This window comes from Enterococcus sp. AZ063, assembly GCF_051715045.1.
Lineage (GTDB): Bacteria > Bacillota > Bacilli > Lactobacillales > Enterococcaceae > Enterococcus_D > Enterococcus_D casseliflavus.
The window spans coordinates 2,105,344-2,336,029 of record NZ_JBIOTA010000001.1; the positions used below are offsets into that span (position 1 = coordinate 2,105,344).

201 protein-coding genes, 1 tRNA gene, 1 pseudogene, 4 riboswitches and 3 other annotated features (1 of these 210 cut by a window edge) are annotated in these 230,686 nt (G+C 42.7%); of the genes and pseudogenes, 51 read left to right on the plus strand and 152 right to left on the minus strand.

Annotation, left to right across the window (positions count from 1 at the left end):
- Window positions 1–303 precede the first annotated feature (303 nt).
- The 5 genes from rlmD to IGK61_RS09765 all read right to left on the minus strand — a co-directional run bounded on the left by rlmD (window position 304) and on the right by IGK61_RS09765 (window position 6,036).
- Complete coding sequence (gene rlmD / locus IGK61_RS09745) at window positions 304–1,671, minus strand: 23S rRNA (uracil(1939)-C(5))-methyltransferase RlmD (protein ID WP_074535237.1); 1,368 nt, start codon at window positions 1,669–1,671, stop codon at window positions 304–306.
- Window positions 1,672–1,915: 244 nt separating this feature from the next.
- On the minus strand, window positions 1,916–3,745 hold the full coding sequence (typA, locus tag IGK61_RS09750; protein ID WP_005236363.1) for a translational GTPase TypA: 1,830 nt from the start codon (window positions 3,743–3,745) through the stop codon (window positions 1,916–1,918).
- A 129-nt stretch (window positions 3,746–3,874) separates the two neighbouring features.
- Window positions 3,875–4,642, minus strand: coding sequence for an inositol monophosphatase family protein (locus tag IGK61_RS09755; RefSeq protein ID WP_074535235.1), 768 nt, complete (start codon window positions 4,640–4,642; stop codon window positions 3,875–3,877).
- 8 nt (window positions 4,643–4,650) lie between these two features.
- Complete coding sequence (locus tag IGK61_RS09760; protein ID WP_008381425.1) at window positions 4,651–4,923, minus strand: UPF0223 family protein; 273 nt, start codon at window positions 4,921–4,923, stop codon at window positions 4,651–4,653.
- A 207-nt stretch (window positions 4,924–5,130) separates the two neighbouring features.
- A complete protein-coding gene (locus IGK61_RS09765; RefSeq protein WP_074535234.1) occupies window positions 5,131–6,036 on the minus strand; it encodes a hypothetical protein in 906 nt (301 codons plus the stop codon).
- Window positions 6,037–6,224: 188 nt separating this feature from the next.
- On the opposite strand from IGK61_RS09765, the gene IGK61_RS09770 reads away from it, so the two are divergent.
- On the plus strand, window positions 6,225–6,749 hold the full coding sequence (locus tag IGK61_RS09770) for a type 1 glutamine amidotransferase domain-containing protein (protein WP_438844818.1): 525 nt from the start codon (window positions 6,225–6,227) through the stop codon (window positions 6,747–6,749).
- Between the two features lie 72 nt (window positions 6,750–6,821).
- Here IGK61_RS09770 and IGK61_RS09775 read toward each other — a convergent pair whose 3' ends face one another.
- The 19 genes from IGK61_RS09775 to purC form a co-directional block, all read right to left on the minus strand.
- Window positions 6,822–8,021, minus strand: a complete 1,200-nt coding sequence (locus IGK61_RS09775) for an MFS transporter (RefSeq protein ID WP_074535233.1) — start codon at window positions 8,019–8,021, stop codon at window positions 6,822–6,824.
- Window positions 8,022–8,183: 162 nt separating this feature from the next.
- On the minus strand, window positions 8,184–9,455 hold the full coding sequence (locus IGK61_RS09780) for an O-acetylhomoserine aminocarboxypropyltransferase/cysteine synthase family protein (RefSeq protein WP_016613342.1): 1,272 nt from the start codon (window positions 9,453–9,455) through the stop codon (window positions 8,184–8,186).
- A 50-nt stretch (window positions 9,456–9,505) separates the two neighbouring features.
- Window positions 9,506–9,759, minus strand: a binding site (T-box leader).
- Window positions 9,760–9,869: 110 nt separating this feature from the next.
- Complete coding sequence (gene lpdA / locus IGK61_RS09785; RefSeq protein ID WP_005230052.1) at window positions 9,870–11,276, minus strand: dihydrolipoyl dehydrogenase; 1,407 nt, start codon at window positions 11,274–11,276, stop codon at window positions 9,870–9,872.
- A gap of 7 nt (window positions 11,277–11,283) precedes the next feature.
- On the minus strand, window positions 11,284–12,930 hold the full coding sequence (locus IGK61_RS09790) for a dihydrolipoyllysine-residue acetyltransferase (protein WP_015509880.1): 1,647 nt from the start codon (window positions 12,928–12,930) through the stop codon (window positions 11,284–11,286).
- A 25-nt stretch (window positions 12,931–12,955) separates the two neighbouring features.
- Window positions 12,956–13,933 (minus strand): alpha-ketoacid dehydrogenase subunit beta, encoded by a 978-nt coding sequence (locus IGK61_RS09795; protein WP_005230047.1) that lies wholly within the window; start codon window positions 13,931–13,933, stop codon window positions 12,956–12,958.
- 2 nt (window positions 13,934–13,935) lie between these two features.
- On the minus strand, window positions 13,936–15,045 hold the full coding sequence (pdhA, locus tag IGK61_RS09800) for a pyruvate dehydrogenase (acetyl-transferring) E1 component subunit alpha (protein WP_005231936.1): 1,110 nt from the start codon (window positions 15,043–15,045) through the stop codon (window positions 13,936–13,938).
- Between the two features lie 434 nt (window positions 15,046–15,479).
- Window positions 15,480–18,071, minus strand: a complete 2,592-nt coding sequence (mgtA, locus tag IGK61_RS09805; protein WP_074535231.1) for a magnesium-translocating P-type ATPase — start codon at window positions 18,069–18,071, stop codon at window positions 15,480–15,482.
- Between the two features lie 187 nt (window positions 18,072–18,258).
- Window positions 18,259–18,430, minus strand: a riboswitch (M-box (ykoK) riboswitch).
- A gap of 422 nt (window positions 18,431–18,852) precedes the next feature.
- Window positions 18,853–19,377 carry an Ltp family lipoprotein gene (locus tag IGK61_RS09810; RefSeq protein ID WP_225582068.1) on the minus strand — a complete coding sequence of 175 codons (525 nt, stop codon included), beginning with the start codon at window positions 19,375–19,377 and terminating at the stop codon, window positions 18,853–18,855.
- A 583-nt stretch (window positions 19,378–19,960) separates the two neighbouring features.
- Complete coding sequence (gene guaC / locus IGK61_RS09815) at window positions 19,961–20,938, minus strand: GMP reductase (RefSeq protein WP_005230038.1); 978 nt, start codon at window positions 20,936–20,938, stop codon at window positions 19,961–19,963.
- A gap of 210 nt (window positions 20,939–21,148) precedes the next feature.
- Window positions 21,149–22,063: an aldo/keto reductase gene (locus IGK61_RS09820; RefSeq protein ID WP_074535230.1), complete on the minus strand. Its 915-nt coding sequence runs from the start codon at window positions 22,061–22,063 to the stop codon at window positions 21,149–21,151.
- A gap of 169 nt (window positions 22,064–22,232) precedes the next feature.
- Window positions 22,233–23,519 carry a phosphoribosylamine--glycine ligase gene (purD, locus tag IGK61_RS09825; RefSeq protein ID WP_438844819.1) on the minus strand — a complete coding sequence of 429 codons (1,287 nt, stop codon included), beginning with the start codon at window positions 23,517–23,519 and terminating at the stop codon, window positions 22,233–22,235.
- A 16-nt stretch (window positions 23,520–23,535) separates the two neighbouring features.
- Window positions 23,536–25,071, minus strand: a complete 1,536-nt coding sequence (gene purH, locus IGK61_RS09830) for a bifunctional phosphoribosylaminoimidazolecarboxamide formyltransferase/IMP cyclohydrolase (protein WP_074535228.1) — start codon at window positions 25,069–25,071, stop codon at window positions 23,536–23,538.
- Window positions 25,064–25,648 (minus strand): phosphoribosylglycinamide formyltransferase, encoded by a 585-nt coding sequence (gene purN / locus IGK61_RS09835; protein WP_074535227.1) that lies wholly within the window; start codon window positions 25,646–25,648, stop codon window positions 25,064–25,066. Before purN ends, purH begins: the two co-directional genes overlap by 8 nt.
- Window positions 25,645–26,691: a phosphoribosylformylglycinamidine cyclo-ligase gene (gene purM, locus IGK61_RS09840; RefSeq protein ID WP_074535226.1), complete on the minus strand. Its 1,047-nt coding sequence runs from the start codon at window positions 26,689–26,691 to the stop codon at window positions 25,645–25,647. Before purM ends, purN begins: the two co-directional genes overlap by 4 nt.
- A gap of 115 nt (window positions 26,692–26,806) precedes the next feature.
- Window positions 26,807–28,231: an amidophosphoribosyltransferase gene (gene purF / locus IGK61_RS09845; protein WP_010749590.1), complete on the minus strand. Its 1,425-nt coding sequence runs from the start codon at window positions 28,229–28,231 to the stop codon at window positions 26,807–26,809.
- The gene (gene purL / locus IGK61_RS09850; protein ID WP_175445274.1) at window positions 28,216–30,444 is read right to left on the minus strand and encodes a phosphoribosylformylglycinamidine synthase subunit PurL; all 2,229 of its coding nucleotides are present in this window, start codon (window positions 30,442–30,444) and stop codon (window positions 28,216–28,218) included. The genes purF and purL overlap by 16 nt, the downstream gene beginning before the upstream one ends.
- Entirely contained in the window at window positions 30,437–31,114 is a 678-nt protein-coding gene (purQ, locus tag IGK61_RS09855; protein WP_010749588.1) for a phosphoribosylformylglycinamidine synthase subunit PurQ, read from the minus strand. The genes purL and purQ overlap by 8 nt, the downstream gene beginning before the upstream one ends.
- Window positions 31,111–31,383 carry a phosphoribosylformylglycinamidine synthase subunit PurS gene (purS, locus tag IGK61_RS09860; protein ID WP_016611024.1) on the minus strand — a complete coding sequence of 91 codons (273 nt, stop codon included), beginning with the start codon at window positions 31,381–31,383 and terminating at the stop codon, window positions 31,111–31,113. Before purS ends, purQ begins: the two co-directional genes overlap by 4 nt.
- On the minus strand, window positions 31,374–32,099 hold the full coding sequence (gene purC / locus IGK61_RS09865) for a phosphoribosylaminoimidazolesuccinocarboxamide synthase (protein WP_074535225.1): 726 nt from the start codon (window positions 32,097–32,099) through the stop codon (window positions 31,374–31,376). Before purC ends, purS begins: the two co-directional genes overlap by 10 nt.
- A 214-nt stretch (window positions 32,100–32,313) precedes the next feature.
- Here purC and IGK61_RS09870 point away from each other — a divergent pair, with 214 nt between their 5' ends.
- The 3 genes from IGK61_RS09870 to pbp4 all read left to right on the plus strand — a co-directional run bounded on the left by IGK61_RS09870 (window position 32,314) and on the right by pbp4 (window position 35,504).
- Window positions 32,314–32,748, plus strand: a complete 435-nt coding sequence (locus tag IGK61_RS09870; protein WP_016611022.1) for a hypothetical protein — start codon at window positions 32,314–32,316, stop codon at window positions 32,746–32,748.
- 100 nt (window positions 32,749–32,848) lie between these two features.
- The gene (locus tag IGK61_RS09875; RefSeq protein WP_016611021.1) at window positions 32,849–33,454 is read left to right on the plus strand and encodes a DUF1054 domain-containing protein; all 606 of its coding nucleotides are present in this window, start codon (window positions 32,849–32,851) and stop codon (window positions 33,452–33,454) included.
- Window position 33,455: 1 nt separating this feature from the next.
- Window positions 33,456–35,504 carry a penicillin-binding protein PBP4(5) gene (pbp4, locus tag IGK61_RS09880; protein ID WP_074535224.1) on the plus strand — a complete coding sequence of 683 codons (2,049 nt, stop codon included), beginning with the start codon at window positions 33,456–33,458 and terminating at the stop codon, window positions 35,502–35,504.
- 48 nt (window positions 35,505–35,552) lie between these two features.
- Here the strand turns inward: pbp4 and purB are convergent, their stop codons facing one another.
- The 9 genes from purB to IGK61_RS09925 all read right to left on the minus strand — a co-directional run bounded on the left by purB (window position 35,553) and on the right by IGK61_RS09925 (window position 43,782).
- Complete coding sequence (gene purB / locus IGK61_RS09885) at window positions 35,553–36,851, minus strand: adenylosuccinate lyase (RefSeq protein WP_005231933.1); 1,299 nt, start codon at window positions 36,849–36,851, stop codon at window positions 35,553–35,555.
- Window positions 36,852–36,864: 13 nt separating this feature from the next.
- The gene (gene purK / locus IGK61_RS09890) at window positions 36,865–37,992 is read right to left on the minus strand and encodes a 5-(carboxyamino)imidazole ribonucleotide synthase (RefSeq protein ID WP_015509893.1); all 1,128 of its coding nucleotides are present in this window, start codon (window positions 37,990–37,992) and stop codon (window positions 36,865–36,867) included.
- Window positions 37,976–38,464, minus strand: a complete 489-nt coding sequence (purE, locus tag IGK61_RS09895) for a 5-(carboxyamino)imidazole ribonucleotide mutase (RefSeq protein WP_010749580.1) — start codon at window positions 38,462–38,464, stop codon at window positions 37,976–37,978. Before purE ends, purK begins: the two co-directional genes overlap by 17 nt.
- Before the next feature lie 329 nt (window positions 38,465–38,793).
- Window positions 38,794–40,098 (minus strand): nucleobase:cation symporter-2 family protein, encoded by a 1,305-nt coding sequence (locus IGK61_RS09900; protein ID WP_005230003.1) that lies wholly within the window; start codon window positions 40,096–40,098, stop codon window positions 38,794–38,796.
- Window positions 40,098–40,679: a xanthine phosphoribosyltransferase gene (locus IGK61_RS09905; protein WP_438844820.1), complete on the minus strand. Its 582-nt coding sequence runs from the start codon at window positions 40,677–40,679 to the stop codon at window positions 40,098–40,100. The genes IGK61_RS09900 and IGK61_RS09905 overlap by 1 nt, the downstream gene beginning before the upstream one ends.
- A 76-nt stretch (window positions 40,680–40,755) precedes the next feature.
- Window positions 40,756–40,853: riboswitch (purine riboswitch) on the minus strand.
- A gap of 82 nt (window positions 40,854–40,935) precedes the next feature.
- Entirely contained in the window at window positions 40,936–41,613 is a 678-nt protein-coding gene (locus IGK61_RS09910) for a hypothetical protein (protein WP_010749577.1), read from the minus strand.
- 20 nt (window positions 41,614–41,633) lie between these two features.
- Complete coding sequence (locus IGK61_RS09915; protein ID WP_005229997.1) at window positions 41,634–42,239, minus strand: glycoside hydrolase family 73 protein; 606 nt, start codon at window positions 42,237–42,239, stop codon at window positions 41,634–41,636.
- Window positions 42,236–43,246, minus strand: a complete 1,011-nt coding sequence (locus tag IGK61_RS09920; protein WP_074535289.1) for a M15 family metallopeptidase — start codon at window positions 43,244–43,246, stop codon at window positions 42,236–42,238. The genes IGK61_RS09915 and IGK61_RS09920 overlap by 4 nt, the downstream gene beginning before the upstream one ends.
- Before the next feature lie 32 nt (window positions 43,247–43,278).
- Complete coding sequence (locus IGK61_RS09925; RefSeq protein WP_074535222.1) at window positions 43,279–43,782, minus strand: hypothetical protein; 504 nt, start codon at window positions 43,780–43,782, stop codon at window positions 43,279–43,281.
- 123 nt (window positions 43,783–43,905) lie between these two features.
- Between IGK61_RS09925 and IGK61_RS09930 the strand changes: the two genes are divergently transcribed.
- Window positions 43,906–44,862 (plus strand): Gfo/Idh/MocA family protein, encoded by a 957-nt coding sequence (locus tag IGK61_RS09930; RefSeq protein WP_081116636.1) that lies wholly within the window; start codon window positions 43,906–43,908, stop codon window positions 44,860–44,862.
- A 31-nt stretch (window positions 44,863–44,893) separates the two neighbouring features.
- On the opposite strand, the gene IGK61_RS09935 is transcribed toward IGK61_RS09930, so the two are convergent.
- Window positions 44,894–45,856: an aromatic acid exporter family protein gene (locus IGK61_RS09935; RefSeq protein WP_074535221.1), complete on the minus strand. Its 963-nt coding sequence runs from the start codon at window positions 45,854–45,856 to the stop codon at window positions 44,894–44,896.
- A 98-nt stretch (window positions 45,857–45,954) separates the two neighbouring features.
- On the opposite strand from IGK61_RS09935, the gene IGK61_RS09940 reads away from it, so the two are divergent.
- A complete protein-coding gene (locus tag IGK61_RS09940) occupies window positions 45,955–46,554 on the plus strand; it encodes an FUSC family protein (protein ID WP_005231932.1) in 600 nt (199 codons plus the stop codon).
- 44 nt (window positions 46,555–46,598) lie between these two features.
- Here the strand turns inward: IGK61_RS09940 and IGK61_RS09945 are convergent, their stop codons facing one another.
- From IGK61_RS09945 to IGK61_RS09965, 5 genes are all read right to left on the minus strand, one after another.
- A complete protein-coding gene (locus tag IGK61_RS09945) occupies window positions 46,599–50,021 on the minus strand; it encodes an FtsX-like permease family protein (protein WP_438844821.1) in 3,423 nt (1,140 codons plus the stop codon).
- Entirely contained in the window at window positions 50,022–50,723 is a 702-nt protein-coding gene (locus IGK61_RS09950; RefSeq protein WP_015509898.1) for an ABC transporter ATP-binding protein, read from the minus strand.
- Window positions 50,724–50,918: 195 nt separating this feature from the next.
- Entirely contained in the window at window positions 50,919–51,758 is an 840-nt protein-coding gene (locus tag IGK61_RS09955) for an SDR family oxidoreductase (RefSeq protein WP_074535219.1), read from the minus strand.
- Between the two features lie 122 nt (window positions 51,759–51,880).
- On the minus strand, window positions 51,881–53,026 hold the full coding sequence (gene nagA / locus IGK61_RS09960) for an N-acetylglucosamine-6-phosphate deacetylase (RefSeq protein WP_074535218.1): 1,146 nt from the start codon (window positions 53,024–53,026) through the stop codon (window positions 51,881–51,883).
- Window positions 53,027–53,094: 68 nt separating this feature from the next.
- Window positions 53,095–53,940, minus strand: a complete 846-nt coding sequence (locus IGK61_RS09965) for a helix-turn-helix domain-containing protein (RefSeq protein WP_015509901.1) — start codon at window positions 53,938–53,940, stop codon at window positions 53,095–53,097.
- A 159-nt stretch (window positions 53,941–54,099) separates the two neighbouring features.
- Between IGK61_RS09965 and IGK61_RS09970 the strand changes: the two genes are divergently transcribed.
- A complete protein-coding gene (locus IGK61_RS09970) occupies window positions 54,100–54,279 on the plus strand; it encodes a hypothetical protein (RefSeq protein WP_005229977.1) in 180 nt (59 codons plus the stop codon).
- A gap of 55 nt (window positions 54,280–54,334) precedes the next feature.
- On the opposite strand, the gene IGK61_RS09975 is transcribed toward IGK61_RS09970, so the two are convergent.
- The 4 genes from IGK61_RS09975 to IGK61_RS09990 all read right to left on the minus strand — a co-directional run bounded on the left by IGK61_RS09975 (window position 54,335) and on the right by IGK61_RS09990 (window position 58,929).
- Entirely contained in the window at window positions 54,335–55,552 is a 1,218-nt protein-coding gene (locus IGK61_RS09975; RefSeq protein ID WP_005229975.1) for a pyridoxal phosphate-dependent aminotransferase, read from the minus strand.
- Window positions 55,553–55,719: 167 nt separating this feature from the next.
- On the minus strand, window positions 55,720–56,595 hold the full coding sequence (locus IGK61_RS09980; RefSeq protein WP_074535217.1) for an ABC transporter ATP-binding protein: 876 nt from the start codon (window positions 56,593–56,595) through the stop codon (window positions 55,720–55,722).
- Window positions 56,596–56,605: 10 nt separating this feature from the next.
- Complete coding sequence (locus IGK61_RS09985; protein WP_074535216.1) at window positions 56,606–57,820, minus strand: ABC transporter permease subunit; 1,215 nt, start codon at window positions 57,818–57,820, stop codon at window positions 56,606–56,608.
- Window positions 57,817–58,929, minus strand: a complete 1,113-nt coding sequence (locus tag IGK61_RS09990; protein WP_074535215.1) for a hypothetical protein — start codon at window positions 58,927–58,929, stop codon at window positions 57,817–57,819. The genes IGK61_RS09985 and IGK61_RS09990 overlap by 4 nt, the downstream gene beginning before the upstream one ends.
- A 196-nt stretch (window positions 58,930–59,125) precedes the next feature.
- Between IGK61_RS09990 and IGK61_RS09995 the strand changes: the two genes are divergently transcribed.
- The 3 genes from IGK61_RS09995 to IGK61_RS10005 all read left to right on the plus strand — a co-directional run bounded on the left by IGK61_RS09995 (window position 59,126) and on the right by IGK61_RS10005 (window position 62,306).
- Window positions 59,126–59,208: transfer RNA gene (locus tag IGK61_RS09995), tRNA-Leu, on the plus strand.
- Between the two features lie 403 nt (window positions 59,209–59,611).
- Entirely contained in the window at window positions 59,612–60,838 is a 1,227-nt protein-coding gene (locus IGK61_RS10000) for an Ltp family lipoprotein (protein WP_074535214.1), read from the plus strand.
- A gap of 196 nt (window positions 60,839–61,034) precedes the next feature.
- Entirely contained in the window at window positions 61,035–62,306 is a 1,272-nt protein-coding gene (locus IGK61_RS10005) for a hypothetical protein (RefSeq protein ID WP_438844822.1), read from the plus strand.
- Window positions 62,307–62,395: 89 nt separating this feature from the next.
- On the opposite strand, the gene IGK61_RS10010 is transcribed toward IGK61_RS10005, so the two are convergent.
- The 12 genes from IGK61_RS10010 to IGK61_RS10065 form a co-directional block, all read right to left on the minus strand.
- Window positions 62,396–62,623 (minus strand): hypothetical protein, encoded by a 228-nt coding sequence (locus IGK61_RS10010; RefSeq protein ID WP_005229963.1) that lies wholly within the window; start codon window positions 62,621–62,623, stop codon window positions 62,396–62,398.
- A 64-nt stretch (window positions 62,624–62,687) separates the two neighbouring features.
- Window positions 62,688–63,560 carry a VOC family protein gene (locus tag IGK61_RS10015; RefSeq protein WP_074535212.1) on the minus strand — a complete coding sequence of 291 codons (873 nt, stop codon included), beginning with the start codon at window positions 63,558–63,560 and terminating at the stop codon, window positions 62,688–62,690.
- 165 nt (window positions 63,561–63,725) lie between these two features.
- The gene (locus IGK61_RS10020) at window positions 63,726–64,559 is read right to left on the minus strand and encodes a sugar phosphate isomerase/epimerase family protein (protein ID WP_074535211.1); all 834 of its coding nucleotides are present in this window, start codon (window positions 64,557–64,559) and stop codon (window positions 63,726–63,728) included.
- Between the two features lie 149 nt (window positions 64,560–64,708).
- On the minus strand, window positions 64,709–66,202 hold the full coding sequence (locus tag IGK61_RS10025; protein WP_074535210.1) for an extracellular solute-binding protein: 1,494 nt from the start codon (window positions 66,200–66,202) through the stop codon (window positions 64,709–64,711).
- A 3-nt stretch (window positions 66,203–66,205) separates the two neighbouring features.
- Window positions 66,206–67,798 carry a glycoside hydrolase family 43 protein gene (locus tag IGK61_RS10030; protein WP_074535209.1) on the minus strand — a complete coding sequence of 531 codons (1,593 nt, stop codon included), beginning with the start codon at window positions 67,796–67,798 and terminating at the stop codon, window positions 66,206–66,208.
- Window positions 67,795–68,241 (minus strand): DUF4064 domain-containing protein, encoded by a 447-nt coding sequence (locus IGK61_RS10035; protein ID WP_074535208.1) that lies wholly within the window; start codon window positions 68,239–68,241, stop codon window positions 67,795–67,797. Before IGK61_RS10035 ends, IGK61_RS10030 begins: the two co-directional genes overlap by 4 nt.
- Window positions 68,238–69,155 carry a pectinesterase family protein gene (locus IGK61_RS10040; RefSeq protein ID WP_074535207.1) on the minus strand — a complete coding sequence of 306 codons (918 nt, stop codon included), beginning with the start codon at window positions 69,153–69,155 and terminating at the stop codon, window positions 68,238–68,240. Before IGK61_RS10040 ends, IGK61_RS10035 begins: the two co-directional genes overlap by 4 nt.
- Window positions 69,116–70,006 carry a dienelactone hydrolase family protein gene (locus IGK61_RS10045; RefSeq protein ID WP_074535206.1) on the minus strand — a complete coding sequence of 297 codons (891 nt, stop codon included), beginning with the start codon at window positions 70,004–70,006 and terminating at the stop codon, window positions 69,116–69,118. Before IGK61_RS10045 ends, IGK61_RS10040 begins: the two co-directional genes overlap by 40 nt.
- Window positions 70,003–71,319 carry a glycoside hydrolase family 28 protein gene (locus IGK61_RS10050; RefSeq protein WP_005229941.1) on the minus strand — a complete coding sequence of 439 codons (1,317 nt, stop codon included), beginning with the start codon at window positions 71,317–71,319 and terminating at the stop codon, window positions 70,003–70,005. The genes IGK61_RS10045 and IGK61_RS10050 overlap by 4 nt, the downstream gene beginning before the upstream one ends.
- The gene (locus IGK61_RS10055; RefSeq protein WP_010749555.1) at window positions 71,316–72,437 is read right to left on the minus strand and encodes a glycoside hydrolase family 88/105 protein; all 1,122 of its coding nucleotides are present in this window, start codon (window positions 72,435–72,437) and stop codon (window positions 71,316–71,318) included. The genes IGK61_RS10050 and IGK61_RS10055 overlap by 4 nt, the downstream gene beginning before the upstream one ends.
- 165 nt (window positions 72,438–72,602) lie before the next feature.
- The gene (locus tag IGK61_RS10060; RefSeq protein WP_074535205.1) at window positions 72,603–73,280 is read right to left on the minus strand and encodes a YesL family protein; all 678 of its coding nucleotides are present in this window, start codon (window positions 73,278–73,280) and stop codon (window positions 72,603–72,605) included.
- 15 nt (window positions 73,281–73,295) lie between these two features.
- The gene (locus IGK61_RS10065; RefSeq protein ID WP_005229934.1) at window positions 73,296–74,264 is read right to left on the minus strand and encodes an ABC transporter permease; all 969 of its coding nucleotides are present in this window, start codon (window positions 74,262–74,264) and stop codon (window positions 73,296–73,298) included.
- Window positions 74,265–74,523: 259 nt separating this feature from the next.
- Here IGK61_RS10065 and IGK61_RS10070 point away from each other — a divergent pair, with 259 nt between their 5' ends.
- Complete coding sequence (locus IGK61_RS10070; RefSeq protein WP_015509917.1) at window positions 74,524–75,411, plus strand: carbohydrate ABC transporter permease; 888 nt, start codon at window positions 74,524–74,526, stop codon at window positions 75,409–75,411.
- A 60-nt stretch (window positions 75,412–75,471) separates the two neighbouring features.
- Here IGK61_RS10070 and IGK61_RS10075 read toward each other — a convergent pair whose 3' ends face one another.
- Entirely contained in the window at window positions 75,472–77,685 is a 2,214-nt protein-coding gene (locus IGK61_RS10075) for an AraC family transcriptional regulator (RefSeq protein ID WP_074535204.1), read from the minus strand.
- A 162-nt stretch (window positions 77,686–77,847) separates the two neighbouring features.
- On the opposite strand from IGK61_RS10075, the gene IGK61_RS10080 reads away from it, so the two are divergent.
- The 5 genes from IGK61_RS10080 (at window position 77,848) to IGK61_RS10100 (ending at window position 83,919) form a co-directional block, all read left to right on the plus strand.
- Complete coding sequence (locus IGK61_RS10080) at window positions 77,848–78,828, plus strand: LacI family DNA-binding transcriptional regulator (RefSeq protein ID WP_074535203.1); 981 nt, start codon at window positions 77,848–77,850, stop codon at window positions 78,826–78,828.
- Between the two features lie 72 nt (window positions 78,829–78,900).
- Window positions 78,901–80,304 (plus strand): tagaturonate reductase, encoded by a 1,404-nt coding sequence (locus tag IGK61_RS10085; protein WP_074535202.1) that lies wholly within the window; start codon window positions 78,901–78,903, stop codon window positions 80,302–80,304.
- A gap of 12 nt (window positions 80,305–80,316) precedes the next feature.
- Window positions 80,317–81,828: a UxaA family hydrolase gene (locus IGK61_RS10090; protein WP_074535201.1), complete on the plus strand. Its 1,512-nt coding sequence runs from the start codon at window positions 80,317–80,319 to the stop codon at window positions 81,826–81,828.
- A 20-nt stretch (window positions 81,829–81,848) separates the two neighbouring features.
- The gene (gene uxaC / locus IGK61_RS10095; RefSeq protein ID WP_074535200.1) at window positions 81,849–83,237 is read left to right on the plus strand and encodes a glucuronate isomerase; all 1,389 of its coding nucleotides are present in this window, start codon (window positions 81,849–81,851) and stop codon (window positions 83,235–83,237) included.
- Between the two features lie 10 nt (window positions 83,238–83,247).
- Window positions 83,248–83,919, plus strand: coding sequence for a rhamnogalacturonan acetylesterase (locus IGK61_RS10100; RefSeq protein WP_074535199.1), 672 nt, complete (start codon window positions 83,248–83,250; stop codon window positions 83,917–83,919).
- Between the two features lie 246 nt (window positions 83,920–84,165).
- Here IGK61_RS10100 and IGK61_RS10105 read toward each other — a convergent pair whose 3' ends face one another.
- The 5 genes from IGK61_RS10105 to IGK61_RS10125 all read right to left on the minus strand — a co-directional run bounded on the left by IGK61_RS10105 (window position 84,166) and on the right by IGK61_RS10125 (window position 88,360).
- A complete protein-coding gene (locus IGK61_RS10105; RefSeq protein ID WP_005229917.1) occupies window positions 84,166–84,972 on the minus strand; it encodes a gluconate 5-dehydrogenase in 807 nt (268 codons plus the stop codon).
- Window positions 84,973–84,994: 22 nt separating this feature from the next.
- Complete coding sequence (kduI, locus tag IGK61_RS10110) at window positions 84,995–85,837, minus strand: 5-dehydro-4-deoxy-D-glucuronate isomerase (protein ID WP_074535198.1); 843 nt, start codon at window positions 85,835–85,837, stop codon at window positions 84,995–84,997.
- A 12-nt stretch (window positions 85,838–85,849) separates the two neighbouring features.
- On the minus strand, window positions 85,850–86,848 hold the full coding sequence (locus IGK61_RS10115; protein WP_074535197.1) for a sugar kinase: 999 nt from the start codon (window positions 86,846–86,848) through the stop codon (window positions 85,850–85,852).
- 1 nt (window position 86,849) lies between these two features.
- The gene (locus IGK61_RS10120; protein WP_005229908.1) at window positions 86,850–87,497 is read right to left on the minus strand and encodes a bifunctional 4-hydroxy-2-oxoglutarate aldolase/2-dehydro-3-deoxy-phosphogluconate aldolase; all 648 of its coding nucleotides are present in this window, start codon (window positions 87,495–87,497) and stop codon (window positions 86,850–86,852) included.
- Window positions 87,498–87,607: 110 nt separating this feature from the next.
- Window positions 87,608–88,360: an IclR family transcriptional regulator gene (locus IGK61_RS10125; protein WP_074535196.1), complete on the minus strand. Its 753-nt coding sequence runs from the start codon at window positions 88,358–88,360 to the stop codon at window positions 87,608–87,610.
- A 151-nt stretch (window positions 88,361–88,511) separates the two neighbouring features.
- On the opposite strand from IGK61_RS10125, the gene IGK61_RS10130 reads away from it, so the two are divergent.
- Window positions 88,512–89,252, plus strand: coding sequence for a MurR/RpiR family transcriptional regulator (locus IGK61_RS10130; protein ID WP_060792114.1), 741 nt, complete (start codon window positions 88,512–88,514; stop codon window positions 89,250–89,252).
- Window positions 89,253–89,270: 18 nt separating this feature from the next.
- Here IGK61_RS10130 and IGK61_RS10135 read toward each other — a convergent pair whose 3' ends face one another.
- The 8 genes from IGK61_RS10135 to recQ form a co-directional block, all read right to left on the minus strand.
- Window positions 89,271–90,644 carry a gluconokinase gene (locus tag IGK61_RS10135; RefSeq protein ID WP_254777433.1) on the minus strand — a complete coding sequence of 458 codons (1,374 nt, stop codon included), beginning with the start codon at window positions 90,642–90,644 and terminating at the stop codon, window positions 89,271–89,273.
- Between the two features lie 220 nt (window positions 90,645–90,864).
- On the minus strand, window positions 90,865–92,196 hold the full coding sequence (locus IGK61_RS10140; protein WP_034858513.1) for a 6-phospho-alpha-glucosidase: 1,332 nt from the start codon (window positions 92,194–92,196) through the stop codon (window positions 90,865–90,867).
- Complete coding sequence (locus IGK61_RS10145) at window positions 92,196–93,824, minus strand: PTS transporter subunit EIIC (RefSeq protein ID WP_074535194.1); 1,629 nt, start codon at window positions 93,822–93,824, stop codon at window positions 92,196–92,198. Before IGK61_RS10145 ends, IGK61_RS10140 begins: the two co-directional genes overlap by 1 nt.
- 325 nt (window positions 93,825–94,149) lie before the next feature.
- Window positions 94,150–96,465 (minus strand): lectin-like domain-containing protein, encoded by a 2,316-nt coding sequence (locus IGK61_RS10150; RefSeq protein ID WP_074535193.1) that lies wholly within the window; start codon window positions 96,463–96,465, stop codon window positions 94,150–94,152.
- Between the two features lie 45 nt (window positions 96,466–96,510).
- Window positions 96,511–96,876, minus strand: a complete 366-nt coding sequence (locus tag IGK61_RS10155) for a hypothetical protein (protein WP_074535192.1) — start codon at window positions 96,874–96,876, stop codon at window positions 96,511–96,513.
- Between the two features lie 424 nt (window positions 96,877–97,300).
- On the minus strand, window positions 97,301–98,041 hold the full coding sequence (locus tag IGK61_RS10160; protein WP_074535191.1) for a MurR/RpiR family transcriptional regulator: 741 nt from the start codon (window positions 98,039–98,041) through the stop codon (window positions 97,301–97,303).
- 57 nt (window positions 98,042–98,098) lie between these two features.
- Window positions 98,099–98,518, minus strand: a complete 420-nt coding sequence (locus tag IGK61_RS10165) for a GNAT family N-acetyltransferase (protein ID WP_074535190.1) — start codon at window positions 98,516–98,518, stop codon at window positions 98,099–98,101.
- 57 nt (window positions 98,519–98,575) lie between these two features.
- On the minus strand, window positions 98,576–100,342 hold the full coding sequence (gene recQ / locus IGK61_RS10170) for a DNA helicase RecQ (protein ID WP_010749536.1): 1,767 nt from the start codon (window positions 100,340–100,342) through the stop codon (window positions 98,576–98,578).
- A gap of 118 nt (window positions 100,343–100,460) precedes the next feature.
- Here recQ and IGK61_RS10175 point away from each other — a divergent pair, with 118 nt between their 5' ends.
- On the plus strand, window positions 100,461–101,576 hold the full coding sequence (locus tag IGK61_RS10175; protein WP_074535189.1) for an NAD(P)/FAD-dependent oxidoreductase: 1,116 nt from the start codon (window positions 100,461–100,463) through the stop codon (window positions 101,574–101,576).
- Between the two features lie 90 nt (window positions 101,577–101,666).
- On the opposite strand, the gene IGK61_RS10180 is transcribed toward IGK61_RS10175, so the two are convergent.
- A complete protein-coding gene (locus IGK61_RS10180) occupies window positions 101,667–102,677 on the minus strand; it encodes a plasmid pRiA4b ORF-3 family protein (RefSeq protein WP_074535188.1) in 1,011 nt (336 codons plus the stop codon).
- A 67-nt stretch (window positions 102,678–102,744) separates the two neighbouring features.
- Entirely contained in the window at window positions 102,745–104,283 is a 1,539-nt protein-coding gene (locus IGK61_RS10185) for a zinc ABC transporter substrate-binding protein AdcA (protein WP_074535187.1), read from the minus strand.
- 322 nt (window positions 104,284–104,605) lie between these two features.
- Window positions 104,606–104,705: riboswitch (TPP riboswitch) on the plus strand.
- 93 nt (window positions 104,706–104,798) lie between these two features.
- Here IGK61_RS10185 and IGK61_RS10190 point away from each other — a divergent pair.
- The 4 genes from IGK61_RS10190 to IGK61_RS10205 are packed head-to-tail and all read left to right on the plus strand — an operon-like array spanning window position 104,799 to window position 108,033.
- A complete protein-coding gene (locus tag IGK61_RS10190; protein ID WP_074535186.1) occupies window positions 104,799–105,422 on the plus strand; it encodes a YkoF family thiamine/hydroxymethylpyrimidine-binding protein in 624 nt (207 codons plus the stop codon).
- Window positions 105,415–106,017 carry an ECF transporter S component gene (locus IGK61_RS10195; RefSeq protein WP_010749530.1) on the plus strand — a complete coding sequence of 201 codons (603 nt, stop codon included), beginning with the start codon at window positions 105,415–105,417 and terminating at the stop codon, window positions 106,015–106,017. Before IGK61_RS10190 ends, IGK61_RS10195 begins: the two co-directional genes overlap by 8 nt.
- Window positions 106,014–107,426 carry an ABC transporter ATP-binding protein gene (locus tag IGK61_RS10200; protein ID WP_005229873.1) on the plus strand — a complete coding sequence of 471 codons (1,413 nt, stop codon included), beginning with the start codon at window positions 106,014–106,016 and terminating at the stop codon, window positions 107,424–107,426. The genes IGK61_RS10195 and IGK61_RS10200 overlap by 4 nt, the downstream gene beginning before the upstream one ends.
- Complete coding sequence (locus IGK61_RS10205) at window positions 107,353–108,033, plus strand: energy-coupling factor transporter transmembrane component T (RefSeq protein WP_074535185.1); 681 nt, start codon at window positions 107,353–107,355, stop codon at window positions 108,031–108,033. The genes IGK61_RS10200 and IGK61_RS10205 overlap by 74 nt, the downstream gene beginning before the upstream one ends.
- A 62-nt stretch (window positions 108,034–108,095) precedes the next feature.
- Here IGK61_RS10205 and IGK61_RS10210 read toward each other — a convergent pair whose 3' ends face one another.
- Complete coding sequence (locus IGK61_RS10210) at window positions 108,096–108,614, minus strand: S24/S26 family peptidase (RefSeq protein ID WP_010749528.1); 519 nt, start codon at window positions 108,612–108,614, stop codon at window positions 108,096–108,098.
- Window positions 108,615–108,792: 178 nt separating this feature from the next.
- On the opposite strand from IGK61_RS10210, the gene IGK61_RS10215 reads away from it, so the two are divergent.
- Window positions 108,793–110,634, plus strand: a complete 1,842-nt coding sequence (locus tag IGK61_RS10215; RefSeq protein ID WP_438844823.1) for a hypothetical protein — start codon at window positions 108,793–108,795, stop codon at window positions 110,632–110,634.
- Between the two features lie 136 nt (window positions 110,635–110,770).
- Here IGK61_RS10215 and IGK61_RS10220 read toward each other — a convergent pair whose 3' ends face one another.
- The gene (locus IGK61_RS10220; protein ID WP_271822259.1) at window positions 110,771–112,066 is read right to left on the minus strand and encodes an ISL3-like element ISEfa11 family transposase; all 1,296 of its coding nucleotides are present in this window, start codon (window positions 112,064–112,066) and stop codon (window positions 110,771–110,773) included.
- A 187-nt stretch (window positions 112,067–112,253) separates the two neighbouring features.
- Window positions 112,254–112,458, plus strand: a binding site (T-box leader).
- 41 nt (window positions 112,459–112,499) lie between these two features.
- Here IGK61_RS10220 and proS point away from each other — a divergent pair.
- Complete coding sequence (gene proS / locus IGK61_RS10225) at window positions 112,500–113,933, plus strand: proline--tRNA ligase (RefSeq protein ID WP_074535183.1); 1,434 nt, start codon at window positions 112,500–112,502, stop codon at window positions 113,931–113,933.
- A 45-nt stretch (window positions 113,934–113,978) separates the two neighbouring features.
- Here the strand turns inward: proS and IGK61_RS10230 are convergent, their stop codons facing one another.
- The 6 genes from IGK61_RS10230 to IGK61_RS10255 form a co-directional block, all read right to left on the minus strand.
- Window positions 113,979–114,983, minus strand: a complete 1,005-nt coding sequence (locus IGK61_RS10230; protein ID WP_015509943.1) for a lipoate--protein ligase — start codon at window positions 114,981–114,983, stop codon at window positions 113,979–113,981.
- Between the two features lie 18 nt (window positions 114,984–115,001).
- Entirely contained in the window at window positions 115,002–115,742 is a 741-nt protein-coding gene (locus tag IGK61_RS10235; protein ID WP_005229857.1) for an MBL fold metallo-hydrolase, read from the minus strand.
- Between the two features lie 207 nt (window positions 115,743–115,949).
- Window positions 115,950–116,735, minus strand: coding sequence for a DUF975 family protein (locus tag IGK61_RS10240; protein WP_254777430.1), 786 nt, complete (start codon window positions 116,733–116,735; stop codon window positions 115,950–115,952).
- Window positions 116,736–116,744: 9 nt separating this feature from the next.
- Window positions 116,745–117,827, minus strand: coding sequence for a M42 family metallopeptidase (locus tag IGK61_RS10245; protein WP_010749523.1), 1,083 nt, complete (start codon window positions 117,825–117,827; stop codon window positions 116,745–116,747).
- A gap of 188 nt (window positions 117,828–118,015) precedes the next feature.
- Window positions 118,016–120,070: an FtsX-like permease family protein gene (locus IGK61_RS10250; RefSeq protein ID WP_074535181.1), complete on the minus strand. Its 2,055-nt coding sequence runs from the start codon at window positions 120,068–120,070 to the stop codon at window positions 118,016–118,018.
- A complete protein-coding gene (locus tag IGK61_RS10255; protein ID WP_074535180.1) occupies window positions 120,060–120,824 on the minus strand; it encodes an ABC transporter ATP-binding protein in 765 nt (254 codons plus the stop codon). Before IGK61_RS10255 ends, IGK61_RS10250 begins: the two co-directional genes overlap by 11 nt.
- Before the next feature lie 287 nt (window positions 120,825–121,111).
- Between IGK61_RS10255 and nrdD the strand changes: the two genes are divergently transcribed.
- A complete protein-coding gene (gene nrdD, locus IGK61_RS10260; RefSeq protein ID WP_074535178.1) occupies window positions 121,112–123,307 on the plus strand; it encodes an anaerobic ribonucleoside-triphosphate reductase in 2,196 nt (731 codons plus the stop codon).
- Between the two features lie 83 nt (window positions 123,308–123,390).
- A complete protein-coding gene (gene nrdG / locus IGK61_RS10265) occupies window positions 123,391–123,987 on the plus strand; it encodes an anaerobic ribonucleoside-triphosphate reductase activating protein (protein ID WP_074535177.1) in 597 nt (198 codons plus the stop codon).
- A gap of 137 nt (window positions 123,988–124,124) precedes the next feature.
- Here nrdG and IGK61_RS10270 read toward each other — a convergent pair whose 3' ends face one another.
- From IGK61_RS10270 to dnaX, 13 genes are all read right to left on the minus strand, one after another.
- Window positions 124,125–124,781: a DNA alkylation repair protein gene (locus tag IGK61_RS10270; RefSeq protein ID WP_438844824.1), complete on the minus strand. Its 657-nt coding sequence runs from the start codon at window positions 124,779–124,781 to the stop codon at window positions 124,125–124,127.
- A 19-nt stretch (window positions 124,782–124,800) separates the two neighbouring features.
- Window positions 124,801–125,925: a DNA polymerase IV gene (dinB, locus tag IGK61_RS10275; RefSeq protein WP_005229832.1), complete on the minus strand. Its 1,125-nt coding sequence runs from the start codon at window positions 125,923–125,925 to the stop codon at window positions 124,801–124,803.
- 150 nt (window positions 125,926–126,075) lie between these two features.
- Window positions 126,076–126,417: a P-II family nitrogen regulator gene (locus IGK61_RS10280; protein ID WP_074535175.1), complete on the minus strand. Its 342-nt coding sequence runs from the start codon at window positions 126,415–126,417 to the stop codon at window positions 126,076–126,078.
- A 16-nt stretch (window positions 126,418–126,433) separates the two neighbouring features.
- Window positions 126,434–127,651, minus strand: a complete 1,218-nt coding sequence (locus IGK61_RS10285) for an ammonium transporter (protein ID WP_074535174.1) — start codon at window positions 127,649–127,651, stop codon at window positions 126,434–126,436.
- A 171-nt stretch (window positions 127,652–127,822) separates the two neighbouring features.
- A complete protein-coding gene (rsmI, locus tag IGK61_RS10290) occupies window positions 127,823–128,683 on the minus strand; it encodes a 16S rRNA (cytidine(1402)-2'-O)-methyltransferase (RefSeq protein WP_005229825.1) in 861 nt (286 codons plus the stop codon).
- A 70-nt stretch (window positions 128,684–128,753) separates the two neighbouring features.
- Window positions 128,754–129,101, minus strand: coding sequence for a DNA replication initiation control protein YabA (locus tag IGK61_RS10295; RefSeq protein ID WP_026008088.1), 348 nt, complete (start codon window positions 129,099–129,101; stop codon window positions 128,754–128,756).
- 19 nt (window positions 129,102–129,120) lie between these two features.
- Window positions 129,121–129,921 (minus strand): PSP1 domain-containing protein, encoded by an 801-nt coding sequence (locus tag IGK61_RS10300; RefSeq protein ID WP_005229821.1) that lies wholly within the window; start codon window positions 129,919–129,921, stop codon window positions 129,121–129,123.
- 29 nt (window positions 129,922–129,950) lie between these two features.
- Window positions 129,951–130,883 (minus strand): DNA polymerase III subunit delta', encoded by a 933-nt coding sequence (holB, locus tag IGK61_RS10305; protein ID WP_005231923.1) that lies wholly within the window; start codon window positions 130,881–130,883, stop codon window positions 129,951–129,953.
- Between the two features lie 14 nt (window positions 130,884–130,897).
- Complete coding sequence (locus tag IGK61_RS10310) at window positions 130,898–131,227, minus strand: cyclic-di-AMP receptor (protein WP_005229817.1); 330 nt, start codon at window positions 131,225–131,227, stop codon at window positions 130,898–130,900.
- A gap of 32 nt (window positions 131,228–131,259) precedes the next feature.
- Window positions 131,260–131,907 (minus strand): dTMP kinase, encoded by a 648-nt coding sequence (tmk, locus tag IGK61_RS10315; protein ID WP_005229815.1) that lies wholly within the window; start codon window positions 131,905–131,907, stop codon window positions 131,260–131,262.
- Between the two features lie 20 nt (window positions 131,908–131,927).
- Window positions 131,928–132,524: a recombination mediator RecR gene (recR, locus tag IGK61_RS10320; protein WP_005229813.1), complete on the minus strand. Its 597-nt coding sequence runs from the start codon at window positions 132,522–132,524 to the stop codon at window positions 131,928–131,930.
- A 14-nt stretch (window positions 132,525–132,538) separates the two neighbouring features.
- Complete coding sequence (locus IGK61_RS10325) at window positions 132,539–132,853, minus strand: YbaB/EbfC family nucleoid-associated protein (RefSeq protein ID WP_005229811.1); 315 nt, start codon at window positions 132,851–132,853, stop codon at window positions 132,539–132,541.
- A gap of 20 nt (window positions 132,854–132,873) precedes the next feature.
- Window positions 132,874–134,595, minus strand: coding sequence for a DNA polymerase III subunit gamma/tau (dnaX, locus tag IGK61_RS10330; RefSeq protein ID WP_074535173.1), 1,722 nt, complete (start codon window positions 134,593–134,595; stop codon window positions 132,874–132,876).
- A gap of 283 nt (window positions 134,596–134,878) precedes the next feature.
- Between dnaX and IGK61_RS10335 the strand changes: the two genes are divergently transcribed.
- From IGK61_RS10335 to IGK61_RS10345, 3 genes are read left to right on the plus strand one after another with little or no spacing between them, the layout of a single operon-like run.
- Entirely contained in the window at window positions 134,879–136,108 is a 1,230-nt protein-coding gene (locus IGK61_RS10335; protein ID WP_074535172.1) for an SPFH domain-containing protein, read from the plus strand.
- A 16-nt stretch (window positions 136,109–136,124) separates the two neighbouring features.
- Window positions 136,125–137,246, plus strand: a complete 1,122-nt coding sequence (locus IGK61_RS10340) for an ATP-binding protein (protein WP_074535171.1) — start codon at window positions 136,125–136,127, stop codon at window positions 137,244–137,246.
- Entirely contained in the window at window positions 137,243–138,067 is an 825-nt protein-coding gene (locus IGK61_RS10345) for a TPM domain-containing protein (protein ID WP_074535170.1), read from the plus strand. The genes IGK61_RS10340 and IGK61_RS10345 overlap by 4 nt, the downstream gene beginning before the upstream one ends.
- Before the next feature lie 200 nt (window positions 138,068–138,267).
- On the opposite strand, the gene IGK61_RS10350 is transcribed toward IGK61_RS10345, so the two are convergent.
- Window positions 138,268–139,236: a pyridoxal-phosphate dependent enzyme gene (locus IGK61_RS10350; protein WP_074535169.1), complete on the minus strand. Its 969-nt coding sequence runs from the start codon at window positions 139,234–139,236 to the stop codon at window positions 138,268–138,270.
- Between the two features lie 210 nt (window positions 139,237–139,446).
- Between IGK61_RS10350 and IGK61_RS10355 the strand changes: the two genes are divergently transcribed.
- Both IGK61_RS10355 and IGK61_RS10360 read left to right on the plus strand, forming a co-directional pair.
- Window positions 139,447–140,466 (plus strand): branched-chain amino acid aminotransferase, encoded by a 1,020-nt coding sequence (locus IGK61_RS10355; protein WP_005229799.1) that lies wholly within the window; start codon window positions 139,447–139,449, stop codon window positions 140,464–140,466.
- 148 nt (window positions 140,467–140,614) lie between these two features.
- Window positions 140,615–140,788 (plus strand): hypothetical protein, encoded by a 174-nt coding sequence (locus IGK61_RS10360; protein WP_005231922.1) that lies wholly within the window; start codon window positions 140,615–140,617, stop codon window positions 140,786–140,788.
- Between the two features lie 118 nt (window positions 140,789–140,906).
- On the opposite strand, the gene rplL is transcribed toward IGK61_RS10360, so the two are convergent.
- The 4 genes from rplL to rplK all read right to left on the minus strand — a co-directional run bounded on the left by rplL (window position 140,907) and on the right by rplK (window position 143,308).
- The gene (rplL, locus tag IGK61_RS10365) at window positions 140,907–141,278 is read right to left on the minus strand and encodes a 50S ribosomal protein L7/L12 (RefSeq protein ID WP_003127081.1); all 372 of its coding nucleotides are present in this window, start codon (window positions 141,276–141,278) and stop codon (window positions 140,907–140,909) included.
- Between the two features lie 61 nt (window positions 141,279–141,339).
- Entirely contained in the window at window positions 141,340–141,840 is a 501-nt protein-coding gene (rplJ, locus tag IGK61_RS10370) for a 50S ribosomal protein L10 (protein WP_016610861.1), read from the minus strand.
- A gap of 65 nt (window positions 141,841–141,905) precedes the next feature.
- Window positions 141,906–142,032 (minus strand) — a sequence feature (ribosomal protein L10 leader region).
- A 63-nt stretch (window positions 142,033–142,095) separates the two neighbouring features.
- Entirely contained in the window at window positions 142,096–142,785 is a 690-nt protein-coding gene (gene rplA, locus IGK61_RS10375) for a 50S ribosomal protein L1 (RefSeq protein ID WP_005229790.1), read from the minus strand.
- Window positions 142,786–142,885: 100 nt separating this feature from the next.
- A complete protein-coding gene (gene rplK / locus IGK61_RS10380) occupies window positions 142,886–143,308 on the minus strand; it encodes a 50S ribosomal protein L11 (RefSeq protein ID WP_005229787.1) in 423 nt (140 codons plus the stop codon).
- A gap of 318 nt (window positions 143,309–143,626) precedes the next feature.
- Between rplK and sdaAB the strand changes: the two genes are divergently transcribed.
- Window positions 143,627–144,292, plus strand: coding sequence for an L-serine ammonia-lyase, iron-sulfur-dependent subunit beta (sdaAB, locus tag IGK61_RS10385; protein WP_005229781.1), 666 nt, complete (start codon window positions 143,627–143,629; stop codon window positions 144,290–144,292).
- 14 nt (window positions 144,293–144,306) lie between these two features.
- Window positions 144,307–145,179 (plus strand): L-serine ammonia-lyase, iron-sulfur-dependent, subunit alpha, encoded by an 873-nt coding sequence (gene sdaAA / locus IGK61_RS10390; RefSeq protein WP_010749448.1) that lies wholly within the window; start codon window positions 144,307–144,309, stop codon window positions 145,177–145,179.
- A gap of 152 nt (window positions 145,180–145,331) precedes the next feature.
- Here sdaAA and IGK61_RS10395 read toward each other — a convergent pair whose 3' ends face one another.
- The 4 genes from IGK61_RS10395 to rpmG form a co-directional block, all read right to left on the minus strand.
- Window positions 145,332–146,822: a DUF1576 domain-containing protein gene (locus tag IGK61_RS10395; protein ID WP_015509956.1), complete on the minus strand. Its 1,491-nt coding sequence runs from the start codon at window positions 146,820–146,822 to the stop codon at window positions 145,332–145,334.
- 128 nt (window positions 146,823–146,950) lie between these two features.
- Window positions 146,951–147,493 carry a transcription termination/antitermination protein NusG gene (gene nusG, locus IGK61_RS10400; RefSeq protein WP_005229769.1) on the minus strand — a complete coding sequence of 181 codons (543 nt, stop codon included), beginning with the start codon at window positions 147,491–147,493 and terminating at the stop codon, window positions 146,951–146,953.
- A gap of 118 nt (window positions 147,494–147,611) precedes the next feature.
- Window positions 147,612–147,782, minus strand: coding sequence for a preprotein translocase subunit SecE (secE, locus tag IGK61_RS10405; RefSeq protein WP_005229766.1), 171 nt, complete (start codon window positions 147,780–147,782; stop codon window positions 147,612–147,614).
- A 12-nt stretch (window positions 147,783–147,794) separates the two neighbouring features.
- Entirely contained in the window at window positions 147,795–147,947 is a 153-nt protein-coding gene (gene rpmG / locus IGK61_RS10410; protein ID WP_005229764.1) for a 50S ribosomal protein L33, read from the minus strand.
- A gap of 155 nt (window positions 147,948–148,102) precedes the next feature.
- Here rpmG and cbpA point away from each other — a divergent pair, with 155 nt between their 5' ends.
- Window positions 148,103–148,741 carry a cyclic di-AMP binding protein CbpA gene (gene cbpA / locus IGK61_RS10415; protein WP_005229762.1) on the plus strand — a complete coding sequence of 213 codons (639 nt, stop codon included), beginning with the start codon at window positions 148,103–148,105 and terminating at the stop codon, window positions 148,739–148,741.
- An 84-nt stretch (window positions 148,742–148,825) separates the two neighbouring features.
- Here cbpA and IGK61_RS10420 read toward each other — a convergent pair whose 3' ends face one another.
- Window positions 148,826–149,335, minus strand: a complete 510-nt coding sequence (locus tag IGK61_RS10420; RefSeq protein WP_074535168.1) for a QueT transporter family protein — start codon at window positions 149,333–149,335, stop codon at window positions 148,826–148,828.
- A gap of 453 nt (window positions 149,336–149,788) precedes the next feature.
- Between IGK61_RS10420 and IGK61_RS10425 the strand changes: the two genes are divergently transcribed.
- The gene (locus IGK61_RS10425; RefSeq protein ID WP_074535167.1) at window positions 149,789–150,292 is read left to right on the plus strand and encodes a hypothetical protein; all 504 of its coding nucleotides are present in this window, start codon (window positions 149,789–149,791) and stop codon (window positions 150,290–150,292) included.
- A 174-nt stretch (window positions 150,293–150,466) separates the two neighbouring features.
- On the opposite strand, the gene IGK61_RS10430 is transcribed toward IGK61_RS10425, so the two are convergent.
- From IGK61_RS10430 to IGK61_RS10440, 3 genes and pseudogenes are all read right to left on the minus strand, one after another.
- The gene (locus IGK61_RS10430; protein WP_081343849.1) at window positions 150,467–150,850 is read right to left on the minus strand and encodes a sunset domain-containing protein; all 384 of its coding nucleotides are present in this window, start codon (window positions 150,848–150,850) and stop codon (window positions 150,467–150,469) included.
- Window positions 150,830–150,886 (minus strand): annotated as a pseudogene (locus IGK61_RS10435) (hypothetical protein); the annotation flags it as partial. The gene IGK61_RS10430 and the pseudogene IGK61_RS10435, both read right to left, overlap by 21 nt.
- Before the next feature lie 21 nt (window positions 150,887–150,907).
- Complete coding sequence (locus IGK61_RS10440) at window positions 150,908–151,165, minus strand: hypothetical protein (protein WP_074535166.1); 258 nt, start codon at window positions 151,163–151,165, stop codon at window positions 150,908–150,910.
- A gap of 390 nt (window positions 151,166–151,555) precedes the next feature.
- Here IGK61_RS10440 and IGK61_RS10445 point away from each other — a divergent pair, with 390 nt between their 5' ends.
- Window positions 151,556–152,083, plus strand: a complete 528-nt coding sequence (locus IGK61_RS10445) for an FUSC family protein (RefSeq protein ID WP_074535165.1) — start codon at window positions 151,556–151,558, stop codon at window positions 152,081–152,083.
- A 60-nt stretch (window positions 152,084–152,143) separates the two neighbouring features.
- Here the strand turns inward: IGK61_RS10445 and bsh are convergent, their stop codons facing one another.
- On the minus strand, window positions 152,144–153,118 hold the full coding sequence (bsh, locus tag IGK61_RS10450; protein WP_060792253.1) for a choloylglycine hydrolase: 975 nt from the start codon (window positions 153,116–153,118) through the stop codon (window positions 152,144–152,146).
- A 527-nt stretch (window positions 153,119–153,645) separates the two neighbouring features.
- Window positions 153,646–154,941, minus strand: a complete 1,296-nt coding sequence (locus IGK61_RS10455; protein WP_271822259.1) for an ISL3-like element ISEfa11 family transposase — start codon at window positions 154,939–154,941, stop codon at window positions 153,646–153,648.
- 345 nt (window positions 154,942–155,286) lie between these two features.
- Here IGK61_RS10455 and IGK61_RS10460 point away from each other — a divergent pair, with 345 nt between their 5' ends.
- Window positions 155,287–156,258, plus strand: coding sequence for a diacylglycerol/lipid kinase family protein (locus IGK61_RS10460; protein WP_060792252.1), 972 nt, complete (start codon window positions 155,287–155,289; stop codon window positions 156,256–156,258).
- Between the two features lie 53 nt (window positions 156,259–156,311).
- Here the strand turns inward: IGK61_RS10460 and IGK61_RS10465 are convergent, their stop codons facing one another.
- Genes IGK61_RS10465 through IGK61_RS10475 form a run of 3 tightly spaced genes read right to left on the minus strand, consistent with a single transcriptional unit; the run spans window position 156,312 to window position 159,563 of the window.
- A complete protein-coding gene (locus IGK61_RS10465; RefSeq protein ID WP_010749441.1) occupies window positions 156,312–157,484 on the minus strand; it encodes an ABC transporter permease in 1,173 nt (390 codons plus the stop codon).
- Window positions 157,471–158,616 carry an ABC transporter permease gene (locus IGK61_RS10470; RefSeq protein ID WP_060792251.1) on the minus strand — a complete coding sequence of 382 codons (1,146 nt, stop codon included), beginning with the start codon at window positions 158,614–158,616 and terminating at the stop codon, window positions 157,471–157,473. The genes IGK61_RS10465 and IGK61_RS10470 overlap by 14 nt, the downstream gene beginning before the upstream one ends.
- 14 nt (window positions 158,617–158,630) lie before the next feature.
- Window positions 158,631–159,563 carry an ABC transporter ATP-binding protein gene (locus IGK61_RS10475; protein ID WP_060792250.1) on the minus strand — a complete coding sequence of 311 codons (933 nt, stop codon included), beginning with the start codon at window positions 159,561–159,563 and terminating at the stop codon, window positions 158,631–158,633.
- An 86-nt stretch (window positions 159,564–159,649) separates the two neighbouring features.
- Between IGK61_RS10475 and IGK61_RS10480 the strand changes: the two genes are divergently transcribed.
- On the plus strand, window positions 159,650–160,759 hold the full coding sequence (locus IGK61_RS10480; RefSeq protein WP_370447897.1) for a sensor histidine kinase: 1,110 nt from the start codon (window positions 159,650–159,652) through the stop codon (window positions 160,757–160,759).
- Window positions 160,756–161,379 (plus strand): response regulator transcription factor, encoded by a 624-nt coding sequence (locus IGK61_RS10485; protein WP_060792249.1) that lies wholly within the window; start codon window positions 160,756–160,758, stop codon window positions 161,377–161,379. Before IGK61_RS10480 ends, IGK61_RS10485 begins: the two co-directional genes overlap by 4 nt.
- Window positions 161,380–161,482: 103 nt before the next feature.
- On the opposite strand, the gene IGK61_RS10490 is transcribed toward IGK61_RS10485, so the two are convergent.
- The 5 genes from IGK61_RS10490 to IGK61_RS10510 all read right to left on the minus strand — a co-directional run bounded on the left by IGK61_RS10490 (window position 161,483) and on the right by IGK61_RS10510 (window position 166,857).
- Window positions 161,483–161,710 (minus strand): hypothetical protein, encoded by a 228-nt coding sequence (locus IGK61_RS10490; RefSeq protein WP_005229738.1) that lies wholly within the window; start codon window positions 161,708–161,710, stop codon window positions 161,483–161,485.
- Between the two features lie 101 nt (window positions 161,711–161,811).
- Window positions 161,812–164,466, minus strand: coding sequence for an SF1B family DNA helicase RecD2 (gene recD2, locus IGK61_RS10495; protein WP_074535164.1), 2,655 nt, complete (start codon window positions 164,464–164,466; stop codon window positions 161,812–161,814).
- Between the two features lie 20 nt (window positions 164,467–164,486).
- Window positions 164,487–165,140 carry a histidine phosphatase family protein gene (locus IGK61_RS10500; RefSeq protein WP_074535163.1) on the minus strand — a complete coding sequence of 218 codons (654 nt, stop codon included), beginning with the start codon at window positions 165,138–165,140 and terminating at the stop codon, window positions 164,487–164,489.
- 17 nt (window positions 165,141–165,157) lie between these two features.
- A complete protein-coding gene (gene trmL / locus IGK61_RS10505; RefSeq protein ID WP_005229727.1) occupies window positions 165,158–165,661 on the minus strand; it encodes a tRNA (uridine(34)/cytosine(34)/5-carboxymethylaminomethyluridine(34)-2'-O)-methyltransferase TrmL in 504 nt (167 codons plus the stop codon).
- 353 nt (window positions 165,662–166,014) lie between these two features.
- On the minus strand, window positions 166,015–166,857 hold the full coding sequence (locus IGK61_RS10510) for a methyltransferase domain-containing protein (protein ID WP_005229724.1): 843 nt from the start codon (window positions 166,855–166,857) through the stop codon (window positions 166,015–166,017).
- Between the two features lie 102 nt (window positions 166,858–166,959).
- On the opposite strand from IGK61_RS10510, the gene IGK61_RS10515 reads away from it, so the two are divergent.
- A complete protein-coding gene (locus tag IGK61_RS10515) occupies window positions 166,960–167,601 on the plus strand; it encodes a copper homeostasis protein CutC (RefSeq protein ID WP_005229722.1) in 642 nt (213 codons plus the stop codon).
- Window positions 167,602–167,662: 61 nt separating this feature from the next.
- Here the strand turns inward: IGK61_RS10515 and IGK61_RS10520 are convergent, their stop codons facing one another.
- Window positions 167,663–169,444 (minus strand): ABC transporter ATP-binding protein, encoded by a 1,782-nt coding sequence (locus tag IGK61_RS10520; protein ID WP_060792246.1) that lies wholly within the window; start codon window positions 169,442–169,444, stop codon window positions 167,663–167,665.
- On the minus strand, window positions 169,431–171,182 hold the full coding sequence (locus IGK61_RS10525) for an ABC transporter ATP-binding protein (protein WP_060792245.1): 1,752 nt from the start codon (window positions 171,180–171,182) through the stop codon (window positions 169,431–169,433). The genes IGK61_RS10520 and IGK61_RS10525 overlap by 14 nt, the downstream gene beginning before the upstream one ends.
- Before the next feature lie 144 nt (window positions 171,183–171,326).
- On the opposite strand from IGK61_RS10525, the gene IGK61_RS10530 reads away from it, so the two are divergent.
- Window positions 171,327–172,163: an AraC family transcriptional regulator gene (locus tag IGK61_RS10530; RefSeq protein WP_010749431.1), complete on the plus strand. Its 837-nt coding sequence runs from the start codon at window positions 171,327–171,329 to the stop codon at window positions 172,161–172,163.
- Window positions 172,164–172,219: 56 nt separating this feature from the next.
- Here the strand turns inward: IGK61_RS10530 and mgtE are convergent, their stop codons facing one another.
- The 4 genes from mgtE to IGK61_RS10550 are packed head-to-tail and all read right to left on the minus strand — an operon-like array spanning window position 172,220 to window position 175,977.
- Window positions 172,220–173,584 (minus strand): magnesium transporter, encoded by a 1,365-nt coding sequence (gene mgtE, locus IGK61_RS10535; RefSeq protein WP_010749430.1) that lies wholly within the window; start codon window positions 173,582–173,584, stop codon window positions 172,220–172,222.
- Window positions 173,585–173,601: 17 nt separating this feature from the next.
- Window positions 173,602–174,501: an RluA family pseudouridine synthase gene (locus IGK61_RS10540; RefSeq protein WP_060792244.1), complete on the minus strand. Its 900-nt coding sequence runs from the start codon at window positions 174,499–174,501 to the stop codon at window positions 173,602–173,604.
- Window positions 174,502–174,505: 4 nt separating this feature from the next.
- Window positions 174,506–175,303 (minus strand): NAD kinase, encoded by a 798-nt coding sequence (locus tag IGK61_RS10545; protein WP_026008090.1) that lies wholly within the window; start codon window positions 175,301–175,303, stop codon window positions 174,506–174,508.
- Between the two features lie 5 nt (window positions 175,304–175,308).
- Window positions 175,309–175,977 carry a GTP pyrophosphokinase gene (locus IGK61_RS10550; RefSeq protein WP_005229708.1) on the minus strand — a complete coding sequence of 223 codons (669 nt, stop codon included), beginning with the start codon at window positions 175,975–175,977 and terminating at the stop codon, window positions 175,309–175,311.
- Between the two features lie 196 nt (window positions 175,978–176,173).
- Between IGK61_RS10550 and IGK61_RS10555 the strand changes: the two genes are divergently transcribed.
- Window positions 176,174–176,749 carry a CYTH domain-containing protein gene (locus tag IGK61_RS10555; protein WP_060792243.1) on the plus strand — a complete coding sequence of 192 codons (576 nt, stop codon included), beginning with the start codon at window positions 176,174–176,176 and terminating at the stop codon, window positions 176,747–176,749.
- A gap of 108 nt (window positions 176,750–176,857) precedes the next feature.
- Entirely contained in the window at window positions 176,858–177,514 is a 657-nt protein-coding gene (locus tag IGK61_RS10560; protein WP_005229705.1) for a ClpXP adapter SpxH family protein, read from the plus strand.
- 130 nt (window positions 177,515–177,644) lie between these two features.
- On the opposite strand, the gene pepF is transcribed toward IGK61_RS10560, so the two are convergent.
- The 5 genes from pepF to IGK61_RS10585 form a co-directional block, all read right to left on the minus strand.
- A complete protein-coding gene (pepF, locus tag IGK61_RS10565) occupies window positions 177,645–179,462 on the minus strand; it encodes an oligoendopeptidase F (protein WP_016610833.1) in 1,818 nt (605 codons plus the stop codon).
- Window positions 179,463–179,530: 68 nt separating this feature from the next.
- Entirely contained in the window at window positions 179,531–180,520 is a 990-nt protein-coding gene (locus tag IGK61_RS10570) for a competence protein CoiA (RefSeq protein ID WP_074535161.1), read from the minus strand.
- A gap of 100 nt (window positions 180,521–180,620) precedes the next feature.
- Window positions 180,621–181,271 carry an adaptor protein MecA gene (locus IGK61_RS10575; RefSeq protein ID WP_005229698.1) on the minus strand — a complete coding sequence of 217 codons (651 nt, stop codon included), beginning with the start codon at window positions 181,269–181,271 and terminating at the stop codon, window positions 180,621–180,623.
- A 152-nt stretch (window positions 181,272–181,423) separates the two neighbouring features.
- Window positions 181,424–181,822 carry a transcriptional regulator SpxA gene (spxA, locus tag IGK61_RS10580; protein ID WP_003127030.1) on the minus strand — a complete coding sequence of 133 codons (399 nt, stop codon included), beginning with the start codon at window positions 181,820–181,822 and terminating at the stop codon, window positions 181,424–181,426.
- A gap of 709 nt (window positions 181,823–182,531) precedes the next feature.
- Window positions 182,532–184,268 (minus strand): ABC transporter ATP-binding protein, encoded by a 1,737-nt coding sequence (locus tag IGK61_RS10585; RefSeq protein WP_074535160.1) that lies wholly within the window; start codon window positions 184,266–184,268, stop codon window positions 182,532–182,534.
- Between the two features lie 244 nt (window positions 184,269–184,512).
- On the opposite strand from IGK61_RS10585, the gene IGK61_RS10590 reads away from it, so the two are divergent.
- Entirely contained in the window at window positions 184,513–185,247 is a 735-nt protein-coding gene (locus IGK61_RS10590; RefSeq protein WP_060792241.1) for an HAD family hydrolase, read from the plus strand.
- A gap of 46 nt (window positions 185,248–185,293) precedes the next feature.
- Here IGK61_RS10590 and IGK61_RS10595 read toward each other — a convergent pair whose 3' ends face one another.
- The 3 genes from IGK61_RS10595 to IGK61_RS10605 are packed head-to-tail and all read right to left on the minus strand — an operon-like array spanning window position 185,294 to window position 192,727.
- Window positions 185,294–188,458, minus strand: a complete 3,165-nt coding sequence (locus IGK61_RS10595) for a DEAD/DEAH box helicase (protein ID WP_438844825.1) — start codon at window positions 188,456–188,458, stop codon at window positions 185,294–185,296.
- A 16-nt stretch (window positions 188,459–188,474) separates the two neighbouring features.
- Window positions 188,475–191,603 carry an AAA family ATPase gene (locus IGK61_RS10600; RefSeq protein WP_060792239.1) on the minus strand — a complete coding sequence of 1,043 codons (3,129 nt, stop codon included), beginning with the start codon at window positions 191,601–191,603 and terminating at the stop codon, window positions 188,475–188,477.
- 2 nt (window positions 191,604–191,605) lie between these two features.
- Complete coding sequence (locus tag IGK61_RS10605) at window positions 191,606–192,727, minus strand: exonuclease SbcCD subunit D (RefSeq protein ID WP_060792238.1); 1,122 nt, start codon at window positions 192,725–192,727, stop codon at window positions 191,606–191,608.
- Window positions 192,728–192,981: 254 nt separating this feature from the next.
- On the opposite strand from IGK61_RS10605, the gene anmK reads away from it, so the two are divergent.
- The 3 genes from anmK to IGK61_RS10620 all read left to right on the plus strand — a co-directional run bounded on the left by anmK (window position 192,982) and on the right by IGK61_RS10620 (window position 196,666).
- The gene (gene anmK / locus IGK61_RS10610) at window positions 192,982–194,142 is read left to right on the plus strand and encodes an anhydro-N-acetylmuramic acid kinase AnmK (protein ID WP_060792237.1); all 1,161 of its coding nucleotides are present in this window, start codon (window positions 192,982–192,984) and stop codon (window positions 194,140–194,142) included.
- Window positions 194,143–194,163: 21 nt separating this feature from the next.
- The gene (locus IGK61_RS10615) at window positions 194,164–195,459 is read left to right on the plus strand and encodes a PTS sugar transporter subunit IIC (RefSeq protein ID WP_005229683.1); all 1,296 of its coding nucleotides are present in this window, start codon (window positions 194,164–194,166) and stop codon (window positions 195,457–195,459) included.
- Between the two features lie 115 nt (window positions 195,460–195,574).
- Window positions 195,575–196,666, plus strand: coding sequence for a DUF871 domain-containing protein (locus IGK61_RS10620; protein ID WP_060792236.1), 1,092 nt, complete (start codon window positions 195,575–195,577; stop codon window positions 196,664–196,666).
- A gap of 53 nt (window positions 196,667–196,719) precedes the next feature.
- Here the strand turns inward: IGK61_RS10620 and IGK61_RS10625 are convergent, their stop codons facing one another.
- Window positions 196,720–197,355 carry a lysophospholipid acyltransferase family protein gene (locus IGK61_RS10625; protein ID WP_005229679.1) on the minus strand — a complete coding sequence of 212 codons (636 nt, stop codon included), beginning with the start codon at window positions 197,353–197,355 and terminating at the stop codon, window positions 196,720–196,722.
- A gap of 137 nt (window positions 197,356–197,492) precedes the next feature.
- On the opposite strand from IGK61_RS10625, the gene IGK61_RS10630 reads away from it, so the two are divergent.
- Complete coding sequence (locus IGK61_RS10630; RefSeq protein WP_060792235.1) at window positions 197,493–198,227, plus strand: tRNA1(Val) (adenine(37)-N6)-methyltransferase; 735 nt, start codon at window positions 197,493–197,495, stop codon at window positions 198,225–198,227.
- Window positions 198,217–198,495, plus strand: coding sequence for a GIY-YIG nuclease family protein (locus tag IGK61_RS10635; RefSeq protein ID WP_060792234.1), 279 nt, complete (start codon window positions 198,217–198,219; stop codon window positions 198,493–198,495). Before IGK61_RS10630 ends, IGK61_RS10635 begins: the two co-directional genes overlap by 11 nt.
- A gap of 86 nt (window positions 198,496–198,581) precedes the next feature.
- Here the strand turns inward: IGK61_RS10635 and IGK61_RS10640 are convergent, their stop codons facing one another.
- Entirely contained in the window at window positions 198,582–199,274 is a 693-nt protein-coding gene (locus tag IGK61_RS10640) for a hypothetical protein (RefSeq protein WP_060792233.1), read from the minus strand.
- Between the two features lie 231 nt (window positions 199,275–199,505).
- A riboswitch (Fluoride riboswitch) is annotated at window positions 199,506–199,578 on the plus strand.
- 90 nt (window positions 199,579–199,668) lie between these two features.
- Here IGK61_RS10640 and IGK61_RS10645 point away from each other — a divergent pair.
- Window positions 199,669–200,880: a chloride channel protein gene (locus IGK61_RS10645; RefSeq protein ID WP_060792232.1), complete on the plus strand. Its 1,212-nt coding sequence runs from the start codon at window positions 199,669–199,671 to the stop codon at window positions 200,878–200,880.
- Between the two features lie 58 nt (window positions 200,881–200,938).
- On the opposite strand, the gene efp is transcribed toward IGK61_RS10645, so the two are convergent.
- From efp to parE, 18 genes are all read right to left on the minus strand, one after another.
- Window positions 200,939–201,499: an elongation factor P gene (efp, locus tag IGK61_RS10650; RefSeq protein ID WP_005229668.1), complete on the minus strand. Its 561-nt coding sequence runs from the start codon at window positions 201,497–201,499 to the stop codon at window positions 200,939–200,941.
- A 74-nt stretch (window positions 201,500–201,573) separates the two neighbouring features.
- The gene (locus IGK61_RS10655; RefSeq protein ID WP_005229666.1) at window positions 201,574–202,512 is read right to left on the minus strand and encodes a cation diffusion facilitator family transporter; all 939 of its coding nucleotides are present in this window, start codon (window positions 202,510–202,512) and stop codon (window positions 201,574–201,576) included.
- 103 nt (window positions 202,513–202,615) lie between these two features.
- Window positions 202,616–203,185 (minus strand): DUF2179 domain-containing protein, encoded by a 570-nt coding sequence (locus IGK61_RS10660; protein WP_005229664.1) that lies wholly within the window; start codon window positions 203,183–203,185, stop codon window positions 202,616–202,618.
- 363 nt (window positions 203,186–203,548) lie between these two features.
- Window positions 203,549–206,539: a WxL domain-containing protein gene (locus IGK61_RS10665; protein WP_074535158.1), complete on the minus strand. Its 2,991-nt coding sequence runs from the start codon at window positions 206,537–206,539 to the stop codon at window positions 203,549–203,551.
- A gap of 424 nt (window positions 206,540–206,963) precedes the next feature.
- Complete coding sequence (locus IGK61_RS10670) at window positions 206,964–207,725, minus strand: hypothetical protein (protein WP_005229660.1); 762 nt, start codon at window positions 207,723–207,725, stop codon at window positions 206,964–206,966.
- An 81-nt stretch (window positions 207,726–207,806) separates the two neighbouring features.
- Complete coding sequence (locus IGK61_RS10675; protein ID WP_074535157.1) at window positions 207,807–210,260, minus strand: glycogen/starch/alpha-glucan phosphorylase; 2,454 nt, start codon at window positions 210,258–210,260, stop codon at window positions 207,807–207,809.
- A gap of 117 nt (window positions 210,261–210,377) precedes the next feature.
- Window positions 210,378–211,811: a glycogen synthase GlgA gene (gene glgA, locus IGK61_RS10680; protein ID WP_060792229.1), complete on the minus strand. Its 1,434-nt coding sequence runs from the start codon at window positions 211,809–211,811 to the stop codon at window positions 210,378–210,380.
- Window positions 211,808–212,959 carry a glucose-1-phosphate adenylyltransferase subunit GlgD gene (gene glgD, locus IGK61_RS10685; protein ID WP_060792228.1) on the minus strand — a complete coding sequence of 384 codons (1,152 nt, stop codon included), beginning with the start codon at window positions 212,957–212,959 and terminating at the stop codon, window positions 211,808–211,810. The genes glgA and glgD overlap by 4 nt, the downstream gene beginning before the upstream one ends.
- A complete protein-coding gene (locus IGK61_RS10690) occupies window positions 212,949–214,091 on the minus strand; it encodes a glucose-1-phosphate adenylyltransferase (RefSeq protein ID WP_016610807.1) in 1,143 nt (380 codons plus the stop codon). Before IGK61_RS10690 ends, glgD begins: the two co-directional genes overlap by 11 nt.
- A gap of 31 nt (window positions 214,092–214,122) precedes the next feature.
- Window positions 214,123–216,069, minus strand: coding sequence for a 1,4-alpha-glucan branching protein GlgB (gene glgB / locus IGK61_RS10695; protein WP_074535284.1), 1,947 nt, complete (start codon window positions 216,067–216,069; stop codon window positions 214,123–214,125).
- A gap of 178 nt (window positions 216,070–216,247) precedes the next feature.
- The gene (locus tag IGK61_RS10700) at window positions 216,248–216,655 is read right to left on the minus strand and encodes a hypothetical protein (RefSeq protein WP_005229650.1); all 408 of its coding nucleotides are present in this window, start codon (window positions 216,653–216,655) and stop codon (window positions 216,248–216,250) included.
- Between the two features lie 98 nt (window positions 216,656–216,753).
- Window positions 216,754–217,200: a hypothetical protein gene (locus tag IGK61_RS10705; RefSeq protein WP_005229648.1), complete on the minus strand. Its 447-nt coding sequence runs from the start codon at window positions 217,198–217,200 to the stop codon at window positions 216,754–216,756.
- A gap of 197 nt (window positions 217,201–217,397) precedes the next feature.
- Window positions 217,398–218,207 (minus strand): DUF1803 domain-containing protein, encoded by an 810-nt coding sequence (locus tag IGK61_RS10710; RefSeq protein ID WP_074535156.1) that lies wholly within the window; start codon window positions 218,205–218,207, stop codon window positions 217,398–217,400.
- An 88-nt stretch (window positions 218,208–218,295) separates the two neighbouring features.
- The gene (locus tag IGK61_RS10715) at window positions 218,296–219,225 is read right to left on the minus strand and encodes a manganese-dependent inorganic pyrophosphatase (protein ID WP_074535155.1); all 930 of its coding nucleotides are present in this window, start codon (window positions 219,223–219,225) and stop codon (window positions 218,296–218,298) included.
- Window positions 219,226–219,319: 94 nt separating this feature from the next.
- Window positions 219,320–220,075, minus strand: a complete 756-nt coding sequence (gene pflA / locus IGK61_RS10720; RefSeq protein WP_010749400.1) for a pyruvate formate-lyase-activating protein — start codon at window positions 220,073–220,075, stop codon at window positions 219,320–219,322.
- A 104-nt stretch (window positions 220,076–220,179) separates the two neighbouring features.
- Window positions 220,180–222,408: a formate C-acetyltransferase gene (pflB, locus tag IGK61_RS10725; protein WP_074535154.1), complete on the minus strand. Its 2,229-nt coding sequence runs from the start codon at window positions 222,406–222,408 to the stop codon at window positions 220,180–220,182.
- A 269-nt stretch (window positions 222,409–222,677) separates the two neighbouring features.
- The gene (parC, locus tag IGK61_RS10730) at window positions 222,678–225,140 is read right to left on the minus strand and encodes a DNA topoisomerase IV subunit A (RefSeq protein WP_016610800.1); all 2,463 of its coding nucleotides are present in this window, start codon (window positions 225,138–225,140) and stop codon (window positions 222,678–222,680) included.
- 11 nt (window positions 225,141–225,151) lie between these two features.
- Window positions 225,152–227,179, minus strand: a complete 2,028-nt coding sequence (parE, locus tag IGK61_RS10735) for a DNA topoisomerase IV subunit B (RefSeq protein ID WP_074535153.1) — start codon at window positions 227,177–227,179, stop codon at window positions 225,152–225,154.
- A gap of 284 nt (window positions 227,180–227,463) precedes the next feature.
- On the opposite strand from parE, the gene plsY reads away from it, so the two are divergent.
- Window positions 227,464–228,102 carry a glycerol-3-phosphate 1-O-acyltransferase PlsY gene (plsY, locus tag IGK61_RS10740; RefSeq protein WP_074535152.1) on the plus strand — a complete coding sequence of 213 codons (639 nt, stop codon included), beginning with the start codon at window positions 227,464–227,466 and terminating at the stop codon, window positions 228,100–228,102.
- A gap of 52 nt (window positions 228,103–228,154) precedes the next feature.
- On the opposite strand, the gene IGK61_RS10745 is transcribed toward plsY, so the two are convergent.
- The 3 genes in view from IGK61_RS10745 to hslU are tightly spaced (at most 13 nt apart) and all read right to left on the minus strand, a layout consistent with a single transcriptional unit that may run on beyond the window.
- A complete protein-coding gene (locus IGK61_RS10745; protein WP_074535151.1) occupies window positions 228,155–229,030 on the minus strand; it encodes an aldose 1-epimerase family protein in 876 nt (291 codons plus the stop codon).
- Window positions 229,031–229,041: 11 nt separating this feature from the next.
- Window positions 229,042–229,833, minus strand: coding sequence for a GTP-sensing pleiotropic transcriptional regulator CodY (codY, locus tag IGK61_RS10750; RefSeq protein ID WP_005229632.1), 792 nt, complete (start codon window positions 229,831–229,833; stop codon window positions 229,042–229,044).
- A gap of 13 nt (window positions 229,834–229,846) precedes the next feature.
- On the minus strand, window positions 229,847–230,686 hold the 3' portion of the coding sequence (hslU, locus tag IGK61_RS10755; RefSeq protein ID WP_010749393.1) for an ATP-dependent protease ATPase subunit HslU. 558 nt of this gene lie beyond the right edge of the window; only the last 840 of its 1,398 coding nucleotides appear in the window; the start codon falls outside the window, past its right edge — the gene reads right to left on this strand; its stop codon occupies window positions 229,847–229,849.

Consider the following 230,686-nt stretch of genomic DNA (forward strand, 5'->3'; position numbering starts at 1 on the left):
TTTGGCTGTCTGCATATTTGTAGCTTCACTGCTTTTTGCATTGATTTTGTCCCCGCTCATCAATAGTGAGAAAGAACAAAAAAAACTGGAACAAAAAAGAGTGTCTTTCTGTTCCAGTTTCTGGTTTTATATTTCATCCATTCCAAACGTCACAATCGACGTAATTAGATAAACAGATGGGTTATAGTTGCTTATTTATCAATTGACTCGCTTTCTCTAGCAACTTTGGTATCGTAAGATTTTATGACAATTACCATAATAAGAATTCACGGTCAAAATTGCTGAAAAGAAGCTCGTTTTTTCTTAACGACGTTCTAACAACACGACACACTCCACATGGGTCGTTTGTGGGAACAAATCAACAGGTTGGACTTCTTTTGTCACATACCCTTCTTCCGCAAATAACGCGAGGTCACGAGCCAAGGTTGCTGGATTGCAGGAAATGTAGACGATGCGCTCTGGTTTAACCGCAGCAGTCGTTTCGATAAAGCTAGCATCTAAACCTTTGCGAGGTGGATCAACGAAGACGACTGTCGGTTGAATGCCTTCGCGTAGCCATTGCGGCATGATTTTTTCGGCTTTACCGATAAAGTAATGCACGTTTTCGACACCATTTCTTTTGGCATTGGCTTTGGCATCGTTCACTGCTTCAGGAATGACTTCCATCCCTAACACTTCTTTCACGCGATCAGCCAAACTAATCCCGATCGTTCCGATTCCTGCATAAGCATCCACAACGACATCATTTTCAGACAGTTGTGCCATCTCGAAGGCGGTTTGGTACAAGACTTCTGTTTGCGCTGTGTTGACTTGGTAGAAAGATTTCGCTGAGATTTGGAAGGTTTTGCCTAATAATTGATCATCGATCGATGACTTGCCATACAAAACACGCTCGAACTCGCCCATGATCACATTGGTTTTTTCTTCATTGATGTTTTGAATGACAGAAACAACTTCTGGAATCTCTTCGTGGATCACTTCCGCGATCTCTTCTCCCTTGAAGAATTTCGGTTTACGTGTCACTAATACGACCATCATTTCACCTGAGTGATGCCCACGACGAACGACAATGTGGCGTAAGAACCCTTCATGGGCTTCTTCATTGTAGGCTTTGACATTGAAGCGCTGCAAGATATCTCTGACTTTGATGATTGCTTGATCGATGTTTGGATCTTGAATATAAAAGTCTTCGATCGGTACCAGAGTATGACTGTTTTTGCGGTAAAATCCAGTCGTTAATTTCCCATGAATCTTTTGCACAGGGATTTGCGCTTTGTTGCGGTAACCAAATGGTTTTTCCATTCCGATTGGTGCATTGACCTTGATTTCAGGCAGTTTGGCGATTTTAGCCAAAACATTCTCTACTTGCTGCTGTTTGAAGGCTAATTGTTTGTCATAGCTCAAATGACTCAATGGAGCGATACCGGTGCGCAGCAATGCTTCATTCGGCAATTCTTGCCGATCAGGACTTGCTTGCAACAATTTCATCACTTTGGCAAAACCAAATTTGTTTCCGACTTTCAACACTTTGACTAAGGCACGTTCATTTGGCAGGGTGTTTTCAATAAATAATAAGTACCCATCGACTTTGGCGATCCCATTTCCTTCATGGGAAAGATCCAAAATATCAACTTCAAGTTCCTGATTCTTTTTAACAGGATAATTTTTCATAGATTTCTCCTTTGTGCTTGCTTTCTTCATTTTAAAAAGGAATGGCCGAAATTGCAAGCGGTGCTTATTCTAACGGTTCAATTTGACTTCGAGCAAAAAAGAACCGAAGGAGGGAAATCGGCTGATTGCTTTTTCTGGGTCCTGCGGCGAAGAGCCGCTGCAACACAGGAGCAATCCCTTTTCCATCCTTCGGAAAATCGAACAGATCAGAAGTGTTTAAAACTTTTGATCACTGTTTTAGTTATCAGTTATTTTTCTTTTTCTGTGATTTTTCCCGTTCGCTCTTGTTCAAGATTTGTTTTCTTAAACGAATGCTTTCTGGTGTTACTTCACAGTATTCATCATCATTCAAGAATTCCAGTGATTCTTCCAAAGAAAGAATACGAGGTTTCTTGATAACTGAGGTTTGGTCTTTGTTTGCTGAACGGACGTTGGTCATTTGTTTTGCTTTCGTGATATTGACCGTTAAGTCTTTGTCACGAGAGTTTTCACCAATGATCATTCCTTCGTACACTTCGGTACCTGGTTCAACGAAGACCGTTCCACGTTCTTCAATACTCATGATCGAGTATGTTGTTGCTTTTCCTGTATCGATCGATACAAGTGCACCTTGATGACGGCCACCAATTTGTCCTTGGATCATTGGCAAATATTGATCGAAAGTGTGGTGCATGATGCCGTAGCCGCGAGTCATTGATAGGAATTCTGTCGTGTAACCGATCAAGCCACGAGCTGGTGCCAAGAAAATGATCCGTACTTGTCCATTCCCTGTATTGATCATATCTTGCATTTCTGCTTTACGCATTCCCAATGATTCGATTACTGATCCCATGTATTCTTCTGGGGTATCGATTTGCACTCGTTCAAATGGTTCACATTTCACGCCATCGATTTCGCGTTCGATAACTTCTGGACGAGAAACTTGCAATTCAAAGCCTTCACGACGCATATTTTCGATCAAAATTGACAAATGAAGTTCGCCACGTCCAGAAACGATCCATGAATCAGGTCCGATTGGATCCACACGCAATGAAACGTCTGTTTGCAATTGCGCCATTAAGCGTTCTTCAATTTTACGAGCGGTTACGAATTTTCCTTCGCGACCCGCAAATGGTGAATTGTTCACGATAAAGGTCATTTGCAAAGTTGGTTCATCAATGTGTAAAACAGGTAATGAATCTTGATGATCGATTGGTGTAACAGTTTCACCAACGAAGATATCTTCCATCCCAGAAACGGCAATCAAATCACCGGCTTTGGCTTCTTGGATTTCTAAACGTTTCAAACCGAAGAAACCGAAAAGTTTCGTCACACGGAACTTTTTAACTTCTCCGTTTAATTTCATCAATGCAACTTGGTCGCCGACTTTGATTGATCCGCGGAAGACACGGCCAATACCGATACGTCCAACGTAGTCATTGTAATCAAGCAATGATACTTGGAATTGCAATGGTTCATCGCTGTTGTCGATTGGCGCTGGAATATGTTCGATGATCGTATCAAACAATGGTGCCATCGTTTTTTGTTGATCAGCAGGATCATCTGATTCACTTGAAGTTCCGTTGATCGCAGAAGCGTAGATCACTGGAAAGTCCAATTGGTCATCGTCGGCACCTAATTCGATAAATAGTTCTAAGACTTCATCGACGACATGCTCAGGACGAGCAGATGGTTTGTCGATTTTGTTGACAACTACGATTGGCACTAAGTGTTGTTCCAACGCTTTTTTCAATACGAAACGTGTTTGAGGCATCGTTCCTTCATAAGCATCAACAACCAAAACAACACCATCGACCATTTTCATGATCCGCTCTACTTCACCACCGAAGTCCGCGTGTCCTGGGGTATCCATGATATTGATTTTTGTACCGTTGTATTCAACCGCTGTATTTTTCGCTAAGATCGTGATGCCACGTTCTTTTTCGATCGCATTTGAATCCATCGCCCGTTCTTGTAATTGGGTATGGCTATCTAACGTTTGGGATTGTTTCAATAATTCATCAACTAATGTAGTTTTTCCGTGGTCAACGTGGGCAATAATAGCGACGTTGCGGATATCATTTCTAATATTCAATTTATAAACTCCTTTTTTGGTGACATTGCACTCGACAAGCCATTATACCAGAATTTCTTTCTGAAATATAGTGCAAAGTTTTCATTTTTGCAGAAAAAACCAGATATTAATAAAATATCTGGTTTTTTCTTATTGATTAACGATCGCCAATAATTCTTCAAAAGCTTTCGGTGTACCGCCTACGAACAATTCCCGTCCATTCAAGGATAGCGGCTCTCCTTTGATGTTTGCCATCTTTAATCCAAGGGTTTCTAACAAAACGCCCCCTGGCGCATAATCCCATGGCGCAAGATGAGAAAGATAGCCTGCTCTTTGTCCTTTAGCGAGGGCGATCAGCTCTACCCCAGCACAGCCAGTCATACGAATGCCTAATGCTTTGTCACTGACCTCGGTTTCGTGGTGGCGGTTATGGATCAACATGGGCGAATTCAAGCCAACGAGACCTTCGGATAAGGCAATATCTTTCGGCGGTTCGATCTTCTCGCCATTGTTATAGACACCAATCTCTGGACCACCCCATAAGAATTCATCTTTCATAACATTATAGACAAAGCCAAAGCGCCCTTTGCTCTCTTCGTAAATCGCGATCATGATACAAAAGTTTTCTTTTTCTAACACGAAATTCATCGTTCCATCGATCGGATCAATGATGAAGACCCGCCCACTCATGTCGGCAAGTGTGTCCAGTCCGTTTTCTTCACCTAAAATTTTGGCATCCGGATCATAGGATTGGATCTTACCAATCAGAAAATCTTGCGTGGCTTTATCCAATTCTGTCACTAAGTCTTTCCGTCCTGATTTTGTCTCGACCACTAAGTCTTCTTTATTTAAATTGTCTTTGATCGTTTCACCTGCAGCGATCATCCACTGGCGAACTTCATTAACGATTTCATGCATTCGTTGATCTACCCTTTCATTTTTAGTTTTCCCTCAGTCTTTTTCGCTGCCTGCACAGCATGGTACAGCGAATAGCCTGATAGTTCTTCAAATTCTCTGCCTAAACGGCGTTCCTCGCCAATGCTAGGAACGACTTTCTTAAAGGCTTGATACGCCTCAAGAAACGTACTACTAGGAAGGCCTTTTTCATAGGCTTGTTCTAATCGTTCCCACATCTTCATGACGACGACCATTTCATCTGTCGACCAATCTAAGTCAAGAGGATATTGATAATCCCGCATATTACCACTCCTATTCATCTTATTCAGTGTACCACAAAATTGAAAATAGGTCAGAGCCTCCGCTGCAAAAAAGGTACATCCTAGCAATGAATGTACCTCTTGTATACAAACTATTGAGATTTTTAAAAGCTGAAATCCGTGAATCTCAAATAAGAAGGAAATTCCTTTTTTCTTCCAACGAGATTGCTTAGTAAAAGATGACCGATTTCAAAAAGGTTCGTCTAGAAAAGCCCGCAAAAACAAAAAATTTTTAATGATAGTAATTGATTTCCACCACTGTTTACTTATGAAAAACTCTGGATAATCCGTTCCCCATTGCCATGGAATGACAAATGATCCATCTTCTTGTTGGTATTTTAAAATTTCTTGGGCTTCTTTTTTACATAATTCTTCACTAAAGATCCCAAGCAGCTGCTCTCTTGTAAAGAAAAAATTTGAAGGTTTACTGACATAAGACGTGAACCACTCTTCTGGCTCGTTTGAGACAGTATGGCGAATTTGCTGGAATAAGATCTCGCGAAAGCGGTCATTTGCTAAAACAGGCTGATACTGGATTTCTTCACAGTCTTGTAATAATTCTAGATAGACGACTAATGTGTGCATTTCACTGGTTGGTTCCTTAAGGAAACTTGCAACTGCTGTTTCGACAATTTCTTGTGCTTTTTGATAGAGGGTAGTTTCCCCTCTTTTTAAGATCATACCAGCTAGACTTACTGTTGGGTTGTCTGCTGGCACGCCTACAGGACTCTCCCACCAAATCGCATGCGGATAGGATACCGTTGACGGCACTTGGTTGAACCATTTCCCTTCAGAAAACTCTTTTCCACTAGCTAAATACCTTAAAATCCCTTGGACTTGTGGATTTGTCGAATGAAGGCATTCAAGCTCTCTTAAAATTCGACATGCCTCCCACACTGCAATCGGTGTACTGTTGGGATTCCAATGATCAGGTTCCAAACCATGCCCATACCCACCATCTTCATTTTGGTAGAATTGTAACGCCTGTAATACAGCCTCGCGAGATCCATTTTCAAAATGATACTGCCAACGAGCAAGGTCTAAAGGGCGCGCGTTTTTGTAAATAAATTTTCGAGCATTTTCGAATGCTTCCACATCTTCGCCTCCTTTGGCTTTCTTTCATTATCTCTTACTTTCCTAATGATTACAACGCTTACATCACTACCATTTCTCTGAATGACCATTCTCAAAATAGCTTCTTGGCATTTTTTAAGAAGCATACTTTTGGTGTTTCTCTTTGCATGATGTTACAGTAAGAATAACAAGAAAAAGGAGGAATTCTCTTGCGTTTAGAAAACAAAAAAATCATTGCCTTAGTCGACAATGATTTCGAAGATTTAGAATTGTGGTACCCGGTCCATCGGTTACGGGAAGAAGGCGCGCAAGTCGATTTAGTCGGTGAAGAAGCGCATAAAACGTATATTGGCAAATACGGTGTACCCGCAGAATCAGCCTATGCTTTTTCTGATATTCATGCCGATGACTACGATGCCATCTTAGTTCCAGGTGGTTGGGCGCCTGATAAATTACGACGTTTCCCAGAGGTCATCTCTTTCGTGCAAACGATGGACAAAGACGAAAAAGTCATTGGTCAAATCTGTCATGCAGGCTGGGTCTTGATTTCTGCGAATATCCTGCAAGGCAAGACGATCACCAGTACACCAGGCATCAAAGATGATATGACAAATGCTGGAGCCACATGGGTGGATACACCTGTGGTTACGGATGGACATATCGTTTCCAGCCGCCGTCCCCCAGATCTACCAGACTATATGCGGGAATTTATCGCTGTATTAGAAAAGAAATAGTACCCGTTGATCAGATTCAAAAGAGTTGCGACCGAAGCAAATACGGCCGCAACTCTTTTTTCTACTTAGCGGTCATTCGCTTACGATCGCTAATATCTTGTTACTTTTAGGGATTTTTTTCACACCGATAAAGGTCAATGCAGCACCTAGAACGGCAAACCCAGTCCCAATCAAAAGCATTTCCCAGACACCGAAGCTTTGGATCAGCATCCCGCCCAAAAGATTGCCGATCACGCCACCGATCGTGGTAGCAATGATAATAATCGTTTGTCCAAAAACCCGATCTTCATCTGCCAAACTATGGTTGAACAAATAAGCCGAAGCTGGAATAAACAAGGCAAAACTAACCCCTTGCATCAAATGGCTCATTTCCATCAGGATGATGGAGCTGATCAACAGCATCAGCACCCCACGAATGGCAAAGGCAACACTGGACAGCAACAGCCAAAAACGGCTAGACCGTATCCTCACTAACTGTTCAAAGAAAATCATGCCTGGCAATTCGCATAACGCCGCAATCATCAGGGCGATGCCAACTTCCTTACTGCCACCGCCAATATCGGCAAAAATTTGTGCCAAAAAGCTGTTGATCATCGTATGGAAGCTGAAGAGAAAGCTAAACCCGACAAAGAGAAAGAGTAAAAAAGGATATTTTTTCAAAAAGGCCCCTGAATGACTTTGTTCTGTAAGCATCACGGGCATTTCTGGCTTCTTGATCGCTGGCAGCAAAAGCAAAATAATGAGAAACAAAACGGCCTGCCCGATAGCGATCATAGGCAAAAGGGCTGCCGAAAACTCCTCCAAGAGCTGCCCCAGTAAAAAGGAGGTCCCCGCAAATCCTAGTGACCCACCCGCACGCGAAAAGCCAAAATTGATTTTGTTGCCGCTATTCGTGTATTCAAACGCCAAGGCGTTGAGAAAGGACTGCATGGAAACGAGCAAAATCCCTCCTAAAACATAGGTCAGTATTGATAATGCAGGGAAAATCACACCTGCTAAGAGCACCGCGACCACGCCGCTTGTCATCGTTTTCAAGACAACGATCAGCGGTACTTTACTTTTTTTGATAATGATTTGACTGATGAAGGGCTGCAAAATCGTAGACGCAATATTGACTAAGGCTAAAATACCGCCAATTTTTGCTGGATCGACCTTGAAATAAATCAAAAAAAGGGTCGCAAAGCCATAGATTGAGCAAAACATCATCCAATAAAGAAATTGCAAACTTGTGTAGTAAAACCGAATCCTCTTGTCACTTGCATGATTACGCATACATCCCCCACCTTATCCATATTCCTTAGCAACTAAATATAGCATAGAACCGATGGATTTACTATCCTTCTACCAACAGAAACCGCAGTTTTATTTGAAACACTAACCGACAACAAAAAAGCGCAGCATAGTATCCTGCGCTTTTCCTACTGCTTCAACTATTTAGAGCTGTTGGAAGGCTTGCGTGAGATCTTCCAAGAGATCGTTGATGTTTTCCAATCCAATGGATAGGCGAATCGTCTCTGGACGAATTTTGGCTGCTGCAAGTTCTTCTACGCTAAGCTGGGAATGGGTCGTCGAAGCTGGATGGATGATCAAGGACTTTGCATCCCCGACATTTGCCAGCAAAGAGAAGAGCTTGGTTGCGCCACAAAAGGTTTTGCTTGCTTCTGCTCCACCCTTTAATCCAAAGGAAAAGACGGAACTGGTCCCTTTGGGGAAATACTCCTGCGCCCGTTCAAAATAGGGGCTGTCCGGCAGTGTTGGGAAGTGAACCCAAGAGACTTCCGAGTGCTTGGCTAAAAATTCAGCAACTTGTTGCGCATTTTCTACATGACGTTCCATCCGCAACGAAAGCGTCTCGATGCCTAACAGCAACACCCATGAATTGAAGGGAGAAATCGCAGCGCCTGTATCCCGTAAAAGAATCGTTCGTGCCCGAGTGATATAGGCAGCGTTACCAGCGGCTTCTACCCATGAGATTCCATGGTAGCTATGATCGGGATCGACCAGCTTGGGAAATTTGCCATTTGTCCAATCAAAGTTGCCGCTGTCGATAATGGCCCCTCCCAAAGCAGCGCCGTGACCACCGAGGTATTTTGTCGTGGAATAAACGACGATGTCCGCCCCATGCTCAAATCCTCGAAACAGATAGGGAGTCGCAAAGGTATTGTCAATGATGAGGGGAATCCCTGCTTCATGAGCGATCGCTGCAATTTTTTTAAAGTCGGCAATATCAATATCTGGATTGCCTAAAGACTCTAGAAAAACTGCTTTAGTATTTTCTTGGATGGCTGCTTTTAGTGCTGCCAGATCTTCACTATCAACAAAGCTTGTAGTGATGCCAAAATCTGGCAACGTATGAGCGAATAAATTATAGGTACCCCCATAAATTGAAGCAGCAGAAACGATATGATCTCCTGCTTGTGCAAGATTTAAAATCGCATAGGTGATCGCTGCTGAGCCAGAAGCCGTTGCTAACGCACCGACACCGCCTTCTAAGAGGGCTAATCGTTCTTCTAGAACAGCCGTTGTCGGATTGGTAATACGGGTATAGATATTGCCATTCTCACTAAGACTAAATCTCGCTGCCGCTTGATCTGCGTCCTCAAACACATACGATGTGGTTTGATAAATGGGTACGGCGCGACTCCCTGTAGTTGGATCTGGTGTTTGTCCTCCGTGTAATTGAATCGTCTCAAATCTTTCTGTCATACTATTCCTCCTTAATAATACAAATAAAAAAGCCCTCTGATATCGAGATATCAAAGGACGTGTTTACGTGTTACCACCTTTATTCAAGCAGACTTTCCAGCATGCTTCTCAGCAAGTACGCGACAAATTAACGTCGTTATACTCTGACGCGATAGCGGGCGCACCCGGATCTTCTTATCTTTCGTACAAGTTCAGAAGATCACCTCTGAGGCCATTTTCGATTGATTCTACAAGTTCTTCTTGCACCCTACGAAGACTCTCTAGGCTTGCCAAATCAATGTACTTTCCTCATCAACGGTTGAAATATTAAGAGCATCGTATCATTTACAGAAGATTCTGTCAATAGCTTAGGATCGCTTTATTTTTGGTGATAAAAAAACTCGTTCACCAAATGATGAACGAGTTTCAAAAAGCTTAAATGTGGATTGGTAAACCTAGAGCTAACTCAGCAGCATCCATTGTGATCTCACCTAGAGATGGATGTGGATGGATGGTTAACGCGATATCTTCTGCGTTCATGCCAGATTCAATAGCAAGAGCAAGTTCTGAAACCATATCGCTTGCTCCTAAACCAGCAATTTGCGCACCGATGATCACATTGTCTTCAACCGTTGTTACTAAGCGAATGAATCCTTCGGTTTTTCCTAGAGATAACGCACGACCGTTACCTGAGAATGGGAATTTGAATGCTTTTGCTTCAATTCCAGCATCCTTGGCATCTTTGATGGTCATACCGACAGAAGCCAATTCTGGGTCAGTAAAGGCCACTGCAGGCATCGCTTTGTAATCAACAGCAACTTTTTTGCCAGAGATTGCTTCAGCAGCGATTTTTGCTTCGTAGCTGGCTTTATGTGCTAATGCAGCACCAGGAACGATATCACCAATTGCGTAGATGTTTGATACGTTGGTACGGCCTTGTTTGTCAACCGTGATCAATCCGCGTTCGCCTACTTCAACACCTGCTTGTTCCAAGCCCATGTCATCAGTATTTGGACGACGGCCAACAGTAACCATCACGTAATCAGCAGTAACTGATTCTTCTTTACCATCTACGGCATATTTCACAGTTACGCTATCGCCATTGTCAATTGCTTCTTTCGCCATTGCGTTGGTAACGACTGTTACACCTTTTTTCGCAAAGTCTTCTTCAACCAATTTGACCATGTCTTTTTCATAGGTTGGCAAGATTTGAGGAGAACCTTCAAGGATCGTTACTTCTGCACCTAGGTTTGCATACGCTGCACCTAGTTCAGAACCGATGACACCGCCACCGATAACAACGAATTTTTTAGGAACTTCTTTTAATGCCAATCCGCCAGTTGAATCAAGGACACGTCCGCCGAATTTGAAACCAGGGATTTCAATTGGACGAGAACCTGTTGCGATGATTGCATTGTTGAAAGAGTAAGTTTGTGCTGAATCTGGGTGGATGACACGCAATGTGTGATCATCAACGAAGAAAGCTTCTCCTTCAATTGTTTCAACTTTATGTTTTTTCAATAGGAAACCAACACCAGAAGTTAACGTTTTAACGACTTTGTTGTCTTTCCATTCTTGTGTTTTGGTAAAATCAAGGGAAACATTTTCACTTGTTACACCAAACATTGTTGAATCCAAAGATTCTTGGTAATGATGACCTGCAGCGATCAAAGCTTTTGAAGGGATACAACCAACGTTTAAACAAACGCCGCCGATGTATTCTCTTTCAATGATTGCTACTTTTTGTCCCATTTCAGCAGCGCGGATTGCAGCTACATAGCCGCCAGGTCCCGCACCGATTACAACTGTATCTAATTCAACAGCAAAATCTCCAACTACCATTTGTTAATCATCCTTCCATCATTAATAGCTCTGGATCAGCTAATAGACGTTTGATATTATTCATTGCTTGTTGCGCTGTTGCGCCATCAACGATACGGTGGTCGAAGCTTAATGAAAGTTTCATCACACGTCCGACAACGATTTCGCCTTCAGCGTTTACGATTGGTTGTTGCGCGATCGTACCTACACCCAAAATAGCTACTTCAGGGTAGTTGATTACTGGTGTGAACCAGCCGCCACCAACTGAACCAATGTTACTGATCGTGATGGTACCGTTACGCATATCATCTGCAGCTAATTTGCCGTCATGAGCAAGTTTTGCTTTTTCGTTGATTTCATCGGCGATAGCAAACATGCCTTTACGATCTGCATCTTTTACGTTTGGTACATACAAACCATGGTCAGTATCTGTTGCGATACCGATGTTGTAATAGTTTTTGTATACGATCTCTTGTTTTGCATCATCGATCGACGCATTCAAGATAGGGAATTTTTTCACTGTTGCAGTCAATGCTTTCACAACATATGGTAAGAAAGTAAGTTTTGTGCCGTTTGCAGCAGCAACTTCTTTGAATTTCTTACGGTTATCCCATAGGTTTGTTACTTCAACTTCATCATGCAAGGTTACATGAGGTGCTGTTTGTTTGCTGTTTACCATCGCTTTAGCGATTGCTTTACGTGTAGGTGTTAAGGCCACACGTTCTTCTAAATCACCTAAGTTTGATTTGAAGGCTTTTGCTGGAGCTGCTGGTTTGCTTTCAGTTGCTGCAGCTTTTGTTTCTTCTTTCGCAGGAGCTTGAGTTTCAGCTTTTGCAGCTTGTCCGCCACCTGATAGGAAGTTTTCGATGTCTTCTTTTGTTACACGGCCGCCTTTACCTGTTGCTGATACTTGAGAAATATCAACATCTTTTTCACGAGCAAATTGACGGACAGAAGGCATAGCCAAGACGCGTTTGTTAGGATCTGCTGCTTCAACAACACTTGCTGAACCAGAAGTTTCCACTTTTTCTTTTGGTGCTTCTGCAGATGTGCTTGATGAAGCAGGCGCACTGTTGTGACCAGGTGCGTCGATTTCAACTAAAACATCCCCAACATTTGCGACTGTTCCTTCAGCAACAACGATGTTTTTCACTGTTCCTGTTACTGGAGATGGAATTTCTTCCACTGATTTGTCGTTTTGAACTTCAAGCAACGTATCATCTTCATTGATGGTATCTCCTGCTTTAACGAACCATTTTACGATTTCGCCTTCTGCAATTCCTTCACCGATATCTGGTAATTTGAATTGGAAAACGCCTGAACCTTCAGAAGAACCAGCTGATGCTTCAGCCGTTTCCGTTGTAGGTTCTGCCGCTGGTTTTGCTGGTGTTTGAGACTCTGCTGCTACACCTTCATCGCCTTCGTTGTCTTCATGTCCTGGTGCATCAATCTCAACAAGGACATCCCCAACGTTTGCGACTGTACCTTCAGGGACAACGATGTTTTTCACTGTTCCTGTTACTGGAGATGGAATTTCTTCCACTGATTTATCATTTTGAACTTCTAGTAAGGTATCATCTTCATTGATGGTATCCCCTGCTTTGACGAACCATTTTACGATTTCGCCTTCTGCAATTCCTTCACCGATATCCGGTAATTTAAATTGAAATGCCATTTTCTATTCTTCCCTTCTTCAACTATTAAAAGTTCACGATTTCTTTCACTTTGTCTTCGATGTCTTTTGCATTTGGCAACCAAATGTTTTCAGCTTGACCGAATGGGAAGATCGTATCTGGTGCAGACACGCGTCCGATTGGAGCTTCTAGTGATAGAACCGCACGTTCAGAAATTTCAGAAACGACTTGAGCACCAACACCTGCTTGTTTTTGTGCTTCTTGAACGACAACCACACGACCAGTTTTTTCAACTGATTTGATGATCGTTTCAACATCAAGAGGAGCAACTGTACGCAAGTCGATGATTTCAGCGTTGATGTTTTCTTTCGCTAAGTTGTCAGCAGCTTTGATTGCTTCACGAACCATCGCACCATAAGTGATGATGGAAACATCAGAACCTTCACGAGTTACTGCTGCTTTGTCTAAAGGAACTTCGTATGCTTCTTCTGGCACTTCTTCACGGAATGAACGGTAAAGTTTCATGTGCTCTAAGAAAACAACTGGGTCATTGCTGCGGATAGAAGCAATCAATAATCCTTTTGCATCATATGGGTTTGATGGAATAACGACACGGATACCAGGTGATTGAGCGATCAATCCTTCCAAGTTATCTGAGTGCAATTCTGGTGTGTGCACACCGCCACCAAATGGTGAACGAATAGTGATTGGTAAATTACGTGTACCACCCATACGGTAACGAGTACGCGCCATTTGACCAACGATTTCGTCAAAGGTTTCAAATACGAAACCAAAGAATTGGATTTCTGGAACTGGACGGAAACCTTCTAATGCTAAACCGAAAGCCAAGCCGCCGATACCAGATTCAGCAAGAGGGGTATCGAAGACACGATCTTCGCCGAATTTTTCTTGTAAACCTTCTGTTGCACGGAAAACCCCGCCGTTTTTACCGACATCTTCACCAAAGACTAAAATCTCTTTGTCATTTTCCATTTCAACAGCTAAGGCATCTGTAATTGCTTGAATCATTGTTTTTTGTGCCATGACTATTTCGACTCCTTCGCTTCGTAAGTTGCAATTTGTTCTTTAATGTTTTGTGGTTGAACTTCAAACATGTTTTTCAAGAAATCTGAAACTTTTTGTTTTGGCACGCGGTCAGCTTCAGCGATCGCTGCTTTGATTTCTTCTTTTGTTTGTTCAATGACTTGTTCTTCTTTTTCTTCAGACCAAAGTCCTTTTTCAGTTAGGTAAGTACGGAAACGTACCAATGGATCTTTTTGTTGCCATTCGCTGTCCATGTCTTTTGAACGGTAACGGGTTGGATCATCACCAGACAATGTATGTGGACCGTAACGGTAAGTCAAGGTTTCGATCAATACAGGACCGTTGCCGTTTGCTGCCCATTCACGAGCTGCTTTAGAAACATAGTACACTGCCAATGGATCCATACCGTCAACTTGGATACCAGGGATCCCAGCTGCTGCTGCTTTTTGTGCCAATGTTGGTGCCGCACTTTGTACTTCACGAGGTGTAGAGATCGCAAAACCATTGTTTTGGATGTAGAATACAGCGTTTGCATGGTATGCCCCTGCAAAGTTGATTGCTTCATAGAAGTCCCCTTGTGAAGAACCGCCATCACCTGTATAAGTGAATACAACATTTTTCTTATTGCGTTTTTTCAATCCTAAAGCAACGCCGGCTGCTTGGACGTATTGTGCACCGATGATGATTTGTGGTGGCAATGCTTTTAAATCTTCTGGGTAAAGGTTCCCAGCAACGTGACCACGTGACCATAAGAACGCTTCTTTCAATGGCAGACCGTGTTGGATCAATTGTGGTACATCACGGTAACCAGGTAATAGAACGTCTTCTTTTTCAAAAGCAAATTGACTTGCTAATTGGCTTGCTTCTTGTCCAGCAGTTGGCGCGAAGAAACCTAGACGACCTTGACGGTTTAACGCAGTTGAGCGTTGGTCTAATACACGAGACCATACCATACGAGTCATCAATTCAACTAATTCGTCGTCACTTAAATCTGGTACTAACTCTTGATTTACAATTTTCCCGTCTTTGTCCAAAGCTTGGTAAGTTGGAAAATCCGCATTGACTTGCTCCAAAATCGCTTGGAAATCAAGTGCTTTTTGTTTTTTTGCCATCTTGACACACTTTCCTCTCTGATATAAAAATTCACTTTCGTATGTAACAGGGTTTAAATCTGTACTATCGAAATTTCATTTACTCTTATAAATTATCATTTAACTTCGAAAATGACAAGTGAAAAGGGTATTTTTTTTAATAAAACAATTCCCACTGTAGCAACTCTTAAGAAAACATTAGTGAAATTAATCACATTAAAGCAATCGCTTTCTTCAGTTTTTTCTTTTCAGATTCTTTTTTTTATTTAAGAATAGTACAGCAATCATCATTTTGCTAAACAGATTTACCATTAACCTCCTTTTATTACTTGTGAAGGATTCGACTTGAATCAAAAAGAATTTTCTTAAGATGAGAAAAAAATAATACAGAGATCGGATAAAAAGAAACAGATCGGCAATTCTCCCCTCCATAGGAAGAACGCCGACCTGTTTTTTTAAATCCATTCTTTCGTTACATGAATGTAAATGCGTTTGGCAAATTCAACTGTTACTAAATAAGCGAAATTGATACCAATAAACCATGGCCAGTAGCTTGATGGCAGCGCCGCAAAATCGAAGACGGTGTGCAATGGCGTCAAGATAACTAAGAAGCCAACTGCAATTGCTAAGACGCTGGAGATCAGGACTGCCGGTGAAGCAATACTATTGATAAATGGTAATTTTCTTGTTCGGATCATGTGAACAACTAAGGTTTGTGTCGTTAAGCCGATCATAAACCATCCTGCTTGGAACAAGGCTTGCTCTTGGATCGTATTTGCACTAAAGACATGCCACATCACAAAGAAGGTCAAAATATCAAAGATGCTGCTGACCGGTCCAATGCCGACGGTAAACTTCAATAGTCCGCCCACTTGCCATTTGACTGGTTTTTCTAACTCTGCTTTGTCTACGTTATCCCATGGAATCGTCAATTGTGCCATATCGTACACCAAGTTTTGAACCAACAATTGAATGGACAACATTGGTAAGAAAGGTAAAAAGGCACTAGCAACTAAAATCGAGAAAACATTCCCGAAGTTCGAACTCAACGTCATTTTGATGTACTTCATCATATTGGTAAATACTTTGCGCCCTTCGATGACCCCTTTATCAAGGACATTCAAACTTTTTTCTAATAAAATGATCGAGCTGGCATCTTTGGTGATATCCGCTGCTGTATCAACCGAGATGCCAACATCTGCCGTGCGTAAAGCAGGCGCATCGTTGATGCCATCTCCCATAAAGCCGACCGTATGGCCTGCTGCTTGAATGGTTTCAATGATTCGTGATTTTTGCATTGGGTTTAATTTTGCAAACAGATTGGTTTTTGCAGCTTTCGCTGCTAACTCTTCATCTGATAGATGATCAATATCGGTTCCCAATAAGTATTTATCTGCATCGATACCAACATCTCGGCAAACTTTTTGCGCAACGATCGCATTATCTCCAGTCAACACTTTGACATTGATGCCATGACCGTGTAAAGAAGCAATCGCTGTTTTGGCTGTTTCTTTTGCTGGATCTAAGAAGCCCATAAAGCCAATCATGATCATGTCTTGTTCGTCTGCTACAGAATAAACGGCATCTGCGTGGGCATCGCGTTTTACGGCAACCGTTAACACACGCATCCCTTGTTTATTCAAGCGCAGGTTCACTTGACGTAATTGCTCTCTCAATTGAGGAGTCAGTTCCATCACTTTGCCATCAACTTCTACGTACTTGCAGACTTGCTCCATTTCTTCAGCTGCACCTTTTGTGACCATTAGTTGATGACCATCCGCATTGACAACAACCGTCAAGCGGCGACGTGAAAAGTCAAAAGGAATCTCATCGATTTTTGTCACATCGTTAAATGGCGCTGCCAAACCTTCTTCTTCATAGTAGTTTAGGACTGCGATATCCATCAGGTTTTTCCACCCTGTTTGATAGTAAGAATTTAAATAGGTCATATCAAGAACCTGTTTATCTTCTACGCCAAACGGGTTTAAATGTTGTACCAGCACGACACGATCTTCGGTGATCGTACCCGTTTTATCGGTACATAGCACATCCATTGCACCTAAGTTTTGAATTGAAGGCAATTCTTTGACGATCACTTTTTCTTTTGATAAAGAGATCGCCCCTTTGGCTAAGTTACTGGTAACGATCATTGGTAGCATTTCTGGCGTCAAACCAACTGCTACTGCAATCGCGAAGAACAACGCTTCGCCCCAATCACCCTTGGTTAATCCATTGATCAGTAAAACGATTGGGAAAAGAACCATGACCATTCGCAACAATAGCTTGCTGACTTTTGTTAAGCCATCTTCAAAGGTTGTTTTGCCCCGTTTCGTGGTCGCATTTTTAGCAATATCGCCAAAGAATGTACTTTGACCGGTTTTCAATATAATGGCTTTTCCTTGACCACTTAAGACATCGGTACCCATGAAAACAAGATCTTGCATATCTAGTGCAGAAATTTGTTCATCGCTTTCTTTGATCCCAGCATCGACAAATTTTTCAACGGGCATTGATTCGCCTGTTAATGAAGATTGATTGATAAATAAATCTTTGGTCCAAATCAAGATCGCATCCGCAGGGATCATGTCGCCGGTTGCTAAGGTGACGATGTCTCCTGGAACGACCTCATCCATTGGAATTTCTCTCGTGATTCCATCTCTGGTTACGGAACAAGTATTTTCAATAAGTTCTTTTAACGCTAAGCTTGCTTTTTGGGAACGGTATTCTTGGACGAAAGTAATCATGACACTGGCTAAAATCATGATTCCCATCACAATCACTGCTTCAATATCGCCTGTTACAAAAGAAATAATCATTAATAGGGCTAAAACTAACACAAAGGGATCTTTAAAAGCGCCTAAGATCATCAACCAAGCGGGTGTTGGTTTTTGTGCGTCGACTTTGTTTGGACCATACTCTGCTAAACGTTCTGCAGCATCTTCTTCCGATAACCCTTGGAAGGAGGTCCGCATCTCCATCAACAATTCTCTTTCGGTCAATTTTGCAAGTAATTTTAGTTCTTGATCTTTAGATAGTTTTTTTAACATCTTTTTTTCCTCCTAGCACTTAGGAGTTGCTTACGCCACCCCTAGCGATTCGATAACTACTCCGCTGTTTCATCTGGGGACTGGGGTATTCCATGTGAATCTTCCTTTCTTTTTATTAGGTAAGTCACTGTGGAACGCGCGCAAAAGACACAAAAAAACGCACGCTCCCAATAAGCATGCGTAAAAAACTCATGATCATTGTAGAGCTTTAGCACTATAGGGCGTAGATAGCAAACTTGCTATCAGCTGCTTTGGGTTTAACCTTCACGATTAGACCTGTCCTACCAACTAAGCATCTCTCGATGCTTTTGCGGCAGCAGCTTGTGTCCATATAGGAGCCTCACCTAACAATTATTTGTATAAAATGTCAGTTCGTCGGAAGTCTTTCTTCCAACTACCCACATAATAACTGCTATCCTAACCAATGTCAACAGCATCTAAGGAAAAAAGCACCCTTTTTTCCAAGTTTTCTATAGGTTTTCAAATGAAAGGTCTTACAATAAAATAACAACGTTAAAGAACTGATGTGATTTTATATTTCAAAACATTTGTATCTATGTGCTTGTATTCCTTTGTTCGCGCAGACTGCTTCAAGTTAACTAATGCCATACCGCCCTATTCACTATGCTGATATTCCATTAAAATCAAAAAAGACAGCTAAGAGACTAATCAAGGTCCCATAACTGCTTTTTAGAAAGGAATAGCCATTGAGAGTTCTGACTATTTTGTCCTAGCAATACTGATTTGTATTACTTTAAAGTGTGACAGGAGTTGCAGTAAATTAATCAGCTAGATTATCAATAGCATATTGCGCTTGCTCTGGGGTATATTTATCTCCGTATTCAGATACTAGCTGATCATATAATTCACTATCAGACATTGGCATCAGGTCTAAATAGTTTTCAGCCGCTTTCAAAGCATTTGCATTCCAGTCAGTTTCAACATTGTCCACGGCATATTGGGCAGCTTCTTCAGGATAATCATCACCATAACTTGATGTTAGTTGTTCAAAAAGTCCTGCCTTACTAAAGGGCATTAATAAAAGATAGTTTTCAGCTGCACGTAAAGCATTTCTGTGTTCTCTGGGAATTGTTGCATCTTCTTCAGCTTGATCTTCTTCATCAGCTTCTGGTTCTTGAAGCTCACTTGTTCCTGTATCTGAATCATTCTCGTTTTGAATCACTTCTTCAGCATCCGCAATTTCTGAACCATTTTCTCCATCCCCGTCAGATGATGGGATAACGAAGCTTATAATACCTAAAACCACAACTAATCCCAAAAAAACTTTAACGATTTTTTTAATCAAATTTACTCCTACTTTCTTTTTCAATTCACTAGTTAATATCTTTCACAAATAAGGGTAGCATAGCACGAATAGGCTTACAACAGCAAAATACCACCATTTTTTTGACAAAACACATGGATGGCAGCTGATTTGATTCATTTTGCAGATTCTCGTTTTCATTAATTGATAATGGACAACTTAATAAAAAAACAATTAGAGAAATATCTATTTGTCGTGTAACATCGATACTCTTTTCATCAAACACATCAGTTGCTGAATATCCTCATAGCAATCCTGTCACTCAGTTACTCTAAACCTTCTAAGAAAAAACGAGCTTACACTCACTGATGATTCGAGAGAAAAACTAGTGTCTTTTCATTAATAAAGGTTAACAATGAAGGTTAATTCAATAAAATCCGTCAATATAGAATCATTCTTAATGAAATAAGTAGTCTTTTAGGACTTTCCTGTCATTTTCTTCTATCCTGCTAATACAGCACATTCATTCAAGAGTTCCTCTTACCTTACGATAATGGATCAGATGTTCTTTTATTCTATGAGAACAAAAAAACGACCTTAAAAGGCCGTTTCTTCCATATAAAAGTTAGATCGTATCTCCATTGAAAATCGAATTTTTTACGATTACGTAATCCACTTTACGAATCGATTCTAAATCTTTTCCACCTGCATAAGAGATGGATGACTGCAAGTCTTGCTGCATTTCAACTAACGTGTCTTTCAAAGAACCTTTGTATTGAATCCAAATTTTCTTTCCTTCCACGTTTTTCTTTTCACCTTTTTGAAATTCTGATGCAGAACCAAAGTATTCTTTCATCACAACGCCGTTTTCTACCTTAGTTTCCCCTGGTGATTCTTCATGACCTGCAAACAATGAACCGATCATGACCATTGTTGCACCAAAGCGGACAGATTTAGCGATATCGCCGTGTGTCCGAATGCCTCCATCTGCAATGATTGGTTTGCGAGCAGCTTTGGCACACCAGCGTAGTGCTGCTAACTGCCAGCCGCCAGTCCCGAAACCAGTTTTGATTTTTGTGATACAAACTTTCCCTGGTCCAATGCCGACTTTCGTTGCATCTGCACCAGCGTTTTCCAATTCACGAACTGCTTCTGGCGTTCCAACATTTCCAGCGATCACAAACGTTGCTGGCAAATGCTTCTTGATGTGTTGGATCATATTGATCACGGCGTTTGAGTGGCCATGAGCAATATCGATCGTAATAAAATCAGGAACAAGCTCTTTGTCAGCTAGTTCTTCCACAAAGGCATATTCATTTTCTTTGACACCTACGCTGATAGAAGCAATCAAGCCACGGCTTTTCATTTTTTTGATAAATGGAATCCGCGCTTCTTCATCAAAGCGGTGCATAATATAAAAATAGCCATTTTCAGCTAAAAATTCTGCGATCGAATCATCAATAATCGTTTGCATATTTGCAGGAACAACAGGCATCTTAAACGAGTGTCCGCCTAATGTCACCGTGGTATCACATTCTGAACGGCTGTTCACGATACACTTGTTAGGAATCAGTTGTATATCTTCGTAATCAAAAACTTTCATGTCAAACATAAAAATATCCTCCAAATCTTACTAAGAGTGAAGCAAGCATCAAATGGCATCCGCCTATTTTTAACGCCCACAACAATTTAAACCACCTAGAAGTGAAATACAAGCTTTTTAGAAATACTTTTTGAAAAAAAAGGATGAATGTTCGTCTTTTGCGAACATTCATCCTTATAAGTACTGAAAAAAACGGGATTTACTAATAAATTACGGCAAGATGTTCCCAGCTGCTTTATACACCTCATACCATTCATGGCGAGTCAATACGATCGAAGATGCTTGTGCGATTTCTTCGATCCGATGCGGGGTCATCGTTCCAGCAATCACTTGCATGTTTGCAGGGTGACGTAAGATCCACGCAGAAGCAATACCTGTTGGTGTCGTTTGATACTTGTCCGCTAGTTCAGTCAATTTTTCGTTCAACTCGGGGAATTTCTCGTTACCGATAAAGACACCTTCGAAGAAACCATATTGATACGGAGACCAAGCTTGGATCGTCATCTCAAGCAAGCGAGAATATTCAAGAATTTCTCCATCATGATCGACACTACCAGCATCCGTCATGTTGACATGAATTCCTTGATCGATCATTCCCGTATGCATGATCCCGAATTGCAGCTGATTCGCTACTAAAGGTTGGGAAACATATTTTTTCAACAATTCGATTTGACCAGGTTTTTGATTGCTGACACCGAAGTATTTCACTTTGCCGTCTTTTTCTAATTGATCAAAGGCAGCTGCCACTTCTTCTGGTTCAAACAAAGTGTCAGGGCGATGCAATAGTAGCGCATCCAAATGATCGGTTTTCAAACGCTGTAAACTACCTTCCACGGAAGAAATGATATGCTCTTTCGAAAAATCAAACATTTCACCTGGAACGATGCCACATTTTGATTGAATAAACAACTCTTCTCTTTTGGCATCCGTTTTTGCTAACGCTTCCGCAAAAATCGTTTCACACTCCCCGCGCCCATAGATATCGGCATGGTCAAAAAAGGTAATGTCATTTTCAATCGCTGTCGTCAATACTTTCACTGGGTCTTTGGCATTGTTGATTCGCATCAAACCTAAAATCACGCTAGATACTTCTAAATCAGTGGGACCGAATTTAATTTTTTTCACGTAAAGTTCCTCCTTATTTAAACTACATTCTTATTTTAGCACAACAAGATGAAAACGCTACACCAACGTCAAAAAAACCTCCTATAAAATGAAAACCACCAGCACAACCGATCGGTTCTACTGGCAGTCATCCTTTACTTTCAATTTGCATTACCCATAGAAACGTTCTTTACTTCATCGCCTTTGATGAGTTGCTATAGTGTAAGGCTTTGTCACCAATGTCATTTCGATAAAACAAACCCGACAAAGGCAATTTATTGATTGCTTCATAGACGTTCTTTTGTGCAGTAGCTAAATCCTCAGCTGAAGCTTCCACAAGAAAAACACGACCACCAGCTGCCGTCAAATCGCCTTGATCAGTAGTCTCCTCCACTCCTGCATAAAAGAATTGCGTTCCTTCTCCTTGAGGAGATGGAACAGGCATTCCTTGCTGATACTTGCCAGGATATCCTTGCGATGCAATCACGACACCGATCGAAGCCGCTTGATTCCATCGGATCACAGGCACTCGATCCTGCAAGAGATCATCAATGATCTGTGCCAGACTACTATCTAAACGACTTAACACGACTTGCGTTTCTGGATCACCAAAACGCGCATTAAATTCGATGACTTTCGGTCCATCATTAGTAGCAATCAGACCTGCATAAAGAATACCAGTAAATGGTGTCTTATTACGAATCATCCCTTTTGCTGCAGGAAGTAAAACTTCTTTGACCGCTTGATCGACCATTTCTTGCGGAATCTGCGGTACTGGTGTGTATGCCCCCATACCTCCTGTATTCGGCCCTAAATCGCCATCAAACGCACGTTTATGGTCTTGGGCAATGACCATTGGATAGACGGCTTCGTCCTTAACAAACGCCAAGAGCGAAAACTCTTCGCCAGCCAAAAACTCTTCGATCACCACTTTTGCACCACTTTCACCAAAAGCATTTTGCTCCAGCATCGCTTCGACAGCTGCATTCGCCTCATCAACGGTTTCAGCAACAACTACGCCTTTGCCTGCCGCTAAGCCATCCGCTTTGATAACGATCGGTGCACCTTTAAGTTGGATATACGCTTTTGCTTGCGCACTATCTGTAAAACTTTGATAGTCAGCTGTTGGAATGTGATTGGCCCGCATCAATTCTTTGGCAAACTCTTTTGATCCTTCGATCATCGCTGCTTGTCGATTGGGACCAAAAATTTCCAAGCCCGCCGCCTGAAAATCATCTACGATGCCATTTAGTAATGGAACTTCTGGACCAACGAAGGTCCAATCAACCTCCTGCTTTTGAGCAAAAGCAATCAAACCTTCATGATCGGACTCTTCAATTGCGACTGTCACGATCCCGTCTTTTCGCATTCCAGGATTGCCCATTGCACAAAAGACTGTTTCAACTTGAGGGTCTTGCAGAAACTTTTTTGCGACGGCATGTTCTCTGCCACCACTACCAATAACAAGTATTTTCATCGTCTTCTCCTATTTCTTAGTGTTTAAAATGACGAACACCAGTAAAGACCATCGCCACACCGTACTTATCTGCCATGTCGATCGATTCTTGATCTTTGATACTACCACCAGGTTGAATAATCGCTTTGATTCCTTGTTGTGCTGCATATTCGACACTGTCATCCATCGGGAAAAAGGCATCGCTTGCCAGCACTGAACCAGCCAATTTATTGTTTTCACGGGCTTGTTCCACAGCGATTTTCACTGAACCAACGCGGTTCATTTGACCAGCACCGATCCCGACGGTTTGCTGTTGATTGGCTAAAACGATCGCATTGGACTTCACGTGTTTCACCGCTTTCCAAGCAAATGCCAAGGCTGCGATTTCTTCTGGTGTCGGCTGTCTTTTGGTCACCACGGTCCAATCTGCTGGTGACTCCATTTGATCGTCTGGTTCTTGCACCAATAAGCCCCCAAGGACAGAGACAACTTCTGGCTGTTTGGCTGCTTTTTCGAAATCAACAACCAGCAAGCGCAGATTTTTTTTCTTCGTTAGGATTTCAAGTGCTCCTTCTTCAAATGCAGGTGCGATAATGATCTCAAGAAAAATCCGCTGCAGCTGCTGCGCAGTTGTCACATCAACTGGACGATTTAAGACGATAATCCCGCCAAAAATCGACACTGGGTCTGCTTCGTAAGCTTCTTGGAAAGCTTCAGCAATCGTTTCTCCACTTCCGATTCCACATGGATTCATGTGCTTTAGGGCTACTGCAGTTGGCTCTGTAAATTCTTCTGCGATCCGTAAGGCAGCGTCAGCATCTTTAATGTTGTTGTAAGACAATTCTTTGCCGTGGATTTGTTTTGCGCTGGCAATCGAATAGGGCACGGGTAATGCGTCTTGATAGAAGGAAGCTTTCTGATGACTATTTTCACCATAACGCAATGTTTGTTTCAAAACATAGGTTTTCGTCAAGTTCTCCGTTTCTGTTTCAGCCACCGCTTTGGTCAAGTATTCACCAATCAAGACATCGTAGGCTGCGGTATGGCGGAAGACTTTGGCAGCTAATTTCTTTCTTGATGCCAACGTCGTATTGCCTTCCTTCAGCTCAGTTAAAACCCAGTCGTAATCCTTGGGATCAACGACAACAGTTACTGAGGAATGGTTTTTCGCCGCAGAACGCAGCATGCTTGGTCCGCCGATGTCGATATTTTCGATTGCGTCGGCTTCTGTGACATCAGGCTTGCTGATCGTTTCTTTAAATGGATAAAGATTGACGACAACGAGGTCGATCGGTAAAATACCGTGCTCAGCCATTGCCTCCATATGAGAAGGCAGATCACGTCGCCCTAACAGACCACCATGCACCCGCGGATGTAGCGTTTTTACCCTACCGTCCATCATTTCAGGAAATTCTGTGATCGCTTCGATGCCGATCGGTTGAAGCCCTGCTTCCTCCAAGACGGTTTTGGTCCCGCCAGTTGAAATGATTTCAAATCCTAAATTGGTCAATTCTTGGACAAATGGTACCAGTCCTTCTTTGTCAGACACACTGATTAATGCACGTTTATTCACGATTTGATAGCCCCTTTTCCACAATTTCAGCTAAAACAGCTGGATAGATTTGGTGTTCCACTTGATGAATTTTCTCTGTCACACTTGTTAACGTATCGTCGGTGTCAATCCGAACGATTTCTTGGGCAATGATTGGCCCTGTATCAATGCCAGCATCGACATAATGAACCGTAACCCCCGTCACTTTCACGCCATAAGCGAAGGCATCGGCAATCCCAGATTTGCCTGGGAAGCTCGGCAACAACGAGGGATGGATATTGATGACTCTGCCTTCATAAGCGGATAATAGGGTGTTCCCGATGATCCGCATATACCCAGCTAAAACAATAAAATTGATGGCATGATACTGCAATTCTTCGATCAATTTCCTTTCAAAGGCTGCTTTTGACGCAAAAGCCGCTGGCTCCAAGACAAGCGTTTCATAGTCTCTTGCGCGGGCTTTTTCTATCACTGGCGCTGCAGGTTTATCGGAAAAGACCAATCCGATCTGCGCCCCTTTGATTTCATTAGCCTGGATCGCATCGGCGATCGCTGTAAAATTGCTGCCCGTTCCAGAAGCAAAGACGGCGATCCTCATCGGACTGCCTCTTTAAAGCAGACAGCTTCGTTGTCACGTTTCGTCACTTTACCGATCCGATACGCTGGTTCTTCATTGGCGGATAGAAGCGCCATTACTGCCGCAACATTTTCTGGCGCAACGGCTAAGACCATACCGATCCCCATGTTGAAAATCTCGAACATTTCTTGGTGAGGAATCGCGCCATGAGCAGCGATCAGATCAAATATCGGCAACTGCGGCCAAGTGTCTAAGGAGATTTCTGCCGCCAGACCTTCAGGCAGCATCCGCGGGATATTTTCAACAAAGCCGCCACCAGTGATATGAGAAATTCCAGCTAGCCATCCTTCTGTCAATAAAGGCTTCAATGCATCCACGTAAATTCTCGTTGGCGTCAATAAACTTTCTGCAAGTGTTTGGTTGCCAAGTTCTGCAAATGTTTCTGCTCCTGTATAGCCATGCTGTTCAAAAAAGACTTTTCTGACTAAAGAGTACCCATTCGAGTGAATGCCTGATGAAGGCAAACCAATCAGCTCATCGCCTTCTTTGATGGTTTCTCCAGTGATCAAGCGACTTTTTTCGACGATTCCTACGGCAAAGCCAGCAAGATCATATTCTTCTGGTTGGTACATTCCCGGCATTTCAGCGGTTTCCCCACCAATCAGGGCAGCACCCGCTTGCACACAGCCCTCTGCGACACCAGCAATGATTTGTTCGATCTTTGCAGGATCGTTTTTACCGACTGCAACATAGTCAAGGAAGTAGATAGGTTCTGCCCCTTGAGCGACGATATCATTCACGCACATTGCGACGCAATCAATGCCGATCGTTGTGTGCTGTTCTTGCTGGATCGCCAATAAAAGCTTAGTTCCTACACCATCTGTCCCAGAAACGAGTACTGGTTCTTTCAATTGGTACGATGATAAGTCAAAACAGCCACCAAAGCCCCCGATTGCCCCCATCACGCCTAGACGTTCTGTTCGTTTCACATGCTTTTTGATCCGTTCGACTACTTCATAACCGGCTTCGACATCGACACCGGCTTTTGCATATGCATTTGCCACGTTCGTTCCTCCTCAATCATTCATCCGCTTTTCTTCATTCAGCTCATTCGTCGTTAACGCAAGTAAACCAGCGGTCCTTCACTGCTTCGTTTGAAAACCCATTTTTGCCTACAATTTATTCAGCTAAAGACGCGAGATAGTTTTCTTCATAATCATACAAAGGGGTTGGATAATCGCCATTGAAATAGGCCATACACAATCCTGAGTAAGGTGCGTCAAAATCTAAACCGATCGCTTCGATCAACCCGTCTTCACTTAAAAAGGCCAAAGAATCTGCTTCGATTTTTTCACAAATCTCAGCTTCCGTATATTTGGCTGCGATCAATTCTTTTCTCGTTTGAATGTCGATCCCGTAAAAACACGGATAGCGCAAAGGCGGCGAACCGATACGTACATGAACTTCTTTGGCACCTGCTTCTTTTAGCAGTTGCACGATACGGCGGCTGGTGGTTCCTCGGACGATCGAATCGTCGACTAGAATCACTCGTTTGCCTTCGACTACGCCACGAACAGCTGAGAGCTTCATCCGTACACCTTGTTCCCTTAACTCCTGCGTCGGTTGAATAAACGTTCGTGCGATGTATTGATTTTTTACTAAGCCTAATTCATAGGGAATACCTGATGCTTCTGCGTACCCGCTGGCAGCAGATAAGGATGAATTCGGTACACCAATGACCATATCCGCTTCGATCGGCGCCTCTTGTGCTAAGCGACGGCCCATATTTTTACGGGCACGATGGACGTTGACGCCAGCGATGTTGGAATCAGGACGGGCAAAATAGATAAACTCCATCGAACATATCGCAGGTTGTACTTCTTGGGTATACTGTTCAATTTGAATGCCTGCATCATCAATGATCACGACTTCGCCTGGTCGGACATCACGAATAAATTCCGCACCGATGACTTCCAACGCACAGGTTTCTGAAGCCACCACATAAGCACCATTGACCATTTTCCCGATTGACAATGGCCGAAAGCCATTGGGGTCTAGTGCTGCGATCATGGCATTTTCGGTCAGTAAAAGGTACGCAAATCCACCTTTAACTTGATTTAATGCCTCCTTGACCCGATCCATAAAAAGCGGTTCTTCGCTGCGACGGATCAAGTGCATGAGAATCTCTGTATCGGAATTCGAGTGGAAAATCGCACCAGCCTTTTCTAAGGATTTCCGTAGACTTTTCGCATTCGTCAAGTTGCCGTTATGAGCTAAGCCAATCTGCTGATCAAAAAATTTGAATAAAAATGGTTGAATATTATCAACGCTACCATTACCAGCAGTTGCGTAGCGAACGTGACCAATAGCAGCATCTCCTGTCAGACGCTGGAGGACACGTTCATCCGAAAAGACTTCCGCTAGCAACCCTAAATCACGGTGGCCATTGAGTTTCCCCGCATCATTCGTGACAATCCCTGCACCTTCTTGGCCGCGATGTTGCAAACTGTGTAGTCCGAAGTAGGTGACGCGAGCGGCATCTGGATGACCCCAAACACCAAAAACCCCACATTCCTCGTTGAGGCTCTTTACTTCATTAAACATGGAATGGCTTCCTCCCATTTCAATTTCGCCTCAGTAAGGGGCATCTCGATCGTATCATCTTGTGCTTGCATGCGAATCTGGCCATCAGCAGTCACTTCCCCGATCGCTGTTGCAGCAGCGCCTACCAGCGCTTCAAAAGCTGCTTGCTTATCAGGTGCGACTGAAAGCACAAATCGGGATTGGGTTTCTGAAAACAATTGTGCTGCTGGCAATGACACGGTCACATTTAGACCAAAGCCCTTGTCAAAAGCGGATTCGGCTAAAGCGATCGCTAAACCACCTTCGGCACAATCGTGGGCACTTTGAACAAGACCTGCTTGGATCGCTGCGGTAACCAATTGTTGGTTCATTTTTTCTGTTTCAAGGTCAAAGGACATTAAACGCCCAGCGATCTTTCCTGTCTGCAGTTTTTGCAATTCAGACCCATTGAAGTCAGCATGGGTTTCCCCTAGGACATAGATCAGATCCCCCGCTGATTGGAAATGCTGCGTCGTGATATGCGCCAGCTCTTCGATCAATCCGACCATCCCAATTACCGGCGTTGGATAGACCGATTGTCCGTCCGTTTCGTTGTATAAGGAGACGTTCCCAGAAATGACTGGTGTCTCTAGCACACGACAAGCTTCTGAGATCCCGTCAGCAGCCGTGGATAACTCCCAGAATCCTTCTGGTTTATCTGGCGAGCCGAAGTTAAGGCAGTCAGTGATCGCCAATGGACGCCCACCGGAAGCGACGATATTTCGAGCAGCTTCTGCAACTGCGATCTGTCCGCCGACTTCTGGATCTAAGTACAGGTAACGAGCATTACAGTCAGTCGTCATCGCCAAGGCTTTATTGGTTCCCTTGATTCGTAACACAGCGGCATCACTGCCGGGTCCTACCACGGTATTGGTACGAACTTGCGAATCGTAGGTTTCAAAAATCGAGCGTTTTGAAGCGATCGTCGGCTGCTGCAGTAGATCGGCAAATACAGACGTTGCTGAGTGAATCACTGGAACAAAGTCTGGTGTTTCCTTAAACACTTTGATCCGTTTCGGTTCTGCCATCTCTTTGTAGTAAGTCGGCGCATCTTCAGCTAAAGCATCTACTGGCAAATTAGCGACTTCCTGTCCGTGATGGAACAAACGATAGTTGCCATCATCTGTTACTTCACCGATCACGACGGCTTCTAGATCGTATTTCTTAAAGAGTGCTTCCACTTCAGCTTCATGTCCTTTTTTGACACAGATCAGCATCCGCTCTTGAGATTCTGACAACATCATTTCATAAGGCGTCATATTGGTTTCTCGTTGTGGAACATCATCTAACGTTAAGCGCAACCCTGATCCGGCTTTTGATGCCATCTCGGCACTAGAAGAAACCAATCCAGCAGCACCCATATCTTGAATTCCGACTAAAATGTCCGAATGATCCACGATCAATTCCAAACAAGCTTCCAACAAAAGTTTTTCCATAAAAGGATCACCGACTTGTACGGCGGAACGTTGTTGTTCTTCACCTTCGACAAATTCTTCCGATGCAAAAGTCGCCCCATGTATCCCGTCGCGTCCTGTTTTTGCGCCGACATACATGATGGTGTTTCCAACACCTTTGGCCTGCCCTTTTTGAATATCCTTGTGAGCAATGATCCCTACACACATCGCATTGACTAATGGATTGCCTTCATAACAAGGATCAAATGCCACTTCACCACCGACGGTCGGAATCCCAATACAGTTGCCATAGCCACTGATCCCTGCAACGACTTCTTCCAAAAGATATTTCGTTCTTGGATTATCTAACTCACCAAATCGTAAGGAGTCTAAAACAGCAATCGGTCTTGCTCCCATACTGAAGATGTCGCGGATGATCCCACCAACTCCAGTTGCTGCTCCTTCATAAGGTTCCACCGCAGAAGGATGATTATGGCTTTCCGCTTTAAAAACGACGGCTAGATCATCGCCGATATCCACGATACCCGCACCTTCGCCAGGTCCTTGCAGTACTTGCGGCCCTTCTGTCGGGAATTTCCGCAAAACAGGTTTGGAATTTTTGTAAGAACAATGTTCACTCCACATCACTGAAAAGAGTCCAGTTTCGGTATAGTTCGGTAAACGTCCCAAAATATCTTCTGAGATCATCCGATACTCTTCTTGGGTCAATCCCCATTGCTCGTATAATTTCGTGTCTTTGATTTCTTGTGGTGTAGGTTCTTTTACGATCATTTTATCCATTTACCGGCACCTTCCCAAAATTTTTCAATAATGAAGCAAAAAACTTCTTGCCATCTTCTGAGCCTAATAAGCTTTCCATCGCTCGTTCTGGATGAGGCATCATGCCTAGAACATTGCCAGCTTTATTACAGATACCAGCGATGTTGTGTAGGCTGCCGTTGACGTTATCTTCATAACGGAAAACGATTTGATTGTTGGCAACCAATTCCTGATAAGTCGTTTCATCACAATAATAATTGCCCTCACCATGAGCGACAGGAAGCGTAATGACTTGATCCGTTTCATATTCAGAAGTAAAAGCTGTTTGATTATTCACTTGCAGACGGACCGGTTTGCAAATAAAATGGAGTGATTCATTTCTTTGTAAAACCCCTGGTAACAAGCCCGCTTCCGTTAAAATTTGAAACCCATTGCAGGTACCAAAGACAGGTTTGCCTTCATTTGCCAGACGAATGACCTCTGACATGATCGTTGAAAAACGGGCGATCGCTCCACATCTTAAGTAATCACCATAAGAAAATCCTCCTGGAAGCAAAACACCGTCAAAACCAGCTAAGCTGTCTGCATCATGGCGCACATATTCTGCTTCTGCCCCCATGATATCTTTGATTGCCCACATCAAATCAACATCACAATTTGATCCAGGAAAAACGATCACTGCAAATTTCATAGGGCCCCTTCCTCCATTTGAACCATTTCATAACGGTAGGTTTCCATATTGACGTTTGCCAAAAGCTTGTCGCAGATCGCTTCGATCTCTTCTGCTACAGCTGCTTGTGTTTGATTGTTGGAAGGTGTCACTTTGATTTCAAAGTATTTCCCGATCCGAATATCACTGACATCTTGATACCCCAAGCGATGAACGGCTCCTTTCACAGCTTCTCCTTGAGGGTCTAAAACAGATTCCTTATAGGTTACATAAACTTTGACTAAATACATGCTGAATTCTCCTTTTCTAAACGATTTAAGACTTCTTCATAAACAGGAACGATGTCCCCTAAATCACGTCGATAGACATCTTTATCAAGATGCTCATTTGTCCCCATATCCCATAAACGACAAGTATCTGGTGAAATCTCATCAGCCAGGAGCAACTCGCCCTTCTTGGTTTTGCCAATCTCGATTTTAAAATCGATCAAGCGAATGTTGATATTCGAGAAGATTTCCAGTAACGCAGCATTGACTTTCAGCGCCAATGTTTTGATCTGGTCCAGCTCCTCTTCTGAGGCAAGCCCTAGATAAAACACATGATCATCATTGATAAACGGATCATCCAAGCGATCTTCTTTGTAGTAAAACTCTACGATCGGCTTTGGCAGTTTGGTTCCTTCTTCGATGCCCAAGCGCTTTGAAAAACTACCAGCAGCCGTGTTGCGAACAACGACTTCTAAAGGAATCATGGTGACAGCTCGAATTAATTGTTCGTGTTTAGACACTAATTGAAGAAAGTGACTTGGGACGTTTTTATCGGCTAGCCGCTGAAAAAGATGCGCAGTGATCTGATTGTTCAAGGCACCCTTTCCTACAACGGCATCTTTCTTTTGACCATTCAATGCAGTAGCTTGATCCAAATAAACGACTCTCAATACATCCTCTTCGTTGGTTTTAAACAATTTCTTGGCTTTTCCTTCATAAAGAAGCACTTCTGATTCCATAATCCACCTCAGTTAAGTAATATTTTTCACATAGCGATGACACACATCTTTATTTGCTTATTATTCTAACAACGCAGAAAAAGCGGGTCAACGATTATCTGTACATTTACATATTAATAAACACGAATGTTCGCTTTTTACCCAGTTGGTTGAAAGTAGATTCCTCTTTAGAAGCAGCGAAGGATTTATAAAGCGTTTACAATATTCTTTTTTCATGCTATATTTAGGTCGTATTGTAGCTACATTCAAGGAGGAGTACTATATGTGGTCGCTAAAGAATCGTGCTGAACTTTTTTTAGCTCATTTATCAGACAAAGAAAAACAACAGCTCCATAACGAATTATTGGCCGTGCAGCAAATCCTTTCCATCAACCAACAAACAAGTTTCTATTTATTCAGTCCCTTCAAAAAAGGGGCGCGCCCTCATTATGCCGAAGAACAAAAGCGTGTTCTACAATTTCAAAATGAGCGCAATGACGAATTGATCATTCATCAAATCCATCGCCAAAGCTTATTTAAACATACGTATTCTTTTCGGATTTATTTTAATTTAGAAGAAATGGACTTTTCTTTCTTGGATGATCTTTTGCATCTTTTGAAGGAACAAAGCCAGACACCAACGTTTAAATTGAGTCCAGCGGCAAACTGACTGAGTATCCTTCGATAAAAAAAGGTAAAATAAACAAAAGCCCGTAATTTATCGGGCTTTTTTTGTTATACTATTTTCAGACAACAGAAAGGATACGATTATGCTATTTACGAAACAATCATTTGATGCTTTTTCTTTAGAAACGTTAGACGAACGAATGGAAAAAATCCGTGCCGAGATTCAGCCGATTTTTCAAACGATCGGTGAGGCAGCGATCCCATTAATTGAAGAAAGCTGCCAAGAGCCTTTTTATTTGCATATTGCTCAGCACCGACGCAGAACCGTCTACCCTCCTGCCGAAACCTGGGCAGGGATCGGTCCGAACAAACGAGGCTATAAAATGGATGCCCACTTTCAAATTGGGATCAATCAAGCGTATGTCTTCGTTTGGCTCAGCGTGATCGACCAACCGAAAAATCAGGCAACGATCGCTGAATCCTGGTTGGCCCAAAAAGAATTATTCGATCAATTACCAGCTGACTTTACACTTTCTCCTGATCACACAAAATACGACCACCACCCTATCGCCATGTGGCCAACCTATCTGGAACGATTGAAGAAAGTCAAAAAAAGCGAGCTTCAAATTGGAAAGATTTTTCCGAAAGAAATGATCGAAGACGTTGAGATGGCGGATATTTTAGCAGTTTATCAAACGCTGTTGCCGCTTTATCATGCCCGTATGACGGCTTTGAAGGAGGAACAATAATATGTCAGAAAATCGGCGCTCTCGCAACGAAAAGCCAGCGAAAAAGCCCAAGCGCTTCGTCTGGTTGGCACTTCCTGCCGCCTTATTGGTACTAGGCGGCGGCTATTATGGTTATACCGTCTATCAGGATCGGCAAGAAGAAGCCGCTGCTAAAAAAGCCCTCACTTCCTTTATCGACGCTTTGGCCGATCAGAAGTACAGTGACTTGCCTGCCTTCGTGTCTGAAGACAGTTTAGCATCAACCGGCTTTACCGCAGACGAAGTCTCTGCAAAATACGAAGCGATCTTCACTGGTATCGGTGCTGAATCATTTAAAGCCTCTGGGATTGAGGTAACTCCTAATGACAAGGATTCCGATCAATTCAATTTCCAATACAACGGTTCCTTGACCACCTCGTTAGGTGAATTAACCGAGCTTTCTTATAGCGGCACGATCACTGTAGCTGATAACGAAGCCAAAATCGATTGGTCCCCTCAGTTGATCTTTCCAGGAATGGAGGGACAAGACAAAGTCAGTATTTCCGTAGATAATGCCACTCGCGGGGAGATTCTCGACCGAAACAACGAACCACTAGCAGAAAATGGCACGCTTTATCAGTTAGGCGTCGTTCCGGGGCAACTGGGCACGGGAGACGAAAAAAACGCCAATATCAAAGCGATCGCGGAACGTTTCGACCTGACAGAAGAAGCCATCAATCAAGCGTTGGGGCAATCTTGGGTTCAAGATGAGTTGTTCGTCCCCTTGAAGATCATCGAACCAACGGATGAGATGCCAACTGGAACAAGTTTAAAAGAAACGACTGGACGCACTTACCCACTTGGGGAAGCTGCCGCCCAACTGATTGGTTACTTAGGAAATGTAACAGCGGAAGATATCGAAAAAGATGAAACACTAGCAAGCAACGGACAAATTGGTCGTAGTGGTCTGGAAGCTGCCTTCGATAAAGAGTTGCGAGGAGAAAACGGCGGAAAAATCGCCATCACAGATGAAGATGGTGCTGAGAAAGCCGTCCTGTTAGAAAAAGAACGCGCAGATGGCAAGGATATCCAATTGACTATTGATGCCCAAGCCCAAAAGACGGCGTTTGACTCCTTACAAAACCAAGCAGGAGCAACGGTCGTTACTGAACCCAAAACTGGCGATCTGTTGGTACTTGCCAGCTCGCCAAGTTATGATCCCAATAAAATGACCCAAGGGATCTCACAAGAAGATTATGATGCGTATGAACAAAATGAAGACCTGCCTTTCATCAGCCGCTTTGCTACGGCCTATGCACCTGGTTCGACCTTTAAGGCCATCACTGGTGCGATCGGCTTGGAAAATGGCACGATCGATCCTACGCAGAGTATCGCGATCGATGGATTGAAATGGCAAAAAGATAGCTCGTGGGGCGACTACTTTGTGACGAGAGTTACTGATGTAGCTTCTGTGAATCTCAAGGATGCACTGGTATACTCTGATAACATTTATATGGCGCAACAAACCCTATCTATGGGCGAAGATACCTTTCGTGACGGCTTGTCGAAGTTGATTTTTGGTGAAACATTGGATTTACCGATCGCGATGAATCCTGCTCAAATTTCAAATGAAGACTCCTTCAATTCGGACATTTTACTGGCAGATACCGGCTATGGCCAAGGAGAATTGTTATTGAATCCAATCCAGCAAGCGGCGATCTACTCCGTCTTTGCCAATCAAGGGAAGCTGGTCTATCCCCGTTTAGTGAAAGAGGAAGAGCAAAAAGACAAAGAAGTCTTTAAAGCAGAAACGATCGATCAAATCAATCAAGATTTGACCGCCGTTGTTTCCGATCCAAACGGAACTGCACATTCCTTGGCAGCATTAAACATTCCATTGGCTGCTAAGACAGGAACAGCTGAAATCAAAGAAAAGCAAGATGAAAAAGGCCAGGAAAACAGTTTCTTATTTGCCTTTGATTCGCAAGACCAAGGATTTCTGATGGTCTCCATGCTAGAAGATCGCCAGGAAAACCAATCAGCAACTGGTTTAGCACCTGAGCTATTGACCTACTTAGCTGAACATTATTAAAAAAAGCCGCAACCTTCAGACAAGGATCTGAAGGTTGCGGCTTTTTTCTTATTCGGCTAAACCGACACGTTCAAAGATCGTGTCGACTTGTTTTAAATGATGGTTGTAATCAAACGCATCGTCTAAGTCTGCTTTGGACAACACATCCGTAATGGCTGGATCAGCTTCTAATAGTGGACGGAAATCCGTTTGCTCATCCCAAGCTTGCGCTGTTTTTGGCTGAACCAAGTCATAGGCTTGCTCTCTTGTCATACCGTGATCGATCAATTTCAACATCACTCGTTGGCTGTAGATCAATCCAAAGGTCGCATTCATATTGCGCTTCATATTCTCTGGGAAAACAGTCAGATTTTTGACGATATTGCCAAAGCGATTCAGCATATAATCGATCAAAATCGTCGTATCCGGAATAATGATCCGTTCTGCCGATGAATGTGAGATATCCCGTTCATGCCACAGTGAGACATTTTCATAAGCTGTCACCATATGGCCGCGAACGACTCGTGCAAGTCCCGCCATATTTTCAGAACCGATTGGGTTACGCTTATGGGGCATGGCAGAAGAACCTTTTTGACCTTTTGCGAAGAATTCTTCAACTTCTCGGGTTTCTGATTTTTGTAAGCCCCGGATTTCGGTGGCAAATTTCTCAATGCTAGTTGCGATCAACGCCATTGCAGAGAAATACTCTGCATGCAAGTCACGAGGTAGTACTTGTGTGGAAATATCTTGCGCACGAATCCCTAATTTTTCACAGACATACTCTTCGACAAACGGTGGAATATTTGCAAAGGTTCCAACTGCTCCGCTGATCTTTCCTGCTTCGACCCCTTTTGCTGCCCGCTCAAAACGCTCGACATTGCGTTTCATTTCCGCATACCATAAGGCTAATTTCAAGCCAAAGGTCGTTGGTTCCGCATGTACACCATGGGTACGTCCCATCATTACGGTATGTTTGTATTCTTTGGCTTTTTCACCAATGATCGTCACAAAACGATTTAAATCTTCCCGAATCAAGTCGTTGGCTTGTTTCATCAAGTAGCCATACGCAGTATCAACAACATCCGTCGACGTCAAGCCGTAGTGGACCCATTTACTTTCATCACCTAAAGATTCAGAGACTGCTCGGGTAAAAGCAACCACATCATGTCGCGTTTGCGCTTCGATCTCTAAGATACGGTCGATATCGAAGGTTGCTTTTTCACGAATCAAAGCAACATCCTCTTTCGGTATCTCCCCTAGTTCCGCCCAAGCTTCATCCGCCAATATTTCTACTTCTAACCACGCTTGGTAACGGTTTTGATCGGTCCAAATAGCACCCATTTCTGGTCTTGTGTAACGCTCTAACATGTTATTATCTCCTTTAATCCCAAATATTGGTTTGATAGATTTCTTCAGTGGTCTCTGCGATATCTTCTGTCAAAACAGTGATATGACCCATTTTACGCCCGGTTTTCGCTTCTTCTTTGCCATAGTAATGGAATTGCCAAGCAGGTTTTGTGGCAATCAACTCATACGTTTCTGTCAATTCATCGCCTAAGACATTGACCATGACTGCTGGTGAAAGCAATGACACTTCTGGTAATGGCCAGCCACAGATCCCCCGGATATGGGCATCAAACTGACTCATGGAACAAGCTTCGATCGAATAGTGACCAGAATTATGTGGTCGCGGTGCCAACTCATTGACATACAAGCCGCCACTTTTAGTCAAGAACATTTCGATGGCTAAAACGCCTTGCAGATCCAAGGCCTTCGCAATAATATGAGCGATCCGTTTGGCTTCTTCGGCAACTTCTGGATCAATGCGCGCAGGAGCGATCGTTTGATGCAAAATATTGTTGCGGTGGATGTTTTCTACCACTGGGAAAGTGGTAAAGGTTTCTCCATTACCAGCAACTAAAATCGACAATTCTTTTTCAAAAGGAATCCACGCTTCTAATTCGCACGTCCCTTCACGCAGTAAGTTCATCGAAGGCGCTAAGTCCGCGGTACTGTATAACACGTGCTGCCCTTTTCCGTCATAACCGCCTCTAGTCGTTTTTAACACACAGGGATAACCGATACTGTCGATGGCATCTTGGATATCCGTTGGACTGATGATCGTGGCATAAGGTGCAATTACGATATTGTTAGCCTCTAGAAATGACTTTTCTAATAAACGGTCTTGAGTGATTGCTAACAGGTCAGTCCCTTGAGGGATATGGGAATAAGGCAAAATGGAATTCAAAGCCTCGACACTGACATTTTCGAATTCATAGGTGATCACGTCGGCACGTCGAGCCATTTCTTCTAAAGCAAACACATCATCGTAGGCAGCAACAATATGCCAATCAGCGACTTGGGCTGTTGGACAATTGGCAGTAGGGTCTAAGACGCCAACCCGAAAGCCCATTTCTTTGGCACTCATTGCCATCATACGACCTAGCTGTCCTCCGCCAACGATTCCGATCGTTGCGTTGGGCATTAAAGGTTTAATCAAGTTGATCACTACTTTCCAATACAATTTCTTTTAATGTATTTCTTCGCGCGTTTAATTTCTCCGCTATCTCTAAATCATACATGGAAAGCATCTGCGCTGCAAGTAGTCCTGCGTTAGTTGCGCCAGCTTTTCCGATCGCTGTTGTTGCTACTGGTACCCCAGCTGGCATCTGCACGATCGATAGTAGGGAATCCAACCCGTTTAATGCGCGAGATTGTACAGGCACACCAATGACGGGCAACGTTGTTTTCGCTGCGACCATTCCTGGCAAATGAGCTGCTCCTCCTGCTCCTGCGACAATGACTTTGATTCCTTCTGCACGAGCAGTTTCGGCAAATTCGAACATCAAATCTGGTGTACGATGTGCCGAAACGACTTTTTTCTGATAAGGTATCGCTAACTCATCTAAAATCAAGCAGCACTCCTTCATTGTTTCCCAATCTGACTTGCTCCCCATAATCACTGCAACTGCTGGTTTCATTTGATTTTCCCTCCAACGATTTTTTACTAGTTTCTTCTGAAACAAGCTCAGAAGTATTTTCTCACGAAATTAGTTTGTTAGCAGCAGTTTGTCACTGCGACCCAACGCCCTTTGCATAGCACGTTATGACTAACAATCACTTTCCCCTTTAAATAGTAACGAGTTGCCGGAGCAATGTCAAAATATTTTCGAACTATTTGCTAGTTTAACTTTGTATCGTTCGTTTTTATGGCTAAGAAAACCATTCAGTCTTTCTGTTTGGCAGGAAAAAGACAAATAAAGGAACAATACAAAAAATCCAGACGAATCCTCGTCTGGATCAAATCGACTTACTGTTGCAAGCTCAATTCCGTAACTTCGTCTGTTTCTTTCGGCAATCCATTGAAGAACAGGTTCAAAACAATGGCTGTCAAACTACTCATGACGATCCCATTGCCTGTAAACATTTGGACGGTTTCAGGCATCTGACTGAATAAGGTTGGCATCATATTGAACCCTAAACCAAAACCGATCGAGACCGCAATCACTAACAAGTTCTTGTCATTCATAAAATCAACTTTGCTCAGCATTCGCATCCCTTGAACAGCGACCATGCCAAACATCACTAACATGCCGCCTCCCAGTACTGCTTCTGGAATGATTTGCGCAATGGCACCAACTTTTGGAAACAGCCCTAATACGATCAAAAAGATAGCTGAAAAGAAAATCGGGCGTCGTGTCTTAATACCTGAAAGTTGAACCAAACCTACATTTTGTGAAAATCCAGTATAAGGGAATGTATTGAAGATCCCCCCAAGGATCACCGCCAAGCCTTCCGCACGATAGCCGCGCTTTAAGTCATTGCCTGTAATCGGTTTTTCAGTAATATCTCCCAGCGCAAAATAAACGCCAGTGGACTCTACCAGACTCACGATGGAAATAATGATCATCAAAACGATCGACCACAGATCAAAGGATGGTAAGCCGAAATAAAAAGGCTGAGGCAAATGAAACACAGGCGCATGGGCGATGGCAGAAAGATCCACCAATCCTAAGAGCGCTGCTAAAATGGTCCCACCGATCAAACCAATCAAAACGGCAATCGAGCGAATAAAGCCTTTCCCAAAGACCTGCACCCCAATGATCAAGGCAATCGTCACAAAGCCTAACAATAAATTCGTTGGATCACCAAAGTTAGCAGCTGCGGCATCCCCTCCACCGATTTTGGTGATGGCGACTGGAATCAAGGTCAAGCCGATGACGGTAATCACCGTTCCTGTCACCAATGGGGGGAACAAGACTTTGATTTTCGAAAAAATGCCAGCGATCAGAACAATGAAAATCCCAGCGGCAATGATCGCTCCGTAAATCGCACTGATCCCTGATTTGGTGCCAATCAAAATCAATGGGGAGACAGCTTGGATGGCACAGCCTAAAACGACTGGTAGGCCGATCCCGAAAAAGCGGGTAACAACTAATTGCAAAAGCGTAGCGATTCCGCACATGAAAATATCGATCGAGATCAAATACGTCATCTGAGCTTCATTGAAGCCCAGACCTGTTCCAATCAACAAAGGAACGGCAACAGCTCCTGCATACATCGCTAGCAAATGTTGCAAGCCTAAAACTGCTGAACGGCTATTCGTTTCTTTCATTAGGCATCTCCTTCTAAAAAGCTAACTTGGCCTTCCGACAATGAGGCGATCCGTGCTAGTGAAACAACAGGAATCCCCATCTCCTCAAGCAATTGTCGACCAGTTTGGAATGATTTTTCAATTACGATCCCAATGCCAACGACTTTTGCTCCTGCTTGCTGACACAATTCGATCAATCCTTTTGCAGCTTGTCCGTTTGCTAAGAAATCATCAATAATCAAGACCGTATCATCTGAAGACAAAAATTTCTTGGAAATCGATACTTGGCTGGTCACTTGCTTAGTAAAGGAATAGACAGATGCAGTCAGAAGCTCTTCATTCATCGTCAAACTCTTTGCTTTACGGGCAAAGATCATTGGTACTTGTAACTGTTCTGCAGTATAAAGCGCTGGTGCGATCCCTGAAGCTTCGATGGTCACTACTTTTGTGATGCCGCTTCCTTGAAACCGTTCCGCGAAGACTGTACCGATTTCTTTCATCAACTCATAATCCACTTGGTGGGTCAAAAATTGGTCCACTTTAAGAACCCCTTCGCCCAGCACATTTCCATGTGTTTTGATACGCTCAACTAATTTTTCCATCCTAGCTCTCCTCGTTCCTTTCTATTCCATCCTGAAAAAAAAGACACTCTTTTTGCCAAAGCAAAAAAAGTGTCTAACAGGCACGATTTTTACTTATAGTCCGATATTTACGGTATCGGGTAGAGACTGTCGACCATATTTCGACGATATACAAGTAATTTTTAAATGATAGATTCGATTATGCCTGTCTTTGATTAAAAACACAAGCATGGAATGCCCTTTATAAATAAAAATATTCTCATTTGCGGATCATTTCCTACTCTGGCTTCTCCATATCGCGATAGTGTTCCATCTTTTTACTGAAAAGCTCCCCATTGGACGGCGGTGTGTAGGTGATGGCATTAGCGCCTGCTTCAATCGTTTCTAAGATGCTTTCATCGGTTGGTCCACCGGTTGCGATGATCGGCAGCTTCGGATATTTTTTACGGAAGAAAGCCACGGTATCTGCTGTGTCCTTGCCAGCACTGATATTGATGACTTTCACACCAGCTTCAAGTTTGGCATCAATTTCGGTATACTTACTCGTTACGGTACTGATAACGGGAATATCTACAACTTTACAGACTTGCTCCACAGTTTTCAGTGGCGTTGGTCCGTTTAAGACGACCCCGATCGATCCTTGGGCTTCAGCAAACATGCTCATATAAGACGAGCGAAATCCTTGGGTCAAGCCCCCGCCGACACCAGAAAACACTGGAATATCTGCTGCTTCGATGATTGCTTTCGTAATTGCTGGGTGCGGTGTAAAAGGATAGACCGCAATCACAGCATCCGCATTTGTATTGCGGATGATCGCAATATCCGTTGTGAAAATAATGGAGCGGATTTGTTTTCCAAATATTTGAATACCGCTAGCCTCTCGAATAACTTTAGGCACTTTCACGATATCTTTACGCAAATCGGTGGTGATTTTTGGCATATATTTTTCTTCCATAAGCAGCCAACTCTCTTTTCTTATTGATCAAATCGATTCAATTGGTAGGTTTCAATTACTTGAATGATTTTGCTGGCATAATCTGGATCCGTTGCATACCCTGCATCTTGTAATGCTTGTGCGGCACTGCGGTAGTCGTTTGCTGTCAAGACATTTACATAAAGCGCAGGATTCCAATCCACACCATTTACAAACAACATCGTATGATCATCCATTGATTCTTCCCAAGTATCATAGACACGAAAATCTCCTTGAATCGTGACCCATTCTCCATTATAAAACTCTTGGGTATCTAATGTCACCTTTTTTGAATGGCCAAACGACTTAATCCCAAATAAATTATTGTATTCACTGGCTAGAGAACTTTGACCCCAATCTGATTCAAGAATCGCCTGTCCAATAATGATACTAGGTAAAATCCCGTAGCCCTTTTGCAGTTCTTGTGCGTAAGGAGCGATGCGATCAATAAATTCTTCATGAGAGATGGCTTCCGTGTTTGTTTCTTCCTCTTTTGGAAGGGGGTCTGCCAAACTATTCAAGGAAAAAATAAAGGCAATCCCAATCAAGAATAACCCTAGAAAGACTAATGGGAAACGAGTCTTCTGTTTTTTTCGTCTTGCGCTCATTTTTTCACTTCCTTTGTCTGACTAAACACAGTTTTAGAAAACAAATTGCCTCCATTCAGCAACAACTCATCTTGTGTAAGCTCACTGCTTTCTTGACTTTTAGCAAGAGAACCCTCATAGATCCAGTCCTCTGCCAGAGGATCTTCCCATTCGTGAGAGGACAGTTCTGCTTCTTTTCGAGCGATGTGTTCTTTTGCTTCTTCGAGAAACTCTTCAAAGGTCAACTCCTGCTCCTCAATGTAGGTTGCCACTTCGACCCCCACATATCGTAGATGCCAAGGCTCATAATCGATTTGCGTAATAGCATGTTTTCCTTTCGGGTAACGGATGATAAACCCATACTCTCTTGCATGAGCCTGTAACCATTTTCCACCCTCGGTATCACCGAACCCCTCATTGAGCAGCTCTCCAGTATGATTTTGATACCAATCCTGATCCACAACATCAACAGCAAGCCCAGTATGGTGTTCGCTATAGCCAGGCTCAGTAAAGGTCAGTTTCGTGATCCGAATTGCTTCTTCTTTTGTATGACCTTGACTCATCAGGGTGTTGACATTGGCATTGAATATCTCCTCTTGATACGCTACTGAACGGTAGGCAGAGACCATCGCCAAAGGATGTCCTGCAGCTTTTGCGGCATCTGCCAGCTTTTCATAAGCTGAAACGATGCGTTGATCGACGAGATAGCCATTCGACAATTTCCCTAAATCTTTTTGGGCAATTTCATTTTCGATTTTATTGTTTGGTCCAACCAAAACCAATGACCAATCATCCAATGAAACGGTTGGGAAATCCTCTTCGTTCACTTCATCACTAGCACTTGCTTGTTCTTGTGACTCTTGCGTGTTCCCATTTGGCTCTTTTTCATTTGTTTCTGTTGTTTCACTCGTTGTTGCTTGATCTGTTGAACGAGCGATACTTGCACTCTTTGTTGGGGTGACTGCGGTCACTCGGTTCACTTGAATGGTTAAAAGAACCAGAAACAAGAAGCCCGCCGCCGCAGCCATTCCATAATACTTTTTCAAAAAATATCCTACCTTTAGTTGTAAGTTTCTTCCAGATTTTCTTTGACCCACTCCAACAGTTCGATTTTTTCATTGCGAATTTGCTGCTGAACAAAAGCGGGCAATCGGAAGTTTAGTATATCATCATAACCCCACTCATCATACGTAATACTGACTCTCAAATCAAGGTATTGGGCTGTTTCTTCAGATTCTGTTAACAATTCGACCTTCGCTAAATCGCTTGCTAACCACGTTCTGGCGATTTGGGTCTTCATTTTTTTGAACTCGACGACCGCTTGATTGCGTTTTTCTGGATAAATGACGGTTTGCCGAATGATTTTTTGGATCAACATCCATTCATAATCTGAAAACAGCAGCTTCACTTTCTGATTTTCAGCAGGTGACAGACTCATTGTGCCATTTTTCCATGCTTCCCATTGCTCCTCGTTGATGCCTAATTGTGTTTCATAAAACTGTTTTTCTGATGCGTATTGCTCGATGATGGTATTTAAAATAATTGCAATTGATACATTATGCATATGTTATCCCTCCTCTTCTATATTTTACTGAAAGTCAGCCGTAATGGAAACTTTTTGCGATTGTTTTTGATTATTTTAAAGAATTGATTTCTTTTGTTATACTAAATACGAAGGAGATGATCAATGATGAAAAAATACCGTTGGGGAATGATTGGCCTCGGAGATATCGCAACGCAATTTGCTGCTGGCTTTTCTAATGAAGCAAGTGAACTACATGGGGTCAGTGCCCGGAGTTTCCCTAAAGTCCAAGCATTTGCTGAGAAACACTCTATTCCCCATGCTTATGAAAGCACAGATGCCATGTTAGAAGATCCGCAAATCGATATTGTTTATATTGCAGTACCTAATGATCTTCATCATGAATTTATTATGAAAGCTCTGATGGCAGGAAAACATGTCCTCTGCGAAAAAGCCATCACCACCAGTGCCGATGAGCTGGCGGAAGAACTAGCCTTAGCCAAAGAAAAAAACCTAATCTTAGAAGAAGCAATGACGATTTTCAATATGCCGGTTTATGCTCAGTTGAAAGAAGAGATCGATGCCGGACGCTTAGGAAAATTAAAAATGATCCAAGCGCCATTTGGCAGCTACAAAGATCCAGACCCAAGCAATCGTTTCTTCAATCCAGATTTAGGCGGCGGTGCTTTATTGGATATCGGTACGTATGCTGTTTCATTTGCCCGCTTTTTCATGACGGATACACCAGAAGTGACGTTTAGCAGCATGAAGCCCTTCTCTACAGGTGTGGATGAACAATCAGTCACGATCCTACAAAATCCAGCCGATGAAATGGCTAGTGTCACGCTGACTTTCCAAGCGAAAATGCCTAAAACCGGTATCGTCGCTTTCGAAGAAGGATACATTACCGTAGATGAATACCCTCGTGCGGACAAAGCCGTGATCCATTTCCGAGATGGAACAAATGAAATGATTGAAGCTGGCGACAGCAGTCAAGCCCTTAATTATGAAATTGCCAATATGATCAAAGCCATCGATGGCGAGATCGCAGGATCGATCCACTTGACCACCGATGTCATTGACGTTCTTGATCAAATGCAGGCTTTTTGGGAACAGCAGTAAAATGAAAAAGACTCCATTTTGGGAGTCTTTTTTAGCGTGCCATTGTTTGCATTTGATCAGAAAAGTCGGCTTTGATTTCAATAAAACTTTTAAAGGTTTGCAGAAACTGAAACAGCTGAGCGCGATTTTCAAACTCTGCTCTTGTTTGGGGCAATGGCTTTTGTCGATAATCTTCATAAAGCGCAGCAATTTTTGCCAAGATCTCTTTCCCATCGTTATTTTCGTGAAAGGACTCGGCAGTAAAGGATAGCAACTCTTGAAACGCATTTGTATAGGCTTCTTCTACCCAAAAAAACTGCAATAAGTCAACCATTTCTAAGAGTAAGCGTGCCTGACTTTGGCGCATGGTAAAGTACTCTTCATAATAGGAGGCTTCTCCTCGCCATTGATTTTCACTATGCACCATTGCTTGTTGTTTGCCTTGCTTGATATCCCCCAAAAGCGTTTGGCAGACCTGGGGAAGCGTCGCCTTTTCTTTTTCAGTTAAGGCAATCGACATGTCTTTTAAAAGACTTTTAAACATTTCTTCCACTAATTGCTGTCTTTCTTTCAATGCTCGTTCGCCATCTGGCATATATAAATTGAACAAAAGTGCAAAGCCAATGCCAATACTCATCAATAAAAAAGCATTCCCAATCAGTGGCCAAGCAAACGAACGTTCCATCATATAATGGGTCACCAAGACAGAATTGACGACGATCCCATCGGTCAAATTGAAATAGACAGCGGTTGGGATAAAGAGAAAGAGAAAAAGAACAAATCCTATCGGCCCAAAGCCTAATAAATGGAAGCTGACAAAAGCTAAGAGCGTAGCGATCGCCAAAGAGATCAAACGCCCGATTCCCGTAAAAAGTGACGTTTTCTTTGTATTACCGACGCTTAAAATGGCGATGATCCCTGCGGCTGGCGCATACAAAAGACCGATCTGTTGTGCCAGAAACATTGATAAACCAGCAGCAATCGCCGTTTTCACGGTCCTCATTCCGATTTTCATTTTTGTCACCTCCTGTGAAAAGTATACTAAATTGTGAGGAATAAGACTAGAATTTCTCAACTGCTTTGGGTATGATTAAGTAAAGGGGGCATTTGACCATGAAACTGGGGCGTTTTCGCTTGGGTATGCGAACGATAAAAACAGCCATTGCTGTCATGCTTTGTATTCTGCTCTTTCATTTTCTTGATCGTGGCCAACCATTGATTGCTGCCTTGTCGGCTGTCTTTTCTTTGCGACAAGACCTGACCACAACGATCTCTTTTGGGAAGTCACGGGTATTAGGAAATACGATCGGCGGCGGTACAGCTATTTTTTACTTTTTGACGAAGCAATATTTTCAAAATGACTTTCTGATCGAATTGTTTGTCTTGCCAGCGCTAGTCATTTTTGTCATCGTTTTTTCAGATGGCATCAATAACAATTCTGGCATTATCTCTGCTATTGCGACGATGCTTTTGATCACTTCCAGTGTCCCTCAAGGGGAATCGATCATCTTCGCCTTAGACCGTGTATTGGACACCTTTATCGGCACGTTAGTTGCCCTATCGATCAATTTCGTCATTCGACCACCTGAGGAAGAGAAAAAGGATGAGATCCAAGAAGATCTGGTGGTGCTGAGGCAAAAAGAGCTTGAACTAAAAGCCATGCTAGAAGAAGTCCAAGGTGAGATTTCCGAACAAGAAAAACAAGAAAAATAAAAACAGCCTTTTTCCAGAATCATTCTGAGAAAAGGCTGTTTTTGTTACTCATTGGCTTTCAGTGCATCGATCATATTGACATGTTTCAGTTTGAAATACATTGCGATCCCTACCACGCTTGAAAATAAGCAGGTCAATCCAGCGGCATACACATAGCTCATTGGTTCGACTGTCGGTGAAAACATGGCGATATCGACTTCAATGGTCTGTAAGACAAATTGATGCTGAAGCACCCCTAATAATAAACCAAATGCAATGCCGAAGATCGTCAGAAAGATATTTTCACGAAAGACGTACATGGTCACTTCTCGATCATAAAAGCCCAATACTTTGATGGTCGACAACTCGCGAATGCGTTCCGCTATATTGATGTTGTTCAAGTTGTACAACACGATAAAGGCTAATGCCCCCGCAGACGAGATCAAGATCCAGATGACGATGTTCAAGGTTGCTGTCGTGTCATCTAAGGCATCCGCTGAAGCTGAGAGGAAGGAAACATTGATGACATTGTCTTGTGCCATCAAATCAGCCGCGATCGCTTCTTCCTCCGATTTCGTCAAACGCTGACTGAATTTCAATAACTCACTGTTGTAAGAAGGGGCGGCCTGAAAGATCTTTTGATACGCATCTGGGGTCAAATAAGTAAAATGCCCTGTGTAGTTTTCTGCGATTGCAGCCACATTCAGTTCAAATGCTTCGCCGCTTTCATTCGTCAACGTTATCATATCACCCACCGATAATCCAAACAACTTAGCAAGCTTTTCATTGATGATGGCGCCCTCTCCTTCTAGCTCGTAAGCTTCTCCTGAAACCCGATCATTCAAGTGGACAAATCTCGATAAAGCCGCAGGATCTTCTGGCACGGTGACGGTTACTTCTTGCTGCGTGACCCCCGATTGAGCCAACGTCAGACTTTCCGTATGCAAGAATAACCCTGCTTCAAAGCCTTCAATATCTTCTGCGGCGGCTTTTGTTTCACTCATTGCTTCAGAATCCTCATCATCAAAGGTGATCACCGCCTGATACTGCCAGATTTTCTCAAACTGTAAAGGAATGATATTACTGATGGAATCTCTTAGGCCAAATCCAGTCAAGATCATTGACGTACATCCGGCGATCCCTAAGATGGTCATGAGCATTCTTGACTTGTAGCGAAACAGGTTTCGCATTGTAACTTTTTGAATAAAACTTAAATGCCGCCATATAACGGTGATTCTTTCTAAGAGAATTCGTTTTCCTGTTTTGGGTGCCTTTGGTCGTAACAATGAAGCCGATGACTGTCTTAAATCAAATCGTAAAACCAGCAACGCGATACCGATGGTGCAAAGCAAGCTGACTCCCACAGCAATCAATGAAAGCCGCAAATACCATGGGGTGTCATACTCCGTGAGATTGTAAAGCGGTCCATAAGCTTGAATGATGATTGCTGGAAAAAAGGAAAAGCCGACTGCTAGACCCAATACAGCACCTGTGATTCCTGCTGCAGAGGAATAAAGCAAAAATTTCTGTCCAATCTCCCAGTTACGATAGCCCAATGCTTTCAATGTACCGATCTCACTACGTTTTTCATCGATCATCCGCGTCATGGTGGTTAGACTGACTAACGCTGCAATCAAAAAGAAGATAACTGGGAAAATCGTCGCTAACGAAGAAACCCGTTCCGCATTGTCTTGGTACTCTGAATAACCAGGGTTCGCATCGCGGTTTGCGACACGATAAACTGCCGGTTTTAGATCCAACAATTCCTGCTCTTTTTCAGCAACTTCTTTTTTGGCATCTTCAAGTTTTTCGCGTTCTTTTGGTGCTCTTTCTTTAAATTCGTCAACCTTTTCTTGAAGGGTTGCTTCGTTTTCTCGATATTCTTGCCAACCAGCAGCTAATAAAGACTGACCCTTGGCTTTTTCAGAAGCTAAGGTCTCACGAGCGTCGCTTAGCTGCGTCTCTCCTTGGGTGATCTGGGTCTGCGCTTGTGCCAATTCTTGGCGCCCAGCTCTGATTTGGCTCCAGCCAGCATTGACTTGCTGTTGTGCCTGCTGAAGTTGCGCTTCTTGGTCATTGATCGTAGACAATTGCCCAAGTAATTGAGCACGTTGTTGCTCACCTTCGGCAATAAGTGGACGCAATGTATCTTCAGCTGCCGTCAGCATAGTAGCAATCATCGTTTCATCGATTTCCTCCAGATCAGGAACCGGACCAAGGACATCTGTCGGCAGGTTCAACTGTGCCAGAGCGGCTGTTATTTGTGCATAGACGGTAGGCAGCTGGGACATTTGCTCCTCTGCAGAAAGTTGACTCACACTTCTGATTTGATCCATGCCTTGGTATGCCAGCGCCAGTTGCTCCTCTACCTGCTGGATACCCCTTTGTAGTTCAGGTCTTTGTGCCAAAACGGGTGCCAACTGAGCTTGGGCTGACTGTACTTGGGCTTCTTGCTGAATCAATGCTTGTTCATTTTGATCTAGCAGGCGTTGATTTTCGATCAATGCCTGTTTCCCCTCAGCTAATTTTTGCGCTTCTACATTCAATTGCTCTTGGGCAGTTTGAATCTCTGTCTGAAAAGCTACTTCTTGTTCCGTCAACTCCTGATGCGCCTGCGCCAATTTCTCTGTTGCGTCGTCAAGTTCCGCTTGCGCTTGCTGCAATGCCTCTTCGCCATCACGGATCTGTTCTTTGGCTTCATCAATCGCTGGTTGCGCTTCATCGATCAACTCTTGCCGACGTCCTTGTGCCCGCGGAGCCAACCGTTCTTCTACTTCATCACTTACTTGATCCCTTTTTGTCTGATATGCTTCTGAATAGCTAGTCACTTGCGATAGCTCATCAAAACGAACTAACAATCTAGCATACGCAGTTTCTTTAAAATCTTCTTCTGGAATTACTGCAAAGTAATCGACTGTCCCATTCCCAACGGTACTATTGCCTCGATGAAAATTCTCAATAAATTCGGGACTATTGACAAAGCCAACGATCGTGTAAGTGTGCGTTGCTAGCTGGTTTTCACCGCTTTCTGGCAGTTCAAAAGTTTCATCTAGTGCAAACCCATCGCTGCTTTGTGCCGCTTGATCCAAAGCAATTTCCCCTGACTTTTGCGGCAATCGACCAGAAGTCACCTGATATTGATTGACTTGTCGCTCCTTCGAAAGGGAAAAGACACGGATCACGGCACGGTGATTTTCGGCATTGATATCGGCGATCTGCTCTGCTTCAACAGACGTGACACCAGGCATTTCTTCAATGATTTCCCGATCGGCAGTCGACAACCCTAAAGTTGACGCAATCGTAAAGTCCGCTAATTTCTGGCGAGCAAAGTAATCTTCAGCAGCTTGTTCCATATTCGGACCTGTTGCACTGATCCCCACAAAAAAAGCGACCCCTAAGAAGATAATGCCTAATATGGACAAAAACCGCCCGGGTGCTTGCCTAATTTCACGTAAACTGGAACGTAATAATGTTTTTTTCATAGGCATTTACCAAGAAATAGAGGCAATTGGAATCGGATGAGTATTTTTTTCCATCTTGCGGACCTTTGCATCATTGATATGGATCACACGATCAGCCATGGGAGCCAATGCGCTGTTATGTGTAATGATCAAAACGGTCGTCCCAGTCTCACGAGCCGTTTTTTCTAGAATTGCTAGAATCTGTTTCCCCGTTTCATAGTCAAGTGCCCCAGTTGGTTCATCACAAAGCAGCAATTTGGGCTTCTTCGCTATAGCACGAGCGATCGTGACTCGCTGCTGCTCGCCACCAGACAATTGCGCTGGAAAGTGATCCAAGCGATCACCAAGCCCAACTTGGGTCAAGATCTCAGCAGCATCAAGTGCCTCTGGCACGATTTGTGCTGAGAGTTCAACGTTTTCTCTGGCTGTCAAATTAGGGACCAAATTATAAAACTGAAAGACAAAACCGACATCTTTGCGGCGATAGGTCGTCAATTGTTTGGCATCAAAGCCAGCAATATCTGTTCCATCAACGATCACTTTGCCACTGTCACATTGATCCATTCCGCCAAGTATGTTCAAAACGGTGGACTTACCAGCGCCACTAGGACCAAGGATCAGTGCGATCTCTCCTTTTTCTACAGAAAACGAAACACCATCATTAGCAGCAATGACCGTGTCGCCCATTGTGTATTTCTTCACTTCTTTCACAACTTCGATATAACTCATTATGTTCCTCCAAGAATTCCAGCGCCGCATGCGCTTTCTCGCTTAATAGTGTATCATACTTATTCCTGCGAAAGAAACAGCAAAAAAGCAGCTCATTTTATCAAATTAAAAAATCTGAGACAAAATGATGCTCATTCTGTCCCAGAATCGATTTTACACTTCCATCTAATTTGATTGACAAAGAACAAAAACCAATTATTGTGCTTGGTCGGCAATTCTTCGCTGGGTTTCTTCCCAAAGTTTTTGCGCTTGCTGCCGCTCATCAAGGATCTCCGTCGGCACTGCCTGACGGTCGACAAAGTAGCGCCCGCTAGTGCCAGCTACCTCGGGGCTTAGTGCCAAATATATCGCTGTATCAGACCCTTCCTCTGGTGTTTTGAAAAAAGGCGTGAGCATTTTGTAGACAGATTGACCAAATCCTGTTTGTCGGCTGACCCCTAAGCTGGTCGCCACAGCTCCCGGATGCAAGGCATTGGCAGTAACGGTCGTATTGCGCAATTGAAAGGCAAGTGCATCCGTAAATAAAATCAGGGCTTTTTTTGAGCGACCATATTCCCGCCAAGGTAAAAAATCCGGTACATCGAAAAAGCGCTGATCCTTTTTCTTTACAAATTTGTAAGCACCAGAAGCAACATTAACGATCCTACCAGCATCCGCACGTTTTATTAGCGGCAATAACTGACGGGTCAGTTCAAAATGCCCCACGTAGTTTACGCCCAGCATTTGTTCAAATCCATCGGCTGTTCGCTCTTTTTTTAAATTGACGATGCCCGCATTATTGATCAGTACATCCACTTTCTCAAAGCGGGCATTGATTTCAGCGGCTGACTTGCGTACGCTAGCCAATGACCCCAAATCACCGATCACTAGATCAATGCTTGGATTGCCTGTCTCTTCCTTCAAACGTTGCTGTGCTGCCTGCCCTCGTTCGGCAGAACGGCAATACAAAATCACATGCATCCCCAATTCTGCCAATTGTTTGGCTGTTGCAAAGCCCATGCCAGCGTTGGCACCCGTAACTAAAATCGTCTTCAATTTGCCACCTTCCCCTTCTAAGAATACCGGTTTCTTTCATCATAACTGAAAATAAAAAAATCTGCTCAAAAAACAGATCAAGAGAAGCTCTCTTCTTGTTTCTTGAAGCAGATTGTTTCATTTTATGCTTGGTAACGGCAAACACCATCTAAATAAGTGGCTGCTAAATTCATTTCTTGATCCAAAACAATGAAGTCAGCTGGACGACCTTGTTTGATCATACCGCAAGCGTGGTCGATCTTGCAGCTGATCGCTGGGATCAAGCTTGCCATCATGACCGCTTCTTGAGGGGTAGCGATTCCCCAGTCTACAACATTTTTCACGGCTTCTTTTAGTTTCAAGATGCTGCCAGCAAGATTGCCTGTTTCCATTCGAGCCGTGCCATCTTTTACCACTACTGGAAATTCACCTAAAATGTAATCACCGTCTGGCATACCGCCAGCCATCATACAGTCGGTGATCAAGGCCACATGGTCGTGACCAGCTTTTTCCATCAAAATCTCAGCTGCTTGAGGATGTACATGGTGGCCATCACAAATCAACTCAGAAAAAACTTCTTTTAATGAAAGTAAGGCACCAACCATTCCAGGTTCACGATGGTTTAATCCGCGCATTCCGTTGAAGGCATGAACAAAGACACTGGCACCAGCTTCTACTGCTGTTTGCGCTTCTTGTAACGTTCCATTACTATGCCCTAGTGCAACCACTACGCCTTCTTCCGTCACTTGCGAAACAAATTCACTCACACCTTCGCGCTCAGGAGCCAAGGCGATTTTTTTGATAATTCCACCAGAAGCTTCTTGCCATTCATGGAAGGTATCAATATCAGGATCACCAAAGTAGATTGGATTTTGCGCCCCTTTATGTTCTTCAGTAAAGAACGGACCTTCAAAGTAGATCCCTTGGATTTTTGCTCCTGTAACTTCGTCTTTGACTTTCCCAACGGTTTCAGCAACATCACGCAACCGTTCTTTGCTGGATGTTAAGGTTGTCGGTAAGAAAGATGTCACACCACAAGACAAAAGACCTTCTGACATGGCTTTGATGCCTTCTGCATCGTTATCCATCACATCATGGTTCATAAACCCGTGGATATGAGTATCCACAAGACCCGGTGCTACCCATTTGCCTGAATAATCTTCTACGTCTGCACCAGCAGGGACTTCTTCGACGATCGCGCCGAATTTTCCCTCCTTGACCTCCAAGTAACCAGGGCCATGAACCGCTGATTTCAGAAAGAATTTGTCTGCGTAAATATATTTATTCATCTTGATCGCTCCTCTATTTCTTTTCTTCCTTAAAAGTACTCTTATTTGTAGCAGAAGTCAAGAAAGGTCTACACCACTTTGTCAGATTGGCGAATATCCATGACGGCACGATACAGTTGAAAACTTTTTTCAGCCGCTTTTTCTTCTTTTAGTCTTTGAAGCAATTGTCCTTTTAGTTCAAACAATTCTTCAAGAAAATACAAGCTATTTTTCTCTCTTGCTAGGGCAATGCCTTCGTTGGTTACTTTTAGCGCGCGACAGTCTTCTTGTTGCTCCTTTAAAAAGACCGCATAGTTGTAATAAATTTTGGTCAGCGCTGTGGACAGTCGCTCCGGCGGCAAGGCATGCATGGCATCGTAGGCTTTTTCTAAATAAAAACGCGCCTCACCCAGTTGCAGCAAATCACTATAGACGCGACCCATGCAGCTCAGGATACGAATTTCCATCACCGAAACATTGGTCTTATCCTGTTGATAGGAATAAGCCAATCCTTTTTTCAGCGCCTCAAGGGCGGCATCATAGTTTTGATCGAGGAAATAATCACAGCTGCCTAGATAGTAGTAATACATTTGCATATCTGAATCCAGATACAAATAATCCTTGATCGCCTTGTCTTCCATTTTTTCCCGCATTTCTTGAAATTGTTTATGGACAAAGTGTGATTCGATCTCGGCAAAGATTTGATTGGTTTTGTTGATCTCTTCCGAATGAAGCATCATTACTTGATCTAAGGTGACGCCTAAGCGTTGGCAGATTTGATACATCACCCAGACATTGGGCAGCTCTTCGTTGTTTTCGATACGACTTAACACGCTTTGCGAACAAATATCTTCCGCTAACATCTTCTGGGTCATCTTTCGTTTCAACCGAATTGAACGGATATTTTGACCAAAAGATTCATCTCTTTTTTTCATAATCGTCCTCCAGGGGGAATTCTAAAAAAATCGAACGTTTCTTGTCAAAAATGCGAATTCGCATTTTTAATTTTCTTTATTTTAGCACATAATGACAAAAAGGAAAGCAATTTCAAGAATGTCTTGTTATTTTTCCACAATTTCAAATGAGGTGTTAAGATGACGATCGACAGTACGATCTTTTTTACATGGGAAGGCAAAAAATACCAAGGGATCATCGAACGGGAATATGAAAATTCGGTCCTCGTTCAAGTGACCGATCCTAGTGCTGAAATGCTGGATAAGTTTACCAATCGGATGATTGTCAGCAAAAAAATTTGTCAACCAGTTACCGAATAAAAACATAAGCACCGCTCCCTCACGATTGCTGAAGGAGCGGTGCTTTTTCATGTACTTACTTCTGGCGATACGCTGCCAAGAATTCTGTCATTTTTTCAGCAGTCGTTTTTAAATCTTCCATATTAGGAAGATAGACGATTCGGAAATGATCGGGCTGTTGCCAATTGAACCCACCGCCGTGCACCAACAAGATATGGTGTTCATGTAAAAAGTCGAGAACAAATTGTTCATCATTGGTAATGTTAAAGCGCTGAATATCAATTTTAGGAAAAATATAAAAGGCTGCTTTCGGTTTCACTGCTGACAATCCAGGAATATCATTGATCGCCTTGTAGATAAACTCTCTTTGTTCATAGATTCGACCACCTGGCAGCAGCAGCTCATCGGAGCTTTGATAGCCGCCTAATGCAGTCTGGACGATTTGTTGCGATAAAACATTGGAACACAGCCGCATCGAAGACAACATATTCAAGCCTTCGATATAGTCTTTGACATTGGACTTATCCCCGCTGAGAACCATCCAGCCAACGCGGAAGCCTGCCACTCGGTGAGACTTAGACAAACCGCCTAGCGTCACAACGAAGCGATCTGGTGCTAGTGTAGCAATCGGTACATGGACATAATCATCCATGACTAAACGGTCATAGATCTCATCGGAGAAAATGATCAAGTCATGCTCACGAGCAACCTCGACGATTTGTTGTAAAACTTCTTTCGGATAAACGGCACCGGTGGGATTATTTGGATTAATAATGACGATGGCCTTCGTCTTGCTGGTTACTTTGGCTTTGATATCCTCGATATCAGGATTCCAATCTGCTTGTTCATCACAAATATAATGGACGGGTTTTCCGCCAGCTAATGAGATCGAAGCAGTCCACAAAGGATAGTCTGGCATCGGCACGAGCACTTCGTCCCCATTGTTACATAACCCTTGCATACACATCGTGATCAGCTCGGAAACACCATTACCTGTGTAAATATCATTGATGGTCACATCAGGAAATTTTTGTAATTGATAATATTGCTCGATCGCTTTACGTGCCGAGAAAATCCCTTTTGAATCAGAATAGCCTTCCGACTCTCGCACATTCATGATTAAATCTCTAACGATTTCATTTGGGGCTTCAAAGCCAAAGGGCGCGGGATTCCCAGTATTTAATTTTAAGATACTGATGCCTTCTTCTTGCATCCGATCAGCTTCTTCTAAAACAGGGCCGCGTACATCATAACTGACCCCTTCAAGTTTTGACGACTTTGAAAATTTCTTCATATTCCATTTCTCCTTTAACCATAGGTCAACGTCAGGTTATTGGTTCTCGTCGTTGATCTCTTTTCAGATTGAACCTATTATAGCAAAAAAATTTTAACTGTGGCGAAAATTTTTCACCTCTGGGTCGAGAGCGCTTGCCCTGCGTTCATCCACTGAATTTGGTTCATTCAGGAATTTTCAGGAAAATACTTCAAGTACAATTCATTTAACGCCAAATGCCCCACCGAAAAATCAGTGATTCCTGCTGCGATAAAACGTTGCGGCAACTGCGGATCGCTGATTTCTACTAGATAGATCCGCCCTTGCAGATCGATAGTCACTGTCGTTAACTCTGGAAAAGCCACCAAGAAATCCGCCGAATCCGTCTTTACATACAACGGTTCATTGACTAACGACTTTCGGCCAAGGTATTCGTGAATGATCTTACCGTCTTTTAAAAACAAGACCCGATCCGCGTAAGAATCTAAATTCGTCAAAATATGCGAAGCGATCACGATTGCTTTCTTTTGCTCCCGCAAGGCTTTCAACACGTTGGAGATCAATTCGACATTTGTCGGATCTAAGCCATTCATCACCTCATCCATCAACATGTATGGCGTATCTGTCACGATCTGCATCGCAAAGCACAGACGTTGCCGCATCCCCAGCGAATAGGTTCCCACTGGGCGTTTGATGTAATCGCTCATTCGCAAACGAGCAATCGTTTCTTCCACCAAGCGTTCCTCTGAACGCCACATTCGCTGATACAGTTTCAAATGCTCGAGTCCGCTTAAATCATTGTACAAATCATTTTGGTCAGGAAAAAATGAAATTTGTTGATGCGCTGCCACTTCTGATTTTTTGGTCACATATACTTGACTGCCGTTTAAAAATACTGCGCCTTCATTCGGCTGGATGAAATTCATCACCACATTCAATAGTGTGGATTTCCCAGTGCCGTTAGGGGCGACTAACCCGACGATCTCCCCGGGAGAAAAAGCAACGGAAAGTTGATCCAATACTTTTCTCGTATACGTGACAGTCACATTTTTCAGTTCTAACATATCGTTCCTCCTATGCCAAATGAAATTTTTTGCGTTGGATCGTCAAAAAGAAACACATTTCGATCAGAAGCCAAACCCCGCCTAATAAAAGTAAGCCTTTCTCAATCGTAAATCCTGCAGAACCAAAGTAAAAGCGTGTCCAGCCTGAAAGGACTTGTCCCACATTTTGATACAGATAGACATACAGCGTTTTATCAAGGTAGGCACTAAACCAGCGCCGTTGGAAAAGAAAGGGCGAAAGCAAACAAAAACCAGCCACAAGCAGATTAATCAGCTCTGAGCGAAACAGGGCACTGAACAGCAAGATGCCACGACAATAAAGAAACTGCAAGAAAAGTGTTGCAAGAAAACATTGACTTAGAAAAAGACCGATGGATTGGGTCTCAAAAGCATTGAAATCGGTGATCGGATAGCGGGCATCAAAGGTCGATGATAAAATCGTGACTGGCAGTTCCAAGGAACCAAAGCCGAATTGAATTCCAGAGCCAAACCAGATAAAGAACATGGTTCCTAGCGTTGCGATTGCAGAACCAACCATCAACGCTGCCGTTTTGCTCCAAAGGATCTCTTCTGTCGATAATGGCAGTGAAAGAAACAGGGATTTATGTCTTCGTTCTTTTGGTAAGCAATCGATCGCCAAAAATAAAGAAACAGCAAGCAACAGAATCGGTAAATATCCAGTAAAACTTCGCTGTAATGCTTGCACCCCCGTTTTTTGCTCCATGACTGCTTGAGAGAGTTTGCTATTGGGCAGCTGGCTAAAAGCCTCCATCAGTTTTGCGGTTGATGCATAGCCGAAGCGCCCGTCATACCCAGCGTAGTAATTTTGAAACGTATAATAATCCGGTGTATAAAAAACATTTCGTTCATCGGTAAACTGTAAGGCCAACTGATACCAATTACTTGTCCCTTGGGCATAAGCTTGCCAGTCTTCATCGGCTAGCGCATCTAACCGTTGTTTTTCTGCTTCATTCCATGGTGTAAACATTTCGACTGCCATGATTGCCGACCAATGGTCAGAAGGATTGGCTGCTTGTTGATCAAGAAAATCTTGTCGCACGGTATAGCGTTGTTGCATTTCTGTTTTATCTACTCGTTCAATCGGGCGAAAGTCTCTTTGCCAAAAACTGTAAACGCCGCTGTAGATCAGCAGCAAGCAAAAAAGGCCAATGGTTTTCTTGCTCTTTAAGAGTTGTCGTAATTCAAATAAAAAATAGTCTTTCATCCTTTGCCTCCTCTCAACAAGCGATTCTGTTTATCTGCAACGAGCATGATGCTTAAACAAAGGAAGATCCACACCAGCGTCAGCAGCCAACTGGCATAGACGCCCCAAGAAGTGCCAGAGCCCAAAGCAAAGGCACCCGAATAAAATTTATCCATAGCAGCTAGATGAACTGGTAATATAGGGATCTTTTGCAGCATCGGAATCAAGCCGAATCCATAAAAAAGCACCAGTAAAAAGAAAGAGACGTATCGATTGGCTGCGACCATGTTCATGACAAAACCTAAGCATTCGATCAAACCAATCAGCAAGGCAAAAGAAACCATACTAGATAAAACGCTCTGCCAAAAAGGTAAGGCTACCCAATCCCCATTGAGATAGACGGCTACTGGATACTGCCAATCCCCGAACTCCCCCAGAAGGCTCATTGAAAGAAACACGCCTAAGAAAAACACGAGCAAGATTCCTAAATTTGTGATCGTTTTGACAAAAACCTTACTGACCATCCGTATCGGGAAAATCTGCGGGTACGAGCGAATCAAAGAGAAGTGTTCTCTTTCTTCTATCAAATTGTCACTGGCAAAAAAAGCCCAAAAGAAGAACCCAAAATTCAGTAAAAGCATTATTGCCAAAGCGACAGCGGTCTGGGTATTGGCAGCCGTGAGGACCGGCTCTTTTTCTTGCTCGGCTAATGCTTGATAGACCGTTTGCTCTTGTTCGATCGTCCACATAGGCGGTAAAAAGGCTTTGTCATCAACTTCAGACGCCCAAATCTGCTTTTTTAGTTCTGCAATTTGAATACTCGTTTGATTAAATCGTTCGTATTCCTCCATAATCAAGTTGGATAACTGCCGTGAGGTCAGTGTATTATTTTCAAGCAAAAGTTGATATACCTCTTGCTGGTCAGGCGAGCCCGACTGATTGGCTTGGTAGCGATCAACATGCCGTGAGGCCTCCGCTTTTTCGGCGGTAATGGTAGCGGGCAAGTTGACGGGTTCCATCAGTTTCAAATAAACGGAAAAACTGCAGCCTAAACTAAAGGCACCAATGAGTAGGAAGATGAATACTTTCTGCTTAACAGCTTTTGCCAGTTGGTTTTTAAAATAGTTCATTTGCTCTCCTCTCAAAAAAATAATTATTCATTCTTTTAGCATACCTTTTATGGAAAAAAATGCAATCTAAAGTCTGAAAATTCTTTCAAATAGCATTTGGAAAAGTTATTGACAAACCTGCTGAAAATCAGGTAAGATATTTTCTAGACGCGGCGTGACAGAACTACCTTAGCCTGCGTTTCCTTCTATAGTATTTGCGGAAATGACGGAATGGCAGACGTGCAAGATTGAGGGTCTTGTGAGCAATCGCTCGTGTGGGTTCAAATCCCATTTTCCGCATCCTTACAGCTTCCCCATTGTGGGAAGCTGTTTTTTGTTTGCGCAAAAGATCCCCTTGGCGATCCTTTAATGAATTCCCTCGATCGCTTTGCTCTTGAGTACCTACTCTTCAAAAGTTGAGAGTAACCTTCCTTTCCCAAAGATAAAAAATCCAATAAAAATCCTTTTATCATTGCATTTAGTGATATTTTTCATATAAAATGAATAATATAACAGGTATTAATGAAAACCAGTTCAATGTTCCGTTTTTTCTTATTAACGTATCAGAAACAATTGCTTGAATGAACTTGTGATGGAAATCTTTTCAACATTTTTTCCATTCACCTGCCCCCCTCCTTCCCCCAGATGAACCAACCTCTGCCGACTGTTTTCTCAGTTACTTTCGATAGAAAGAAGGAGCCTAATGAAAAAAAGAATACTGATCACCCTATTGTCATTCGTTATTTTGCTTATCGGCTGCACGAAGGCAGATGAAGAACTGTCAGAGACCGTTGCGCTTGGCATCGACGCACGACTGGAATATACAAACCAGTCTGGAACGGGTTGGGCCTATTATCAACCAGCGACCTTAGAATTGCTGATTGCAGGCAGCCAAGCCGAACTGGCTATTTTGGAAGAACTTGATTCTTCCGACGAAGACCTTCAGCAATTGATCAGCCACACGATTGATTTGATGGCAACCGCTGAACGAGCGTTAGTGGAGCGTCGGATCGATGTCCCTGCTTGGTTTGCTGCCCGCATTGGTTATAGCCAAGCTCTGGCTGCGATTCATGAACGGAGCCCTATCATTCTCAGTAATCAAGACAACCTCAACAGTCTACTAGAGGTAGCAAACGAAACGATTCCTGAAGCCGATCCGCGGGAAAAGCTGGGGCTTTTGGCAGACGATATCGAGCAGCTTCAGCAGCTCACAGAAGATGCGCTTACTCTTCATCGCACAATCGAACTTGACGATGGACTCACTGCCACCGTTTACCACACAAGCGAAACGAATGTTGACGTCTTCGTTTTTGCGATGCCCGATGAGGAGTACGCATCTGGGTTTACTGTTCTGAATCGGGAAACTGCCGACGAGCAAAAAGCTGCTTTCTATGAAACGATTTTACGAGCGCTCGCCGTAAATATTCCTCGTGAATCAATGATGTTTATGAATCGATTCGATCAATCTTCTGATGAACATCAGCTGGCGGTGATGACCTATGGCTTTGATCATGACATTGATCAAGACATGGTCACTACCGTGTATCAACAGCTTCAAGAAGCAAACGCCAAACAAGAAGCAGCTACGGCTTTGCAGCAAGAGCAAAACAATGACGAACAAACTCAGACCGAGAATGAAGGATCTTCAGAACAAAGACGAGCGATCGCTCGTGCCGAATCCTATACGAACCTCATGGCTTTCTCACGTGCACGATTGATACAACAATTAGAATTTGAAGGGTTTACCCATAATGATGCACAATGGGCAGTTGATCAGCTCACGATTGATTGGAACGAGCAGGCGTTGAAGAAAGCAAATAGTTACCATTCCTTGATGAGTCTTCCTCCTGACAACATTCGCCGGTTATTGACTTTTGAAGACTTTTCAGAAGAACAAATCGACTACGCGATGACAAACATAGGTAACTAAAAGCTAGCGAAGAAAAGGGCATCGCGATGCCCATATGCTGTTGGAGTGACCCCAAAAAGTTAGGTTTTTTGGTCTAACTTTGGGGGTCAGTTGATGTCCCTTATATTGTGGCTATGTTTATACCCAAGAAAGTGCTCTGATGCGTTCATTCGTACAAATTGGCGAGGTTTACTAGAGTCTCACGAGGAGGAGAAAAATGAAAAAACAAGTTTTGTTGCCTTTATTACTAATACTGTCCCTGATTTCAGGATGTGGGACGATAAATTCAGCAAGCCCTGAGGAACTTTCTGAACGCATCGGTGCCGCTTTAGATGCTGGTTGGGAACATACCTATCATGCAGAAAATCTTACTTATGATTTAAGTATTGAAAATCTCGAACTGATGATTCGAGGCAAAGAAGCAGAATTGGCCTTTCTAGACCAGGTCAATAGCAACTCAAAACACAAGGCGGCATTCATTGAAAACACGGAAACAATGATCGCACTCGCTCAAGAAGCGATCGAAGCTCGCTATCTGGATATGCCCAGTTGGGTTGCCGCTCGCAATGGCCGTATCGAAGCCTTACTTGCCATCCATGAGGAAAGCCCGATCATCGTCAGTAGACGAGCAAAATTGCAAGAATTATTCAACGAATACGAAGAGGATTTGGCACTAGTGACCGCTGGAGCAAACAATCCACTTGCCGATGAAGAAGAAATCAATGAAGATACACGAGAAAAACTTGGTTTGACACCTGATACACTTGAACACTTACACCAACAAAGCGATGACCAAGAAATCGAGTGGCAGAGTGCGATTGATTTGGCGAACGGTGTGACCATGAATGTCTTTTCAACAAAACATGAGCCAGTGGGGATTCTCACATTTACAAATGCTGGTGAGACCTACCCTTCCGCAATCACTTTGTTTAATGGACAAACGACGGAAATCGTTCCCGAGATAATGACTCCTTACGAAGCCGTTTCCGCTTATTTTTACGAAATTGCCGATGCTGTTTATGAAACGATTCCATACGGTTATCGATTTATGGTTGAATCACTATGGCTTGAACTGGAAAACGACAATCGTTTTCAGTTCAGAACCTACGTGTTTGATAACGAAGTGACTGAGGAAACGATTTTAGCAGGGTTTCATCTCGCCCCGACTGTAGCAGCACGCTATGAGCGCGAAAACAATGCGACAGAACGAGAACGTGAAGCCTTTTTCCTCGTTAGAGCGCAAGGAAATCGTCGCTTTTATTCAAAACAAGAGATGGCAGAACTGTTAGAAACAGAAGGTTTTACTGCGGAGGAAACACAATGGGCACTAGAAACCCTAGATGTAGATTGGTATCGCCATGCTTTAGGACGCGCCAATCAATCCCGTCGGGTGTTAGGGATCCGTCAAAGAAATATGGCTGCTCATCTTGAAGGGAACGGCTTCTTACCTGATGAGATCGAATTTTCGATTGAAAACATGGAAAATTAGTATGTAGGGGACGAGACCCCAATTCCCCATTTTGTCTTAGCTTAAACAAAAAACCGACCAATCTTCCTGTTTAAGATTGGCCGGTTTCTTTATTTTTTGGTTTTGATTGGTACCATGGCTTTGCGCCGATGCTGCTTCATTATTGCTTGAAGACCATAGACACCAACTCCGATAATTCCTGCAAAAGCCGAAAAAGCAATAAAAATCACAGGAGACGCCCCACTTTCTATTAACTGTTTCCCTTGGACAAAGAAAAATAAGCCCATGCTGATCAATAATGCTAGAAATAGTGATTGTCCCGCCCCGTTTTTTTTCATGCTTGCTCTCCTTTTACTTGATTATAGGTTATTCTCTCATTTCATGAATGAAAAAACCTCCATCTTAAGGCTGATTCTTTCTTTCGATGATCAGATTGATCCCATTCGGATCAGTCAAATGCAAGCGGCTGTCTGTTTCTAACTCATACGAAACGCCTCTTGCCTTGAGATGACTTCGTAACGTAGAAAAAGCCAAAGCTGGCAAAACGATCGTAAAGTACGCTAAGCCTAGATCCTGTTCTTCCATAGCTGGAACATTTCTTCCCATCCAAATATTCGATCCGATATGGTGATGATACGAACCAGCAGCAAAAAACTTTGCTTGGCTACCAAAATCTGACGTCAAACGCATGCCTAAAACTTCTGTGTAGAATTCTTCTGTTTTTGCCAAGTCCGCCACTTTCAAATGGACATGCCCCACCGTGGTGCCAACTGGAAAGGTCGTTTGAGATCGGTCAGCGGCTCCCAGCACGCCTTGCGCGTCCATTTCGATAGTAACGCCTACGATCTCACCATCTGCTCGAATATCCCATTCACTCATCGGTTTGTCACGATACACTTCGATCCCGTTTCCTTCTGGATCGGTCAGGTATAACGCTTCACTATATCCATGATCGCTGGCACCATCGAGGGGAGCTTTGGCTTCCAAATAATGAATCAGCATATTTCCTAGGTCTTTACGGCTAGGCAAAAGAAACGCCGTATGGAAAAGGCCTGTTTTCCGTGTCAAAGGCAACGGATCACTCACCTTCTCTAGAACTAAAAGCTCTTGCGCTCCCACGCCTAATCGCGCGTGATCTACACTTTGCTCCAATAAAGTCAGGCCGATCACGTCCGAATAAAACTGGCTCATTTTTTCTATGTTTGCTACTTTTAAAACGACTTTGCCAATTGCGGCTGTTGCATCGATTTGATAGGTGGATTGAATCATTGTCATCGCTATTTCCTCTTTTCTAAACAGTTAAATTCACTTGTACCTTTAAGTATAACACTAACTTTTAGTAAGTAAATAAATTTGCTTGCTGAGGAAAGGACTCCGTGATCTCCCGTGATTCCTAGAAACAAAGCAGTTCCTCATCAGTCACAATCAAAGACAACTCGCTCACTTTTTCAGTGCTTCAATCAGTGAAATGGCTGGCTGCATCGCTTCTTCGGTCGTCCCTTCTAACACAACATAACAATATGGCTTGTATTCAGCGGTGATGGCCAATAGTTGTTGATAATCAATCATTCCTTCTCCCAATGGGACTACCTTGATTTTCCCATCGATTACTTGATAATCTTTCAAGTGCAAGCAAACGATGGCATCGCCAAAGCGAGAAAAAGCTTCCCTTGTCAATGCGACTTGCTCTTGATAGTTCTTCGCAGTAATCAGATTGGTTGGATCAAAGATGATCCCTAAATAGTCAGAGGGTACCCGTTCCAGCAATTCTTCGATTCGGTCGATCGATGATAGTGGATGATTCAAGCCTGCTTCAATTCCTAGCATCACTTGATGTCTCTTAGCCACTTGGACCAAACGCTTGATCACCTGAACCAAATCATCGAAAACGACGTCACTAAAATTTTCCTCGGTATACCCCATATTTGGCAAAACCGAACCAGTTTCACTTGCGACCATAGCTGCATCAAAATATTTGGCATGTGCGAGATAGGTCTCGAATCTGGATAAAATCGTTTCCCGTTTTTCCAGATCAGGATGGATCAGATTACAATAACAACTTAATAAAGCGACCTGAACGTGAGATTGACCAAAAACTCGTTTGAAAAAGCGGCCTAAACCAGGGCTTAATTGCTCTGGCTCTGCCCATTGCGGGAAGGATTTATTTAATGCAAATTGAATGTTATGAATGTTTTGGGCGGCAATTTTTTGCGCTAATTCTTCTGGGGATCCATAATTCTTTAAATCATGACCCCGAACAGTTAGTTGAAACATAGCTTCTCCTTTCTTCACTGCTTTTGAAGCAAAAAGAAGACCAAGCAGCGAATCACTTCAACTGGTCTTGGTCTTCAAATCTTTCAGCAGTAGCGGCTCCTCACTTCATCCATTTCTTCTCAATAGATGATCAGAACCTTTTGTGACCTTTATTGTTGTGAACGATAGTCTTCCGTGAACTCGTCAATGATTTGCTGTCCACCATTTCTTAAGAAGGTTTCGATCGCTGTATCAAACCCATCGATCTCGATTTCCCCAGTCATATATTGGTAGTAAGCGTCTGAGATTCCTTCAATCAAGCTTGACCATGAACGATCATAGGTTTCAGAGGTCAGCGATTGTGCAGGATTGATCACCGCAAACTCTTCATTTTCGCGAATCTTTTCATTGGCTAAGTTGACATATGGGTTGCTTGAAGGGAAAACTGTTACTAATTCTGATGGACGAGACGAAGAAAATGGTTGTACTTCTTGTTGCCACTTCGTATCATCTAAACGGACATAGACACCCTCATCATCAATTTCATAATGAACACCTTCGATCCCTTGCGTCATCAACGTAAACGGCTCTTCGTCCATCAAATCATTGATAAATTTCAAAACAACACGTAAGTCTTCTTCGGTTTCAACATTGTTTTTCGGAATGGCTAACCAGCCGCCCATTCCACCATTGGTATCAGAAAGGATACGACGTTCCACGTTTTCATGGACGATATCATTGATCAAGACCCATTCCATATGCTCTTCATCAGTACCAGCTGCATCATCAATGTAGTTACGTACTTCTTGCAAACCACTCAATACGATCCCACCACGACCTTGAACGATATAGTTCTTCTGATCATTTTTCGCCATTACCGCAAAATCAGAATTCATCCAGCCGTTATCATAGATATTACGGAACCATTCCATTGCTTCTTTGTATTCTGGTTGCATAAAAGATGGCATCACTTCATCATCATCCGTGATCGTAAACCAATTGTCTGCACCAAAGTAACCTGAAAGTGAACGGAACCCAACGTTAAAGGACTCATCACGCTCTACGAAACCAACCGTATCATCCGCACCGTTTCCATCTGGATCATCTTCCGTAAAGGCTTGGGCGACAGCAGCTAATTCTTCTAATGTCGATGGCACGTCCAAGCCTAAATTATCCAACCAATCTTTTCTGACAAGGACGCCATAACGAGCGATCGGTTTTAAAAACGGAACACCATAGATTCGACCATCAATTCGAGAAGACTCTAACCGATCTTCGGAAATTTCTGCCAAATTCGGGAACTCTTCTAAATAGGGTTCCACATCCCAGAACATTCCAGATGCGAGTGAGCTGCGGACGGTTGTGTTATTGATTTCTGTCAGACTAACGATATCTGCTAAAGAATTCGACGCCAATGCTGCATTCAAGCGTTCTGTTTTTGAAGCATCTGGCACCCACGTAAAGTCGATCTCGACCCCTGTGTATTCTTCTAACCTTTGCGTGACATCTCCAGATGGTGGGGAAGCAGTATGTAGCATCGCCATCCACGAAATACTTGATTTCCCTTCGCTTTCTGGTCCTTCAGGTGAACCTCCACCATCGCCGCAGCCTGCTAAAAACAGTCCAGCACATAATAATAAACTTGCAACTTTCAACTTTTTCATTTGTTAACCTTCTTTCTCTATTTTTAGGGAGCCATCATCGAGCGGATCTTTCCCTTGATACGTAAAATATTCAAAATCGGCATAGCTTTTGCCAAAGTGATCTAAATCATGGGCACTGATTCCAATGAAATTCCCCGTAAAACCACCAGACAAGAACTGGATGCTTTGCTTTTTAAAGGGATGCCACGTTTGTGATTGCCGATAGAACCATTGGGCTTCTAGATAAGAACCGACTACTTTCAATCCAATCGGCTCACTTGCAGCAGCGAGGGGCAATTTATCTGGGAACAAGTGAAATTCTCCTTCACAACACCGCAGCAACCGAAGGACCTTGTCTTCTTTTTCATCATAGGTTACGTAGAAAAACAAATAGTTTTCTTCATTTAAGAAAAGCGACAATCCAGCCATCTGATTGAACGATTGGGGGTGGTATTCCATCACTGTTTCAGCTTCAAAACAAAAGTCTTGTTGACGAATCGCCAATAAGTGCTTATGAAAGTTCGATTGCATCGATTCTCCGCCGATCAATCGCAAATACCCTGGTCGCTCACTCAGATTGCACCACTCTTCATTGGGCAGCAATCGTCTACCGTTCCATGCTTTTTGCAACGATCCTTTAAAGTCATCAATAAAAACAGCAGGTGATGCCCTTTGCTTCTGAGCGTCGCTAGCGAGCCTGATGGTTTGATCTGGGATCGTATCGTTATTGCTAAGACGCAGCCATCCTTCGTGATCCCAATAGACAGTTTGGAGTGCTGTCTCTCGTCCAAGGATCGCTGCCCCTTCTACTGGCCGAGTCATCAAATAGCTCATGACCCATTCTCCTGATGGCGCAATCGTCAAACTGCCATGACCTGTACATTGAAAAGGGGAATCTTCGCGCTGATAGGCACGCATCATGGGAAAATGCGGATCTACTTCATAAGGTCCAGTGATGGTTTTACTACGACAAACTGTTACCGCATGACCTGCACCCGTTCCTCCTTCTGCCGTCAGTAAGTAATAACACTCATTGTGGTAATAAAGATGCGGTGCTTCAGTCTTCGCCAGCTGGGTTCCAGAAAAAATTGGCACTCTGTCACCGATCAAGCACCCTTGTGCTTCAGAGTATTCTTGGAGCACGATCCCCACCGATTTATTTGGTGTATCCTTACGATAATCCCAAAGCGCATTCAGTAACCAGATACGCCCCTCTTGATCATGAAACAAGGACGGATCAAAGCCACTACCATTTAAGTAAATGGGCTCACTCCATGGCCCATGAATGGTAGGAGCCGTGATGAGATAGTTTCGACAGTCTTTGAAGGGGCGTGTCGTGTTGCGAACATTTGTATAGACACAATAGTATTGTCCGTTTGCGTAGCTGATTTGCGGTGCCCAAATGCTGCAATTTGCTGCGTTGCCTAATAAATCCACTTGATTGGTCAGAATATCTGTTTCATGGGACCAATTGACTAGATCTTGAGAACAGTAGACCCGAATTCCTGGCAACCACTCAAAGGAAGAAACCGCTAAATAATAAGTATCCTCGACTTTTAAAATACTCGGATCAGGATGAAACCCTCTTAAAATCGGATTATTGATTATTGCCTTCATGCAACCCCTCCTTGTTTGCTGACTGCGTCCGCTGTTTTTTTCTTGTGTCCGTCATCGCGATGGAGAAAACAAAAACCCACCGCTAAAAAGAAACAAAAGGCAATCGGAAAAGCGATCATTTGACTACCAATCAATGTCACGACACCAGTCAAAAAATAAATAGCACAAGATTGCTTTCGATAATTACGATAGCGAACAAGCATCGTCGCCACTGAAACCAATATCAGGAGTGCCAACAGCGTGAAGCCAAACCAAGCGCCGAGTGTTTGAAATTGCGCCAATGCTGCTTCTGCCGTCATTTGATTCAGTATAGTGGGAAACGCACGTTGAAAGATCTCTTCGAACTGCTGGACAGTCATTTGATTGATCGCCAAGGAAAAGCCGCCCATAAACACCAGAGCGAGAACCATCCCGATCCAGCCAGACCATTTTGCCTTGCTCATTTTTCTATCACTCCTTCAAGAGTCACCCATTCAGGACGTTGGGGACTTCTTTGGTAACAACACATTCGCTCCGTGAATGTGACCGTTTGGTGGCTTGCTGTTTTTCCCCAATCAGACCATCCGCAAGGGGCGAGCTGTTGATCAAAGCAGCAGGATAAAAAGGTGACTTTGGCGTCATTACGCCAAGGACGGCCTAAGTAATAGGCTTTGTCCCCTGTCACTCGGCACCGATCGAAGGTTAACCCGCTTGCTTGTTTGCTGGTTGAGGCAGCAGTAATGTAGTTCGTTTGTGGTGTATTTTTACAATGCAAGTGACACTCTTCAAAGGTGGCGGAACCACCGCCAAAAATAAAATCGACTGTTCCACTGATTCTGCAATGCAAAAACAAACTCTGTTGTTGGTCAAAGATTGTCTTTCGCCAAGGACTGATCATTGGTTCGCCTTCTTTGGTATATTTTGGCAATGGACCCAGGCACAAGGTATCTTGAAAAGCATCGAGATGACAGCGTTCGAAGCGAATGTCATCCCCTTCGATATAGACGGCAACTGCTTGCCCGACTGCTTGCCCATACCCTGCGTCATTGATGATGGTCAGGTTTTTTACAAAGACTTCTCGGCTATTGATAAAGAGCGTCGCTGTTTGAAACGTTCCTCTTTTTTGCCCTTTTTCATCGGTTTGCTCGGCAGCCAAGTGGTAGCATAAGAACGTGTTAGGTTCCGCGATCAACGTAAGCTGGTTTTTATAAATTTTCACCTGTTCTTGATACACGCCAGAGGCGATCGTGATTTCACAAGGTGCTGTTAAGGCTTCAGCAGCCAGCACGGCTGCTTGGATACTCGTAAAATCACCCTTTTGCGGCTCTTTACTAACCTTTAGCTTGATAGGAGGTGCTGTTTTAAAAATTCGATCCACTGCGCTCTCATCTCCTTGGTTTCTTCATGACCGCCTGGCAAGCAACACGCCTGCCAATGCTCCTTATAGCCTATTGCTTCATAATGCTGTCCGAGCTGCTGATCCAAACGAGCGACGCCGCTTGAGGGGCAGCCACGATCCTCTTTGCCAACCAAACTCAAACGCGGGCGTGGTGCGATCTGTTTTTGGATCGCCACAGTCGTAAAGTCTTTCAACACATTAGGAACATAATAGTAAAACCCATGTTTGCTTAGACGGTCCTCTTCGATCAATGCTTGATAGTCCACTTGTGCTGCCATGTCCACCACCACTGATATCCGTTCATCTAGCGCTGCCAACCACCAGCTCATCAAGCCGCCCATAGAAAGTCCCAATGTGGCGATAGCGGAATGTTTCACTTCTTTGCGGGAAGCAAGATAGGTCAAAAACTGTTGATTGTCATAGATTCGTTGGCCCCATAATGTTTTGCCTTGCAACAGAAACCGCTTGTAGCTATCATTCTCACCGTTTTTTCGTTCGCCAAAGCCCCACATGTCGATCACCCCAACGGCGACGCCCAACTTCATAAATGTCGCGAATAGGCTTTCTTTTTGCATATAACACGGACTTTGTCGTAGTTCTTCTTTCCCCATCGTGAAGTCGCCGCCATGAGAATGATTGAACAAAACGAGTGGAACAGGTTGCTGAGAGCTAGGATAAGCAAAGTATGCAGGGACATCCTCTTCTTGATTTAATCGTAGAAGTAAATGTTCCAAGGTATAATTTTGCACTTGCTCTTTTGTTTGCTGAACCACTTGTGGTGCAACTTTCATATCAGGACCTAGCAGCTGTAGTAACTGAGGATCCCTCACAAAAAATCTCCTTGAAATGCCAGAGGCTGACGATTCTCAAATGATTGTGTGACGGTGATTTCCCGACTATTCTCGATATGGAACGCTTCAGTTACGCCTTCCAAATTGATACGATCAAACTGAATATTCCGTCCACAGCCAATATAAAAGCCTTGTTTTGTCATCTCTTCGATACCTGTCATCATTGCAGGTTTTCCTGGAATTGGGTGTTCAGCCATAGAGACAGCAATATCTTGGAAAGTGATATCTGAAATAAATTGTTCAGCCAAGCCATAAACAAATCCAGCGGCCGCATGAACATTCCGAGCCGAGATATTTGCAAAATGGATTCTCCGAAAATGAGGGGTTTCCTCGGTGATCGGGTACGGATTTTTATCCCAAACATACTTTTCTTTGCCTTTCGGTCCACAGAAATAGTAAAGATTTAAAGTGAATGGACAGATAACATTATCCATCACAATGTTATTCACTCGAATATCTTCGATCGTTCCGCCACGTCCCCGACGGGATTTCAACCGAATCCCACGATCGGTATCTTGAAAAATACAGTTACTGATGGTGACATTACGAATATCGCCGCTCATCTCACTACCTAGAACGACTGCCCCATGCCCATGAAGCATATGGCAATTTACGATCGTGATATTCTCACAAGCGACCCGTTCTTTGGTGTCCTCCGTTCCTGATTTGATGGCGATACAATCATCACCAACATCGATATGACAGTTACTGATGCGGACATTTTTACAAGATTCAGGATCGATCCCATCCGTATTTGGCGAATCCGCTGGATTTTTGATGCGAAGATTATCGATCGTTAGATCTTGGCAAAGAATCGGATTGACGGTCCAACTTGGTGAATCGACAAGACGGATATCTTTCAACGTAATCTGCTGGCAAGAGTCAAAACTGATTAATTTTGGTCGTGGATAAGCAAGCTGTTCACGGTTTTCCCGAAAGGTCTTCCACCATCTTTGCCCTTGTCCATCAAGCATTCCTAGTCCTGTGACAGCGATATTTTCCGCATTCTCCGCATATAAACAAGAGGCATAAACTTCCCGTTTGACCCCTTCCCAGCGAGACACAACGACGGGATAGTCTTTGGGATCATCAGAAAATACTAGGGTCGCCCCCAATAGTAGGTGCAGTTCAATATTACTTTTTAAAAAGAGCGCTCCTGTCGGATAGCGTCCTGCGGAAAAAGTGATTCTGCCTCCTCCTTGTTGATGCAATTCATCAATTTTTTCTTGAATCGCTTCTGTCAACAGACCTTCTTTTTCTTGTAAATCAGCTGTAGTCAATTGGATATTCATTTCTTGCTTCCTTCCTCCGTTAGTGGTTGTAGCAGTAAACTCGCTTGTAAAAAGGCACCGTATCCTTTGAAATCATTCGTGATAACGGGTTCACTGATATAGTAAACAAACGTACCATCCCGATCATCTGGTCCACCAAGACCAGCAACTTCACAGTTTCTGATCAGATTCAACCAGCCTTCTTTTGTTAAAAAGACAAACTCATCAAGCAATCCTTGATAGGTCTCTTGGGCAAACACTTGCCATTTTTGATCGATGATCCCTGCTTTGACTGCTTTCGCTGTTGCGTAACAAATCATTGAAGAAGCGGATGCTTCTAAATAATTCCCACGCTCACTGCCTTTATCTAAGACTTGATACCACACTTTTTTCTGGGGATCTCTTACTTTAGCAAGAGCTTCTAGACAGGAGACAAACATTTTTTCTAATGGATTCTTCTGCTCTGATTCCCCTAATAGCACCATCGTATCTGCGAGAGCCATCATGAACCATCCCATTGATCGTCCCCAGAAATTTTTTGAACAACCAGTCTCAGGATCTGCCCACGGCTGGACTTTTTGTTCATCCCACGCGTGATACAAAAGACCCGTTTTTGGATCTAGGGTATGAGTAAAGCATAAGGTGAATTGCTTGATTACATCTTCCAATGCTTCTTCTTTCTCAAATGTCAGTGCGTATTCTGTTAGAAATGGGGCCCCCATATATAAGCCATCTAACCACATTTGATAAGGATAGATTTTTTTATGCCAGAACCCACCTTCGCTTGTTCTTGGCATCTGCTGTAATTGTTGATACAGCGTGTCCAAGGCGATCTTGTATTTTGAAGCACCTGTTTCTTTGTATAGTAAGAATAAACATTTGCCATTATTGATGTAATCGATATTCATCGCATCCATCTGATAGTTTTTGATACGACCGTCTTCGTCAATATAAAAATCCATCGTGTTTTGGATATAGTCGAAATAGCGTTTGTCACCAGTTTGCTCATAGGCTTCTTTCACGCCTTGTAAAACGACCCCGATGTCATAGGACCATTTTCCGTGATAAATTTTTTCTTTGCATAAGTAGTCATAGCGCTCAAATAATGTGTTCAAAGCAATTTCCGAATAGTTCTTCATGTACGATACTTCCTTTTATTGTAGTCTCCTCAATTCATAGAGCTATTTGAATGAATCCGTTTTACCGGCTGTATTTCATGAGGGTTCAGCTTGTCTTGCTATTTTCAGGTGTTCTCTAGTAACCGTTTTGTTTGCGGACCAGTAAAAGTCTTTGAGCCGTTTTCTTTAGATAATGACCTCCTCTCCTTTGCTGGAAACGGTTTGCTCCGTAGTCGATGCCGTTTTTGAAACCACCTGATCTGTTTCAATTGGGTGGATATCTTGAAGAATTTTTTTACCAGCAAGGGCAAAAACACCACCAACTAAGCTACTACCCATCAAAAAGAGGCCGATCAAGAAATAACTGCCCAGGACTAAATAGCCAACGATCAAAATCGTCCAACTTATGATCGAATAATGCAGATAGCCTAAACCTAACAACGCACTCCCCCGCAGGATCTCAAACACGGTCACAAAGTTGGTGGCTGCCATGACGGTATACACGTGCATGAATAAAAAGAGAAACGCAATCAAAAAGAGGACATTCGCTACTTGGATAAACCATGGAAATGGCGCAAATATGTTGGTGATCACGATCGCTGCAATGATCAGAAACAACCAACTGATCAGCACCGATTGTCGGAACCGTTCTTTACTATAGTAGAAAAAACTTTTTATCAAAGGTGGTCGTTCATGAAGACGAAGCCAGCGATCATAATATTTCATCATGGCATACGACGCAGGGCCAATGCCAAAGAGGACCCCTCCCAGGAGAGTCACACTGAGCCAAAGAAAGTGAAGTGCGATCAGCGTCAAAAATGCGAGTAATCCTTCGTTGATTTTCGTGATCTTTTCGATCGTCATGTGATCCCTTCTTTCTTAATAAATCCCGTCTTCGCCAATTTTTTTCGCCAAACGATTCGCAAAGATAACGAGGATCAAGCCAACAAGTCCTTTAAACAGCCCAACAGCTGTCGAGTAACTCAATTGACCATTTTGAATCCCGGCGGTATAGACAAAGGTATCAAAGATTTGGGCAACTTCACGGTTCATTGAGTTCATCAACAAGAACATATGCTCAAAGCCCATATCTAAGATCGAACCGATCTTTAAAATCAATAAGGTTACGATCGTTGGACGAATACAAGGCAATGTGATATGCCACATTTTTCGTAGCTTGCCAGCCCCATCCATATCCGCAGCTTCATAAAGCTGTTCATCAACATTGGTAATAGCGGCTAGATAGACGATCGTCCCCCAACCGGCACCTTTCCAAAGATCTTGGAAAATGTACATTGGACGCAACCACGTGCGGCTTGTTAGAAACGGGATACGTTCGCCACCAAGACTTTCGATCATGTTATTGATTACACCACCTTCTGTCGTTAATAAAACATAGAAGATGGAAACAACGATGACCCACGACATAAAATGAGGCAAATAAATGATGGTTTGAATCCCTTTTTTCAAACGGCGATTGTTTACTTCATTTAGCATAAGTGCCAATAATATAGGAAAAGGGAAAGAAATCGTGATATTTAAGAAAAACATGATCAGTGTATTGCGCATCAACATCACGAAGGTATCTTCAGTAAAGAGCCGAATAAAATGAGTGAAGCCAACAAAGGGGCTTCCTAGGATCCCCAAGAATGGTTGGTAGTCTTGAAAAGCGATGACCAAACCGCCCATCGGTATGTAACGGAAAATAAGAAAATATAAAATCCCCGGCAATACCATAATATAGAGGGCACGATTTTTTCTGATTTGCGCCCATTTTTTCTTTTTCAGCCGCAGCCGCTGTTCTTCTTCATTAAGTGGTGAGAAGTAATTATCAACTTTTGTTTCCATACTTGTTCCTCCGAATTTTTTTGATTTGATAGTCCCATGGTAGCGTGAAAAAAAGATAACGTATATAATCATTTTCTCAGCTTTGAAAAGGCATACATTTTTTAGGATTATTTCTCAATCGAATTGGAAAACCCTTGATTTATCAACGTTTATCACTATTGTGAATTTTTTAACATGTAAAAGTGATTATATACGTTGTCCCCGCCTCATGATACGTTGGAAGTACCTATTTAAGTAAAAAAAGATGGAGGTTTTTTCTATGCAACAAACCCTGAAAAAAACGAACCGCCCGAAAAGTGAACGGGTCGTTCAAGGATTTATTATTGGCTTTCTACTACTCTTCACCTTAACGTGTCTCTTACCTTTTCTAAACATTCTCGGAAGCTCCTTTGCTTCTTCTTCTGAGATCGCGACACGAACATTTATCATTATCCCACGTGAATTTAGCTTAAATGCTTACCGGTATATTCTCTCGACACCCACGATTTTTACGAGTATTGGTGTTTCCCTTTTCGTGACCATCGTCGGAACGGTTCTTTCAATGATCTTGACCTCTTTTATGGCCTATGCTCTTTCGAGAAAATATTTGCATGGACGCGGCATCTTCAACTTTATTGTCGTATTTACCATGTTGTTTAGCGGTGGGATGATCCCAAGTTTTATTTTGGTACAAAGCCTCGGCTTGATCGATTCTCTCTGGGCATTGATCTTACCGAGCGCCATCAGTGCATATAATATGATCATTATGAGAAACTTTTTCCAAGGGATTCCTGATAGTTTAGAGGAATCCGCAAAAATGGATGGTTGCTCTGATTGGGGCGTCTTTTTCCGTATCATCTTACCCCTTTCCTTACCATCGATTGCGACGATCTCTTTGTTCTACGCTGTTAGTTATTGGAATACTTATCAATCAGCGATCTTGTACATCAATGATTCAGCGAAATGGCCGATCCAAGTGCTCCTTCGACAAATCGTGATCGTCTCCAGCGGGATGAACGCTGATGCCGCTAGTGTCGATGTTGTCCCCCCAGCACAATCCGTAAAAATGGCCGTGATCGTCGTTGCGACTCTGCCAATGTTGATCGCCTATCCCTTTGTCCAGAAGTATTTCGTGAAAGGTGCAATGGTTGGTTCCGTCAAAGGGTAACCAACAGGCAGCAAAGAAAAAAAGCGCTTTTGATCAACGATAAAAAAGCGCTTTTTTCTTTTAGTCTTTGGATCGCTTGCGATACTCTCCAGGGGTCATCTGTTCTTTCTTTTTGAAAAAGCGGATGAAGTTTTGAGAGTTGGTATATTGAAGGTTGGCTGCGATTTCCTTGATCGTCATATCCGTTTCCCGCAACCATTTTTTGGCGATTTGCAACCGATAGTTTTGTAAGTAATCGGCAAAATTGATGGATAATTCCTTTTTAAACACATTACTTAAGTAATTGGCATTATAATGCAGCTGTTCAGCAATGCTATCTAAGGAGAGATCTTGATCGTATTGTTGGTGTACGATCAAGACCATCTTTTCAGACAAGGAGCGAATTTCTCGATCTGTTTTGGCTTGTGTCGTTTCAACGATAGGTAAAACTAACTCATGATAGATGATTTGCTCAACTTTGAACAAACTAGTTTGGTTGAGCACGGATTGATAAACTTTACGACTATTCTGCAAGCTGGTATGATCCGCTCCTAAGAGTTGCCCTAGCTGAACGATACTGTTGATCAACTTAAACAAGGCACTTTCAATCGTCAACGGATTTTTGTTTTCATGAATGATTTCCCGTACGACTTCCGTGTAACTCGCTTTGATGGTCGCTAGTTCCCCACTACGCATCGCATCCAAAAAGGTGCTTTCTGCTTCTCTAGGGTATTGAACGATCGCATTATTGTCTAATTGTGCTGCAATGTCGTCAAAAAAGATAATGACTTCTTCCCCTAAATTCATTCGATAGTGCAAGGCTTCTTTGGCGTTATCAACCGCTAATTTGGTTTCTACGAGGCGGTCGTAGGATTGTGAGACCCCACAACTTATTTTGATTTTCAAGTAATCTTTTGCCGCTTGATGGATCTTTTGACAATAGGTCAATACTTGTTTTTGGTCAACTGATTCAGGAAGCTTTAAAATCGTTCCTTGGGTTTCTTGACTGGAGATGATTGGTTGAAAACGCAAATTTGCTGGAATGATCTCAGAAACGAGATTCTCGATGGCAAGCAAGAAAATATCAATAGTCGCTGTTTCTCGTCCACACAAATCATCGATTTGAATCAGTAATACGGCAAAGTGTTCTGTTTTGGATACTTCATACCCAAATTGTGACAGTTTTAAGTGAATATCTTCTTCTGAGATACAGCCGCGAAACAAGTTTAATAGAAACAAGGATTCTAATTCGGGCTTTTGATGCTCGACTTTGACGGCGAGATCGTGGTTTTGATGTAAGACCTGGTCGATATCGGAAATCAACTGATTGACTTCTAATTTCTGACCTTGTTTTTTGGGCTTTAAAAGCTCACCGATCCGATTGATGGGTGAGGTAGCCACGATCGCAATGCGATAGGATACTAATAAAAAGAGGATGATCAAAAGACTGCCAATCACGATCAAACCGCTTCTTAATTCACGGATTGCTTGTGAAACGCTAGCAGACGCCAGGCGGATCACATGATACCACTGATTGTAATCCGATTGTGTGACCACATACTTATTGTTTTCTTTGTCAGTGAAGATGCCATCGCCGTGGGCAGCTGCAATCATTGTTTCTTGTAAGGCAGAATCGATCACTTCACCATTATCGAAAAGCAGTTGTCCGTCTGCATGAAAAATATTCAAAAAGGAATCGTCATGATCTGCCACCAACTGCGCAATGGTATGGTCTTGGATTTCAGCGATCCCCAAAGCAGTGGTTTCCTGGCGAAACACAGGCAGCGTCATCACCATTTTTAAATAGCCATCTTCTGGTAACCAATACAAGTAGCGTTGGTTGTCGATCAACGCTTGAAAAGCAGCGAATTCAGTATCATCGATCTGTTTTAAGGAGCCTTCTTCGATTTTCCAATGCTGATTCAAATTCACCAATTGGTAGCTGGCGTTTTCAATCCCCATCACACCAATGTAAGCCAGTTGTGAATTGATCTCTCGCACTTGTCGATAATTCGTCACGGAAAACGGCTGTTCCATCGTATCGGAAAAGCTTTGTGTGCTACTGTATGTAGAAAAGGCATACTCCACCATCTGAATTTTTTGATCCAGATTTTCTTTGACTTGGTTGACCAAATTATGTTGACTTTGCAAAAATGTTTCTTGAATGTTTTGATACGTTCGATGATAAATGACCCCACTAAACCCAATGATTAAAGCGCTACCAATTAGAAAAATCAAAATAAATATTTTATAAAACAAGTTGGACGTTTGATGATAGCTTAAAAAGAATTTCATAGACTCCCTCCCATTACCTGACTATCTTCTTTTATACTAGCACATCCCAGAAAAAGTTCCTATGTTATTTTGAAAAATGTTTCACGTGTGCATCCTTGGTGTATTGACATTCTCGTGGGAACAAGCTATGCTTGAATCAAGCAAAAAGGAAGAAGGTTTTCTATGGTCACGATCAAAGATATCGCCAAAGTCGCTGGTGTTTCACATACAACTGTTTCTCGTGCGCTAAACGATAGCCCATTAATTAAGCCAGAAACAAAAAAGAAGATCGCAGCCATCGCTGAATCTTTACACTATGTGCCCAATGTCAATGCCAAAAGTCTGGTGAATCAAAAATCCTATATCGTTGGTCTTTATTTTTCTCATCTATCCATTGGTACTTCCGATAGCTTTTTAGTCGAAGTGATCAAAGGAATCAGTGATACCCTACCATCCGAATATACTTTGGCGGTTCATGAATTATTGCAATCCGATACATTTGATGAAGAGCCGAATCGCCTCGATGGAGCGATCGTGATGAGTCAAAGTGATCGTGATGACGGCTTTATCGCTGCTCTTTCAAAGAAAAACATTCCTATCGTCGTTTTGAATCGTCAATTGCAGGATGCAACCTTGATGAATGTCACTAGTAATGATGCCCAAGGGGTCTATCAAATGATCACCTATGTGCTTGAACAAGGCTTTCGAAAGATCGCCATGATCGAAGGGATCGCTTCCTTTGGTTCCGCTAGAGAGCGCCGCAAAGGATTTATGAAAGCGATTCAAGAAAAGCAGCTTGTCTGCCCGAAAGAATACTTCGTAGCTGGCGACTACTCGTTGGAAAGCGGTCAGCTGGGTGCCCAGCAACTACTCGCTTTACCTGAACCACCTGAAGTGATTTTTTGCGCCAATGATGACATGGCGATCGGTGCGATCAATGCCTGTCATCAAGCAGGACGAAAGATCCCTGAGGAGATCGGTATCATCGGTTTTGATGATAGTTCTTTTTCTCCCTATACGTATCCCCCATTAACAACGATCCGCAAACCAGTCTATGAAATGAGTCAATTGGCAGCAACCCTGCTGTTGCAAGCATTTGCCAATCAAGTAGTTGAGAAACAACATTTCTTTGATACCTCGTTAATCATTCGTCAATCGTTGTAAGCCTCTTGTTTTCAAGAGCGCTTACGCAAAAAAATGTTAACGTGTGCATAACTATTTTTTAAGGAGGATTCTATGAAAAAAATTACCGAACAACCCCATCAAACCTATCCAGCCCGAGTGATTCAATTCGGGGAAGGCAATTTTATGCGGGGCTTTTTTAACTGGCAGCTGCAGCAAATGAACAAGAACGGTCTTTTTAACGGCAGTGCCGTTGTGGTACAGCCGATTGATCACGGCTTGAAAGAGCTGTTGGCACAACAAGAAAATCTCTACACCGTTATCTTAGAAGGACTTGTCGATGGCGCTTTATCTCAAACATTTGAAGTCGTCTCCACCATTGATCAAGTGTTGAATCCATATCAGCAATGGGAAGACTATCTTGCTTTAGCCGAAGACGAGCAACTTGAGATCATCGTTTCTAATACGACGGAAGCAGGTATTGCGTTTCACCCAGAGGATACCTTACACGATACCCCTCCCCAAAGTTTTCCCGCAAAACTGACCGCTCTTTTGTATCGTCGTTTTCAACTACGAAAAAAGGGATTTTTGATCATTCCTTGTGAATTGATCGATCGGAATGGAGAAAAACTAAAAGAGATCGTCTTACAATATGCCGCATTATGGTCTTTGGAGTCAGACTTCGTCAACTGGTTAGAAAAAGAAAACACCTTCTGCTGCAGCTTAGTCGATCGGATCGTTCCAGGATATCCTCGCGACAAAGTGGCACAATACCAAGAGGTTCTTGGCTATGAGGATGCCGTAATGGTCACTGCGGAACCCTTTATGCTATGGGTGATCGAGGGAAGCGGCGTAGCCGAAAAGCTCCCCTTGCAAGAAGCTGGGTTGAATGTGATCGTGACAGAAGATATGACTCCTTACCGTGAACAAAAAGTACATTTATTAAATGGTCCTCATACGGCGATGGTTCCACTCGCTCTTTTAGCAGGTTTAGAAACCGTTGAAGAAGTAATGAACGACCGTGAATTTGCAGCCTTTTTGGATGGTCTTTTTCAGGAAGAGTTGATTCCAATGCTTGATTTGCCTAAAGCGCAGCTTGCAGCTTATGCGGACCAAATCAAAGAGCGCTTCAGAAATCCTTATGTGAAGCATCAGCTGCAATCGATCGCTTTAAACAGCGTCTCAAAATTCCGTGCGCGTCTTCAACCAGTCTTAAGTCGTTATGTCCATCAAAACCAGCAGGTACCAAAACGAATCACTGCCGCACTGGCAGGGTTGCTGACTTTCTATCTCACACGACCCTTTCAAGATGATGAGCTAGTGACAACCATATTTCAGCAAGTGAAACAATTACCAGCAGAAGAACAGATCGCAGCTCTATTAAAAAATGAGCAACTTTGGCATGCAGACCTGAGCTTTATGACAGAGACGATCAATGAAATGTGCACATGCCTAAAACAAGACGGACCCCGCCAGTTACTTGCGTCGATTGACACCCCTGAGCCAAGTTTGAAATAAAGGAGAATCTTTATGTCCAGCACATTAACAGAAACACCCGCGCAACTATTGAAATTGCACCCTAAAGACAATGTCGCAGTCGCATTAAAACCACTAGCTGCTAAAACGACCCTTGCATTTGAAGGTCAAACGATCACCCTTTTTGAGGATATTCCACAAGGACACAAAATCGCCCTCAAAGACCTCGCACAATCACAAGACGTGATCAAATATGGCTATCCCATTGGACATCTCTTAGCTGACGTGAAAACTGGCCAATGGTTGCATACCCACAATGTCAAAACCAACCTTTCTGGCACCTTAGCATACACCTATGCCCCCGATTTGCATCCCGTCCGTTATCCAAAAAGGGCTGCGACGTTCCAAGGGTATCGACGGGCAAATGGCAAAGTTGGGATTCGTAATGATTTACTGATCGTGCCAACAGTTGGTTGTATCAATGGTATCGCAGAGATTATTGTTGAAAACTTCAAGAAGAATCATCCGGATCTTGGCACTTTTGATCATATTACGATCCTTAAACATCCCTACGGCTGCTCTCAGTTAGGCCAAGATCATCAAAACACTCGTCAAATTTTAATTGATGCGGTGCATCATCCAAATGCCGGTGGCGTCTTGGTCTTTGGCTTAGGTTGTGAGAACAACACCGTTCCCGAGTTTAAGAAAAACCTTGGTGACTACGATCCAAAGCGCGTCAAATTTATGGTGGCACAGGAAAGCGACAATGAAATTGCGGTCGGAGAAAGCTTATTAGAAGAATTACTGGAAGCAGCAAAAGAGGATCAACGAGAAGCCGTTCCCTTGAGTGAGCTAAAGATCGGGTTGAAATGTGGGGGTTCCGACGGGTTTTCTGGGATCACCGCCAACCCTTTGTTGGGGGCATTTTCTGACTTTTTAGTTTCTCAAGGTGGCAGTACGGTCTTGACGGAAGTACCCGAAATGTTTGGCGCTGAACAAGTCTTGATGGCGCGTGCACAAGATGAAGCAACCTTTGAAAAAATTCTCCATCTAATCAACGACTTTAAAGATTATTTCCTTGCATACGGTGAACCGGTCTATGAAAATCCTTCTCCTGGCAATAAGGCAGGCGGCATCACTACGCTAGAAGATAAGTCATTAGGCTGTACTCAAAAATCTGGGACTTCCGCTGTCGTCGATGTCTTAAAATATGGGGAAAAACTCCGTAAGCCAGGCTTGAGCCTGCTGGAAGGTCCAGGAAACGACCTTGTTGCCGCTTCTGCACTGGCTTCTGCCGATTGCCAACTCGTCTTATTTACCACTGGTCGCGGCACGCCATTTGGTGCCTATGTGCCGACCATGAAAGTTGCCACGAATCAAGAGATCTATCATAAGAAACCGCACTGGATGGATTTCAACGCTGGTCGCTTGTTGGAAGAGCCGATGGAGGTCGTGCTGGAAGATTTTATTCAAGCGATCATCGATACTGCCAGTGGAAAACCGACGCGTAATGAAGCCAACAACGTTCGTGAGATCGCCATCTTTAAAAATGGCGTGACACTATAATCAAAGAAAAGAGGTTCGACATGTTTTTAAATGAAAACTATTTATTGCCAAATGAAATTGCTCAAACACTTTACCATGACTATGCCAAAGAGCTGCCGATCATTGATTACCACTGCCACTTAGACCCGAAAGAAATCTATGAGGATCGGCCCTTTAAAACTATCACCGAGGCTTGGCTAAGTGGTGATCATTACAAATGGCGATTGATGCGCGCTTGTGGCGTACCCGAAGAAGCGATTACGGGCAATGCCAGTGATTATGAAAAATTCTTGGCATGGTGTCAAACAGTGCCAAAATTGGTGGGAAATCCCCTTTACAGTTGGACCCATCTAGAATTAAAGCGATTTTTTGAGATCGATCTTCCCGTTACTGAAGAAAATGCCGAAACTTTGTGGACGCTATGCAACGAAAAATTGCAGCAAAAAGACTTTACTCGTAGAGCTTTGATTGCTCGCAGTAACGTCGAGATCGTTTGCACCACAGATGATCCAGTCGATGATCTTCACTATCATCACCAATTAAGCCAAACAGAACAACGTTTTCGAGTCTTGCCGACCTTTCGCCCTGACAAAGCGTTACAAATCGACCATCCGAATTTTCTTACCTATGTTACCAAACTCGAAAAGAGTGTCGAAAACGCGATCACTACCTACGATGCTTTCTTGAGAGCCTTGCGGGATCGTGTAACCTACTTTCACCAGCATCACTGCCGCTTGTCTGACCATGCATTGGATACTTTAGTGTATGCTGCAGACGAACAGTTATCCCTTGAAGCAATTTTTGCCAAAGCATTAGCTGGAGAATCTTTGGAGGAAAAAGAAGTCTCGTTCTTCAAAACCAATGTTCTAGTTGAACTGATGAAGCTGTATCACGAACATGGTTGGACGATGCAACTGCATGTCCATGCGTACCGTAACTGCAACCAACGAATGTTTGAGCGCTTGGGACCAGATACGGGCTACGATGGCATCAATGATCAACCACTGACTCAAAACTTGCAGAAATTATTGAACGCTGCTGATGCGCAGGACCATTTGCCTCAAACGATTCTCTACTCCTTAAATCCCAATGACTATGATGCACTCGTCGCTTTGATGGGGTGCTTCCAGCAAGAAGGCAATAATAAATTGCAGTTAGGATCTGGCTGGTGGTATAACGACACCCGCGCAGGCATGCGTCACCAATTGACGAAATTCGCAGATGGCAGTGTGATCTTTAACTTTGTCGGCATGCTGACGGATTCAAGAAGCTTTTTGTCTTACACCCGTCATGAATATTTCCGACGCGTCTTTTGTGAATGGCTTGCTGAGATCGTTGTACGTGGTGAAGCACCTGCTGATCTTCGTCAGCTAAAACCATTAGTAGAAAATGTCTGTTATCAAAACGCCAACAACTACTTCAAATTTTAGGAGAAAGCAAATGGTAAAAATCGTCATCGTCGGTGATTCCACCGCATCGATCAAAGAGCCTAGCGCTCGTCCAGAAACGGGCTGGGGAGAAAAAATCTCACGCTATCTACCCCAGCATCAAATCGTCAACTTGGCAAAAAATGGGCGTTCCTCCAAGAGCTTCATTGAAGAAGGACGCTTGTTGCAGGCAGAAAAAGAACTACATGCTGGTGATTATCTCTTGATTCAATTTGGACACAATGATCAAAAAACAGATAGTCGCGGCACGACACCTGTTGAATATCAGCATAATTTAGCAACCTACGTGCAAACGGCACGCCAGCAGCAAGCGACACCGATCCTATTGACCTCGATCACTCGTTTGCATTACGTGGACCAACAGCAACTTGATCCTTTGGCAGTCGGTCCTTACCCAGAAGCAATGCGTGCTTTGGCTACCTCCTTGGATGTGGTCTGTCTGGATCTTTTTGCCGCAACACAACGGTTCTTTTCAGCGCTGGAACCACAACAGGCGAAAACCTATTTTCTTCATTTAGAAAAAAATCAGCACCCCAATTATCCAACCGGCATTACGGATAACACGCATTTGAATGACCAAGGTGCTACAGCCGTCGCCAAATTAGTTGCCAAATGTTTGAAAAATGCTCCATTACCGCTTGCACAACAAGTTTTGTTAGATTGAAACTCATTGCTCGTGTTGAATCTTCCCCTAACATAAATACGCTACCTGATTTGAAAAAGAGCTACTCAAGCAAAACGCTGCGAAGAACATTTTCCTTCACAGCGTTTTGCTTTTGATTCTTTTTAAAAGATTTGTTTGCAGTTCCTTTGCTTCAACCCATTTATTTTTAAAGCCCTGCATTTCTTGGGTGTTGGACCATAAAAATGGGAACGATTGCAATCGTCCCCATCCTTACTACTGATTGTTTTATTCAGGTTGTTTCCCGATATACGCCAAGATACCGCCGTCTACATATAAGACATGGCCATTGACAAAGTTTGATGCCTCAGAAGCTAAGAAAACAGTTGGTCCTGCTAAATCTTCTGGCTCACCCCAACGGGCAGCAGGTGTTTTCGCTACGATAAATTGATCAAATGGGTGACGAGAACCGTCTGGTTGGATCTCTCGTAATGGTGCGGTTTGCGGTGTTGCAATATAACCAGGTCCAATCCCATTACATTGGATGTTTGCTGAACCAAATTCGGCACAAATGTTTTTCGTCAACATTTTCAAGCCGCCTTTAGCCGCTGCGTAACCAGCCACCGTTTCTCTTCCCAATTCACTCATCATTGAGCAAATGTTGATGATTTTTCCATGTCCTTTTTTGATCATTGACGGTAAGACTGCTTTTGAAACGATAAATGGAGCGTTCAAGTCCACGTCAACGACTTGGCGGAAGTCTTCAGCAGACATCTCCAACATCGGGATTCGTTTGATGATCCCAGCATTATTGACTAAGATATCGATCACGCCAACTTCTTCTTCGATCTGCTTGACCATTTCGTTGACTGCTTTTTCATCCGTTACATCACAGACATAGCCGTGGGCTTCGATCCCTGCTTCACGATAGTTTGCTAATCCTTTATCCACTGATTCTTGATCCAAGTTGTTAAAAACGATCGTTGCTCCTGCTGCTGCTAGTGAACGAGCGATCGTAAAACCGATCCCATAGACAGCTCCAGTCACTAATGCGATCTTACCATCTAAACGAAATTGATCCATTGAAAAATCCATAATTGATAAACCCTCTTTCTTTTTATTTTAAGTCGTCCATTGCCACCATATCCATGTCGGTATAGGTGATATTTTCGCCACACATTGCCCAGATAAAGGAGTAGTTACTGGTTCCAACACCCGAATGGATCGACCAGCTTGGAGAAATAACTGCTTGTTCTTCACTAACGACTAAATGCTTCGTTTCATCTGGTTTTCCCATCATATGGAACACTTTTGTGTCTTCGTTGGCAAAATCAAAATACACATATGCTTCCATCCGACGTTCATGGGTATGACTTGGCATCGTATTCCAAGCACTGCCTGGTTCTAAGATCGTGTACCCCATTTGTAATTGACAGCTTTCGCAAACATTTGGGTGAATGTATTGATAAATTTTCCGTTCATTTAATGTCAAGCTCTCGCCAGTCTCCATTGGTGTGACTTGATCGATACTGATTTTTACATTTGGGTATTTCTTATGTGCTGGCACGCAAGATAGATAGAACTTCGCTGGATTTGCTGGATCATCTGAGTGGAACAAGACTTGTTTGGTTTCCTTGCCGATATAGTAGCCGTCTTGTTTTTTCATTGGTTCTTTTTGGCCATCGATCGTGATCGCACCAGGTCCTCCAATATTGATGACGCCTAATTCGCGACGTTCTAAGAAGTATTCCACCCCTAATTCGCTGCTTAATTGCACTTCTAACGCTTCTTCTGTCGGTGTCACTCCGCCAAAGATCATCCGATCATTGTGGGTATAGGTCAGCATGATTTGTCCTGGTGTGAAAATTTTCTCTACCAAAAATTCTCTGCGTAATTCCTCGGTACTATAGTGACGAATATCAAGTGGACTATGGGTATAGCGTGTTTCCATGTGTTGCATGTTTTATTCCTCCTATCGGATAATTTTTCCTGAACCTGTTGCAATAAATTCTTGTATCTCATTGGCGCTAAACTGATTACAGTCGCCATGGATCGTATGTTTCAAAGCAGACGCTGCAGTGGCAAAATCAATGATTTCTTGGTCTTGTTTCTTCGTGACAAGACCATGTAGGATACCAGCTGAAAAGGCATCGCCGCCTCCGACGCGATCAACGATTGGATTGATCTCATGGGTAGCAGAAACGACATAATTGCCGTTGTGCCATAGGCTTCCTGTCAATTGATTGTGACTTGCTGAGAGCACCTGACGACTAGTTGAATAAAAGAGCTGGATATTTGGGTATTTCCGATGCATTTCTTGATAATAGTAGTCATCTTCGACTTCCTCTGTTGGAGCTGATACATCCATAAAGACTTGGGCATCTAACTGTCCTGCCGAGCAATAATCGACATAGGGGAGCACTTCTTGCAAAAAGACGCGCGCTTCAGCAGTCGTCCACAGCTTTCCACGATAATTGATATCGAAACTGATTTTACAACCAGCTGCTTTCGCTTCTTTGATCAACGTCAGTAAAAGTGTCTGCCAAGTCTTTGAAAGAGCTGGCGTGATCCCTGAAAGGTGAACAATGTCAACCCCATCAAAAAGGTCAGATTGCCACTCATTTTCTTTCATTTGAGCAAAGCTAGAGCCTGCGCGATCATAAACCACTCGCGCTGCTCGTTCCCCGATACCGGTTTCAATATAGTAAGTACCTAGTCGGGAACCGCCACGAAGCAAGTGGCGACAATCGACGCCATAGCTTCGTAAATGATGAAAAACGGCATCTCCTAAAGCATTCTCAGGCACTTTACTAGCAAAAGAAACGCGATGACCAAAATTCGCCAAGGAGATCGCAACATTGGCTTCCCCACCGCCATAATGGGCAGCAAACATCGAACTATGGGCGATTCGGTCGCCTAACGTTGTCGATAGACGCAACATGATTTCTCCTAGTGTCAGAATGTTTGCCATCTTACTTTCCTCGAATCTCTTTTAATTTTGCCGCATATTGTTTCGCTACTTCTGTTACTTTGTCAAAATCCCCACTTGCTGCTGGCGCTAACAAATTCCCCCCTACACCAACGGCTACGACACCCGCCGCAAACCATTCTTGCATGTTGTCTAAGCTGACACCACCGGTCGGCATAATGTTTAATTGTGGCAATGGTGCTTTGAAGGCCGAGATGATACTTGGTCCATACGCACTACCCGGGAATAGTTTAATGATATCTGCGCCTGCTTTTAAGGCGTCCTTCATTTCTGAAATGGTCATGCAACCAGGCAGATACGGGATTTGATATAAATTACATAATTCAGCCGTTTCTTGATCAAAGGTTGGGCTTACCACATATTGTGCTCCTGCCATGATCGCTAAGCGAGCGGTCACTGCATCAAGAACGGTCCCCGCACCAACGACTACCTCTGGATTATCTTTGAAGGTTGCTACTAATTCAGCGATTACATCTGCCGCTTGAGGCACTGTAAAAGTCAACTCAATGCCAGTGATCCCCCCTGCAACGATCGCTTTACTTGCTTGTAACGCTTCTTCTTTTGAAGCGCCACGCACAACAGCGATCACGCCGCTTTCCTTTAATTTCATTAAATTCGCTACTTTTTTCATTGAGACCCTCCATTTATTTCCTATTTGGAAAATGGTATTTATTATAAAGAAACTTACACGTTTATTATACCGTTCTCGTTTTTATTTGCAAGGGCTTTCCACTAAAAAGTTTATAATGCTTGTTCAATTTGTTGTTTTGTCGCAATAATCGCATCGATCAATGTCGTTTTGTATTCTGGGGTCAAGCGGTATTTCGGTAGGCTGATAGAAAACGCCCCAACGATCTCCTGATCTTTTATCAGTGAGGCACCGATGCAATAGATTTCTTGTTCCATTTCTTCATCATCAAACGCTACTTGGTTTTCTTTTGCCTGTTCCAATTCTTTCTTCAACTTCAACTGGTTCGTAATGGTGTTTTCCGTATAAGCGGTTAAAGGCGTTGCTGCCAAATATTCTTCCACTTGAGGGGCATCAAACTCCGCTAAAACGGCTTTCCCCATGGCAGAGCTATACAACGGTCTTGTGATCCCTACTTTTGAAGACATGCGGATCGTTTGATTGCGGGGCTCCAATTTATTGACATAAAGAATCTCATTGGCAGTCAAGACCCCTAAGTGGATCGTTTCATCCGCCGTTTTCTGCAATGCTTCCAAGTAAGGCAAGCTGATTTCCACTAAATCAAGCTCTTGAATGTTTTGATTGGCATACTTGATCAGCTTAGACCCTAAGCGATAATTCTTCTCTTTGTCCCGTTTGACATAGCCGATCATTTGCAGCGTTTCTAATATTTTCAAAGCTGTGGATGGGGTCAGTTTCGTTGCTTCAGAAATTTCTTGCAATGGTTTACTTGGCGCTTCTGCGAGATAATCTAAAATGGTTGCTGCTTTTAGTAGTACGGTTCCATATGGTTTTTGCGTCATCATTTCTCCACCTTTATTTTCTATATAAGAAATTATAATATCTTTTTAGGAAATGCACAATCTTTTTTCCTCTATATCAGCATGACGCGATTCCCATTTTACTTTCTGTCGTTATTCATTGTATGATGAAGACAAGACAAAGGAGTGCCGAACAATGGACTTAAATGTATTGATCAAAGGAAAAAAATTGACTGACAATGAGCTGCAAATTCTTGATTATTTGCTCGCAAATACCGCTGCGATCGATGGACTGCCCTTAAGAGAAATCGCTAAAGCGATCTACACTTCCCCAGCAACCATCGTGCGGCTTGCGCAAAAATTAGGTTTTTCTGGCTATCTAGAGCTACTTTACTTCTTAAAGAATCGCTTGAAAAATCAGACGATCACTGAAGCCGCCATCGATTACCAAATTGACGCTGCCAGTATTGCAGATACGATCGACGCGATCAAAGAAATCTATGGACGAAATAAGGACAAGTTTATTACGATTTATGCAACAGGTTTTTCTGGGATCGTGGCAGAATACCTCCACAAAAAAATGCTTGTCAACGGCATCAAAACCTTATTAGTCAGTGCTTCTGACTCAGGTGGGATCATTAGTAACAACATCGAGAACATCAGTATGCTGATCACCATCTCTAAATCTGGCGAAACACAAAAAGTGCTGGAGAAGATGGCATTAGCCAATGAGCATCACATACCAACTGTTTTATTTTGCGGGAACGGTGATCATCGCGCCAATCAACTAGCGACCTTTTCCTTTGAAGTGACCGATGAACGTCCCTACGACACCCAAAACATCCAGTACACTAGCTTCTTTGGTAAACTGCTCTTATTGATGGAATATATCGTCGACGCTTTTACCCATGTTGAAAAAGAAAACCAGCAACCCTAGTGGATTGCTGGTTATTGCTTATGCTTGAAAATAGGTTTTTGTCAATTCTTGATAGAGCGCTTGGTTCTGCGGATCAGGAACAAATTTTTCATCTGGCTGATCTTGCCGCACAACAGAGCTTTTGTATAAATCATACAAGCCGAATATCGGTTCGTTTTCATCGGAAAGATAGCAGGTCAGCCCCAACACATCCGCGGTCATTTGACCTAAAAGTTTTGTTTGAAAGAAACCACCACTTACAGTGACTGCCCCTTCCAACTGCGCCATTTGCTTTAATAAATCGATGTTCATTAGCATGCCTTCGATGACTGCCCGCAAGATGTCTGAGCGATTGTGTTTCAGGGTCAAGCCAGAAAAGCCGCCTGTGATCTCATTTGTCCAAAAGGGTGCCCGCTCCCCGTTTAAATAGGGGAAAAAACGTAAGCCGTTACTGCCGATCGGCGACTCCTCCATGACTTGAGGCAGATAATGATAAAACGCATCAGGATCTTCTGATAAGGTCTCTTTTGCCCAAGCAAGGACACATCCACCATTGTTTGAAGGTGCCCCTACGACATAGAGGTCATCTTGCAGATAGTAGCAAAAATTTTGTTTTTGGCGATCAAAGACGGTGGTCTCACTTACTTTACGAACCGCCGCACTGGTTCCGATCGTCAAGCTATTGCGGATCCCTGTAGAAATATAGCCAGCATATGCTGCTAAACATCCATCGCTAGCCCCACACATCACTTCTACCTCAGGCTTCAAGCCACACCGCTGCGCCATCTCCTCGGTAATCAAAAAACGATCAGTCGGTGCACATAAAGGCGCTAACTGGGCTTTTGAAAGGGATAAATAATTAAGAATCTTTTGACTCCATTGCTTTTCTTTCAAAGAAAAAAGACCGGTCGCTGATGCGGTACTGTAATCGATCCGTGCTTGTCCGGTAAACAACGCCATTGCTAGTTCTTTTAAGCCAAACCATTTCGTCTCTTTGGAATATGAACCATTCGTTTGAAAATAAGCCAGTTTCGCAAAGGGAGACATCGCATGGATCGGTGTCCCTGTCTCTTCATAAAACGTTGCCGCCAGATCCGTTTGACGAAAGGCCGTCATCGTTTGACTCGCTTGATTGTCTGACCAAATGTAAATCTCTTCTGCTGTTTCACCAGCCACTGGCATCAAGCTGTGCATGGCGGTACTGAACCCGATCACTGTGATTGCCGCTTTTAATTGAGCGGGAATCGTTGTGACACCACTGATCAATTGGCTACTGATCTGGGTCGCTGATTGGGTCTGTTTTAACCCGTGGCTATGGGTTTTGATTGGTAATGACTGTGAGTAAATGATTTTCCGATCTTCAATGACCCCAAATTTTATGGCTGTCGTGCCGATATCAATCCCTAAAAACATCGCATTGCTCCCTCTCATCTGATTCAATTAGCTTTATTCTACCATAGTTAGTGGCATATTCTAGTATACCTGTCTGATCGTTTTGTTGATAAGACGTTTCGTGGTGATTTTCTTCAGAGAATTATCCTTCCACAACAAAAATCAAAAAAGAGAAAGATTCTTGGAGAATCTTCCTCTTTCAGTTATCCAATCAGCGAATGTTTCGCAAATGTGAAACAAATCAAGACAATCCTGGCCAGTAATCACCATTTTCCGAGACCAAATCATCGAGTAACTCTTTGGCTACTTTTGCGCTAGGAATCGTTTTGGAAAGGCTTAACGCTTGCCACATTTTTTGATAGCTCTTTTCCACATATGCTTCGACCACTAATTTTTCCACAGTCACCTGTTGGAACATGAGCGCTTGTTGGAAGGCAGGAATTTTTCCTTGAGCGAGGGCTTCTGGTCCATCAGAACCGACGATACATGGCACTTCCACCATGGCATCATCCGGGAAATTCGCAATCGCGCCGTTGTTTTCCACAATCATGACCATTCGCTCATGCGTATTAAAAGCGATGGCGCGTGCCAAATCAACGATAAAGGTTGCATGGGCATCAATCTCGAAAGCGATCCCTTCAGCAGATCCTTGGGCAGTGATCTTTTTGGCATGATCGAACACTCGTTTTTCCCGCCCTTCCATCACTTCATTGGAACGCGTATACTCTGGATGTTCTTTCATGTGTTCGTAGACGTAATCTGGGTATAAATAATACTTCAAGTACGTATTTGGCAGATATTCTGGTGTGAGCGCCAAGAGGTCTTTGGCTTTTTTATGGGTGTCTTGCCAACTTGGATCAGTATGTTGGGTATCCACTTCGATCTGCGTCAAATAGCCGTGTTCTGCAACGTAGTCACGAATGGTTTGAATGTACTCCGTGCCTTCTTTGTCTTTGACGCTGGTCCACCAGCCAAAATGATTCAAGCCAAAGTAGCGAACTTCTAGTTCCTCTGGCTGTTTGCCAATGATTTGCGACATGCGACGCAACGTGCCTACGGGCATGTCACAGATATTCAGAACCTTTGATTTCGGACGCAAGACCCGACATGCTTCAGCTACGATTGCAGCCGGATTGGAATAATTCAGCATCCAACAATCGGGGGAATATTTTTCCATGTAATCAATGATCTCCAGCATACCAGTGATGCTGCGCATCCCGTAAGCGATCCCTCCTGGTCCACAGGTTTCTTGGCCAAAGACGCCATGACGCAAGGGAACTTTTTCATCTTTTTCCCGCATGTCATACTTTCCTACTCGGATATGCGCCATACAGAAATCGACATCGCTGAAGGCTTCTTCAGGATCCGTCGTAAATGAAAATTCGATTTGCGGTGCTTGTTCTTTTAATAAAATCGCTAGGGCTTCACCAAGGATTGCTTGGCGTGCTTCATCATTGTCGTATAGTTTCAGCTTTCTTAAAGGAAAGCGTTCTTGATTGTCAAGCAGCATCATAACGATTCCCGGGGTAAAAGTACTGCCGCCCCCTGCGATCACTACTGAAAAATTTTTCATCATTCAATCTCTCCTTCTCTTCCCAGATAATTTTCTAATTCTTCCCGCACTTTCGGCACGGTCAACCCGTAAACGACATGGACATTTTCACCGTTTTTGATCACGCCTTTGGCTTGTGTTTCGTCTTTTAGCAGTGCTTCATCCACGAGTTCAGGATCCTTTAGTTTTAAACGTAAGCGGGTATAGCAATTGTCGATGGTTTTGATATTGTCATCGCCACCTAGCGCTTTGGTGATGATTGCTGAGATACTTGTTTCACTAGTTGGACTAGGGGCGGCTTGGTCTCTCGCCATGACCCCGACACCTGCTCCAGCAAGTTGTTTTTCTTTGTACTCTTTCTTCGAGTACAGTTTGGTCTCTGCCCCTTCTTCTTCACGCCCGACCGTTTTCAAATTCAGTTTCGTGATCAAAAAGCGGAACAAGAAGTAATAAAGAAAGAAGAAGACGACCCCGACGATCAAGTACACTGGCCAGCGAGTTTTCTCGATCCCTAAGGGCAAGTTGTACAAAAGAAAGTCGATGAAGCCATTCGGTCCGATGGCGCGAGAACCAAAGAGATTTAACGCCACCATGCTCAAGCCGCTAAGTGCAGAATGTATGACGAACAAAACAGGTGCCACGAACATAAAAGAAAATTCGATTGGTTCAGTCACACCTGCAATAAAGGAAGTCACAACTGCTGGAATCAAAATGGCTTTGACTTTGACTTGATTTTCTGGTTTTGCCGTTTGATACATCGCCAAACAGGCACCGATCAGTCCAAACATTTTTGAGATCCCACGAGCGTCCCAAATGACACTTTGCGATAATACGCGGACTGCTGGGTCAGCAATTTCCGCAAAATAAATATTCCGTGCCCCTTCAAAGACTTGGCCACCGACTTCTGCGACACCGCCTAATGAAGTATACAAAAACGGCGTGTAGATCAAGTGATGCAAGCCAGTTGGAATCAATAAGCGTTCTAGCGTACCATACAAGAAGATACCAAAGTTGCCCGTTTGTTGAATGATGCCGCCTAAACCGTCGATGCCAGTTTGTATTACTGGCCATATAAACGTGGAAACGATGGCTAATAACACGACGACCGGAATCAAGACAATAAAGACGAAGCGCGCGCCGCCATAAACTTGAAAGGCGTTGTTAAAGGTCGTATCGATAAAACGATTATGGACCAATGCCACGACGATCCCTAAAATAATGCCAAGAAAGACTCCCATATCCAGCACTTGGATCCCTAAAACGATCGCTTGCCCTGAACCTTGAAGCGCATCGGCTGGAACCAACATCCCCCGAAGCTCCATGAATTTGTTCATGGCATTTAAGAAGACGAAATATCCTAACAACGCGGTAAATCCCGCTTCAGCCTTTTTCTTATTGGCTAGCCCTAGAGCGATCCCAACACAAAAAATAATGCCTAAATTGGTTAAAATCGGTAATAAGGAAGCGGATAAGATACTACCAAAACCGGTGGTTATCGGATTATCCAAAAAAGGAAACTGCTCAAGCAAGCGTACATTTGTAAACACATTCCCAACGGCAATCAATATCCCTGCGATCGGCAAAATCAAAACAGGCACAAACATTGCCTTGGAGAATTTCTGCATCGCATCCATCACTTTTTCTTTCATTGAGGAAACTCCTTTGTAGTTGATTTGTAGGTTCATTATAGGAAACATTTGTTACTAATAGAATAGCAAACGTTTTCAATTCAATGCGTTTCAAAGATTGGAACGTGTTTCATCCATGACAAAGTACATAAAAAAATGCATTATCAATGTTGATCAAGCTCTCCCTGAAAAAATGACGCGAATTATCTTTTGGCTAAGAGTCGATGTAAGACAAGGAAGAATATAATCTTTTAGTTATCCAAGAAAAACCAATAGCTAATAGTACCTCTAGTCCTTTGAGCAAAAAAAGAAGCTGCAATTCGCTGCAGCTTCTTTTTGTTTATTGTTAAGGAACAAATGATAGTTCCCAAAGAATGGTTGCTGAATATCTCGTGGCTTGAGGAGTCGCACTAATTGGCACCTCAAGTTTGACACTTTGATCCATTGTGTCTCGATCGCCAAAGCGCTGGACCCAAGTGCCTCTGCCTTGGTTGGCACCTGCTTGTGCGATTATCTCCGCATTTCCAACAGTCAGTGCTGCTTGCTGTTTGTGAGTAGGTGGCTCAGACACGTTTTCTCGAGTCGTTACTACATCGATATTGTCTAATAAAATTCTAGCACCAGTCAGTTGATGCCCTTCATCACTTTCAAAAGGCTCTCGTAAGGTTGCACGGAGGGTCCAACCGGAATTTTCCCGCCTCCGATCTGAAACCTGCACATAATTAGGGCGTAGATTATCATTTGGATCAGCCGGCTGAAGGAGTTTCTGCGGCAGGGCATCGTAGGTCGTCGTTTCTGACCGAATGCCAACTGTCCCAAACTGGAATTGGGAAACAAAATCCAAGCTGACAAACCCTTGTTCTGCATCAATCTCAGGCGGATTCTCAGGATTTACTTGCGTATCCGGATCAAGAGGGTCTACTGGTTGCGGAGTACTTTCCAAACCATAAACCAGCCAGTATTCTTGTTCATCTCGGGTGACTCTTGTTTCCAGCGGCTGACCGTCCCGCTCGTAAAGATATTGGTAATAAGGAATCTCCTCAGGAAGGATATCGACCGATTCATTTACGAATTCTCCTTGATAGGTTGGTTCCCTCAGTGTTACCCCTTCTTCATCTATGTGATTGATCTTGATGTTCGATGGCACGCGATCAAATAAAAAAGTCACATTCTGATGGAAAGGCTGCGGCATAATATCAAATGTACCTGGGTCAAAGTGTTCTGTGTCAAACTCAACCCCATAATAGTCATACCCTAACTGATAGGGTTCATCGCTCTCTCGGTTCTTGGGGTCAAGGGTATGAAGGAAACGTAATGGTAGTTCTAATGTTTCAGTTGGTAGAATATCCTCCCCTGTCTCTCGATCTCGATAATTCACATGGACGGTTCCGGTACCAATGTAATAATTCATCTCTTCAAAATAAAAGGTATGGCGATCACTTCTCGCACCAGTACTACCGGATATAATAAATGCCATTGCAGAAATATCCGATGGCTGCCAATCACTGATGTCACGTTCCCAAATCATATCTCTATAAGTAACTTTAAACCAGCGACCTTCATTATTTGGCTGATATTCAATTAGGATCGGGTCATCTGCTCCATTTCTAGCACCCGTTCTTTCTGCTGGAGCATCATCTTCCATATATGTTTCCAGTAATAATGGTGTACTATGATAGATAAAGCCAGCAAAGGGCGCCTCTCTGACAGCTATAGGGTCTCTTTCAACGATAAACCTATTCTGGTCAAAAAAACCTCGAGTAGCATTATAGTTATTGTCTAGTTTAAAAGCAAAAGCATCCCTCAAACCTCCGATTCCAAACGCATTGCCCTCATAACCTATTCTATTGGTCTCAGAATTGTGAAAGCCAAATGCCATACCGTCAGCACCAAGTGGTTTAGACCCAATATTGGCTTTACCTTTAAGCGTAAATGGCTGATCCAGACTAATTCTGTCTTTTAAGGTAACATAACCGACTGACCCAGATATATCTTCTGTTAGTACTAATAGCCCTGTTTCATCATTGTAAGTAGCAGTGCCTTGGACATCAAAGTGTTCTCTAAAATTGCTTTTGTTAATTGTCACTTCGACCATCTGTCCACTTCTATCATCTACTTCTGGCTCTCTCGCTTCCGCATCCGCAGCCTGATCTGCTTCCGCAGAGTCATTCTCTTCTTCCGTCGAATCAGTGTCTTCGGCATCCGTATGATCTAAGATCAGCAGGCGCTGCGTAGCAGTCTCGGCAACGATGATCTCATATTCTCCGATCGTATCCACAAGAATCGGTAAGACAAAAGTCGTTTGTGGGGTCTCGCTGTTCAGCTGCCACACACCTTCGTGGTCTGTTGCTACCACCGTTAGTTCATCGTTCAAAGCTTCCTGATCAATGCTTACTTCCTGAGGCAACGCGATGTCCACCGTTTCGAGGGCAACTTCTGAGTAGAAAATAAAATCTATTATGTGCTCGACCTCGCCTTGGATCAATTCCTCCGCAAAGGAGATTTTTCCACTCACTTCATCGTCGGCCTTCTCCTCGTGTTCTTCCTCTGGTGTCCACGAAAAAATCGTCTCGGCATTCATGATGGTTAATGTTGTAATCAGTGGGAGTAAGGCAAATAGAACCAGCAACCACTTATTTTTTTTGCGAAAAAATGAGTTCATCGCATTCACTCCTAAATGTCATTTCTCTTATTTTTCCCATGGGATCTAGTCCCACTTAAGGGATGTTGATTTCCCTTTTTTGATAAGTTGTTTTACTACGTATATGTTAAGTGCGGTGATCAGCAAGATACTTCCCAAAATCACCCAATCCAACCGTTGAATGAAGTTTGTCTGGGGCAGCTGCCCGCCGGGTTTACCCGTGTCTTGCGGTGGACGCGGAACAGGACCGGTTGGCGGAGATGGTTCTGGTTGATCCACAGGCTTATAAATCCCAGTAAACCCCACAGTCCCTTCCGTTTCCGTTGATCGTCTCTCATCGCCAAAACTCGTTCTTGTAAATCCGAAAGCGAACAATAAGACCAAACATACTTTCAAAGCTCTTCCTCTAATAGATGCACCGTTGATATCCATTCTCCCTCCTCCTTGTGAGTTGTTCATTCCGAAAACGATGGTTTTCAAACATGTCATACTAATTATATCGATGTTCTACTTAGATTAAAATTCACGATATTCCTCGATCGATGAATATCCTGCATGAAGTTTAAAAAACATACGTTTCATTCATATGTTATTGTTGCAACTATTTTAGAAACTTGCCATCTCTCTTTATTCAACAAAAAGCTCAATGATTTTAGATTACGTTATTCCCGTAATCTTCGACACCTTGAATCAACGCTTCATGTCAGGCGCCCCTCTCATTTTCTTTAAACAAGACTGAACCTTAATTAGCTTGCTAAAATGCAAAAAAACAAACTGGTCCAAAAGTCATCAAGAGAAAAGCATCTTGATCCATTGAACCAGTTTGTTTTTTCATTTATTAAAGGAAAAACGTTTCTCATTCCCCTGCGGATAAAGAAAACTGACGAACCGTCTCCGATAACGCTTCCACTAAGAAAAGACAAGGAATTTGCGTCGTCAAATCTTCATACTTGTTGATGCGTTTTACATCAACTGAATAGTCCAAGACATAATCGGACATTCGTCCCAGAGTGCTATTGGCATCACTGGTGATCGCTACCGTGGTGAAGTCTGGATTGTTACGAAACCCATTGACGACTTCAATGATCTCGGTAGTCGTTCCCGTGATGGAAAGGACGACGATCATATTATCCGAAGTATGCTTCAGCTTAGCAAAAATGGGGTACGTATTATCCACTAATGCATAGCTATTGAACCCAATCGTAGCAAAACGGCGGGCAGCGTATTCACACATGGAACCAGAGGCACCGATGCCATAAAAAATGATGTTGTCGCATTCCAACATTCTTTCTGCGATCCGACGAATCTTTCCTTCAATATCTCGCGGAAAATGTTCAGCATTCAGGACATTCATGCTGCTATAAAAACTAACGGCATCTAATTCAGGGACTTTAAACTGGGTACGAAACTCCGTAAAGCTTTCGTACCCTAATTTACGGATAAAGCGCATGACCGAAGAAGCTGAAGTGTGGGATTCAAGCGCGATCTCCCGGACACGCATGTAAGGAATTTTATCACTTTGGCTGGACATGTAATGATAGATTGCACGATCGGTCTCTGATAACTCATTGAAATCGATTTTTCCAAAAAAAGACATGTTAAACGCTCCTATTTTTTTGTTCTCCTATCAATGTACCATAAGCAGGCAGAAACCTCACAACTGTTTGACAAGGAACAATTCCATCGGCTGTTCAAATCCAGGACTTGTCAAAAGTAACCCACCGGCATCTTGGTAACCGAGTTTGCGATAGAAATGCTGTGCCTGCTCGTCGACTTGTGTGGAAGTCAAGCAAAGAGCGTGGCCAGCTGCTTTTTGCTGTTGTTCCCAATAAGTAACCAACCGTTTCCCGAGTCCCTTGCCTTGATTCGCTTCTGCAATCACTAACATGGTACAAAAAGGAATCGTGTCCCAGAAAAAATTGTAGCGTAGCAACCCTACTGGCTGGTCGTCTGCAACTACAACATAAGCAGTTTTTTCCATTATCTTTTTGGCGAAGACTTCCGTTGGTAAGTGAGTATCCAAAGAAAACCAAAATGCTTGATCTGCAGCTACTGCCGGTCGAATCGTAATCACTGATGTTTCCTCCCTTCCTGCTGTCTTTTTTGTCTTATCTTAGAAAAATGATCTGTTTTAGTCACTTTCCGTCTTTTCGTATTCAGAAAGCAATGCTAAAAAGGCGTCGCCATACTTATCCAACTTATTTTGGCCAACTCCTTTGATCTGTAAAAACTCGATCGGTGTTTTTGGCTGGACTTCTGCCAGCTCTCGCAGTGTTTTATCAGAAAAAACCACATATGGCGGCAAATTTTGTTCTTGTGCGAGATTCAATCGTAAGGTGCGCAGTTGATCGAATAGCTCATCATCCACCACTAACTGTTTGACTTTGGTTTGTTTTCTATAAACTTTTGCTTTTCCAAGCAACACATCAATCCCCGCATTGGTCACACTTAACAAAGGGTATTGCCCTTCAGACGGCAAAAGATACCCTGATGCTGTTAAATAATCGATCAGCTGATTGACTTCCTTTTGGGACCAATCTTTCATTAATCCATAAGTTGGTAACTTTTCAAAGCCCCACTGTTTGACTTTTTGATCGCCAGAGCCAGTTAGCACTTTCCCCACCAAGGCTTTCCCAAAGCGTTCGCCCATTCGTTTCACACATGACAACACTTTTTGTGTATCCACTGTGATATCCACTTGTTCTCTTTCATCAAGGCAATTGCTGCAACGACCGCAATCGGGTCCATCTTCTCCGAAATAACGCAAAATATAGCGCTGCAAACACAGTTGGGTATGTCCGTATTGGCTCATCTCCCGCAACTTCAAGTATTCGTTTTGGCGATAAAGAATGTCTGATTCGGATTGATCGATAAAGAATTGCTGGATCTGCATGTCTTGCGGAGCATAAAGCAAGATCGCATCACTAGGTTCCCCATCTCGTCCAGCACGCCCTGCTTCTTGATAATAAGACTCCAAATTACCTGGTATCTGGGCATGGATCACGAAGCGGACGTTGCTTTTGTTGATTCCCATTCCAAATGCATTGGTGGCTACCATCACTTGTAGGCGGTCATAGAGAAATTCTTCTTGAAAAAAGGAGCGCTCTTCTTCTGAAAGCCCGCCATGGTAATACCCGACTGACACGTGTTCATGCTTCAACAGGTGATAGATTCGTTCCACTTCTTTGCGGGTGCTGGCGTAAATAATACCTGATTGTCCTTGGTTCATTTTCAAATACGTCGTTATGTAGGTATCTTTTTGATCCTTGACGACTTGAAAAGCCAAATTTTCCCGCGCAAAGCCGGTCTTGACTTGATTTTCAGCTGGAATCGAAAGTAAGTTTTCGATGTCTTCAGCGACTTTGGGCGTAGCTGTCGCGGTAAGGGCTACGATCGTTGGCTTTTGTTCCCAATTGTCGATCGTTTCGGCGAGCCGCAGATAGCTCGGGCGAAAATCATGCCCCCATTGGGAAATGCAGTGGGCCTCATCAACAGCTAACAAAGCGATCGGCATCTGCCGCAGCGAATAGCGAAAAGCTTCTGAGTCTAGACGTTCTGGAGAAACGTACAGCAGCTTGATTCGTCCTTGACGAGCTTCTTGCAAGCGTTGATTGATCTGTGCTCCTGTCAAGGAAGAATTGATGTAGGCAGCTGGAATCCCCATATCAACGAGGCTGTCTACTTGATCTTTCATTAATGAAATCAAAGGGGAGATGACCAAGGTCACTCCATCCAGCAAAAGCGCTGGCAATTGATAACAAATGGATTTCCCTCCACCTGTGGGCATGATCCCCAAAACATTTTGTTGTGTTAAAATAGATTGAATAATCGTCTCTTGACCTTCACGAAACTGTGAATAGCCAAAATGTTCTTTTAAGACTGTTTGAATAGTTTGCATAATACCCTCTTTTCCATTTCCTTATTATACGCAATTAAGTACGCAAAGAAAACGGCATTAAGAGAACTTTCGCTTTTTATTCGCTTTTCATTGAAATCAACCAAAGGAGTCTTCTACTATGAAAAAAGTTGTGATTATCGGCGGTGGGATCATCGGTTTGACCCTCGCCAATTATCTTGATAAAACCAAATTTGACGTGACTGTCATTGATTCCCTTATCGGGCAAGCAACGTCTGCTAGCGCTGGCATCATTTCCCCTTGGCTCTCCAAACGCCGCAATAAAAAATGGTACCAGTTAGCACAAGACGGTGCCGCGTTTTTTCCACAATTGGTGCGGGATTTTGCTTTGGATGAATCCATCTATGCCCCCTGTGGCACTTTGGTGGTGCGACCAGAAAAGGCGCTTCAAGAACTGGCAGAATTAGCTGAAAATCGACGTAAAGCGGCACCAGAAATCGGTGAAATCGACTTACTGACGGGCCCACAAACCAAAGAGGTATTGCCATTACTTAAAGAAATGCCCTCTTTACGGATTTCAGGCGGTGGTCGCTTAGATGGCCAAGCTTATCTTGCCCACTTAAAAGCAACGGCTCAGCAGCAGCAAGTTGCTTTTATTGAAGAAAAAGCTGAGATCGTCAGAAACGACAACCATTGGCAAATCAAAACAAAGAATCAACTCCTTGAGGCGGAGATTCTTTGCCTGACAGCTGGACCGGGATTGCTAGACTTGTTATCACCTTTAGGGTATCAGGTTGATATCCGTCCGCAAAAAGGCCAGTTGCTCTCTTTTGCCACCAGCCTGCCGACAAACAGTTGGCCGGTCGCCATGCTAGAGGGCGAGGGTGACTTGATTCCCTTCTCTGATGGGCAAATTTTATTAGGAGCCACCCATGAAAACGATGCGGGTTGGGATTTAACACCAACGGAAGCAGCCCAGCAGCAATTAATGACAGGAATCGGTGCTTTTCTTAAAGACCCCGAAGCACTCTTTGCATCGCCTATGACCATGCGCGTTGGCACGCGTGCCTATACTTCTGATTTTGCACCGTTCTTTGGGGAAGTGCCTGATGAAACGAATTTGTTCGCCGCCAGTGGACTTGGTTCTTCTGGGTTAACGACCGGGCCTTATATCGGTTATCTCCTAGCCAATCGGATCAATGATGGAGGGTCTCAACCCAAAAACTTCTCGAGCTACACAAAACCGATGACAGAATATATCAAGAAGCGTCTTTGACAGAAGACTAAAAAACCACCAGACCCTAGCGGTTCTGGTGGTTGTCATTGATAGTCTTGCAGAGTTACGATACAGTCTTCTAGCTGATCGCTAAACATATTCTCCTGTTTCCCAATAATCGAGTAACACTTCATTGATGATCTCGCGATCCAGTGGTTCTCGGAAATCGTCATCAAAGGCATCTTCAATTGGAACATCGCCAACAGCTTTGATACAAACTGGAACGACGGGATCTGGGTGATCTTCTGTGGTCAACACTTTTTCAATTTTGATCTTATGTGTCCAATCTGCCCCCATATCATAAATGTAGGTCATGGACTTGCAATACTGAAAATCTTGGTCAATACCGGAAGCATCCGTTGGTACGGAATTGCCTAAGCCGATCGATTTCGAACCGGCAATAAACAAGTACAAATGTTGATTCATCCACTCAAAGGCAATCTGAATCAACATATGCAGCTGCTCATAGGTCAGCCCTGCAGGAATGATCAAACGACGCCAAATTGGCGGACGGTATCCTTCTAAATCAATACGGATCTGATAGGCGACTGGTGTATTCGCCGTTTCATCAAAGGCCGTATGTTTCGTTGGAAATGGGACGATTTTTGGCGAGATTGCAGCAATACGCGGGTCATCAACAGGCAATAGTTCATGTTCTTCAGGATCGGTGTCTTGAATCATCGCTAACATCGCTTCTTTCTTTTCAGCTGACCAAAACTGGGGTTTGGACATCCGTGCGAAAAAGATAGGTTGTTTTTCAGCCAATACAAAGGCGATTTCTTGGTATTGTGATTTGGTGATATGCTTTTCTTTATACATGCAGTAATAAAAGTCTTCAATGGCTGTTTTGGCAAACGGAAGAAAATTTAAACTGTACGGTACTTCTTGAGGCAGCATTTCGGTGTACACCGATTCGACAAAGACTTTGTCTTTTAATTTAGTCATGCCACCATCTGTTTCCGCGCAAAAGATCAAGTAAAAAACAGGATCTAAGTAGTGTTCAAGATCGTCGTCACTAACCACACTTGGTCCGCCATACAAATCAACGTGATCCATCATGCGGTCAATCACTTTCGCTAATTTCTTCAATGTTTTTTCCAAAAAAATTCTCGCTCCTTCCTATCAAGTTTACTTTGACGAAAAGAGCGAGGATTGTCAATCTTTTTTTTTAATGGGAAAGCATTTCCTGTGCAATTTCTAATCCACTCATCCCAGTTGGGTAATAGGTTGGCCAATGATCCATTTCTTCTAATAAGGCTTCATGACTATCATTGCCGAAGTAGATATGGAAATGATGGGACGCACTTGGTGCGATCATATGGTCGCTGAATTGAATGTATTTGAATGCCGCATCTTCGTCAGTGCTTTCAAACAAGAAACGTACGCCACGATTACCAGCGGAATAGTTCAAAACCTCTTTGCCAGTATACACATAATTGGCTTCTTTCTCTGTGCCATCATCGAAGATAAACGTCATTGTATTGTCTGTGATCTTGATCTGAGCAACATCTGTTTGATAACCGGTCGTATAATACTCTTTGTATTCGTCAGCCGTCATTTTCTTGTCCATTTTTGCTTTATAATCAAACACTTGGTCTAATGTTCCGTCTTGTAAAAATGGATACACGGATTGCCATTCTCCTGCCCAATCAGATAATGGACGATCTTGTACATCTGCATCCTCGAAATAGCCGTTATAAACCGTTTTTTCTTTTTCGGCTTCCGCTATTTCTTTGTCATTTGCTACATCGGTCGTTTTTCTCAAGGCATCACGGTTTTGTTCCATGATCGAAATATAGTCTTCCCCGTTATCCATTTGTTCTTGGGTCAACCCTTCTAATGGATTCAAGACAGCCAGTTCGACACCTGCTTCTGAAGCTAACGTTCGTGCAATGCTGTCTTTGGCATTTTCTTCAAAGTAAATCGTTTGGATACCTGTTTCTTGAACGAACTCTTTTAGTTCTGCGATTCGTGAAGCGGAAGGTTCCTCGCTTGGTGAAAGACCAGAGATCGGTACTTGGGTCAACCCGTATTCCAATGCCAAATAACCAAAAGCTGCGTGCTGGGTCACGAAGTGATTTTGCGCTGGATTGCTAAACGCTTCTTCATAAGACGCATGAAGCTCTTGTAACTTCGCTAAATAATTCGCAGCATTTTCAGCAAAGGCTGTCGCTTTCGCTGGATACGCCTCACTTAGTTGGTCACGGATCGCCTCTACTTGTTTCATGGCTAAGCTTGGTGCTAACCAAACATGGGGATCCAATTCATGGGAATGACCATCATCGCCATGATCGTGGTCATGATCATGATCCTCGTCTCCTGGAAGTAAGACCATTCCTTCTGTGGCTTTGACCACTGTCACATCTCCATCATTTAATGTAGCTTCAATCGAAGGAACCCACATTTCCATGTTTTCATTGTTGTAGACAAAGACATCCGCATCTTGGATCTTTGCCATGTCCTTTGCAGAAGGTTCGTAGTCGTGGGAATCAGTGCCTGCGGGCATCAATAATTCGACCTGCCCTTCCTCCCCTACGACTTGGCGTGTAAAATCATACATCGGATAAAACGTGGCCATGACCTGAATTTGTTCATTCTCAGAAGAGGCGTTTCCTGACTGCTCCGTAGCGTCAGAACCACCTTGACCACAGGCAGCCAATGCGAGGGCTACTGCTGATAACATCGTTATTTTAAAAAACTTCTTCATTTTCTAACTACACTCCTTTTATTTTTCCTCTTTTTCTTTCCCTTGGTAAAATACTGATAAATCAATTACGATTTATAAAAACAAAACGTAACGTTTACGTTTTACCATCGGTTTTATACTTTACACAACTATTTGCAACCTGTCAACCGCTTTTTCACCTGTTTTTTTATATGTAAAAACCTTCATATGTACCACCACAGATATCAGTGAAGAAATTTTCTTGAAAGACCTGCTCTGCTGATTTTTTTTCAATCGTCGAACATCTCTTTTTATTGTCCTTTGCTGGGTCCTGTGCTACACTCGAGGGGTAATTGAATAGAAGATTATCCACTAGGGGCGCTTTATGCTGAGATAGACGTAAGTCTGGTCCCTTAGAACCTGATTTGGTTAGTACCAACGTAGGGAAGTGGCAGCGCATGATTTTTCGCGTTCCCATTTTTTCTGTCTACGTGTGGATAGAAAAAGGAGGAACGCTTTTTTTGTAGACAGAAAAACCATCGAGAGGAGAAGAGAAAATGACAAATGAACCAATCGCCTGTGCCGCAGGCGGGATCGATATCACTGGGTGCCGAGTAAGTTTGTACCCCATGAAAGACCACTTCGCGCAACAAATCGTAACGAGCATTGAGCGGACGGATACAACAGCTGTTTGGCAGCAAACCGATCTGTTCAGCACCCTTTTCCGAGGGGAAGCCCCAAGTGTTGTTGATGCGGCAGCTGGGCTATTTATCAACGCTTACGAATCCAAGACACACCTCGTGGGTGAGTTTACTTTTTCCAAGGGCTGTCCTGGCGATTCTGCAGGTGACGCGTTTTTGAATGGAGATCAGGCACAACCCAATAAAGCAAGCAATCTTGTAAATGGTACGTTTGACGTGGATTGCAAATATTCGTTTTATGTATTTGGGGAAAACAATTATATGGAAGAAATCGCCACCATCGTCCAACTGGCAGAAACCTATGGTCTGGCACCTCGCTCCGCCCATTATGTCACGATGCTGACGGGAACGGCCAACCAACTCTTTGGGTATTTTGAAGCGGCATTAGCGTATGCCCATGACCATCTCCCCCATTATGTGTTAGAAGCAACGGTCTCAGTCAACAGTCCTTCCAAAGACAAGGCGGTGTCGCATGACTAAATGGGTCTTAAAAGATGTCATTATGGTGGGGATCGCTTCGTTGATTTTTGGCGTGATCTATTTGGGCGCTGTTCATTTTGGGCTGTTGTTAGGTACGCTTTTAACCCCCTTTGGTTTATCTGTTTTAGCGAATGAGTTTATTTTCGGGGTTTGGTTCATGGCAGCGGCTTTTGCTGGCTATGTGCTGCGTAAACCGGGCGCAGCGACGATCACTGAGATGATCGCCGCACTTTTAGAAGTGTTTATGGGGAATTTTTATGGACCGATTATTTTTATCAGCGGGTTTGTACAAGGGATTGGAACAGAAGCTGGCTTTGCATTGGGTGGCTACCGTCGCTATGGCTGGTTCCCTTTGATCACTGGTGCCATTGGCGCCACGATCACGAGTTTTCTTTGGGGGATCATTCGGTCAAATTTCGTTGACTTGCAATGGCAGTTGTTGGTGGTGATTTTTATTATTCGCTTGCTTTCTTCTTTATTCTTTTCCGCCTTTTTGGTCAAGATCGTCTGTGACCATCTGACACGCATGGGCGTTCTCAACAGTTACCCGATTGCTGAAGACCAAACCATTAGCGCCAAACGAGAAGCGGCATGAGCCTGCTCGTGAAAAACGGCTGCTTTTTCGTGGATCAAAAACGGCTTGATCTGACACTGTCTTTAGCCCCCGGAGAAACAAAAGGAATCTATGGTGCTTCAGGAACAGGAAAAAGCACTCTTTTCCACCTCTTAGCGGGGCTTAACGAGAAAGGGTTTGAAGAAGGAACCTATACGATTGATGACCGAACGCTAAACCAGCTTTCCATTCGAGAAAGAAGCACGTCGATCAGCTTACTGTTTCAAAATCCAGATATGCAATTTTGTATGGCCACGCCTCGAGAAGAACTACTGTTTTGTCTTGAAAATCAATGTATTCCCCAAGCCGACATGCCAAAAAAAGTAGCGGAAGCCTTGACGTTTTGCGAGATCAGCCATCTTGCCGATCAGCCCTTTACGACCTTGTCTGGCGGTGAGAAACAGTTAGTAGCATTGGCTTGTTGTCTGATTTTAAAGAGTCGCTACTTGCTTTTGGATGAACCATTTGCCAATTTGGACGCTGACACAAGTCAAAAAATCATTCGAAAACTGCGACAGCTCCAAAAGCAACATGCCATTGGCATCTTACTGATCGACCATCAAATCAAAGAAACTGCTGACTGGGTGGCTGAGTGGCTGCTGATTGAAGAAGGGTTCAGATCCGTCGATCAAGAAAAGATGCGCACACTCGATCAGGAGCTGCGCAGGTCACTACCGCCTGTTGAGATTAAGAAACTTTCTGCAAAAGAGCGGCTATCTTTTCAAGATTTTCGCCTGCCGATCCGTAACCAAGCGATTGTTTTTCCGAATCTTACCTTTGATAGTGGGGCAATGATTGGGCTTACCGGACGTAGCGGCAGCGGCAAATCTTCTTTTTTAAAAGCGATCTTGCAGCAGCAGGCGTACTCAGGAACCATTCGCCTGTGCGGGGATCCGATCAAGAAGCATCCCTCCCCTTTTCGGTCCATCAGCTGGATCATGCAAAATCCGCAGGACCAGTTTTTGGCTGCTACAGTGGCACAGGAGCTTAGCCAAGGACGTGCAGCGACCGAGAGTGACAAACTGCTGGAAAAATTGCGACTGCAAAACAAGAGCACTCAGTCCCCTTTTCTACTCAGCCAAGGCCAGCAAAGACGCTTGGCAGTAGCAGCTTTATTGCAGCGACCAGTCAAATTACTGTTGGTGGATGAACCGACCTATGGCCAAGATGTCAAGCAAGCTTGGCAGGTCATGCAGCTGTTAGCCGAAAAAGCCGCAAGTGGCACCTTAGTGTTGATCGTCAGTCACGATGTCTTATTATTGGAAGCATTTTGTTCACAAATCATTGATTTTAATCATTATGAAAAGGAGGACATAGATGCGCACCCTCAACCCGACAGTCAAGTTATTCGCCATTTTAGGACTCGCCTTACTGGTTTCTTTTCAAAATAATTTCAGATTGAATCTGCTACTCTGTGTCCTGTTCTTTGTTGTTACTGTAAACGAACGCACTTTTAAAAAAAGCCTTTTGCTTGTTTCTGCATTGACCTTGGCAGCTGTAGGGGTCTTTTTCACCGGACTCCTTTACTACCAGGACAACCAAGGTGGCTCCTCCTCAGCAGCAGCTATGCGCTATGGACTTGACATGGCAAGCCGTATCTATTGCTTTGGTATGTTGGGCAGTTCTTTCAGTGTATCGACCACGATCAATGAGCTGATTTATTCGATGCAGCAACAGCTGCGACTCCCCGCCGTTTTTGCCTATGGTCTGCTCGCTGCGTTTCAAATTGCGCCCATCATTCCAGCCGAGTATCAGAATATCCGTAATAGCATGCGTTCTAGAGGAATCCCTGTCAATCCATTTTCATTCAAGATGCTGATCCCTTTACTGGTCAAATCGATTCGTTGGTCTGAGCTCTTGGCGACTGCGATGCTTTCAAGAGGATTTGACAGCGAGGCAAAGCGAACCTACGCCAAGTCATTTCGCATCACTTTCGCCGATACGCTCTTTCTATCTTTTTGTCTGATAATCGGCCTCGCTGGAACACTGCTCTTATGAAGGGGAAAAAGAGAAAAAGCCAAAGAAGCGGCAGTGTTTCTTTGGCTTTTTCCTCCTTATGTCTAAGAGATGATTGATTTTTTTATGGATCCAGATTTGATTTGATAGAGCGTTACAAACAAGGTGGTCACTAAAATATACATTGCGAAAAGGAAATACATGTTTTTAAAAAGCTGGATCGTCGTTTGATTGAGCCAAGCCCCTACTTTAGGGATATAAAAAATTGGTTGCCCAATCAATTGGCTTTTTTGGATTTCTTTTGGTTCCATCTGGCTTTGGTTATCACCGATCGCATAAAGCACCGATTGGTTTTCTCCCACTGCAACGATTCGCCGTGTGCGCATCTGCCTGCCGTGATCGACATAATAGGTCACTTCATTGCCAACGACCAAATTGTCTTCTGAAGCCTTTTTAACAAAAAGCAATGTCCCTTCGGAATAGGTAGGTTCCATTGCATCGCTGTTAACGATGGCCATTGTGAAACCAAACGCATGAGGAATCACGACCGCTAAAACAGAAATCAGCATAAACAGCAGTACAAAAAGCGAGAGCATGATACTTTGTTTTGGCAAAAGTTTCATTTTCTTTTCTCCTTCTAAGCCTCAGTTTCTTTTTCGATTCTATAACATAATTAATTTTTTTTCAAATATTTAAAAACGATTCATTGAATTTTTATGCGTATTTTTTCTGATTATTATTTGACATTATTTTACTATTTATATTATGCTAAAGGCGATTAAAAAACATAGGAGAAAAAGTATGCTTTTTTTAAATAACAAGTTCTTTTTAAAACGTTGGATTCCTTTTATCCTACTCGTTCTATTTTTGCTAGGAAGCATCGGTTTTTTTCTTATACTCTTCTTATCTCCTACTTCTGATAACCATACCGTGGAGAAGAAGGAAGATTGGATTTTTTATGCGGAAGACAATCCTGATTCTACTTTTATTAGCCGTTATGTGAAATATTTACCTAGCGTAAAAGCCAATGATCGATTTGTCATGCAGCGAAAAATGACCAATGAATACAAATATCCAACGATGCTACTGATTGGCGATCATCAACACATGACCGTCTATTTGGATGATCAAGAAATTTATACCAATGAAGCTGCCGAACATTCATTGACCTTCAACCATCCCGGAAAAACCTTATCTTTTATCACATTGCCAGAGGATTACGTTGGAAAAACGTTGAAGATCTACGTGACTAGTCCTTTCGACACCTATTCTGGCTTTCCAGCCGAAGTCTTTTTCGGTCCTGCCAATGCATTGATCGGTTATGTTTTTAGTCTTTCAATTTTGAATATCTATATCCTCTTATTTACCGGATTTATTTGTATCCTTAATTTATTTTATCTCTTCGTTTCTTTTATCAACCAAAGAAAGCTGAAAGTATCTTCCATTTTATTCAGTGGCTTTGCCTTAAGTGCAGGTTTAGAAGCCGGCTTCGGGGATCTGCTGGGTGGACTGCTTTTTTCTCCCATCGTGAATTCATTTATGTTAAATTTTCTTTCGATTATTACGCCCATGTTTTTGATTGGGTTTTACTACACAAACATGCACTTCGTACGTAAGTATTATCAGAAATGGTTGTTTGTTCACTACTCCTTCGGGATCTTTGCCATGTTTCTGGCACTTTTTCAAAAACAAAGTTTGCCTGTCGTCATGAACTATCTGTTTTTATTAAATATCACCAGCACCTTTGTGACTTCGTTTGCGGCGATTTATGAGGCGTTAAAAAAGAATCAATTTTATGTCCTTTGTGCACCTTGGATCGTTGTCGCGGCAATCGGTCATGGGTTCTTGTATATCCAGGATATTTTAGTCCTCCCGCAATCTGACATCAATTGGCGCTCGATCATCTTTTTCTTACTGATACTTATTTTTACTTGTTATGGGTTCCTCGAACTCTTTTTTGCCAGTGAAGGCAAAAATAAGCAGATCGACACGGCAGACATCAAAGTGCGATTATATGAAAATCAGCAAGCGATCGGTCCAGATCAAACGGCACAATGGCAGCAAGTTTTACAAACCATCAAAAAGAGAACCCATACCGTTAAGGACATGTTAGAAGATGAACAACTAGCGGCTGCGTATGAAGGTCTTTGCGAGATTGAAGAAGAAATCAAGCAGCAGCTAACGATCCCTGCGGTTGAAAAAGAATCGATCACGACGATGCTGCTTGCTGATTATCAACACACTGCCGCTCAAAAAAGAATCACGCTTACCTGCGATGACCTCACGGAACCACTGGAACGATTGGAAGAAAATGATCGTCTGTCCTTGATCGCCCATTGCTTAGAGTACGCCATCCGCTACACCTGTTCGGTCACAGATCCTCAAAATCGCAGGCTTTCGTTGAAAGTGACTGACACAAAAGAACAGCTACATATCGACTGTCAAATGCCGCTTTTGACAGAGGATGAGGCAGAAAAACTGCAAACTGATGAAGCAAAACGACAGGCGATCCATACCGATGTGCAAATGCTGGAACAAATTTGTCTTGTCTATCAAGGAAGTCTGCGTATCGAGGATTCAGATGGTTTTCATTTTTTGCGTTTAACACTTGCCGCTAAATCGGATCTGCTGTCTTTTGACTGACTGCCTTTTCTCCGATACGTTAAACGGTCTATTTTAAGAAAAAGCGAAAAAACTGGCTCTTTGTCAATAAGGACTGATGAGTTGTGCAAAATCAAATCTGGGTCAGAATGAACCTCATTCTGGCTCAGATTTTTTGTTATCTTACTTTGATTAATTGATTGATCAAAAAGATTCTAATTCTCATGTTCTCGAATGATTTAAATCCGTAGGATACTCGTTTCATTGTCTTTATGTGGGTATTCTTCGCTTCTATTTTTCCATTGGAATAAGGATAGATCATTGCGTTGGTGATGCCTTCTTCATAGGTCAGAAGGTTTTGAAGCTTTTCCCGAAAGCTGTCATCCAACGTTTCGGGAAGTTCTGCTAATAAGGAGAAAAATAAGTCAGGGTCTTTGTCTCGAAAGGCTTCAACTAATTCATGAAAAAAGGGATACGCCTCCTTTAGGGGCGTAGAAAACTCAAGCAATCGATCAATCATCATTGCTTCAGTAAGAAATGGGTATTTTGGTGCTCGGAAACTTTTCCATGTTTTGTATTCATAATGGTTGATGTTTGCACGATTTTTTAGCAAAAAGCGCCAGTTCTTTTTCAGTTTTTCTGCCTGGCTTTTCTGTCCTGCTTTACGAAGTTCATTCATTTCACGGATACGCAACTCATTGAACGCTTGATTCATGTGTTTGACAATATGAAACCGATCAATCACTACTTTCGCATTTGGCAAAACACGTTTGGTGAGCTGGAAGTAGGCGGCGTTCATGTCTGTCACCAAGAATTCTACTTCTTCTGGATTGGTACACTTTAAGAAATAGCTTGTTAATCGAGGTAATTTACGCGTAGGCAAAACATCTATTAATTTTCCTGTTTCGCCATCCGCGCAAATAAAGCTCATCTTATCTTCTATGGAAGCATGCGAACGAAATTCGTCAACCATCAATACTCTGGGGAGGATCTTCTTAGATTGCTTTGGTAAATAGCTTTTAAACTCTTTCAATGTACGAATAACGGTGGTCAAAGATACCTGACAGCTTTTCGCAATAAAAGATAAAGATACTTTTTCAGTCAGTAAAGAAGCAATTTTATATCTAACATGATTTGCGATTGAATGTCTGGGTTGGACAAAATAACTTTGAGCCGTCCAATGGGTGCGACAGTTTTTACAGGTATAGCGTTGCTTTTTTAGGCGCATAACCAAAGGCATATGATTGTATTGTTCAAAACGGACAATCGTTTCCTTTTTTCCATTTTTCACTATAATTGCTTTCCCGTTTCCATCTACCACAGTAGAACCACAACTTCTACAAGCACGAGGAGTAGGCGAGAGAACAGCATCGACGACCAACGTCTTTTTCTTCTGAAGGGTCTCGTAAGAGACCTCTGTAATCATCAAATCTTTCTCTGTTATTCTCAGCATTTTTTTGATAGAATCATTCATATAGCATATCGTCCTCTCAGTTTGTTTATTTTGTCGTGATTTAATCATACTAGAGAACGATATGTTTTTTAATACCTAAAATGAAAATGGGACTGAAGAATCAATTCTGATTCATCAGTCCCATAAATTATAGAGCCAAAAAACTCTTGCTTTTTTCGCTTTTTCGCTTTAGCATGATAAAGAACAGCAACAAGCATTGGAATAGTAGTTTTATGATGGTCTTAGAGAGTCGATGGCAGCTGAAAAATCGACACCCGCTGATAAAATGAACCTACCCAATGGCAATGACCGCAAAACGGTCGGTGGAAAGGCCTTATCCTTTACGAGTTGGATTATCCCGATCGATAATCAACAAAGGTGGTACCGCGAAATCCAAGCATTTCGTCCTTTTTTAGGACGAGATGCTTTTTTATTTTTTTAAGGAGGAAAAACAATGACACAAAAAAATGATTTTACAGAATGGTATATCCAAACGATCCAAAAAGCCGAATTGATGGCTTACTCCCCAGTGAAAGGTTCCATTATTTTCCGTCCTGACGGCTTCGAACTTTGGGAGCATATTCAAGAGGAGTTCAATCGTTTCTTGAAAAAAGAAGGCATTCGCAATGCATACTTCCCAATGCTGATTCCGCAAAATTTCTTTATGAAGGAAGCGGATCATATCGAAGGATTTGCCCCTGAATTACCTTGGGTCACAGAAGTCGGCAACGAAAAACTGGAAGAACCTTTGGCCTTGCGTCCAACCTCAGAAACCATGATCGGCTCTGCCTTTTCTGATTGGATCAACTCCTACCGTGACCTGCCTTATGAAATCAATCAATGGGCAAACGTCTTTCGTTGGGAAAAGAAAACATTGCCTTTCTTGCGTACCTCAGAGTTTTTATGGCAAGAAGGCCATACCGCTCATGAAAATGAAGAAGATGCTCGTCAACGCACCATGAAAGTCTTAGATGAATATGCCCGCCTTTGCGAAGAATTCCTAGCGATCCCTGTTTATCGCGGACAAAAAACCCCATCTGAGCGCTTTGCAGGGGCAGTAGATACTTATTCGATCGAAGCGATGATGAAAGACGGCAAAGCAGTCCAAGCAGGAACCAGCCACTACATGGGTACAAAATTTGCTGAAGCATTTGATATTACGTATTTAACGAAAGAAAACAAGCATGTCCATGCCCACACAACCTCTTGGGGTGTCTCTACCCGCTTGTTAGGTGCCTTGATCATGACCCATGGCGATGAAAATGGGTTAGTTTTCCCACCAACCATTGCACCAACCCAAGTTGTGTTGTTACCAGTCGGTCCTTGGAAAAAGAATCCAGCCATCTTAGAAAAATTAGAAGAACTGTATGCCAACTTTAAAGCCAAGGGCATTCGTGTTCGTTTGGATGATTCTGATAACTCACCTGGCTATAAATTCAATGAATGGGAACTAAAAGGCGCTTGCTTGCGAATCGAATGTGGCCCAAGAGATTTAGAAGCTGGCAAAGTCATGGTCAAAGTCCGTGACCTACCTGACAAGCAAACGGTGGCGCTTGAGGAATTAGAAGCGTTTGTTGACCAAGAATTACAAGCAATGACTCCACGTTTATTAGCAGCTGCGAAGGAACGTAACAAAGATAATGAGTACACCAACATCGATACATTGGATGAACTAAAAGCCCATATCGAAACGTGCAAACAAGAAGACAAAGTGACTGGTTTTGTTTTGATCGGTTGGGACGGCTCGGAAGAAACCGAAGCCAAAATCAAAGAAGAAACTGGCTTTACTACTCGGAACATTCCGTTTGAAGCGCCAATGGAAAAAACGGTCGATATCGTCAGCGGGAAACCTGCCAAACACACCGTTTGGATCGCCCGCGCATACTAATAAAAAACGAAGCAGCCAGATTGAAAAGGCTGCTTCGTTTTTTGATTAATAAATCAATGAAAGAAAATCTTCAGGCGTGATGTTGCCAAAATATTTTTTGACATCAATGTTGGCAATGACTTGTGCCAAATCTTCTTTGGCATAACGAGTACCGATCAGGGCTTGTTCTACATCTGCAATGTCCCCTAGGCCGAAAAAGTCGCCAAAGATTTTGGCATCCGTGATTTTTCCTTCTGCCACATTTAAACGAACTTCGATGGAGCCGATCGGGAATCGATGACGACGTTCGATATCAAAGGCTGGTGATTTGCCGTAATTCCAATCCCAATTACGATAATACTTATCGGAAATCTCATTGATCTTGACCCAATCCTCTTCTGTTAGTTCATAGGTTTTGACGTCTTCCACGGAATCGACACCAAAAATCTTCAACAAGATTTCTTGACGGAACTCTTCAGTCGTCATGTCTTGCTTCTCTTTTGGCAAGAATGGTTTGATGTTGGTCACTCTTGAACGGATCGATTTGATGCCTTTTGATTCGATTTTGTCTTTACGGACTTTCAAGGCGTTGACTACTTCATTGATGTCACTGTCAAACATGATCGTGCCATGAGCAAACATCCGGCCATTTGTTGCGTACATCGCATTCCCAGAAAATTTCATGTCATTGATCACAAGGTCGTTGCGGCCTTTTAATTGCGCCCCTTCAACCCCCATCTCATGTAAAGCTTGGACGATTGGTTTGGTCAGTTTTTCAAAATCTCTGAAAGAATTCCCATCGTCAGGCATAATAAAGCTGAAATTCAAGTTTCCGAAATCATGATAGACTGCACCGCCGCCGCTGAAACGACGAACGACATGGATCCCATGTTCATCCACATATTCCTTATTGATCTCTTCGATCGTATTTTGATTGCGTCCAATGATAATCGATGGTTCATTAATGTAAAAAAGTAAGATTGGTTCATCCACTTTCATTTCTTGAAGAAGAAAAATCTCGATGGCTAAATTGATGCGTGGGTCATTCAGTTCGTTCGGTACAAAAAGCATACTATTCGTTCCTCCTAATTAGATGATTTCAATTATTTTTTGAACAGCCGCCAATTCAACGGGGATCCCATTGGCAGCTAGTGCAGCCTCTTCTCGTAACTGTTCTAAATCACCGTGTTGCGGCAAATGCGTCAACATTAATTTTTTTACCTGCGCTGCATGGGCGATCTCGCCTGCTTCTTTTGACGTAAAATGAGCCTTGTGCCGCTCATTTCCTGCAAAAAGATAGGTATCTGCCAAAAACAGGTCAGCTCCTTGTGCAAACGGAACAAAAGATTCTAAGTAGCCAGAATCACCTGTAAAAACAAAAACCTTGCCTGTGCTTTTCTCAACAAATCGCATGGCATAGCAAGTGACTGGATGGATCGTTTTCATAAAGGTAATGGTAAACGGGCCCAATTCCAATGACTCCGTTTGGAGGTAATCAATTCCTTGAGTCACTCCAGGCATCGTCAGGCTTTCAAAATGAACAGTGTCCTCCCCATGTCCGTAGATCGGCAAAACCTGGCGTTCTTCGTTTCCTGGATATAATTGCCAATAGTATTGCAATACCCCTAGATCCGCAATATGATCGTGATGGTAATGCGTCAGAATCACTGCATCTAAGTCTAAGGGATCAAGGATTTTTTCTAGTTGGACCAAGGTGGTGCTTCCCGCATCAAGCAGCAAATGAAAGCCTTCCGACTCAATTAAATAGCCAGTAGTCCCTTCACCATTATACGGATAGGCACCTAAACAACCTAAGACAGTTATTTTCACTTGTGTTTCCTCCTCTTTGGCTCAAGCTGGTTTTCTACTTCTTTTATGCTATCACATCTCAGCTGATTTGACTAAAATCCGACCATTTTTTTGCAAAAAAAAGATCGAGAAAACGAGAAAAAGACGACGTCTATTGGTAGAACCCTATGAATGAGTTTTTTACTCTATCTGCAGGGAGCCAGACCAATGGGCCGTCGTCTTTTTTGTTTATCTGATCATCGCTCGTTGTTCATTGATCAATTCTTCATAGAATGCTGCGTTGACCGCATAGGCATAGGCGTTTGCCCACAACATCCCGATCAAAAGCGCCAAGAAACCGAGAATAAACCAACCAATCAGTGATAACTGCAGCCAAATGTATTGCCCCAGATGCGGCCGCAAAAGAGTAAAAGCCACTTTGATAGACTGGAGTACCCCTAATTCCGGTTGATCATAGCGAAGATAGATTGCTAATTGGATCACACCAGTAACGACTTGTGACAAAAAGAAAAACAATATGATGGCGAGAAAAGTCCCAATCACAAAAGCGACCGAGCCATTAAACATCGCCACATCAACAGAGATTCCCCGATTAAAATTGAATACCAAGTCCAAATATTGATTGAGGCCTGATAAGACAAACTGCGGCAAGAAAATCGCAAAACTCAAAAGATAATTTAAAAGCGCGCTCACTAAATTTAGTAGCAAAAACGGTACATACAGACGTTTATCAAAGACTAGAAAAATATCCGCCACCTTGATTCCTCTGCCACGAAGCAGATAGAGTGCCATGATACTCAACGCTACCGAAAACGCAAAGAAGACAAAATTGTCCAAGATCAGATCGATCCAGCTTCCTGCATTGTTTGCACCAAAAGAAGTCCCAATACTACTAAAAAGCGAGCTGACCACCGCTTGTACCGCAACCGTCGCTAAAATACTTAAGACGAACGTTCCCCAGAATCCGCGCAAAGAGTTTTTGGCGGTCTCTCGAATCATTGTATTTGATCTCATAGACTCACCTTAATAACTGCGCAATGCTTTAACGGTCTTATCGTCTAAGCGGCGAACCACTTCCGTTACAAGCTTGACTGTATTGAAGTAGTCATCCTCATGAATGACAGAAGTATGAGAATGCAGGTAACGAACTGGCACGGTAATAGCGATCGAAGGGACCCCATCACGAGTCAAATGCATTTGACCAGCATCGGTTCCTCCACCAGTGATCACGGTATATTGGAAAGGAATTTCCATCTCTTCTGCGACATCGATCACAAAATTCAATAATTTCTTGTGAGGAATCATGGAAGCATCGAAAATCAGGACTTGTGGGCCTTTGCCTAACACAGAATCCGCTTCTTTTGGTGTCATTCCAGGTGTGTCCCCAGCGGTACCAGTATCTAGTGCGATCGCGATATCGGGATTCACTAAGTGAGTGCTTGTTCGCGCCCCTCTTAGGCCAACTTCTTCCATCACGTCACTGCCAGCAAACAAGCAGTTGGGATGTCCTTCTGCAGCCAAGGTTTCTAATACCCGCAGTGATACTGCCGTACCAATTCGATTGTCCCAAGCTTTGGCTAATAAAAATTTGCTGTCGTTCATCCGTTTGTATTGGATATAAGGGGTGATCATATCTCCTGGACGGATCCCCCAGCCTTTGGCTTCTTCTTCACTTGAAGCGCCGATATCAATGAACATATCTTTGATATCATACGGTTTATTTCGAGTCTCTGGACTCAAGACATGGGGTGGTTTTGATCCGACGACACCGTGGATCAATTTGCCTTCATTGGTTTTGATCTCGACTTGCTGTGCCAGCATCACTTGCCCCCACCAACCACCAAGGGTCTGGAATTCAATAAAGCCTTTTTCTGTGATTTTAGTTACCATAAAGCCGACTTCATCCATATGTCCCGAAATAAAAATTTTCGGTCCACCGCCATCACCAACATGTTTGGCAATGACACTTCCTAAACCATCAAAAAAGATATCTTCAGCAAAGTCTTTGGCATATTCTTTAAAGACTTCACGCACTTCCTCCTCATTCCCAGGAACCCCACGTGCAGTCGTTAGGTCTATTAAAAGCTGTTCTTCTTTTTTCTCCATCTTGCTTCCTCCTTTGTCTCATTGATTATGATTATACCATTCTCTTAATCTGGTGCCAGAGGGAAATACAAAAAGATTGGTTAAATGAAAAAACGATCCTCGTTTTGTAGTGATCCTCAAGATTAGATTTTTTGGTCTAACTTGTAAGGTTCGCTTCAATTCTAAGGATCGTTTTATCAAGAATTCAATCAAGTTTCAATTATTCGCAGACACAGCTTGACGGTAATCAAATAGGCAAATAGATAGACGACTGCTGCAACTGCCGCAAACAAATGAGCGACCCAATACCCAGGACTGTCGATGATTTGGGTGAAGGTATTGATGGCAAAGACGGCATGCAAGATCGCCAGTAGCGTACCTGGCATAAAAATCCAGATGTTTTGCCAGTAAACGAGTTTGCGTACTTCTTTTCGGGTGTAACCTAGTTTGGTCAATAATCGGTAATTGTGTTTCTCCCGCTCGGTATTTGAAAATTGCCGAACGATCAAACTGCTGGATGTCGTGATCAAAACGATCACACCTACAAATAATGACACAAACAAAACGATTCCTGCTTGCCGCCGCACGCCGCGCATCGTTGTAAAACGATTCGCTAAGGTCAGTCGATATGCGGTCATCTGGTTATTCTCACTGGTGGAATCTCGGGCAGTCTCTGGATAAAAACGCACGCTTTTTTGGTCATCGCTAAACTCATAGGTCAAAGGATGCGTCCACTCAATCGGCAGCTCTTCATCTAGCAGCTGAGTCAAGCTCTCCGTTTGCACCTTGTCTGTTTGTAAATAAGCAACGCTATAGGTGAAGCCCTCAACTTGCTGGTACGCATCATCTTGGATGACAAGGACATTCGGCAAGGAATAGCGCAAGGCAGAATCCCCAAAATAATCCTGTTCTGCTTGAATGAGTTTGAACGTATGTTGACTGCCGATTTTGACCTCATCGCGATAGGTGATAAACGAACGAGTCACATCGTATTGACTGTCAAAAAGCACCGCTTGTTTATCGGTACTCAGTTGAATCTCCGGGGCATCGGGAACCAGTTTTCGCAGACGCTGATAATCAGAAAAAGCGACCAGATTCACCATGATATTTTCAATATTTTCGTCTTGCAACTCTCCAAGGTAACGGGTTTGAACCGTCATATTGGTCATTTTATAGGGAATCGATTGTTCGGCAATAATCGGTGTATCGGCTTTTTCTAAAAGGTCCCGCAAGGTATCTGCCTGCTCTTCTGACACTTGAAAGGACGTTGGATAAATGCGGTTCGTTGCTTGATAGTTTAATGAGATTACCCCCATCGTTCCCCCGATCAGGGAGATTGCGATCGCTGTGATGATCGTCAAAAGCGCATAGCTTTTCCACGTTCTTTGCAAGTAAGCACGCACGTTATTGTAAGCAATCAGTTTCGCCCCTTTGATAAGACGTTTTTTCGGCTTACTCAAAAAATATAACAATGCCGGCAACGAGCAATCAAAAAAAAGATAGGTTGCCGTCACACAACAAAACAGAATCAATAAAGGAATCCATAAAATTGCTGAAAAATCTTGTGTGTACGTGATATAGTTGGTCCAAGTTTCCCGCAGGGTCAAAGACAAATAGTAGCCTACCCCTAGTAGAATCAGACCTAGAACCCCCATTAATGAACGAAACGGGGTCATTTTCATTTTCTTGATCGGTAAGCGGTATTCAGTCTTGATCAGCTCACTTATTGGGGTACGCCATACAAAAAGGATCACTTGAATACTCAAAATAATCATCGCCGCGATAAAGACAAAAACCGTTGAAAAAATCGATTGGGGCGAATTAAAGAAATGACTCGTTAAATTCAAGCCCATCGCTCGAATCAAAATCATAGAAAAAAATTTCGAAAAAATAATCCCCATAAAGATGCCGGTCACTAAAGAGAAAAAGTTCAATAGAAACGTTTCTCGCAGCAACAGCCAAGCCAGACGACCTTGCCGCAGCCCCAAAAGCTGGTAAACACTGATTTCTTTTTGCCGCTGACTAAGAAAAAAATGATTGGCACTCAGCATAAAAAACAAGACGACAAAGGCAACCACACTGCTGCCGAATCCTAAAACCCCTTCAATGCGGATATCTTGCTGGACCCGTTGATTCAGCAGACGATCATTCATCAAGGCGTTAAAGGAATAAAAAATCATCACAGCGGTCATCATACAAATAAAGTACACCATATAGTTGCGAAACTGCCGCAAAAAACTCCGCCAGCCGATTTTAAACAACATGGCGCGGACCGCCTCCAATCGTTGCCTGCATATCGATGATTTTTTCAAAAAATTCCTGACGCCCGCCTTTTTTGACGACTTCTGCAAAGAAGACACCGTCTCGGATGAATAAAATTCGGTTGCAGTAGCTGGCGGTGAAAGGATCATGGGTGACCATCAAGATCGTTGTTTTCTCTTGTTGATTGATTTGTGCTAAATACCGTAACAATTCTGTCGCCGCTTTTGAATCAAGAGCGCCAGTGGGTTCATCAGCAAAAAGGACCGCCGGACGACTGATGATTGCTCGAGCAGCAGCGATCCGCTGTTTTTGCCCTACAGACAATTCTTCTGGGTAGCGATCTAACAAGTGCTCGATTCCTAACAAATTGGCCGTTTGTTCAATGCGCTCTTGGGTTTCACTCACGGGCAAACGATCAATGGCAAGGGGAAGCAAGATATTGTCTCTGGCAGTCAACGTCTCTAAAAGATTAAAGTCTTGAAAGATAAAACCGATCTGCTGACGACGAAAATCACTGAGGGCTTTTTCCGACATTCGGGTAATGTCTTTGCCATCGATATAGATCGAGCCTAAGCTAGGTCGCATGATTGAAGACAACAGATTCATCAAGGTCGTTTTCCCAGCGCCGCTGGGCCCCATGACCCCGACAAATTCTCCTTGATCCACTGCAAAAGAAAGGTTATCTAATACTTTGGTTTGATTGAAACGAGTGCCGTAACTTTTGGTCAGATGCTTCACATCAATCATATTTTTCACATAGAACCCTCCTTTAATAAAATTCTCTCCTTATGGTAGCATACTTTTTCATTGAATACTTCTGCTTCAAAACAGAGAAAAAATAAATTTAAAAAAGTTTTTTATTCATTATGTGAAACATGGAACAACCAAATCCTTAATCTTATCAGTTTTCTCAGAAAACACCCCAATGAATATACACCATATATTGTGTATATCCAATTTATCAACCCTTATTCACCACTATATATAGTTGCTCATTTCTACAATTTGTTTTATTATATTGAGGAAGATAAGGAGTGGTAGAAATGATGAACATTAAGAGAAATCCTGAGCAAGGGTTGGAAAGACAGTCAGCTTTGCGTCAGTTAAAAATCGTAAAACGTGATGGACGGCTTGTCGATTTTGATGATCAAAAAATTTACGATGCGTTAGTGAAAGCCCTAAGAAAAATCAACGGCGAGCTTTCTCCCATCGACCACGAAAAAATCACCGAGATCGTTGACAGTGTCGATCACGAGATCGCGGAACGTTTTCGTACGAATGTAAAAATCTATGAGATCCAAAATATCGTCGAGCATATCTTATTAGCAAAAAACGAGTATGCCTTGGCTGAAGAATATATCAACTATCGGACCCATCGTGATTTCGAGCGCAGCAAAGCCACAGACATCAACTTTACGATCAACAAATTGATGAATAAAGATCAATCGGTCGTCAATGAGAATGCCAATAAAGATAGCAATGTGTTCAATACACAACGTGATTTGACCGCTGGGATCGTAGGAAAATCGATCGGTTTGAAAATGCTCCCTCCTCACGTGGCAAATGCTCACCAAAAAGGCGACATTCATTACCATGACTTGGATTATCATCCTTACACCCCAATGACCAACTGCTGCTTGATCGATTTTAAAGGCATGCTGAATAATGGGTTTAAAATTGGGAACGCCGAAGTGGAATCGCCAAAATCGATCCAAACGGCCACCGCTCAAATCTCACAAATCATTGCAAACGTAGCATCGAGTCAATATGGCGGCTGTTCTGCTGATCGAACAGATGAATTATTGGCTCCTTTTGCTGAGTTGAATTATCAAAAGCATCTAAAAGATGCCGAAGAATGGATCGAGTCGCCTGAACGTCGGGAAGCTTATGCGAAGAGCAAAACGCGCAAAGATATCTACGACGCAATGCAAAGTCTAGAATACGAAATCAATACGTTATTCACCTCGAACGGGCAAACGCCGTTTACTTCCCTTGGCTTTGGTTTAGGAACCAACTGGTTCGAACGGGAGATCCAACGAGCGATTCTCCAAATTCGCATCAACGGGTTAGGCAGTGAAAAGCGTACCGCTATTTTTCCAAAATTGATCTTTAGTATTCGCCGTGGCGTCAACTTGGCCCCTACCGATCCGAACTATGATATTAAAGAACTGGCTTTAGAGTGTGCCACCAAACGGATGTATCCTGATATTTTGAATTATGATAAATTGGTTGAATTGACCGGCAGCTTTAAAGTGCCGATGGGCTGTCGTTCTTTCTTGCAAGGCTGGAAAAACGAACGTGGTGAAGAAATCAATGTCGGTCGGATGAATCTAGGTGTCGTGACATTAAATATTCCCCGGATCGCCTTAGAAGCAAATGGTGATCAAGAAAAATTCTGGACGCTGCTGGAAGATCGTCTGCAAATCGTCAAGGATGCTCTTGTCTATCGGGTGGAGCGCTGTAAAGAAGCCAGCCCTGCGAATGCGCCGATCCTCTACATGTACGGAGCCTTTGGTGAACGTTTAGATCGCAAAGACAATGTAAATGAACTATTCAAAAACAAACGTGCTACTGTTTCTCTTGGATATATCGGTTTGTATGAAGCTGCTTCGGCTTTTTATGGTGGAACATGGGAACAAGATCCAGAAGCAAAAGCCTTTACCCTAGCGATCGTGAAAGAATTGAAAGCTCATGCTGATGCCTGGGGCGATGAATACGGCTATCATTTCAGCGTGTACTCAACGCCTAGTGAAAGCCTGACTGATCGTTTCTGCCGCTTGGATACCGAAAAATTCGGTGAAGTTGAAAACATTACCGACAAAGAATACTACACCAATAGCTTCCACTATGATGTGCGGAAAAATCCGACACCATTTGAAAAACTTGATTTTGAAAAAGAGTATCCAAAATACTGTTCTGGCGGGTTTATTCATTACTGCGAATACCCAGTCTTGCAGCAAAATCCAAAAGCGTTAGAAGCGGTTTGGGATTACGCTTATGATCGGGTCGCCTATCTTGGAACAAATACCCCTATCGACCACTGTTACGAGTGTGGGTATGAAGGAGACTTCAACCCAACCGAACGGGGCTTTGAATGTCCACAATGTGGCAATCATGACCCAAAAAGTTGTGACGTCGTCAAAAGAACCTGTGGGTATCTTGGAAATCCTCAAGCTCGTCCAATGGTCAATGGACGGCACAAAGAAATTTCTGCCCGGGTCAAACATTTGCAAGAATAAACGAAAAAGGAGTGCTAGAATTCTTCTACACTCCTTTTCTTGAAGACCAATCCCTGTAATTCATGATAGAAAGAAGTTTTCCTATGAGAAATCCGAAACCTAAAGAATGGCAAGCCAAAGAATATAGCCAAAATTATATTGCTGATTACAAAGCCTTCAACTTTGTTGATGGTGAAGGCATTCGAAATAGTTTATACGTGAGCGGCTGTCTCTTTGCTTGCGAAGGCTGTTTCAACAAAGCAGTCCAAAACTTTCGCTATGGCACACCTTTTACGCAAGAACTAGAGGATCGAATCATCGAAGATCTGCGACATGAGTATGTCCAAGGACTGACCCTCCTAGGCGGCGAACCTTTCCTGAACACGACAGTCTGTCTGAAAGTCGTTGATCGGGTTCGTGCTGAATTTGGGCACAGCAAAGATATTTGGAGCTGGTCAGGCTACACCTATGAAGAATTGCTTTTGGAAACACCCGATAAATTGGAACTTTTATCCAAAATCGATATTTTAGTCGACGGTCGTTTTGAACTGAGCAAACGAAATTTAAACTTGCAGTTTCGCGGCAGCAGCAATCAACGAATCATTGATCTTGCTGCATCTCGGGAACAAGGAAAAGCGGTTATCTGGGCAAAGTGCAAAGATGCTGAAGCAAGCTACGAACAAATCAAAAAACAAATTTAAAAACTAAAAACACCGTGCATCTTGAGGTGACCCCAAAAGTTAGACCAAAAAATCGAACTTTTGGCGGTCACCTCCTCTTCCTTCAAAGATGATGCACGGTGTTTTTTTATGTTATCTCAACTCAGTGACCAAGCTTTTTACAGGTACTTACTTGCTTCACGAATCGTCAAAGGCGCCAGACTTGTTTGATAGCGAAGCAGAAAGTCTTGGACCCACTGAGGATTCGTCTTGCCATAATCTCGTAAGCTCCAGCCAATGGCTTTGTTGATAAAGAATTCAGAACTCCCCAAATTATTGACGAGGACCTCTTCAAGCAGTGGTCGATCCATCTGTTCTTTTTGCAGCAGTTGATGGAGTATTGCCACTCGCCGCAGCCAAAGATTTTCCTCAAGACTCCAGCGAAGCATTTCAGCTTTTAACGCTGGCAGTCGGCGAACTAGTTTTCTGACAACCTCACTTAGGGCGTCCACGCTATCCCACCAAGCTTTTGTTATGACTAGCTGTTCAATTTTTGCCAGATCGATGGCTGCTAGAAACGGCTCCATCACCACTAAATAATCAATCGCAAGGTATTGGTGTTCCCGATAGCTGCTTTGCCAACAATGATCGATAAAGTCCCAATCAACCGTTTTCGTTTGTTTTGCTGCTTTGAAGTTCGCTTTCTCCTGCTGGCGGCGCAACGGCGTAGGAATGCCTAAAAAATCAAACTGATGCCGCATGTAGGCGGCCATTTTTTCACTTCGCTCCTGATTAGCCAATCCTGTCATCGTGTCATATACTTGATAGAGTGTCATTTTGCTCCTCCTCTTCAGCCTACTGCTCGTCAGATAGTTGCCATAAGGGCAGTACGATATTTTCATAGGTCAGTGGATCAAGATTTGTGACGGTGATCCCCAAAAGACGGATGCCTTTTTCCAGACCTAAAATTTCTTCCCAAATCAGACTTGCTTCGGAAAATAACTGTTCTTTTTTATGAACATAGGTTGGCAAGGTCACTCGCTTGGTGATCGTAGAGTAATCACTGTAACGAACTTTCAACACGACCGTCTTGCCATGTTTTTGTGTGCGCTTCAGTGATCTTTCGACTTCTTCTGCGATAGCCCGTAACTGGCTCAATACTTGTTCTTCACTGGTTAATGGATTGCCGTATGTATGCTCTTTTCCAACTGATTTCCGTTCTCTCGTCACACTAACTGGGGAATCATGGATACCTCTAACTTTCCGATACAAGGAATACCCCATTTTGCCAAATTCACGAATCAGCGCCATCTCACTCCAGCCATACAGATCAGCTCCTGTAAAAATACCTAACTCATGCATCCGCGGAACAGTTTTCTTCCCGATCCCGTGAAATTTATCAATGGGTAATTGTTGCAAAAATGCCACTGCCTCATCTGGCATCACCACCGTCAATCCTCGTGGTTTATGATAATCCGAAGACAGTTTTGCCAAGAATTTGTTGTAACTGACTCCTGCCGAACAGGTCAGATGAGTCTCTTGCCAGATGTCTCGTTGAATCAAACGAGCGATCTTAATTGCTGAAGGACAATTGATCTTGTTGACTGTGACATCTAGATACGCTTCATCAATAGAAACTGGTTCGATGATGTCGGTGTACCGATGAAAAATTTCTCTGACTTGCTGGGACACTTCACGATACTTTTGATGATTTCCCGGTTTAAAAATCGCTTGCGGACAAAGCTCATAGGCTTTTTGCGCACTCATTGCCGAGTGGATGCCATATTGTCGTGCCAGATAATTGGCGGTCGTGACCACTCCTCGGCCGCCAGTATCACTTGGGTGACGGGCAATGACGAGGGGATGCTTGGCAAGCTCTGGATCATCCCGTTCTTCCACCGAAGCAAAAAAAGCATCCATATCAATATGAATAATTTTGCGGCTCGTATCATTTTTTAAGGGAAATTGCAGTTCCGACATCGTTGTTCACCTCACTTCTTATTATAAACGAACAGAGGTTCCCTATCAAGCAAGGAATCGAGGGAAGCACGCAAAAAGGACCAACCTTCATTGGTCCTTCCTTCTACATTCACTGCTTTTGCGGCCCTCTTCATGGTCCAAGAAGTTCTACTATAAGGCAGCTTCCCCTCGTTCATTAGTGCGAATCCGAATCGCTTCTTCCAACGGGTAGACGAATATTTTGCCGTCACCGACTTCATCTGTCCGACAGATCGATACAATCAGCTCAATCACCTCATCGACTTTTTCATCTGCTAAAACAAAACGGACATTTACTTTTGGTAAAAGAGTTGTGATCACTTCTTGGCCACGAATAAACTCTTTGAGCCCTTTTTGATTGCCGCAGCCCAGTACTTGACTGACTGTCATGCCGCTGATTAAATCAGACTGGTCCAAAGCGGCCTTTAGTTCTTCTAATTTTTCTTGGCGAATAATCGCTTCAACTTTTTTCATGACTGCTCCTCCACTCTTAAGAGTCTAACCCCATAAAGGTAGGATAGGCCGTTTCGTCATGTTCGATCCGATCCATCCCCACTGCTTCTTCTTGTTGCGATACGCGAATCGGCATTACCCATTTGATCAAAGTGATAATGACAAAGGATAAGATACCTGCAAATAGAATCGTAAATACGATACTTTCGGCTTGTGCGAGAAAAAGATCAACGCCGCCATAGAGCAATCCTGACCGTCCACCCACTGCTGGATCCGCAAAGATCCCCGTCATCAAACCACCGAAGATCCCGCCTACCCCATGGCAGCCAAAGGCATCCAGCGCATCATCTAAGCCTAATCGATGTTTGATGACAGAAATAAAGAAGTAGCAAAACGGACTGACTAAAGCGCCAATGATAAAGGAAGACCAAAGCGAGACAAATCCCGCACCTGGTGTGATGGCAACTAAGCCCACGACGGCTCCAGTACACGCACCAACGACCGTCGGTTTGCCCAACACGATTTTTTCGATCAGCATCCAAGAAAGCATCGCACTGGCTGCTGCCGTATTCGTGGTCATTAGGGCGTGGATCGCTAGACCATCAGCTGCTAACGCAGAGCCAGCATTAAAGCCAAACCAGCCAAACCATAAAAGGCCAGCACCTAGTACAACAAAGGGAATATTATGAGGACGATATTCGGTTTGATGAAATTCTCGCCGCTTACCGACAACGATCGCTAAGACTAACCCACTGATACCCGAACTGATATGAACGACATTGCCTCCTGCAAAATCGATCGAGCCGATCGCATCTAAAAAACCGCCGCCCCATACCATATGTGCCATTGGAAAATACACGAGAACTAGCCAGAAGCCGATAAATAGGAAAATAGCTGAGAAACGCATTCTGCCCACGACAGATCCAGTAATGATCGCCGTTGTGATCAAGGCAAACATCATTTGAAAGGCCGCAAATAACCCTTCAGGAATCCCTTCTCCTTCTGTCATCGAGACATGATTGAAAAAGACTTTATCTAAATTCCCAATAAATGAGCCTGTGCCGCTAAAAGATAAGGTATACCCTAAAGCGACCCATAGCACAGACGCCAAGCCCATCGTACAAATCACCATCATCATGGTATTGAGGATGTTTTTGCGACGTTCCAATCCTCCGTAAAAAAATGCCAATGCTGGAGTCATAAGAAAAACCATGCCGCTACAAATTAAAATAAATGCAATATTCCCTGTGTTCATTTTTGACGCCTCCTTTTCTTTATGTTAGCTATCCTAACATCATATTTTCAAATAATCTAGATTTTTCTGAGAAAATCGTGAATTTTCTGAAAATAGCTAACTGTCGATGTCAGATAATTTAACACAAGTCCGAAAAAAGACAAAAAAATACCGAGAGAATTCTCGGTATGATTACGTTTCTAATTGATGGTAGGCTTGATAAACAAGCTGTTTCTTCACTTGATTGCGTTTAGCCACTTCTTTGATGGCTTCTTTTGAGGACAAGTCTGCCTCTTTCATCAAGGCTGCCACCTGTTCAGCATAGCTTCCTTCATAAACGACTTCAGGGATTTCAGAAGCGCCTTCCACTAATAGACAGCATTCCCCTTTGATTGGTTGTTGGTCGAGGTATTCAATCAATTCTGAAAAGGTCCCTCGCAAGTATTCTTCGTGGATTTTCGTCAATTCACGGCAGATAACTGCTTGACGTTCTCCCAATACCTCTTTCATCGTTTCGATCGTCGCTGCGATTCGATACGGTGACTCATAAAAAATCATCGTAGCTTCTTGGCTTGCCAATTCACTTAACGCTTGCTTTTGTTCTTTTTTCTTACGAGGTAAAAAGCCATAAAAAAGATTCGGCTGCGGTGATAAGCCAGAAGCGATCAGCGCGGTCAAACCAGCCGTAGGTCCTGGGAGCGCAATCACTGCGATTCCTTCGACCAAGCACGCCTTGACTAATTCATGACCTGGATCACTAATGGAGGGCATACCAGCATCACTGCATTGGGCAATAGTCTTGCCCATTTGCAGCTGTTCTATCAGCTGTGGCACCCGTTCTTTATAATTGTGTTCATGTAAGCTTTTTTGCGGTGTCGCAATCTCAAAATGATTTAACAATTTCTGGGTATTTCGAGTATCTTCACTTGCGATCAGGTCCGCTTCTTTTAAAATTTTGACACATCGGAACGTCATATCTTCCAAGTTACCGATCGGTGTTGGAACAAGATACAGTTTTCCAGTGTCATGTTTATAACTTTGCTGCTTTTGCATGTACTGCTCCTTTCGAAAAAAAGACCAGCAGAAACTGATCTTTTTTCTAACGAACCGCTTCGTCTGTCAGCTATTTGCCGCTTTCACGATAGATCACTTCTAGACAAAACGCACAAGGTTCGTCATGTTCTCTGCGAGAACCGTATAAGTCATAACAAACATGAAATCCTTCTTCGTAAATCTTTTCTAAATTCATCCGTGATTTAGAAAGCTCTTGTTTGACCGATTCAGCGGGTGCATCTGCCACTTGGTTCAACTCACGAATGTGTTCACGTAAGCGTTGATTTTCCAATTCTAATGTCGTATTTTTTTCGACGATTTCTTGCAAAGACTGCTTCATTTCCGCTAGATTATTCAAGGAATTTTGCAACTCCACTTCTAACTGATTCAATCCGTCATATATTGATCGTTTGTCCATGCTCATTATGGTCACCTACTTATTTTGTCACTAGTTCTTCATAATCATACTCGATTGGTGTTTGCCGATCATGCAAACGGACTTTGATCACTCGGCTCAACAGATCCAGCCCAACCACACGTCCTTTGCCATCTGGCGTTTCAACTTCCTTGCCGCGATCCGGCAATTCTTTTTTTGCACGCTCATACTCTTCACTTTCGTACTTAAGACAACACATCAAACGACCACATAACCCTGAAATTTTTGCAGGATTTAAGGAGAGTCCTTGATCCTTAGCCATCTTGATGGACACTGGGATAAAATCGCCTAAAAACGTCGCACAGCATAGTTTGCGACCGCAGGGTCCAACTCCGCCTAGCGCCTTTGCTTCATCCCTGACACCAATTTGGCGCAGTTCGATCCGTGTATGAAATTCACTTGCCAAGTCTTTGACCAACTCACGAAAATCAACGCGGCTTTCTGCCGTGAACGAAAAAATCAGTTTTGTGCGCTCAAAGGTATATGCCACCCGAATCAGCTTCATTGGCAGCTGGTGTGCTCGGATTTTTTCTTTCCCAATTTTCAACGCTTCGTCTGCTGCTTTTTGATTGGCGGCAGCTTGCTCCAAATCTTTTTTCGTCGCTCGACGCAGGATCGGTTTGACTGCTTGAGGCAAATCGCTCTCATTCATTTTTCTGCTTTTGGTAACCACCGTGGCAAGACATTTGGCATCTTGTGATTCCACGATGACTTGTTCATTTATGGTATAGGTCTGTTTTTTTGGTGTGTAAAAATAAATCTGGCCTACGTCATGATAACGCACTCCGACAACTTCGATCATCTCTGGTCTCCTTTTCCGGCTGCTGCGTTTTATCCATAGATGATTTTCACGGAAAATTGTTCTGCCACTCCTTGGAAAGACACATTGGCTTGCAATTTTTTTTGTGCTTGCAATGCGGCTTCAATGGCACGATTGATCTCTTTTCCCCATAAACCTTGTGCCAACAATCGATCTCGTTCCTCTTGAAAGTAAAATAACAAGAGCAAAAAGATTTCTGATTGCTGATTTTTTTCTTTTGCTAGACCCAATAATTTTTTCTGAACAAAAATAAATGCTTGCGGGTCTTTCTTCAAAAGGTAATTCACCCAACGCTTAACAGCATCCTTAGTTTCATTAAACCATTCATCCTGCGAGATTTCAACTGCTTTATGATAACTATTAGTCAAGTGGCTCAGAAGTCGACTCGTCTCTTTGGAAAGTCCTTCTTCTTGCAGCTTCTCCTGTAGTTTTTCTTTTGACAGCGGCGAAAAATGAATGATCTGACAGCGAGACTGAATCGTCGGCAAAATACGTCCTAAACTCTCGGTTTCTAAAATCGCCAAAAAGTTTCCCACCGGTTCTTCTAAAAACTTTAATAGGCTGTTGGCAGCGCTGTTGTTCATTTTGTCTGCTTGAGACAAAATAAAGATTTTCAGACGACTTTCAAAGCCGCTTTTTGAGAACTCCTCTTGCAGCTGCCGAATCTGGTCGACTTTGATCATCTGCCCATCCGGCTCGATTTGGATGACGTCAGGATGCTCTCCTTGGGCGATCCGCAGACAATTGCTGCATGTGCCGCACGGGGCTTCTTCTTGCACATTGGTACAAAAAAGGCGTTTTGCGAGCCACAGACTTAATTCGTGCTTGCCAGTCCCCTTGTCCCCTTCAAAAAGATAAGCATGAGCAATGCGCCCATGCTTGATACTTTTTTTTAGTTGGGCAAAAACAAGAGGCTGATATTCTTGTAGAAATAACTCCTCCATGAAAAGCTCCTTTTTTAATATTGATGGAATCCGTCAACCGGTAGCACGAACACAGTTGCTCCGCCGACTTCGACTTCGACTGGATAAGGAACTTGACCGTCTAAGGAAATGTCTAAAGACATCGGTGTCGAGACATATTGTTTTCTTGATTGACAGGTTTTTTTGATCAATTCTAATGCATCTTGTACCCGATCGTCTTCAATACCAATGATAAACGTACTGTTGCCAGCCTTTAAAAACCCACCCGTTGAGGACAATTTTGTAGCACGGATATTGGCATCAATAAACTCATTTGCCAAACGATTACTGTCTTTGTCTTGTACGATTGCCATAATTAATTTCATGGGACCATCTCCTTTGTGTTATCCAACCTACTCTAGATTGACTTGAAGTAAGCAGGATACGATTCAACGATTGCTGAATAGCTGGATTCAACAACTTCTTGTAACCCCATTCTAGCATCAATCTTATGAATGCGTACAGGATTTTCTTCCGCCAGCTTAAGATACGCATGACGAACCCGTTGGTGAAACTCCAATCCTTCCGAATCTAAGCGGTCATATTGATGTGCGCGGTTTTCTTGGATGCGACGCAAGCCAGTATCAGAGTCAACATCTAGATACAAGGTAAAATCAGGCGTCGTTCCTTCCGTCGCAAACTCGTTGATCCGTGCGATCTCAGGAATCCCGATGCGGCGTCCAGCTCCTTGATAGGCAAGCGAACTGTCAACAAAGCGGTCACAAATCACGATGTGTCCAGCATTTAATGCCGGCAGGACAACCTCAATCAAGTGTTGGCGGCGGGCCGCTGCATAAAGTAAGGCTTCCGTCCGCTCATCCATTTCTTCATTTCGCGGATCTAAAATAATTTTACGAATCTTTTCAGCGATTTTAACTCCGCCAGGTTCTCTTGTTTTCACGATTTTTCTTGTTGCTTCAAGCTGTAACCGAGGATACAACTCTTCGATCACACTGGTTTTTCCAGCACCATCCGGTCCTTCGATGGTTATAAACAATCCATTCACCCTAATTGCCTCCAATATCTTTATAATTCTCGGCGACCTTCTACTGCTTTTAGCAAGGTCACTTCATCCGCGTATTCAATATCGCTGCCCACAGATAAGCCATGAGCCAAACGCGTGACTTTAATACCAGCAGGCTTGATCAAACGTGACATATACATCGCCGTTGCTTCACCTTCCGTGGTCGCATTGGTCGCAATAATCACTTCTTTGACCTGATCATCATGCAGCCGCTGTATCAGCGATGCAATGTTGATATCTTCTGGACCTGTCCCTTCCATCGGGGATAACACGCCATGCAGCACATGATAAAGTCCATGATACTCCCGGACTTTTTCTAGTGCCATGACATCTTTAGGCTCTTCAACCACTAAAATCGTTTCTTTGTCTCTTGTTGGATCACTACAGATCTCACAAGGATCTTCTTCAGTTATATTTCCGCAAATACTGCAAAAGTGCAAATCTCGTTTGACACTAAGCAACGATTTGGCAAACTCATTGACGACTTCTTCTTTCATATCGATCGTATAAAATGCCAAACGTGTCGCGGTTTTTTGTCCGATTCCCGGCAGTTTCATGTAACTGTCGATCAATCGGGCGATCGGTTCAGGATATTGCACCGTCATTTCTCCTTTTATAGACCCGGAATGTTTCTTGTGTATTTGCCCATCGTTTGTTCCGATTCTTTTTCAATTTTCTTCAATCCGTCATTGACAGCTAAAATGATCATATCTTGCAGCATTTCCACATCGTCAGCATCAACGATCGCTTCATTGATAGTAATGTCTTGTAACGTCTTATCGCCAGTAAAGGTCGCTTTGACATAGCCATTTGTCGATTCGCCGATAAATTGTTTGCTGTTCAGCGCTTCTTGTTCTTTCATCATTTCTTTTTGCATTTTTTGCATTTGTTTCATCATGCCTTGCATATTTCCCATGCCTCGCATCATTATCAATCACTCCATTTTCATTAATTTTCTTCAATGCTGGTTAATTCACCAAATAACTCTTGCGCTTTTGTTACTAAGTCGTCATTTTCAGGTTCGACAGGAGCGGCTTCGGTCTCTTCTTGGTCTACTTCAATTTCCGTATCTGCCGTTGCTTGACCGCCGGCCAAAAACTCTTGCCGTAGTGCTGGCCAACTTTCTTTTGTGATAAAGACAGCCTGGGGGGCGTAGTCTTTGATCATGCGAGACAATTGATTATGGATCATCAATTGAAACTCTTGGTCGTTACTTGCTCGCTGGCATAAGATCTCATAGTCAAAAGCGATCACGACGCCCGATTCGCTGGCAGCTTTTGCTTCACTGGAATGCAGCATCGCTCTTTGCGTCACGGAAAGAGACATCAAAAGATCGTCCCAAACATTGCGAACGTTTGCCAAGTCTTTCTTCGTTGCACTTTTCAGTACTTGGAACACGCGTTCCTTTGGTAAACGGAACGTAGTGGTCGCCTTGGCTTTCTTCACTGGCGCAGTGGTTTCCGCAACGGCACCTGCCGGTCGATTCTCCTGCAGTCGTTGCACCTCTGCCTGAAGTTTTTGCAATGCTTGCCGTAACTGCGCCACTTCTTGACTATTATCAGCTGAATTGCTAGCAACAGCAGCACTTTCTGGATCATTGGCTAATTTGACCACAGCCACTTCCAAATAAATCGTAGGATTGTTCGTAAATCGTACTTCATTTTGCGTATCGTTTAAGACCGTGATCCAGTGATAGATTTTTGCTGGCGGGGTATTTTTTGCCAGTGTTTGAAACGCTTCAGTCAACTGCAGCGACTTTTCAGATAGCAGCTGCGGCGCTTGTTGATACATCAGCAAGTCTCGACAATAAACCAACAAGTTTTCCAATAAACGTCGGGCTTCTTTACCAGAGTCTAATAACTCCCGCAAGGTCGCTAACGCATCGGCAACTTCTTTTTCCCCGCAAGCCTGCATCAGACGGTCCATCATTTCATAGGACAAGCTGCCCGTCACTTCAAGAGCATCTTGGGTCGTTACGGTTCCATCACTAAAAGCGATCGCCTGGTCGGTGATACTCAAGGCATCCCGCATACCGCCTTCTGCGGCTCGCGCAATGATCTGTAAAGCTTCTGCTTCATAATTGATCTCACTAGTAGTAAGGACCGTTTCTAAATGACCCACGATATCTTGCGTATTGATCCGTTTGAAATCAAAGCGTTGGGTTCGGGAAATGATCGTTGCTGGAATCTTATGGGGCTCTGTTGTTGCCAAAATAAAGACAACATTTTTCCGTGGTTCTTCCAATGTTTTTAGTAAAGCGTTGAATGCGCCTGTTGACAACATGTGCACTTCATCAATGATATAAACTTTGTATTCAGCTTGAGTCGGTGCATAGTTCGCACGATCACGAATAAAGCGAATTTCTTCTACACCGTTGTTGCTTGCCGCATCGATTTCGATCACGTCTTCTTGCGTCCCTGCTGTGATTGAGCGACACATGTCGCACTCATTGCAAGGCTCACCGTTGACCTGGTTCGGACAATTGATGGCTTTGGCAAAAATTTTCGCTGCACTTGTTTTCCCGGTTCCTCGAGGACCCGTAAATAAATAGGCATGCGAGATCTGGTTTTGATCGATTGCATTTTTTAAGGTTTGGGTAATTGCTTTTTGTCCGACAACATCATCAAAACGCTGAGAACGCCAAACACGATATAATGCTTGATAAGCCATAGTTTTCCACACTCATTTCAAAATTCGCTACCTTCTATTATACGTAATATCAGCCAAAAAAACCACCGTTTGCGTGGGGGAATCTCAAAAGAAATGGAAATTTAATCCGCAACCTCCAATTTGTCTCTTTTATTCAAATCCACCTGCGAACGAACCGTTTATTGATGGATTTTGCGAAAAACTCCTCTCCAACTTTAGACTGATAACGTAAATCTCACCTCCTATGGTATAATGAATCTATGTTCATCTATTGTGATGAAAACAATTTAAAGGAGGACTGAAAATGGGTATTATCAAAGCGGCAACAAGCGCAATTGGCGGCGGATTAGCAGATCAATGGCTAGAGGTGATCGAGCCTGACAATATGAGCGATTCGACAGTAATGACAAAAGGTGTCAAAGTGCGGCGTAATGACAAACGCGGTTCCAACAGAAAAGGCACGGAAGATGTCATCACTGATGGCTCAGTGATCCATGTCTATCCGAATATGATGATGTTATTGGTTGATGGCGGGCGAATCATCGATTATACCGCCGAAGAAGGCTACTATACAGTGAAAAACGAATTAGCGCCTTCAATGTTAAACGGTTCATTGAAAGATGCGATTTCTGAAACGTTTGACCGCTTTAAGTTTGGTGGCGTTACACCGCAAAAACAACAAGTTTTTTATATCAATCTACAAGAAATCAAAGGGATTCGCTTCGGTACTTCCTCGCCTTTGAATTATTTTGACAACTTTTACAACGCAGAACTTTTCTTGCGGGCGCACGGAAACTATTCCTTACGAATTACCGATCCAATTTTGTTCTATACGAATGCGATCCCAAAAAACAAAAGTCAAGTCGATATCAACGACATCAACGAGCAGTACTTAGCTGAATTTTTGACCGCCCTACAAACAGCGATCAACAAAATGTCCGCTGATGGCGAACGAATTTCTTACGTTCCATCTAAGAGCATGGAATTAAGCAAATATATGGGAACAGTTCTTGATGACAGCTGGCGAGAACTCCGAGGAATGGAAATCGTTTCGGTTGCCGTCGCAAGCATCTCTTATACGGATGATTCCGTAAAATTGATCAACATGCGGAACCAAGGGGCAATGTTAGGCGACCCTTCGATTCGTGAAGGCTATGTTCAAGGTTCGGTTGCTCGTGGTATGGAATCTGCCGGTAGCAATGCCGCTGGCGCTACGACTGGGTTTGTTGGCATGGGCATGGGGATGAATGCTGGTGGCGGTTATTTGAACCAAGCGTCACAAAACAACCAGCAGCAGATGCAGCAGCAACAGGCACCCGCACAAAACAACGCCGATCATTGGGACTGCCCACAATGCGGCACCTCCAATACTGGTAAATTCTGCAGCAATTGCGGCACGCCAAAACCAACGAGCGATGGACCAAGCCTGAAAATGAAATGCAGCGATTGTGGTGAAGTGATCGATTTAGCCAACGGCATTCCAAAATTCTGTCCGAATTGCGGCAAACCTTTCAAAGGTGTCCCAGTAGACTAATTGAGGAGGATTGCTGATGGATGTTATCACACATAAGTGCCCCAATTGCGGGGGCGCTTTAACTTTTGATCCTGGCGATCAAAAATTTCATTGTCCATTTTGTCTGAGTATTTTTACTGAAGACGAAGTCACTGCCTTTGAAGAAAAGCAAAAAGAAGCGCAAATGGCCGCTGATTCTTCTGTAGATGCCACGGCTGCCTCAGTGACGGAGCCGAGCCTTGAAGAAGAAGTGCAGCAACAAGCCAATGCACAAGCGGGACAGATGGACCTTTTCACCTGCCCCAGCTGCGGTGCTGAAATCGTGACGGATGCAACTACAGCTGCAACCTATTGCTACTTTTGCCATAACCCGGTCGTTTTATCTGGACGGCTTTCGGGAGAATTTTTGCCAAACAAAGTCCTTCCCTTTGCGATCGAAAAAGAAGAAGCAACGCAAAAGTTTTTAGAATGGGCGCAAAAGAAAAAATTCGTCCCACGGGATTTCTTCGACCAAGCACAAGTAGAGAAATTGACTGGCGTATACTTCCCTTATTGGGTCGTCGATGCCGAGATGAACGGCTCCCTTTCAGGAATGGGTACCTCCTTGCGAATTTGGCGAGTGGGTGACATTGAATATACCGAGCATAAACAATACGACGTCTTGCGACGAGGCAAAATCAAAATAAACGAATTACTCAAGCATGCGTTGTCAAAAAATGTTCAGCAAAAAATGGTGACTGGCGTTCAGCCGTTTCCCCTTGAAAAAGCTGTTAATTTTCGCAGTCAGTATTTAGCCGGCTTCCAAGCAGAAAAAAGAGACATTGAATACATTGATCTTTCCGACGAAGTCAAAAACGAATTATCGGGGTATGCTGAAAATCTGCTAGCAGGTACCGTCAATGGCTATACTAGTTTTAAACGCAACAATCGATCCATCAATCTAACAAAAGAAGAAAACAATTACGTTTTGCTTCCTGTATGGCTAGTGACCTATCGAGCCGATGATGAAAACAAGAGTGCCTTTTATTATGCGATGAATGGGCAAACAGGAAAAGTCAGCGGTGTTTTACCGATCAGTTACAAACGCTTGGGAATCGTCAGTGGCGCAATTTTCGCGGCAACGACCATCCTCGCATTGATTGGAGCGTATTTCTTATGAAAAAACTATCTTATTTGTTGCTTCTGCTGGTTGGCTTTTTCTTCACCACCCTGCCCGCCTTTGCAGCCGAAGAGACAGTCGCAGACCACGCTGGACTTTTTACCGAACAAGAGATCCAGAAGTTAAATGAAGAAGCAGAAGCGCTGAATGCGAAGATCAAAGGCGAAGTGTTTATTCAAACAACGAACAGCAACACGGGAGATATCGAGTTGTATACTGATCGGTATCTTTCACGACGGATCGGCAACGACAACAACGGATCCGCTTTGGTGATCGATATGTCGCAACGTAAATTTCACGTTTCGACTTCTGGAAACATGATCGATTACCTCACCGATTCACGTCTAGACAAGCTACTTGATGCGGTATTTGATCAGATGGCAGAGGGAAATTATTATCAAGCGGCATTGGTCTATCTGCAAAAAGCAGAAGGTTTTGTGGAAGCGGGTGTTCCTGCCGATCATTATCGTATCGATCGTGATACCGGAAAAATTACTTATTACAAAGTGATGACGCCACTAGAAATTGCTATTTGCTTAGCGATCGCGGCAGTGATCAGTATCGCCTTTTTCATCATTGTTAAATCCCGTTACCAATTAAAGATGGGTGGCTACAAATTTAACTATCTAGAAAAATCAAGTATTGATCTAACCCAAAAAGAAGATCGCTTAGTCAACTCCTTTGTCACAACCAGACGAATCCCCCGTCCTTCGAATAATGGTGGAGGCGGCGGTGGCGGCGGTTTTTCTGGCGGTGGCGGCGGCAGTACGACCCACTCTTCTGGCGGCGGTACTTTCGGCGGCGGCGGACGCAGTTTCTAATCGTTGAATAGTTGTTTTGAATGTAAAAAAGAGTTCCTTCAAACGGGAACTCTTTTTTTTTACTGCTATTCATACCATGAATCGACAAGATCCTTTAGCTATCGTCACAATGATTTTGACCCTATCGAAGGTAAAGATATAGAGATCCTTTTGATAATTTCAAATGCACCTCATCGATTTTACTTGAGTATGCTTTTTATTCAAATCATTTCCTTAAACACAGAGAAATCAATATTGCCGCCGGAGACCAAAGCCACAGTTTTCTTTCCTCGAAGTAAATGATCGATCTGTCCGCTTAAAATCGCCGCTGTACTTAATGCACCAGCACCTTCTGCAATGACTTTTTCCTTCAAAGCCAAGTAATGGATCGCTTGTTCGATGTCGGATTCTTCAACTAAGACCGTTTCATCGATACGGGTCTTTAAAACATCATAGGTCAGCTCCCCTGCTAAAGCAACATCACAGCCATCGGCAATCGTTCTACTGCGACGATTGGCTACCAGCTTTTGCTGCCAGATCGATGCGATCATACCATAAACGCCATAGGATTGAACGCCGATGATTTTGACTTCTGGACGAAGTTCTTTTAAGGCTAAAGCCATCCCAGCGATCAACCCACCACCGCCGATGGGAATAATGACATTATCAACATCTGGAAGATCCTCTAACAGTTCGATCGCAATCGTTCCTTGCCCCTCCATTACTGCACGATCATCAAAGGGAGAGACAAAAACTTCGCCACTGTCTTTCATGGCGTCTACTGTCAGTTGTTTGGTTTCATCAAACGTCTCTCCTGCTAAAACGACTTGTGCGCCATAGCTTCTTGTCGCCTCTATTTTTGTTTTAGCAGCCGTTAATGGCATAAAGATTCGGACATTGATCCCCAGTAACGATCCGGCCAGAGCAACACCTTGCGCATGATTCCCTGCAGAACAGGCGATGACACCGCGAAGTTTTTCTGCATCAGTCAATGAAGCGAGCTTGTTATACGCCCCCCGTGCTTTAAAGGAGCCGGTACGCTGTAGATTTTCTAATTTCAAAAATATCGCGCCCTCTTTTTCTTTGCCTAAAATATTACTTGGTGCAAGTGGTGTATGGATCATGATTGGTTTCAATCGTCGATACGCAGCAGCGATCCCCAGACTGTCCGTCAACACTTCCTCAATCACAAACGTTCCCCCTTTTTTGTTTTTTTATACTCTCATTGAAGCACAGAACTTATAGAAAAACAAACTGGGGAACTCGTACAAGCAAATAGCACTTCCCTATCCTTTACACGTCAATGTCACCAACTATTCTTACAGAAGAATTTTCAGAAAATAATGACATTTCTTTTCTGAAGTGCTATACTTAGAAAAATTAAAAAAGGGTGTGAACGAATGACAATCGATTGGTCAAATTTAGGGTTTTCTTATATCAAGACGCCATGGCGTTTTTTGGCAACATGGAAAGACGGTTCTTGGAATGAAGGCGAACTTACCGAGGATAATTATCTGCATATCCACGAGGGATCAACCGCTCTTCATTATGGACAGCAATGTTTTGAAGGACTAAAAGCCTACCGAAGAAAAGATGGCGGCATCAATTTGTTCCGTCCAGACGAAAATAGCAAACGGATGAATCGCAGTGCCTATCGCCTGCGCATGCCAGAGGTTCCTGAGGACTTTTTCTTAGATGCGGTAAAACAAGTAGTAAAAGCAAATCAGGAATATGTTCCGCCTTATGGCAGCGGCGCCACCTTGTATATTCGTCCTCTATTGATTGGGGTCGGAGAAAACATCGGTGTCAGTCCAGCACCAGAGTATATTTTTACGGTTTTTTGTATGCCTGTCGGTCCTTACTTTAAGGGCGGATTGACACCGACCAATTTCATTGTTTCTGATTATGATCGCGCTGCACCAAATGGTACTGGCGCAGCCAAAGTTGGTGGAAATTATGCTGCGAGTCTGTTGCCTGGATACGAAGCCCATCAGCGGAAATTTTCCGACTGCATCTATCTGGATCCAGAAACGCATACCAAAATCGAAGAAGTCGGTTCTGCTAACTTTTTCGGAATCACGGCTGACAATGAATTTGTGACACCAAAATCTCCTTCTATTTTGCCAAGTATCACAAAATATTCATTGCTGCATCTAGCGCAACACTCATTAGGATTGACCCCTGTTGAAGGCGATGTTTATCTTAATGAGCTGGATCGGTTTGTCGAAGCGGGTGCCTGCGGAACAGCTGCTGTTATCTCCCCAATCGGCGGGATCCAAAACGGTGAGGATTTTCATGTGTTCTATAGTGAAACGGAAGTTGGTCCACAAACAAAAGCATTGTATGATCAATTGACCGGCATTCAATTTGGAGATATTGCGGCCCCAACAGGTTGGATCTTTGATGTCCCATTGAAATAGCCACACCCATAGACCATCATAAAACGAACGGTCCACTGTGATCGTTCGTTTTATTCTCTTTCCGCCAACCAATTCCTTTCCATCAGGAGAGAATTGATTGCCACAACTCTTTCGACTTGTTACAATCATAGCAAAGGGAGGCGTAATGATGGGTAAACGACTCGGCTATTCTTTGCTTGCAACAGCATTGTATTTGGTGGTTTCCAATATCGGTAATCTCGTTTTTGGTATCAACCGCAGCTTTAGCTGGACCACAACATTGTGGGAAGCATTTTTCTTTTTTATTTTTGTGTTTCTATTCCAACAATTCCGAAAAAAATAAGCAGTGATCCTCGCTAGTAAGAAACGGGGATCGCTGCTTATTCCTTTTGCAGGAATTTCATGTACTAAAAAAAAAGCGCCAAATCCCTTCATACAAAAGGATTTGACACTAAGAAAAATTATTTAACTGTTACTGAAGCGCCAACTTCTTCTAAAGCTGCTTTCAATGCTTCAGCTTCGTCTTTAGAGATGCCTTCTTTAACTGCTGAAGGAGCTCCGTCAACGACTGCTTTCGCTTCTTTCAAGCCTAAGCCAGTTGCTTCACGAACTGCTTTGATAACTTTAACTTTTTGATCGCCAGCTGCAGTCAATTCTACAGTGAATTCAGTTTGTTCTTCAGCAGCACCAGCATCGCCAGCTCCACCAGCTACAGCTACAGGAGCTGCAGCAGATACGCCAAATTCTTCTTCGATAGCTTTAATTAAATCGTTTAATTCTAAGATTGTCGCGCCTTTTAGCTCTTCGACAATGTTTTCAATGTTCAATGCCATTTTGTTTTCCTCCATTTAAGTAAGTAGTTTAGTTTTTTAATACTGAAAAATCATGCGGCAATTATGCTGCATCTTCTTCTTTTTCTGCCACTGCTTTGACAGCGTAAGCCACGTTGCGGATAGGTGCTTGTAGCACAGATAGCAACATAGAAAGAAGTCCTTCGCGGTTTGGCAATTTCGCCAATGCAGTAATTTCTTCCAATGAAGAAACTTTGCCTTCGATGATACCGCCTTTGATTTCTAAAGCTTTTGCGTCTTTTGCGAAATCGTTAATGATTTTTGCAGGTGCAACAACGTCTTCGTTACTGAATGCTACGGCAGTAGGACCAGTGAATACTTCACCTAAACCTTCTAGACCAGCTTTTTCAGCAGCACGAGAAAGAATTGAGTTTTTGATAACTTTCATCTCAACGTTTGCATCACGCAATTGTTTACGTAAGCGAGTTACTTCATCAACAGTTAGTCCACGGTAGTCAACAACGACTACAGATGCGGCTGCAGAGAATTTTTCACTCACTTCATCAACGATCGCGGATTTTTTAGCGATAGCTGCTTCACTCATTTATATTTCACCTCCTGATTTTGATGGAAGAGTTTCTTCGAAACGAACGGTTCCTATGTCTTAAAAAAAGACAATAAAAAACTCTATGCCACCGTAGACATAGAGGGACTATTGAAGGTTCTCAATAAACGTCCTCGGTAGGAAATTAAGGCAAATGCCACCTACTGTCTTCGGTACAGTTAAACTTTTAACCTTGACTACCTTACCATAGATAAGGCAGTCAAGTCAATAAAAGTTTTAAATTTTTGTATTAAATTAGAAAGAAGCTTGTTCTACATGGATCCCAGGTCCAAATGTTGTTGTAACTGAGATATTTTTCATGTATTGACCTTTTGCTGCTGAAGGTTTAGCTTTCAACAATGTTTCATGGATTGTTTTGAAGTTTTCGATTAATTTGTCATCTTCAAATGAAACTTTTCCGATTGGTACGTGGATGTTTCCAGCTTTGTCAACACGGTAAGTTACTTTACCAGCTTTAACTTCGTTAACTGCTTTTGTTACGTCCATTGTTACTGTACCAGTTTTAGGGTTAGGCATCAAACCTTTAGGGCCTAACACACGACCTAATTTACCAACAGTAGCCATCATGTCAGGCGTTGCAACAACAACGTCAAAATCGAACCAGCCACCTTGGATTTTTTGAACCATATCGTCGTCACCAACGAAATCAGCACCAGCTGCTTCTGCTTCTTTGGCTTTATCGCCTTTAGCAAAAACTAAAACTGTTTGTGTTTTACCAGTACCGTTTGGTAATACAACCGCGCCACGGATTTGTTGATCCGCTTTTTTAGGGTCTACGTTTAATTTGTAAGCAACTTCAACCGTTGCGTCGAATTTTGCAATATTTGTTTCTTTTGCCAAAGCTACTGCTTCTTCAACTGAATAAGCTTTTGTAGCATCAACTTTTTTCAATGCTTCTTGCATTTTTTTGCTTTTTTTAGCCATTTTGTTTCCTCCTTGATGTGGTTATAACGGTAGAACCTCCCACGTGTCCCATATTTTTCAATATGAAGCCGACTGAGAAGCTACTTCCTTAGGGCTGTAATTATTCTACAGTGATCCCCATGCTTCGTGCAGTTCCTTCAACCATGCGCATTGCTGCTTCAACGTCAGCTGCGTTTAGGTCTTCCATTTTCAATTCAGCGATTTCTTTTACTTGATCGCGTGAAACTTTTGCAACTTTTGTTTTGTTTGGTTCGCCTGAACCTTTTTCAACGTTTGCTGCTTTTTTCAACAATACTGCTGCTGGTGGTGTTTTTGTAACGAAAGTAAATGAGCGGTCTTCGTATACAGAGATCACTACTGGAATGATCAAACCTGCTTGATCAGCTGTACGAGCATTGAATTCTTTAGTGAATCCCATGATGTTGATACCCGCTTGACCTAGCGCAGGACCTACCGGTGGAGCTGGTGTTGCTTTACCTGCAGGAATTTGCAATTTAACGATTTTTTCTACTTTTTTTGCCACGAGACATACCTCCTTGAGTCCGTGATGTGGTTAATTGGAGATCCAAATTTCTCCTCCCACTTTGGTGATTCATGTGCACACACAAAAAACGTGTGACGAAAGCACACTGGAATATTATAGCATCTTTAAGGAATAATTCAAGGTTTTTCAGCTGATTTTTTTGAAAAAATACTCACCATCGCTTTTCGTCATTCCTTTGATAAAAAAATAAATAAAAATCCCTTGCTTTTGGTCTGCTTTTTTCATTCTCTCATTTTTTTATGCTACACTACTACTGGAATTCTTCCCTATTCGTTTACTACTATCGAGGTGAAAAAAATGGAACAATTAAAATACCGCAGTGTATTTGATATAATCGGTCCCATCATGGTGGGTCCCAGCAGTTCTCATACAGCCGGTGCGGCTCGGATCGGAAAAATCGTTCGCAGTATTTTTGGCGAACAGCCAGACAGTGTTGATATCCTTTTGTATGAATCGTTTGCCAAAACCTATCGCGGTCATGGAACCGATATTGCGTTAGTTGGCGGTCTTTTAGGCATGGAGCCAGATGATGCTCGCCTAGCAGACTCTTTAAAAATCGCTTATGAGAAAGGGATCGAAGTCCTATTCGTTCCTAAAAAAGAAAAAGCGGAACATCCAAATATGGTCAAGATGATTTTGACAAAAGGTAGCCACAAACTTTCTGTCACTGGTATCTCGATCGGTGGTGGTAATATTCAAATTTCAGAGCTTAACGGCTTCAAAATTTCTCTGACGCTGGGTACGCCAACTTATGTGATCGTTCATCAAGATGTTCCAGGAATGATTGCAAAAGTAACCAATTTACTATCAGAGGCTCAAATCAATATCGGTACGATGACCGTAACAAGAGAAGCTGTCGGTGATAAAGCAATCATGATCATCGAAGTCGATCAGCGCAATGATCAGCTGGCGCAACAAATCAAAGTTTTGCCACACGTTTACAGCGCTGCGTATTTTGATTAAAGGAGAAAAGGCACATGTTCTATACAATAGAAGAATTAGTAACAGAGAGTAAAAATTATCCTTCCGTTGCAGAGATGATGATTGCGATCGAAGCTGAAAATACTGGCCGTAGTCGCGAACAGATCCTTGCAATCATGGAAAAGAATTTAGTTGTTATGGAACAATCAGTCGCTGAAGGTGTCGCTGGTGTAAAATCGGTGACGGGATTGACCGGCGGCGATGCGACACGCATGAACGACTACCTTGCTGCCGGTGATTTTTTAAGCGGAGAAACCATTCTACAAGCGGTCCAAAATGCCATTGCAGTCAACGAAGTCAATGCGAAAATGGGCTTGATCTGTGCAACACCGACCGCCGGTAGTGCGGGTGTTGTTTCTGGTGTCTTGATGGCCGTACGTGAACGTTTGGCACTGACTCGAGCGCAACAAGTCGACTTTTTGTTTACAGCCGGCGCCTTTGGTCTAGTGATTGCCAACAATGCCTCGATTTCTGGAGCCGAAGGCGGTTGTCAAGCGGAGATCGGTTCTGCTAGCGCAATGGCAGCGGCAGCTTTGGTTTGTGCAAAAGGTGGCACCCCTCACCAAGCGGCTCAAGCGGTGGCGATCACCCTCAAAAATATGATGGGCTTGATTTGTGACCCTGTCGCGGGCTTAGTCGAAGTCCCATGCGTGAAGCGCAATGCCCTGGGATCTTCCCAAGCCTTTATCTCTGCCGACATGGCACTGGCAGGAATCGAAAGTGTTATCCCACCTGATGAAGTGGTCTTAGCGATGTATCAAGTCGGTCGCCAAATGCCTAGCATTTTCAAGGAAACGGCTGAAGGCGGTCTAGCCATGACACCGACTGCCCAACGCTTGCAGGCAGAAATCTTAGAAGCCAATCGTTGATTTTTTTAGAAACGAACACGAATAAAAACCAACCAAGAACAACCAATCGTTGCTTGTTCTTGGTTGGTTTTCATTTTCCCATGATTTCCAGCGACGAAAAGACAAGTAATCCACACTTGTTAAACAAGTAACAAACGACATTGGCGGTTTTTCTACTCCCACTCGCCTAACCTATAGTGTTTCTTTTGGGCAACGGGTTTTAATACCTTCACAGGCTCGGAAAATTTAGGTTTCCCTTCTGTTTGATCCAACGTGACCAATGGCTGCTCGCTTTCTTGTGCTTTCAAGTCCATTTGTGGTTTTTCTTCCTGGGTAGCTTGTGCCTGATCGGCTGATTTTTGCCAGAGCTGTTTGCTGAGATCCAATAAGGGAATGATCATCATGGCGACGAGCCCGCCAGAAAAACCATTGTTATACAGATTCAAACCTCCATGTAAGAAATCAATATTCAGTACCATTGAGGCGTGGACAAAACCGACCACCAAGCCGCCTTTCCAGCCATAGGCATTCGTTACTGCACAGAGCATCATCGCAAAAATCGCTGACGTGACTGTAACCGTCTCGTTGATGGTGTATACGCTCAATAGATTGGCGATCGTCACCCCTGCCAATAAAGGCAGCGAGTTAAACACATGAGAGCCACAAGCAGAAAAGCCGATGACACAAAAGATCGCACCGATAACTGGTCCATTTAAAACCGCTCCAATACTGACAACGTAAGCCACTAACAAGAATGTCATTAACCCCATATTGATCATCGTATTATAAACGCCAGTATCCCTTAAAATATCTCGCTCGATTTTGCCACTATGCGACCAAATCGCTCGCATATTCAATCGTTTTTTCTTGATCGCCATCAACAAGCCATAGCCGACGAATACCCCTCCTAAAACCAGCATCATAAAAATCAATCGAGGTTGCTGCTCTTGAGATACTAATGTTCTTAGCTCGATCGTCAAGCCAAACATTCGGCAGATGGCAGCGACCAGTGTACATAGCATCCCTGAAGTAAATCCCGCACTGTATAGACTGACGCTTTGAAACAGCGCTTGAAAGTATAAGGCCATAGGAACCATCAAAAAACCGGTGAAGATCCCAATGCCATACCCCATCACTAGACTAAAGTATGGTGGTAAGGAATCATTGAAAGCAAAATAGCTGACGATTGGGGAAACCGATGACCCATAGAGGGCGATCAACAGAAATTTTTTCAATGGTTCGTTCATAAAATACGAATACAGTCGAACGCCTAAAAATATTGGGATAAAATTAAGGAGATTTTTTCCAAAAAAACCATAGCCAGTCACCATGAAGATCGCAGAGACTGCACCGCCCGTGATCGGTACCCGATAGTGATAGCAAATCGAGATCGCTACAAAGGTCATCAGACTGCTATTTAACAAAGCCGTCCCTACCGAGGTCATGGCAATATAATCGGTGACTAAATGACTTTCCGAAAACAAAATCAACTTGAGCTCTTCGATTGCCACCATTGGATCAAAAAACAACATAGCAAAGAAAAATAGCAGCAAATTGAAAAGAAATAACAAGCTATATCCATTATGTACAGAGATCATCCCTTTACCATGGGGATGAAAATCATTGTGAAACTTTACTCTAAAAAAAGTGACTAGTTTTGACATAGGACCCCTTCCTCTTATAAAGCGCTTACTTATTTTGAGAAAAAAAGTGGGCCAACGAATTGGTCCACTTTATTCTCATTACTGTTATTTTACCGTAAAAGAGTCATTCTTGCTAGTGAATCCAGTAGTTAAATCTTATCTACTTGCTCAAAATCAAGTTCTGTACTCGTTTCACGACCGAACATATCGATGTTCACTTTTAGTTTTTGTTTTTCTTCATCGATTTCTGCTACTTGTCCTTCTAGACCAGAAAACGCACCTTCGATGATTTTGACGGTTTCGCCAATTTCTACTTCCAGTTCAACTGTCCGAGTGCTCATACCGATCGAACGTAAAATTGAATTGATTTCTTCTTGTAATAAAGGCGCTGGCTTGCTTCCTGCACCATGGGAACCAACGAAACCTGTTACCCCAGGAGTATTACGTACAACGTACCAAGATTCATCCGTCATGACCATTTCAACTAATACATAGCCAGGAAATGTTTTATGAACGATTTCTTTGGTTTTGCCGTTTTTTTCTTCTGTTTCTACTTCTTCGGGAACGACGACACGGAAAATATAATCACCCATACCCATGCTTTGTGCACGTGACTCTAGGTTCGCTTTTACTTTGTTTTCATAGCCAGAATACGTATGCAGTACATACCAATTTTTTTCAAAAGATTCCATTTTTTTCGGACTCCCCATCTTTTTGTAAAATAAAAAAACCTCAGCTGCACCGAAGTTTTTCCTCAAAGCGATTATAGCATGATTTGCGATAAATGACTAGCGCTATCAGTAAGAAGTCTTACTTTAGGATCCAATTGAAGACTGTTTGAATCAGTGTGTCCATCACAAAGAACATCAATGCAAAAATAATGGTTGTTTGAATCACCACAAAGGTATCTTTACGTAATTGCTTTTTCGATGGCCAAGAAACGTTTTTCATTTCTTCAACAACATTTTTCAAAAATTTCATTTGATTCCCTCCTTACTTCGTTTCACGATGCAACGTATATTGATTACAATACTTGCAAAATTTGTTGATTTCAAGGCGTTCGCCTTTTTTACCTTCACTGACTGATTTTGAATAGTTGCGGGATCCGCAGACAGAACAAGCCAAAGCAGCTTTTTTTGTTGCCATCTTAGTGTCCTCCCCCTTTTTATAAAGTTTTCCAACACTAAAAATACCATTTATTTAAGAATGTGTCAATTTTTGATTTTCTGTCGTAAAAATATAGTTTCTTCTAATTTTGTGGTATGATAATGGTGTTAAATGGGTATTTGGGAGGGAAAATTATGTTATTAAAAACAATGGTTTACAAAAAACGCGATTTAACAACGGTAAAAGAAACAGCTACTTTAGAAGAAGCGCTGGCAATTTTGGAAGAATCTGGTTATCGTTGTGTGCCTATCCTAGATGAATCAGGCAAGATTTTCAGAGGAAATATTTATAAAATGCACATTTATCGCCACAAAGCAAACGGCGGCGACATGACTTTGCCAGTCACTTATCTACTAAAAAATGCGACCAAATTTATTTATGTCAATTCTTCTTTCTTTAACGTTTTCTTCACGATCAAAGAATTGCCTTATATTGCTGTATTAGATGAAAACAATCAATTTTATGGCATCTTGACACACAGTTCTTTGTTGAACATGTTGTCACAGTCATGGAGTGTTGAGCAAGGAAGCTATGTGTTGACGATCGCATCAACTGGTCAACAAGGCGACTTAGCAGTCATCGCAAAAATAATCGCAAAATACAGCAGTATTGCCAGCTGTATTACACTGGATATCGGTAAAGATGAATTTATCCGTCGTACGATGATCACTTTACCAGCGAACACATCAAAAGAATTATGCGACAAGATCGTTTCTCAACTGGAAGCAAAAAATTTCAAAGTTGTGGAGATCGAAGACCTAAAAGCAGAATAAAATAAAAGATCATTCCTAAGAAAGAAAGGAATGATCTTTTTTCTTGTTTTTTGAGAACCATCAAAGCAAAAAACAAGATTTTTTTTAAACGCGCTTATCGAAACGAACGGCACGATTGATGATATACATCACAGGTGCAGTGATCGTCATCACGATAAATTCACTCAATGCCGTTGTTGCAAAGGTTGGCCAGAAAGGTAATGCTAAGGTGATGTTTAGCATAATCGCAATCAGGAACATGCTTAATGAAAAAACAATTGTATTAAATGCGAGTCTTAAGAAAACATTTGGAATCTTCTTATGTACCAAGGCAGTTGCTCCTAAGGCTAAAAAGCTTCCGAAACCGCCGAATACGACATCCAAGATCCCCATTCCAAAGAACAAGTTATACATAACGACCCCACCGACGACACCCCACATCAATTTTCTGTTGAAAACGACTAAGTGATTCAACCCTTCAGATATTCTGAATTGAATCGCTCCTGAGGCGACTGGTGCGACCAGAACCGTTACAGCAACATAAAGTGCCATAATGATCCCATTGGCTGCGACGACACGCAAACGTTGATTGGTTAGATTTGTTGATTTTTCCATTTGATCCCTACTTTCTCCGAGTTTTGATTACGCGGGATGGTTGATGAACCGCGGTGCGCTTCGCACAAGTACTTATTATACACATTAATAGCCATATATCAATGTTAAACCAGCCAAATCCTTTTCTAAATCACCTTAAAAGCTTTTTCTAAGTCAAGTTTCTCACCGATTGCCATTCATTCAGTGCTTCTTTATTCTACTTAAACAAGCTAGTCACGGCTCATGGGGTAGCTTTTCTTTTCGGCTTCCAATAAAAGCATACTTTTGGAAAGCAAACTCAATGAGAAATACTCTTGCAAAGCCTACGCTTACTAATAAAAAAGTACCGCTAGTCATGCTGATCTTTCAGATAGCAAAACTAAAAAAAGAAGGGAGAGAAGCACTTGTAATCGATGTCGCAAATCACGTGATGGATAATCATATTTTTTTACTTTAACGAGGTACGCAATAAATATGTTACAATATACTCAAATAAACAAAAATAAAAAGGTGAAAAGTTGTAATAATGAAAAAATAGCGATCAGCTTAATAACTCTCCTTCTGATGGTCATAGCTGTTGGTTGTGGAAATGGTAATGGTAATGAAAATATCACAAAAGAAGACTTACAAAAAAATGACTGGCTTATTGAGATAGATGATGATGATGGTGAGTATGCAGTGATGACAGCCACATTTAGTGAAACGAATCTTACTATTGGTACCGATAATAGCTCGCTACAATCAGAAGAAGATGATGAACTGGAAGAGCTTGGAGTAGCTTTTGATGGGGTAGTCTGGGAAGAATTCGAGTATACCTACAACTATACCCTTGAAGACAATCAGCTAGTGATGCAAGATCCAGAATATGAAACTGAGATGTCCTACTTCTTCCTTGAAAGAGATGGTAAAAATATTATTTTTACATTTATTGAAGGAATGAACGATGAAGATGGTAGCTTTGTGCTGAAACCTCGCTAAAAAAAGGATCAGCCTATAAAGCGGGCAGCCAGTAAACTTACTTTGTGAATCCTCATATCTAGCAAAAAATACTATGGAATAAAAAACTCCTTTCCCGCTGAGGTGAAGGAATTGTTTATAGTGATCGAACCAGTTTCAAGTGCCCGATTGTGTACACATTGACTGAGTCTTTCTCTATTTAGCTGGTCGAAAGCCCGCTTTGTAAGCTTCCACCTCTGTCTTGAACATACGAATCGGACTGGTCGTTTTCTTATAGTATTGACTGCCCGGCAGGTGATAAATCTTTTGTTTTGACCCTTTGATCAACCCTTTGCCCCGTTTATCTACATATTTTTTTCGTCCATCTCGAAAGCCATTATTCGTCGTTCCAGGTGCTTTCCCACCTTTTTTTACCAGCTTAATCTGAATTGCTTCCAATTGAAAGCCAAAGCCAGAAGTTCCTGAGGACTGCCCGTTTTTTGCCCAGCCCATCCAGCCAAATTGTTGTGCATTGACTCGATAATAGACATCATAATATTTAGCGATCTCACCGGTAAGTTTGATTTGGATCGCTTCCAAACGTTGCCCCTTACCGCTTGTACCAGATAGCGCACCATTTTTTCTAAAAGATTTTTCTCATCCTTGTTTCTGAATGGATGTTTTATATTCAATACTTCCTTTATATTTTTCGTTTGTAATTTTTATTTTGATTGCTTCAAGTCGCTTCCCTTTTCCTGTAGTCCCTGACGTCTGAGCGTTTGTTTTCCATGATTGCCACCCTTGAGACTGGACATTCGTTTGATAGCTCACGCTCGGTGAAGAAGCAGCGAAAACTGTCACTGGAAAAACAACAAAACCAAGTAAGAAAACAAGTAATACAGAAACTTTTTTCATTTTATCCCATCCTTATTTTTGATTATCTCAATATAATATCTAAAAAACAAACTTTTTATAAACAATAAGTAGTTTTTTATCAAAACAACTTATATAAATGATAACAGGACTGAAAAATCAAAAGAAGGATCACTCATGGAAATGGAAAGGAGCTTTAAACGAGGAATGCGAAAATCAATTCATTTTAAGTTAGGTTTACTTATTGTATTCCTTTCAATACTCAAAGTTGATAAGTGCATAGGATAAAACTAGCTTTTCGACTACTGGTAGAATTTACCTCTCAACGCACGATGAAAGAATCGTTGTTCATTTTTCTGAAAATCTAAAATATGAGTGCTTGCGATATGGTATAATCTATTTCGTTGAAATTGTTTTGAGAGGATGGCATGATTGAAATTATTTGGATTGACCTTTGGCTTAAGAAATGTAAAAACTGGCATTAGTGTATTTCTATGTATTTTGATTAGTTTTCTTTTGAATCGTGAAACGTATGTTGTATCGACGATCACAGCTGTTTTCACATTACGAGAAGACCATGAAAACACTGTCAAATACGGGAAACATCGGATTGCCGGCAACAGCTTTGGCGCAATCGCTTCCGTGTTTTGTATTGCGATATTTAACTTTTTCGGACATTCGTCCGTTATACAAATCATTGCGATCCCTTTAGTGATCATGTTGATGATCGCTTTATTGGTCAAATTTGATTACTCCGAGGGAACAGTTGGCGCCTGTGCCACACTATTGACGATTTTATTTATGATTCCTCAAACTGAATCATACTTGTATGCCTTTAATCGGATTATTGACAGCTTCATAGGCATGACGATCGCCATACTGGTGAATCGCTTTTTCCCATTTCCCAATAAACGCACTGCACAAACGAAGGCAACACCGAGTCAGAGCGATTCGGTTTGAAACAAAGCAGAAAAAGAACCCCATCTCAAAACGGCATTGAGATGGGGTTTTAAAAATGGATCAGTTACTGAAAAATACTTGTTGGTCTTCAACTAATGGATAAGAAATCGGTACATTGCCTCCCAAATCTTCTTTATTCATATCGACTGCAACGATTTGACTATTTTCATACGTACGATAGTAATAGATCCCTTTATCTGTATTGCAGCAAGAAGTATAAATCGTGTATTCATAGTTTTCATTTCCAATATCACATAGTCCTTTTTGCTGTTCGACAGAACCTAGAATATGGAAAAACTGACTAATGCTTTCGGATTCAGATTCTCCAGAAACGGAATTCAATCGGGTAAATGCCGCTTTGACAAAACGAGACATCGAAGAAAGATCTCCTGGAAGACCTAAGCCCCCCATTCCACGACTGTACTCATCAAAATCCAGCTTGTCAGAAAAATGCGTTTCTGGTGTTTTCGATGATAACACACGGTAGTTATTCAAATTGAATAACTGGTAGTCAAATGGCGGATTATTCGTTAAGACCCCGACCGAATTTTCATGAATATGAAGACCATCACTCATACTCTCAACAACGATGGCGCTCTTTTTATCAGCAATCATCCAATGCAATGGCGATAATGGTAGTTCTTCACTAAAATTGATCTTTACCAGATTAACCTTCGCCAACAGGGCTTTTGCCTCTTCCACGGTAGCGCATTGTCCTAGTATCCATGGGATGAATTCAAAAGGCGTGACATTTTCTTTCCCCTCTTGAAACTCATTGTATACAGCATTTTCTGGAAAATTCAAACCAGCGATACCTAAGCCTTTTTCGTTGACCGCATCATAATAGAGTGGGTATTCAGCGACTCCAGCAGCAATCCCGATCATCGCATAATGGTGATCTATTTCACTTACTTTGCGAAATTTCAATTGATAATTTCTCGGAGTAATGGTCACCACTTCTTTATAAGAAACATCGTAATCAAAATTTCTGCCAAAATAATGATCCTTCGTTACATACGTTAGCGCAGTACACATCCTAATTCCTCCTAAAATAAGTTTTTACACCTTTAATTTACTCCTATCGCATTTTTTTAACAAGTAAAACGGAAGAAATATTAATAAAAAGATAATTAGACATTTTATAATTATTTTAATATGAACTAAAATTCAAAAAAAAATTTCAGCTTAAATGCCTGCCTTCTCACAGCTTGCTCACTTCGGGAACACTTGGACGACAGCTTCCGAGTTTGGTGCGAAAAGAGGAAGTTGCTACTATTTTTACCTTTCCTTTAGAAAGTTTAAAATTCTCTAAAATGCACAAAGTAAACATTGTAAGCGATTGCTAAAATAGGAAAACCTGCTATACTGTAAGTGTAAGGAGCAAGGATTCCCAGTAAAGCAGACGAAGCAGGTTCTGCAAGAAAAGAATTGTTGTCAACTTAGAATAAAAGACAAAGGATGTGGGAATTTGAGTTACTCCGGCTCTTTGTCAATAAGGACTGATGAGTTGTGCAAAATCAAATCTGGGTCAGAATGAACCTCATTCTGGCTCAGATTTTTTGTTATCTTACTTTGATTAATTGATTGATCAAAAAGATTCTAATTCTCATGTTCTCGAATGATTTAAATCCGTAGGATACTCGTTTCATTGTCTTTATGTGGGTATTCTTCGCTTCTATTTTTCCATTGGAATAAGGATAGATCATTGCGTTGGTGATGCCTTCTTCATAGGTCAGAAGGTTTTGAAGCTTTTCCCGAAAGCTGTCATCCAACGTTTCGGGAAGTTCTGCTAATAAGGAGAAAAATAAGTCAGGGTCTTTGTCTCGAAAGGCTTCAACTAATTCATGAAAAAAGGGATACGCCTCCTTTAGGGGCGTAGAAAACTCAAGCAATCGATCAATCATCATTGCTTCAGTAAGAAATGGGTATTTTGGTGCTCGGAAACTTTTCCATGTTTTGTATTCATAATGGTTGATGTTTGCACGATTTTTTAGCAAAAAGCGCCAGTTCTTTTTCAGTTTTTCTGCCTGGCTTTTCTGTCCTGCTTTACGAAGTTCATTCATTTCACGGATACGCAACTCATTGAACGCTTGATTCATGTGTTTGACAATATGAAACCGATCAATCACTACTTTCGCATTTGGCAAAACACGTTTGGTGAGCTGGAAGTAGGCGGCGTTCATGTCTGTCACCAAGAATTCTACTTCTTCTGGATTGGTACACTTTAAGAAATAGCTTGTTAATCGAGGTAATTTACGCGTAGGCAAAACATCTATTAATTTTCCTGTTTCGCCATCCGCGCAAATAAAGCTCATCTTATCTTCTATGGAAGCATGCGAACGAAATTCGTCAACCATCAATACTCTGGGGAGGATCTTCTTAGATTGCTTTGGTAAATAGCTTTTAAACTCTTTCAATGTACGAATAACGGTGGTCAAAGATACCTGACAGCTTTTCGCAATAAAAGATAAAGATACTTTTTCAGTCAGTAAAGAAGCAATTTTATATCTAACATGATTTGCGATTGAATGTCTGGGTTGGACAAAATAACTTTGAGCCGTCCAATGGGTGCGACAGTTTTTACAGGTATAGCGTTGCTTTTTTAGGCGCATAACCAAAGGCATATGATTGTATTGTTCAAAACGGACAATCGTTTCCTTTTTTCCATTTTTCACTATAATTGCTTTCCCGTTTCCATCTACCACAGTAGAACCACAACTTCTACAAGCACGAGGAGTAGGCGAGAGAACAGCATCGACGACCAACGTCTTTTTCTTCTGAAGGGTCTCGTAAGAGACCTCTGTAATCATCAAATCTTTCTCTGTTATTCTCAGCATTTTTTTGATAGAATCATTCATATAGCATATCGTCCTCTCAGTTTGTTTATTTTGTCGTGATTTAATCATACTAGAGAACGATATGTTTTTTAATACCTAAAATGAAAATGGGACTGAAGAATCAATTCTGATTCATCAGTCCCATAAATTATAGAGCCGTTACTCCTTACTAATTGAATAGGATTCGGCGATGGGCATCGTTACCTGAGGATCAAAGTGGACATAAGAACCTTTGAGAACCTAGAAAGCACAATCGTCGAATCTATTTTTTTGCTCTTTTTTTCAGGCATCGTCCCCCCTCCTTCTGTCGAAACATGCTATAATTAATCGCATTGAACGAAAAAACGATATGGAGCTATTCATAAAATGAACTATTATTATCACTTCCTCGTGAACCCTGTCTCAGGCAGTGGACGAGGAAAAAAAGCGGTGGAACGTGTGCAAAAAATCGTAAAAAAACATCGTTTCCCCCATCAAGTCTATTTAACAAAGTCTCCAGGTGATGAACGAACGATTACACGAAAACTCTTAAAAGAGCGCCTCATTCCTTGGGATGAGGTCTATTTAGAAAACGGCGAGATGCTTTATCCATTATTGGTGGTTATCGGCGGTGATGGAACGTTGCACCAAGTAGTTTCAGAGTTACAACTTGAACAACAACAAATCCCCGTTGCCTATATCCCTGCTGGTTCAGGAAATGATTTTGCTCGGAGTATCGAGTTGCCGCGGGAACCAGAAAAAGCATTTTGGAAAATTGCTGGTACTACTAAGCCTCAAGAATTGACCATTATCCGTTATGAGGAGCAGATCCAAGAAGAAAATGGCATTGCTCTTAATAATGTCGGAATTGGTCTTGATGCGGCAATCGTCTATACCACCAATCACTCTGTGGCAAAAAGCAATCTAAATAAGTTTAATCTTGGCTCCTTTTCCTATATCGCTGCGATTATTCGGGTTTTGTTTCGCCAAAAAGGCTTCCCGATCTTAGTTGAGTGCAATGGGCAGCAGTTCAGTTACAAAAAAGCTTTTTTATGTACCACGACCAATCATCCTTACTTTGGCGGCGGTGTGGCGATTGCTCCAACCGCTTCAGTCAAAGAGAAAAAGTTTGATTTCGTTCTTGTCGAACGTGTGTCGCTTTTTAAGATTTTTTGGCTGATCGGCTTACTGATGCGAAAGAAACACATGAATTCACGTTACTTTCACCATCTTTCCACTTCGAAGCTGAGAATCATCTCCCCCGTTCCTCAACATGGACAAGAAGATGGCGAGGAAATGGGGCAACGCCCCTTTGATATTACCTTTACCACGGCTTCACAATTATTCTGGTGCCCATAAAAAAACGATACAAATCGCTGCTGATTTGTATCGTTTTTCTATCCGTTCGATCATTAATTTTTCGCCGAATGGTATTGCCAACGACGGCTTCCTTCTCTTCCCAAAATAAATTGGAGCATTGAAAATACGGCAGCAAAAGCAACTAGTACGAAGCCATTGAACCAAAAAGATTCTGTGAACGCTTGATTATAAGTGAGGGTTTCACTGATCAATGTATTGTTTTGTACAAACCAATAGGTTGGCGTAAACGCTGCAATTTTATTGACGATATCTGGCAGGAAATTCGCGGATACAAAGACACCACCGACAAAACAACTTCCTGTTATGAAGATATTGCTGATCCCACCGATTGCTTCTGAGTTTTTCACCAGGGAAGTGACACAAGCTGAAAAGCTGATAACTGGCAATAAAAACAAGAACGTATTCAAAATGTGGTACCAGGCTGCTGTATCCCAAGACGTGCGAATCACTAATAACACCATCAGTAGTAGAAAGCCGAAGGTCAAGAGTAGCGAGTAGCTGATCAAACTTAGAAGGATTTTCCGCTGCAATACACGCTTCGGAAGTGGTGCACTCTGGTTTCGCTTGCTGATTTCTTTGCGATTGAATGCCAAGTTGATCACACCAAACCCGCTAAATACCGAGAGAAAGAGCCCATAAGACAATAAGTTAAAGGTCATGCCAGTCAACAGTTTTTTCATTCGCTGCCCATACTCTGCACTCAGCTTCACATCCCCTGTGACCGCTAGTGCAGATTGCGCTTGTTCTATCGCCGCTGCGACGGTTTTGCCTTCCTCCTGAAACAAAAGGACTGTTTGTAAAAAAGTGTTCACTTGCTGAGTGACGACTGTTTTAGAAAAGGCATCGGGTCGACTTTGAATCTCGATCGTCGGCATCTTGCCTGCCTCAACTTGATAAGTGAAATCTGCTGGCACATGCAAGACAATGTTTACACGATTAAAATAAAGCGCATCATCAATTTCTTTTTGCGAGGTGCCATCCAACGTGACCAAGGTTTGCTTTTCTTTTAAATAGGCTCGGAGACCATCCACGACAGGCGACTCCTCCTCACTGATCAAAGCAATTTTTGCCTCTTGCAAAGAGGTGTTTTCGACATCGATGCTTTGTGCATAAAAGAATGTGACAACAACAGTGATCAATACCCCAATCAGTAAGTTCGACTTATTTGCTTTAAGCAAAGTCCAAATCGTTTTATAAAGCGTCATAGCGCACCCCTCTTTCGATCCAAGCATTCCCGATGGCAAATAGGACGATAAAGCCAGTCAGCCATAGAAGATTGGTATAAAAGCTAGTCAAATCTGTATAGTAGTACAATTGATACAGGCTTTCACTGATCAAATTGACGAGATTCACTTGCCCCAACAGTGGCACATGCAGATCAAGCCAATACTTGATTTGTTCCGAGCCCATCATCCCGGCAAAAAAGCTCATTGCCATCGTCACGGAGACCAAAATTCCGTCCTTTTGCACCAAATTCATTTTTGGTGTCAGATTCCCAATCAATGTCCCTAGCAAAATCGCACACAATGATCCTAATGCGGCAACCAGCAGTAACCACTGCCAACGTTCGCCGAAGTCTACTTGATAGACAAAACGAAAGACGGCTAAGATAAGATAGATTTCGACTAACACAATCGTAAAACTTGCCGCTAAATTCGCACTTGAAACCAATGTCCGTTTCCTTGGTATCAAGGAAAGCCGAATACCATTCGCGGATTGATTGGCTTGCTGATCCTGGACATTGCGGACACCCCACATCGTCCCGTAGAGGATCGCCATCCCGATCAACGTAAAGAAATAGAAACTTTTGAAACTCATGTCACGATCAGCATTCACTTCTTGAAAAGTCGCTTCCTGCTCAAAAGCCGATAGAATTGGTGCCAGATCAAGGCTCTCAAGTTCTGCCGCTTTACTAGCAATGATTGCTGTGCGTTGTAAAAATTGATCCATTACATTTTTCATCAACGACTGGCTCATGCCCGCTTGGCCCACATGCAGAGAAATGGTTTCATCATCAATCAGATAATACCCAGCTAAATCACCGGCAGTCAGCTTCTCAGCTGCCTCTGCCTCTTGTAATTCCTCGAGTTCAAATAATGGTTTTTCATTGATTTTTACTTGTTCAAGGACGGTGGAAAAATTTTCCGAAAGCGCTGATTGATCTCCAGTCTTTACGATCCCCGTTGTGATCGTTTCTAGATTGCCCGCTTGATCGATCTCCCAGAAGGCAGCCATAAACATTAGACCTAAGAGGATAGGAAACGCCAACGTCCAAAACAGCATGGATTTATTTCGCAGCAACACTTTTGTGCGGTATTTATAAAAATGCCAAAACATTGTGATTCCCTCCTTTAGTCTCTCAATTCCTTGCCCGTGATCTCTAAAAAGACATCATTCAAGGTGGCTTCTTTGGTTGCAATTTTTCCATAAGTGATATGCTCTGCTTGTAAGAGCGTCAGAATCGGTAATAAAACTGTATTCAGCTCCGTCGTTGTTACTTCAAGCTGACCGTTTTTATAGGCGATCCCATCAGAAGCAATGGTTTGCTGAATCGTTGTCAATACAGGCTCAGGCAGTAAGGGGATATCGATGGTCAAACGATCCGCTGTCCGTACCATATCTTTTAGAGATTCTTTGGTTCCTTTAGCAATCACCTGTCCTTGATCCATAATCACGATCTGGTCACAAAGAATCTCCACCTCTTCCATGTAATGGGTCGTATAAACAATCGTCGCTCCTTGACGATTCAGTTCTTTGATACTTTCTAAAATTTTGTTCCGACTTTGAGGATCGACCGCTACCGTGGGTTCATCTAAAAAGATCAAGCGCGGCTTATGAGCGATCCCGCAGGCGATATTCAATCGTCGCTTCAACCCACCGCTGAGCTCGCCTGGGTGAAACGTCACAAAATTTTCCAATCCCACTAATTGAATCACTTCTTCGATCAAGGCTTGGCGTTTCTGTTTGTCAGCAACATATAAACCGCAAAAGTAATCGATATTTTCTTGCACACTAAGTTCTTCAAAGACGGCAACATCTTGAGGAACGACGCCAATCATTGCCTTGACGGCATAATTTTCCGGCGTCATGATTGATCCAAACAGTTTAATGATCCCTTTGTCATAATTTAACAAAGAGAGCATACAGTTGATGGCGGTGGATTTTCCGCTCCCGTTTGGTCCCAATAATCCTAAAACTTCTCCTTCTTGAACTTGCAGATCAAAATGGTTCAATGCCACAAAATCACCATAGCGTTTTACTAATTTATCAATTTCGATAATCATGATGAAAAACTCCTTCCAAATTTCTTGTTAATCTGACTATAATAAAGTTCAAGGAAAGAAACTAGTGACGATTGGCTAAACCAACCATGACATTTGTCACAATGAAGGAGTCTCCTATGACGAACTATCGACCACTCACCGAAGCGGGCTTTTTCCTCGCTATCTCATTGTTCTTATTGGTAAACCAAGGATTTGTTGCTGTGCAAGTCATCTATCTGCTGATCGCTGTTTTATTTACTGGCGTCAGTTATTTGCTGCCTAAGAAACCAAGCTGGTTTTTTCAAGTTATTCTGTTGCTGCTATGTGCCTTTTGGCCAGCGCTTGCCCTCTTTTTGCCCGCAATGATGCGGGTGATCGCTCCAAAAGAAAGACAAGATGATGGTTTATTCCTATTAGGTTTTTTGTTGATTTCGACGGTTGGCAACCATTCACCCACTGAGCTCGCCTTTATCATCCTGCTACTGCTTTTCGCATTTTATTTACGAAAAAAAGAGCAGCGAATGATCGATCTTGAGAAAAAATATATTGCTTCAAAAGATACCCATTGGGAAAAGCAGCAGCAGTTATCGGAACAAAACAAAGCATTAGCCCTGTCACAAGAGACAAAATTAGCCTTACAAATCGCGGAAGAACGAAATCGAATCGCGCGAGATATCCATGACAATGTCGGCCATCTACTTTCGAGTGCCATTTTACAAATTGGTGCGCTTGAAATGATCAATCAAGAGCCGAAATTAAATGTGCCGTTAGCAAATTTGAGTGCAACGGTTCACACTGGGATGGATCGCATTCGGCAAAGCGTTCATGATCTCCATGAAACCTCGATTTCTTTTCCGCAGGCCATAGAGTTTCTGATTGCTGATTTCCCCTCTTCCGTAACGATTGAAGGAAACTTGTTTGAAGGATTGAGCGAAGCACAGCAAAACTGTTTCTTAATGGTCATCAAAGAAGCCTTGACCAACAGCATCAAACACAGTCATGCCAAAACCGTTGTCGTGCATTTTCGCACGTTGCCCGCCTTTTACCGTTTGCAGATCACCAACGAGGACGTCAATTCACCCCAAACTGCAAACAGCGGAATCGGTCTAAAAACGATGCGTCAACGGGTCCAGGAGCTACAAGGTCAAGTTCATATTTTGCAAGAAAACCAACGCTTTCAGTTGACGATCATTTTACCAAAGGAGGAACACCAATGATTACTGTAGTCATTATTGATGATGACCCGTTCGTGACGACCTCGTTACAAACCATTCTTGAAAGCACAGAAGAGATTCAGGTATTGGATATCGGTCATTGTGCCAAAGACGCCATTGCTCTTTACGAAGCCCATCGTCCTGACGTTTTGTTGACCGACATCCGTATGCCGGAACAAACTGGGATCGCTGCTGCCAAAGAAATACTGGCTAAATTTCCCCAAGCGATCCTCTTGCTTTTGACCACCTTCAAAGATCAAGAATACATTCGTGAAGCCTTTTCTATCGGTGTCAAAGGATATTTGATCAAACAGAACCTGCAAGCGATCATCCCTTCTGTCAAAGCCGCATACAATGGGCAAGTCGTGTTTGGGAATGAGATCGTCGAGACCTTCACGCAAATGATGAAGAACCAACCAGCGATAGATAATCAAGCATCTTTTAGCGAACGTGAACTTGCGATCATCAAAGAAGTAGCAGCGGGTAAAAATAATAAAGAAATCGCTGATGCCTTGTATTTGAGTGATGGAACCATTCGTAATTACATCAGTCAATTACTAGAAAAGCTGGAGTTGCGGGATCGCACGCAATTAGCGATCTATTATTATCAGCATTTAAAGTAAACCTCATCGATTGCAAAAAAGCCTGAAGAATGCGAAGCTGCATTCTTCAGGCTTTTTGTTTTCTACTCGATTATCCGACTGTCATAGTATTTTTGTGGACAAGCTATGGATTTCCAGGACTGCCAGGATTCGTTGGGTTATTCGGTGTGTTAGGCGGAAAAATCGGCGCCTTATCTAACGTTTTTTCTAACCCTGATTCTTCCCGATCGCCTCGTTCTGACTCAGGACTTTCATCCAATTTGAATTCTTTTTCCATCTCATCTAATTTTTTAAAGTCGTTGCCAGATTCTTTTGCTAATTTTGCTAATTTATCTTCGGTTTCTTTCGCCATAACGTAACGCCTCCTTTTGATTTTAGCTTAGCATAAGAAGCTAAAAAACCAAAAGAAAGCGCTCACTAACGACCCTTTTTTAGTATTTTCTCATCTTTGAATCAACCATTTTTTGCGGGCATAAAGTCGTATGGAGAACAATCCTTCATGCCAATCATTGGATCCACTAAATGCTTTTTGACCATCGTTAAGGTCAATACACCATCGTTTGGCGTTTCTTCGATGAGTGCTTCTTCCCCCGTAGTCCCTTCACTTAGAACCTTATCCCCTGAAAGAGGCTTTGCCATTTCTGTCTGATTTGATGCTGACGGTTCCGTCTCGGCAAAAGCAAACAAATCAAGCCCACTATCTGAGGTCTTTTCTACCGCTTGCTTGTTAGCACTAACTTCAGTGCTGGATTGCTCCTTTATCTTCGTCGAAGACGTTTTTACTTTCGTGTCAACAGAGGAATCCTCATAAAATGGATCATCCGCTTCTTCAAATTGGGCCAATTTTGCTCGTTGTAACGGCGTCATTTTTTCTGTGCCATTGATGCGTTCTTTCAGCGTCGTTAAACGAGTCGCAGATTCGTGGTTGACACAAGTTTGGTACGCTTGTGGTTCACCAAGTAAAATCAGCATCTCTTTGCTACGGGTCACAGCAGTATATAGCAAATTGCGCTGCAGCATGCGTTGGTATTGATGAACCATCGGCAAAATAACCATTTGAAATTCACTGCCTTGAGATTTATGGATCGAACAACAGTAGGATAACGTGATCTTGTTCCATTCATTCCGCTTATAGGTCACTTCGTTGGCATCAAATTGAATGACCAGCTCGTCGACCTTGTCTTCCGACTGTTTGGCTAGAGTGATCCCAACGATTTGGCCCATATCGCCATTAAACACGTTATCTTCAGGAGAGTTTACCAACTGCAAGACCTTATCTCCGATACGATACACCGTATCATTGAAGGTCACCTCTTTTTTGGTCCCATCATTGGGGTTAAAGATCTCTTGCATCATTTTATTAAGGGCATCGATCCCGGCTGCCCCACGATACATCGGTGCCAACACTTGAATATCTTGCGGCGTGTAGCCTTTGTCTTTTGCCCGTTTCACGATCTGAGCGATCAACGGTTCGATTTTGTAAGCATCACACGCAAAGAAAGAACGATCTTTTTGGTTTTGTGTAAAATCTGCAGGCAGCTGCCCGTTTTTTATGGCATGGGCGAGTGGAATAATACTTGACCCATCGCCTTGGCGGTAGATCTCCGTCAATTCTTGTTTCGGGATCGCATCGATCGCTAGCAAGTCATGAAGAACTTGTCCTGGCCCCACAGAAGGAAGCTGATCTTTATCCCCCACAAAAATCACTTGCATGTTCGTAGGAATCGACTTAAAGAGGGTATTCGCCAGCCATGTATCCACCATAGACATCTCATCGACGATCAGTAAGCCGCCTTCTAATTCTTTTGGACTGATCGATGGCGCTTTTTCACGTCCGTTCAAGCCTAACAAACGATGGATCGTACCACTTGGCAAGCCAGTCGTTTCGTTCATTCGTTTGGCGGCTCGACCAGTCGGTGCTGCCAAGAGAATCGGAAAGGTTTCGTCGCTGTATTTTGATGGCTCTAAGTCCAAATCGTTCAACTCAGCAAACAATTGTACGATCCCATTGATCACCGTCGTTTTCCCAGTACCAGGTCCTCCTGTCAAAATAAACAATGGCGAACGAATGGCTTCTTTGATTGCTTCTTCTTGCGAAGACCCATAGGTGATTCCTAAATGCTTCTCAATTTTTCGCAGCGTTTTGCTGATTGTTTTCTCAGGATACACGATCTCTTTTTTGCGAGAAAGCAAGCGTTCGATGGAACTAGCGATTCCCCACTCAGAAAAGTACAAACTGTTTTCATATAAACGAGTTTCTTCTTGCTGGATTTTTCCTTCTTCCACTAATTGAATGATCGTTGATGCCAGGTCGTCTGGCGCGATCTCAATAGGTCGACTCGTCTCTAATAAACGCAGTGTCTGCTCTAACAAGTCCTGGGCGTGGATAAAGGTATTACCCGTCTGCAAGGACTGGGCAAAGATCTGATGCAAGACCGCCGCTCGAAACCGTTGCGGTGACGATGCTTCGATCCCTAGTTGCTCAGCGATGCCATCTGCACGTTTAAAGCCAATGCCTTCAATGTCTTCCACCAGCTGATAAGGATTTTCTTCGATAATTGCTAATGCTTCATTTTTGTAGGCTTGGTAGATTGCAAAAGAAAGCTGACTACCAAAACCATAACGGCTCAAGCCAACGATCACTTGATCCATCCCATGGTTTTGCCGAACGGTATCTAAAATCATTTTTTGCTTACTTTCATTCAATCCTGGAATCTGCTCCAACAATGTTGGTTCTTCCAGCATCCGGTCGATCGCTTCTTCTCCTAAAAGATCAACGATTTTTTCAGCGGTCTTCTTGCCGATCCCAGGAAATTTTTCTCCAGAAAGATAGGCGATCAACCCTTGTTCAGAGGTTGGTTGTTCTTGTTGGTAGCTTTCGGCCTTCAACTGGACGCCATACTTGGGATGATTGACCAGCTCACCAAAAAACCGATACTTTTCCTCTTCTTGGATTTCGCCGAAACTACCAGTAACGACGATCTCCGAGTCTTTGTAGTCGGCATTATTCTCAGTGACTTTAACTAATAGTACTTTATAAAAATTGCTGGGATTCTGGAAAAAGATGGCGGCAACATGGCCGACAAAAAACGTTCTTTCTGGAATCATGGTGCCGCTCCTTTCATGGTTTACAATAAAGCGTCTAATCCTGCCTGATTGCTTAAAAAGCTTGCTTCATTCCAAAGTTTTAGTTTAAAAGGCAATACTTTTTGTTCATTCGTCTCTAATAAGCTAACGCTGTTATTGACTAATCCACCTTGCTCTCTTAATTCGGCTAATGGTTTGCCTGCAAGCCACTGTATAGCAGCCGTAAAGGATGCTCCATGACCGACGAACAATAATGGGCCTTCATGCTGCATCACCGCATCCATGACGACGGTCTCGATTCGGCTCAATGTTTCTTGGATCGGCTCACCTTTAAAGGCACTGGGATCGTATCTATCCAAGTGATTACGCAAATCATTCAGTTGTTGGGGATACTTCTCATGCATTTCATCGATGGACCGACCTTCCAATTCACCGAGTCCGATTTCTCGCAGGTTCTCATTATAAATGATTTCAACAGGGTGTTGGAGTCTTGCTTGGATCTCTTGGGCAGTCACTTTTGCTCGCAAAGATGTACTTGAGTAAATCTTCTCAAAAGGAATAGCTGCCAGATAATCACCGAGTAATTTGATCTCGTCATAACTTTCTGGCAATAACGGCGAATCCCCCAGCATTCCTTGAAAGCGGCGTGCTTGGTTCCACTCTGTTTTTCCGTGACGGGTAAAGTATAATTGCATCGAAAAAGCCTCGCTTCTTAGTCTAATTTGTCGTTCTCGTAATGATGCGTCAATTCCAACTCTGGGAAGCCTTGCTGCCGCAAAACTTCATAAATGATCAAGGCCGCCGTATTTGAAAGATTAAGGGAACGAACGTGCTCATCATTCATCGGAATCCGCAAGCATTTTTCGGCATGCTCTCGCATAAAGCTTTCTGGAAGCCCCGTCGTTTCTTTCCCAAAAATGAAGAACTGATCGTCATCTGCGGTGTAATCGACATCAGAATACACACGATTGGCAAATTTCGAGATCAGGTACAACGGACGCGCTCCTAAAAAGTCCATAAAAGCAGCTAAATCTTTATGATAGGTAATATTGACATCATGCCAATAATCAAGCCCAGCACGCTTCAATTGCTTGTCATCCGTTGAAAAGCCTAAAGGCTCGATTAAGTGTAAATGAGTATTTGTTGCTGCACACGTCCGTGCAATATTCCCCGTATTGGCTGGGATCTGAGGTTCAAAAAGAACGATGTGATTCATAGATAAAAACTCCTTTCGATCGGTTACTGCCGATCGGTTCTCGCATTGATTTGTGTCGTTAAACGTTACGTTTTCCATTGCATGCTCAGTAACTACTTCAATAACTTCTATAGTACCATATTTTGGCACGCTTGTTTTTCTAGAAGCAACATTTTTTGGGCGCTTTTTTGGGCATAAAAAAAACGTACCAACTCGGTGTCGATCACTGCGAGTCGTTACGTTAGTGAAGCTCTTTTCACTAACTTTTATCAGAACAGGAACCTGATAAAAACCAATGAAAAATGACTTGAGAACAATATATCACTCCCATGGCATGATTGCAAGAGTAAATAACAAAAAAGTTCAAAATATTTTCAGGAAATTTTCGCAATCAACACCTCAACATCAACCGTAATCTGTGTCAAAGGGGTTTGTCGCAGCTTTTCTTTGCGTTCCTCCGAAGCCCCCCACTCTAACGGGGACATGGCAAGTAAATCTTGACGATTTTCTTCAGGGATCGCAAAAACATGCGTCACTCTTTGACGGGATGCGTTGGGATAGTGTTCAAAAAATTTGCTAACGACCCGTTCATTCGAATACTGCTGTTTTGTTTCGTTATCAGGATAAAAAGCGGCTCGTAGCTCTTTTAAATAGTCCGCCGCAGGAACCACTTTGATCAGCTGTCCGCCTTTTCTTAGAATGCGGTTAAACTCCCCATAATTTGACGGCGAAAATAGATTGAAAATCGTATCAAAGCTCGCTTCAGCAAACGGCAGGTTGGTCAGATCCGCCACACACCAAAAAGCTGGTACGTTTTGATTGGTTGCTAGATAGACTCCGTCCTTGGCAATATCAAAGCCGACAGCCGCCTGAGTCTTTTCATTGACCAGCTGAGCCAGAAAACTGCCTTCCCCGCAGCCAACATCTAAAAGATGCTTAGCATCTCCCAAAGCTGCTTTGATGGTCTCAAGGACTGGTGCATACATGCCGCTAGCGATCATTCGTTGACGCGGCAAAAACAGTGCTTGATCATAATCTGCTTTGACTTGATGATCCAAAAAGAAAAGTGTGCCTTTCTTTGATAAGTCAAATCGATGACGATTTGGACAAACCAAGCCATTTTCGGTCGGGAAAAATGCTTGGCGGCACAATGGACATTCAAACAAGTGATAATGGGCGTTTAAAAATAGGCGCCCGCGATCGATTTTTTTTAACATTCAACTTCCCTCATCTCTGCTCTACTTTAGCATATTCTTGTGGTAGAATGCTAGTGGATAGAATAACAAATCAATTGAACACCCATCAAATGGAGGTAAATCATGTTAAAAGAATTTTGTGCAGAAAACTATACCAATATTCCCTTAGCAATCGCCCGAGGTGCAAAGCGCATCGAACTCTGTGATAATTTAGCAGTCGGCGGAACAACACCAAGTACCGGCGTGCAAGAAGAAGTTCTGCAATATGCTGGCGAAAAAGGAATACCCGTTATGACGATCATTCGACCTCGGGGCGGGGATTTTGTTTACAATGATACAGAATTGAAAATCATGCATACCGACTTGATCGAAGCAAAAAAATTAGGAACAGACGGCGTTGTTCTAGGTTGCTTAACTCCTAGCGGCTGGTTGGACGAAGAAGCATTGGAGCTACTGTTAGAAACCGCAGAAGGCTTGCAGGTTACTTTTCACATGGCATTCGACGCGATTCCTGTAGCGCGCCAATTCAAGGCGATCGATTGGTTAGCTGAGCATGGGGTACAGCGGATTTTGACCCATGGTGGTGCTGCAGGCACTCCAATCGAAGCAAATTTCGATCGTCTGAAAGAATTGATCGCCTATGCTGGTGAGCGTTTAACGATTTTACCTGGCGGTGGCATTTCCTTTGAAAATGCCCAAGAAGTTGCCGATACACTAGGTGTAAAAGAAGTTCATGGAACCAGAATCGTTGACCTTAACGATTGAGCTTGAAGGACACAAAGAAATCCCCACAAACGATGCGTTTCTATCGTTTGTGGGGATTCTTTTAGATCGCTTGCAATAAGTCGTATTGTGATTGATACAAATGGTGATACAAGCCTTTTTGTGCCATTAGCTGATCATGGTTACCCGATTCAGCGATTGTCCCCCCTGCCACGTAAAAGATTCGATCAGAATTTTTGATCGTGGACAGTCGGTGAGCGATGATAAATGAGGTTCTGCCTTCTAACAGCTTCAACAATCCTTCTTGCAGCAATTCTTCTGTCTTCGTATCGATACTTGAGGTCGCTTCATCTAAGATCAAAATTTTTGGATCAGCCAACAACGCTCGGGCAAAGGAAATCAGTTGGCGTTGCCCTGCAGATAAAGTACTTCCTCGTTCTTCGACGACGGTTTGATAGCCATCTTTCAACTCCGTGATAAAGTCGTGGGCACGGACGATCTTCGCTGCTTCGATGATCTCTTCTTCTGTCGCATCTAATTTTCCATAGCGAATATTCTCTATGATCGTTCCTGAGAAAATAAAGGTATCTTGCAGCATGACACCCATTTGTGAGCGCAGCGATTCCAGCGTCACGTCACGAACGTCCATCCCATCCACTTTAACACTGCCTTCATTGACATCATAAAAGCGGCTCAGCAAGTTGATGATCGTGGTCTTCCCTGCACCAGTAGGACCAACCAAAGCAATACTTTCCCCAGGTTCAATGTGGAAGTTAACATCAGAAAGAATGTTTTTGCCTTCTTCGTATCGGAAGGTCACGTGTTCAAAATCAACGGTCCCTTTCATCGTTGGCAATACGTTTGCATCTGGTTTGTCTTCGATATCTGGGACTTCATCCATCGTTTCAAAAATTCGTTCAAGATAGGCTGTTGCTGTAATCAAAGAATTATAAAAATTCCCGATATTGATGACTGGATTCCAGAAATTATTGATATAACTGATAAAAGCGATCAGAGTACCTGTGCTGACATCGACACCGATCTGACGAATGCCGACAAAATAAATCAAACAAGTCGTAATGACTGAAATGTTTTGCACCCCTGGCCACATCAGAAACTGAATTTTGACAGCTTTCATCCATGAAGTTCGGTAATCATTGCTGACTTCTTGGAAGATCTCAGCATTTTCTTCTTCTCGCGCAAAGGATTGAGTAATCTTGATACCAGCAATACTTTCATGAATGTAAGCATTTAGATTGGATTGTTTATTACTCAACACCTGATAGGCTTTGCGCTGGTTATTCTTGATCACCATCACCATGATGAACAAAATTGGCAGCAACGCAAGGGAATACAAGGTCAATTTGAAGTCGATCGCAAACATAAAGATCAAGGTGATGATGACGTTGAAAACATCCGAGATCAAATTGATCAGGCCGTTGCTCAATAGGTCACTCAGTGTATTGATATAGTTTACGATGCGAATCAAGATCTTGCCGTGGGGCCTTGTATCAAAATAAGAAAAAGGCAGTCGCTGCAGATGTTCAAAAATATCAAAGCGCATATCCTTCAATACGTCTTGACCAATATTCGTGATATGGTAGATACGGTAACGCATGCAGACGCCGATAACGATCAAGGTCACTAGAAAGGCAGCTCCTAGAAGCAGCAATTGGTTGACATTTTTCTCAGGAATCGATGAATCGATCGCGATCTTTGTGAACACGGGCGCCAGCATTCCTGCTAAGTTTGCCAGAATGATCGTAAATAGGACTTTCGCAATACTTCTTTTATAAGGAACGACATATTGTGACAAGCGTTTGAAATCCTTCCAACTAAATTCCTGGTCTAATTCCTCATCCACATCAAATTTATTTCTCGCCATCGTCTTCACCTCCTGACAAGCCTAATTGTTTTTGATACACTTCGTAGTATTTGCCCCGCAGACTGACAAGTTCTTCATGGGTCCCTTGTTCAACGACTCGTCCTTTTTCCATCATCAGAATCTGATCGGCTTCTCGAACAGAGGAGATCCGATGCGCAATGATAAACGTCGTTTTCTCTCCTGTTAATTTTGTCAGCTCCTGTTGGATCTTCGATTCTGTCTCCATATCGACGGCAGACGTCGTATCATCCAAAATCAAGATCGATGGATCTTTGGCTAAGGCCCGTGCTAGGGAGATCCGTTGTTTTTGTCCGCCAGAAAGCCCTACACCTCGCTCGCCCACGATCGTTTCATAGCCTTGAGGCATCCGAGAAATAAAGGTATCTGCATCAGCGACTACCGCCATTTGCCGAATAAAGCCTTCATCAGCTAAAGGATTTCCAAAAGCAATGTTGTCGGAGATGGTATTGGAAAACAAGAAGACATCTTGCATCACCATTGAAATGTTTTCCCGCATTTGACGCACGGGATACTCTTTGGCGTTTTTTCCATCAATCAATACTTCCCCTTCAGTCGGATCATAAAAGCGTCCAACTAAATTCACTAACGTCGTTTTCCCTGAACCGGTTTCCCCTAAGATCCCTAACGTTTGGCCAGGGCCAATTTTGAAGTTGATGTTTTCCAACACATTTTGATTCGGATCATCCGAAAAGTGGAAGGAAACATCTTTAAACTCTACAAATCCTTTGATTGGCTCTAATTTTTCTTGTTGATGAACAGGAATTTTCGATTCTTGCGCCAACATTTGCCGAATTTTGATACAGGCTGCAGAAAATCGCTGAACATCGTTGATCAACCAACCACTCATGCGCATAGGATTATTCAACATCCAAAGATAGCCATTAAACGCAACAAGATCTCCTAAGGTCATGTCCCCATTGATTACGAAAATTCCGCCTAAGACTAAGGCAATGACTGACAAGCTTCCTGCTAAGCCGTCAAGCCATGGCAGATAGGTACGGGAAACTTTGGCAGATGCCATGTTGCGGGTCTTAAAATCTTCGTTGTAGGAGCGAAATTTTTCAATCTCAAAATTTTCACGAGCGAAGGCTTTTACGACCCGATTGCCGCCGATATTTTCTTCCACCATTGAATTCAAGCGCGAAAAGCTCTCACGAATGTCAAAAAACAACGGGTGTGCTTTCTTAGACATGCGATTGGTCAACAGAAATATGATCGGTGTGACAGCCACCAGCGCCAACATCAATTTCCAATCAATAAAGCTCATAACCACCACCGCTGAAAAGAACCACAAGATACATTCAGCGATATTGTAGGTCACCCAAGAAACAAAGTGGCGAATGGCATCGGTATCACCAGTCATCCGTGCCATAATATCTCCCACACGAGTATGATTGAAAAAGTCGAAATCCAATTCTTGCAGCTTCTGATACAAATCTTCCCGTAAATCGTATAGCGTATTTTGCCCGACCCGTTCAAATAAAATTTGATAACTGTAGCGGACAATGGTACGAATGACGGTCGTTGCGATCATGATCAACAATAATGGAATCAATAAGTGCGTTTTTTGCTGATTGATGACATCATCGATCACCATTCCTCCCAAGTACGGATTAACAATGATCAGCGCTGCATTGATCACTAAAAACAGGACTGCCAATATGATTTTTCCCCGGTTCTTTTTGGCATAGCGCCAGATCCATTGTGTATTACTCATCTAATTCCCCCTCTCGTTGTTAAGCTTAGCGTTTTGAAAAGCGATTTGAATGGTTTTTCTTACTCATTTTGATGTAAAATATTAGTAAGAAGCACCATTCCCTTTTTTTACAGGAAATAAGCACCCAATTGGAGTGAATCAGCCATGAATTTAGTTAACCCTCGCACGTTTAATCCAGAAATCATCTATCTCTTTGACCCATGGACGCAATCAGAAAGTCATGGAGAAATGCACCATCATGACTTTTTAGAAATCAGCGTCTTATTAGAAGGAGAAAGTACCTATTATTTTGAAAAAGAACCAGCGAAAAAAATCCGTGCTGGCAGCGTCATGCTTTTCAATCCTGGCGTCGATCACTGCGAATTGCAGCCTAAGGGCACTCGCTCCCATCAGCTGCATATTGGTTTAAAAAATATTTCTTTGGAAGGGTTTAAACGGAATTTTTTCCCTAACAAACACCCCTTGTTGGAGCTAGGCAAATACCATCATCAAGTTTTGGAAAAAGCCTGGCAGTTGGTGAGAGAAAGCAGTGAAGAGCGGGATGAGTTTCAATTGATGCAAAAGGCTGTTTTGATGGAGATGCTCGTCTACATTTTACGTGGACTAAATGAAGACCATATCAATGTCGTGCCTTACCTTTCCAAAAGCCAACGACGACAACAACAGATCGTCAACTATACGGTCTATTACTTGGAAAATCATTACAAAGAAGAAATCACGTTAGAGAAGCTCGCACAGGATCAATTTCTCAGCCCGACGTACCTTTCAAAGATTTTTAAAGAGGCGACGGGTGTCAGTCCCATCAACTACTTGATTGAGATTCGCTTAAAGCGTGCCAAAGACATGTTAAAAAATGAAAACCTCACGATCAAAGAAGTCGCCTCTGCTGTGGGCTATCAGGATGCTTATCACTTTAGCAAGTCTTTTAAAAAACTTTATGGTGTCTCTCCTTCTGGGGTATTGCCAAAACCAAAAAATTAAAGAGCAAGCCGATGACCTTCCTTCGAATGAAGAATCATCGGCTTGCTCTTTTTTATTCATTGAATAAAATAGTTCATAAAAAGACTGGCAATGTTGAAGTAGATCAAAACACTAGTCAAATCGCTAAGGGTCGTGATAAACGGACCACTTGCCACTGCTGGATCAAAACCCAGCTTGTCCATCAGCATCGGGATCAAACTTCCCGCTAAGTTGGCTACTGTGATGGCACACATCATCGCCATCCCAATCACAAACCCTAGAATCGGATTTTGTTTCCAGACAGCTACGATAGCAAAAATCGTCAACCCCGTGATGGCACCTGTGAACAGTCCTGTCAGCACTTCACCGACCACCGTCTTCATAAAGCTGTTTTCTTTGTCGTCATTGATCGCCAGACGACGAACGGCTACGGCTAAGGATTGGGTACCAGCATTACCGGCAGTTCCGGTGATCAGTGAGATAAAGACGGCGAGAATACTTGCTTCGCTGACCAACTCTTCATAATGACTGATCAGACTGGCGGTTGCCATTCCGAGAAAGAGTAAGGTGATAAGCCAAGGCAAGCGTCTCGAAGATGCTTTGATTGGGTTCTCACTGACTTCTTCCACATTGACCCCTGCCAAACCAGAGTAGTCACTGGCTGCTTCATCATCGATAACGTCGATGATATCATCGACGGTCACGATCCCTAATAGGTGATCGTCATAATCGGTGACTGGCAATGCGAGAAAGTCATAATCTCGGAAGGTCTGAGCGACATCCTCTTGGTCATCTCCAACATGGACCGACATCACCCGCTCGTTCAAAATATCCGCGATCATGGTATCTTCATCATTGATGATCAAGTCTCTTAAAGAAATAACGCCCACAAGCTTATTATCAGTATCCACGACGTAAATATAGTAAATCGTCTCGGCAACATCTGCGGCATTTTTTAAGACATACATCGCTGAACGAACCGTTTGGTTGGCAACAATGGAAACAAACTCGGTAGTCATCAGCGATCCAGCAGTTTCATCTTCATAATGCAGCAGCTCTTTGATTTCGCTAGCAGCTTCAGCGGTCATCAAACTCAAATATTTTGCTGTTTGTTTTTTATCCAAAGTATTCAGCAGGTCAACCGCATTATCGGTATACATTTGCGCCAACATATCAGCCGCATAGGCGGGGCGCATCTCTGAAAGATAGTCTACCATGTGTTCATCATCTTCTTCAATGACGTCAAACATGTCTGCCAATTCTTTCGGGGAAAGATACGTATAGACGATTTGTCGATCGGCTGCTTCTAGAGATTGGTAGAACTGACCCTGCTCGTAGATATGCAGATCCAAGAACGCCTCACGAAATCCCTGGATATCATTGTCTTTTAATGCTTGATTCAGTTGATCAAACCGTTCAGTTAATTCTTGATTTTCATCCAATCTCTTCACCTCATTTGTTATTGCCTATCCATGGCTGAGCAAACAGCGGCCATGTCTGCTGGTAAGGGCAGCTTAAAAGCCAACGGTTCATTCGTAAAGGGATGCTGAAATTGCAGCTGACAGCAGTGTAATGCTTGTCGTTTGATCCCAAGAGCCATTGTACCGCCATACATCTCGTCTCCTAATAAGGGACAACCGATTGCAGAAAAATGGACCCTTATTTGATGTGTCCTGCCTGTGTGTAACTGAATATCAACTAAAGCGCAATCTGAATTGCGTTGTTTTAGCCAATACTCCGTCCGTGCTTCTTTTCCTTCGTCACTGACCTTGCGTTTCAATAGTGACGTCAGGTCCCTAGCAATCGGCAGCTCAATCTCACCATGGGCAGAAAGTGCGGGCAGTTCACCAGCAACGAGGGCTTGATATTTTTTTACGACCTGCTTCTTTCGCAACTGGCTATCCAGCTTCGCATGGGCAAACCCATGTTTTGCAAAAAGCATCAGTCCTGATGTGTCACGGTCTAACCGCGTGACTACATGAATCACTTGATCTTCATAGTGCTGCGCTTGATAGTAGGCCTTGACGCGATTGGCCATCGTGCCAGTCGGATGATATTGCGCAGGGATCGATGAGATGCCTGCTGGCTTATTCACGACTAACAGATGGGCATCTTCATACACGACCTCAATCGGTGTCGGGTCAGCCAGCATCGTCTCATGTTCCCCTTCAGGAGGAATTACAATAGTTACCCTATCATTTTGCGCCAAAGAAAACAAGACGTTTTGCTCGTGATCGTTGACAAATATCTTTCCGCCTTGAAATTTGATTTTTGCTAACAGTCCTTTGGACACCCCTTGTTCCTTCAAAAAGTATTTGACTTGCTGTCCTTGTCCAGTATAGTGATACGTAAATTCCATGGGTTTATTCTTCTCCAATAAAGGAATCTTTGACCCGATTCCAAAAATGCATATGCCGATAAGACGCAAAATGAATCCGTTCATCGGCAATACGGTAATAGATAGCATCGATTTCTTCTTGTTCGATGGTAAACTGATCGATCGTCACTAAATAGTCGGTGCTTTGCTGCAGTTGTACTTTGACCCATTCATGGTGACCCACGACGATCGGCGAACCAAGGGTCCGAAAGACACGATTGTTCAACGAAGCAATCTCTGCCAATTGAAAGGCATTGATACTTGGGTGCAAGACTGCCCCACCAACACTCTTGTTATAAGCAGTGGAGCCGGTGGGCGTTGAGATCGATAAGCCATCGCCGCGAAACTTTTCAAAGAGGTCTTCTTTAATAGAAATATCGGCAACCATCGTTCGATTGCCGCGCTTGATCGTTGATTCATTCAATGCTAGGAAATGCTTGTCTGATTTTCCATTCGCATACGTGATACGGACATCTAATAACGGATAGCTGACGCTTTTTTGATGGTCATTGCATAATGACTCGACTAGTTCTTCCAATTCATAATCTCGCCAGTCCGTGTAAAAGCCGAGATGACCCGTATGGACGCCTAAAAACTGTACTTGATCCAACTTATGATTGTACAAGTGAAAAGCAGAAAGGAGCGTGCCGTCTCCCCCAACAGAAATCACTAATTCAGGATTGTCTTGATCGATCTTATTTTCTGATTGTTCTAAAAGCGTAGTTAAACGCTTTGTCACTTCTACCGACTTGCTTTCTTGATTATGGACGATTGCCACGCGGATACCTTTCATTCCGTTTCCCCCTTTGGCAACGGGTTCTGATCATGTCCGCCTCGCTTGCCTTTCCCATGTGAAAATAACCGTTGTGCCTCTTGGATCTCTTCACGGATATTGGACATTTCTTCGTCTAGCTGATAGGCGGCTTCTGCCGACCGACGTAGCCGTTCACTGATTTCAGCGGGAAATTCCCCTTGGTATTTGTAGTTTAATGAATGTTCGATCGTTGCCCAAAAATTCATCGCTAGTGTCCGAATTTGAATCTCAGCCAAAATAATTTTTTCCCCGTCGATCAGTTGAACGGGATATTCGATCACTAGATGGTACGAACGGTAACCACTGGCTTTTTTATTGGTGATATAGTCCCGTTCAATGATCACTTTCATGTCTTTACGTGTACGCAACAGTTCAACGACTTGGTGAATGTCTTCCACAAATTGACACATGATTCGCAAGCCAGCGATATCAGACATCTCTTCTTCTAGCCGATCCAAAGCAATCCCACGTAATTTACTTTTCGTTAAAATGCTATCCACTGGCTTGACCCGCCCAGTGACAAATTCAATGGGAACATGCTTGTTTTGTTCCCGATATTGTTTTCGTATGCCTCTTAATTTTACTTTTAATTCTGAAACCGCCTGTTCATAAGGCGCTAAGAATTCTTCCCAATCTCGAATCATTCTTCTCCCTCGATTCTGTTCATAACATACCTCTTATTCTACCATACTCTTGGACTAAAACTGAATGAACAGAAGAGCAGAAACAAAAGATTTTTTGTCTCTCCCCCAACGTCTCAGCTTTTCTTTGTTTGGTTTCTTTGACGGAATAGCTGAAACAGCGTACACTATGGTTGCAATAGAAAGAGAGTGAGAAACGATGGTCGAACAAGTAGAGATTGAATATAAAACAATGTTGACGGAAAAAGAATACCACCAGCTGCTTGCTTATTACAATTTGTCAGAAGAAGCATTTAAGATACAAACCAACTACTATTTTGATACGGTAGATCATAAGCTGCAGGAAAAGCAGTTCGGCTTGCGTATTCGCACGACTGCTACCAATGCGGAATTAACGCTAAAAACCCCCATTGAGCACGGTCTGCTAGAAACGACTGATCCTTTGACAATCGAAACCGCAGCGTCATTGATCGCGTCAGAAAAAATTTTAAAAACAGGTGTGGTTGCTCAACGTTTAAAAGCAGCGGATATCGAACCTGATTCATTACACATGATCGCAGCATTAAAAACGAAACGGGCGGAATTTCCAATCAATGAAGGATTACTTGCTTTGGATGAAAGCTGGTATGGTCAACAGCATGATTATGAGTTGGAGTTAGAAGTCAACGAGCCGATTAAAGGAAAAGATGCCTTTCACTCCTTGTTACGTCTCTTTGGCGTTCCTTACCGACCAGCGAAAAACAAGATCATCCGAGCCGTTGAAGAAAAATCATAGTAAGCTGTCCTTTTGCTTACTTTTTTCGCGTTTTTTTGCTATATTTAATAAAACATACTTATTTTGTTTTTCAAGGTACAAAAGAATCTTAATTGGGGAGAGATTCAAATGATCGAACTGTTTTTATTTATTAATCCGATTGGGCCTATTTGTTATGATATCGAAAAAGAGATTCTCAATAAATTAAACACCAGCCGCAAAAAAATCCATTTGCAGATCCTACCTTTCGTTAACTTGTTTTCCGTAGGTGTCTCAATGGACTATTTGTCCATGAATAAGACGGATTTGGTCTTGCGAAATGAACAGACCAACCAAATCTATGCTGCATCACTGGACTATAAGGCCGCTCAGTTGCAAGGGAAAAAAATTGCGCGGGATTTCTTGTTGAAACTGCAACAACGGATAGGGATCGAAAGACAAGAATATAGCGATGCCTTAGTGAAAGAATTATTTTCTGAAACGAATGGTGATTTAGAGATGTTCCTAGAAGATCGATCCTCTGAGCTAGTGAAAAAGAACTTTGCCACCGATCAGCGTGTAGCCAAAGATATGGGCATCACGATCACACCCTCTGCTGTGGTGTATGATTTTTCAAGTGAAGAAGAATATGGGGTCCTTTTAGAAGGATCAGAGGAACTGAGAAGTCTTCCGCTCGTCTGTGGTACAGCAACAGAACTCGATACATTCTTGCAAAAAGCTCAGTCTTTGAAAGCACCAAAACTTTCCACTATTCATGAAATTGATCGCGGGTTGATTCTTTTATGAAACCCTATTCAATAGCGACGCTGCGCAGCGAGCCAAACGATGATCTTGTGTTTGGCTCGCTGCGCAGCGTTTTTTATTGTGGACAAACAAAAAAACAAACCAATCCTTTACGGATTGGTTCGCTTTTCAATTATGCTTCAATTTCTTTGACGAGTTCTTCCAATTCATTCAAGCGTTGCTCAAATACTTTCATCGCGTCTTCAATATAATCTGCTTTTGTCATATCGACGCCCGCTTTTTTCATGACTTCGATTGGATAATCACTGCGTCCAGCTTTCAAATAGTTCAAATAGTTGGTTAAGGCATCTGGTTCACCTGCTAAGATTTTCTTCGCTAAAGCAGAAGCTGCCGAAAATCCGGTTGAATACTGGTAAACATAGTAATTGTAATAGAAATGCGGAATGCGTGACCACTCAAGACGAATCTCAGGATCTTTTTCAACAGAAGGTCCGTAGTATTTTGCATTTAACTCGGCATAGTTCTCGCTTAAGAACTCACTGGTCAATGGCGTTCCTTTCGCATCTTCCACGTGCATGAAGTGTTCAAACTCGGCAAATTGCGTTTGACGGAAAATCGTTCCTTTGAAGCCATCGAGAAAATGATTCAAGACATAAGCTTTGACCCGTGGATCTGTTTCAGTCTGCAGCATATACTCTGTCAAAATATTTTCATTGGTGGTTGAAGCGATTTCCGCTAAAAAGATCGAATAATCCCCATAGGCGTAAGGCTGGTTATTACGTGTAAAGTAACTATGCACACTGTGTCCCATTTCATGAACAAGAGTAAAGAGTTGATCCAATCGATCATTCCAGTTCATCAGGATATATGGCAGCGTATCATAGGCACCAGAAGAATACGCGCCACTGCGTTTGCCTTTGTTTTCAACGACATCGATCCACCGATTGCTGAAGGCTTCTTCAACCACTGCAAGGTATTCTTCACCTAATGGTTTTAACGCTTCTTTCGCTTTTTCGACCGCTTCTTCATAGGTATAACGAATAGGCGCTTCCCCTAAAATTGGCGTATAAACATCATACATATGCAACGTATCGACAGCCAATAGGCGTTTTCTTAATGCCATATAACGATGCAACAATGGCAGGTGCTGATTGACGACGTCCACTAATGTATCGTAGACACTTTCAGGAATATGGTTGGCACTCAAAGCGGCTTGCCGTGCCGAATCAAATTTGCGGGCTTTTGCTTTAAAGTTATGAGCTTTGATATTGGTGCTTAATGTTTGGGCAAAGGTATTGCGGAATTGCTCATAGACACCATAAAGACCTTTAAAGGCTGCTTCACGGACAGATCGATCCGTGCTTTCCATCAACTCACCGTATACACCATGAGATAACTGTACTTTTTCCCCGTTTTCGTCTTCAACTACTGGAAAATCCAAATCAGCATTGTTTAAAACAGAAAAAATGTTGCCAGGTGCCCCAAAAATTTCGCCAGCACCAGCTAATAACGCTTCTTGCTCCGCTGGCAAGACATGTGGACGCTCGTTGATGGTTTTTTCGATCATATGACGATAAACAGCTAGTTTCGGCTCTTGATCGAAATAGCCCCAAATCGTTTCATCAGACATTGTCAATAGCTCAGGATCAAACCAAGCAACGGCTTCACTTACTTGCGCAACCAAGTTACTTGCTTTTGCATACAAGCCTTGATACGTCGTATTGGCAGTATCTTGGTCGTTTTTCAAATGACTGTATACATAGAGTTTCTCTAAACGACGAGAAAGCGCTAAAACAAATTCTAATGCGGATAAGAAGGCTTGCGGCCCATCGGCTAAAGTGCCTTGGTAACGACTTGCTTCTTTGACTTGTGCTTGGATCTCTTGAAATTCTATGTCAAAAGCCGCATCATCGGCATAGATTTTCGTTAAGTCCCACGTTTTTTCGACTGGAATCGATTCACGTGCTGGTAATTGTTTTGTTTCTGACATTCCCTTCACTCCTTGTTCATTGGTTAAAATTATCTTATCATACTTTTCAGTGAAACCAAATCATTGGCTTAAAAAGAAACCGAATTTTCTAAATATTGGCATTCTTGAAAGAGTCCGCGCAAAATTTCCCGTTGATCCAGTAACGGGAATTGCCATTGCCAATCCAGCTGCCGCAGCCGTGCCACCCATTGATCAAAACGAAGTGGACAGTCACTTAAATAAAGAAAGCGAAAAACCAATATTCGATGCTCAAATAAAATGCCAAAGCTGCTTGCACAATAGCACCACATAGGCAGCTGGGAGACATTGCCTTTTAACGGATACAATATTTCTTGGATCATACGGATTTTTGGCAGGTTCTTTCGCAGTTTTTGTATCAACCAGACCTGATAGTCTGCAGCAAGCCACTCAGGAGGACGGTGATGGTTTGATCTTTGTCCTTTGCACAAAGGGCGAAGTGTTTCTTTATGGTAAGGCGCCCCTTTTCGAGCATCGCTTTGTTGACTGCTGACTCCTTCTTGATAGTGCCAGTTGATTTGTTCTAACTTCATTAAGGATTGATTTTGCGTATCAATCAGCCACAAACAAAAACCAGTTGCCTGATAACTACAGCAGGCTCTTGTCAAAAGTGACCATTGGCGTTTCGGATGCAATTTCTCCCCTAAGATCCACCATGGTCGATAGCCGTTTGCTAAATACGTGCTGGTTCTTTCAAGAAATCGTGAAAACTTTAGGGAAGAACACTGTACTTCAATGGCGATATTCTTATAACAAAGGTCAGGACGCTGTTGGAGTTTAGGCAAAAAAGCTTCGATCTCAATCCCTGTATCTTGAAACCATTCAAACAATAGTTGTTTGGCTTCCAAGTGTTCCTTCGTCTCCCCTTCGCTGTAAGTCTGACAATCAGCAGTTGCTTGATGGGCAAAGTGGGGCTGTCGCTTGGTTCCTTGCCGCAAAGTCACTTCTTGGTGACACCCTGGGCAATAAAAAGGACCTGATGCTTTCTTTCTCCCTTTCGCTGCAATGACTTCTTTTCTTTGGTTCAATGCTTTCAGCATCTAACTCACCTCAATAAAAGATACGCCATTTTCATCAAACACAATTGAAAAAGCCAAGAACATTAGCAACATGTTCTTGGCTGGAAATGAATTTCATTCATTAATCATTCTTGAAGTAGAAACGAGTCAATTCAAGTGCATCGTTTTCCATGATCAACTGACCATATTCAGATAAAACCTCTGGCGTCACTGATGTCCGTTGGGCAAATTCCATCAAATAAGAAAGTGCGTTCTCCACTTCAATATCAGTAACCTCTGCATCCATGAATCGAATTTCAATATAATAATGGTTACCCATTTGGTAAAGATTGGTTGCAACGGAATCCAAATATACTTCGGATGCCAATTGAATCATATCTTCGAATCGCAACAACTCGAATACAAAACGATTGCCGATGTCTTCTGCTTGCTCCGACTCTTGTAATTGAGCCGCCACATGCTTTTTCAACATGTCGGTAATGTCTTCATTCGCTTCATCGTTCATCTCATCAAAATTTTCCATTCCTTCTGGTGGAAGATTTTTGCTAATAAACAATTCTAACCCATCGCCTTTAGGCAAGACTTGGAAAGTTACAGCTTCACTGCCCTTAAATTCTTCGTCAATATCAACTTCTTCAAGAATACTGTAAAAGAAGTTTTCAATTTCATTGTGATTTCCTAGAAGGTCAAGAAAAGTGATGCCTCTCGCAGCTAAGTCTTCACTTTTGATCAATACACGAATGGTGTTCTCATTGATATGTTCCATTTCCATATTAGCTACACCTCACTTTTGCTACTCACTATAGGTTCATTGTATCGAAACCTGATAAAAAGTAAAGAGAAAACGAATATCCTCTTAAGAAAAACGTAAAAACTCAAAAAAAGACTCACTTTCAAAGAGAAAGCGAGTCGATGAAGTCAAATTTATAATCCTGCCATTAATTGCGCTTGTCTTAGTTCCAGTTGGCGAACATCCCTAGGTAAGAACCGACGAATTTCATCTTCGTTGAACCCAACTTGCAATCGTTTTTCATCAATCATGATCGGACGACGCAATAATCCTGGGTTTTCTTGAACAAGTGTCAATAAATCTTTTAGGGGCAGGTCATCTAGATCCATATTCAACTTTTGGAATACTTTGGATCTGGTGGAAATAATTTCTTCTGTGCCATCTTCTGTCATTTGTAGAATTGCCTTAAGCTCAGAAATATTTAACGGTTCTGAAAAAATATTTCTTTCAACAAAAGGGATTTCGTGCTCTTGTAACCACGCACGAGCTTTGCGACAAGATGTGCAACTTGGGGAAGTGTATAGTGTCAACAACGTGCATCTCTCCTTTTTAATTTTCAATCAAGCAAGTCCTGTTCCCTCGCTTGATTTCAATTATACAGGTTTAACTAAAAAAAATCTAGTCTAAATCTCATATTTTTTAATAAAACTCGAAAGTTATATTAAAAGCGAAACCTTTAAGGCAAAAGGTTTCCTTCAAAAAGTTTATTTTTAAATGAGAAAACTCAAATTTTTTTTTAATATTACTCCTTTTATACAACAGTGTGTCAAAGGTGTATCAAAAAGATGTCAGAATATTAAAATATTCTTTTAACAGAAGGCAACGTTTTTTAATTTTCCTCCGAAAATTACAGATGTAATCAAAAACTGAGCGAAAAACCAAGGCAGTCGCTCAATCGTTTTCAAAAGAACTTTTTCACGATCCTTCCTTTGCCGAGAAACGATCGCGCTACAAGGAAAATGATTGTTATTTTTTTGTGCTAGTAATCGCAATCACTCTCTTTCTTCTTGGTTTTATTGTATCACATTCCTTTTTAATCAGAAAACCATAGAAGCATTTCTGTCATAATCTGCTATAAAACAGCAGCAGAAATGAACATCTGCTTATAAATGAAAAGGGTTTCTCACAAAAAACTCAGTAAAAAACGATCAATCCAAGAAGCCAGCCAATTTGTTACTTGGTCACTGACAAAGCATAATAGACTGTACTATTCTTGAACTGATCGTTTACCATGTCTTTCTTCTAAGCGAGTGTTGGTTCTCGGTCACGAGCGAATTGAGCATCATGCAATGCACGATAATGCCCTCTTCTCGCCATCAACTCTTCATGGGTTCCTTCTTCTAAGATGCCCTTCTCACTAACGACAATGATTCGTGTCGCATGTTTGATCGTTGCGAGGCGATGGGCAATGATCAAGGTTGTACGCCCATCTGCCAAAGAATTCAATGATTCTTGGATCACTTGTTCCGTTTCGGTATCTAACGCTGAAGTTGCTTCATCTAAAATCAGAATCGGCGGATTTTTCAAGAACATCCGAGCAATCGCTACTCGCTGCTTTTGGCCACCGGATAATTTGACGCCTCGTTCACCGATGACCGTATCCAAGCCATCCGTCATTTGATCAATGACTTTTTCTAAGTGTGCCAATTTGACTGCCTTTAAAATCTCCTCTTCTGTTGCATCAAGTTTGCCATAAGCAATATTTTCTCGAATCGTTCCTGGGAAAAGAAAAACATCTTGCTGCACCGTACCAATCTGCTGACGTAAAGATGCCAAGGTCATCTCCTGAATATTGATGCCATCAATCGTAATGGCGCCTTCCGTGACTTCATAAAACCGCGGCAACAAGTTGCATAACGTTGTTTTCCCTGAACCACTTTGCCCAACGAAGGCGATCGTCTCACCCGCTTTGATCGACAAGTCGATGTGATTCAAGACTTTCGTCGCATCCGCATAGGAAAAAGAAACATCATGGTACACGATGTCTCCCTTTAAGGAAGTTACTGCCCGTGCGCCTGGCTTGTCTTTGATCGTCGGTTCTTTATCCAACTCTTCGGTCAAGCGTTTGAAGCCAGCGATGCCTTTCGGATAGCTTTCGATCATCGTATTAACCTTCTCGATTGGTCTAACAAAGACATTTGACAATAAAATAAACCCTACGAACTGACCGTTCGTCAGTTCACCACGAATCACGTAGTAGGCACCAAAGATCAGAGCAAACAAGTTGATCAACCGAATCAAGAAATAATTGTACGCTGAACTGATTGCCATTACCTTATAAAAAAGGATTTTAGACTGCCGATAAATCTCACTTAACCCGTCAAAACGTTTATGTTCAAACGTTTCATTGGCAAATGATTGTGTCACTCGAATGCCACTGACAGATGCTTCCACTCCGGCGTTGAACTCACCGAGATTATCATAGATCTGTGTGTTGACTTTGGTCATTTTCTTATTGAAAAAAACCAAGGCGATCGTAATCAAGGGAATCAACGCAAATGTTGCCACAGCTAATTGAACATGCATATTTAACATCAATAGGAATGAACCGACCAAAGTCATAATGGTAATAAAAACATCCTCTGGACCATGGTGAGCGACTTCAGAAATCTCAAAGAGATCCGTAGTCAATCGACTGATCAGCTTGCCAGTCTTTTGATTATCATAATATTCAAAAGATTGCGTTTGCAGATGTCGAAATAACTCTTGACGCATATCAGTTTCAATATTGACCCCAAGTTTATGACCATAAAAAACCACGATATATTGCAACACAGTATTGATCACATAAAACAAGAACAAGCCTAAGCATGCCAACAGTATTAGGCGAAAGTTGTTCTGAGGCATGATCTTATCGATTACTTGGTTGACGGCAACTGGAAAGGCTAGTTCCAATAAACCAGCAAATACCGCACAAGTAAAGTCGAGTATAAATAGTGACCGATACGGTCGATAATAACGAAAAAACCTTTTTAACACATTTCCCCCTCCTCAATAGCTTTCATTATAAGCAACTCTCAGTAGAAATGCAAAATGAGAAACATGTGAAAATGGGTAAAATTCACTATAATTTTGAAAACCTATGAAGACGCGGATTTCTAAAAACAGTAAATAAAACCTTTATTTTGCAGGGATTTTCCTCTTTTTTTTACAGAAATAATGGCTTATGATTGATTCGAAAACAAACTGAAAATTTTCACTAACTCTGAAAGGCGTGTCTTTTTTGATCACTAGTATTCTTTTTGATGTCGATGATACCTTATATGACCAGCAACAACCATTTCGTAATGCCGTAACCTCATGTTTCCCACAAATAGCCCACAAAGATTTAACTGCTCTTTACTTACGGTTTCGGGTGCACAGTGATGAGCAGTTTGGACGGGTATTGGCAAATGAATGGACGCTAGATCATTTTCGTTATTTTCGACTGACCCATTCATTAACGGATTTAGGGTACTTACCTATTACAATAGAAGAAAGCTGTAAGTTTCAGCTGTGTTATGAACAAGAACTAGATGCCATCACACTGCATCCTGAAGTTGAGTCAACTTTGAACTATTTGTCCACATTGCCAGTCAAACTAGGAATTATTACCAATGGTCCCACTGACCACCAGCAAAAAAAATTGGATCAGTTGCAACTGACTCGATGGATCAAACCAGAGCATATGATCATTTCACAAGCAACTGGTTATCAAAAGCCGCAACTAGAAATTTTCCAATTGGCAGAAACCGCCTTTGCTCTTGATCCGGAAACCACACTGTACGTTGGTGATAATTTTGATAATGACGTGGTTGGCTGTAAGAAAGCCGGTTGGCAAGCTTTGTGGTTCAATCATCGTCTCCGTCAAGCGCCTAGTGGATTGGAAGACTTACCAGATGCATCGATCACTGCTTTTTCACAGCTGCAAGACAGTATTGACACACTGATGCAAGTGCCTGCATACATGTATAACTAAAAAAGATGGACCTTCGCTCCTGCGGCAGGTCCATCTTTTTGATTGGCTAACTTTCTTCGCCGATACTCAATATCAAGCGAATATCTTCTTCTGTCATTTGTTGAAGCTGTGTTTCATTGCCTTGGATCACTTTTTGGAAAAGCTCACGTTTTTCTTGTTGCAACGCATCCATTCGTTCTTCAATGGTTCCTTCAGCAATCATTCGCCAGACTTCGACAACATTTTTTTGACCGATCCGATGGGCTCGTCCAGCGGCTTGTTCTTCCACCGCCGGGTTCCACCACAAATCGTATAAGATCACGGTGTCTGCGCCGGTCAGATTCAGTCCTGTTCCTCCTGCTTTTAACGAGATCAAGAAGACGTCCTTTTCTCCACTATTGAAGGCATCAACCATCGTCAAACGATCTTGCGGCGGTGTGCTGCCTCGCAAGTAAAAGGACTCAAACCCTTCTTGTGCTAGCTCTTCTTCAATGATCGAAAGCATGCTAGTAAACTGAGAAAATAACAGCACACGACGCCCATTTTCTTTGGCTGCTAAGAGTAAATCTTTGACCTGTTCAAGTTTCCCAGAAGACCCTTCATAATCCTCCACGAATAATCGTGGGTCACAACAGATTTGCCGCAGTCGAGTCAAACCAGCTAAGATACTGATTCGATTTTTACGAAAAGACGTAGAATCCATTTGCGCGATTTCTTCCCGCATTTGCCGCAAGTACGCCAAATAGATTTTCTTTTGTTCTTCTGTTAAAACACTGTAATAATTTGTTTCCAATTTTTGCGGCAAATCATGCAGCACGGATTTTTTGTCTCTTCGCAAAATAAAGGGTTTGATCATTTTCGCAATTTCTTGTGTAGACAGTTCTTTAAATTTCTGCTTGTTCGGGAAAAATCCTGGCATGATCATTTGGAACAAGGACCACAATTCTTCTAAATTATTCTCGATCGGTGTGCCGCTGAGGGCGAATCGCTGTGGAACTTCCAAGGAGCGCAAGGCCTGTGCCGTTTTGGTCGCACTGTTTTTGACCATTTGCGCTTCATCTAAAATCAAACAAGTCAGATCTAGTGCTTGATAAGCATCAATGTCTTGCCGCAAGCTTGCATAAGAAGTGATGCGGACGTCCGCTGGCTGCGCCATCTGCCCTTCGCGCTCTTCTTTCGTTCCGCTGATGACAGACGCAGAAATCGTTGGCGCAAACCGTTTGATTTCTTGTTGCCAGTTGAATGTTAGACTCGCCGGTGCCACGATCAATACATTCAATTTTTGTTTCTCTTGTTTTTCTGAAAGTAAGTAGCTGATCGTCTGAACGGTCTTCCCTAACCCCATTTCATCGGCAAGGATACCGCCAAATTGATAGTGGCTCAACATTTTTAGCCAACGGAACCCAACTTCTTGGTATTGCCGCAACTCAGCATGCAAGTTTTCTGGCAGCTGCGCCTCAAAGTTTTCTGGATGGATCAAGTCTTCCGTCATTTGTTGAAAACCGGCACTAAAGCTGGCTTGATCAGCAAACTGCTCTTGCAGGAGCAGCCCTTGATTCAAAGGAACTTGGATCGCCCCATCCTTCGCTTCTAGTGAAAGACGCAATTTTTTCAGGGCAGCACTTGCTTCTTGAAACTCTTCCGATTCCAATGAAAGGACTTGCCCATTTTCTGTGGTATAAAATTGTGCAGACTGTAACAGGCTGCGCAAGACCTCATTGATCTCTGACTCTTGAATGCCGCTGACATCAAACTTGATATCCAACCAAGAACCATTTTCTTCGATAACGATTTCTGGTCGATGGTGTTGGGCGTCAAGGTAAAGTTCCCGCAGCTTCTTGCCGATACGGACTTCACCTAATTGCCTTAAAACAGGGATCTCCCTTGTAAAAAAGGTATAAAGTTGTTCCCCCGCAGGTAAGCTTTTTTGCCAATTTTTAGTGCTCGCTTGATAGCCAAAGGTTTCAATAATCGCTTCAATTCGTGCTTCTTGTTGAAAATCACGTAAAATCTCGGGATGATTTTCTGGCATATAGTGATGTTTTTCATCACTTGAAAAAACGACTTCTCCATAAGTGAAGTCTACTTGTAAATCGACTTGTCCTTTGATTTTCCGTAACGAAAAGACAGCTTTCAATTCAGACTCTTCGATTTCATTTTGAACTTCAGGTGCTACTTGGACACGCCCGATTTTTCGCAAATAAGGCAATACTTTCATAAAAAGATTCGCTAGTTCTTCTTTCGGATAGTCGATGACTGGCTGTTCAAATCGTTTAAACAACTGTTGCATCGTGACATAGATTTCCTTTTGTTCGACAGTCAGTTCATAAAAGGTTCCATCCAGCAGACCCCAATTATAATAGCTAAGTAAATGGTCAAAATCTTTCACGAATTCCAGCGGAAAATGATCCTCTTGTTTTGTGACTGAAAACGACAAAGGTTCACCGATTTGAAAATCGGCTTCATTGACTTTTGTTTCACCAATGGTTATTTGCGTATAGACTTCGTTTAACTGTAACAACAATTCTTTGCCGAACTCAACTGGTAGCAGCAAATACTTTTTGTCAAGTTTACCACTGATCTGAATGCCTGCTTGCCCGATTATCTGTTGCGTTTGCGCGATTCCTGCCAATCGATTCAACAAGGCTCGATTTTTCTCATCAAAGGCATCCGCAGATAGAAAGAAGGTCTGCTGCTTATTCGCTGCGTACTGCTTGTTTTCTTGGTACATCTGCAAAAATTTATAAATGTTTTTAACGACATAGGTCCGTGCGGTGCCACGATGGCCGACTTTGAGGGAAATCCCTAAGATATCCATTTCTTGATGGTAAGGATTGGTGGCGATGGTATCTATCCGAAATTCAACCTGTAAGGGTTGGCTCGTTTCTTTTTCGCTCCCTAAGCGGGCAAAGCCGTTGGAAAACATCTCTGAAGCAGAAAAGGCTTTTTTGATGGGGGTTTGCTCATTGATTTTTCGTGTTTTCCCTTGTTTGCGTAGATAAAGTTCGACTGCCACCGTGTGTTTGCAATAATGATGCTCTTCCCAGTACGGACATTGGCAATAATCTACCTCTTTGGCTGTAGCATCTAAGGTCACTAAATACAATTCTGTCCCCAATACTTCTGCGTGCCACACATTTTTTTCTTTGTCTGGTGTGACAGATAAGACGCGATCTTCGTTGACATACGTTCTGCCACGCTCAATTACTTTTTCTGGAATACTCCACTTCATAAGAGCCCTCCTCTCCTTATTCTTTTATTCGGATCCGGCTTTGCCCGCTGCCGTTAGTTTCTACGAAAACTTGCTGCAGGATTCTTGCCCGCAGTTCTCGAACATGACTGATGATCCCAATCATGCGCCCTTCATTTTCGATCATTTCTAATGCTTCCATCGCCATTTCCAATGATTCTTCATCAAGCGATCCAAAGCCCTCATCAATAAAGAGGGCTTCGATCTCGATCCCACCAGCTCGTTGCTGGATCACATCCGCCAAAGAGATCGCCAACGCTAAGGCAGCAATAAAGCTTTCGCCGCCTGAAAGTGTATGAGCTCTTCTGACTTGTCCCGCATTATCGTCATAGATGTCAATTTCTAAGCCTGTTGAGCTTCGATAGCTCCCGACTTTATCCGCTAATTCAAATTGATAGCGGCCACGAGTCAACCGAGCCAAGCGTTCATTGGCGACTTCTAAGATCTCTGTCAGAAATTGCTGCAGTACATACCGTTCCAAGCTGGTTTTTTTGACGTTTTCGCCGTTGATGGTTTCTGCCAACTGCTGAAGTTGGCCTAATTGGGCCAGTTCTTCGACATTTTGCTGATAAATGACCTGCAGCTCGTCAAACAACCGTTGATTGACGTTGACTTTCTCCTGTTTGCGAACTGTTTCTTGCTGTAGTTCCTCCATCACGGTCTGCAACTGAAGGTAGTCAGCTTCCAAATGGTTTAAATCTATCGCAGCTTGCTCTTTTAACTGTGCATCTAACAATGCTAGCCGTTGCTGAACAAACACCGTTTCTTGCTCATAGGTTTTGATTTCTTCTGAGAGAACGGTTGTTTGAGCGGCTTGGGCAATCAATTCCCGCATCGTTTCTTCCGTCATACCAGCTTCTTGGAGTCGCTGCGTCAGTCGTTGTTCTGCTTTTGTCTTAGCCGCTTGCTTTTCTGCAAAAAATTGCTGCAGATTTTTCAGCTTCTCTGAAAGAATCGCTTGCTGCTCGTTTAGCTGCGCTTCTTGTCGGGCATCAGCCTCAATTTGTTGCGTATATTCCCTCAGTAAACCATTGGTTTTTGTTAAATCGGCTTGTAATTGTTCATACGTTGCGCCTGCAAGTTGTTCCTGTAAAGAAGCCAATTTCCCCTCCGCAAGCTGACGCGCTTCTTGGGCTTTTTTCGCTTGCTCACTGACTTGCTGAAAGGACTCATTTAACGTTGCTAATTTCTCATTTACTGCCTGATGTTTCTTCTGTGCGTCTTCATAAGAAGCGGCTTTTTGTTGATTGAAAGATTGCCGTTTCTTTAGTTCCGCTACCGTCGTTTCCTCGGTAATCGTCTCTTGGTTTTCTATCGGCTGCAAGGCAGCAAATGCCTGTTGAACTGCAGTCCAAGCGAATGCCACTTGCTTCTGCGCAGCAACACTGGTGGCTTGCCATTCGCTGATTCGCAATGTGGCTTGCTCCTGCAGCGTTTGATTTGCCGATACTTGCTGCTGGATCTTCGTCAATTTTTCTTGTGTTTGCTCAAGTCTTTGTTCACTGGCAATGATGTCTTCGATGCGATAGGTCGTGTGCTCCTGTGTATTCGGATGATCCAATGATCCGCAAACCGGACAGGGTTCATTTTCTTCCAGTAATAGACGAAGCCGAGCAATTTGCATTCGAGCATTTTGACTGGTTTCTTGTTTTAACGTTTTTTGCAGCTCCAGCAAGGATGCTGCTAATTGCTGTTGTTCAAGAACTAACTCCGAATGAATTTGTTGCTGTTCCCCTGCTTTTTGCTCGGCTTCACGAAACTGCGCTTTTGCTTGCTGCCATTTTTCGACCAGAGCCTGCGTTTCTACCAATTTCACCGCTTCTGTTTGAAACCCTCGCAAGGTTTCGATTTCTTCTACCAGATGCTGCGCTTGCGCTTTGGCACTTGCTTGCGCTTGGTTTATCTTCGTTAATTCGGTGGTCTGTTGCTGTGCGGCTTTTTCAAGTTGCGCCACTTCTTCTTGCTGCGCTTGTGTACGCTGTGCTAGCGGGATCTGCTGCTGGATTCGTTGAACTTTTTGACTAGCAGCTTCCTGTTTTTTCTTGATGCCGTCAATCAACGCTCGTTGGTCTTGCCAGCTTACTTGTTGCTGCTGAATTTCTTGCAACTGCTGCTTTGTTTCGTTGATTTGCTGAGCAGCTTGCTGTGCTTCTTTCACTCGTTCTTCTTTTTGCTGCATGATTTCTTGATGTTCAAGCGCCCACACCAACTGGTTCAACTGTGCTTTTTTCTGAGCAATCTCGGTTTTTTTAGCATGCAGCTCTCGGGCTTTTTCTTGTAGACCTTGCCATTCGATCCGTGCATTTTCAATTTCTTTTGCACGGTAAAAAGCATCTTGCGCAGCTTTCATTTCTTGGATCGCTTGGTCTTTTTTGTGCAATAATTGCTGAAGCTGCGCTTGTTGTTTTTCTAAATCCTGCGCCCACAAAGTCAGACCTTCCGCAACCGTTAAAACCTCCTGCGCTTCTTCCCATTCAAAGCGCTCCATGATTTGCGAGGCGAGCAGCTGCTGATGCTCAAGCTTTTTACTTTGTGCTTTGACTTGCTCTTTCAACCATTCATTAAATTGTTGATACATTTCCGTGCCAAATAAATTCCGTAAAACGCGTTCTTTCTCATTGCTGCTGGCAATCAGAAAATTACGAAATTCTCCTTGCGGCAACATCATGATTTGAAAAAACTGTTTGGCATCCAGCTGCAGCAGATCCTTGATAAATGCATCAACTTCTGTGCGTTTACTGATCTGCTTTTTCTCTTTGCCTTCGGCGTCAAAAATCGTCAGCTGGACTTTTGCCGTTTGGTTGGTGACCCCGTCACCACGTTTTTTTGCTAAGGTCTGTTCCGGTTTCCGTTGGATCTGGTAGGTAAAACGCTGATGTTCAAAAGTAAAGGTGACGCTGGTCTCTTCGGTTGGTGAAGCAAACATCGAGCGCATTTCTTTGCCTGAGCGCAGATTCCCCGATGTTTCACCGAACAAGGCAAACGTCATGCCATCGAAAATCGTCGTTTTTCCTGCACCCGTTTTGCCGCTGATCAAAAACAAACCGCCAGCTTGCAGCTGACTAAAATCCAATTTTTCATCAATGAATGGACCAAAATTTTTCATTTGTAAAGACTTCGGTTGCATGACTATTCCCTCTTTTCCACGACAAATGCTTCATTTAATCCTTGTTCGATCCACTTGGTTTGTGCATCGAGCAATGAATCTCCCGTCATTTCTTGAAAAAAATGACTGATCAAGGTCTGCGGGTCGGTTTCTCGTGTGGTTAGCTGTCTTTTTTTCGTCTGTTCTCGTCCATTCAACCGTTCGACAGACAAAATAAATGGATAGATTTTTCGCAACTGATTCATCATATTTGGAATCACAGCACGATCCGTCAGCAGAAAATGCCAAAACGCCTCACGATTTAGATCACGGTAAAAAACCGGATCGATCAACTCCTCAAAGGAAGCCGTCAGTTGCTGGATATCCCTTTTTGGTGTGAGGGGAATAAATTCATTGGTGTCTTTTACAGTATCCACAAGATAGACCCCTTTTTGGTTCGTCCGTTCAGAAAGGGAAAATTTCAGCGGAGAGCCACTGTACCCGATTTTCGGATGTTTCAGGGCGGTATTGGCATGTAAATGCCCCAAAACGACTCGATCAAATGGCGCAAAAGCGGTGGTCGGTACGCTGTCCAATCCGCCAACTTGAATTTTTGTTTCTGAATCTGTTTGGCTAGAACCCGCCACAAAAAAATGGGTCACTAGCACTTGCTTTTTGGACGAGTCAAAGTTCTTGGTCATCTCCTCAATGACTCTTTGGACACTATCAGAAATCTTCATTAATGGTTCATCAAAAAACAAGCGCGCCTCGATCGGTTCAAAATAAGGCAGTAAAAAGAACTGTGTATCGTCAAACTCAACCGGGTGCAAACTTTGTTCGATGCTGGTGGACAGGTAAAAGCGTGTTTGTTGAAACCACTGACTACCGGTTTCTAGCCGCGTTGGGCTATCATGGTTTCCTGAGATAGCCAATAAAGGCAGTTCATTCGTTAGATTGATTTCTGCGATTTTTTCATTCAATAATTTGACTGCATCGACAGCGGGAACGGAACGATCATACAGATCACCTGCAATGACGATGGCAGCGACTTTTTCTTCTAAAGCGATCGCAATGATTTGATCGATAATTGCTCGCTGGTCCTCCAGCAAATCATAGCCATGTAGTTTTTTTCCGATGTGCCAATCAGCTGTATGTATAAAGCGCATTTCTTCACCTTCTTAAAAAATATCCTTCCAACCATTATACCACTTTCCCTGATCGTTAGACATCTCTCTGCCAGCGAAATTTCACTTACCACTCATTTTTGATAAAAAGAGCGAACACCTGACATCATTATGTTGAAATGTTTTTTCAATTATAAATTTATATCTTGAAATATAATTACACTTCATTTACAATGAGTGTGAAATCGAATTCAACAATCGCTTTCATCACTATTCTAAAAGAAAGGAGAAACGATATGCTTGCAATAGGACTCATGTCAGGAACCAGTTTGGATGGGATCGACGCTGCTTTAGTAAAAATCAATGGCAGCGGCACCGAAACTGACGTAAAGCTGATGGAAATGATCACGCTGCCCATTGGTGAAGAATTGAAGGAGCGAATAAAAACCGCTTGTGATCCGGTGGAATCAAATGTTCCCCTCATCTGCCAATTAAATACTGAATTAGGGTATGAATTTTTGAAAGCGTGTCAAATCCTCTGCCAAAAAGCTGGTATTGAAGAAAAAAGCATTGATTTTGTTGCCAGCCACGGACAAACGATCTGGCACTCCCCCGATGCTGACCCAGCGAAAAACAGCACCTTGCAAATTGGCGAACCTTCAATTATCGCTTATGGCTTACAAACGAAAGTCGTCGCCGATTTTCGAGTGATGGATATGGCTGCTGGCGGTCAAGGCGCCCCTCTTGTTCCTTATACAGACTATCTGCTCTATCAATCAGACACCAAAAATCGTTTGCTGCAAAATATTGGCGGCATCGGCAATGTTACTGTACTACCAAAAAGTGGCAGCTTAAACGAGCTGTATGCCTTTGATACAGGTCCAGGAAACATGGTCATCGATGAATTAATGGTTCAGCTATTCGGTCAGCCTTATGATGCGTTTGGTGAAACAGCCCGTGCGGGAGCAATTATACCAGCCTTGCAAAAGGAATTAAGAACTCATTTTTATTTGTCCCAGCAACCGCCGAAAAGCACCGGGCGTGAGCTTTTTGGAAAACAATTCGTGCAGCAGTTATTGACCCAGTATCCCGAAGCAGCACCTGAAGACTTGGTGAGGACTTTAACCGATTTTACCGCTTTTTCCATTGCTGACAGTTACCAACGGTTCATTTTTCCTCAGTTGGGAACAAACGATATGGAAGTGATTCTCTCGGGCGGCGGTGCCCACAATCATCTGCTGATTGAGATGATCCAAGGCTATTTACCAGAATCAGTAGCCGTTGGAACACAAGATGACATTGGCGGTTCCAACGATGCCAAAGAAGCGGTGGCTTTTGCCATCTTAGGAAATGAAACCCTTCACAGCCGTGTCAACAATGCCCCTGCAGCAACCGGGGCATCCCAAGGCGTGATCTTAGGGAAAATCATTCCGAATCCATGGGAAGCAAAAATGTAAAACACCTTAGGAGGATAAACCATGTTAGATAAATTCACTCAATTCATCGAGCGCCATTTGGCAGGACCGATGGAAAAACTTGGCAGCCAGCGTCACTTGCGGGCGGTTCGTGACGGGATCGTCTCAACCTTGCCATTGATCATCGTCAGTTCGTTCTTTATGATTTTAGCCTTTCCACCGCTGCCTCAAAGTTGGGGCATCTATCAATTCTTGTCTAGTAATGCCACAACGATCTTATTGCCTTATCGAATGACGATGTACATTATGAGCTTGTATGCGGCATTCGGGATTGGATACAGTCTTTCTCGCTCTTATAAGCTTGATGGTCTTTCTGGCGGGATCCTAGCTACGACCGCCTTTTTACTGACCTTCACCCCGGTCAATATCCCAGCAGAAGCCTTGGATGCTGCTGGAACGGTCGGCTTTGTCTTGCCAATGGCCAACTTAGGGAGTGCTGGTATGTTCGTGGCGATCATCACCTCGATTCTTGCCGTTGAAATCTATCGGTTAACGGACAAATCGAAATTTAAAATCACGATGCCAGAACAAGTCCCACCTGCAGTCGCTCGCTCTTTCGAAGCCTTGACCCCTACCTTAGTCATTATTTTAGGAATGGGCGCGATCACTTACTATATCGGCTTTGACTGGCACACGATCGTGGCAAAAGTCGTCGATCCTTTAGTCAGTGCCGCAGACACCTTGCCAAGTGTGCTATTGATCACCTTCTTGACGACCTTCTTCTGGTCATTCGGGATCCATGGTGCTTCTATCGTTGGATCATTGGCTCGACCATTATGGTTGCAGTTGTTAGAAGGGAATACAACTGCGCTTGCTTCAGGAGATATGATTCCCAATATCGCAGCCGAACCATTTTATCAATGGTTTATCTGGATTGGTGGGGCTGGTTCAACGATTGGTTTGGCGATTTTGCTAGCGTTTCGCACCAAATCAGAATTCGGTTCAAAACTAGGAAAAACAGCCTTAATTCCAGCAATTTTCAACATCAATGAACCACTGATTTTCGGTACACCGATCGTCTTGAATCCAATCTTGATCCCACCATTCATCATTGCGCCTTTAATCAATGGTGTCATTGCATGGGTCGCCACCTCAGCAGGTTTAGTCAATGCCGTCACGGTCAATGCCCCTTGGACATTGCCTGGACCAATTGGTGCTTTCTTAGCGACTGGCGGCGATTGGCGTGCCATCGTGCTGAATGTTCTTTTGATTCTTTTATCGATTCTGATCTATTACCCATTCGTAAAAATCTATGACAAAAACGAATTAGAAAAAGAAAATCAACCAGTCGCACAATAATGTGTAAATAATGGTCGTACGAAGTACCCATCAAGACAACAGAAGAAGCCTTCCTCAGCAGCTTTTTCAATGCCAAGAGGTGCTTCGTGCGGTTTTTTAGAAAGAAGGAAAACCATTGAAACGAGAAATTGGCCTTTCGATTTACCCCGACCATAGCGATCCTTTACTGGATCAAGACTATTTAAAAAAAGCTGCTGCCCTTGGTTATTCGCGCTTATTTATGAGTATGCTGGAAGTCAGTGAAGGCAAAGAGCCCGTCAGAAAAAAATTCTCTTCGATTATCGGGTTTGCCAAGAACCTTGGCTTTGAAACGATATTAGATATTTCGCCAGCTGTTTTTAGTGATTTGGCGATCTCTTATGACGATCTGAGCTTCTTTGCAGAATTAGGTGCGGACGGTATCCGCTTGGATCAAGGATTTGATGGCAATAAAGAAGCCCAGCTGACCTTTAATCCATTTGGCTTGGCGATTGAATTGAATATGAGTAATGATGTGAACTATTTAGAAAATATCCTTTCTTATCAAGCAAATGAACCTTTTTTATATGGCTGCCACAATTTTTACCCCCAACGAGGCACAGGCTTAACGGAGGCTTTTTTCCGCAGCTGCAGTCAACGTTTTAAAAAATATGGGTTGAAAACAGCCGCCTTCATCACTAGTCAATCAGCCAAAATTGGCCCTTGGGAAGTCAATGATGGCTTACCGACCTTAGAATCTTGTCGAGATTTACCATTGGCGCTGCAAGGGAAGCTGCTTTTTGCTTCTGGGTTGATCGATACGGTGATTATTGGCAATGCCTATGCGTCGGATGCAGAACTGAAAGCTCTGGCGGCGATCGATCGCTACAAACTGACATTTGGCGTTTCCGTAGAAGCAGAAGCCAGCGAAATCGAACGGAGGATATTAGCTGAAACCAATCATTTTCGTCGCGGTGATAGTAATGCGTTAGTTGCTCGTTCCACACAGTCACGGGTGAAGTACCGTCCCGTCGAAAACCTCCCTCATACAAACCAAGAACCGTTTGCTTACGGGGACATCGTTATCGGCAATGATACCTTTGGTCAGTACAAAAACGAATTGCAGATCGTTTTGACCCCTCACCAAGACGTGCGAAAAAACAAAGTCGGCACTATCCCCAAAGAGGAGTTGCCTTTGTTGGAATATTTGAAACCATGGACCAAATTTGCTTTCGAATTATTGGATTAACTCTTTAGAAAAAAGCCGCTGATCACAAAAGGATCAGCGGCTTTTCTTAGGTATTAATCTTCTCTTTTGGACTCATCGATTTGATAAACAAATGACGGATCAATCGCTTGATCCAGTGTGTCAAATGCACCCTGGATGCGCCGTTCGACTTCCGCCAAGCCCTCTTTGTCCATCTTTTTGATGTCACTGATATCGATTGGCTCCCCAAAGCGGACGGTTACTCGCTTGCGTTTAAATAAATCCTTTAATGTCAGCGGTCCTTGATAAACAGAGGGAACGATCTTGACCTTAGCCATTTTTGCGATCAACGCCATGCCGCCTTTTAAAGCCGTTGCGTGTCTCGTACCACTTGGAAACATGATCAAGCTAAGATCGGTTTCCTTCAAAATTTTGACTGGCGTCTTTACCGCACTCGGTCCTGGTTTGTCCCGTTTGACTGGAAAAGCATTGGCATGAATCAAAATGAACCGTAAAATCGGGTTTTTGAACAGCTCTTCTTTCGCCATAAAACTAAATTTCTTTGGCCGAGCAGCCACTGCTAGGTACAATGGATCCCACCAGGTTCGGTGAGGAGCCACTAAAATATAGTTTTCATTTTTAGGTAAAACCTCTTTGTTTTGATAACGAGCATTGCCGTTGATCAAAAATAATACTACGCGAACCACACCGCGCATAAAGCGAAAAAACATACTCATTTTCCTTTCTATTTCTCTCCTATTCAAGTATGCAAAAAAACGGTTTAAATGACAAGCATTTTTTAGCGTTTCCCATTATTCTTAATCGTAGTATAATACATTGAAATGAATTTAGAACAGGAGTATGCTTCATGTTGCAACCGAACGAACGCATCGACCAATTGTATGCCGATGACATCAAGATCATTCAAAGTTCCGAAGTTTTTTCTTTTTCATTAGATGCTGTCTTATTAGCCAATTACGCTAGAGTGCCAAAAAGAGGTGTGGTCGTTGACCTTTGTGCAGGGAATGGTGCAGTCGGTTTATTTATCAGCAGAAAAACGACCGCTCATATTTATCAGGTCGAATTGCAGGAACGTCTAGCGGATATGGCGCAACGCAGTATCGAATTAAACGACTTGCAAGACCAGCTGACGGTCTATCCTATGGACTTGAAGAACCTCTTTCAAAAAATCAAACCTGATTCCGTCGATCTTTTGGTCTGCAATCCGCCTTATTTTAAAAATGTACCGACGGCGATCAAAAACCCGAATCCCTATTTAGCGATCGCCCGTCACGAGATCACCACAAATTTAGATGAAGTGATCCAAACCGCCAGTAAAGCGTTAAAAATGAACGGACGGTTTGCGATGGTTCATCGACCGGATCGCTTTCTCGATATTTTGGACCATATGCGTGCCCATCGAATCGCCCCAAAACGCGTCCGCTTCGTCTATCCGAAAGTAGGCAAAGAGGCAAATATTTTATTGATTGAAGGAATCAAGGATGGTAAGGCGGATGGCTTTAAAATTGATTCCCCTCTCATTACCTATGATGAAACAGGTGCCTATAGTTCAGAAGTGAAGGCGATGCTCTATGGCTGCTGAGAATCATTATTTTTATGTCTTGCGTTGCAACGATCAGTCCTTCTACGGTGGTTATACCACTGATTTGAGTCGCCGCTTATTAGAGCACAACAAAGGGATTGGGGCAAAATATACCCGTCCTGCTAGTCGCAGACCTTTGCAAATGATTCATGCAGAAAGCTTTTCCACTCGCAGTGAAGCCACTCAAGCAGAAGCCGCCTTCAAAAAATTGTCTCGCAAAAAGAAAGAGGACTACCTAATCAGTCATAGGAAAAGCAATGTTATCTGACTAAGCATACAAAAAAACTACCTGCGCACGGAAGATTCCCTCTTGAGAGAACTTTCTTTCGTTACTTAGGTAGTTTTCTTTTATGGTTATTCATTCCTATTCGGTAACGCCCATTGGGTTTGACTTTTCCCAAATTCTTGCGGGATCACAGAATCGACGGATTGATATTCGAGGGTTTCTTGAGTATTTGGAATCGTAATTGCCGTCAAATAGTTGTTGGTTTCGGAATAGAAGCCGATCGTTTCAAAGGAAGGATCAGTCAAATGGTATTGAACCCCCTGCAGTTTAGCGGTTGTTTCCTCTTCCACAAATGTCGGTTGATAGCGAGCATAGTAAACCTGGGCGCCCATTTTAAAATATACGGAGTTATGAGCAGATCCAAGAAATTCAATCGCCCGTTCCACTGGTACTGCTTGATAGATCCCTAAAGTTTCAATCGCTTCATTGCTTTGGATGCGCTGATAAACTGCTGTAGTATCAGATTCGTAATATTTATAGCCTAAAAACATTTTTTCGCGGTCACGGATATTCGGTGTGATCAGCGCATTATACGTTTTGAATTCACCATACACTTGATCTCCAATAAAAAAGCCTAGCAGACACGCAACGACTATGCCGCCAAGCAATAGCGTCACTTTTGGGTTGCGGTTTTCTCGATAAAGCAAAACCATCAGGAACCCTAATAACGCAATTAGACCAACCACCATGAGAATTGGTAGGATCACGTAATAAAAACGCTCACTTTGCAGCCATTTTTCGATCGTCATAAATGCAACCATTCTTTCTTCCCCTTCGATTCCTCACTACCTACTGTTTTTCCCTTGGTCAACCAGTAGAAGGATCGTCCTTTCATCCCTTTTCTTGCCATTGACTCTTCCGACGCTCAATTCACATGTAAATTCTTATGAAATTAATTTTACCATAAGTATGTATAAAAGATAAGTATTAGATGGACTGCTTTTCGCGACCAGCATCCATTGACAAAACGAGGGTTTTATCAGATAATATTGATGCTAATAGGGAATGAATGTCTCCCTCAGTTCTTACTGAAACCGCAATTTTGCTAATGACTTCTACCACTTTTTTAGTGTGTAGTAGTCATTTTTTATTTTCACTCGTTCGTCATAGTTGCAAGAGCATTATTCCTATATTTTTTAAAGGATCGTGATAGAAATGAAGAAACAAAAAACAACGTATTTTGAACTGACTACATTAGGTTTGCTCAGTCTGGTGATTGGGGTGCTTGCTGGAGCCGTTGACACTTTCTTTGGTAAAATTTTGCTGTTCTTAAGTGCCTTTCGTGAAAGTCATTTTTTGCCATTGATTCTCTTCTTACCAATTATCGGTATTTGCTTTACTTACCTTTTCCAAAAGTATGGCGATCGGAGTCCTCAAGGAATGAACTTAGTGTTTTTAGTCGGGCAGGAAGAAGAAAAAGATATTCCGCTGCGTTTGATTCCTTTTGTAATGGTGGGAACCTGGCTGACGCATTTATTTGGAGGAAGCGCCGGCAGAGAAGGAGTTGCGGTTCAGTTAGGTGCCACCATCGCCAATCGTTTAGGAAAATGGCTGCGAATAGAAAAGTACGCCAGCACCCTGATCATGATTGGGATGGCTGCGGGATTTGCTGGTTTATTTGAAACCCCCATCGCTGCGACGTTCTTTGCATTGGAAGTGCTTGTCATCGGTAAATTCAGTCATCATGCCCTCTTACCTGCTTTGCTGGCTGCTTTCACTGCTAGTACGACTTCTCAATGGTTAGGCTTAGAAAAATTTAGTCTTATGTTGCCTCAATCCGTCGATTTGACGATACCTGTTTTTCTGAAATTACTTGTGATTGGGTTGATTTTTGGTATGGTTGGCGGTAGCTTTGCGGGCTGTTTAGAAACGATGAAACGCATCATGAAGCGGCGCTTCCCGAATCCACTGTGGCGTATTGGGATTGGCGCATTGGCGTTAGTCTTGCTTTTTGTTTTGTTGTATCAAGGGCGTTATTCAGGCTTAGGAACAAATTTGATCAGCGCGAGTTTCACGAATCAACCGATCTATTCTTATGATTGGCTGCTTAAGTTGGTGTTGACCGTATTGACCATCAGCATTGGTTTTTTGGGTGGAGAAGTCACCCCTTTGTTTGCGATTGGCTCTTCTTTGGGGGTCGTGTTGGCGCCACTGTTCGGACTGCCTATCGAACTGGTAGCAGCACTAGGCTATGCCAGTGTTTTTGGCAGCGCCACTAGCACCTTATTTGCACCGATCTTTATTGGTGGAGAAGTCTTTGGCTTTCAAAATCTACCCTTCTTTGTGATCGTCTGCTCCGTCGCCTACTTTATCAGTAAACCTTATAGTATCTATCCTTTACAAAAAACATCGGCAATGGGACAATGAGCCACTTCTGAACACAACAAGAGCAAAGAAAAAACCGCGAACAAGTCGCGGTTTTTTGCTATTTTGCACGTTTTAAATAGGTACCTTCAGCTGTATTGATTTCTAGCATTTCGCCTTCTTCAACAAAGTCAGGAACATTGACAACTAAGCCCGTTTCCATCGTTGCTGGCTTACCAGAACCAGTCACAGTTGCCCCTTTGATCGATGGCTGTGTTTCAACAACTTTCAAGATTACGCTTGAAGGTAATTGCACGCCAATCACTTCGCTGCCGAAGAATTGGATTTTTACTTCCATGTTTTCTAGAATGAACTTCATTTCTTCTTCAACCACTTCAACTGGAATTTCATATTGTTCATAGGTTTCCAGATCCATAAAGAATGCGGTATCGTCCATTGTATATAGGTATTGTACAGCTTTCGTATCGATATGCGCTTTTTCAAATTTTTCTTCTGGACGGAAGGTTGTATCGTAAGTCGAACCAGTCCGAACGTCACGTAATTTCATACGCATAACCGTATTTCCTTTACCTGGTTTGTGGTGGCTGGCATCTAATACTTTGATAAGTTTGCCGTCTTGAACAAACGTCATTCCAGCTCTTAAGTCACTTGCATTGATCATAATTTTGAAATCTCCTTCACTATGTGATAATCCTTGTCTATTGTATCAAAAAAAACAGCTTTATTCTAGCTAAATCAGTGGGAAGGTCGCACAAGTTTGCGCCGCTTCTCCATGTAGTGAGGATCGTACTCATCCGTTTCAATATAAATATAGACTTTTTTATCTGCCATTTGATGTCGGATCTCGGCTTCGATCTCATTAATGATCTCATAGCCGACCTCTTCTTGTTTTGCGGCAATATCGACTTTCGCTGCAATCAAAATTTCTGCTGGCCCTAAATGGACTGTTTTCACATCGATCAAGCGATCAACATCGGGACGTTCAAACGCTTGTTTGATCACCGCTAAATCACGTTTGGTAACACTTTCCCCAATCAGTAGACTGTAAAATTCGCGGGCTAAGAAGATCGCTGCTACCATCAATAAAAGACCAATCAATAAGCCGCTGAAGGCATCAAAAAATGCGTTCCCGGTAATCATTGTTAAAACCGTTCCGATCAGTGCGATCATCAGACCGATCACCGCACAAAAGTCTTCTGTGAAAATGATCAAAATCTCACTATGCCGACTTTCTTTCAAAAAACGATAGATTGGTTGACGTTCGACGTTTAGCTCGCGGATCTCCTTGATTGCGATCCACAACGAACTTCCTTCAACGATCATCCCGAAAATCAAGATAGCGATCACTAACCAGGTATTGCCGACTTCATGGGCGGGATGCAGCAGCTTTTCCACTGCTTCCATCACGCCTAGTGCGCCCCCACCAAAGAAGAGCATCATCGCAACGATCGTGCTGAAAAAATATTTCGCCCGACCTTCACCAAACTGATGCAGTTCACTTTGTCCCTTTGTTGCCCGTTTATCACCGATCAATAAAAAGATCTGATTGCTGCAATCTACGACACTATGAATGCTTTCATTCAGCATGGCCGCACTACCGCTCAAGGCATAACCGACAAACTTACTGATCGCCACCAAAATGTTTGAGATCAGTGCAGCGATGACCGCCATCATGCCATTTGCTTTCTTTTCCACACCTAACGCTTCCTCTCATCAATAAACTCCCTGCTTATTATGCAACTATTCTTCACGAATGAATCAAGCTGCCTCTAGTTCCTCAATCAACAGGTGCTTGCTTTTTCAACTTCGCCTCTCTACGACTGATTTTTTTGGTCCAAAAACCACCCGAGATATACTTGGGTTCATAGCTGATGATAAACGCTCGCTCTTCCACCGCTTTGATCGTTTGATAGAGCTTTTTCTCACTTTTTCTTTGGGAAAGAATCTCTAAAATCAGTCGCGGGCCTTCCAATCCTTCACCAAAGCTTTGTGTCACACCATAGCCCTCTTGTCGCAAAATCTTCGGCAAACTCTTTTCTTCATCTGTATTACTAGGTAGGATCACTGTGACCATTGTATAGCCCAGAGCCAGCTTATCTTCGATTTTGATCCCGATACTGACTCCTGCAGCATAACCTAATGCATAGAACAAGAGATTCAGTGGGTTATCCAAACGATCCAATACCATAGATAAGCCTAAAATATAGATCGTGATTTCGATCATACTCACTAATGGGGCAATCACGCGATACCCTTTCATTGTCAATAAAAATCGCAGTGTGTTCAATGTAACATAGGCGAGATTGATAAAGAAAATCATCGCCAGCATTTGTAGATCAACTTCCATCTTTGATTCCCCCTTGTTCTTAGCATATCAAAACGCAAGCGAAAATTAAAATATTTGAGCAGGATTTAATTACTAAAATAACTAAATTAAATTTATTCTGCAGAAGGCAAAGTGCTTAGGTGATTTCGTTGATGACTACCGTGTCATGATTTTGCTCATCGATCCATTGCCTGTGGTTTCACTCACTTCTATTGATTGAAAAGCGTATCCACCAAAGTGGGAAAAGTAGTGTAAACCACTACTCGTTTGTTTCAGACAAAAAAAGAAGCCCAATGGCAAATGGACTTCTTTTTGTCTGATCAACTTTTACAGTGTTCGATCATATTCACGATTGCAGAACATATTTACTTGTTTTCCAAGGGGTTATTCGTCAGCACCAGGTACGAAACTCAGCTCCCAATGGATGGTTCCTTGATAACTTGTTGCTTGTGGCCTCGCGCCAATAGGGATTTCCAGCTCGACACTTTTTTGCATGGTATGCTCGTTTCCATAGCGTTGAATCCAAGTTCCCGCCCCTTGCTTTTCATTGGCACGTGCAATCACTTGGTTCTGCGGTCCCAGCTCAATTGCTTCAAAGTAGTCTGGTGCTTCAGAGGGATTTTCTCTAGAGGTAACCATTTCAATATTATTCAAATGCACACTCGCTCCTTTTAAGTTGTGCTTAAACGCATCCGTGCTAACGAACCCTTCCTCAGATAAACGGGCACTCAAGGTCCAGCCATTTGGGAGAAATCGACGATCGGAAACCTGAATATAGTTTGGTCGTTCGGTTGATTCATAATCATCCACTGAAGAAATTCGTTGCGAACGCGCCGGATAGCGGCTTGTCGACGAGCGAATCGGTACTGTACCAAAATCGAATTGTGAAACAAAGTCTATGCTGACAAACCCGCGATTTTCTGGTATCAATGGTGGATTTTCAGGAAGAATCGGTTGATCAGGATCAAGGGGATCTTTTGGGTCAACGTCACCAATGGGTTCCACAGTGGTTGATGCTTCTGCCCATTTACCATCAAGAAATGCCTGTGCGGTGACCACCTCACCTTGTGTAAAATACTGGAAAGGTTCTAAATCAGATAGATCAAGTAAATAGTGCCCGTTTTCATCCGCTTGTGTGTGAAAATACCCGCTATTGCCAGCACTATCGACTGTCGTTTCAAGCGTCGGTTCTGGCATCAGCCCCTCTCTTTGAAATCGAAGGTAGCTACCAGGATTGGCAGTTCCCGAAATCGTATAGGCATTAGGTAAGGTTCTATCTTCTGTCAAAGGATCGATGGTCACCGTGATGTCTGGTATTCTCTCAAATAATAGACGTTGTGAACGAGAAGCAAACTGCGCGGCAACCCCTCGACTTGTGTCCTCATTCAGTGAAGATACATTGGTCACATTGGTATTGGTTCCTGAAATCGCCGCAGTCATGGACAGAATCGGTTGCCACTGAAAATCAGATGGGTCTCCTGTATTTCCATGCCGCCACTGGCGAATCGCCTGGTTCTTTGCAGTGATTCCTCCCCCTTCAATTAGACCATTTGTTGTGGTCGTTATTGGGCGGGTTCTTTGCAAATTGACACGCTTGGCATCGTCGATCGTCAATCTTGCGGGATTGTTGGCACCACTAAAGAAAAGTAGGCGTTGGACAGGTTGAGGGCTGTCCGAACGAATATCTAAGGTAGCATCTTTGCCAACATTGAGATTGCCAGTCGTGCCAGAGAAGTGGAAGATATTTGCGGTTGTATTTTGATTTGTTGCTTCAACCTCTAAGGTGCTGCTGTCTTCTAAGGTTACATGAGTATTGGCACTCAACCAGAAAATATGACTATACAATGTTCGGTTTGCAGCAGTAACCGACAAGCGACTTTTTTCCATTAAGCGAATATCATGAGGCGTGCCTGATGTGATGACTGCCGGACTGTTGTTTTGTGTATTTAATGCCAATTCCGCACCTTTTCCTAACTCAATGCGTCCATTGCCAGCGACAAACCGAATATTGGCACCACCTGCTTCACCAGCTGAACCGTTGGCATTTAATGAGAGTCGGGCATTATCCCCTAGTACGAGACGCGCATTCGTATTATAAAAATCAAGATTTCCTGAGCTGATCGTCGACATTTCGACGTTTGCTCCCTCACGAAGTTCTATTTGGTTGATTTCAAAATTCGCTTGGATGTTCGAGTGAATCATCCAAGAAGCATTGAAGTCTGATGTATATCTAGGCGTTTGGTGTGAAACCGAATGTCCAGAAAAGCTTGCTCGAGAGTGCAAACCGTAAAACAACTGATTGCCAGTATGGTTGAGATTGTGGTACCGAATGATTGAACGCTGCTGATTTGTCATGTTCAAATCATGGTATTCAATTGCCCCCCAAAAGTTTCCATGGTAGAGTTCCAAATTTTGCAAGGTAATGTCCCATGGGGAATCAGGATTGACACTCGAATCGCGGAAACAGATCGCAACGGCTCTAAGATCCATCTGATAGGTGTCGAGACCATCAATGATTAACGTTCTTGAAACTCTCGAGGCATTGATATAAACATAGGCTAATCCGCCATTAGGATTGGCGCTGCTGCTCCAGCCGTCAATTCCCGTAATACCTAAACGAGGATTATCGTTCGTTTGAAAACTGGCTGTCAAATAAATATAATTGACCGTCGGATCGACCATTGCAGCCATAAATTCGATCCAGTTAGCAACCCCTCTCTTTTTTACGTCGTCGCCTAAAAGATACAGATTGCCAGGATCAGAATCTGATGCCTCAGGAAGCTGGCTTTCTATTTCCTTCTCTTCTGCTACTTGATCCTCTTGATCCAATTGATCAGTGGAGTCACTCGAATCAGTTTGGTCATCCTCTTGTGTATCCGTAGGGTTTGTCTCCCGTGCTTCTTTTATCTCAAGTATTATCATTGATTCTGCTACCTCAAATGGAAACGACCCTGCTGTATCAACTACCACTGGAACCAAGAAATCACTTCTAGGGGTATCGGTCGTTAGTTTCCACCCATTCTCTTCAGTGGTTGGTGTAATTTTGACTCCCTTTGGCAACTCCTCTTCAGCAATAACCGCAGATTGCGGCAATCGGATCGCTATTTCATTAATGGGACGGTCCGTATGAAATGCGACTAGCAACATGTCTCCTACAGTCCCAGCTTTCGTTGATTCATCAAAATAAATGGCAACTCTTTCCTCGGCTTCTTTCTCTCGTATCGGTTCAAATGCTTCACTCGCAACCGTGTCTTCCTCCAGCTGAGCAGCAAAGAAAATGTTTGAAGAAAACACACTCATGGTTGAAAAAAAGTAGAGTCCTCCAAGTAAGCCAATAATGATAGTGAAATATACCTTTCTCTTTTTCTTGTTCATTTGTTGATGCCCCACCTTTCAGCGTATCTTTCCCTTGAAATCGATCATGGATCAGTCCTTCCCAAAGAGCAGCTTTAGCCATCAGGACGCTTGCTTCCCTTTTTCAATTACAGCTGATTAGAAAACCACAATCCTGTTACCGTTTGACCTGCCATCGATTTTAAATGACAAAAGAAATCGCCAATTAAAATAACAAACATTATAAATAACGATGGTTTTGATCGTTTCACTTTATTCTATAGCCCACGCTATCGCTTAGTAAAATCAGAATATTCCTCAGCCGGTGAAAAATGTAATTCGACTAAGCATTTTGTGAAATCGGCAGTTTCGGCACACAAAAAAAACAGCTAGATGTTAGCCATCTAGCTGAAATCATTCATCGTTATGATCAAAGGACCACTTCTATTAAGAGTAACTGTCACTACTATTTAGAACGAAAATAGCCATTTGAAGATTCTTCTTGTTGATCGTCTTCAATCATTCCTTTTAATGATCGATCTAAAACGGAACGTTTTTTCTCACCATTTTTTTTGTTATTGGCGCGAAACTCACTGCGCGTCATCCCAACAGAGGGATGGCGATTGAATTTTTTGACGGTTGGATCATTTTCTTCTTTGACTTGATAAGCTGCTGGTTCCGTATCAAACAACAAATAACTTTCTTGTTTTTTTGCCATTGCATCCATCAAATCGTTCGGCGTAATTTCAGGTTTTTGCTCATCTGGAATAATTGATGCAGGAATATATTTAGGTACGAAGTAAGAGCGCCCCGAATATTCTTTTTTCGAAGAAACAGGAACCTCAGCTTTTTCCTTCTTACTGGTCACTTGATAAGAAGAATGGTTCGCCTCTTTGCCAAAAAAATTGGTTTTTCCTGTTGGCATCTGTTCTTTCACCGGACGTTTTCCGTACTGAGGCAAGTTGGCACGGTGATTGGCAAGCTCTTCTTTTTGACGAACATTGTGCCCCCGATCGCGTTGGCTGGACTGCACTTTACGCTGCAAAGATTGATTTTCTTCCTTGTGAGAATGACTCACGGAATCTTTGATTTCGGTTAAAATCCAATCATCTGCTTTACTGAATGCGGGGCGATGCTCGGATTGCAGCTTCACACCATCTGTATCATCATAAGCAGGAAAACGGAAGTGTTTTCGTTTCACATCTAAATAATTTGCCACTGTACTCATCCTCTTACATGCATTTTTTTCATCATACCATAAATTAAGGAGAATTTCACGAAAGACTACACCATTTCAGATGAGGACACTTCAGCTAAATTCGGCTGGAGGCACCGTCTCAGTCAAGCTTGCTGCATTCGGTTCTTTGACATGGGCAAATAATGGATCGATCTGCCAAATATCTGCAGCATAATTTCGCACCGTTTCATCTGCCGAAAATTTGCCTGCATTCGCAATATTCATTAGGCTGACTTTACGCCAGCGCTGCGTATCCTGATAGGCACTATCTACCCGATGCTGCGCGTCACAATAGGCATGAAAATCCTTTAATAAAAAGTATTCATCATTGTATTTCAAAAGGGAATCAAAGATTTCTCGACCTTCTACTTGAATATTGGGGATCGTCCCATCAATAAAGGCATTGACCACCCGTTGCAAGACTGGATCTGACTCATAGTAGGTGTAAGCAGAATAATTATGCTGGGCGTAATACTGATACACTTCTTCTTCCGTCAACCCAAAGATCGCAATGTTTTCATCACCGATCGCATCTCGAATCTCAATATTGGCACCATCTAAAGTCGCAATCGTTACTGCCCCATTTAGCATCAACTTCATATTGCTTGTCCCTGACGCTTCCTTAGAGGCCAATGAGATTTGTTCACTGACATCCGCTGCTGGAATGATTTTTTCTGCTAATGAAACGTTGTAATTTTCTAAAAATACAACCTTGATTTTATCATTGATGGTTTCATCATGATTGATCAGATTCGCCACTTCATTGATTACTTTAATGATCGATTTTGCGTAGTGATAGCTTGGTGCGGCTTTGGCACCAAAAATAAAGACTCTTGGATGAAACGCTGCAGTCGGATCTTCTTTAACCTCAAAGTAGAGCTTCAAGATATGCATTAGATTCAGCAGTTGTCGTTTGTACGCATGCAGGCGTTTGATCTGCACATCAAAAATTGCCGTTGGATCTACTGTAATGCCCGTTGCTTTTTGAATGTACTTTGCCAGTGCACGCTTGTTACTCATTTTTGCGTCGGCAATTTGTTGCAGAACGGTTTCGTCCTCATAATAATTTTTGAGCAACTGCAGATCCAAGGGGTCATTGCGCCAACTCGTGCCGATCGACTGATCCAGCACTTTGGCTAATGGTTGATTGGCTAGCTGAAGCCAGCGCCGTTGTGCGATACCGTTGGTCTTATTGTTGAAACGGGCAGGATAAATGAGATAGAAGTCATGGAGTACCACTGATTTTAGTAAATCAGAATGGAGCTTGGCTACCCCATTGACACTATGGCTGCCGATGATGGCGAGATGTGCCATATGGACTTGATCATCAATAATGATTCGCGTCCGATCCAGTAAGGCTTGCGGATGGACCCCTTGCATTCCTTCGACAAAGCGCCGATCAATTTCTTTAATGATCTGATCCATTCTCGGCAAAACTTCTTCAATCATGCGAACTGGCCATTTTTCTAAGGCTTCCGCCATGATCGTATGGTTCGTATAACTCATGACTTTCACGGTGATCGCCCACGCTTGTTCCCAAGCAAGGCCTTCTTCATCAACTAAAATACGCATCAGTTCTGGGACACAAAGTGCTGGGTGCGTGTCGTTGATATGGATTGCTACTCGTTCACTGAGCATTGCTAAAGGCAGATTCGATTTTTTATAATAGCGAATGATACTTTGAATGCCTGCAGAAACAAAAAAGTATTCTTGCATCAATCGTGTGCGTTTGCCGATCTCGTTTGAGTCATCTGGATATAAAACAGCAGTCAAATTTTCTAAAGCTTGCCGTGATTCCAATGTCGCATAATGCGCCTCATCTTCAGCAGGTACTTCGACACTCCACAAGCGCAGTGTGTTGATGTGTTGATTCTGATAGCCAACCATCGCGGTGTCATACGGAACTGCCCGCCAGGTAAAGCCACCTTCATAGACCGGTGCTAGTTTTCCGTCCTCTCCCGTAACGAGATAGACCTGCCCACCAAATCGAATAGGCACCGCTTTGCTTTCTTTGCGGACTTCCCAGACATTCCCAGAGCGTAACCAATCATCTGGTAATTCTACTTGATGGCCGTCAATAAATTTTTGTTTAAATAATCCATAGCGATAGCGAATCCCGTTCCCATTTCCCGGCAAGCTTAATGAAGCCAGGGAATCCATAAAACAAGATGCCAAACGACCGAGGCCCCCGTTGCCTAAAGCCATGTCTTTTTCTGTATCCGCAACGTCATCAAGGGAAACGCCTAACTCTTCAAAAACGGCTTTGGCCTGCTCCAACAGCTGCATATTCAACAAATTGCTTTTTAACATTTTGCCAGGCAAAAATTCGATTGAAAAATAGTACGCTTGTTTTTGATCCTCCAACAAGAGATTTTTTCTGGTTTGACGCCAGTCTTCTGAATACATTTGCTTCACCACATTGGCTAGTGCTTGAAACAATTCCTGCGGTGAAGCTTCATCCATTTCAATCGCAAAGAGTTCATGAACACTGATTTCTAGCAGTTCACGCAATCGTTCTTTTGTCATAGGGTTACACTCCTTTTTGCATTCAATTTATAAAAAAGAAGAATCCTTGCCGCCAAAATTGCTAGTCATACAACTAGCAGTTCTGTTGCAGACAAGGATTCTTCTGTCTTAAAACAATCAAACTTTGATAGTATTATACAACTGGATATAAAGATCTGAACTTTGATTCCAGCTGAAATCTTTTTCCATTGCTTGCTTGACCAATACGGTCCACGTTTCCTGATCGGATTGATACAATTCGATCCCTTGTTTCAAAGCATTCATCAAGTAGAATGGTGAAAACTCTTGAAAGCCAAAGCCGGTACCTTGTTTCGTGATCGGATTATAGGAATCTACCGTATCTTTCAAGCCACCGATTTCGTGAACGACCGGTAATGTACCATAACGCATCGCGATCATCTGTGACAGTCCGCATGGTTCGAAGGCGGAAGGCATCAAGAAAAGATCCGCTGCTGCGTATAACTTTTGCGCCAATGCAATATCAAAAGAAATCGCAGCAGCACATTTATCAGGATATTTCTGAGCAAAATAGCGAAAACCTTCTTCAAAATCATGTTCGCCAGTCCCTAGTAAGATGAACTGAACATCAAATTGCAAGAGATTTTCCATTTCTTCAAGGACCAAATGGAACCCTTTTTGAGTGGTCAAACGGCTAACAACAGAAATCAATGGGACATCTTTACGGGTAGGCAAACCAAACTGTTCTTGTAGCGCTCGCTTGTTTTGCGCTTTACCAGACAAGTCCTCTTGATTGAAAGAGTAGTCCAAATGAGGATCGGTTTCTGGATCGTTCATTTCATAATCAATTCCGTTTAAGATGCCACTGAGTTTGCCGCTTTCCATGCGTAAAATGACTTCAAGCCCACAGCCGAACTCAGAGGTTTTGATTTCTTCACTATAGGAAGGACTGACCGTCGTGATACGGTCAGCATACAAGATTCCAGCTTTCATAAAGTTCAAACAATCGTTTAAACGTAGCGTGCCATCATCGTATCTCTCAGTCCCCATCCCAAAAAGATCTGGTAAAATATCGCGACTATACCACCCTTGAAACCCAATGTTATGGATCGTCAAAACGGTGCGTATGTTTTGATACGCTTGAATCCAATGATATTTCTCTTTGATCAAGAAGGGAATCATCGCCGTATGGTAATCATTGACATGCACGATGTCTGGAATAAATTCAATGCGTTCCATCATTTCGATCACGGCTAATTGGAAGAAAGCAAAGCGTTCCCCATCATCATAAAAATCATAGAGCCGTTCGCGACCAAAATAATAGAGATTGTCTATGAAATAATAGGTCACAGAGCCTAGAACTAATTTTTTGATCCCACAATATTGCTTGCGCCAGCCGACCGCTACTTCAAAGGAAAAACAATCTTCCATTTGCTCTTGGTATTCAGCAGGCATTTTCGTGAAATAGGGTAAGACGACCACTGTCTCGACGCCTTTTTTGACCAACTCTTTTGGCAATGCCCCTGCAACATCCCCTAATCCGCCTGTTTTAAAAAATGGGGCGCATTCCGCTGCTGTAAACAGAACCTTCATGCGCTTGCCCCTCCAATAACGTCTTGGGTGACATGAGAATTTTTCTTAATGACGATTGGCGTTTCTTTGGTTCCTTGCACTTTGACACCTTCTGCGATGGTCACATTTTTATCTAGGATCGCATAAGAGACTTCGGCACCTGCTTTGATCTCATTATTTCCGAAGATGATCGCTCCTTTGACTTTTGCTTCGGGATGGATCTTCGTGCGGCGGGCAACCAGTGACTGTTCGACCGTTCCTTCCACGATGCAGCCAGAAGCAAAGTGGCTATTTTTCACGTCAGATGTTTCCGAATAATACGTTGGCACTTCGTTTTTCAGTTTGGTATAGATCTTTTGATTCGAATAAAGCAACGACGTAAATTTATGCACATCGAGCATGTCCATATTTGTTTGATAATAAGAAGAGATATCATAAATGTTACTTAAGTAACCAGTGTATTCATATAGACCGGTATTTTCAACAGCGATCATTTCTCGTAAAAATTGACCGAGGTCTGCCGTTGCGCCAACTTTTTGCCCCTCTTTAAGAGCCGTGATCAGGCGATCTGTTTGAATGATAAAAATATCCGTACATAAGTTGACAAGGTCACTGACCTCACCTTTTTTCGCTTGGATCGCTTCTTCTAAGTGACCTTCACTGTCTACATTGAACAACAGATCACTTTCGCAAATATTGTCACTGCTGATGCGTTTGTACACAACGGTCATTTCATTGCCTTGTAGCTGATGGATTTTCAGCAAGGCACGTAAATCAATGTTGCATAAGACTTTGCTGCCCATAAATACGGTATGATCCGATTTGGATTTTTCCAAATAGTCGATGACATTATAGTAATACTCTTGTCCTTCTGCTTGCTTTTTCAATGAGTCTTGGAACAGGTGAATAAAGAAACGGTTTTGTACGCCGTCCAAGTTCCACTCTTTTCCGCCACCGATATGATCGAAGACCGACTGCGTTTCTCCTTCATTGAAAATCATATAGACTTGTTTGATATTGGCATTTTCGATACTTGAAAGATTGAAATCTAACAAGCGATACTTGCAGTCAAACAATAAGGTCGACAGCGGACGGTTTTCTGTTAATGGCATCAAGTCTTGGTATCGTTGCAGATTCCCTAAAATCGCACACATTTTATTAGTTCTCATCAATCGTCACCCCTAAAATTTCAGAATAGCCGACTACGGCAATTTCGTCTGTTCCATCGATCTCTGCGTCGTCACCGATCACTGCATTTTCCCCAACGATCACTCGGTTTAATTTAACATTTCTACCGATCACCGCTCCAGGCATGATCACGCTGTCCTTGATCGTCGATCCTTCTTTCACCTGTACGTTTTCTGATAAAATACTGTGCTCGATTTCCCCTGCAACATAACAGCCATCCATCACGAGAGAGTTTCTCGCAGCCCCAGTCTCAGTCACAAAATGTGGTGGTGCGATTGGGTTTTTAGAAAATACTTGCCAACTTTTATCCCGAATATTCAACTCCATTGCTGGATCAATAAATTCCATATTGGCTTCCCACAATGAATCGATCGTTCCTACGTCTTTCCAATAGCCAGAGAAGCGATAGGCAAAAACGTTGTCGCCGCTTTCGAGATAAGAAGGAATGACATGTTTCCCAAAATCGACCATTTCGCCGTCTTTTGTATAGTTACTCAACAGCATACTGCGCAGACGACTCCAATCGAAAATATAGATCCCCATTGAAGCGAGATTGCTCTTTGGTTCGGCTGGTTTTTCATCAAATTCGATGATACGGTCATTTTTATCGGTGTTCATGATTCCGAAACGCGAGGCATCTTTCATCGGTACTTCGAGAACTGCAACCGTCAATGAAGCATCATTTTCTTTGTGTTTTTCCAGCATTTCTTCATAATCCATTTTGTAGATATGGTCGCCTGATAAAATCAAGACATATTGCGGGTCCATCTCATCGATATAAGCGATGTTTTGATAGATCGCATGGGCAGTTCCTTCAAACCATTTTTCGCCTTCTGAATTTGAATATGGTTGTAAGATCGTCACACCGGTACTGATTCCATCCAATCCCCAGCTCGCACCATTTCCGATATGGTTGTTTAGTGCTAATGGCTGGTACTGAGTGACAACACCCACATTTTTGATTCCTGAATTGACACAATTACTCAACGTGAAATCGATGATCCGATATCTACCACCAAATGGAACCGCTGGTTTAGCAATATTCTTTGTTAATTTTCCTAATCGAGTCCCTTGTCCCCCTGCGAGGATCATTGCTAACATCTCTGTTTTCATTTTGTTTGGTGATCTACTCACCGTTCCCCCTCTACTCTTTTTTTTGTACTTTCTTTACTGCTTTTTTTCGAGTCATTTTGATTTTTTCTGGTTTGATGATTAAAGCCCCAAGTGCAGGCAAAATTGTTTTGATTTGATAGTCGTATTGCTTAAAAGGGGTATTACTGGTCTGACAGTCTGGGTTATTCGCCACCCAAGTTCCGCCAAATACATCCCGTTCCGTGTTTAAAATCTCGCGATACGTTCCTTCGTATGGCACGCCGATCGCAAAATCGTGACGCTCCACTGGTGTCAGATTGACAACCACGATCAAGAAGTCTTTTTTCGTTTTTCCTTGTCGTAAGAAAGTCAATGTCGTTTCATCTAAGTTGTCTGCATCGATCACCATCAATGAATCTTCTTGATCATCCAATTCCCAAAGGGCTCGTTCTTCTTTGTATAATTCATTCAAGGTCTGGGTGAAGAACTGCATTTTTGCATTGAATGCGTCGTTTAAATCGACCCATTCAAGACCATGATCATATTTCCATTCTAAAAACTGTCCCCATTCACTACCCATGAATAACAGTTTTTTCCCTGGATGCATCATCATGTACGTATAGAGATTTCGTAGTTGTGAAAACTGTTTGTAGCGGTCTCCCCACATTTTGTGCATCAAACTTTTTTTGCCATGAACCACTTCGTCATGGGAGAGTGGCAAGATATAATTTTCTTGCATCCGATACATGAAAGAAAAAGATAAAAGGCTTAGATGATCTTTACGGAAAATCGGGTCCATTTCGTAAAAACGCAGGACATCATTCATCCAGCCCATATTCCATTTGTAGTCAAACCCGAGAGCGCCTCCTTCGACCATTCCTGTTATTTTGGTCTCGGAAGTACTTTCCTCTGCAATCATGACAACTGCAGGATGGGCTAACTTGATGACTGAATTGAGCTTTTGTAAGAAATAGTACCCTTCAAAATTCCGATTGCCCCCTTCGTGATTCGGTTCCCATGGACCTTCATCATAATCGCGATAGATCATGTTGGAAACGGCATCTACCCGAATACCATCAATGTGGTAAAATTCGATCCAGAACAATGCACTTGAGATCAGAAAGCTTTGGACTTGCGGTTTGCCTAGATCAAAGTTGATCGCACCCCAGCGAACATTTTTCGCACGGTTTTCATCCATGTATTCAAATGTCGGCGTGCCATCATAATAGGCAAGACTGTCATCATTGACACAAAAATGTCCTGGCACCCAATCAACGAAGACACCTATATTTTCCAAATGACAAGCCTCTACAAAGTCTTGAAATTCTTCTGGTGTCCCATAATAGGAGCTAAGTGCAAAGTAACCAGTCAATTGATAGCCCCAGGAGGTTCCTAAGGGATGTTCCATCAAAGGCATAAATTCGATATGGGTGTAGCCCATTTTTTTCACGTAAGGAATAAGTTCATCTTTTAATTCGGAGAAGCGATAAGGGGTGCCATCTTCGTGGTGCTTCCATGAGCTGGCATGAACTTCATAAATATTAAGAGGTCGATTAAATGTTTTTTGTCTTTTTTTCCGTCCTTGCCATAACCCATCCCGCCATTTTTTTTGTGGGATCGAATGCAACACGGCAGCAGTTCCTGGTCGAGCTTCAAAATGGACAGCAAAAGGATCGATCTTCAATACTTCTCGTCCATTTGATTGTTTTACTTTGTATTTGTAAAGCTGTCCTTCTTTTACTTGGTTGGTCTCAATTTCCCAAACACCGGATTCCGTCCTTTTGTTCATCGGCAAGGTATCCGTCCATTGGTTGAAGTCGCCAACAAGCCAAACTTGCTGAGCATTTGGTGCCCAAACGCGAAACACGTAGCCATCATCTACTTGATGGGCGCCTAAGAAATGCTGTACATAAAAATTTTCACCACTCAGAAAGTCTTTTTCCGCAGTCAGTACCTGTTGTTTGGTAACCACTCTCTCATCAGTCCTCCTCAAATTCATTTTGATCGTTGACTGAAATGCCAACGAACTTGTTACGCTCTTTCATCTTTTAGAAATCGTTTCAAAATCAACTACATCTCTATATCTAGCATAGCATAAAACACTGCGCTAGTAACGCAATAACCTTAGTTGCCAGCAAATAATCTTTGACAGAAAAAAACAGCTTGAACGTATCAGTTCAACCTGTTTCAGCTCTACTTTTTAGCTTTTGGAAAATGAAGTATGTGACTACCCATAACTGAAACAAACTTGCTAAAACAAGAATGAAAACTACCATCACTGGAAGTGTTTCAGTTAATTCAAAATATGCCAACAGTGTCCCAAATGCAGAAGAGGCGGAGCAAAAACACCAAAATCGAAACCCATAAAAACTGGTCACCACGGTATAAAGACTGATAATCCCCAACAAGAAGAGCTGAGTAAATCGGTCAAATACCGTATCGGTATAATAAATTTCACCTAACAAGGCTTGGATCGCACCAAAACTTGTCGGTACTTTATAAAGCGTCAGCAGAGCGCCGAGCAAGCTGAATGCACCAATCAGAAGATGACTGCCAGCTAAGCCGATTCGAATGTTTAGTTTCACGCGTCTTTCACAACCTTCAATCTAAGAAAATCCTTTTTCCGCTAACTACTGCTTACACAGCCGTTTTCCTTATTCACTAGAGCCGAAATCATCTGTACTTATTTTGCCTGCCAAAGCTCTTTTACTTGTCCATCCGTGTAAACTTTATAGACTTTATTTGCCGATGAGGAGGTGTTTGTGCGAGCAATCAAGTAATAGTTCCCGTCACAATCAAACTCACCCTCACTTAATAATTTGTAACTCGTAACTGGCCCATTTGCCATTTTCTTTGCTAAGTAACGCATGGCATGAGCTGGATTCACCAGATAGTTTTGATTGATGAGCCAATCAATGATCACGGAAACGATCGTATTTGCCCCAAACCGTTCCTGTTGTTTTAAAGCAAGAATGAGATCGCCATCAGAAAAACGCGTTTCATCGATCCCCGCTTTTGTAATTGCTTGCCGAGCAGCTTCTATTTCTGACATTGATACGAACGTGATCATTTCTGCTTTCGTTTTGTTTTGTTCCAACTGTTCAAAATCAACCGTTTTATATCCTTCCATTTTTATATCCCCTTTCAAAGTTCTAGAATCATCATATCATCAAGAAATCAAAACTCCAAACAAAACGATTGTTGTTTTTTAATTTTTATTCATCAAATTATCATTTGAATAAATAAGAAAAAAAGCTGCTAGAATCGAATCTAGCAGCTTTTTAATAGTCAGAAAATTTAAAACAAATAACATAATTATTAGAAATTTTAATTATTATTGAAATAAAGCGTATTGTATGAACCTGATTTGTTTGCCAAGTGAGCGATCACAAGGCGTTGGACGAACAGATCCTTTTCAGAAGACAGATAACGCTCGTTTTTTAGATTATCACAATTTATTTCTTCCAGCAACAAATGTAGCTCAGGACTTATGATCTCGACCCGTTGAAGTGATTCCAGAAAAATACTCGGACGGACTTTTTTGTTTTTACGAATGCGTTCAAGGATCACACTCACTTGGTCTAAGTAATAGACTGGATCGACATCACCGATCAAATCCAATAATTCATCAAAGATCGCAAGGGTGCGCAACTGTTCATTCGCTTCAAAAAAAGCAGGCAGTGTTGGTGGCCACTGTGTTTCTGAGTAAGAGATCAACTGAAATTGTTCATGACTCAATGCATAGACGGCTCCTTGTTCAACTCCTTGCTGACAACCGTAAAAGTATTTATTTTCAACACTTGACGCAGCAAAGCTTTTGATAAAACCAGCGATTTCTTGTGTTGACCAATTGCGCGCTGCTTGATAGAAATCATCACTTACTTGTATCTGCTGTTGATCATGTTCAGTATAGATGGGGAAGCCTAAATAATAGCGTCGTTCTTGACGGATGATCAACTTTTCTGCGATCAAGCGGTCAAGAATTTTATCAAAAGAACCATCTGTAAACTTCGCTTTTAATGCTCGTAGTGTCGGCGGCTCTTGGCTATTTAATAGCTCCTCTACCAATTCATGGAATTTCGAAGATTCCAGTATCGGTTGCAATGAGCGAAAGTGGGGACTATAAAAAAATTTCACTGCGTGTACTCCTTATCCAAACAATCATGAAAAATGCTGGTTTGATCTACCAAAACAGATCTCACCAGCATTCAGACAGTTAGCTTAATTATCCTTCAAAAACCTCTGTTAATTGAGGTACGATTTGTTTTTTACGAGAAACGACACCAGGTAAAAACGCACGATTGTTGGTTAATGTCGTTTTAAAGGCTGCTTCTACTGGGGCAGTTGGTTCACCAACGACTAGCAGCTCAGAATTACTATCTAAGATATCAGTGGCAACCAGCAAGAACAGATCATAGCCATTTGCTGCCATTGAATCCTTCATAGCCGCTTCCAACTCTGCTTGACGGTCAAAGACTTCTTTTAAATCGACCGTATTGACTTGCCCGATACGGATGTTTTTCCCGCCCATTGGGAAGCTTTTGGCATCTAGGTCCAGCAATTCTGCTGCTGATTTCGTTCCAAGATTCGTACCAGCTTTTAACATATCTAATCCATAGACTTCCAGTTCTACATCTGCTATAACGGCTAGTTCTTTGGCTGCTGTTACGTCTTCGTCGGTACATGTTGGTGATTTAAACAACAATGTATCAGAGATGATCGCTGAGAGCATGATTCCTGCGATCGCTTTTGGAATTTCCACTTGATTTTCTTTGTATAATTTCAACACGATCGTACTTGTACAACCGACCGGCTCTGCACGATAATACAGTGGATTTGCCGTTTCAAAGTTAGCGATACGATGATGATCAACTACTGCCAATACAGTGACATCCGTAATATCCGCTGCACTTTGTTGAAATTCATTATGATCCACTAACATTACTTCTTGGGTTTCCTTTGCCACTGAATCGATCACCCGAGGGGCAGTTAGGCCAAAGGTATCTAACGCAAATTGTGTCTCTTCATTCGGTGTACCAAGCGCTACTGCTTCACAATCTTTTCCAAGTTGATTTTGTAAATTTGCAAAGGCAATTGCTGCACCAATGGCGTCGGTATCAGGATTTTGATGACCGAATACTAATATTTTCGACATTTCTTCATCGCTCCTATTTCAATTGATATTCACTTTCTAATCATAGTAAAAAAACAGGAAAGAAGCAATAGCAATCTCTTCTTTCCTGTTTTGATCAACGGGTTAAGTAACCTTTATAGTCGTCTACATGAAGCAAACGCTTGGCATTTTTCACCCGATCTTCTGTTGGTGGTTCGATCCCTTCAAGGGGATATTTCAAACCAAGCTCATCCCACTTGTATTTCCCCATCGTGTGATAAGGCAAGATCTCTACTTTGTCGACATTCTTCAGTGTTTTGATAAACTCATCCAAACGGATCAAAAATTCATCATAGTCGCTTCTAAAAGGAACCAGCACGTGACGAATCCAGACAGGTTGATTGATCTCTGAAAGATAATTCGCCATATCCAAAATATTATCATTGGATTGAGTAGTTAGCTCTTTATGGGCTTTGTTATCGATGTGCTTGATATCAAACAATAACAAGTCAGTAACGGTCATCAGCTCTTGAAACTTGCTAAAAAATGGTTCTTCCCGTGTAAATGGTTTTCCACAAGTATCTAATGTCGTGCTGACACCTTCTGCTTTGGCTTTACGAAACAGATCGATCAGAAAGTCCATCTGAAGCAATGGTTCCCCACCACTGACGGTGATCCCACCTTTTTGTCCCCAGAATTCGCGATATTTCAATGCCTCTTCTAAGACATCATCAGTCGTTCGTTCGACACCGGTGCCAATCTTCCATGTATCTGGATTATGACAAAACTGGCAACGCATGCGGCATCCTTGCATGAATACAATAAAACGGATACCTGGTCCATCTACTGATCCAAAACTTTCTGTTGAATGTACTTGTCCTGTTACTGCCATAATGCTCTTCCTTTCTTCGAAACGACGGATGACCACGCTCCGTCTGATACTTTCAAAACAAGAGGCGGCGGATTTTCCCGTCCGCCGCCTGAAGTTGTTGCTTATTACATTGCTTCGTGCATTGTACGAGCAATCACATCATCTTGTTGTTCTTTTGTTAATTTAATGAAGTTTACTGCATAGCCAGATACCCGAATCGTTAATTGTGGGTATTTTTCTGGGTGAGCTTGCGCATCAAGCAATGTGTCACGGTTAAATACGTTGATATTTAAGTGGTGACCGCCTTTTGCTGCATAGCCATCTAGCATTGTTGCTAGGTTTTCTTGTTGTGTTTCGTCGTCACGTCCTAATGCTTTAGGTACGATTGAGAAGGTGTTTGAAATACCATCTAATGAGTAATCATATGGTAATTTCGCAACTGATGAAAGACTTGCCAAAGCACCATGCGTATCGCGACCATGCATTGGGTTTGCACCTGGAGCAAATGGTGCACCTGCACGACGGCCATCAGGCGTGTTTCCTGTTTTCTTACCATAAACCACGTTAGAAGTGATAGTAAGGATCGACGTTGTGTGTTTTGCATCACGGTATGTTTTTGTGCGTTTTACTTTCTTCATGAAGGCTTTCAACAAGTTGACTGCGATATCATCTACGCGGTCATCATTGTTTCCGTATTTCGGATAATCGCCTTCGATTTCGTAATCTTCAACAATGCCGTTTTCATCACGGATCGTACGAACTTTCGCATATTTGATTGCTGATAATGAATCAACTGCAACAGAGAAACCAGCGATACCAGTAGCCATCGTACGTAGAATGTCTGTATCTTGTAGCGCCATTTCAATGCGTTCATAAGAATATTTGTCGTGCATGTAATGAATGATGTTCAATGTGTTCACATACAGATCACAAATCCAGTCCATCATTGTGTCATATTTTTCCATTACTTCGTTGTAATCCAAGTATTCAGAAGTAATTGGTTGGAATTTTGGTCCAACTTGTGCTTTTGATTTTTCATCGACCCCACCGTTGATTGCATACAACAATGTTTTCGCTAAGTTGGCACGAGCACCAAAGAATTGCATTTGTTTCCCGATGCGCATTGCGGATACACAACAAGCGATTCCGTAGTCATCGCCCCAATGTCCACGCATCACATCATCGTTTTCATATTGGATCGCTGATGTTTGGATCGACATTTTCGCACAGAATGTTTTGAAGTTATGAGGCAAACGTGTTGACCATAAAACAGTCAAGTTTGGTTCTGGCGCTGGGCCTAAGTTTGCTAGAGTGTGTAAGAAACGGAAGCTGTTTTTCGTTACCATGTGACGTCCGTCTTCACCCATACCAGCGATTGATTCAGTTACCCAAGTTGGGTCACCAGAGAACAATGCGTTGTAATCAGGCGTCCGAGCAAATTTCACAAGACGTAGTTTCATGACGAAATGGTCAACGATTTCTTGTGCTTCTTCTTCAGTGATCACGCCATTTTTCAAATCGCGTTCAACATAAATATCAAGGAAAGTTGACGTACGTCCCAATGACATTGCTGCACCATTTTGCTCTTTGATAGCTGCTAAGTAGCCAAGATATAACCATTGGAATGCTTCTTTCGCCGTTTGAGCTGGTTTAGAAATATCAAATCCGTAAATGTTTCCTAATTCTTTCAATTCGCTTAACGCACGAATTTGTTCACTTAATTCTTCACGTTGGCGGATAATGTCTTCGGACATCGTTCCGTTTCCGCAATACAATAGGTCTTGTTGTTTTTCTTTGATCAAGAAGTCCACACCGTATAATGCCACACGACGGTAGTCACCAATGATCCGGCCACGGCCGTAAGCATCAGGAAGACCTGTGATTACACCAGAACGGCGCGCTGCTCTGATTTCAGGTGTATAAGCATCAAAAACTCCTTGGTTATGTGTTTTACGGTAGTCACGGAAAATGTGAGAAACTTCTGCATCAATTTCATAGCCATAAGATTCTGCTGCTTGTTCTGACATGCGGATGCCACCAAATGGTTGCAAGCTGCGTTTAAATGGTTTTTCCGTTTGGAAACCAACAACTGTTTCTAAGTCTTTGTCTAAGTAGCCAGGTCCATGAGAAGTGATCGTTGAAACGACTTTTGTATCCATATCCAATACGCCGCCAGCTTCACGCTCTTGCTTGTTCAGTTCCATGACTTGATCCCATAGCTTCGTCGTTGCTTCAGTAGCATCTGCTAGGAATTCATCTGTTCCGTCATAAGGTGTGTAGTTTTCTTGGATGAAGTCGCGTACGTTTACTTCTTCTTTCCAAGTTTTTCCTTTAAATCCATTCCATTGTTCCATTTGATGGACCTCCTTAAATTTTCTGTTCACTAATGTAACAGCTTTACGTGAACAGTATAACACACACCTTAATGATTGCAAGCATTTTCAAGAATTATTTTTAACAATTTATTTTTTTTTAAGATATTAATTACTAAAAATGTTGATTTATAGGTATTTATTAAATGTGAAACTTTTATTAAAGTACCTTTTTCGTTAATGTGAAAGATTAATTATGAGAAAAAAAGCAACCCTTCTGTACTGGTACAGAAGGGTTGCTTTGTTATAATTTATAGTACAGAATCCTCTGCGATTGCAGGACTGATTTGAGTTTTCACTTCGTAGATTTGTCCCCCTGTTTTCTCATCCATGATAAATGAGCCGTTGGAGGTCCGATCATTGATCGGGATTTGGTTGGTGATCACTTCAAAGGATTGTCCTTTTTGATTCGTCACTAGCAGTTGCTGATTTTCCCCACTGCCCATATAGACGACGCGATGAGGATTTTTCTTCAATTCCCGCAAGACCATCAATCCGCGCTTCGCCCGACCTAATTGGTTGATTTCTTGAGCCAACATTCGTTTTGCTGCGCCACGTTGGGTGATCAAAACGATCGGTGTATCCCCTTCTGAATAAACGAGCAACCCATTGATAAGATAATCATCCGCTTTAAGGTTCATCGCTTTGACCCCAGCTGCTTTTGGTCCCACAACAGGCACTTCATTAAGCGGGTAGCGTAAGCCAAAGGCAAGATGACTGACTAAGAATACATCCATTTCTTCCGTTTGATCCGTCAAAAAGACGTTGACCAATTCATCTGATTCATCTTTCAGCTTCATGATCGTCATCGGCCGTGTTTTATAGGTGCGCCAAGGTTCAAATTCCGTCATTCGTGTCTGTTTGATCATACCGTTTTTACTGATCAGTACGAAATTTTTCAATGGATCGATCTCTTTGTAGGCAAAGACCCCAATGATCATTTCATCTTGCGCCAGTGTCATGACTGTTTGCGAAATATGTTCCCCTAAATCTTTCCATTTTAAATCAGGTAATTCATGAACCGGTCGATAGATCGTGTTCCCTTTATTAGTAACCAACAATAGGTGATCCAACGTGTTCATTTGGTTACTGTAAAGTAAAGAGTCGCCTTCTTTCATGCCGATCTCTTCTGGTTTTGAAGCACCGTAAGAACGCAAGCTGCTGCGTTTGACATAGCCGTCTCTTGTGACCGTCACGACGACTTCTTCTTGCGCGACCAAGACTTGTGTTTCGATCTTGATTTCTTGAATTTCTGCTTCGATCTCAGTCAACCGAGGCGTCGTATATTTTTTCTTGATCTCTCGCAGTTCTTTCTTGATCACTTTCAGCAATTCATTTTCTTCATTCAGAATCGTTGTCAATTCAGCAATCGTTTCTGCAAGTTCTTTTGCTTCTGCTTGCAATTGTGTGATGTCCGTATTGGTCAAGCGGTACAACTGTAAGTTCACAATGGCTTCTGCTTGCTCTTCCGTAAAACCGTGCTGAACAACCAGATTGTTTTTGGCATCTTTTTTGTCTTTACTGCCGCGAATAGTGGCGATCACTTCATCAAGAATCGATAAAGCTTTGATTAACCCATCGACGATATGCTGTCTCTTTTGGGCTTTTTGCAGTTCAAAACGACTGCGTTTTTCGATTACTTCACGGCGATGCTTGATGTAGCTTTCTAAAATCCGTTTCAAACCGACTTGTTGGGGTCGCATATTGTCGATAGCCACCATGTTGAAGTTGTAGTTGATCTGCAATTCGGTATTCTTAAATAAATAATTTAAAATCCCTTGCGCATTTGCTTCTTTTTTCAGCTCGACAACAATCTGTAGTCCAGTACGATCTGTTTCATCTCGTACTTCAGCAATCCCATCAATGCGTTTATTCAAACGGATCTCATCCATTTTTTTGACTAAGTTGGCTTTATTGACCTCATATGGGATCTCATTGATGACGATTTGCTGTTTGCCGCCTTTGATGTCTTCGATCTTGGTTTTCGAACGCAGAATCACTTTGCCTTTGCCTGTTTCATAGGCTTTTTTGATTTCTTCTTTCCCTTGTAAAATGCCCCCTGTTGGAAAATCAGGGCCAGGAATGTACTTCATCAGCTGATCCAAAGAAGCTTGCGGATGGTCGATCAAATAGATCGTTCCATCGATGATTTCCCCTAAATTGTGGGTAGGGATCTCTGTTGCATAGCCAGCTGAGATCCCAGTTGAGCCATTGACTAACAGATTCGGGTATTTTGCTGGTAGAACAGTTGGTTCTTTTTCAGTATCATCAAAGTTCCAAACCAATTCGACGGTGTTTTTTTCAATATCTTTTAATAGCTCACCACTTAATTCTGAAAGCCGTGCTTCCGTATAACGCATGGCAGCTGGCGGATCACCATCCATACTCCCGTTGTTCCCGTGCATTTCAATCAAAATCTGACGTAGCTTCCAGTCTTGACTCATGCGGACCATTGCTTCATAGATACTCGAGTCGCCATGGGGGTGAAAATTCCCCATGATATTTCCGACAGATTTTGCTGATTTGCGGAAGCCTTTGTCATAGGTATTGCCGTCTTGGTTCATGGCAAATAAAATCCGCCGCTGAACCGGTTTTAACCCATCACGAATATCTGGCAATGCCCGTTCTTGAATAATGTATTTGGAATATCGACCGAAGCGATCTCCCATCACTTCTTCCAATGTCAATTCTTGTATATTGCTTTTGTGTTCCAAGAGACCACCTCCTATTCCTTAACTAACTGTTTGCTGTCTGCTTGTTCGGTATCCATTAATTTTTCATCAACTAATTCAGGTACCGTATCTTCTTTTTTATCCAAAATACTGCCATCTTCTTCTAAACTAAATTGAACATGACTTTCGATCCACTTCCGACGAGGTTCTACCTTGTCCCCCATCAAAGTGGTGACGCGACGTTCTGCTTGGGCAGCATCATCGATCCGTACCCGAATCAGTGTCCGCGTTTCTGGGTCCATGGTCGTTTCCCACAATTGGTCGGCATTCATTTCTCCTAACCCTTTGTAGCGCTGTAGGAGATAGCCTTTGCCGATTTTTTGGGTCAGTTTGCTTAGTTCATCATCGGTCCAAGCGTATTCGACTACTGCTTTTTTCCCTAACCCTTTTGACACTTTGTACAGAGGCGGCAAAGCAATGTATACTTTCCCCGCTTCGATCAAAGGTTTCATATACCGGTAGAAAAAGGTTAAAAGCAGCACTTGGATGTGCGCCCCATCGGTATCCGCATCGGTCATGATGATCACTTTATCATAGTTGCAGTCTTCAATTGAAAACTCTGGGCCAACACCGGCACCGATAGTATAGATCATCGTATTGATTTCTTCATTTTTCAAAATATCCTGCATCTTGGCTTTTTCAGTATTGATGACTTTGCCTCGCAATGGCAAGATGGCTTGGAACTTGCGGTCTCGTCCTTGCTTTGCTGAACCACCCGCAGAATCCCCCTCCACCAAATACAATTCATTTTTCTTAGGATTACGAGATTGCGCAGGTGTTAATTTACCAGAAAGCAGTGACTCGCCTTTTTTGCGTTTCTTTCCAGTACGGCTTTCTTCTCTCGCCTTTCTGGCAGCTTCACGGGCCTCTCTTGCCTTGATCGCTTTACGAACCAGCATTTGACTCATTTCACTGTTTTCTTGTAGATAATAGCCTAGCTGCTCACCAATCACATTGTCTACCGCATTTCTTGCTAAGGGTGTCCCTAATTTCCCTTTGGTCTGTCCTTCAAATTGCAAAAGATTTTCTGGCACGCGGATCGACAGAACTGCCGCTAACCCTTCACGGAAATCACTGCCTTCAAGGTTCTTATCTTTTTCCTTCAACAAATTGACCTTGCGGGCATACTCATTGAAGGCTTTGGTCATTGACGTCTTCATCCCAACTTCATGGGTACCGCCATCTTTGGTACGTACATTGTTGACAAAGGACAAGACGTTTTCTGAATACCCATCATTGTATTGAAAGGCAAGCTCTACTTCGATGGCTTCTTTCGTGCCAGAAAAATAAACCACTTGGGTCAAGGTATCTTTTTCTTCATTTAAATAATCAACAAATTCTTTGATGCCTTCCTCATATAAAAAGACTTCATGAATCGGTTCTTCCCCACGTTCGTCCGTCAGGGAGATTTTGACCCCTTTCAACAAGAACGCTGATTCTCTCAAACGTTCAGCGAGAATCTCATAGGAGAATTTGGTTGCAGAAAAGATTGTATCGTCTGGTTTGAACGTAACGGTTGTTCCCGTTGGTTTACGGGTTTTGCCGATTTTTTTCAAAGTACCTGCTGGTTTCCCGCCGTCTTTGAAGCTCTGTTTGTATTCGATACCGTCTCGAACGATGACCACTTCTAGCCAGCTGGATAAGGCATTTACAACACTGGCACCAACCCCATGAAGGCCGCCAGAAGTTTTGTAGCCGCCTTGGCCAAACTTTCCGCCAGCATGTAACACGGTGAAGATCACTTCAACAGTTGGGATTCCAGATGCATGTGTCCCGACCGGCATTCCCCGACCATTGTCTCGAACACTGATACTATTGTCTTTATGGATCGTAACATCGATTTCATTGCCGTATCCTGAGAGTGCCTCATCAACCGCATTATCGACGATTTCATACACTAAGTGGTGCAAGCCGCGGCTATCGGTCGAGCCGATATACATTCCTGGTCGTTTTCTTACTGCTTCCAGACCCTCTAAGACCTGAATGGAAGCATCATTATATTCTGTGGTTTTCTTTGCCAAACCCACCGCTCCTTTAATCTTGATCAGTCCTTTTCTAATGTTGAAAGGACTGCAAAAAAAATCTTAACACAAAATACGCTTTTTTCAAGCGAACATTTTTCTAAACTATCTTATCCTTTTTCCTTTGTTTGCACAAGCTAGAGTCGCAAAATGGCTTGTTTGTGTTTCACAGCTCTGAGAAAAGCTGTTTTTCTTCTTTGTCTGACCAGCGAAAGATTTTCTTATTGTTGGAAAGGCGTTTTCATGCTAAAATTGCCCTAGCCTTGCAAAGAAAGTTGGTTATTATGAATACGATTCTTTTATTTATTGTTGCTTACCTTTTAGGTTCGATCCCCTCTGGTGTTTGGATTGGCCAACTGTTTTTCAAAAAAGATATTCGCCAATTCGGCAGCGGCAATACGGGAACGACCAATACATTTCGCGTCTTAGGAAAAAAAGCCGGCATCGTTGTTTTATTGATGGATATCTTAAAAGGAACTTTGGCGACCAGCTTGCCAGTCATCTTTGGTCTCCATACTGTCAATCCGCTCTGGTTTGGGGTCTGTGCGATCTTAGGTCATACCTTCCCGATCTTTGCCAAATTTAAAGGCGGCAAAGCAGTGGCGACAAGTGCTGGGATGCTCTTAGGATACAATCCGCTCTTTTTCATTTATTCTTCATTGATTTTCGTTATCTGTCTTTATGTGACAAGTATGGTGAGCCTAACCAGTATGATCGCGGCGTGTTTGATCACCTTATCGACGATCGTCTTGCCTTTTATCGCACCTGCGATCTTGCCTGAGCAAAATTGGCTGCTGACCTTCATTGCGATCGGCGTAACGATTTTTATCTTTATTCGCCATCGTGAAAACATTACCCGCATCAAAGATGGGACCGAAAGTCGGGTACCCTTTGGACTAAATAAACGTCAAACGAACAAATAAGCAGAAGCTGAGAAAAGTCATTGCGCTTTTCCCAGCTTCTTTTTTCATACGTTTATTTAACTGTAATGGAATACTTTGTTTCAAATAATTCTTCAGGTGGAAGTGCTTGAATCCCCAGTTTTTCTGACAGCTCACCGGAGGCTTCTAGCGTATCTGCGATGCCGCACCATGGTTCAATACATAGAAATGGCGATTTCACTGGATATGTGGACCAAAAACCGACATACGGCATATTATTGTAGCTTAACGTGACACTATGAGGCGATTTTTCACTGCGAATCGAGTAGGAATGTAATCCTTTCGTTTCATAAACTAACGCATCATTTGCAAACATGTCATGGGTCAAGCGTAGATCCGTATTCGTTTGACCGAGTGTGCGTTGCTCATAATCAATATAGTTGCCTTTTAACGGCAATTTCACCCGTGATTTCTTTGGAGAAAAAGAAAGATAATAGTCTTCAAAAGTCAGCCCTTTTTCAAGTGGGACGTTGAATGCAGGGTGTCCACCAATGGAGAAATAGAGTTCCTTTTGACCGCTATTCTTCACTTGGTATTTGACGACTAAGCCATCACCGCCTAATTCATAACTGACATACAGCTGAAAATCAAACGGATACTTTGCTTTGGTTTCAGTCGAACTTTCTAGTAAAAACAAAGCGTAATCTGTACGTTGTTCAACGACAGTAAATAACATGTCTCTGGCAAATCCATGGCGAGGCAAATGATAACTCTTGCCCTCATGTTGATAGGTGTCCTCTTTTAACGCACCAACGATTGGAAATAAGATCGGTGCATGCTTTCCCCAGTGGTTTGGATCAGCTTGCCAAATATATTCAAGGTCATTGCTCGTATCGACTAAGCTTTGCAGCTCAGCCCCTTTTTCTGCAACCTTTGCTTGCAGATGCCCGGCCGTGATGGTAACTGTCATGGTCTCATCTCCTAATATTGATGTTTCGTCAATTCCTCTTTAAAGCGGCTGTTAAGCACTTTTAAATAGGTGCCTTTCATCCCCAAAGAGCGGGATTCAATAATACCGGCAGACTCTAATTTACGCAAAGCGTTCACGATAACCGAACGGGTGATGCCGATACGGTCAGCGATACTTGATGCGGTCAAACGACCTTCGTCTCCTTCTAATGCCTCAAAAATTGCTTGAACAGCTTTTAGCTCACTATAAGAAAGCGTGTTGATCGCCATTTGAACAGCTGTGGTACTGCGAACATCTTCTTCGATACTACGGGATTTTTGGTACAAGAATTGCATACCAACAACTGTCGCACTGTATTCCGCTAATACCAAATCATCATCATCAAAGGATGTATCGATTCTGGAAAGAATGATCGTCCCTAAGCGTTCTCCTGCACCGTAGATTGGTACGATGGTTGTTAGACCATTGGGATACAGCTCTCGGCCTTCCACAGGAAAAGCCGTCATATCGTCACTGATCGGCACATTGGCTTCTGTGGAAGTCAGGTGATCGACTAAATCTGTATAATTTTTAGGAAACTGTTTTTCGACAAACATTTTTTTGATGCGTTCATTATTGACATCATGGTTCTCAACAAAACCTAACACGCTGCCGTCGACGCTAATAATATACGCATTACTGTCTAGAATGTTTCCTAAAATGACAGCCATTTTGTCGTAAGGCAAATCAGAAGCTAAATTAAAGGTGTTTTTTTGCTGCAACAATTCGTTGATTTGTCTTGTCTTTTCTAATAATGTTTTCATTGGTCCGCTCCCTTTATAAAATATACCGGCTTAAGTCTTCATCTTTTGCGATTGACGCAAGTTTTTCTTCCACATACGCTTCTGTGATCGTGATTTCACCCATTTGCATCTCAGATGCTTCAAACAATAGATCTTCAAGTAGTTTCTCTAGAATCGTATGCAAACGACGGGCACCGATATTGTCGGTATCGCGATTCACTTGATACGCGATTTCGGCAATTTTTTCGATGGCTTCCATCGTAAAGACCACTTTGACATTCTCGGTTCCTAACAAGGCAACGTATTGTTTAACTAAGGCATTGTTTGGTTCCGTTAAAATTTTAACAAAGTCTTCCTTCGTCAAGTCATCCAGCTCCACGCGGATCGGGAAACGCCCTTGCAACTCAGGGATTAAATCGCTTGGTTTTGATAGATGGAATGCGCCTGAAGCGATAAAGAGAATATGGTCGGTTTGTAACGTTCCATATTTCGTATTGACTTGTGAGCCTTCAACGATCGGCAAGATATCTCTTTGCACCCCTTCACGAGAAACTTCTCCTGATTGCTGTGATTTCGAAGATACTTTGTCGATTTCATCAAGAAAAATGATGCCGCTAGATTCCGCCAAACGTAATGCTTCGCTATGAATATCCGCGTCGTTGACCAGTTTGGAGGATTCTTCTTGAATTAACAATTCCCGCGCTTCTTTCACGGTTACTGTGCGTTCAATTTTCTTTTGCGGTTTCAATGCACCTAATGTTTCATTCAAATCAATGCCCATTTGTTCTAAGCCATTGTTCATCATTGGCGCTTGATTTTTCGGTTCATCGACTTGGATCGTCACTTCTCGGTTATCCAAAAGGCCTTTTTCTAA

Bases quoted from the DNA above. Each gene is read 5' to 3' on its own strand.
- rlmD (WP_074535237.1), bottom strand. From the start codon at position 1,671: ATGAAAAATTATCCTGTTAAAAAGAATCAGGAACTTGAAGTTGATATT.
- IGK61_RS09755 (WP_074535235.1), bottom strand. From the start codon at position 4,642: ATGCATGAAATCGTTAATGAAGTTCGCCAGTGGATGATCGCTGCAGGT.
- IGK61_RS09760 (WP_008381425.1), bottom strand. From the start codon at position 4,923: ATGCGGGATTATCAATATCCTCTTGACTTAGATTGGTCGACAGATGAA.
- IGK61_RS09775 (WP_074535233.1), bottom strand. From the start codon at position 8,021: ATGCGTAATCATGCAAGTGACAAGAGGATTCGGTTTTACTACACAAGT.
- IGK61_RS09780 (WP_016613342.1), bottom strand. From the start codon at position 9,455: ATGACAGAAAGATTTGAGACGATTCAATTACACGGAGGACAAACACCA.
- lpdA (WP_005230052.1), bottom strand. From the start codon at position 11,276: ATGGTAGTTGGAGATTTTGCTGTTGAATTAGATACAGTTGTAATCGGT.
- IGK61_RS09790 (WP_015509880.1), bottom strand. From the start codon at position 12,930: ATGGCATTTCAATTTAAATTACCGGATATCGGTGAAGGAATTGCAGAA.
- IGK61_RS09795 (WP_005230047.1), bottom strand. From the start codon at position 13,933: ATGGCACAAAAAACAATGATTCAAGCAATTACAGATGCCTTAGCTGTT.
- pdhA (WP_005231936.1), bottom strand. From the start codon at position 15,045: ATGGCAAAAAAACAAAAAGCACTTGATTTCCAAGCGATTTTGGAGCAA.
- mgtA (WP_074535231.1), bottom strand. From the start codon at position 18,071: ATGTTAAAAAAACTATCTAAAGATCAAGAACTAAAATTACTTGCAAAA.
- guaC (WP_005230038.1), bottom strand. From the start codon at position 20,938: ATGAAAGTTTTTGATTACGAAGATATACAACTGATTCCTAACAAGTGT.
- purD (WP_438844819.1), bottom strand. From the start codon at position 23,519: ATGAAAATACTTGTTATTGGTAGTGGTGGCAGAGAACATGCCGTCGCA.
- purN (WP_074535227.1), bottom strand. From the start codon at position 25,648: ATGAGGATCGCCGTCTTTGCTTCTGGAACGGGCAGCAATTTTACAGCG.
- purF (WP_010749590.1), bottom strand. From the start codon at position 28,231: ATGTTTAATGAAGTAAAGAGCCTCAACGAGGAATGTGGGGTTTTTGGT.
- purL (WP_175445274.1), bottom strand. From the start codon at position 30,444: ATGGATAAAATGATCGTAAAAGAACCTACACCACAAGAAATCAAAGAC.
- purQ (WP_010749588.1), bottom strand. From the start codon at position 31,114: ATGAAATTTGCAGTGATCGTTTTTCCTGGATCAAATTGTGATGTTGAT.
- purS (WP_016611024.1), bottom strand. From the start codon at position 31,383: ATGTATTTAGTCAAAGTTTATGTAACCTATAAGGAATCTGTTTTAGAC.
- purC (WP_074535225.1), bottom strand. From the start codon at position 32,099: ATGGAATCAGAAGTGCTTCTTTATGAAGGAAAAGCCAAGAAATTGTTT.
- IGK61_RS09870 (WP_016611022.1), top strand. From the start codon at position 32,314: ATGCTATATTTAGGTCGTATTGTAGCTACATTCAAGGAGGAGTACTAT.
- IGK61_RS09875 (WP_016611021.1), top strand. From the start codon at position 32,849: ATGCTATTTACGAAACAATCATTTGATGCTTTTTCTTTAGAAACGTTA.
- pbp4 (WP_074535224.1), top strand. From the start codon at position 33,456: ATGTCAGAAAATCGGCGCTCTCGCAACGAAAAGCCAGCGAAAAAGCCC.
- purB (WP_005231933.1), bottom strand. From the start codon at position 36,851: ATGTTAGAGCGTTACACAAGACCAGAAATGGGTGCTATTTGGACCGAT.
- purE (WP_010749580.1), bottom strand. From the start codon at position 38,464: ATGAAACCAGCAGTTGCAGTGATTATGGGGAGCAAGTCAGATTGGGAA.
- IGK61_RS09900 (WP_005230003.1), bottom strand. From the start codon at position 40,098: ATGAAAGAAACGAATAGCCGTTCAGCAGTTTTAGGCTTGCAACATTTG.
- IGK61_RS09905 (WP_438844820.1), bottom strand. From the start codon at position 40,679: ATGGAAAAATTAGTTGAGCGTATCAAAACACATGGAAATGTGCTGGGC.
- IGK61_RS09910 (WP_010749577.1), bottom strand. From the start codon at position 41,613: ATGGAAGAAAAATATATGCCAAAAATCACCACCGATTTGCGTAAAGAT.
- IGK61_RS09915 (WP_005229997.1), bottom strand. From the start codon at position 42,239: ATGAGCGCAAGACGAAAAAAACAGAAGACTCGTTTCCCATTAGTCTTT.
- IGK61_RS09920 (WP_074535289.1), bottom strand. From the start codon at position 43,246: ATGGCTGCGGCGGCGGGCTTCTTGTTTCTGGTTCTTTTAACCATTCAA.
- IGK61_RS09925 (WP_074535222.1), bottom strand. From the start codon at position 43,782: ATGCATAATGTATCAATTGCAATTATTTTAAATACCATCATCGAGCAA.
- IGK61_RS09930 (WP_081116636.1), top strand. From the start codon at position 43,906: ATGATGAAAAAATACCGTTGGGGAATGATTGGCCTCGGAGATATCGCA.
- IGK61_RS09935 (WP_074535221.1), bottom strand. From the start codon at position 45,856: ATGAAAATCGGAATGAGGACCGTGAAAACGGCGATTGCTGCTGGTTTA.
- IGK61_RS09940 (WP_005231932.1), top strand. From the start codon at position 45,955: ATGAAACTGGGGCGTTTTCGCTTGGGTATGCGAACGATAAAAACAGCC.
- IGK61_RS09945 (WP_438844821.1), bottom strand. From the start codon at position 50,021: ATGCCTATGAAAAAAACATTATTACGTTCCAGTTTACGTGAAATTAGG.
- IGK61_RS09950 (WP_015509898.1), bottom strand. From the start codon at position 50,723: ATGAGTTATATCGAAGTTGTGAAAGAAGTGAAGAAATACACAATGGGC.
- nagA (WP_074535218.1), bottom strand. From the start codon at position 53,026: ATGAATAAATATATTTACGCAGACAAATTCTTTCTGAAATCAGCGGTT.
- IGK61_RS09965 (WP_015509901.1), bottom strand. From the start codon at position 53,940: ATGAAAAAAAGAGATGAATCTTTTGGTCAAAATATCCGTTCAATTCGG.
- IGK61_RS09970 (WP_005229977.1), top strand. From the start codon at position 54,100: ATGACGATCGACAGTACGATCTTTTTTACATGGGAAGGCAAAAAATAC.
- IGK61_RS09975 (WP_005229975.1), bottom strand. From the start codon at position 55,552: ATGAAGAAATTTTCAAAGTCGTCAAAACTTGAAGGGGTCAGTTATGAT.
- IGK61_RS09980 (WP_074535217.1), bottom strand. From the start codon at position 56,595: ATGTTAGAACTGAAAAATGTGACTGTCACGTATACGAGAAAAGTATTG.
- IGK61_RS09985 (WP_074535216.1), bottom strand. From the start codon at position 57,820: ATGAAAGACTATTTTTTATTTGAATTACGACAACTCTTAAAGAGCAAG.
- IGK61_RS09990 (WP_074535215.1), bottom strand. From the start codon at position 58,929: ATGAACTATTTTAAAAACCAACTGGCAAAAGCTGTTAAGCAGAAAGTA.
- IGK61_RS10000 (WP_074535214.1), top strand. From the start codon at position 59,612: ATGAAAAAAAGAATACTGATCACCCTATTGTCATTCGTTATTTTGCTT.
- IGK61_RS10005 (WP_438844822.1), top strand. From the start codon at position 61,035: ATGAAAAAACAAGTTTTGTTGCCTTTATTACTAATACTGTCCCTGATT.
- IGK61_RS10010 (WP_005229963.1), bottom strand. From the start codon at position 62,623: ATGAAAAAAAACGGGGCGGGACAATCACTATTTCTAGCATTATTGATC.
- IGK61_RS10015 (WP_074535212.1), bottom strand. From the start codon at position 63,560: ATGACAATGATTCAATCCACCTATCAAATCGATGCAACAGCCGCAATT.
- IGK61_RS10020 (WP_074535211.1), bottom strand. From the start codon at position 64,559: ATGTTTCAACTAACTGTTCGGGGTCATGATTTAAAGAATTATGGATCC.
- IGK61_RS10025 (WP_074535210.1), bottom strand. From the start codon at position 66,202: ATGAAAAAGTTGAAAGTTGCAAGTTTATTATTATGTGCTGGACTGTTT.
- IGK61_RS10030 (WP_074535209.1), bottom strand. From the start codon at position 67,798: ATGAAGGCAATAATCAATAATCCGATTTTAAGAGGGTTTCATCCTGAT.
- IGK61_RS10035 (WP_074535208.1), bottom strand. From the start codon at position 68,241: ATGAGCAAGGCAAAATGGTCTGGCTGGATCGGGATGGTTCTCGCTCTG.
- IGK61_RS10050 (WP_005229941.1), bottom strand. From the start codon at position 71,319: ATGAATATCCAATTGACTACAGCTGATTTACAAGAAAAAGAAGGTCTG.
- IGK61_RS10055 (WP_010749555.1), bottom strand. From the start codon at position 72,437: ATGAAGAACTATTCGGAAATTGCTTTGAACACATTATTTGAGCGCTAT.
- IGK61_RS10060 (WP_074535205.1), bottom strand. From the start codon at position 73,280: ATGACGATCGAAAAGATCACGAAAATCAACGAAGGATTACTCGCATTT.
- IGK61_RS10065 (WP_005229934.1), bottom strand. From the start codon at position 74,264: ATGGAAACAAAAGTTGATAATTACTTCTCACCACTTAATGAAGAAGAA.
- IGK61_RS10070 (WP_015509917.1), top strand. From the start codon at position 74,524: ATGCAACAAACCCTGAAAAAAACGAACCGCCCGAAAAGTGAACGGGTC.
- IGK61_RS10075 (WP_074535204.1), bottom strand. From the start codon at position 77,685: ATGAAATTCTTTTTAAGCTATCATCAAACGTCCAACTTGTTTTATAAA.
- IGK61_RS10080 (WP_074535203.1), top strand. From the start codon at position 77,848: ATGGTCACGATCAAAGATATCGCCAAAGTCGCTGGTGTTTCACATACA.
- IGK61_RS10085 (WP_074535202.1), top strand. From the start codon at position 78,901: ATGAAAAAAATTACCGAACAACCCCATCAAACCTATCCAGCCCGAGTG.
- IGK61_RS10090 (WP_074535201.1), top strand. From the start codon at position 80,317: ATGTCCAGCACATTAACAGAAACACCCGCGCAACTATTGAAATTGCAC.
- uxaC (WP_074535200.1), top strand. From the start codon at position 81,849: ATGTTTTTAAATGAAAACTATTTATTGCCAAATGAAATTGCTCAAACA.
- IGK61_RS10100 (WP_074535199.1), top strand. From the start codon at position 83,248: ATGGTAAAAATCGTCATCGTCGGTGATTCCACCGCATCGATCAAAGAG.
- IGK61_RS10105 (WP_005229917.1), bottom strand. From the start codon at position 84,972: ATGGATTTTTCAATGGATCAATTTCGTTTAGATGGTAAGATCGCATTA.
- kduI (WP_074535198.1), bottom strand. From the start codon at position 85,837: ATGCAACACATGGAAACACGCTATACCCATAGTCCACTTGATATTCGT.
- IGK61_RS10115 (WP_074535197.1), bottom strand. From the start codon at position 86,848: ATGGCAAACATTCTGACACTAGGAGAAATCATGTTGCGTCTATCGACA.
- IGK61_RS10120 (WP_005229908.1), bottom strand. From the start codon at position 87,497: ATGAAAAAAGTAGCGAATTTAATGAAATTAAAGGAAAGCGGCGTGATC.
- IGK61_RS10125 (WP_074535196.1), bottom strand. From the start codon at position 88,360: ATGATGACGCAAAAACCATATGGAACCGTACTACTAAAAGCAGCAACC.
- IGK61_RS10130 (WP_060792114.1), top strand. From the start codon at position 88,512: ATGGACTTAAATGTATTGATCAAAGGAAAAAAATTGACTGACAATGAG.
- IGK61_RS10135 (WP_254777433.1), bottom strand. From the start codon at position 90,644: ATGTTTTTAGGGATTGATATCGGCACGACAGCCATAAAATTTGGGGTC.
- IGK61_RS10140 (WP_034858513.1), bottom strand. From the start codon at position 92,196: ATGAAAAATTTTTCAGTAGTGATCGCAGGGGGCGGCAGTACTTTTACC.
- IGK61_RS10145 (WP_074535194.1), bottom strand. From the start codon at position 93,824: ATGAAAGAAAAAGTGATGGATGCGATGCAGAAATTCTCCAAGGCAATG.
- IGK61_RS10150 (WP_074535193.1), bottom strand. From the start codon at position 96,465: ATGAACTCATTTTTTCGCAAAAAAAATAAGTGGTTGCTGGTTCTATTT.
- IGK61_RS10155 (WP_074535192.1), bottom strand. From the start codon at position 96,876: ATGGATATCAACGGTGCATCTATTAGAGGAAGAGCTTTGAAAGTATGT.
- IGK61_RS10160 (WP_074535191.1), bottom strand. From the start codon at position 98,041: ATGTCTTTTTTTGGAAAAATCGATTTCAATGAGTTATCAGAGACCGAT.
- recQ (WP_010749536.1), bottom strand. From the start codon at position 100,342: ATGCAAACTATTCAAACAGTCTTAAAAGAACATTTTGGCTATTCACAG.
- IGK61_RS10175 (WP_074535189.1), top strand. From the start codon at position 100,461: ATGAAAAAAGTTGTGATTATCGGCGGTGGGATCATCGGTTTGACCCTC.
- IGK61_RS10185 (WP_074535187.1), bottom strand. From the start codon at position 104,283: ATGAAGAAGTTTTTTAAAATAACGATGTTATCAGCAGTAGCCCTCGCA.
- IGK61_RS10190 (WP_074535186.1), top strand. From the start codon at position 104,799: ATGACAAATGAACCAATCGCCTGTGCCGCAGGCGGGATCGATATCACT.
- IGK61_RS10195 (WP_010749530.1), top strand. From the start codon at position 105,415: ATGACTAAATGGGTCTTAAAAGATGTCATTATGGTGGGGATCGCTTCG.
- IGK61_RS10200 (WP_005229873.1), top strand. From the start codon at position 106,014: ATGAGCCTGCTCGTGAAAAACGGCTGCTTTTTCGTGGATCAAAAACGG.
- IGK61_RS10205 (WP_074535185.1), top strand. From the start codon at position 107,353: ATGCGCACCCTCAACCCGACAGTCAAGTTATTCGCCATTTTAGGACTC.
- IGK61_RS10210 (WP_010749528.1), bottom strand. From the start codon at position 108,614: ATGAAACTTTTGCCAAAACAAAGTATCATGCTCTCGCTTTTTGTACTG.
- IGK61_RS10215 (WP_438844823.1), top strand. From the start codon at position 108,793: ATGCTTTTTTTAAATAACAAGTTCTTTTTAAAACGTTGGATTCCTTTT.
- IGK61_RS10220 (WP_271822259.1), bottom strand. From the start codon at position 112,066: ATGAATGATTCTATCAAAAAAATGCTGAGAATAACAGAGAAAGATTTG.
- proS (WP_074535183.1), top strand. From the start codon at position 112,500: ATGACACAAAAAAATGATTTTACAGAATGGTATATCCAAACGATCCAA.
- IGK61_RS10230 (WP_015509943.1), bottom strand. From the start codon at position 114,983: ATGCTTTTTGTACCGAACGAACTGAATGACCCACGCATCAATTTAGCC.
- IGK61_RS10240 (WP_254777430.1), bottom strand. From the start codon at position 116,735: ATGAGATCAAATACAATGATTCGAGAGACCGCCAAAAACTCTTTGCGC.
- IGK61_RS10245 (WP_010749523.1), bottom strand. From the start codon at position 117,827: ATGGAGAAAAAAGAAGAACAGCTTTTAATAGACCTAACGACTGCACGT.
- IGK61_RS10250 (WP_074535181.1), bottom strand. From the start codon at position 120,070: ATGTTGTTTAAAATCGGCTGGCGGAGTTTTTTGCGGCAGTTTCGCAAC.
- nrdD (WP_074535178.1), top strand. From the start codon at position 121,112: ATGATGAACATTAAGAGAAATCCTGAGCAAGGGTTGGAAAGACAGTCA.
- nrdG (WP_074535177.1), top strand. From the start codon at position 123,391: ATGAGAAATCCGAAACCTAAAGAATGGCAAGCCAAAGAATATAGCCAA.
- IGK61_RS10270 (WP_438844824.1), bottom strand. From the start codon at position 124,781: ATGACACTCTATCAAGTATATGACACGATGACAGGATTGGCTAATCAG.
- dinB (WP_005229832.1), bottom strand. From the start codon at position 125,925: ATGTCGGAACTGCAATTTCCCTTAAAAAATGATACGAGCCGCAAAATT.
- IGK61_RS10280 (WP_074535175.1), bottom strand. From the start codon at position 126,417: ATGAAAAAAGTTGAAGCGATTATTCGCCAAGAAAAATTAGAAGAACTA.
- IGK61_RS10285 (WP_074535174.1), bottom strand. From the start codon at position 127,651: ATGAACACAGGGAATATTGCATTTATTTTAATTTGTAGCGGCATGGTT.
- rsmI (WP_005229825.1), bottom strand. From the start codon at position 128,683: ATGCAAAAGCAGCAAAGTTATAAACATGACACTGGAAAACTGTATCTT.
- IGK61_RS10295 (WP_026008088.1), bottom strand. From the start codon at position 129,101: ATGGACAAACGATCAATATATGACGGATTGAATCAGTTAGAAGTGGAG.
- IGK61_RS10300 (WP_005229821.1), bottom strand. From the start codon at position 129,921: ATGATCGAAGTTGTCGGAGTGCGTTATCATGACGTAGGCCAGATTTAT.
- holB (WP_005231923.1), bottom strand. From the start codon at position 130,883: ATGGAGGAGTTATTTCTACAAGAATATCAGCCTCTTGTTTTTGCCCAA.
- IGK61_RS10310 (WP_005229817.1), bottom strand. From the start codon at position 131,227: ATGAAATTAATTATGGCAATCGTACAAGACAAAGACAGTAATCGTTTG.
- IGK61_RS10325 (WP_005229811.1), bottom strand. From the start codon at position 132,853: ATGATGCGAGGCATGGGAAATATGCAAGGCATGATGAAACAAATGCAA.
- dnaX (WP_074535173.1), bottom strand. From the start codon at position 134,595: ATGGCTTATCAAGCATTATATCGTGTTTGGCGTTCTCAGCGTTTTGAT.
- IGK61_RS10335 (WP_074535172.1), top strand. From the start codon at position 134,879: ATGGGTATTATCAAAGCGGCAACAAGCGCAATTGGCGGCGGATTAGCA.
- IGK61_RS10340 (WP_074535171.1), top strand. From the start codon at position 136,125: ATGGATGTTATCACACATAAGTGCCCCAATTGCGGGGGCGCTTTAACT.
- IGK61_RS10345 (WP_074535170.1), top strand. From the start codon at position 137,243: ATGAAAAAACTATCTTATTTGTTGCTTCTGCTGGTTGGCTTTTTCTTC.
- IGK61_RS10355 (WP_005229799.1), top strand. From the start codon at position 139,447: ATGACAATCGATTGGTCAAATTTAGGGTTTTCTTATATCAAGACGCCA.
- IGK61_RS10360 (WP_005231922.1), top strand. From the start codon at position 140,615: ATGGGTAAACGACTCGGCTATTCTTTGCTTGCAACAGCATTGTATTTG.
- rplL (WP_003127081.1), bottom strand. From the start codon at position 141,278: ATGGCATTGAACATTGAAAACATTGTCGAAGAGCTAAAAGGCGCGACA.
- rplJ (WP_016610861.1), bottom strand. From the start codon at position 141,840: ATGAGTGAAGCAGCTATCGCTAAAAAATCCGCGATCGTTGATGAAGTG.
- rplA (WP_005229790.1), bottom strand. From the start codon at position 142,785: ATGGCTAAAAAAAGCAAAAAAATGCAAGAAGCATTGAAAAAAGTTGAT.
- sdaAB (WP_005229781.1), top strand. From the start codon at position 143,627: ATGGAACAATTAAAATACCGCAGTGTATTTGATATAATCGGTCCCATC.
- sdaAA (WP_010749448.1), top strand. From the start codon at position 144,307: ATGTTCTATACAATAGAAGAATTAGTAACAGAGAGTAAAAATTATCCT.
- IGK61_RS10395 (WP_015509956.1), bottom strand. From the start codon at position 146,822: ATGTCAAAACTAGTCACTTTTTTTAGAGTAAAGTTTCACAATGATTTT.
- nusG (WP_005229769.1), bottom strand. From the start codon at position 147,493: ATGGAATCTTTTGAAAAAAATTGGTATGTACTGCATACGTATTCTGGC.
- secE (WP_005229766.1), bottom strand. From the start codon at position 147,782: ATGAAATTTTTGAAAAATGTTGTTGAAGAAATGAAAAACGTTTCTTGG.
- rpmG (WP_005229764.1), bottom strand. From the start codon at position 147,947: ATGGCAACAAAAAAAGCTGCTTTGGCTTGTTCTGTCTGCGGATCCCGC.
- cbpA (WP_005229762.1), top strand. From the start codon at position 148,103: ATGTTATTAAAAACAATGGTTTACAAAAAACGCGATTTAACAACGGTA.
- IGK61_RS10420 (WP_074535168.1), bottom strand. From the start codon at position 149,335: ATGGAAAAATCAACAAATCTAACCAATCAACGTTTGCGTGTCGTCGCA.
- IGK61_RS10425 (WP_074535167.1), top strand. From the start codon at position 149,789: ATGTTACAATATACTCAAATAAACAAAAATAAAAAGGTGAAAAGTTGT.
- IGK61_RS10440 (WP_074535166.1), bottom strand. From the start codon at position 151,165: ATGAAAAAAGTTTCTGTATTACTTGTTTTCTTACTTGGTTTTGTTGTT.
- bsh (WP_060792253.1), bottom strand. From the start codon at position 153,118: ATGTGTACTGCGCTAACGTATGTAACGAAGGATCATTATTTTGGCAGA.
- IGK61_RS10455 (WP_271822259.1), bottom strand. From the start codon at position 154,941: ATGAATGATTCTATCAAAAAAATGCTGAGAATAACAGAGAAAGATTTG.
- IGK61_RS10460 (WP_060792252.1), top strand. From the start codon at position 155,287: ATGAACTATTATTATCACTTCCTCGTGAACCCTGTCTCAGGCAGTGGA.
- IGK61_RS10465 (WP_010749441.1), bottom strand. From the start codon at position 157,484: ATGACGCTTTATAAAACGATTTGGACTTTGCTTAAAGCAAATAAGTCG.
- IGK61_RS10470 (WP_060792251.1), bottom strand. From the start codon at position 158,616: ATGTTTTGGCATTTTTATAAATACCGCACAAAAGTGTTGCTGCGAAAT.
- IGK61_RS10475 (WP_060792250.1), bottom strand. From the start codon at position 159,563: ATGATTATCGAAATTGATAAATTAGTAAAACGCTATGGTGATTTTGTG.
- IGK61_RS10480 (WP_370447897.1), top strand. From the start codon at position 159,650: ATGACATTTGTCACAATGAAGGAGTCTCCTATGACGAACTATCGACCA.
- IGK61_RS10485 (WP_060792249.1), top strand. From the start codon at position 160,756: ATGATTACTGTAGTCATTATTGATGATGACCCGTTCGTGACGACCTCG.
- IGK61_RS10490 (WP_005229738.1), bottom strand. From the start codon at position 161,710: ATGGCGAAAGAAACCGAAGATAAATTAGCAAAATTAGCAAAAGAATCT.
- recD2 (WP_074535164.1), bottom strand. From the start codon at position 164,466: ATGATTCCAGAAAGAACGTTTTTTGTCGGCCATGTTGCCGCCATCTTT.
- IGK61_RS10500 (WP_074535163.1), bottom strand. From the start codon at position 165,140: ATGCAATTATACTTTACCCGTCACGGAAAAACAGAGTGGAACCAAGCA.
- trmL (WP_005229727.1), bottom strand. From the start codon at position 165,661: ATGAATCACATCGTTCTTTTTGAACCTCAGATCCCAGCCAATACGGGG.
- IGK61_RS10510 (WP_005229724.1), bottom strand. From the start codon at position 166,857: ATGTTAAAAAAAATCGATCGCGGGCGCCTATTTTTAAACGCCCATTAT.
- IGK61_RS10515 (WP_005229722.1), top strand. From the start codon at position 166,960: ATGTTAAAAGAATTTTGTGCAGAAAACTATACCAATATTCCCTTAGCA.
- IGK61_RS10520 (WP_060792246.1), bottom strand. From the start codon at position 169,444: ATGGCGAGAAATAAATTTGATGTGGATGAGGAATTAGACCAGGAATTT.
- IGK61_RS10525 (WP_060792245.1), bottom strand. From the start codon at position 171,182: ATGAGTAATACACAATGGATCTGGCGCTATGCCAAAAAGAACCGGGGA.
- IGK61_RS10530 (WP_010749431.1), top strand. From the start codon at position 171,327: ATGAATTTAGTTAACCCTCGCACGTTTAATCCAGAAATCATCTATCTC.
- IGK61_RS10540 (WP_060792244.1), bottom strand. From the start codon at position 174,501: ATGGAATTTACGTATCACTATACTGGACAAGGACAGCAAGTCAAATAC.
- IGK61_RS10550 (WP_005229708.1), bottom strand. From the start codon at position 175,977: ATGATTCGAGATTGGGAAGAATTCTTAGCGCCTTATGAACAGGCGGTT.
- IGK61_RS10555 (WP_060792243.1), top strand. From the start codon at position 176,174: ATGGTCGAACAAGTAGAGATTGAATATAAAACAATGTTGACGGAAAAA.
- IGK61_RS10560 (WP_005229705.1), top strand. From the start codon at position 176,858: ATGATCGAACTGTTTTTATTTATTAATCCGATTGGGCCTATTTGTTAT.
- pepF (WP_016610833.1), bottom strand. From the start codon at position 179,462: ATGTCAGAAACAAAACAATTACCAGCACGTGAATCGATTCCAGTCGAA.
- IGK61_RS10570 (WP_074535161.1), bottom strand. From the start codon at position 180,520: ATGCTGAAAGCATTGAACCAAAGAAAAGAAGTCATTGCAGCGAAAGGG.
- IGK61_RS10575 (WP_005229698.1), bottom strand. From the start codon at position 181,271: ATGGAAATGGAACATATCAATGAGAACACCATTCGTGTATTGATCAAA.
- IGK61_RS10595 (WP_438844825.1), bottom strand. From the start codon at position 188,458: ATGAAGTGGAGTATTCCAGAAAAAGTAATTGAGCGTGGCAGAACGTAT.
- IGK61_RS10600 (WP_060792239.1), bottom strand. From the start codon at position 191,603: ATGCAACCGAAGTCTTTACAAATGAAAAATTTTGGTCCATTCATTGAT.
- IGK61_RS10605 (WP_060792238.1), bottom strand. From the start codon at position 192,727: ATGCGCTTTATACATACAGCTGATTGGCACATCGGAAAAAAACTACAT.
- anmK (WP_060792237.1), top strand. From the start codon at position 192,982: ATGCTTGCAATAGGACTCATGTCAGGAACCAGTTTGGATGGGATCGAC.
- IGK61_RS10615 (WP_005229683.1), top strand. From the start codon at position 194,164: ATGTTAGATAAATTCACTCAATTCATCGAGCGCCATTTGGCAGGACCG.
- IGK61_RS10625 (WP_005229679.1), bottom strand. From the start codon at position 197,355: ATGTTTTTTCGCTTTATGCGCGGTGTGGTTCGCGTAGTATTATTTTTG.
- IGK61_RS10630 (WP_060792235.1), top strand. From the start codon at position 197,493: ATGTTGCAACCGAACGAACGCATCGACCAATTGTATGCCGATGACATC.
- IGK61_RS10635 (WP_060792234.1), top strand. From the start codon at position 198,217: ATGGCTGCTGAGAATCATTATTTTTATGTCTTGCGTTGCAACGATCAG.
- IGK61_RS10640 (WP_060792233.1), bottom strand. From the start codon at position 199,274: ATGGTTGCATTTATGACGATCGAAAAATGGCTGCAAAGTGAGCGTTTT.
- IGK61_RS10645 (WP_060792232.1), top strand. From the start codon at position 199,669: ATGAAGAAACAAAAAACAACGTATTTTGAACTGACTACATTAGGTTTG.
- efp (WP_005229668.1), bottom strand. From the start codon at position 201,499: ATGATCAATGCAAGTGACTTAAGAGCTGGAATGACGTTTGTTCAAGAC.
- IGK61_RS10655 (WP_005229666.1), bottom strand. From the start codon at position 202,512: ATGATGGCGGTCATCGCTGCACTGATCTCAAACATTTTGGTGGCGATC.
- IGK61_RS10660 (WP_005229664.1), bottom strand. From the start codon at position 203,185: ATGGAAGTTGATCTACAAATGCTGGCGATGATTTTCTTTATCAATCTC.
- IGK61_RS10665 (WP_074535158.1), bottom strand. From the start codon at position 206,539: ATGAACAAGAAAAAGAGAAAGGTATATTTCACTATCATTATTGGCTTA.
- IGK61_RS10670 (WP_005229660.1), bottom strand. From the start codon at position 207,725: ATGAGTACAGTGGCAAATTATTTAGATGTGAAACGAAAACACTTCCGT.
- IGK61_RS10675 (WP_074535157.1), bottom strand. From the start codon at position 210,260: ATGACAAAAGAACGATTGCGTGAACTGCTAGAAATCAGTGTTCATGAA.
- glgA (WP_060792229.1), bottom strand. From the start codon at position 211,811: ATGAAGGTTCTGTTTACAGCAGCGGAATGCGCCCCATTTTTTAAAACA.
- glgD (WP_060792228.1), bottom strand. From the start codon at position 212,959: ATGAGAACTAATAAAATGTGTGCGATTTTAGGGAATCTGCAACGATAC.
- IGK61_RS10690 (WP_016610807.1), bottom strand. From the start codon at position 214,091: ATGAAAACAGAGATGTTAGCAATGATCCTCGCAGGGGGACAAGGGACT.
- glgB (WP_074535284.1), bottom strand. From the start codon at position 216,069: ATGAATTTGAGGAGGACTGATGAGAGAGTGGTTACCAAACAACAGGTA.
- IGK61_RS10705 (WP_005229648.1), bottom strand. From the start codon at position 217,200: ATGGAAGGATATAAAACGGTTGATTTTGAACAGTTGGAACAAAACAAA.
- IGK61_RS10715 (WP_074535155.1), bottom strand. From the start codon at position 219,225: ATGTCGAAAATATTAGTATTCGGTCATCAAAATCCTGATACCGACGCC.
- pflA (WP_010749400.1), bottom strand. From the start codon at position 220,075: ATGGCAGTAACAGGACAAGTACATTCAACAGAAAGTTTTGGATCAGTA.
- pflB (WP_074535154.1), bottom strand. From the start codon at position 222,408: ATGGAACAATGGAATGGATTTAAAGGAAAAACTTGGAAAGAAGAAGTA.
- plsY (WP_074535152.1), top strand. From the start codon at position 227,464: ATGAATACGATTCTTTTATTTATTGTTGCTTACCTTTTAGGTTCGATC.
- IGK61_RS10745 (WP_074535151.1), bottom strand. From the start codon at position 229,030: ATGACAGTTACCATCACGGCCGGGCATCTGCAAGCAAAGGTTGCAGAA.
- codY (WP_005229632.1), bottom strand. From the start codon at position 229,833: ATGAAAACATTATTAGAAAAGACAAGACAAATCAACGAATTGTTGCAG.